Source organism: Streptomyces sp. CS113 (assembly GCF_002188365.1).
Taxonomy (GTDB): Bacteria; Actinomycetota; Actinomycetes; order Streptomycetales; family Streptomycetaceae; genus Streptomyces; species Streptomyces tendae.
In genome coordinates this window covers 3,593,573-3,820,472 of record NZ_KZ195574.1, presented here as the reverse complement: position 1 = coordinate 3,820,472, position 226,900 = coordinate 3,593,573, and the positions used below count along the sequence as shown (strand labels likewise).

The following is a 226,900-nucleotide window of genomic DNA, read 5'->3' as shown; positions in this document are numbered from 1 at the left end:
GCCGCTCACCGGCGCGGTCTTGACGCTCTTCGCACCCTGCGCGCCCTGCGCGTCCGTCAGCTGCTTCTGGTAGTAGTCAGCCGCCAGCTTGTCGCCCTCGCCGCGCGTCACGTCCGACTCGAAGCGCAGCATCGACACGCTCAGCCAGCGGAACTGGGAACCCTTCACGCCGTTGTCGTCGAGACTGTCCCAGGAGCAACTGGCCCGCGTCGCCGTGTCGTTGGACGCGCCCTCCTTGCCGGAGCCGGCCTTCGGCACCAGGTCGTCCAGCGTCTTCTTCGTCACCGCCGAGCACGGCTCCGGAAGCTTCCCGAACGCCGCCGCCCGCACCGTCGGGGACGGGCTCGCGGACTTCGACGCGGCGGACTCCTCCGCGGCCTTGTCCTTGCCGTCGTCCGAGCCGGAGTCCGAGGAGCAGCCGGCTGCCACCAGCATCACGGGTACGGCGGCCGCGCCGACAAGGACGCGGGTGAGTCGCTTCGCTCGCTTCGCTTGCGGGTCTCGCTGGTCACGCTGGGCTCGTAGCTGCATGGTTCCTTCACTCATGGCACTCGTAATTCCTGCGTTCGGAACGGGTCCGAGGGGCCACGGTACGCGGTGAAGAAATCGTGCGGTCCCGCTTCGGGGGCACCGCGCGCGGGCGCGGGCGAGCCCCGGCGGGGCTCAGCCGCCCAGCGAATCCGCCAGCTGGGAAGCCAGTTTCCGCGCCATGTCCTGCATTTCCTCGCTGTCCGGCACGACGCCGAGCGTCGCCGACTGCTCCGCGTACTCGATGGTCACCATGACGTTCGACGTGCGGAACGCCACAGTCACCGTGCGCCGCTTCGCCGTCGAGCCGGAGCTGCTGAGCGCGTCGTCCACGAACGCCTCGTCGCCCAGATCGTCCAGGAGCCGGGGCTGGACGTCGGTGGGCGCGGCGTCGGGGGACTCGCTCGACGACGAGGACGACGAGGGGGCGGACGACGAGGAGGCGGACGACGAGGGCGTACCGCCCGCGCCGGTGGCCGGCGCGTCGGGATCCCCGGCGGACGCCGACGGGCTGCCGGACGGGGAGTCCGCGGCGGACCCGGACTCGGAGACCACCGGTTCGGGCAGATCGGCGGCCTCCACCTGCTGGGCGAAGAGCTGCTCGGCCTCGCTGTCGTCGCTCACGGAGCGGTCGTACGACACCACCCGCTCGAAGTCGACGAAGAGATGGTCGGTGGCGTCGGCCGACTCCACCTTCCAGCGGCAGCCGACCTTGCGGTCGGTGTCGTACGCGAGGGTCGGCTCGCCCGCGTACGCCTTCTCGCGCTGCTCCTCGTCGGTGATCTCCTCGATGCCGGGCAGCAGGGAGTCGAGCGTCTTGTGGCCGACCGCGCCGCACGGCTCCGGAAGGGTGCGGTACTTGCCGGGCTCGGCCGCCTCGGTCGCGACCCCGGGCTGTCCCGGGTTCGAGTCGTCCGCGGTGGCGCCGCCGTCCGAGCCGCCGGTGCAGCCGGCCAGCAACGCCGCCAGGAGGGCGGCGACGCCGGGTACGTAGGCCTTCCGCTGCACGGTGCGGCTCCTCTCGCCGGTGTGGCTGTGGTCGGGACTCCAGTGTCCCCGCTGGTTATTCGCTTGCCGCGCGGGGGCGTCCCCTGGAGACAATGTGTATCGCACGCGCCGCCGTGAACGCCGGTCAGCCGTCCCTTTGGCTGCCCTTGGCGCCGGTTTTGCGCTTTGAGACTTCTGTTGTTTTTCCGGGGGAATGAGGACGATATGTCGTACGTGGAGATGCCGGGCGCGAAGGTGCCGATCCGGATGTGGACCGACCCGGCGACGGTCGAGGAGGGCGCGCTCCAGCAGCTGCGCAACGTCGCGACCCTGCCGTGGATCAAGGGCCTCGCGGTCATGCCGGACGTGCACTACGGCAAGGGTGCGACGGTCGGCTCCGTGATCGCGATGCGGGGCGCGGTGTGCCCGGCGGCGGTGGGCGTCGACATCGGCTGCGGGATGTCGGCGGTGAAGACCTCCCTGACGGCGAACGACCTCCCGGGCGACCTGTCCCGGCTGCGCTCGAAGATCGAGCAGGCGATTCCGGTGGGGCGGGGGATGCACGACAGCCCCCTCGAGCCGGGACGCTTCCACGGACTGGCGACCGGCGGGTGGGACGACTTCTGGGGGCGGTTCGACGGAGTCGCCGAAGCGGTCAAGTTCCGTCACGAACGCGCCGGAAAGCAGATGGGGACGCTCGGCGGAGGCAACCACTTCGTCGAAGTGTGCACGGATACGACCGGTTCCGTCTGGCTGATGCTGCACTCCGGTTCCCGCAACATCGGCAAGGAGCTGGCCGAGCACCACATCGGCGTCGCCCAGAAGCTCCCGCACAACCAGGGCCTGGTCGACCGCGACCTCGCGGTGTTCGTCGCGGACACCCCGCAGATGGCGGCGTACCGCAACGACCTGTTCTGGGCGCAGGAGTACGCGAAGTACAACCGCACGCTCATGATGGCGCTCCTGAAGGACGTGGTCCGCAAGGAGTTCAAGAAGGCCAAGCCGGTCTTCGAGCAGGAGATCAGCGCCCACCACAACTACGTGGCCGAGGAGCGGTACGACGGGATGGACCTGCTGGTCACCCGCAAGGGCGCGATCCGCGCGGGTTCCGGGGACTTCGGGATCATCCCCGGTTCCATGGGCACGGGTTCGTACATCGTGAAGGGCCTCGGCAACGCCAAGTCCTTCAACTCCGCCTCCCACGGCGCCGGCCGGCGGATGAGCCGGAACGCCGCCAAGCGCCGCTTCTCCACCAAGGACCTGGAGGAGCAGACGCGGGGTGTGGAGTGCCGCAAGGACTCCGGCGTGGTGGACGAGATCCCGGGCGCCTACAAGCCGATCGAGCAGGTCATCGACCAGCAGCGCGACCTCGTGGAGGTCGTGGCGAAGCTGAAGCAGGTCGTCTGCGTGAAGGGCTGACGCGCGGCCGAAGGGCCGACGCGCGGCCGCGCCAGGTGCACCGGGGTGGGTCTACGCCTCCCGGTGCACCTTCGTGTTCGACGCCTGGGCGCGGGGGCGGACGACCAGGAGGTCGATGTTGACGTGGGCGGGGCGGGTGACCGCCCACGTGATGGTGTCGGCGACGTCGTCGGCGGTCAGGGGGGCGGCGACGCCCTGGTAGACCTTGGCCGCCTTGTCCTGGTCGCCGCCGAAGCGGGTCAGGGCGAACTCGTCGGTCTTGACCATGCCGGGCGCGATCTCGATGACGCGGACCGGGCGGCCGACGATCTCCAGGCGCAGGGTCTCGGCGAGGACGTGCTCGCCGTGCTTGGCGGCGACGTAGCCCGCGCCGCCCTCGTAGGTGGACAGGCCCGCGGTCGAGGAGACGACCACGACCGTGCCGTCGCCGCTCGCCTCCAGCTTGGGGAGCAGGGCCTGGGTGAGGTTGAGGGTGCCGATGACGTTCGTCTCGTACATGCGGCGCCAGTCGTCCGGGTCGCCGGTGGCCACCGGGTCGGCGCCGAGTGCGCCGCCCGCGTTGTTGACGAGGACGCCGACCGTCCGGAAGGCGGACGCGAACTCGTCGACCGCCTCGCGGTCCGTGACGTCCAGGGGGTAGGCCGTCGCCTGGTGCCCGGCCGCCTGGATCTCCTCGGCCAGCGCCTCGATGCGGTCCTTGCGGCGGGCGGTGAGGACCACCCGGTACCCGGCCGCGGCCAGCTGCCGGGCCGTCGCGGCGCCGATGCCGCTGCTCGCGCCGGTGACGACGGCGATACGGGAGGCGGCGGACGGGGCGGCGGCTGCGGTGGCCATGGGCTGCTCCAGGTGGGTACGGAGGGCGGTGCGGACGTCGCCGCCCAGGTTAGTCAGCGCCGTGGTCAGCCGCCGTTGCGCGGGGCCCACATGATCACGGCCATCCCGGCGAGGCAGACCAGCGCCCCCGCGATGTCCCAGCGGTCCGGGCGGTAGCCGTCGGCGACCACGCCCCACAGGATCGAGCCGGCCACGAAGATCCCGCCGTACGCGGCGAGGATGCGGCCGAAGTGCGCGTCGGGCTGGAAGGTGGCGACGAAGCCGTAGGCGCCGAGGGCCAGGACCCCGCCCGCCGCCCACAGCCAGCCGCGCTGCTCGCGCACGCCCTGCCACACCAGCCAGGCGCCGCCGATCTCGAACAGGGCGGCGACGACGAAGAGGGCGGCGGAGCGGAGGACCAGCATGCGGGCAGCTTCGCACGGACCTGCGGAATAACGGGTCGGGGGCCACCGTTGGAGGCGTATAGTTGAACCGTCAACAAAACGGAGGTTGAGCGATCATGCAGTTCGGCATCTTCACCGTCGGCGACGTCACTCCCGACCCGACCACGGGACGTACGCCGACCGAGCGTGAGCGCATCAAGGCGATGGTCGCCATCGCGCTCAAGGCCGAGGAGGTCGGGCTCGACGTCTTCGCCACCGGTGAGCACCACAACCCGCCCTTCGTGCCCTCGTCGCCGACGACCATGCTCGGCTACGTCGCGGCCCGCACCGAGCGGCTGGTGCTGTCCACCTCCACCACCCTGATCACCACGAACGACCCGGTGAAGATCGCCGAGGACTTCGCGATGCTCCAGCACCTGGCCGATGGCCGGGTGGACCTGATGATGGGGCGCGGCAACACCGGCCCGGTCTACCCCTGGTTCGGCAAGGACATCCGCGAGGGCATCAACCTCGCCGTCGAGAACTACAACCTGCTGCACCGGCTGTGGCGCGAGGACGTGGTGAACTGGGAGGGCACGTTCCGCACCCCCCTCCAGGGCTTCACCTCCACCCCGCGACCGCTGGACGGCGTCGCGCCCTTCGTCTGGCACGGCTCCATCCGCTCCCCGGAGATCGCCGAGCAGGCCGCGTACTACGGTGACGGCTTCTTCCACAACAACATCTTCTGGCCCGCCGACCACACCAAGCGGATGATCGAGCTGTACCGGGCCCGCTACGCCCACTACGGGCACGGCACGCCCGAGCAGGCGATCGTCGGCCTCGGCGGCCAGGTCTTCATGCGGAAGAACAGCCAGGACGCGGTCCGCGAGTTCCGGCCGTACTTCGACGAGGCGCCGGTCTACGGGCACGGGCCGTCGCTGGAGGACTTCACCGCGCAGACCCCGCTCACCGTCGGCTCGCCGCAGCAGGTGATCGAGAAGACGCTGGCCTTCCGCGACTACGCCGGCGACTACCAGCGCCAGCTCTTCCTGATGGACCACGCCGGGCTGCCCCTGAAGACCGTCCTGGAGCAGCTCGACCTGCTCGGCGAGGAGGTCGTGCCGGTGCTGCGCGAGGAGTTCGCCAAGAACCGCCCGGCGAACGTGCCGGACGCGCCGACCCACGCGTCCCTGCTGGCCGCGAAGGCCGCCGACCAGGAGCAGCAGGGCAAGCCGGAGCAGCAGGGCAAGCAGGAGAAGGAAGGAGCACGGGCATGAAGCTCGTCGTCGTCTCGGCGGGGCTGAGCGCGCCGTCGTCCACCCGGCTGCTCGCCGACCGGCTGGCCGCGGTCGCCGCTCCGGCGGCCACCGCGCCCGAGCCCGCCCCGGCCGACGTCCGGGTGATCGAGCTGCGCGACCTCGCCGTGGCGATCGCGCACACCTTCACCAACGGCTTCCCGGCCCCGGCGCTCGCGGACGCGTTCGCCGAGGTCGCGGCGGCCGACGGGCTGATCGTCGTCACGCCGGTGTTCTCGGCGTCGTACAGCGGACTGTTCAAGTCCTTCTTCGACGCGCTGAGCGTCACCGACGAGGACGCCCTGACCGGGAAGCCGGTGCTGATCGGCGCGACCGGCGGCACCGGCCGGCACTCCCTGGTGCTGGAGCACGCGCTGCGGCCGCTGTTCGCCTACCTGAAGGCGGTCGTCGTCCCCACCGGCGTGTACGCCGCCTCCGAGGACTGGGGCGCGGAGGGCCTCGACGCCCGCATCGAGCGGGCCGCGACCGAGCTGGCGGCGCTGATGGCGGGGCTGACGGGGCCGTCCGGGGGGTCGAAGGGGCGTACGCCGTCGCCGAAGCGGGACTCCTTCGAGGAGGTCACGCCCTTCGCGGAGCGGCTCGCCTCGCTCGGCGTGCCGTCGCGCACCTGAGGGGCTGCTGCGCCGTCGTCGCCCGGTGAGCCGGGGGGGAGTGGCCGGCTCCCGCCGGGCGGGGCCGCCGTCCCGTCGCCCGGCCGTGCCGGTCAGCGCCGCGACCCGGACCGGAAGCGCTTCGGAAGCGGGGCGCGGCTGGTCCCGGAAGCGGAGTCGCTGATGCCGTAGGGGCATGTCGACGTCACCGGCGGCCGTACGCCCCACCGCTGTCGCCGGCGCCGGCACCGGTGTCCTGGCTCCCGGTGCCGGCGCCGACGTCGGCGCCGGTGGCGTCGCCGGGGCCCGTGCGGGAGCCGGGGAGCAGCGCCGTGCGCAGATACGCGCCGAGCACCGACAGGTCGGTCCGCTCCAGGTCGGCCGGGCGGATCACGACGCGCAGCTCCGGGGCGGTCGCCGGATCGCGGCGGCAGTGATCGGCGAAGCTCTGCACGATCATGAGCAGCAGCCGGGTGCGGTCCAGCTCCACGATCCGGGCGAGCCCGGAGCCGATCAGGGGGATCGCGACCGGCCGGTACATGCCGTAGCGGGCGACGGCCGGCCACAGGGTGTCCAGGCTCGCCCGCAGGTCGGCGGGGCCGGAGCGGGCCACGAGGTCGTTGCCGAGCCGAGAGTAGGCCACGGCGAAGACCCGGCGGCCGTCCACCGTCAGCGGGACGGTGGTGCCGAGGGGGTAGCGGACCCGCCGGCCGCGCGGCTTGTCCTGGACCCGCTCGGTGCGCAGCGGCCGCAACGCCCGCAGCCCGGCCTGGAGCCGGTCGTCCAGCAGCTTGCGCTCGCCGCCGAACAAGCGGTCCACCAGCTGCCCCTGGACGCTCTCCCGGCTGATCACCAGGTCCTGCTCGGTGGCGGTGTCGAAGGTGTCGGTGAAGCCGACCACCAGATTGGCGTCCTCCTGGTCGAACAGGTCGCCCCGCACCACCACGAGGTCACCGGCGCCGGGGAACGGCTGCCGCAGCAGCTCCCGTCCGTGCCGCTCGCGCATCCGGGCCCGCAGGGTGCCGAGCAGCTCGGCGACGTCCTGGTCGTCGGGCCGCTCCCGGGCCATCCGTTCGGCGACCGGCAGCGCGAGGTCGTGGCGGCCCAGGTCCATCCGGCTGCGGATCAGCTGGCGGCGGGCCGTCTCGTACAGCGCGGTGAGGCGGCGGACCATCGGCCGGGCGAAGTCCTCGTCGCCCGCCTCGGCCAGGGGGCGGCCGCGCACCAGCGCGAGCGCCGCCGCCAGCCGGTCGGCGGCCGACGCGGGCGCCGCGAGCAGCGCCGAGTCGACCAGGTCGGTGAACTCCGCGCAGTCCAGCTCGTCGGGCGCGAGCACCAGCCGGTACGCCGTCTCGGGCGCCGGGCCGGCCAGCAGCTGTTCGGTGCGCAGCACCCGGGCGCCGTCACCGTGTTGCGCGGGATCGAGGGCGCGGCGCAGTTCCAGGACGCGCTTTTGCACCTCGTTGCGGTGGCGCTGGGCCGCGTGCGGCTGCTCGCCGTCGAGGGCCCACACGTCCCGGTGCAGCCGGCGCACCGGAACGGGCTCGCCGTCGGCCGCCACCAGGCGGACCAGCAGCCGTGTCGTCAGCGGGGTCAACCGGGCGGGTACGCCGTCGACTTCGAGCCTCGCCGGGCCCAGGACGCTCACACGGATGCGCGCCATACAAGTGGTCTCCACTCGCTTCGCCCTCCCCCGACCGGTGGTCGCGGGGCAGGTTTCGGCAGCGTATCAATTGTCCGTTTGGGGGAGTTGTGGTTTCGGTCGGTTCGCGCGGGACCGGTCCGGTCGTCCGTCCGCCGCGGGGGAGCGGGCGGCTGAGCCGCCGGGGCCGGCGCGGCACGTTCAGCGGCGCGCGGACCCGGCGGCTGTTCGTCGGCAGCCTGATGGCGGCCTTCGGCGGGGTGTCGGCGGTCCTTCAGTTCGTGGGGCAGCTGTGGCCCGCGGCCATTCCCGGCCCGGCGCCGGTGACCGCGGCGTCGGTGCTGCTCTGCCTGGCCTGGGCCGTGGTGCGCAGCAGGCCCACGGCGGTCGTGCACCAGGAGTTCGGGCGGCCCCGGATGTCCGTGACGGTCGGGCCGGGCGACCTCTTCGACGAGTCCGCCCACCTCGTCGTCGGGTTCTCGGACACCTTCGACACGGACGTCCGCGACGGTGTGGTGATCAGCGGGACGAGCGTGCAGGGGCAACTGCTGGAGCGCCGGTACGACGGTGACGTGCGGCGGCTGGACGACGAGCTGGACGCCGCGCTCGGCGCGGCCGTGCCGGTGGCCCGGGAGACCCGCGCCGACAAGCCGTACGGCAAGCTCGACCGCTATCCCGTCGGCACGGTGGCGGTGCTCGGCAGCCGGCCGCGGCTGGTCTTCGGGGTCGCCCACAGCCGGCTGGGCAACGACTGCGTGGCCCGGTCCAGCACCGAGGAGCTGTGGCTCAGCCTCGGCCGGGTGTGGGACGCCGTCTACCGGCACGGTCAACTGGACCGCGTCGCCGTGCCGTTGATCGGCTCGGGTCTGTCCCGGTTGCACGGGCTCGACGAGGAGAGCCTGCTGCGCCTGATCCTGCTGTCCTTCATCACCCACTCCCGGGAGCGGGTGATCTGCCGCGAACTGCACGTCGTGCTGCGCCCCGCCGAGCTGGAGCGGGTCGACCTGACGGAGGTGGCGGCGTTCCTCGGGGTGCTGGCGGCGGCCGACGCGGGCACCGCGGGCTGAGACCCGGCCCGCCCCGGGACGGCGCCGGCCCCCGGGACACGTACCGCGGTGACGGGACGTGCCCCGGGGGCCGGTTGCGCCGGTCCCCCGAACGGCGCCGGATCCGCCGGACGCGTACGGCCGGCGGTGGCAGGGCCCCTACGGCCGGCGGTGGTAGGCCGACAGGTGGCGGAAGGGGTAGGTCTGGCGCCAGTCGGAGCCGGTGTCGTTGACCGTGCAGCCCGCCAGCTTCAGCCGCTCCACGACCTTGCCGAGCGCCGTGTCGGAGCCGTCGAAGCGGATGACGTTGCGGCCGGCGATGTCGGCGATCGGCCGCAGACCGCCGACCTCGACGATCAGCGTGCGCTCCGGGTAGGCCATCAGCACCATGCCCAGCTCGATCAGGACGTTGGGGCGCGGCTGGCACACCGGCCGGGTCTCGTAGTCGGGTTCGTGGTGGCCGCGCAGCTCGGGGTGGAGGGTGACGACGTCGTCCGGGGTGAGCAGGACCAGCGCCGCCTGGGCCTGCGCGGGGGCGGCGGCGACCACGTCACCGAGGAAGGGCGAGGCCTGGCCGGTCGCCCGGACCAGGTCCTCCCACTCCTTGGGCCGCAGGTCGAGCCGGCGCAGCAGCTCGTACATCTCGCGCCGCACCTGGTCGTCGCGGCCGTGCACGACGAAGACGCTCCGGGCCCGCTCGGCGTCCCCGGGCCCCGCGGCGGCCGGGCGCCGCCACCCGTCGGCGTACGGCTGCGCGGGCGGGGTGGACGGCGCGGGCGGCGCGGCGTGGATCGGGGAGTTGTCGCCGAAGGTCTGGGTGGTGTCGGTGTTGCCGGAGCTCTGGTTGCCCCCGAAGTTGTTGGTGCTGCCCTGCCCGAAGCTGTTGCCGTGGAACTGCTGGCCGCTCATCCTTGCCGTGCCTCCCTGGTGACGCCGGAGTTGCTGCCGAAGGTCTGGGTGGTGTTGGTGTTGCCGACGCTCTGGTTGCCGCCGAAGTTGTTGGTGCTGTTGGCGCCGAAGTTCTGCTGGAGGATGTTGGTCTGGTTCGCGTCGTGCTCACGGGTGTCGACGTCGTGGTCGCGCAGGAAGTCGCCGACGATTTGCAGCAGGTGCCGCTCGATGATCTGGATGTACTTGATCGTGTCCGACTCCTGGAAGAAGTGGTGGAAGTCGTGGTTGGGCGCCAGCTCGCGGACGCTGGTGAGGGCGCCGCAGTCCACCGCGGTCAGGGCGTAGCGGCCGAGCCGGAACTCGCTGGTGTCGGCGGGCTGGCCCACCAGCTTGCGCACGGTGTCGGTGCCGAAGCGGCTGGGCAGCCGTTCGCGCAGCGGGTTGGCGATCAGCCGCAGGAGTTCGCCGGGCGCGCTGCGGGTCACGTCCCAGGCGATGCGCAGCATGAGCGTGCCGTCGATGGTGGCGGGCAGCCGGTCGGCGAGGTGGAAGCTCTCCGGCAGCGGACCGAGCACATAGGTGTAGAACTCGGTGTGCAGGGTGCTGCCCTTGATGTCGAAGCCGATGAACACCGAGGTGACCAGCTCCTGCTTCCAGGCGCCGATGCGGACGCACAGGTACTCGCGGCGGGCGTCGTAGTCCTCCCGCCAGTGCCCGGCGGTGTGGTCGGGGCTGTCGGGGTCGGGCGTGTCCAGGAGCACCGCGACGGGGTCGCTGCCCTCGGCGGTCCGCACCGCCTTGGTGAACCGGCGCCGGTCGACGGAGAGCAGCTCGACGCGGTCGCTCGGCGCGGGCTTGTCGCGCAGTTCCGCGAGCATCTCCTCGCAGACCCGGGTGGTGATGTCCTCGACCGTGAAGGGGATGATCGGCTTGCGTTCCGTCCGCCCGGCCTCGCCCGTGCCGTCCGCGTCGTCCGCCGGCCCGTGCTGGGCGGGGACGTGCCCGTTGAGCAGGCCCTGGCCGAACGCGCCGACGCGGGACTTGGGCACGCCGAGCAGCAGTTCCGCGTTGGCCCACCGCTTGATCGAGTGGCCGGCACCGACGAACGGCTTGTAGCCGCCGTAGTACACGGTGTCCGAGGCCTGCTCCCGGTTGATCTTGGCGACCAGTTCCGGGGTGAGGCGCGAGGTGATCGGGTGGGAGCCGTCGAATCCGGCGCGGTCCTCCGCCGGGTCCTCCGCCGGGGGCGCGAGGTGCTCGGCGAGGGTCTGGAGGATGGCGAGCCGGCGCAGGAACATCGTGGCCCAGGCGAGCCAGAAGACGAACAGGGCGGCCGTCCAGCCGCCCAGCACGTCCGCCGCCATGAGCAGCGCGGCGACGACCGCGCCCGTCCCCAGCGCGATCAGCTGGTTGCGGCGCAGGTTGTGGGCGGCCAGGGCGTGCGCCAGGACGGGCGCGGCGTCGTAGCCGTAGGAGGGGGCCACCACCCGGTAGCGGTGGGTCAGCAGCTCCCGGATGACCCCCTTGCGGTAGACGGGGTCGAGATAGGTGCCCGCGCACATCAGGCGGGTGGCGTTGCTCGTTCCGTCCGGGGGCGGCGGGGCGGCGTGGGTGGTCATGGCTGCTCAGTTCCCTTCCCGCATGTCGGCCGAGGTGATGACGCCGCCGCTGACCGTGTAGGTGCCCTCGTACGTCGTCCGCGTGCCGTCGGTCTCCCAGGCCACGACCGTGACCGAGACGTCGTCGCCGTACGTGCCGGTCACGGTGACGTCGTCCCGCTGGGTCGTGGCGAAGCCGGCGACGAAGGTGTCGTAGTCCTGGTCGAGGTTCCTGCCGCCCAGCTCCCACGCGGCCGCGAAGTCGCGGTTGTTGATGGCGTCGAAGTACGCCGTCACGGTCGCCTCCGGGCCGGTCTCGTCGGTGGTGGCCCCGTCGGTGGCCGTGTCGTCGGTCGCGGTGTCGTCGGTCGTGGTGTCGTCCGTGGCGGTGTCGTCCGCGGTGCCCTCGCCGTAGGGGTCTTCGCCGTACGTGCCGCCGTCGTAGGTGTCGTCCTCGTACGGGTCGTCGCCGTACGTGCCGTCGGGGTCGGTGCCGTCGTCCGACGTGCCGTCGTCGCTCGTGCCGTCGTCGGTCGTGCCCGATCCCCAGTCCGGCAGCGCTCCGCTGCCGTAGAGCCCGTCGGTGGACGGCGCTCCGTCGTCCGGGCCGGTCGTGGCGAGCACGACGGCCAGCACGACTATGAGGACGAACGGGATCGCGATCACGGTCAGGGCCTGGTTGCGCAGGGGGCCGGGCGTGAGTGCGAGCCCCGGTGCGGGGTAGGAACCCCGGGCGCCGGGCGGGACGCGTGTACTGCTCATCTGTCACCTCATTGCCGCCGGTATCCGGCCGGGCGGATACGGCACGCGTCCCGAGTGGGCCGATGTGCCATGTGCATCGACCGATCCGACCAGTGGCGGCGCTTCCGGAACCAGATTTCGGGAGTTCCGATGCGCTTCCGATCGGCTTCCGGTATGGCTTCCCGGCGATCGGCCCGGGGGCGGCTCACCGGCATCCAAGCCGCGCCGAACACTGCCGGAAACCGGCAATGCGGATAGGTGGCACCGTCACGCATCATGGCCGCACGGGGAGCACTGCGGAGGGGGGCGGACGATGACGACGGTGACGACGGTGACGGAGCACAGTCCGTTCGTCCGCCCCCTTCACCGGCTCCGCCCCCGCCCCGACGAACCCGGCCGCGCCCCGCGCGCCGCCGGTGCCGCGGCCTGAGCCGCCGCGCCGTCCGGAAGCCGTAGCCCCGCCTCTCTGCCGGGGCCCGGCAGGGGCGTGGTCCGTCCGAAGATCCGCCCCCCGGTATCGCGCCCGTCCGTACGGGCGTCTCCGCACCCGCTCCCGCACCGGCTCACGCACCCGCTCACACACCCGCATCCGCACCCGTGGCGGCCGGCCGTGCTCGACCGGCCGCCCGACAGCCGCCTCATGCCGTAAGGACGTATGCCATGGAAGTCATCGGTGTCCTCGCCGTCGTCTGCTTGCTCCTCGTCGCCGTCGTGCTGTTCGGCGTCTCGCGGCTCTTCCGCAAGGTGGAGCAGGGCAAGGCGCTGATCGTCTCGAAGATGCGCAAGGTGGACGTGACCTTCACGGGTCAGGTGGTGCTGCCGGTGCTGCACAAGGCCGAGGTGATGGACATCTCGGTGAAGACGATCGAGATCACGCGGGCCGGCAAGGAGGGGCTGATCTGCCGGGACAACATCCGCGCGGACATCCGCATCTCGTTCTTCGTCAAGGTCAACAAGACCGCCGAGGACGTCGTCAAGGTCGCCCAGGCGGTGGGCACGGCCCGCGCCAGCGACCGGGACACGCTGCAAGAGCTGTTCCACGCGAAGTTCTCCGAGGCGCTGAAGACCGTCGGCAAGCAGCTGGACTTCACCGACCTCTACACCAAGCGCGAGGAGCTGCGGTACCGGATCATCGAGGTCATCGGCGTCGACCTCAGCGGGTACCACCTCGAGGACGCGGCCATCGACTACCTGGAGCAGACGCCGCTGACCCAGCTGGACCCGGCCAACGTCCTGGACGCCCAGGGCATCCGGAAGATCACCGAGCTGACGGCCGTCGAGCACGTGCGCACCAACGAGGCCCGCCGCACCGAGGAGAAGGAGATCACCCGGCAGAACGTCGACGCGCGCGAGGCCGTGCTGGAGCTGGAGCGCCGGCAGGCGGACGCCGAGATCAAGCAGAAGCGCGAGATCGACACCACCCGGGCCCGCGAGGAGGCCGAGACGGCGCGGGTGGTGGAGGAGGAGCGGCTGCGCGCGCAGACGGCGTTCCTGCGCACCGAGGAGCAGCTCGGCGTGCAGCGCGAGAACCAGGCCCGTGAGGTCGCGGTCGCCGCGAAGAACCGCGAGCGGGTCATCGCCGTAGAGAACGAGCGCATCGAGAAGGACCGCATGCTGGAGGCCATCGGCCGCGAGCGGGAGACGGAGCTGACCCGGATCTCCGCCGAGAAGGAGGTCGAGGCGGAGCGGCGGGACATCGCCGAGGTCATCCGCGAGCGCGTCGCCGTGGACCGTACGGTCGCCGAGCAGGAGGAGTCCATCAAGAAGCTGCGTGCCGTGGAGGAGGCGGAGCGGGACCGGCAGACCGTGATCATCGCCGCCGAGGCCCAGGCGCAGGAGCGGCTGGTCAAGGACATCAAGGCCGCCGAGGCCGCGGAGGCGGCGGCCACCCACCGCGCCGCCGAGGAACTCACCATGGCCGAGGCCCGGTTGAAGAGCGCCGACCTGGAGGCGCGGGCCAAGCTGCGGATGGCCGAGGGGCTCCAGGCCGAGGCGGCCGCGGAAGGGCTGGCGGCGGTCCAGGTCCGGGACAAGGAAGCAGAGGTCGTCGAGAAGGCCGGCCGCGCCGAGGCGGGGGCGACCGAGGCCCGGATGCGCGCCGAGGCCGAGGGCGCGCGGGCCAGGGCGCTCGCCGAGGCGGAGGCCATCGGCGGCAGGCTGAAGGCGGAGGCCGCCGGACTCACCGAGAAGGCGGCCGCGATGGCGGCCCTGGACGACGCCTCGCGCGGCCACGAGGAGTACCGGCTGCGCCTGGAGGCGGAGAAGGACATCCGGCTGGCCGGGCTCGACGTGCAGCGGCAGGTCGCCGAGGCGCAGGCCACGGTGCTCGCCACCGGTCTGGAGAACGCCGACATCGACATCGTCGGCGGCGACTCGGTCTTCTTCGACCGGCTGATGTCCTCGGTGGCGCTCGGCAAGGGCGTCGACGGGTTCGTCAAGCACTCCGAGACCGCGCAGGCCCTCGCCGGGCCCTGGCTGGACGGCTCGTCGAGCTTCACCGACGACCTGAGCCGCGTGCTGGGCTCGTTCTCCACGGCCGACGTGCAGAACCTGACGGTCTCCGCGCTGCTGATGAAGCTGATGAAGTCGGGCGGCACGGACGCCGGGCAGGTGCAGCGACTCCTGGACCGCGCGGGCGAACTGGGCCTCGCCGACACCCCGCTGACCACGCTGAACGGCACGGCCAGGGTCTGACCGGCCGCCACCGACCGGGTGCCGGGACCGCCGTACGGGGGTCGGCGGTTCCGGCACCCCGCATCCTGGAAGGGAACCACCGCTCATGGCCACCGCTCCGGAGACGGCCACGACGTCCGCCACGGCTTCGATGTCCGCCACGGTCGCAACGTCGGGCACGGGCTCGACGTCCGCCAAGGGCTCGACGTCCGCGTCGGTCGCAACGCCCGGCACGGTCGCGCCGCCCGGCACGGCTTCGACGTCCGCCGCGGTCACGTACGACACCGCCGACGCCGGGGCGTACGAGGTGCTGCGCGACCGGCTCGCCGCGCAGAGCGCCGACCTCGCCCGCCGCGCCGACCTCCTCAACAGCCGCCGGGTGGAGGAGTTCGGCTCGGCCCGGCTCGCGCTGGCCTCCACCGAGCGGCTGCGCACCGAGCACCCGGGCGTGCCCTGCGACCTCGCCGCCGTCGGCGGCGTCCTGCTCCTGGGCTCCACCGGCCGCCGGGGCGACCGGCGCTCCCGGACCGCGGCCGTGGCCGACGTCTTCACCCTGTACGACCGCGACCTGAACCCGCTGCCCGAGGCGGCCGTACCGGGCCTGCTCGACGACCCCGCCTTCGTACGGGAGTTCGCGGACCTGCACCGCTACTACCGGCAGGCCCGGCTGCTGCGGCTGCGCGCCGTCGGCGGCAGGCTGCTGGCCGTCTTCCGCACCGGCGAGAAGGCCGACGACATCCGCGTCCTGCGCTGGGAACTCACCGAGGACGGGCGGGCGGTCTTCCTCGACGCGCGCGGCGAGCGCGACGACGAGTTCCCCCCGTCCCACGACTTCGAGTGGACCGCGGCGACCCGCGAGGACCACGTCCTGGGCCGCCACCCGCACGTGTCGGTGCGCGGCGAGTTCCACGTCAGCGCGGTCGGCGGCGCCCTCACCGTCAAGCTGGAGGACGACACCGAGACCGCCGAGGGCGTCTACTCCGAGCCCGTCGCCGACCCCCTCCAGTCCCTGGCCGACGCCGACATCGCACACGCCCGGGTCGGCGCCCTGGTCCTGCTGCGGGTCCGGCCCTACAAGGAGGACACCGACCGGTACCTGGTGTTCAACACCCTCACCAAGTCGGTGGTCCGCCTGGACGGCATCGGCCTGGCCTGCCGCCGCCTGCCCGACGACCAGGGCATCGTCTTCCCCGGCGGCTACTGCCTGGCCACCGGCGCCCACAAGACGTACGAACTCGACGCCACCGGGCTCGAGTTCGAACGCGAGATGCGCTCGCCGAACGGCGAGGACGTGCTGTACGCCTTCCACGCGCGCGGCGAGAGCCGGGGCCTGCTGCTGTCGTACAACACCATCCGCAAGGAGGTCGCGAACCCGCTGCTCTGCCGGGGCTGGGCCCTGGCGGAGGACGGCACGTTCGCCGTGCTGCGCGCGGACGGCGAGGAACCCGCGCAGGTGCACCCCGTGCAGCTGTGGCACTCGCCCTACGTCTCCGACACCCACGCCGCCGCCGCGCCCGCCGGGAGCGGACCGCTGGCCCGCGTGGGCAACGCCGACCTGGTGCGCGGCATCTCCGCCTGTCTGTCCGTCGCCGGGGCCGTCGGCGAGGGCATCACCACCGCCGAGGGCTACCGGGCGCTCGCCGCCTCCTGCGTGCGCGCCGCCGACGCCCACCACTGGCTGGGCGAGGCGGACCTGGGCGACCTGGCGGGCGCGCTGGCCGCCGTACGCGAGACCGCCGAGCAGGTGCTGGCCGAGTTCGAGACGGTACGGGACCTGACCCGGCGGGCGGCCGAGGCCCGTGACGAGGCCGCCGGACGGATCGCGTCGGTGGTCCGGCGGCTGCGCGGCGAGGCGCCCAAGGAGGCCGCCGCCTGGGTGCGGGGCCTGACCGAACTGCGGCACGCGCACGGGCACCTGCTGACCGTGAAGGAGCTGCGGTACGCCGACGCCCCCGGCATCGACGCCCTCGCCGAGGACACCGAGGCGTCCCTGGCCGAGCTGGGTCGGCGGGCGGTGGCCTTCCTCGCCCGCGACGACGCCTTCGACGCCCAGCGCGCGGACGTCGAGGCGCTCGTCGCCGACGCGGAGGCCATCGCCACCGTCGCCGAGGCCGGACCCGTCGCGGCCCGGCTCGACGAACTCGCCGACGGACTGCGCACGGTCACCGACGTCGTCGCCGAACTCGACATGGGCGACGCCACGCTCCGCACCGCCCTGCTGGAGCGCGTCGCGGCCGTCCTGGGCGGCGTCAACCGCGCCCGAGCCACCCTCGACGCCCGCCGCCGCGCCCTCCTCGACCGCGAGGGCCGCGCCGAGTTCACCGCCGAGACGGCCCTGCTCGGCCAGGCCGTCACCGCCGCGCTCGCCGCCGCCGACACCCCCGAGCACTGCGACGACCAGCTGGCGCGGCTGCTCGCCCGCCTGGAGGACCTGGAGTCCCGCTTCGCGGAGTTCGACGGCTTCCTCGCCGAACTCGCCGACAAGCGCACCGAGATCTACGACGCGCTCGCCGCCCGCAAGCAGTCCCTCTCCGACACCCGCGCCCGCCGCGCGGAGCAACTCGCCGCCTCCGCCGCCCGGATCATGGAGACGGTCGCCCGGCGGTGCGCCACGCTCGCCGACGCCGACGCGGTCAGCACGTACTTCGCCTCCGACCCCATGCCGGCCAAGGTCCGCCGCACCGCCGAGGAACTGCGCGCCCTCGGCGACAGCGTCCGCGCCGAGGAACTGGACGGGCGCCTCAAGTCGGCCCGCCAGGAGGCCTCCCGCGCCCTGCGCGACCGCACCGACCTGTACGCCGACGACGGCCGCACCCTGCGCCTGGGCGCCCACCGCTTCGCCGTCAGCACCCAGCCCCTCGACCTCACCCTCGTCCCCGACGGCGACGGGCTCGCCTTCGCCCTCACCGGCACCGACTACCGCTCGCCGGTCACCGACCCGGACTTCGCGGCCACCCGCGCCCACTGGGACCGCACCCTGCCCTCGGAGTCCCCCGGCGTGTACCGCGCCGAACACCTCGCCGCCCGGCTGCTCCGGGAGCACGGCGCACGCGCCCTCGCCGACGCCGACGACCTGCCCGCCCTCGTCCGCGAGGCCGCGCAGGAGGCGTACGACGAGGGCTACGAGCGGGGCGTGCACGACCATGACGCGACGGCCGTCCTGACCGCGCTGCTGCCCCTGTACGACAGGGCCGGGACCCTCGTGCACGAACCGGCCGCCCGCGCCGCCGCCCAGCTCTTCTGGACCCACGGCACCACACCGCGGGCGCGCGGGTCCTGGACCCGCCGCGCGCTGTCCCTGGCCCGCGCCCGGGCCGCCTTCGGCCTCTCCGCGGCGATCGGAGACCTGGAGGAGGAGCTGGCGGCGGCCATCGACGCGTGGTCGGGGCCGAGTTCGGGGCGGCGACCGGGGCCGGGGGAGACGGTGGCGGGGTCGGCCGGCCGCGCGGGTGCCGGTCCCGGCCTCGCGGGAACGGCGGGCGGCGGCTCGGCGGACCCGGCGGCTGCGGCGGCTGCGGGCGGTGGGGTCGCCGCTTCGCCGCCGGGTGCGTCCGGCGCGGTGGCCGGAACGGCCGGGGTTCCTGCTTCGGCGGCCGGGGCCGGTTCGCTGGTGGGGGCGGCCGATTCGGCCGTGGGGGCGGCTGGTCCGGCCGCCGCGGGGGGCACCCGTCGGGCGGCGGGCGCGCTCCCGGCCGCAGGAGGCAGGGCCCGCACGGCCGAGGGCTTTGCGGGGGCGGCCGGGACCGTCGGCCCTCCGACCGGCGCGCTCGGCCGGCCCGCAGGCCCGTCGGGCTCCGGTGCGCAGGGGGCCCGCGCCGCCGCCGCGTACCTTTTCCACGAGCTGACCGCCGGCCCCGAAGGCTTCGTTCTCGGCGCCGGTACGCGCACGCTCCTGGAGAAGTTCCGCCGCACCGTGGGCAGCCCGGCCTACGACGAGGATCTGGCCGCGGTGGACGGCCTGGCCGCCCGGGGACAGCTCGCCGAGGCGTGGATCTCGTCGTACGCCGCCGCCACCGGCGCCGGCCTCACCCCCGGTGACCTGGCCGAGGCGGTCGCCGCCGAGCTCTGCCCCGACCTGCCCCGCTACGACGGGGACGCCCCGCCGACGGCCACGGCCGAGGGCCTGCTGGGCAGTCACCCGCGGGTCACGGGGGGCCGGCTGCCGCTTCGCCTCGACGAGTTCCTCGCCCGTACCGCCCGCTTCGCCGCGCACGACGTCCCCGCGTTCCGCGCCTACCAGCGGCGCCGTACCGCCCTGACAGGCGCCGAACGGGATCGTCTGCGCCTGGACGACCACCGTCCGCGGGTCCTGTCCGCCTTCGTCCGCAACCGCCTCGTGGACGAGGTCTACCTGCCGCTCGTCGGCGACAGCCTGGCCAAGCAGCTCGGTGCCACCGGCGACGGCAAGCGCACCGACACCGGCGGCCTCCTGCTGCTGCTCTCCCCGCCCGGCTACGGCAAGACCACCCTGGTCGAGTACGTCGCCGAGCGGCTCGGCCTGATGCTGGTGAAGATCAGCGGTCCCGCGCTCGGCCGCGCCGTCACCTCGCTCGACCCGGCCGACGCCCCGAACGCCACCGCGCGCCAGGAGGTCGAGAAGATCAACTTCGCGCTGGCGGCCGGGAACAACACGCTGCTCCACCTGGACGACATCCAGCACACCTCCCCGGAGCTGCTCCAGAAGTTCATCCCGCTGTGCGACGCCACCCGCCGGGTGGACGGCGTGCGGGACGGCCGCCCCCGCACCTACGACCTGCGCGGCAAGCGCTTCGCCGTCTGCATGGCCGGCAACCCCTACACGGAGTCGGGCGCCCGCTTCCAGGTCCCCGACATGCTCGCCAACCGCGCCGACGTCTGGAACCTGGGCGACGTCCTGACCGGCAAGGAGGACGCCTTCGCGCTGAGCTTCCTGGAGAACGCGCTCACCGCCAACCCGGTCCTGGCCCCGCTGGCCGGCCGCGACCGGACCGACCTGGAGCTGCTCGTCCGCCTCGCCACCGGCGACCCCACCGCACGCGCCGACCGCCTCGGCCACGCCTACCCGCCCGCCGAACTGGAGCGGATCCTGTCCGTCCTGCGGCATCTCGTGGCCGCCCGGGAGACGGTGCTGGCCGTCAACGCCGCCTACATCGCCTCCGCGGCCCGGTCGGACGACACCCGTACGGAGCCCGCCTTCCGGCTCCAGGGCTCGTACCGCAACATGAACAAGATCGCCCAGCGCATCCGCCCCGTCATGAACGACGCCGAACGCGACGCCGTCCTCGACGACCACTACACCGCCGAGGCGCAGACCCTGACCCACGGGGCCGAGGCCAACCTCCTCAAGCTCGCCGAGCTGCGCGGCACGCTCACCCCGGAGCAGGCCGCCCGCTGGGCCGAGGTGCGCACCGCCCACGTCCGCGCCCGCACGCTGGGCGGTCCGGAGGACGACCCGCTCACCCGTGCCGTCGCCGCCCTGGGCCACCTCGCGGACCGGGTCGCCGCCGTCGAGTCCGCCATCACCCGCGCCGCCGACCCCCGCCGTCTCCTGGCCGGCCCGCACGCGCGGCACGCCGCCGGCGGGCCGGAGCGGTGACCGGCGGGGTCGCTCCCAGCCCCGTTCACCGCCGCGCTCCCAGCCCCGCTCACCGCCCCGCCGGGTCCGGCACGTCGAAGGCCTCCAGCAGGTCCGACGTGTCCGCCGGCCCGCCGTCCAGCCGCTGCTCGGACCAGATGGTCTTGTCGTGGCGGCTGTGCCGGACGCCCCAGTGCGTGCTGAGCCGCATCACGATGAACAGGCCGCGGCCGCCCTCGTCGTTCTCCCGGGCGCGGCGCAGATGGGGACTGGCGCTGTTGGCGTCCGTGACCTCGGTCAGCAGCCGGCCCCGGTCCCGGATGAGCCGCAGCCGCACCGGGCCCCTGCCGTAGCGGATGGCGTTGGTGACGAGTTCGCTGACGACGAGTTCTGTGGTATAGACCGCCTCGTCGAGGTTCCAGGCGGCGAGCTGCCGGTCGACGAGCCGCCGCGCGGTGCCCACCACGGAGGCGTCGGCGGGCAGCGTCCAGTCCGCGACGTGCTCCGGCGGCAGGGCACGGGTGCGCGCGAGCAGCAGGACGGCGTCGTCGTGGCGGGAGGGCGCCATGTGGTACACGGCGGTGTCGCACAGCTCCTGCAACGGCCGCGTGGTGGAGGCCAGGATGTGTTCGAGGCGGCGCCGGGCGGCGTCCCCGTGGTCGCCGTTGCCCCTGGTGAGGCCGTTGGTGTGGAGGGCCAGCAGGGTGCCGGGCGCGAGTTCGAGCACGGCCGGGGTGAAGACGTGTCCGCCGCCGGTCCCGAGCGGCGGCCCCTGCGGGACCTCCACGGCGCGGGGGACTCCGTCGGGGTCGATGACGACGGGCGCGGGGTGTCCCGCGCGGACCATGGTGCAGTGCCGGGAGACGGGGTTGTAGACGGTGACCGCGCAGGTCGCCACCGGCGGGTTCGGACCCGGCCCGGAGCCGTTCGCCAGCTGGGAGGCGACCTCGTCCAGGTGGGTCAGCAACTCGTCCGTCTCCAGGTCCCGCAGGGTCAGGGTGCGCAGCGCCAGCCGGAGCTGGCCCATCGTGGCCGCCGCCTCGATGCCGTGGCCGGTGACGTCCCCGACGACCAGGGCGACGCGCGTACCGGAGAGGGGCACGACGTCGAACCAGTCGCCGCCGGCGCTCTCGGGCAGGTACACGTGGGCGGTCTCCACCGCCGAGAGCCGGGGGATCGCGCCGGGCTGCAACCGGCGCTGGAGGGCGGCCGCCACGGTGTGCTCGCGGCGGTAGTGGTGCGCGTTGTCCAGGTGCACGGACGCGGTGAACGCCGCCTGCCGGGCCACGTCCAGGTCGGCCTCCTCGAAGGGGTCGGTCCGGTGCCGGTACAGGGTCAGCAGCCCGAGCACGGTGTCCCGGGCCAGCAGCGGGGCGACGATCATGGAGTGCACACCCGTCCGGACCAGCGGTTCGAAGGCCTCGGGGTCGGTGGCCAGCCAGGGGTCGTCGGACGCGACGCGGACCAGCCGGGCCCGCATGTCGTTGAGGACCTGCGTGTACGGGGTGGGGAAGGGCAGCGGGCGGCTGTCGCCCTCCTTGCGGCTCACCTCCGCGGACGGCGGGGCGAAGGCCACCCGGCGCAGCGGAACCCCCGTCGGCGGGGGACCGGCCGGGCGCTCGGCCGCGACGGCACCGTCGTCGAGCAGGTCGACGGTGGCCGCGTCGGCGAAGGCGGGCACCAGGGCCCGCACCAGCTCGTCGCCCGTGGTCCGTACGTCCAGCGTGGAGCCGACCGTCGCGTGCACCTGGCTGAGCACGGCGAGCCGGTCCGCGGCGGCCTGCCGCTCGGTCACGTCCTCGACCACGCCCACCAGGCCGGGCCTGCCGTCACCCAGGTCGTGCAGCGGGAAGAGGGACACCTCGACGGCCAGCGCCCGGTACGGGTCGGACGGCGACGTGCCGCGGACCAGGCGGCCCCGCAGCGCCTCGCCGGTCGCCCAGACCTCGTCGATCAGGCCCTGGAGTTCCGCCGCCTCGAACCCGGGGGCGAAGTCGGCGATGCCCTGTCCGAGGACGTCCTCCTCGGACAGGCCCCGCACTCCCCGGCCGGCCGGGTTGTAGCGGGCGACCTTCTGCTCGGAGTCGAAGACGAACAGCCCCTGGGGCGAGTTGGCGAACAGCGCGTTGAGCACCGCGGCGTCGCCGATGGGGTCGCCTGTCACCGCACGCTCCCTTCGCGGCCTTCCCTCTCACCTTCTCGCATCGGCACCGCCCGGCAACTCGGTCCGGCGGCGGTTTGCGGTACGGCGCACGGTGCACCCGGCAGGCACCGAGACGTACGCGCCAGCAGACGCGAGCAGCCGCAGACACGAGCAGACGTAGACGCAGACGCGAGCAGCCGCAGACGCGAGCCGTCACGAGCAGACACGAGCAGAAGGGAGCGGCCGCCATGACCACCACCGTGAACGACCTACTCCGTACCTACCCGGCCGACCTGGGCGACGTGGACCGGGACGCCATGGCCAGGTGCATCGAGGAGTGCCTCAGGTGCGCCCAGGCGTGCACCGCGTGCGCCGACGCCTGTCTGTCGGAGAGCACGGTCGCCGATCTGACCAAGTGCATCCGCACCGACATGGACTGCGCCGACGTCTGCAACGCGACCGCCGCCGTGCTGTCCCGGCACACGGGCTACGACGCCAACGTGACCCGGGCCGTGCTCCAGGCCTGCGTGACCGTCTGCCGGGCGTGCGGCGACGAGTGCGCCCGGCACGCCGACATGCACGAGCACTGCCGGGTCTGCGCCGAGGCGTGCCGCAGCTGCGAGCAGGCGTGCGACGACCTGCTCGCCGGCCTCGGCTGAGACCGGCGAGCGGCATGCCGGGGGCGGTCAGTGGTAGGCGTGGACGACGGCGTGGCCCTTGCCGCGGCCGATCATCCACTTGTTGACCGGCGTGGTGATCACGAACGCGACGGCGAAGCCGCCGAGCAGGGCGTACCAGAACAGCCCGTCGGAGAGGTGCGCGTCCATCGCGCCGGGGACGAGGGCGATGATGCCGTTGTCGACCAGTTCCATCACGGCGATGGAGACGGTGTCGGCGGCCAGCGCCACCTTGACCGCGGCCTTCATGGACACCCCGGCGCGCACGACGGCGAACAGGGTGAAGGAGTAGCCGAAGACGAAGGCCAGGGCGATGGCCAGCACCATGGTCGGCACGTTGCCCCACATCAGCGCGGTGCCGACGACCATGCCGAGGATCTCGCCGATGGCGCACCCGGTGAGGCAGTGCAGGGTCGCCCGCATGGCCGTCGCCCAGGTGGTGCCGTGGTGGTGCGTGCTGTGGTCCATGCCCGCCACGTTATACCCCCTGGGGGTATCCAGGCCAGTCGTTCTCCGAGCCCTTCTCCCCGTCCGCCGTCCGCCGTCCGTCATCCGTCATCCGTCGTCACCAGGCCTCCGAGTCCCTCGCCCCGTCCGCCGTGGGCAGCGCCCCGGCTGCCCCGGCCGTCCGGCCCGTCGCCCGCACCCGCGCGGCGACCAGCGGGAACACGAGTACGGAGATCATCGCGGCGCCCACCAGCGAGGCCGCCAGGTCCGTGTCGATCAGCTTCTGGTCGACGCCGATGGTCGTGATGGCGACGACCAGCGGCAGGCACGTCGAGGCGAACAGCGCCAGCGCCACCCGGTCCGCGCGATCGAGATCCCTGGGTGCGAGGAGGTACACCGGGACGCCGTGCACCAGCAGGAAGAGCAGCAGGAACCCCGGCACCAGCAGCAGGGCGCCCGGGTCGTGCAGCAGCGCGTCCAGGTCGAACTCGATGCCGGTGACGACGTAGAAGAGCGGCACGAGGAAGCCGAACCCCATGGCCTCCACCTTGCCGAGGACCTCCCCGCTGCTCGCGGGCGCCGCCCGGTGCAGGACGAGCCGGGTCAGGACCCCGGCGGCGAACGCGCCCAGCAGGACGTCGAGGCCGAAGACCTCGGCGAGGCCCAGCATGCAGGCGAGCAGCAGCATCACGAACCGGACCGCGAACTGGCCGCTGCTGTGCAGGGTCAGCTCGGTCAGCCGGGCGAACCAGGGCGGCCTCGGGCGCAGCGCCCAGAACACGGCGGCGGCCGTGATCGCCCCGAACGCGGCCAGCAGCGCCGCCGACTCGGCCGGCCGGCGACCGCTGAGCAGCAGCGCCACGGCGATCACGGGCCCGAACTCGCCGACCGCGCCGAACGCCGAGATCACCGTCCCGAACCGGCCGCGCAGTTCGCCGCTGTCCCGCAGCATCGGCAGTACGGTGCCGAGCGTGGTGCTGGTGAGGGCGGTGCCGACGACGAACGCCTCGAAGACGTCCCCGCGGCTGATGAGCAGCGCCAGCGCGATCCCGGCGACCAGGGCGAGGGGCCAGGACCACAGGGAGCGGCGCAGGGTGTCGCCGCGGACGGCGGCGAAGTCGATCTCGTAGCCGGCCAGGAAGATCAGCATGGACAGGCCGAGGTCGGCGAGCGTGTCGACCACTTCGCCGGGGCGGGCCCAGCCGAGCACGTCGGGCCCCATCAGGATGCCGAGGACGATCTCGAAGATGACCAGCGGGATCCTGACCCGCCGCCCCGTGGCGTGGACGAGGAGCGGCGCCAGCACCGCGGCGGCCATGATCAGGACAAGGGTGCCCGGATGGCTCATGAGGCGCCGCCGCGCCGCCGGACCACGGACTGCCGCGTACGTCGGAGACCCGCGTTCCGTGCCATCGACGCTCCCTCGCGAACGGCGTGCCGGGACGGGACACCGGCGGCGCCCGCCCCTGCCACTGTCGCCCGCCGGCCGGGCCGCAACTACCGGACCTACGCCGGAAGGGGGAGCGGGGCGCCGCCGCCGGGAAGGCGGGAGCGCGCCCGGGACGGATGCCGGTACGGAACGGGGGCAGGCGTGATGATGTCGCTACCCGCCGCACACACCGGTGAGTGCCATGACCTCCTCCGCGCGTCGCAGTACCGAGTCCCCGCAGACGACGACCGATGAACTGGTGGCGGAACTGCGGCGGGTGCGGGCGGAGAACAGACAGCTCAAGCAGGCCCTCGCCTCCCACGCCGCGGTCGACCAGGCCATCGGCGTCCTGACCGTCCTGGGCCGGATCAGCCCCGCCGACGGCTTCACCGTCCTGCGGGAGACCTCCCAGCACACCAACGTCAGACTCTCCGTCGTCGCCGAGTACCTCCTGGACCACGCGCGGGGCGCGCCGCTGCCCGCCGTCCTGCACGGCGAACTCCACGCGGCCCTCTCCCGCCGCGCGAGCCCGCACACCGGTCCCTGACCCGGACCCCGAGCTTTGCCGACACCGGCGGCTGCTGCGGCAGGGAAGAATGACGGCATGGCGACTTGCGAGAAGTGCGGCGCGGACAAGCGTCGTTGGCCCCGCTCCTGCTCCCGGTGCGGGTCCGGCTCGGGCCGGATGGACGCCGCCGCGGACGTCGCCGACGTGGCCGTGCAGAGCGGACTGTTCGGCTGGCTCTGGCGCGGGGTCGTGAGCGTGGTCCGGCTGGTGCTGCGCGCGCTCGGCTGACGGGGCCGCGCCCGGCCCCGAGGGGACCCGCCACCCCGGACTTCAGGGGGCGAAAGCCTTGAGTGTCGCGTCGACGAGTGCGTCCGCGTACGCGGGCGTCAGCGGACCGCTGCGGTGCAGCCACCTCACGAAGAGCGGTGCGTAGAGCATGTCGAGCACCAGGTCGAGGTCGGCGTCGGGGGCGAGCTGGCCCGCCTCCCGGGCGCTGCGCAGGCGTGCCTTCTTCGCCTCGTCCAACGGCCCGGCCAGCTTCGCGCGGTACTCGGCCGCCAGCGCGGGGTCGTTGGCGATCTCGGTGTTCAGGGCACGGATCAGCTTGTCGAAGGAGGGGTCGGCGAACTCCTCGACCGTGGCGCGCAGGACGAGCACCAGGTCGGCCCGGAGGTCGCCGGTGTCCGGCAGCGTGACCGACTGCCCGTCCGCGTCCTCGCTCAGAGCCAGAAGGGCGGCGACGACGACCGCGCTCTTCGACGGCCACCGCCGGTAGATCGTCTGCTTGCCGACGCCGGCGCGGGCGGCGATGGCTTCGAGCGTGACCTTCTCGTACGGCTCCTCGGCGACCAGAGCGCGGGCGGCGGCGAGGATCGCCTGCCGGGACCGTTCCTTGCGCCGGGAGTGGTCCGGCCCTCTCTCCGTGGACATGCGGCCACTCTACCGGGAAAGGAAACGAGACGGACCGTATTGATAAGGCCGTCCCGATGCCCTACGCTCAAAACGAACCGAGACGGATCGTTTCATTTACGTGAGGTGACGCAGCATGACGGGCGCAAGGGTCTGGTTCATCACCGGCGCATCCCGCGGCCTGGGACGCGCTTTCACCGTGGCCGCCCTGGCGGGCGGCGACCGCGTGGTGGCTGCCGCCCGCGACGTCGGGCCGCTGGAGGAGCTGGCCGAGGAGTACCCCGGCCACCTGGTCCCGCTCTCCCTGGACGTCGCCGACCGCGAAAGGGTGTTCGACGCGGTGGAGCACGCGGCGGCCGCCTTCGGCAGGCTGGACGTCGTCGTCAACAACGCGGGCGCGATGCTCTACGGCATGGTGGAGGAGGCCACGGAGGAGCAGATCCGGGCCCATATGGATGTGAACTTCTTCGGCGCCGTGTGGGTGGCCCAGGCGGTCCTGCCCCACCTGCGTGCCCAGGGCGGCGGGCGGCTTCTCCAGGTCACCTCGATGGGCAGCGGCGGAGGCATGGCCACGGTCGGCTACTACGGCGCGGGCAAGGCGGCGCTGGACTCGGTGAGCGAGGCGCTGGCGATGGAGGTCGAAGGGTTCGGCGTCAAGGTCACCATCGTGCAGATGGGCGGCTACAACACCGGCCTGTTCACCGCCGGCACCACGAACACCGAACCCATGGCGCCGTATCGGCCCCTGCGCACCGAGATGGAGGCGATGTGGGGCGACGCCGTCGCCCCGGAGCCGGACACCGCCGCCCGGGTCGTCATGGAGCTGGCCGCACTGCCAAACCCGCCCCGACGGCTGATCGTCGGCAGCCAGTCCTTCGACCATGTCCTGGAGATGGACCGGGCCCAGGCGGACCTGTACCGGGCCTGGGAGCCCCTCAGCCGCATGGCTCCGGGCTGACCCCGGCAGGCACGCAGACGGGCGAGTACGGCGGAGGGGAGCCGGGGTCAGGGGGTGACGATGGGGAAGTCGGGGTCGGGTTCGTCCAGGACCGACAGCAGCGTCCGGAGTGCGGTCGGGTCTCCGCTGTGCTCGATGCCGTCGAGGCCGGTTCCGCCTGCCAGCAGTTCCATGAGCCGCGGTGTGGTCAGGGAGAGCGCCAGGTCGGCGCTCGCGTCGGCGCGGGCGGTGCGGTAGTGGACGAGGACTCCGTTGCGGAGGATCACCTGGTGGCGTTCACCGAGGTCGGTGAAGTGCCAGTGCGTGGACACCTCGTGTTCCCACGCATTGGGGCCGTCGACCCGGATGGCGAGGGAGTCGAAGACCTGGTCGACGCTGAGCGCGGACGCCATGCTGCCGGCGACGATCGGGACCCGCTTCACGCCCTCGCGCAACTCCTGCGCGGCCGTGAGGTAGTTGTTGCGCCACGTCCCGCACTCGGCGCCGTGCCCGAGCCGCTCGAAGACCCGCGCGAGCAGCTCCTTGGCCTCGGTGCTGTCCGGCGCGGCGAAGGTGGCGTGCTTCAGGAGCTGGGCGGCGAAACGCAGGTCGCCGTCGTCGGCGTAGGAGCGCGCCTTGTCCAGTACGGCGTCCAGGCCGCCCATGCAGTCGACGTACCGCTTCGCGCTCGCGGTCGGCGGGTGCTCCCACAGCGAGGAGGGATGACCGTCGTACCAGCCCATGTACCGCTGGTAGATCGCCTTGACGTTGTGGCTGACCGAGCCGTAGTAGCCGCGTGCGTGCCATGCCTGCGCGAGCGCGGGCGGCAGTTCGATGATCTCGGCGATCTCGGTGCCGGTGTGGCCCTGGTTGGTCAGCCGCAGGGTCTGGTCGTGCAGGTAGGCGTAGAGGTCGCGCTGCTCGGACAGGAACGTCTTGAGGCGGTCGGTGCCCCAGGTCGGCCAGTGGTGGGAGGCGAACAGGACGTCGGAGTCGTCGCCGAAGAGCTGGATCGCCTCGGTGAGGTAGCGGGACCACACTCGCGCGTCGCGGACCACGGCGCCGCGCAGGGTCAGGATGTTGTGCAGGTTGTGGGTGGCGTTCTCCGCCATGCACAGGGCCCGCCGCTCGGGGAGGTGGAAGTTCATCTCCGACGGCGCCTCGGTGTCCGGCGTCATCTGGAAGCGGAACAGGACCCCGTCCAGCCGCTCCTCCTGGCCGGTCCGGGTGACGTCCAGCGTCGGCGGCAGCAGGCTCGGCAGCCCGTGCGACGCGGTGAAGCCCAGCCCCACCCCGATCAGGCCGTCCGGCCCGGCGGGCAGGTTGCCACCGGTGTGGTAGACACCGCGCCGCAGCATGGCGGTCCCCGCGTACACGTTCTCCGCGACCGCGTGCTCCATCAGCCCCCGGGGCGCGACGATCGGCACGTCGGCGCCCTCCTCGACGACGCCGAGGGTGCCGCCGAAGTGGTCGATGTGCGAGTGGGTGAAGAGCACCGCGGTGACCGGGCGGTCGCCGCGGTGCGCGCGGTACAGGGCCAGCGCCTCGCGGGCGCACTCGGCCGAGACCAGCGGGTCGACCACGACGACCCCGCGCTCGCCCTCGATCAGCGTCATGTTGGACAGGTCGAAGCCGCGCACCTGGTAGACCCCGTCGGTCACCTCGTACAGCCCCGCGCGGGCGCACAACTGCGACTGCCGCCACAGGCTCGGGTGCGCGGTGCCGGGGCAGTCGCCGGCCAGGAACGCGGTGGCCCCGAAGTCCCACACCACCCGTCCGTCGTCGGCGGTGACGACCGGCCCGGCGGGTGGCGCGACCAGACCCCGGTCGGCGTCCTCGAAGTCGGTGCGGTCCGCGAAGTCGGGCAGCCCGGTGGCGGGGGACCGGTCGGACAGGCTCACGCTGACCTCCTGGACGCGTGTTCGCCACGGCGGGCGGTCGCCGTCGCTTCGTCCGCACCATCCTCGGTACGGCGGCGGCGAACGACCCGCTGGGCTTGGCCGGACGAGTGACCTGCGGCCCGGCGTCGCCCGCGTCCGGGAGGCGGCCGCGGCAGAGGCGGGCACCGTCACCGTGCCGATCCCCGAGACCGAGCTTTCAGGACCGGCCGTCGGTGCCGAGGGCGTGTTCTGCGAGGAACGCGCCCGCGTGGGCCGCCGCTTCTTCCGCGGTCGCATGGCGCGCCCCTTCCGCGGCCCTGCCGGACGCCCCGTCAGCCCCCTTGCCCGTCCAGCTCCATACCCCGGCCGGGGCCTGCGCCAGCTCGGCGGTCCCTCCGAAGAGCGCGAGTCTGCGGGTGTCCGCCACCGCGGATGCCGCGCGGCCGACGGCGTCGGGCCACTTCTTGCGAGCGCCCTGGCGGGTGATGCCCCAGACGGCTCCCAACTGCTCGTAACTCGCGCCGTAGGAGCCGGCGGTCGCCGCCGCCCGCCCGGCCAGCCGCCTGACCTCGCCGTCCACGACCTTCCAGGCGGCCAGGACGGACAGCGCCACCTCGACGGGATCGGCGTCCCACGCGCGGTCCGCGGGCAGCCCTGTCTGACGGGACCGGATTGCGGAGGCCAGGGGATTCAAGGCGTCGTACAGGGCCTTGTCCAGCACTGCCTGCTCTTCTGGGGTGATCTCGGGGACCATCATGTGACAACTATAGTTCCCAGATCCCGCAACTGGGAACTAAAGTTTCCCGCCACTCGTGCGGCGATGGGGACTGGGAGAGTGCTGACCCGGGGTCCCGCACGGGAATGTGCGGGGGCCGACGGGGATGTCCGGCGCGGTGATGTCCGGCGCGGGGACGTCGGGGTTCATCGGTGGTAGGCGGTGGCGGCGACGGCGGGCAGGAGGGCGAGGGAGAGGATGCCGCCGGTCAGCGCGAGGGCGGGGTAGCTGGTGGCGGCGACCATGATGCCGGAGGTGATGCCGCCGGTGGCGCCGGCGATGGCGATGGAGACGTCGACCAGGCCCTGGGTCTTGGCCCGGGTGGCAAGCGGCACGGTGTCGGTGATGATCGAGGTGCCGGAGACGAGCCCGAAGTTCCAGCCGAGCCCGAGCAGGGCCAGGGCGAGCGCGAGGAGCGCGACGGAGCCGCTGGGCGCGGCGGCGGCCAGGATGCCGGCGGCCAGCAGGGTGACACCCGACGCGGCGGCGAGCTTCATGCGGCCGTAGCGGTCGACGAGCCAGCCGGTGAGCGGTGAGGGCAGGTACATGGCGCCGATGTGGATGCCGATGACGAGGCCGGACGCGGCGGTGGAGTGGCCGTGGTCGTGCATGTGGACCGGTGTCATCGTCATGATCGCGACCATGACGAGCTGGGTGAGGATCATGACGAGCGCGCCGAGGACGACGCCGCCGCGGCTCTCGCCGGTGTCGGCGGTGTCGGCGGCGGCCGGGTTGGCCGCAGCGTCGGATTCCTTGGCCTGGGCGACGGTTCGGGCCAGGAGCAGCGGGTCGGGGCGCAGCCAGAGGGCGAGGACGAGGGCGGCCAGTGCGTAGGCGGCGCCGGAGATGACGAAGAGTCCGGCGAGGTGGGGGATGCCGAGGTGTTCGGCGAGGGTGCCGGCGGGGGCGGCGAGATTGGGTCCGGCGACGCCGCCGAGGGTGGTGGCGACCAGGACGGTGGACACCGCGCGGGCGCGGTGCCCGGGTGGGGCGAGGTCGGCTCCGGCGTAGCGGGCCTGGAGGTTGGTGGCGGTGCCGGCACCGTAGACGAACAGGGCGAGGAACAGCAGGACGGGGTTGTCGAGGACGGCGGCGGTGATGACGCCGGCGGAGCCGATGGCGCCGGCGAGGTACCCGGTGGCGAGGCCGGGGCGGCGGCCGCGGGCCTGGGAGATGCGGCCGACGGTGACGGCGGTGAGGGCGGAGCCGGCGGTGAACAGGGCGCTGGGCAGCCCGGCGAGGCTGGTGGTGCCGAGCATGTCCTGGGCGAGGAGGGCGCCGACCGTGACGCCCGCGGCGAGACCCGCGCCGCTGAGGATCTGGGAGGCGACCAGGACGCGCAGGATCCGCCGCTGGGCGTGGACGGGATCGGATATGAGTCCCGGCGTTGCGGCGGGTGCGGCGTTGGTCATCTCTCTCCTCATGTGTGAGCCGGCCGGTCCCGGACGGGAGCCGGCGGCCGGGCGCGGTTTCGTACGGGGTCAGGCCGGCGTCCGGGCGCGGTTTCGTACGGCGTCGGGCCGGTGGCCCGTCTATTCGTACGGTGTCAGGCCGGTGGCCCCGTCTATTCGTACGGTGTCAGGCCGGGGCCTGTCTCCCGGGGGCGGTGACGTGCTGGGCGGTCCCCTTCACGTCGGCGGACGCGGCGAGGATGGCACGCGCCGCGCGTTCACCGGAGGCGAGGGCGCCTTCGACGTGCCCGGCATGGCCGGTGGCCGTCTCGGTCGTCGCCCAGTGCAGCCGGCCGTCGAGGGCCGGGCGCTGGTAGAGACGGTGGCCGAAGAGTGAGTGGTCGGCGAGGCGCCGCACGGTCGACGGGGCGGTCCACCGCTCGGTGCTCCAGTCCCGCACGTGCAGGGCCGCCGGGGCGCCGGCGGGCGGGCCGAAGAGCCGGGCGAGCTGAGCGACGGCGGCCTGCTCGAAGCCGGGGCGTACGGTGCGGGCGTGGGCGAAGCCGAACAGCGCGGCGGGCTCGCCGTCGGGCCCGGACATGTCGTGGATCTCCTGGAGCGGGCCGGTCCTGCTGAACGTCGCACCCGCCAGCCCGTCCTGGCGCCAGAACGCGTCCGGGTAGTGGGCGACGACCTTGACGGCGGAGCCCATCCACACGGGGGTGGCCCGGGCCAGGCGCACGAGGTCGGTGGGGAGGGCATCGTGGAAGTCGATGCGCTCCAGGGCCAGGGCCGGAGGGACGGCCAGGACGACGTGCCCGGCACGGAGGGTGCCGGCCGGGGTGAGCACGTCTAGGCCGCCCTGGCCGGCCGGGCGGATGGCGGTGACGGGCGTGTCCAGCCGAAGAGCTCCGGCGGGCAGCGCGGCGGCGAGGGCGGCGGCGATGCTCTGTGCCCCGGTGGCGAAGCGGCGGGAGGGGGCGTCGATCAGGTTGCCGGTGAGGCGGCGGACGCCGGTCGTCTCCTGGAGCATCGTGTCGCCGGCGAGGTGCTGCTCGAAGACGGCGATGCCGCTGCGGGCGGCCAGGTTCCGTACGCGATCCTCGCCGTCCCAGAACCAGGTGGCTCCCAAGTCGAGCGCCCGCCCCGGGTACTCGACAGGGGTGGAGAGCAGGCGTCCGCCGACGCGGTCGCGGGCCTCCAGGACGACGACGTCGCGGCCGGCGGTGTGCAGGGCGTCGGCCGAGGCGAGTCCGGAGGCGCCGGCGCCGACCACGATGACGTCGTGGGCTTCCTGGTGGGACATGGTGGCTCCATTCTGAGCAGGCTGAACCCCCGCAGTCGTCGGTGGTCGCGGCATCGGGCGGAAGACGGGGCGGTACTCCACCCGCCGGCCGCGTGGCGGGTGGAGTACCGCCCGCCGCGTGGCGGGGCGCGCGGCGTGGCGAGGGGCCCGCTACTCGCCGCCGGAGGTGTCCAGGACGATGCGGAAGCGGGGAGCGCCGGAGCGCAGCCGGGTGACGGCGTCGTCGGCCTTCTCCAGCGGCATCCGCTCGATCATCGGCCGGACACCCGTGGTGACGGCGAAGGCCATGGCCTCCTCCGTCTCGCGCGGGCTCCCGGTCAGGTGCCCGGTGAGGGTATGACCGTTCATGACCAGCCGGGCCGCCGGGACGGTGACGGATCCCGCGTCGACGCCGACGAGGGTGAGCTGCCCATGCGTGCGCAGCCCGGTGAGCAGTTCGTCCACGGGTGCGGTGGCGGAGGCGGTGCAGACGATGAGGTCGGCGCCGCCGAACTCCTTCAGGACGGCTCCGGGCGCGTGGGCGTCGCTGTCGACGTAGTGGTGAGCGCCGAGCTCGCGGACGAGGTGTTCGCGGTCGCCGCCGCGGGCGATGGCCACGGTCTCGTACCCGAGCTTCGCGGCGAACTGCACGGCGAGGTGGCCCAGGCCGCCGATGCCGAAGACGGCGACCCGTCCTCCGGCGCGGATGCCGGCCTTGCGGATCGTGTTGAAGGCCGTCACTCCGGCGCAGCCGAAGGGGGCGGCGTCGAAGAGGTCGAGGCCGTCGGGGATGCGGGCGAGAGCGTCGGCGGGCACGGTGATGTTCTGCGCCCAGCCGCCCGGGTACGACAGGCCGGGGATCCTGCGTTCGGCACAGTGGACGACGTCGCCCGACCGGCAGTGCGCGCAGTGGCCGCAGCTGCCGCCGAACCAGCCGACGGCCACCCGGTCGCCGGCCACCCAGCCCTCGACCCCGTCGCCGGTCCCGGTGACGACACCGGCGACCTCGTGGCCGGGGGTGACGGGGAAGGCGGTGTCCTCGCCGGTGGCGGCGGCCGTTCCGATGTCGGCGTTGCACACGCCGATCGCCACCACCGACACACGGACCCACCCGGCGGGCGGCGGAACCGTCCCGGCCGCCACAGCGTGCAGGGATCCGCGGGGCTCGGTCACGACCATGGTCACGGCGCTGTCCGACATGCTGCCTTCCGTTCCGACGACGCTACTCATAGCTTCTGCTTATGCTGAAGGAGTAGGCCTCTTACCGTAGGCAGAGGAAATCCCGCCTGGTAGAGGACTTCAGTGAATGGAGTGATAAGCCGTGGCTATGGCATCGGATCGTCTGAACCTTGAGGGGCTCCGCTATGCGCAGGCGGTGGCGGAGACCAAGTCGTTCAGCGCCGCCGCACGCGCGTACGGGGTGACCCAGCCCGCGTTGTCGAACGGGATCGCCAAGCTGGAGGACCGCTTGGGCGGCAAGCTGTTCGAGCGGTCGCCGCGCGGTGTGACGCAGACCGCGTTCGGCATCCGGATCCTGCCGCTGATCGAGCGTGCCCTGGCCGCGCTCGACGCCGTCGGGGCGGAGGCCCGGCGCCTGACCGAATCCGGTGAGCGGAAGATCCGCATGGGACTCTCACCGCTGATCGGCTCGCACCTGGTCGCCCGGGCGTTCAGCATGGTCCAGGGCCTTCCCGCGCCCCGGGACCTGGTGCTGCGCGAGGCGAACATGCAGGAGCTGCGGGAATGCCTGCTGGCCGGGCAACTCGACATCATCCTGATCCCGGCCGTGGCCGCGATGCCCCGCTTCGAGCACCGGGTCATCGACGTCGAGCCGATCGTCGTCGTCACTCCCGACGCGGCGGAGGCAACCCCCGTCGAACTCACGGAGGCCGGCAAGGAGCAGTTCATCCTCGTCCCCGACACCTGCGGCCTGACCACCTTCACCACGCAGCTGTTCCAGGCGCACGAGATGGCCCTGAACACCTATCCGGGCGAGGCCGCCAGTTATCGGGTGCTGGAGGACTGGACGAAGCTCGGTCTGGGCTCGGCCCTGGTCCCCCGCTCCAAACTCAGCTCGCCCGACGTCTGCCACCGTCCCTTGCACGACCAGGGCCGCGAAGTGCAGATCTCCTTCGAAGCGGTCTGGAGCGCCGACTCCCCGCTCGCCCCGGACCTGCTCCGCCTCGCCGACAGCCTCGCGGCCACCCGCCACTAGGGCCATACGCGCCGCTTATAACCCGATTCAGCGTGGTCCCCTACCGGACCTTGCCGGGAATGCCTAACGTGGCAGGCACATTGCGGGACTTACCGTTCCGTTCCCTCCCTGCCCATCGAGAGAGGCATAACCATGGCGTATCTCCAGATCACCTTGCAGGTGGACCCGGCCCACCGTGCCGCAGCCGCGGGCGTGTACGAGAAGTACAGGCAGCCGTTCCTCGACACCGCCCCCGGCGCCCTCAGCAAGGAGCTCCTCGTCCGGGACGAGGACGTCCAGGTCCTCCACGGCTTCCGGAGCGTGGCCGACGCCAGGACGTACCTGGCCAGCGAGCTGTTCACCCGTGACGTCGTCGGCGGCCTGGCCCCGCTGCTGGAGGCCGACCCCGACGTGCGCGTCTACGACACCGTCTGAGGCCCGGTCGTGCACGAGCTCACGGCGCTGCTGCGCGAATACGACCGCGCCCGCGTCTACACCGACCAGCTGTGGAAAGACCTCAGTCCGGACGAGGTGACCTGGCGCCCGCACGAGGACTCCAGCGCGATCGGCTGGCACCTGGGTCACCAGGCTCATGTCGCCCACTTCATGATCCGCAACCTCACCGCGGCCGAGCCCAGCCCGGACCCGGAACTCGACGGGCTCATGGACTCGGCGAACCCGGAGAAGTTCCGCGGCGCGCTGCCCACCGTCGAACGCCTCACCACGTTCCGCGACACCGTCGCCGAACGTGTCCACGCCCGCATCGGCGACATCGCCGCCGGCCGGGTCGGCGCCCCGACCCAGCTGACCGTCGTCGCAGGCCACCTGCTGCTCGCGCTCATCAATCACGAGTACCAGCACGACCAGTGGATCAGCGAGGTCCGTACCGACGACCTCGGCCACCCGCTGCCGCCCGACCCGGCCTCGGACTGGCTCAGCCGCATCGACGGCTACCTGGTCTGCGACCCCCACGCCTGACCGCCTGCACCTCTGTCCAGGCGAAGCCGGCAGCAATTCACCACCGGCAACGGCCCGATCCCACCGCGGGCCGGTGCCCAGTCAAGGAGCACAACGTGAGTGATGTGCGTGTCACCCCCTGGCAGGACGACAGCCTCCCCGCGCCCCCGCCCGAACTGCTCGCGGGAATGCGGGCGCGCAGGCCGGGCGGTGAGTTGATCGGCATCGACCGTGTCCTGCTGAAGAGCTTCCCGCTCGCCACCGGATGGAACGGGCTGCTGGGCCGGGTCCGCGCCGAGTTCGACCTGGCACTGGAATACCGCGAACTGATCATGCTGCGCGTGGCCGTGCTCAACCGCGCCGACTTCGAGTGGGGCGTCCACCACCCGGCCTATCTGCGGGCAGGCGGCACGGAAGACAAGTGCGAAGCCCTCAAGGGAGATGCCGCGGACAGCGGCCTCTTCAACGAAGAAGAGCTCGCCCTGCTCGCGCTGACCGATCAGTCCACCCGGCAGGTCGAGGTCGATGCCGACGTCATCGACGAGGTCAAGCGTCTCTTCGGTGAATCCCGGACGGTCGAAGCGGTCGCCACTGTCGCGGCCTACAACATGGTCTCGCGCTTCCTGGTGGCGCTGGCCATCTGACACCCCCGTGCGCGGGAGACCGGGAGCCGACCGAACACGGCGGCTACCCGAGTCCACCCCTGCCCCCTGACGGCCTCACCCCTGACGGCCCTGCCCCCTGACGGCCTCACCCCTGAGGGCTCTGCCCTCTGCGGCCCTGCCCCCTGACGGCCCTCACCCCCTTCACGACACCACCTGAAACCGGAGCACCACATGTCCAGCACCACTCCCGACTTCACCGGCCGGAAGGTCATCGTCATCGGCGGCACCAGCGGCATGGGCCAGGCCGTCGCGGCCCACGTCCTCGACGCCGGCGGCACCGCCGTCGTCACCGGCCGGACCCAGTCCAGCGCCGATGAAGCCGTGACTGCCCTGTCCGCCCACGGGCAGGTCGTCGGCCTGGCCGCCGACCTCTGCGACCCGGCGGCCGTCGACCGCCTGCGCACCGTTCTCACCAAGGAGCACGCCGACGCCACCCTGCTGGTCAACGCCGCCGGCGTCTTCGCCCCCAAGCCGTTCCTGGAGCACACGGCCGCGGACTACGACCGCTACCAGGACCTCAACCGCGCCTTCTACTTCCTCACCCAGACCGTCACCGCCAACATGATCGAGCGCGGCACGAAGGGCGCCATCGTGAACATCGGCTCCATGTGGGCCCACCAGGCCATCGCCGCCACCCCCTCCTCGGCGTACTCGATGGCCAAGGCCGCACTGCACTCCCTGACCCAGCACCTCGCGATGGAGCTCGCCCCGCACGGCATCCGCGCCAACGCCGTCGCCCCCGCCGTCGTGCGCACTCCGATCTACGATGAGTTCGTCCCCGCGTCGGAGATGGACTCCACGATGGACGGCTTCGACTCCTTCCACCCGATCGGCCGCACCGGTACCGCCGACGACGTCGCCGCCACCGTCGCCTTCCTCCTGTCCGACCGGACCGACTGGGTCACCGGCGCGATCTGGGATGTCGACGGCGGTGTCATGGCCGGACGCAACTGACCCGCACCGTCCGGTGCGCGGACGTCCTCGGGGCCCGGAAGGCCGGCCGCGTGCGGGGACGACTGCCCCCGGTCCGTGGCGCTTCAGTCCTTCCGGCGGGGGGCGACGGCGTCCTCACCGAAGGACGCGGTGAGTGCCCGTGCGATCAGGTCGGGCAGTTGGGTGTGTCCGTCGTCTTCGACCCAGCGCGTCAGCGCCGTGTGCATCGCGGCGAGGCAGGCGCTGGTCGCCGCCCGGGCGCGGAACGCGGCGTCGGGACCGGTCGCGTCATCCCCGAGGGCATCGACGATGGCCTGTTGCAGCGCGTACTGGCTGTCCAGGTGCCGGGCCCGTAGCGCAGGCGTCGAGACCATGAGCCGGAGGCAGTCCAGCAGGAACCGTTCGTTCGCCGCCCGTTCGTCGCCGTTGCCGCCGGTCCAGTCCGTGGCCGCGTCGATGAGCGCGCTGCCGACGCGGCGCACCAGGGGTTGCGCTGCGGACGACGCCGCGACGTGCTCGGCGATGAGCTGGGCGGGCTGATCGATGAGGACGAGGTCCTCCTTGGTGGGGAAGTGCCGATACACGGTCATCGCGGAGACGCCGGCGGCCTCGGCGACGTCGGCCACCGTCACCGCGTCGTAGCCGCGGTCGGTGAACAGCCGCACCGCGTGCGCCTGGACCAGGCGCCGCGTCTCGGAACGCCGCCGTTCCCGCAGGGTTGGTTGCCGCTCACTCATGTGCTAGACACTACCATCATGTTAGCGACTAACACTCTGATGGGTGGAGACGTGGGCGGTCTGACGGGCAGAACGGCTCTGGTGACGGGCGCGTCGCGCGGCATCGGGCAGGCGATCGCGACTCGGCTGGCGGCCGAAGGAGCCACGGTCGTCGTGCACTTCGGCACGGACGAGGGCGGGGCCGCGGCAACGCTCGCCGCGATGGAACGCGCCGGCGGGACGGGCTTTGCCGTCCGGGCCGAACTGGGCGTGGACGGCGACGTCGAGACACTCTTCGCCGGCGTGGAGGCCGGCTTGGCCGGTCGGCCGCTCGACATCGTCGTCAACAACGCGGCGGCCGCACCGGCCGGCGCGCTCGGCGCCACGACGCGGGCGGAGTTCGACCACTTGTTCGCGGTGAATGTGCGGGCGCCGTACTTCATCATCGAGCGCGCACTGCCTCTGCTGCGCGAGGGCGCCCGGATCGTCTCGATCTCGTCGGTGGCAACCCGGATGGCCAACGCGTCCCAGACATCCTTCGCCATGACGAAGGGCGCGATCGAGACGATGACCAGGACCCTCGCCGCTCAGCTCGGTCCTCGCGGGATTACGGTGAACGCGGTCGCTCCCGGGGCCACCAGGACGGCGAGCAACGGAGCCGTCTTCGACGTGCCGGGCCTCACCGAACAGATCTCCGGCATGACGTCACTCGGCAGGCTGGGCGCACCCGACGACGTGGCCGACGTGGTCGCCTTCCTCGCCTCCGATGCCGCCCGCTGGGTCACCGGGCAGATCCTCGACGCGAGCGGTGGCCTGTTCCTCGGTCCACGCACCTGACCGACGCAGGCTTGGCCAGGGCCCAGGCTCAGGGCCACACCAGGCAGTACGGCTGATGCCCCGCCTCGTGCAGCCGGTGCGAGAAGTCCTGCCACTCGTGCAGCAGCTGGTACACGTTGAACGCGTCCCGTGGGCCGCCGCGGTCCGGGACCGTGGACCAGATGAAGGCGGCCGCGCCGACCGCCTCCTCGCCGATGCCGCGCAGGGGGTCGACGACGGTCATCGGGAGTTTCACGACCGCGTAGTCGGGGTGCAGGACGACCAGTTCCAGCGGGGGGACCTTGTGCAGGGGGACGCCCTCGATGCCGGTGAGGACCATCGCGGCCATGGTCTCCGGCTTGATCTTGGTGAACATGCCGTTCATCCCGAGCTCGTCGCCGCCCAGTTCCTCGGGGCGCATCGAGATCGGGACGCGGGCCGCGGTCGCGCCGTCGGGCGCGCCGAAGTACTTGTAGGTCACCCCCACCCGACCACCATTCCTGCTCCCCGCCCCCAGCCGGTCGGCCCGCCCGGAGAGCCGGTCGGGCTCACCCGGTGTGCCGTGTGTCTGACGTGCTTCGGACGCTTCCTCCGCCTCGCGTCGGTGCCTTCCCCGCCGGGCACGTCGAGGACCCAGGTCATCGGTCCCCTCGCCCAGTCCGCCACCGCGATGCATATCTCCACCCGACTGCTTTTCTAGGACGCGTGGCCCCCGCCGCGCAACCCGATCATCGTGTCAGTGACCTCCCCCACGGCCGCTCGCCGAAACGTGCGGTGAAACATATGTACGTCATATGTCCGTCGTCCGTTCGCGGGACGGCCGGGAGTCCCGCTCGCGCTCTCCCGGTGAGCTGCGTGGATGGGTTCCAGTCTGGCAGACGGTACGGCGTTCGGGGCGGTTGTCTACCCTTGTCGAAGTCACCCTGGGCAACCAGCGGCCGAGCGGGACCCGCGCAGGGTCCGATACGTCGGAGAAGGTCGAGAAGGTCGGAGAAGTCGCAGGTCATGAGCGAACTGGCATATCCATACGAAGCACCGGCCTCGCAGGCTCTGTTCGACCGCGCCGCGGCCGTCACGCCCGGCGGCGTGAACTCCCCGGTGCGCGCCTTCCGCGCCGTCGGCGGCACGCCCCGGTTCATGGTGTCCGGCACCGGGCCGTACCTGACGGACGCGGACGGGCGCGAGTACGTCGACCTGGTGTGCTCCTGGGGGCCGATGATCCTGGGGCACGCGCACCCCGAGGTGATCGCCGCCGTGCAGGAGGCCGTGGCGCGCGGCACGTCCTTCGGCACGCCCGCCGAGGGCGAGGTCGCGCTCGCCGAGGCGATGGTCGAGCGGGTCGCGCCGCTGGAGGAGGTCCGGCTCGTGTCCAGCGGGACCGAGGCCACCATGTCCGCCATCCGGCTCGCCCGCGGGTTCACCCGGCGCACCAAGGTGATCAAGTTCGCCGGGTGCTACCACGGCCACGTCGACTCGCTGCTGGCCGCCGCGGGCTCCGGCGTCGCCACCTTCGCGCTGCCCGACACCCCCGGTGTCACCGGCGCCCAGGCGAGCGACACGATCGTGCTGCCGTACAACGACCTGGAGGCCGTGCACGCCGCCTTCGCCGCCCACCCCGGCGAGATCGCCTGTGTGATCACGGAGGCGTCGCCCGGCAACATGGGCGTCGTGCCGCCGCTGCCCGGGTTCAACCAGGGGCTCAAGGACGCCTGCGCCGCCAACGGCGCGCTGTTCGTGTCCGACGAGGTCATGACCGGGTTCCGCACCAGCCGCGCCGGGTGGTACGGGGTGGAGGGGGTCGTGCCCGACCTGATGACCTTCGGGAAGGTGATGGGGGGTGGGTTCCCCGCCGCCGCCTTCGGCGGGCGCGCCGACGTCATGGCGCACCTCGCGCCGGCCGGGCCCGTCTACCAGGCCGGCACCCTCTCCGGGAACCCGGTCGCCACCGCCGCCGGGCTCGCCCAGCTGCGGCTCCTCGACGACGCCGCGTACGAGACGGTCAACGCCGTGTCCGCGCGGATCCAGGCGCTGGTGACCGAGGCGCTGGCCAAGGAGGGCGTCGCGCACACGGTGCAGACCGCCTCCAACATGTTCTCCGTGTTCTTCACCGACGGGCCGGTCGTCAACTACGAGGACGCGAAGGCGCAGGAGTCCTTCCGGTTCACCGCCTTCTTCCACTCGCTCCTCTCGAACGGCGTCTACCTGCCGCCGTCCTCCTTCGAGTCCTGGTTCGTGTCCACCGCCCACGACGAGCGGGCCGTCCAGCGCATCGCCGACGCCCTCCCGGCGGCGGCCCGCGCGGCCGCGGAGGCGACGGCATGAGCGACCACGGCAACCACGACCGCGACGAAGAACTGACCGTCGTCCACGTCATGCGGCACGGCGAGGTCGAGAACCCCACCGGCGTCCTCTACGGGCGCCTCCCCGGCTACCACCTCTCCGAGCTGGGCCGGCGCATGGCCGAGCGGGTCGCCGAGCACCTCGCGCCCCGCGACGTGACCTATGTCGTCGCCTCCCCGCTGGAGCGGGCGCAGGAGACGGCGACCCCGATCGCCAAGACCCACGGACTCGACCTCGACACCGACGCGCGCCTCATCGAGGCCGCCAACGTCTTCCAGGGCAAGACCTTCGGCATCGGCGACGGCGCGCTGCGCCGGCCCGCCAACTGGAAGCACGTCGTCAACCCGTTCAAGCCGTCCTGGGGCGAGCCGTACGTCGACCAGGTCGTGCGCATGAAGGGCGCGATCGACGCCGCCCGGGACCGGGCCCGCGGGCACGAGGCCGTGGTCGTCAGCCACCAGCTGCCGATCTGGATCCTGCGGTCCTATGTCGAGCGGCGGCGGCTGTGGCACGACCCGCGCAAGCGGCAGTGCACGCTGGCGTCCCTGACGACGTTCACCTACCGGGGCGACCGGATCGTGTCCGTCGGCTACACCGAGCCCGCCCGCGACCTCGTCCCGGCCCACCTCCTCGCCGGCGCCAAGCCCGTGAAGGGGCAGGGGAAGGCGTACGGGGCCTGAGGCGCGCCTCGCGCCTCCGGGCCCCGGCCCTGTGGGTCCGCTGTTACCCAACCCGCACAAATTTCCGGAACCCGCTCGTTCGTCGCGTCCTCTCACCTAGTGACCACCAAGGACGCGACGAACGAGGTTGCGATGCGCACTTCCAACCGCACTCTCACCCGCAGGGGGATGCTCGGACTCGGGGCGGGGGCCGCGGCGGCGGTCGGGCTCGCGGGCTGCGGCACCGGTTCCCACCCCTCGTCGGACGGCTCGCACCAGGCCGGCGGCGCCGGGAAACCGTCGCCCTCCGGCAGCGGCAAGGCCCCGGCGAAGCCCATCGGTGACGGCTCCACGTCGTACACCGGCAAGCAGCCGCACCAGCCGGACGCCCCCGTGCCGCTGGAGCCCGGTCAGACGCCCCCGCAGTTCGTCGTCTTCTCCTGGGACGGGGCGGGCGAGGTCGGCAACGGCCTCTTCCCGCGCTTCCTGGACCTGGCGCAGGAGCACGGCGCGCACATGACGTTCTTCCTCTCGGGCCTGTACCTGCTGCCCGAATCGAAGAAGCGCCGCTACGACCCGCCGAACAACCCGCGCGGCGCCTCCGACATCGGCTACCTCACCGACGAGCACATCAAGGCGACGCTGACCAACGTCCGCCGGGCCTGGCTCGACGGGCACGAGATCGGCACCCACTTCAACGGCCACTTCTGCGGCGGCGGCGGCAGCGTCGGCAACTGGACGCCCGCGCAGTGGCGCAGCGAGATCGACCAGGCGAAGTCCTTCGTCAAGGAGTGGAAGACCAACAGCGGCTGGACCGACCTGCCGTCCCTGCCCTTCGACTACGACAAGGAACTCGTCGGCGGCCGCACGCCCTGTCTGCTCGGCCAGGACAACCTGCTGCCCACCGCCCGCGAGCTGGGCTGGCGCTACGACGCCTCCTCGCCCGGCGGCCGCCAGGTGTGGCCGGCGAAGAAGGACGGGATCTGGGACTTCCCGTTGCAGCAGATACCGTTCCCCGGGCACTCCTTCGAGGTCCTGTCGATGGACTACAACATCCTCGCCAACCAGTCGGTCAACTCGACCAAGGCGCCCGCCCACAACTACCCGGGCTGGCGCGAACAGGCCACGAACGCGTACATATCCGGCTTCAAGCGGGCGTACGAGACGAACCGGGCACCGTTCTTCGTGGGCAACCACTTCGAGGAGTGGAACGGCGGCATCTACATGGACGCCGTCGAGAACGTCCTCAAGCACGTCGCGCGGGAGAAGGAGAAGGGCGAGGACATCCGGCTGGTCTCCTTCCGCCAGTTCACCGACTGGATGGACGTGCAGAAGCCCGAGGTGCTCGCCAAGCTGCGGACCGTCGAGGTGGGGCAGCGGCCGGCCGGCGGCTGGAACGCCTTCCTCAAGGAGACCCCGGCCTCCTCGGGCGCCCCCGCGAACGCCGCCTGAAGCGCCCGCGAAACGGCGCCTGAAATGCGGGTTTCCGGCCGCGAGGGGGGTGCGCAAGATCCTCGGAACGGACATGCGAAACTTTTCACATGAGTGCCGCCAGCCGCGCCCCCCTGCGCTCGAACCGCACGAACCGCACCGCCGACCGCACGGCCGGCGCCCGCGCCCGCGTCCGTAGCCGGGCCGCCCGGGCCGCCGTCGGCGCGGCCGTCGCGGCGCTCCTCGTGTCCGCGTGCAGTTCCGGCGGCACCTCGGGCGGCGGCGGCCAGACCGGCTTCATCACCGGCTCCGACGGCATCGCCACCGCGAAGAAGGGCGAGCGTGCCGACGCCCCCGAGCTGTCCGGCAAGACCGTCGACGGCGGACAGGTCGACGTCGCCGACTACAAGGGCAAGGTCGTCGTCCTCAACGTCTGGGGCTCGTGGTGCCCGCCCTGCCGCGCCGAGGCCAAGAACTTCGAGAAGGTGTACCAGGACGTCAAGGACCAGGGCGTCCAGTTCGTCGGCATCAACACCCGCGACACCTCCACCGGCCCGGCCCGCGCCTTCGAGAAGGACTACGGCGTCACCTACCCGAGCCTGTACGACCCGGCGGGCAGACTGATGCTCCGCTTCGAGAAGGGCACCCTCAACCCGCAGGCCGTCCCCTCCACGCTCGTCATCGACCGGGAGGGCAAGGTCGCCGCACGCACCCTCCAGGCGCTCAGCGAGGAGAAGCTGCGCAAGATGCTCGCGCCGTACCTCGCCGACGACGGCAAGCCGGAGAAGTGACGTGTCCGCAGTGACCACCCTCGCCGCCGAGGGCTACAACGGCACGGTGCTGAACGGCGCCCTGCTCGTGGCCCTCCCCATCGCGCTGCTCGGCGGCCTCGTCTCCTTCTTCTCGCCCTGCGTCCTGCCGCTCGTCCCCGGCTACCTCTCCTACGTGACCGGCGTCACCGGCACGGATCTCGGCGAGGCCCGGCGCGGCCGGATGGTCGCCGGAGCCTCCCTCTTCGTCCTCGGCTTCACCGCCGTCTTCGTCTCCAGCGGGGCGCTCTTCGGCTACTTCGGCTCCACGCTCCAGGAGGAACGCGGCACCCTGACCAAGGTGCTCGGCGTGCTCATGATCCTTATGGGCATCTTCTTCGTCGGCCTCATGCCCTGGTTCACCCAGCGCGAGTTCCGCTTCCACAAGCGCCCGGTGACCGGACTGGTCGGCGCGCCGCTGCTGGGCGCGCTGTTCGGCATCGGCTGGACGCCCTGCATCGGTCCGACCCTCGCGTCCGTCCTCGCGCTCTCCGCCGACCAGGGCACCGCAGGCCGCGGCGCCATACTGACCGTCGCGTACTGCGTCGGCCTCGGCGTGCCCTTCGTCCTCGCCGCCGTCGCCTTCCGCAAGGCGCTCGGCGCCTTCGGCTGGATCAAGCGCCACTATGTCTGGGTGATGCGGATCGGCGGCGTCATGATGATCGCGACCGGCCTGCTGCTGCTGACCGGCGCGTGGGACAGCATCGTGCAGGACATGCAGACCTGGTCCAACGGCTTCACTGTAGGGATCTGACCGATGAGCAACACCACCGCGGGCAAGACCCCGACGACCGACGAGGAGCAGGACCTCGGCGCCGCCGGCTCCCAGTTGTCCACCGCCCCCAAGGAGGAGGCGCCCAGCCTCCCCTCGCTCGGCGTGATCGGCTGGGCCCGCTGGTTCTGGCGCCAGCTCACCTCGATGCGCGTCGCGCTGCTCCTGCTCCTGCTGCTGTCCCTGGGCGCGATCCCCGGTTCGCTGATCCCGCAGGACGGCGTCGACGCCCTGAAGGTCGAGGAGTTCCGGGACAACCACGACATCCTGGGCCCGGTCTACGACAAGCTCGGCCTCTTCCACGTCTACAGCTCGGTGTGGTTCTCCGCGATCTACATCCTGCTGTTCGTCTCCCTCATCGGCTGCATCATTCCGCGCACCTGGCAGTTCGTCGGCCAGCTCCGCGGCCGCCCGCCGCGCGCCCCCCGGCGCCTGGACCGGCTGCCCGCCTACACCACCTGGCGCACCGGCGCGGAGCCCGAGGAGGTCCGCGAGGCCGCCCTGAAGCTGCTGAAGAAGCGCCGCTTCCGGGCGGACGCGGACGCCGCCGGCGACGCCGTCGCGGCCGAGAAGGGCTATCTGCGCGAGGTCGGCAACCTCGCCTTCCACATCGCGCTGATCGTGATGCTGATCGCCTTCGCCTGGGGCCAGCTGTTCAAGTACGAGGGCAACAAGCTGATCCTGGAGGGCGACGGCTTCTCCAACACGCTCACCCAGTACGACGACTTCAAGTCCGGGAACCTCTTCGACGCGGCCCACGACCTGGCCCCCTTCAGCTTCACCCTGAAGGACTTCCACGGCACCTACGAGGCGACCGGCCCCAACCGCGGCACCCCGCGCATCTACGAGGCCAAGGTCACCTACAGCGAGGGTGCCGACGGCGCCGAGAAGACGAAGACCATCGAGGTCAACAAGCCGCTGGACATCGACGGCTCCAAGGTCTACCTCGTCAGCCACGGCTACGCCCCCATCCTCACCGTCAAGGACGCCAAGGGCGACGTCGTGATGGACAAGCAGGCCGTCGCCCTGCTGCCGCTGGACGCCAACGTCACCTCCTCCGGCGCCGTCAAGGTCATGGACGGCTACCGCAACGCCAAGGGGGAGAAGGAGCAGCTCGGCTTCAACGCGTTCTTCCTGCCGACGTACGGCGGCAAGGGCAGCACGATGCTCTCCAGCTTCCCCGCGCTGATCAACCCGATGCTCGCGCTCTCCGCCTACCACGGCGACCTCGGCGTGGACGCGGGCATCCCGCAGAGCATCTACCAGCTCGACAAGACCAACCTGGAGGAGTTCAAGGGCTCCGACGGCAAGCTGTTCAAGCAGCAGCTGAAGGTCGGCGACACCATGACCCTCCCGAACGGCGCCGGCTCGGTCACCTTCAACGGCGTCCAGGAGTGGGCCGGCTTCCAGGTCACGCAGCAGCCCGGCAGCGGCTGGGCGCTCGGCGGTGCCGTCATCGCCATCCTCGGCCTGGCCGGCTCGCTGTTCATCCAGCGCCGTCGGGTCTGGGTGCGGGCCGTGCGCGGCGCCGACGGCGTCACGGTCGTGGAGATGGCCGGCCTCGGCCGCAGCGAGTCCGCGAAGGTCCCCGAGGAACTCGGCGACCTCGCCGGAGCCCTGTACGACCAGGCACCCGACGCACCCGACGCACCCGACGGGTCCGAGAACGACGACACCCCCGATTCCCCCGACACCCACGTCGTACCTGCCGAAGGGGCTGAGAAGTGACTCTCGCCGCCGCAACCGAGTTGGCCGCCGCGACCAACGAGAACCTCGCGAACGTCAGCAACACGCTGATCTACTCCTCGATGGCCGTCTACACGCTGGCCTTCTTCGCGTACATCGCCGAGTGGCTCTTCGGCAGCCGCAGCAAGGTCGGCCGCACCGCCGCCGCGCTCACCACCGACACGGCCGGGGCCAAGGCCGGCGCCAGGTCCGGTCCGGCCGTCACCGTGAAGAAGGCCGGCGGCACCGCCGTACTGGAGCGCCCCGCGGTCGTCGTACGGTCCGCGACCGGCACCCGCGACGTGCCCGACGGGCCCGGCGCGCACGGCGGCACCGAGAAGGGCGACCTGTACGGGCGGGTCGCCATCTCGCTCACGGTGCTCGCCTTCGCCATCGAGGCGGGTGGTGTCCTCACCCGCGCCCTGTCGGTGGAGCGGGCGCCGTGGGGCAACATGTACGAGTTCAACATCACGTTCACGACGGTCGCCGTCGGCGTGTACCTCGCGCTGCTCGCCCTGAAGAAGAACGTCCGCTGGCTGGGCCTGCCGCTGACCACCACGGTCCTGCTCGACCTCGGCCTCGCCGTCACGGTCCTCTACACCGCCAGCGACCAGCTCGTCCCGGCCCTGCACTCGTACTGGCTGTACATCCACGTCTCCACGGCGATCTTCTGCGGCGCGGTCTTCTACGTCGGCGCGGTCTCCACGATCCTGTACCTCTTCAAGGACAGCTTCGAGAACAAGCTCGCCTCCGGCGGCACGCCCGGCCGCTTCGCCAGTTCCGTCCTGGACCGGCTGCCCGCCGCCGCCTCCCTCGACAAGTTCGCCTACCGCGTCAACGCCGCCGTCTTCCCGCTGTGGACGTTCACGATCATCGCGGGCGCGATCTGGGCGGGCGACGCCTGGGGCCGCTACTGGGGCTGGGACCCCAAGGAGACCTGGTCCTTCATCACCTGGGTCGCCTACGCCGGTTACCTGCACGCCCGCGCCACGGCCGGCTGGAAGGGCCGCAAGGCCGCCTACCTGGCCCTGGTCGCCTTCGGCTGCTGGCTGTTCAACTACTACGGCGTCAACATCTTCGTCTCCGGCAAGCACTCCTACGCGGACGTGGGCCTGGGCGCCCTCCAGTCCGTCGGCTTCTGAACGAGGCCCCGCGAAAGGCCGGTTCCCGTGACCCAGGTCACCGGGGCCGGCCTTTCGCGTGCGCCGTCCGGGAACCGCGGGGGTTGCCCCTCGACGGCGGCGACGGGCGCCCGCACGCGGGCGGCGTCCCCCTCACCGAGCCGTGAGCGGCGGCCCGAAGTCCCCGCGGGCGACGCCCGTGACGACGTCCCGCAGCCGCTCGACGTACAGCCGCAGGTTCTTGTGGGCGACGTCGGTGTCCGGATAGCGGCTCGCGAACCACAGGCCCTCGGGGAGCCGCGTCACCCAGGCGCACACCTGGTCGCCGTACGAGACCCGGAGCAGTGCGTACGCCGTCCGGTCCGGCCAGCTGTCGGCGCCGGGGACGTCACGGGCGTCGACGTACGACACGATCGAGTACAGGTCGGGCGAGGTCGGCCGGAAGTCGGTGCCGAGCAGGCGCAGCACGCGGTCGATCGGCATGCGGGACAGCCGCCGGTTGGCCTGGAGTTCGGCGCGGACGGTGGCGAGGGCGCTGGGGAAGTCGTGGGCCCGGTCCACCGGGACCTCGATCGGCGCGCCGCCCACGTACCAGCCGACGGACTCCGCCCACTGCGACCGCGACCGGGTGTGGAAGGGCACGACGGTGCGGTAGACGGGCTCGCCGCCGATCTCGTGGACGATCAGCGCGGTCGCGGCCAGCACCCCGACCAGGCTGCCGCCGTAGGGGCGGCAGTACGCCTCGAACGCGGCGGCGTCGGCCGCGTCCACCAACGGCTCGCGCAGCAGCCGCTGTTCGGGCAGCACGCCGTCGGGCCGGACCCCGAGGTCGACGGGGAAGGAGGGCAGCCGCCCGTCGCAGCGCCGGATGAACTCCCGCCAGCGGGCGACGATGTCGTGGTCGCCGTCGATGCGGTCCGCGTCCGCCCGTTCGGCCTCGCAGAAGTCGACGTACGAGCCGACCCGGGGGCGCGGCACGGTCCGCCCCGCCGCACCGGCGGCGTACAGCTCACCGACCTCGGCGGGGATGCGGTAGATGGAGTAGGCGTCGACGTTGCTGTGGTCGAAGGCCATGTAGACGCTGACGCCGTCGTCGCGGACGACCGCCGTGTAGATGAGGTTGGGCCAGCGCAGCGCGTCCGCGACGCGGTCGAAGCGGTCCTGGAGGTGCCTGGCGAGGTCCGCCGCGTCCGGGAAGTCGCCGACGTCCTCGCGGTGCAGGGCCACGGCGTCCGCGTCGAGCGTGAACCGCCGCATCGTGTCGCCGCTGTCGCCGCTCCACCGGAAACCGCTGCGCAGCGTCTCGTGCCGCAGCGTCCAGGCCCGCAACGCCTCCTGGAGCACGTCGAGATCGACCGGCCCCGGGATGTCGAAGGCGGCCCCGAGCCAGGTCGGCACGAACAGGCCGTCCTCGCGCACCGACCGGGCCGTCCGGATGTGCGACTCCTGGATGTACGCGGGCGGGCGCGCGTCCTCGGGCAGCGCCGCCGCGATGTCGAGCGTCGCGGGACTGAGCGTCCACTCGACGAGGCGCCCGGGCCGGATCTCGCAGCGCTGGATGTCGGTCATTCGCACGAGGAGGTCTCCGTTCGCAGATGTACAGACCCGACCAAGGGAATGCCGTCCGCGCGGCCGCGCACCCGCCGTGTCGGCACTGTTCAACGGAACGGATGGCCTCTCGAACGCCGATACGCCCCCGCGGCCCGTGCACCCTTCACCCTTCCCCCCTGCACCCTTCACGCCTCGCCCGTCACTCCAGGTACGCGTGCAGGGCGGCCGCCCCCGCCAGCATCGACCGCGTTCGTGCGGTGAGGGCCCGTCCGCGGGCCTCGACCGCCGTCCGCAGCGCCTCGCTGCTCCCCGCCCGCCGCAGGTCGTCGAGGACGGGCCGGATGTGGTCGAAGAGGTGGTGACTGCGGCGCAGCGCGCGCACCACCCGCGCGTCCCGCACGTCCGCCGGCCCGTAGACGCGGTACCCGGTGCCGCGCTCCCGCCCGGGCACCAGCAGCCCCGCCTCCTCCCACACCCGCAGTGCGGACGTCCGCACGCCGACCAGCGCGGCCACCTCGCCGATACGCAGGCCGCGCGGTCCGTGGCCTCCGTGCGGCTCGCGCGGTCCGTGGCGTCCGTCCGGCCCGTGCGGTCCGTGGCGTCCGTCCGGCTCGCCCGGTCCGTCGCCGGAACGGTCCGGTGGCGCGGCGGCATCCCGGCCGGCCAGCGCCTCCAGCGCCTCACCGGCCGCCCGCAGCGACACCCGCTCCTCGTGCAGCGCGGCGTGCGCGGCGTCCACCAGCGCCAGGGCACCGGCCACGTCCCCGTCGTGCACCGCCCGCATCACCCGCGTCGCCGTCACCGCCCCGTACCCCGGCTGCAACGCCCGGTACGTCAGCAGCGCGTCCCGGTGCCGCTCGCCGAACACCCGGTACCCGGCGTCGGTGCGTCCGGCCGGGGGCAGGACACCGGCGTCCTCGTAATTGCGGACCTGCTGCGTCGACAGCCCGGCCACCCGGGCCAGATCGACGGTACGCAGACGACCCTCGCGGTTGCTCACCGGGCGCAGCCTATGCGCGACGGGATTCCTCCCCGCAGACTCGCGACCACGGGCGAGGCCCTGGGCCGTGGCGGGGGAAGCCACGGCCCAGGGCCGTTCTGGGGAGGGAGCGGCCACTACCGGGCGTCGGCGACGCGGGCGGTGACGCTCTGGACCGCCTTGAGGGCGAGGTCGGGGCGGTCGGTGTGGATGTAGTGGCCGCTGCCCTTGGCGGTGGTCAGCTCGGCCCCGGTGGAGAGCTGCTGCCACTCCTGCTGGCCCTTGGCCCACATCTTCTCCAGGGCGGGACCGTACTCCGGGACCGCGGCGTACTGGGACTCGTGCTTGAGGATCTCGACGGGGATGTCCCCGGCGGAGTGGACCGGGCCGTCGGCGATGAGGAACTGCTCGGGGTTCTTGCCCTCGTTGGCCGCGATCGCGCCGTCCCGGACCTGGGTCGCACCGCCGGTCGCGTCGGCGGGGATGGCGCGGTTCATGTCGCGGGTGAGGTGGGGGACGGTGGCGTCGAGGAGGACCAGGCCCCTGACACGGTCCGTGTGGTCGGGGGTGTAGCGGGCGGCGATGTAGCCCCCCAGGGAGTGGCCGGCCAGGACGACGGGGCGGTCGCCCGCGAGGTGGTCGAGGAGCTTGGTGAGCAGGACGCTGGTGTCGTTGACGGTCTGGAGGGTGCCGGGGGCGGGCTTGTCGCTCCTGCCCTCGCCGAGGCGGTCGTAGGAGCAGACCCGGTCCGTCCCGCTCAGGGACTTCTGCAAGGCGCCCATGTTGCCCAGGCCCTCGCCGCCGCCCGCCATCAGCATCACCAGCGGCCGGTCCGCGTCCGAGTGGCCGGAGCAGGAGACGTTGACCGTGTGGCCGTCGACGTCGATCTTCTTCGTGCCGGTGAAGGAGGCTCCCGCGGAAGCGGTGGTGTCCTTCGCGTCGGAGTCGTCCTTGCCGTACTCCTCGTTCAGGACGAGTCCCGCGCCGGCCACGGCGCAGACGACGGCGATGGCGGCGATCGCCTTGGCGAAGGTGCGGAACATGGGGGGCCTCCAGCAGGCAAGGGTGGGGCAGGGACGCGGTGTTGGGGGAGTTCTCTCGGCCGTCCTGTGGTGCTCGGCGACTGATGAGGACTCTATGGATCCACCGGCCCCGGATCGTCACCCCGCGGTGGACACCTGCCCGTAGCTCCCTCGGGGGACAGCCGCGCCGCCGCGCGGCCCCTGCGCCCCGTCCGCGCCGATCGGACGCCGACACCCCCTAGGACTCGGTGCCGTACACCGTGATCGCGAGCCGGACGAACGAGCGGATCAGCGGGTTCGGGTCGGTCCGGGGCCAGGCCACCACCACCCGGCTCGGCGGCAGACCGGTCAGCGGGACCACGGTGAGCCCCTCCGCGGGCACGTGGTCGGCGAGGGTCATGCCGACCGTGCCGTTCCACAGCACGACCTGCTGACACTCCCGTACCGTGCGCACCACCGGCCCCGGCCGCGGCTCCCCGCCGTTCCAGTACGCCTGCCACAGCGGGTCCGTGCCCTCCGGGAAGCGGAACCAGCGGCGGTCGGCCAGCTCGGCCGGGCTCAGGCTCGCCCGGCCGGCCAGCGGATCGTCGGCGCGCAGCAGGGCGCCCACCGGGTCGGCGCGCAAGGTGTGCGTGCTCAGGCCGGTCGGGTCGAAGGGGCCGCGGGTGAGGGCCACGTCGACCAGCCCGGCGTGCAGCCCGCAGGTCGGGTCGGTCAGGTCGGTCTCGCGGACGGTGACCTCGACGTGCGGATGGCGCCGGCGGCAGGCGTCGGCCAGCCGGACCACGTCCGGATCGGTACTGTCGCCGAGGATGCCGACGGTCAGGCTCGCGGCACCGGCCGCGGCCGCCACGCGCGCGGGTACGCGGTCGGCCCGGTCGAGCAGGGCGCGCGCCTCGTCGAGCAGCACCGCGCCGGCCCCGGTCAGGGTGACGCCCGCGGAGGTGCGGTGGAACAGCGTGGCGCCGAGATCCGTCTCCAGCGCCCTGATCGCCCGGCTCAGCGGCGGCTGGCTCATGTGCAGCCGGACGGCCGCCCGGCCGAAGTGGAGTTCCTCGGCGACCGCCACGAAGTAGCGCAGCGTACGTAGCTCCATCCTGCGACGATACCCGTGCGGTATCGAGTGTGCGGAACAGGTCTTGGACGCTCCCGGTGCCCCGGCGGTGGAATCGGAACATGACCGACGCACCGCACATCCATGAGCGAGAGCCCGCCCCGCCGCGGCCGGGCACGGACCCCGCCGTCTCCGTCGTCGGACCGGACGACGGCGAGACGATCCTGCTGGGCACCACCCGCATGCGCGTCCTGGAGGACGGCAGCCACACCGGCCACCGCCTCGGCATGGCCGAGTCCGTGCTCGCCCCGCACACCCCCGGACCGCCCCAGCACCGCCACGCCCGGCACGACGAGGGCTTCTACGTCATCTCCGGCACGGTGCGGTCCACGGTGGGGGACGAGGACATCGACGCCACGGCCGGCACCCTCGTGATGGTCCCGCCCGGCGCGCCGCACACCTTCGCCAACACCACCGGCGAACCGGCCCGCATGCTCAGCACCTTCACCCCGGACCTGTACGTCCAGTACTTCCGCGACCTGGAGGAGCTGTACGCCGACGGCCGCACCCCCACCCCGCGCGACAGCCTCCGGACGATGAGCCGCTACGCGACCGAGCCCGCCACCGACTTCGCCCGGCCCCGGGGAGCCGGGTCGTGAACATCGCGTACTGGATCGTCGCCGGACTCCTCGCCGCCTTCTACCTCTACGGGGGCGCGCTGAAGGCGGTGCGCAGCCGGGACGCGCTCCGGCCGATGATGGCCTGGGTGGACAGCACACCGATGCCCGCCGTCCGCGCCATCGGCGTGCTCGAGGTGCTCGGCGCGGCCGGGCTGGTCCTCCCGCCGCTGACCGGCGTCGCGCCCTGGCTGGCCCCGGCCGCGGCCGTCGGGTTCGTGGTCCTCCAGATCGGCGCGACCGGGGTCCACCTGCGTCTCGGGGACCGGCAGATCGCCCTCAACCTCGCCCTCCTGGTCACCGCCGCCGTCACCGTCTGGCTCGCCGCGGCCCGGCTGTGACCCGGCGCCCGCCGTCAGTCGCGCGGCGGCGGAGCGCCCCGGGCCGCGTCCATGAGCCGGCCCGCTAGGTCCGCGACCAGGCCGCGCAGTTCGTCCGGCCGCTCGACGACGAACGGGCGGTCCAGCGACGCGAGGAGGCCCGGCAGCCAGTCGAGCCGTTCGGCCCGGATCTCGACCCGGCACCATTCCTCGCTTTCGCCCCCGCCCTCGCCTTCGTCCTCGCCGCCCGCCGCGGCGACGACGGCCACGCTGCGCGGCAGTCGGGCGCGGACCTCCTCGGCCGTCCCCCGGACCCGCACCGTGACCTCGTGCCGGTAGGGCGCGGTGGCCAGGGCCGTCAGCACGCGCTCCGCCGGACCGGGGCCCGGCGGCGGTTCGAAGGTGCCGGGCAGGACCCGCGCGCCGTCGATGCGGTCGAGGCGGAACGTCCGCTCCGCCCCGGCCGAGAGGTCCCTGCCCGTCACGTACCACCGCCCCGCGTGCGCGACGAGCCCGTACGGATACACGGTGCGTTCGCCGCTCCCGCCGCTCCCGCCGCTCCCGCCGCTGTCTCCACTCTCACCACTCCCGCCTCTTCCGCCGGTGTAGCGGATCGCCAGCGGACGGTGATGGCGCACCGCGTCGGCGACCGGGAGCAGGACGTCGGCCTCCGGGGCGGCGGACCCGGCCGGCGCGGTCGTGAAGGTGAGCGAGTCGAGCACCGCGTCCAGGCGGTGGCGCAGCCGCTCCGGTAGCACCCGCCGGACCTTCGCCGCCGCCGTCTCGCCCGCCGTGCCCGCCGCCGCCGTGATCCCCGTCCGCCGGCCGGCCACCAGGCCGAGGAGTACGGCCAGTGCCTCGTCGTCGGTCAGCATCAGCGGGGGCAAGCGGTGGCCGGGGGCCAGCCGGTACCCGCCGTAGCGGCCGCGCACCGACTCCACCGGGACGTCGAGGTCCAGGAGATGGTCGACGTACCGGCGCACCGTGCGCTCGCCGACGCCGAGCCGGTCGGCCAGTTCGGCCACGGTGCGCACCCCGCCGGACTGGAGCAGTTCGAGCAGGGTGAGGACGCGGGACACGGGACGTGACATGCCCGCAAGTCTGCCGCCGATACCGGCCGGATTGTGACCGGTATTGCTCCTAGCGTGGGTGCCGTAAGCACTGATCGGCCCCGGGAGGCACCCCATGAACCTCGTCTCGATCCGCGTCATCACAAGCGACATCGCCCGCCTCGTCGCCTTCTACGAGCGCGCCACCGGACTGCGCGCGACCTGGGCCACCGAGGACTTCGCGGAACTGCGCACGACCTCCGGCACCCTCGCGATCGGCAGCACCCGCACCGTGCCGCTCTTCGCGCCCGGCTCCGCCCACCCGGCCGACAACCGCAGCGCGATCCTCGAGTTCCTCGTCGAGGACGTGGACGCCGTGCACCGGAACCTGACCGGCTTCGTGGACGAGTTCGTCAAGGAACCCACCACCATGCCCTGGGGCAACCGCGCGCTCCTCCTCCGCGACCCCGACGGCAACCTGGTCAACTTCTTCACCCCGGTCACCCCGGCCGCCGTCGAGAAGTTCGCCGGCGTCGCCCGCTGACGGCCCCCGCAGTTCGTCCGCGTGATCACTTCGGTTGGGTGCGGCACGGGCATCGGTGGACCCGATCGCTGATACTTCGTAAAGAAATGCAAGTGAACGTGCAGGTTGTGGACGACATGGCGACTGGTTCTGACCTTGGAGTGAGAAACGCAGTGGGGAGACACGGGCCAACGCTATGGTCGCGCTTGTGAATCAAGCCGCCCCAGTGAAAAACCAGTTCGGGCACCGTGCCCGGCTTTCACTGTCTCCTGCAGGGGTCCGCGCGGTGGATGAACAGGCACATGCCGCCCGTACTCTGTGGAATCTCCTCCACGTTTGGTGGCGGATGATGCCGAGGGAGAAGCGGACTCTGGCGAAAGCCGACGCTGCGATCCGGCAGGCCCGCAAGGACATCGACTTCTTGGCCGACCTTCCCGCGCAGGCCGCTCAGGCGGTACTCAAGACGTACTTCCGGGCCTGGAAGAACTGCTGGGAGGGGCGCGCCGACGCGCCGGACTTCAAGGGGCGTTTCCGCTCGGTGATGTCCGTGGACGTCCCGCAGGGCCGGGACCTGCACATCACCCGCGTGCACCGCCGGTGGGGCATGGTCAATCTCCCCAAGGTGGGCCGGGTCCGCTTCCGGTGGACCCGAGACCTCCCGGTCGGCAACCGAGCCGATGCGCAGAACCGAATCACCGGGGCCCGACTGGTCAAGGATGCACTGGGCTGGCACATCGCCTTCCGTGTCCAGACTTTGGAGAACAAGCCCGAGCCGCATCAGGGGCCGGATGTCGGTATCGACATGGGCATCGCTGTGCCTCTCGCCCTCTCCAACGGCGAAACCTTCGAACACGGCGAGTGGCTCACAGAGAAAGAGAAGGCCAGGCTCCTGTACTGGGAGCAGCGCGCCGCGCAGCGCAAGAAACACCGGGGGCCCGGCGAACGCGCCAGCCGCCGACTGCAGCACACCTACGACCGGATCGCAGGACTCCGCGCGAAAGCCAAGCGCCGGGCCCTGGACTGGCAGCATCGCACGACCACCGCCATCGCCCGTAGCTACGGCACCGTGGTGGTCGAAGCACTCACCGTCACGAACATGGTCAAGTCCGGTAGAGGGACGATCGAGGCGCCGGGGAAGAACGTCGCGCAGAAGTCCGGGCTGAACCGTGCCATCAGCGGTGAGGCGTGGGGCCGCACGGTCACCTTGCTGACGTACAAGACCGCTCAGCGCGGGGGGATTTTGGTCAAGGTCCCCGCCCCCGGCACCTCCCAGCGCTGTTCGGTCTGCGGTCTCACCACACCGGGCAGCCGGGAATCCCAGACCATGTTCGTGTGCAAGAACTCGGCCTGCGGCTGGACGGGCAACGCCGACCACAACGCTGCCCGAAATGTTCTGCATCTGTACCGGGCGGGCCTTGCGCTCGTCCCGGCTGCCGGGAGGGCAGTCGTCAGGCGCGCCAAGCGCGTCAAGCCCGCTACCGCGAGGTAAGCAGGAATCTTTCGGCTTCGACCGGGAGAGCACTTCAACTCCAGTACTCCAGCGAGAACCGGACCAGGGCCGTTGGCCTTCTCCCGCCCCGGCCTGCGCGCCGTCGGCCGCACCGCGCCCGCCGCGCAGGTGTGGACCCACCTGACCGGCGTCTGCGACGGCCCCGCCCGCAAGCTGCGCCTGTACGTCAACGGCGTCGAGGAGGCGGTCGTCGAGGACACCGGCCCGGCCCCGGCCACGGGCCCCTTCGTCATCGGCCGCGCCTCCTTCGCCGGGCAGCCCCGCGACTTCTTCCCCGGCGCCATCCGCGACGTGCGGGCCTTCGACCGGGCGCTCGGCCCGGCGCGGGTCGCGAAGCTCGCGTGACCCCGCTGACGCGTGCTGACGGCGACTCATCAGCGTTCCGCAGGACAGCAGTTGGGGCGCTCGTGCTAAAGATGTAGCTTCCAGGAGTGGCCGCGGCACCCGCACGGAGCACGCGGCGCCGGCGAACGGGGAGAGAGTTGAGCGGGGAAGCCGGATCCGGCCTCACGGGCAGTGGTGCCGAACCGTTGGAGGACGACGACCCGCGCCGGATCGGACCGATCCCGCTGCTGGGCCGGCTCGGGGCCGGCGGCATGGGCCGCGTCTATCTCGGCGTCCACGAGGGCCGGTACGCGGCCGTCAAACAGGTGCTGCCGTCGGTCGCCCGGGAGGACAAGGACTTCCTGCGCCGCTTCGGGCACGAGCTGGACAACCTGGCCCGGCTGCCCGAGGAGGCGACCGCGCCGCTGCTCGCCGGGGACCGGCAGGCCCGGCCGCCGTGGTTCGCCACCGCCTACGTGCCCGGCCTCACCCTGCGCGAGGCCGTCGACCTGCACGGGCCCCTGCCCGCCGAGGCGTTGTGGCTCATCCTGCGGGAGGCCGCCACCGGGCTGGCGGCCGTGCACGCCCTGGACATGGTCCACCGGGACCTGAAGCCGTCCAACGTCATGCTGACCCTCGACGGCCTCACCCTCATCGACTTCGGCGTCGCCCGGGCCGCCGACCAGAGCCAGCTGACCAGGACCGGCATGGTGGTGGGGACCCCCGCCTACATGTCGCCCGAGCAGGCCTCCGGGAAGCGGGCGTCCAGCGGCGTCGTCGACGTCTTCGCGCTGGGCTCGGTGATCGCGTACGCGGCGTCCGGCCGCCCGCCCTTCGGCGACGAGTCCGGGCACGCCGTGCTGTACCGCATCGTGCACGAGGAGCCCGACCTCCAGCCGCTGCGGGACCTGGACCCGGAACTCGCCGACGTCGTCGCGTCCTGCCTGGACAAGGACCACGAGGGCCGGCCCACCGCCGCCGAACTCGTCGAGCGCGCCGCGGCACACGGCCCGTCGGCCGCCACGCCGTGGCCGCCGGACGTCACCGAGCAGCTGGCCGAGCGTGCCGCCTTCGCCGCCCGGGACCCGGAGCCCGTACCCCTGCCCGAGCCGGCCGAGCAGATCAATGAGGCCGAGGAGGCCAAGGAGGCCAAGGAGGCCGAGGAGGCCAAGGAGGGCGAGCCGGCCAAGGCGGCGCCCGCCGCGCCGTCCGTCCCCGTGGTCACGGGCGGCCGGCCGGAGAAGCGGGAACGGCGGACCCGTACGAAGGTGCTGGCGTTCGTGATCCCGCTCACCGTGACCGGGGCGACGCTCGGATTCACGCTGCTGCCGTACGTGATGGACGACGCGGACCGGGACGGGAACGCGGCCGCGCCGCCCGCGGCCACCGGGGCGGCCACCCCCGGTCCGGCCGGCTCCACCACCGGCTCGACCGGCCCGAGCGCCTCCGGATCCCCGAGTCCGGACGGCGGCAAGAAGAAGGATCAGGACAAGGGCGAGGACGCGGACAAGGACGCGGGCAAAGGCAAGGGCGAGGAGAGCGGGAAGGGCGGCGGGAGTGGGAGCGGGGACGCGGCCGCCGCCGTTGGGGCGTCCGGCGGCGGTTCGGACTCCGGCGGCGCCTCCGGCTCGGGCGGATCCTCCGGCGCGGGAGGGTCGTCCGGCGCGGGTGGCTCGTCCGGCTCGGACGCGTCCGCCGGGGCCGGAAGCGGGTCCGGGGAGAGCGGGGCCGGCGGTGACGGCTCGGACGACGGCGGGTCCGCGTCGGGCAGCTTCATGCTGAAGAACGGATCGAGCGGGAAGTGCATGTACGTCGGCACCCCCATCGACGACGGCGCCTGCTCGGGCGACATCGCCGTCTTCCGCTTCCAGAGCACCTCGGGCGGGGCCTTCAGGATCCTCAACGTGGGCACGGCCCAGTGCATCCACTCCAGGAGCGCGAACGCCTGGCTCGTCAAGGACAGCTGCGGCTCGTTCGGAGGAGAGTGGCGGGAGGGGGCGGACGGCTCGCTCAGGAACCTCAACACCGGTGGCTGCCTCGACCTCAACCGCCGGGCGTCCATGATCGGCCTCACGACCACGACGTGCACCGGCTCCGCCTCGCAGCGCTGGACCAGGACCTAGCTCCTGGCCTGCGGCCCCGGTCCTACTCCTTGCCCCGGTCCTGGTCCTTGCCCCGGTCCTCGTCCTTGTCCCGCTCGTCGTCCTTCTCCAGGGACTTCAGGAACTCGGGGTTGTCGTCGGGCGCCACCCACTGCCGCCGACCGCCGCCGCCCTGCCAGGGCGAGGAACCGGCCGGCTGCCGCTTCTTCCCGGCGATGATCCAGGAGATCGAGCCGACCAGCGGGAAGAGCAGCACGAGGATCGCCCACAGCGGCTTGGGCATGTGGCGGATGTCGGCATCCTTGGTGCTGATGCAGTCGATGAACGCGTAGACGCTCAAGGCCAGTGGGACGAGGAACATCAGCACCCGGAGCATGGGCCTCTCCAGCTCAAGCGAGGGGTGGGGACGCGTCACGGCCCCCAGGTACAGGGCCAGGGTAGCCGCTCGGGGATACTGGACCGCATGGCTTACGACGATCTTCGCTCCCTGCTCAGGGCGCTGGAGCGCGAGGGCGACCTCAAGCGCATCAAGGCCGAGGTGGATCCGTACCTGGAGGTCGGGGAGATCGTCGACCGGGTGAACAAGGCGGGTGGCCCGGCGTTGCTCTTCGAGAACGTGAAGGGCTCCGACCTGCCCCTCGCGATGAACGTCTTCGGCACCGACCGCCGCCTGCTCAAGGCCCTCGGCCTCAAGGCGTACTCCGACATCTCGGACAAGATCGGCGGGCTGCTCCGCCCCGAGCTGCCGCAGGGCTTCATCGGCGTGCGCGAGGCCTTCGGCAAGCTCGGCGCGATGACGCACGTACCGCCGAAGAAGGTGAAGCCGGGCAGTGCGCCCGTCCAGGAGGTCGTCCTCACCGGCGACGACGTGGACCTGGAGCGCCTGCCCGCCCTCTTCACCTGGCCGGACGACGGCGGCTCCTTCTTCAACCTGGGCCTCACCCACACCAAGGACCCGGAGACCGGCATCCGGAACCTGGGCCTGTACCGCCTCCAGCGCCACGACAAGCGCACCATCGGCATGCACTGGCAGATCCACAAGGACAGCCGCAACCACTACCAGGTCGCCGCCCGGCGCGGTGAGCGGCTGCCGGTCGCGATCGCCTTCGGCTGCCCGCCCGCCGTGACCTACGCCTCCACGGCCCCCCTCCCCGGCGACATCGACGAGTACCTCTTCGCCGGGTTCCTCCAGGGCAAGCGGATCGAGATGGTCGACTGCAAGACCGTCCCGCTCCAGGTCCCGGCGCAGGCGGAGGTCGTCATCGAGGGCTGGCTGGAGCCCGGCGAGATGCTCCCCGAGGGCCCCTTCGGCGACCACACCGGCTTCTACACCCCGCAGGAGCCCTTCCCCGCCCTGAAGATCGACTGCGTGACGATGCGGAAGCGCCCGCTGCTCCAGTCGATCGTGGTCGGCCGCCCCCCGACGGAGGACGGGCCCCTCGGCCGGGCCACGGAGCGCTTCTTCCTCCCGCTCCTCAAGATCATCGTCCCGGACATCGTGGACTACCACCTCCCCGAGGCCGGCGGCTTCCACAACTGCGCGATCGTCTCGATCGACAAGAAGTACCCGAAGCACGCCCAGAAGGTGATGCATGCCATCTGGGGCGCCCACATGATGTCCCTGACCAAGCTGATCGTGGTCGTCGACTCCGACTGCGACGTCCACGACCTGCACGAGGTCGCCTGGCGGGCGCTGGGCAACACGGACTACGGCCGTGACCTCACCGTCGTCGAAGGCCCGGTCGACCACCTCGACCACGCCTCTTACCAGCAGTTCTGGGGCGGCAAGGCGGGCATCGACGCGACGAAGAAGCTGCCCGAGGAGGGGTACACCCGCGACGGGGGCTGGCCGGACATGGTGCTGTCCGACCCGGAGACGGCGGCGAAGGTCGACCGCCGCTGGAAGGAGTACGGACTGTGACGTCGGCTTCCGCCGCCCTGCCGCAGCAGCCGGGGCGCACCAAGGCGTTCCTGCGCCTGGTGATGATCGAGCACTCGGTGTTCGCGCTGCCCTTCGCCTACATCGCCGCGCTGACCGCGATGTACGAGTGGGACGAGAACATCCACTGGGGCCGGCTGCTCCTGGTCACCGTCGCCATGGTGGGCCTGCGCACCTTCGCGATGGCGGTCAACCGGATCATCGACCGCGAGATCGACGCCCGCAATCCGCGCACCGCCCACCGCGAGCTGGTCACCGGCGCCATGTCGGTCAAGCACGCCTGGACCGGCGCGCTGATCGCCCTGATCGTCTTCCTCGGCGCGGCGGCCCTGCTCAACCCGCTCTGCCTGGCCCTGGCCCCCGTCGCGGTGATCCCGATGGTGGTCTACCCGTACGGCAAGCGGTTCACGAACTTCCCGCAGGCCATCCTCGGTCTCGCCCAGGCCATGGGGCCGATCGGCGGCTGGCTGGCGATCAGCGGCGAGTGGTCCTGGGAGGCCGTGATCCTCGGCCTCGCGGTCGGCATCTGGATCGGCGGCTTCGACCTGATCTACGCCTGCCAGGACGTCGAGACCGACCGGCAGGTCGGCGTGAAGTCGGTCCCGGCCCGCTTCGGCATCCCCGCCGCCATCTGGGGCGCCCGCGCCTGCCACACGGTCACCACGGCCCTGTTCGTCTGGTACGCCGTCGCCACCGACGCCGGTGTCTTCTTCTGGCTCGGCCTGCTGATCGTCGCGGGCGCGTTCCTCTACGAGCACACCATCGTCCGCCCCACCGACCTGACCCGCCTCAACAGGGCGTTCTTCAGCGTCAACGGCTTCATCGGCATCGCCCTGTTCGGGTGCGCGCTGCTGGATCTGCTCGTACGGGGCCTCACGGTCTGAAAACCCTGAGCCTGCGACTAGGCTCGGCATCATGAAGCCAGGACAGACGCAGCGCGTGCCTTGGATCGTGGGGGTGTCCGGGGCCTCCGGCACCCCGTACGCCGCCGCGGTGCTGCGGGCGCTGCTCGCCGCCGGTGAGAGCGTCGACCTGGTGGTCAGCCGGGCCTCGCGGCTCACCCTGCTCGACGAGACCGGCATCTCCTTCCGCGACGCCCACTGGCGGCACGACCTGCGCGAATGGCTGGCCCGCGGAGCCGACGGCAAGCCCGGCACCTTCGACGTCGACCTCGACGGCGACCGGGTACGGCACTGGAGCGCGGGCGACCTCGCGGCCGGGCCGTCCTCGGGGTCGTACCCGACGAAGGGCATGCTGATCGTGCCCGCGTCGACGGCCTGCGTGGCCGGTGTCGCGCTCGGGCTGTCCAAGGACCTGCTCCAGCGCACCGCGAGCGTCACCCTCAAGGAGCGCCGCAGGCTGGTCGTGGCCGTACGGGAGACCCCGCTGGACGGCCGGACGCTGCGGCACCTGGTGACCCTGGACGACGCCGGCGCGAGCGTGGTGCCCGCCTCCCCGGCCTTCTACGCGGGGGCGACGCACATCCAGGACCTGGTGGACTTCGTCGCCGGACGCGTCCTCGACGCGGCGGGCGTCGGGCACGGCCTCTACCGCCGCTGGCGCGGCGACCTCGGCGGGGCCCGCCCCACCGACTGAGCACCAACTCCCCCCACACGGTTGTTACCCACATCTTCAGAACTCTTCAGTGGAAGGCTTCGATCGCATGGACGCGGTGGACAGGCAGCTCATCCAGGCCCTGAGGGAGAACGGCCGGGCCTCCTACGCGGAGCTGGGGCGCCTGGTCGGACTCTCCGGACCCAGCGTCACCGACCGCATCAACCGGCTGGAGGCGGCCGGGGTCATCACCGGCTACCGGGCCACCGTCGACGCGGCCTCGCTCGGCCTCGGCGTCACCGCCCTGATCGGCGTCTCGCTCTCCGACGCCGCCGACCACGAGGACGTGGCCCAGCGTCTCAAGGAGCTGCGGGAGATCGAGGACTGCTGGTTCATCGCCGGCGACGACTCCTACATGCTCAAGGTGCGCGCCGCCGACGTGGACGGCCTGGAGAGCATCATCCGGCGCCTGTCGGGCACCAAGGGCGTGTCCCGCACCCGTACCACCATCGTTCTCTCCACCAAGTGGGAGAACCGGGTGGGCGAGCTGCCGGAAGAGGTCCAGTAGCCGGGGCGTACCGTTGACCCGTCTGTCTCAGAAAGAGGTATCGCATGGACGCCGGGCTCAAGCGCGAGCTGGAGCAGAAGGTCCGCTCCGGTGAGCGGCTGACCCGCGAGGACGGCATCGCGCTGTACGAGTCGGACGATCTCGCCTGGCTCGGCGGACTCGCGCACGAGGTGCGGACGCGGAAGAACGGCGACGTCGTCCACTTCAACGTCAACCGCCACCTCAACATGACCAACGTGTGCACCGCCTCGTGCGCGTACTGCTCCTTCCAGCGCAAGCCGGGGGAGAAGGACGCGTACACGATGCGCATCGAGGAGGCGGTGAAGCTCGCCAAGGCGATGGAGGGCGAGAACCTCACCGAGCTGCACATCGTCAACGGCCTGCACCCCAACCTGCCGTGGCGCTACTACCCGCGCTCGCTGCGCGAACTGAAGGCCGCGCTGCCGGACGTCTCGCTGAAGGCGTTCACGGCCACCGAGATCCACCACTTCGAGACCATCTCCGGGATGTCCGCCTCCGACATCCTGGACGAGCTGATCGACGCCGGTCTGGAGTCCCTCACCGGCGGCGGCGCGGAGATCTTCGACTGGGAGGTGCGGCAGCACATCGTCGACCACCGCACCCACTGGGAGGACTGGTCGCGCATCCACCGCCTGGCGCACGAGAAGGGTCTGAAGACCCCGTGCACCATGCTCTACGGCCACATCGAGGAGCCCCGCCACCGCGTGGACCACGTGCTGCGCCTGCGTGAGCTGCAAGACGAGACGGGCGGCTTCCAGGTCTTCATCCCGCTGCGCTACCAGCACGACTTCGTGGACATGAAGGACGGCAAGGTCCGCAACCGCCTCCAGGCGCGCACGCAGATGGCGACCGGCGCGGAGGCCCTGAAGACCTTCGCCGTCTCGCGGCTGCTCTTCGACAACGTCCCGCACGTCAAGGTCTTCTGGGTCATGCACGGCGTCCAGACCGCCCAGCTGGCCCTCCAGCACGGCGCGGACGACATGGACGGCTCGGTGGTCGAGTACAAGATCACGCACGACGCGGACGACTTCGGCACGCCGAACAAGCTGACGCGGGAGGACCTGCTGGACCTCATCCGCGACGCCGGCTTCCGGCCGGTGGAGCGGAACACGCGGTACGAGATCCTCCGGGAGTACGAGGGTCCCGACCCGGCGCGCCGGGAGGCGCCGCAGCCGATGCGGGTCTGACACGGGGCGGTTCGGTTCTCCGCCGGGTGCGGGCCGATGGGGGCCATTCGCGCCCGGTGGGGGCCGTTCGCGCAGTTCCCCGCGCCCCTCAGCGGCGGCTCCGCCGCCCCGCCCCGCTCTCCGCGAGGCCGCAGCCGCATGCCGGGGCTGCCCCCTGCACAGGGACGCCACCAGACCGTCTGGGCTGCCCCTTGCACACGGACGCCACCCAGACCGTCTCCGGCGCCGGCCTCGACCCGGCGGACGCATACGTCGCACTCGCGTAATGGTTACCATGGCCAGGTGTCCCTTACCTTCACTTTCGATCCGGCCGTCACCCCCGACCTCCGCGACGGCATCCTCGACCTGTGGACCGACGTCTCCAACGCCGGCGGCTCCGTGGGCTTCGTGCCGCCGGTGACCCGCGAGGACATCCGCCCCGAGCTGGTGAAGCACATGGTGGCCATGGCCGAAGGACGTACCCGTCTGCTCGTCGGCCACGACGAGGAGGGCCGGGTGGCCGCCACCGCGTTCCTCGCCCTGAACACGCACCGGCTGATGCGGCACTGGCTGTGGCTCTACACCGTCATGGTCCACCCGCGCCACCAGGGCCGGGGCTACGGCCGCGACCTGATGGCCGCCGCCGCCGACGCCGCCCGCACCTGCGACGGCATCGAGGCCATACGTCTCACCTGCCGCGGCGGGCTCGGCCTGGAGCGGTTCTACGAGTCCTGCGGCTACAAGGAGGTCGGCCGGGTCCCGGGCGCGATCCGGGTCGCCCCCGGCGACGACCGGGACGACGTCTTCCTGCTGCTGCCGCTCGGCTGACCCGTGGCCGATGCCCGGCCGACCCCCCTGCAAGATCGGCGATCCGGCATGTTTCACTGGGCAGTGCCTCTTTGTGCCAGAAACGGAAGAGTGGATTGAGATGCTCCGCTACACGCTGATGCGCCTCGGGATCTTCGCAGGCTGCCTCGTGGTCGTCTGGGGGCTCGTCTATGCCGGGGTGTTCCCGCGCGGTCTGGGCGACTCCAACGGCATGTGGATCCTGCTGCTCTCCCTGCTGATCTCCGCCCCGATCAGCTACGTCGCGCTGCGCAAGGAGCGGGACCGGGCCTCGGTCCAGGTCGTGGGCCGGGTGGACCGCATGAAGGCCAACCTGGAGGCCAACCGCGGCCAGGAGGACGGCGCCGACGACACGGCGCGCGCCCAGGGCCAGACCTCGTAACGTCCGTCACGTACGTACGCCGCCCCGGATTCCGATTTGACCGGAAACCGGGGCACTTTGCGTTTTGCGGGCAGTGGCGTACTCCTGCCTCTCAAAGTATGGCTTTGAGTGTCTCAAAGCATGGGTGTTAAAGTCGTGTGCATGAAGCAAGCAGCCGCGCCCACCACACCACAGCGCCTCGCGCTCGTGGCGCGCCTGCACGTGGACCTCTGCCGGTGCGCGTCCGCGAACTGTCGCCCCTGACGTTCCCCCCTCACCAGTCGTCCCCACGTCAGCTCAGCGCGTCCCATCCCGCGTCCCGTCCCCCTACGGAGCATGTCCGTGTCTTCACCCGTGTCCTTCACGAAGTACCTCAAGGTGCCCTTCTGGGCCCAGATACTCGGCGGCCTCGTCCTCGGTGTCCTGCTGGGCTGGCTGGCCCGCAGCCAGGACATATCGTGGCTGGTCACCACCCTGGAGAAGGTCGGTGACACCTTCATCGGCCTGCTGAAGCTGGCCGTCGCCCCGCTGGTCTTCTTCGCGATCCTCGTCTCGATCACCAACCTGCGGAAGGTCAACAACGCGGCCCGCCTGGCCTCCCGCACCCTCCTCTGGTTCATGATCACGTCGCTGATCGCGGTGGCCATCGGCCTCGTCATCGGCCTGGTCACCAACCCCGGCTCCGGCACCGGCCTCACCCCGGCCGACGGCGCCAAGCCCGAGCACACCGGTTCCTGGATCGACTTCCTGACCGGCATCGTGCCGACCGACGTGATCACGCCGTTCACCGAGCTGAACGTCCTACAGATCGTCTTCATGGCCGCCGTCGCCGGCATCGCCGCCCTCCAGCTCGGCGAGAAGGCCCAGCCGATCCTGAACCTGAGCGAGTCGATCCTCGAGCTCCTCCAGAAGGCCCTGTGGTGGGTCATCCGCCTCGCCCCGCTCGGCACCGTCGGCCTCATCGGCAAGGCCATCGCCACCTACGGCTGGGACCTCATCGGCAAGTACGCCACCTTCACCGCCGACATCTACGTCGGCTGCGCCCTCGTGATGTTCGTGGTCTACCCGACGCTGCTCGCCACCGTCGCCAAGGCCAGCCCGCTCCAGTTCTTCAAGGGCGCCTGGCCCGCCATCCAGCTGGCCTTCGTCTCCCGCTCCTCGGTCGGCACCATGCCGCTGACCCAGAAGGTCACCGAGCGCCTCGGCGTCCCGAAGGAGTACGCCTCCTTCGCCGTGCCGTTCGGCGCGACGACCAAGATGGACGGCTGCGCCGCGATCTACCCGGCGATCGCCGCGATCTTCGTCGCGCAGATCTTCGACATCCAGCTCGGCGTCGGCGACTACCTGCTGATCGCCTTCGTCTCGGTGGTCGGCTCCGCCGCCACGGCCGGCCTCACCGGTGCCACGGTCATGCTCACCCTGACCCTGTCCACCCTGGGCCTGCCCATGGAGGGCGTCGGCCTCCTCCTCGCCATCGACCCGATCCTGGACATGATGCGGACCGCGACCAACGTTGCTGGCCAAGTTGTCGCACCGTTGATCGTGTCGGCGCGTGAGGGCATCCTCGACCGGGACAAGTTCAACAGCGTGGCCTCGGGGCCCGTTGACGTCGAGGAACCGCAGGCTGTGCCGGTCGCTGCCTGACTGCTGGCTGGCAGCACAGTTGACGCCCCGCGCCAGTACCTGGTGCGGGGCGTGTTTGTGATCTTGCTCAGAGCTCAGCTCGTATGGTTGGGAGAGGAGTGGTCCCTGGGGGAGAGGCCTCAGGTGTTCGCCAACCGTGACGTCGGTCGAGCCACCACGCCCATGCTTTGATCTCGCCGTGGCCGGCCCCTTCACCGATGCGGAGCCGCTGGCGTCGCTACGGACCTGGCGGAGAATCAGGAGGAAGCACGTGGCCAGCGGGGCGTCCATGACCGGTGAGCCGATACAGCCGCTTCCTGAATGGATCTCCGAGATCCTCTGCCGATGGGTGCCGCCCAAGGACTTCGACACTCGCATGACGGCTGTCATCGACAGCTACCTTGCCGACCGAGTCAAGCGGGAGACTCCGGCGAGTCCTCATGCTCTGCGCCGACCGACGTGATCTTGATGGACGTGATCTCCGGCGGCTTGCGCCTGCCACGGCCGATGCTGAAAACCTCGACGTGGTCGATCACGGACGCCACGATGGCGCGACGGCGTTCGAGGTTCTCGGGCGCGTCATCCTTCCAGACCGCAAGAGCATCGGTTTCGACACGGGACCGACGGAAGGTCGCTGTCGCCTCGCGTGTGCGCAAGGTCTGAAACTCTGCGCGTAGGTGGGTCAAGGAGTCGAAGTAGTCTTCGTCCTCCATCTGCCCCTCCTTCCAGCGGCCTCGGAGCGCTCGGATACGGCTCTCCAGCACACTGATCTGGCCCGTGAGGTCCTCCGTCTGTGCCTCTTCCTTCTGCGGCATGCGGGACAAGAGCGCAGCCTCAATCACCTCATGGAGCCGCTCCTCGATCCACTCGTACTTGCGGCTCACCTTGCCGCATCCCAAGCTTCCGTGCTGACCTCGCTGGCCCGAGTGACAGAACGTCCGTCGAAAGGTTCGCCCCTGGATGGTCGCCCACTGGACGCGCATGGCGGACCCGCAATAGCCGCACCGCAGGAATCCGGAGTACAGGTGCTTCCGCTTGCCCGACCCCTGCCCCGCCGGTGTGGCTCGCCCATCGAGCAGAGTCTGAACGTTCTCCCACTGCTCGCGAGTCAGCGGGGCGCCGTAGACGCTGTCCCCGATGTCCTGCCCTTTGTAGGTGACGATCCCCCCGGTCCGCTCCGAGCGATACACACGCTTCACCGACTGGATGGTCCACGCGCCACCGTGTGGCGTCTTTGAGCCCTTGGAACTCCAGTACCGGGCCACATCACCAGGTGTCTTCGGCTTGCGGTCCATCAGCATGCGATAGCCGTCGCGGATGAGCTCGGTCTCGCCTTCGTCCAGCTTCTGGAAGTGCGACCCCTCCTTGAAGCCAAATTGCCGCAGCCCGCCGGCATGCGGTTTGCCCTGCTCCCTACGCTGCAAGAGGGAGTTGTTGACGCGCTCCGACATGCGCTCGGTCTCCTGTTGAGCCACCGCGCCCTTGATCGTCAGGATCATGCGGCCGTTGGCTGTCGCGGTGTCCTCGCCCTCCGTCGTGGCGAACGCGAACCCATGTTCCTTCTGCTCTTCGAGGAAGCTGGTCAGCTCGCTGATCCGGCGCGTCAGGCGGTCGATGGAGTAGACGACGATGCCATCGATGAAGCCGTCTCGTGCGTCTCTCAACATCTCCGTGTACTGAGGGCGGCGACGCTTGCTTGTGGTCGACGCCGACACGTCGTTCTCTGGGTAGACCTTGAGGACTCCCCACCCCATGCGTTCGCACAGCTCCCGGCACGCCTTCTCCTGGCGTTGGATGCCGAGTTCCTGACCTTTGCGGTCCTTGCTGATTCGTACGTAGATGCCTACACGCTTCGGCTTGGCCATGCCCCACCCCTGGTCACGTGTGAGATGGCTGTGCTTTCTACAACGTGCATACATAGAGCACGGTTACGACCATGGCAGGACAGGCTCTCGTGCCGGTCATCGTCTCGGCCCGCGAGGGGCTGCTCGACCGCGAGGCGTACGACGAGGCGCACGCCTCGCCGATCGACGAGCCCGAGCGGGCGAAGCAGGACGCGGAGCCGGTTCCGGTGGCCGCCTGACACTCGGTGTCTCCGCGGTGTTCCGGGTGTCGGCGTCGCGCTGACGTCCGGAACACCGCCGTGCGGACCGTACGCTGATGCGCATGGGTGCTGGGAAGACCAAGCGGATGCCGCGTGCGGTCCGCGAGCAGCAGATGCTGGACGCCGCCGTGAGCGTCTTCGGCCGGCGCGGGTACATGGCGGCGTCGATGGACGAGATCGCCGAACTGGCGGGCGTGTCCAAGCCGCTGGTGTATCTGTACCTGAACTCGAAGGACGACCTCTTCAGCGCCTGCATCGGCCGCGAGGCCCGCGCCCTCACCGAGGCGGTGCGGGCCGGCGTGCGTCCGGGGCTGGCCGCCGACGGGCAACTCTGGTCGGGCCTGCGGGCGTTCTTCGACCACACCGCGCGGCACCCGGACGCCTGGCGGATGCTGCACCTGCACGCCCGTACGCACGGCGAGCGGTTCGCCGCCGAGGTCGCGGCGATGCGCGAGGAGATCGTCGCGTTCGTGACGCAGCTGATCGCCGCCGCGGCGCGCGACGCGCACCGGGACCCGCACCTGCCCGAGGGCGAGGTCGCCGGCCTGGCCGAGGCGCTGGTCGGCGCCGCCGAGTCGCTGGCCGACTGGGCGGGCGCCACCGAGGGCGTCACCGCGAGGCAGGCGGCGGCGACGTTGATGAACTTCGCCTGGGCGGGCCTGGGCGACCTGATGACGGGGCGGCCGTGGTCCCCGCCGGAGGGCGCCGAGCCGACGCCGGATGCCGGGCCGGTGCCGGATGCCGAGCCGGTGGCTCAGGCCGCCGGGTAGGGTCCCACCTCGCCGGACAGGTGCAGCCGCCGTCCTCCGTCGCCGCCGCGCAGCTCGAACCGGCCGTCCTCGGCCCCGTACGTCACCGTCCCCGGCAGCAGCACCGGCGCCCGGAAGTGCGCCCGCACGACGGCCGCGTCCGGGGTCCCGTGCTCGGCGAGGCACCGGGCCACCGTCCACATGCCGTGCGCGATGGCCCGCGGGAAGCCGAACAGGCGGGCGGTGAGCGGGTGCAGGTGGATCGGGTTGCGGTCCCCGGAGGCGGCACCGTAGCGGCGTCCGACGTCACCGGCCAGTCGCCATTCGGCGCGCGCGGGGAGGGGGTCCCGCTCTCCCGCGGGGGTGTCCCCGGCGGCGGGGTGCCGGGCGGTGGTGCGGTGCCGGGCCAGGTAGGTGCTGCGGGACTCCCACACGAGGTCGGCCCCGGTCCGGACCTCCGTGACCACCGTCGCCTCGGTGCCGCGCCGGTGCGGTGCCAGCCCCTCGACGTACACGGTGAGTTCGTACGCGGCGTTCGCGGGCAGGGCGGCGTGCCGGGTGATGCCGATCGACGTGTGGACGAGCCCGAGCAGGGGCAGCGGGAAGTCGCGGGCGCTCATCAGGCGCATGGCCAGCGGGAAGCCCAGCACGTGCGGATACGTCGGCGGCAGCGCGTCCGCTCCGGTCGGGAACCCGCACGCCCGCTCGTAGGCGGCCAGCCGTGCGAGGTCCACGCGCAGGCCGGGCAGCACCAGCCGGGTGCGGGGGAAGTCCGCGTCCGGGCGGGGGCGCCTGAGGGGCGACAGCAGGGCGCCGCGGGCGAGGAGCGGAGCGAGGGCGGGGACGCCGGTCAGGGTGCTGGTGGTCGGGGCGGCGGTGGTCATCACGCCCCCAGCAGGCTCTGGCCGCAGACCCGTACGACCTGGCCGTTGACCGCGCCGGAGGCCGGGTGCGCGAGCCAGGCGGTGGTCTCGGCGACGTCCACCGGCAGGCCGCCCTGGGCGAGGGAGTTCATGCGGCGGCCGGCCTCGCGGATGAAGAGGGGGACCGCTGCCGTCATCTTCGTCTCGATGAATCCCGGCGCGACCGCGTTCACCGTCACCCCGTGTCCGGCGAGCGCGCGCGGCGCGAGGGAGCGGACCAGGCCGACGATCCCGGCCTTGCTCGCGCCGTAGTTGGTCTGGCCCGCGTTGCCCGCGAGCCCGGCGATGGAGGCGGTCGCCACGATCCGGCCGCCCCGGTTGACGGCGCCCGCGGCGAGCAGTGCGTCCGTGGTGCGCAGGACGCTCGCGAGATTGACGTCGAGAACGGAACTCCAGCGTTCGGCGGGCATGTTGACCAGGCGCCGGTCGCGGGTGACGCCCGCGTTGTGGATCAGGACGTCGAGCCCGCCGGGCAGCGCCGCGGCGATGCGCTCGCCCGCGTCGGCGGCCGTGATGTCCAGGGCGAGTGCGGTGCCGCCGAGGCGTTCGGCGGCCCGGCGGGCGGCGTCCTCGGCCTGCGGCACGTCGAGCACGACGACCTGGGCGCCCTGCCCCGCCAGCGTCTCGGCGACGGCCGCGCCGATGCCGCGAGCGGCGCCGGTGACCAGGGCGGTGCGCCCGGCGAGGGGGAGGGTCCAGTCGTCGGGGCCGGTGCCCTCGCCCGCCGCCCCCACCTCGATCACCTGGCCGCTGACGTAGGCGGAGGCGGGGGAGAGGAGGAAGCGGAGGGTGGACTCGGCGGGAGCCGCGTCGGTGAGCCGCACGAGGTTGACCGTCCTGCCCCGCCCGATCTCCTTGCCGAGTGAGCGCGTGAAGCCCTCCAACGCCTGCTGGGCGGCGGCCTGGTGGTGGTCGGCCGGGTCGAGCGGGGCGCCGAGCACCACTACGCGGCCGCTCGCGGCGACGGACCGTATGACGGGGTGCAGTGCGGCGTGCACCTCGGCGAGCGCGTCGACGTCCCGTACGCCGGTGGCGTCCAGGACGACGGCGGCGGGCCGGCCGTCCTCGTCCCGGGGCAGGCCCGTGCGGGCCAGGACGGGCGCGAGGTCGAGCTCGGGCTTGCCGGCGGTGAGGTGCAGCAGACCGCCGTCGAGCGCGTCCCGCCGCAGGGCCGCGGGCTGCGGCAGCCCGAGCCGGCGGGTGAGGAAACGGCCGGGTGCGGTGCCGGTGAAGCTGAGATAGCGGTCGGCCATGTCTGTCTCCCAGGCGGCGGATGGGGGTCCCCCCGCGCGAGCGTGTTCGAGCGTGGGGGAGTGTCCAGGGGCGGTCCTGCACACAACTGCTTACTCTGGAGTAAGGTTACCGGAGGTAAGCCTATGTCACGGGTGAGGAGCAGGTCGAGATGAGCCCTCTGGCACACCAGTCCGCGCGCCGCGTCGCGGTCCTCGGCGGCGCCCGCGTCCCCTTCGCCCGCTCCGACGGGCCGTACGCCACCGCCTCCAACCAGGAGATGCTCACCGCGGCCCTGGACGCCCTGGTCGAGCGGCACGGCCTCCAGGGGCCGGGCGCGGTCGGCGAGTTCGTGGCCGGCGCGGTCCTCAAGCACAGCCGGGACTTCAACCTCGCCCGCGAGACGGTCCTCGGCTCGGCCCTCGACCCGCGCACCCCCGCCTACGACGTCCAGCAGGCCTGCGGCACCGGACTCCAGGCCGTGATCGCCGCCGCCAACAAGATCGCCCTCGGCCAGACCGAGTCGGCGATCGCGGGCGGCGCCGACACCGCGAGCGACGCCCCGCTCGGCGTCAACGACCGGCTGCGCCGCATCCTCCTGGAGGCCCGCCGGGCGAAGACCACCGGCGGCAGGCTCAAGGCGCTGGCCAAGGTCCGCCCGGGACACCTGGTCCCCGACATCCCGCGCAACGCCGAGCCGCGCACCGGCCTGTCGATGGGCGAGCACGCCGCGGTCACCGCCCGCGCCTGGGGCGTCTCCCGCGAGGACCAGGACGCGCTGGCCGCCGCGAGCCACCAGCGGCTGGCGGCGGCGTACGAACGCGGTCTCTTCCAGGACCTGGTGGTCCCCTTCCGCGGCCTGGCCCGCGACCAGAACCTGCGCCCCGGCTCGACGGTGGAGAAACTGGCCGCGCTCAAGCCCGTGTTCGGCCTCGACGCCCCCGGTCCCACCATGACGGCGGGCAACTCCACGCCCCTGACGGACGGCGCCGCGACGGTGCTGCTGGCGAGCGAGGAGTGGGCCGAGGCCCGGGGCGTCGAGCCCCTCGCCTACCTCACGGCGTACGAGACGGCGGCCGTGGACTTCGTCGGCGGGGACGTGGCCGGTGGCGAGGACGGCCTGCTGATGGCGCCCGCCTACGCGGTCCCGCGGATGCTGGAGCGGGCCGGGCTCGGCATCGGGGACTTCGACCTCGTCGAGATCCACGAGGCGTTCGCCTCCCAGGTGCTGGCCACGCTGGCCGCCTGGGAGAAGCGCGGCCTGGCCCCGGTGGACCGGGCCCGCCTGAACGTGGCGGGCTCCTCCCTCGCCACCGGCCACCCCTTCGCCGCCACCGGCGCCCGGATCGTGGCGACGCTGGCCACCCTGCTCGCCGAGCGGGAGGGACCGGGACGCGGCCTGATCTCCGTCTGCGCGGCGGGCGGCCAGGGCGTGACGGCGATACTGGAACGAACGTGACTTACCCTCAGGTAACCCCCAACACTGCACACCTCCGGCGCGGGAAGATCGTGGAACGCGCACCAAGTCCTCACGCGGGCGCCGTACGATCCCGGGACTGACCGTCGGTAACCCATGTCCGCGGAACCGGCGATGAACGCCTCGGCGCGCGAGGCACGTACGTGATGCAGCAGAGCAGCGACAGCAGGAGCAGTGTCTTTGCTGCACGTCCCAGGAGCCGCCCGTGTCCACCCCGCTTCCGTCCTTCGCCGCATCCGCCGCCTACGCCGACTCGCCCGGCCCCACCCTGGTGGCGCCCGAGACGCGGATGCTGGACGGGACCGTCAGGGAGGCGTACGTGCCGCCGTTCGCACCGCCGGTGCGCCGCGGGTCCCTGGCCGACCTGCCCTTCGACAACGCGGCGGCGGTACCCGGGCAGGTCGTCCTCAGTCGCAGGTCGGCGCAGGGCGACTGGTCCGACGTGACGGCCGCCGAGTTCGCCGGGCAGGTGCTGGCGGTGGCCAAGGGCATGATCGCCGAGGGGTTGATGCCGGGCGACCGCATCGCGATCATGGCGCGGACGACGTACGAGTGGACGCTGCTGGACTTCGCCGCGTGGGCGGCGGGACTGGTCACCGTCCCGATCTACCCCACCTCCTCGCTCTTCCAGACCCGCTGGATCCTCCAGGACTCCGGCGCCGTCACCCTGGTCACCGAGACCACCGCGCAGGCCGCGGCGCTCGGCCCCGAGCTGGACCGCATCCCCGACCTGGGGCACCTGTGGGTCATCGAGAAGGGGCACGTGGAGCGGCTGGCCGAGCTGGGCGAGCGGCTGCCGGACGCGGAGGTGGAGGTGCGCCGCGGCATGCTCGGCCCGGCCACCCTCGCCACCCTGATCTACACCTCCGGCACCACCGGTCGCCCCAAGGGCTGCGTGCTCACCCACGGCAACTTCTTCGCCGAGGTGGACAACGCGATCGAGCTGCTCTACCCCGTCTTCAAGGCGGAGACCGGCGAGGAGCCCTCGATCCTGCTCTTCCTGCCGATGTCCCACGTCTTCGGCCGCATGGTCGCGGTCGCCTGCGTCCGCGCCCGGGTCCGCCTCGGCCACGCACCGAGCCTGAAACCCGAGGACCTGCTGCCCGACCTGGCGGCCTTCCGGCCGACCTGCCTGCTGACCATCCCGTACATGCTGGAGAAGGTCTTCAACAGCGCCCGCGCCAAGGCCGAGTCCGGCGGCCGCGCCTCGGCCTTCGACCGCGCCGTCTCGGTGGCGGTGCGCTACGGCGAGGCCAAGGAGGCCCGCCAGACGGGCACCGGCGGTGGTCCCGGCCGCGGCCTGAAGACCGCCCGCTCCTTCTACGACCCGCTCGTCTACCGCAAGATCCGCAACGCCATGGGCGGCCGGGTCAAGTACGCCATCTGCGGCGGCTCCCCGCTCGGCCGCCGCCTGGCCGCGTTCTACGCCGGCGCCGGCATCGAGATCTTCGAGGGCTACGGCCTCACCGAGACCACCGCCGCGGCCACCGTCACGCCCCCGCTCCAACCGCGCCTGGGCACCGTCGGCTGGCCGCTGCCCGGCACCCGCATCCGCATCGCCGCCGACGGCGAGATCCTGGTCGCCGGCGAGCAGGTCCTGCACGGCTACTGGGACCCGCAGGCCGGGGGCGTCGTCCAGGCCGCACCCGACGGCTGGTTCGCCACCGGCGACCTCGGCAGCCTGGACGACGGGGGCTATCTGACGATCACCGGCCGCAAGAAGGAGCTGCTGATCACCGCGGGCGGCAAGAGCGTCGCCCCGGCCCCGCTGGAGAACTGGCTGCGCTCCCACCCCCTGATCTCCCAGTGCATCGTCCTCGGCGACCGCCGGCCCTACGTCTCCGCCCTGTTCACCCTCGACCCCGACGGCGTCACCCACTGGCGCCGCATGAACGGCAAGCACCCGGTGCCGCCGGAGCTGCTGGTGGACGACGAGGAGGTCCACGCGGTGCTCCAGCGCGCCGTCGACGAGGCCAACAAACTGGTCTCCCGCCCGGAGTCCATCCGCCGCTTCGCCGTCCTGCCCCGGGACTTCACCGAGTGGGAGGGCCACCTGACCCCCTCCATGAAGCTCCGGCGCGAGGTGATCATGCGGGACTTCGCGGGGGCGGTGGAGGGGCTGTACGAGGGGTAGGACGGCGTCGGCGGTCAGCGGCGGGGTGGTGTCAGCGGCGGAATGGTGTCAGTGGCGGGGCGGTGTCAGCGGCGGGCGATGAGGACCGCCTGCGGGACCTGGGCGACGGTGGTCTCCTCGGTGGTCCGCACCGTCCGGGACAGCACGGTGAACCCGGCCCGCTCCAGCAGCTCCGCCATCGGCTCCGGCCGCCGCCGTTCGAAGTCCAGGGCGACCGGGTGGCCCCACGGGCGGTCGTGGTGGCGGGGCTCGTCGCCGACCTGGAAGCCGAGCAGCAGATACCCGCCCGGGGCCAGTACGCGCCGCACCTCGCCGAAGAGGTCCGGCAGCCGCTCCCACGGCGTGTGGATCGACGAGTACCAGGAGACCGCCCCCGCCAGCGCGCCGTCCGGCAGGTCCAGGTCCAGCATGGACCCCTGCTCGAACCGCAGTCCCGGGTTCTCCCGGCGCGCGATCGCGAGCATCGAGGAGGACAGGTCCAGGCCGAAGACCCGCAGGCCCAGCGAGGCCAGGTGCGCGGTGACCAGGCCGGGACCGCAGCCGAGGTCGGCCACCTGCCCCTCGGGCCCCACCAGCTCGGCGAAGGCGCCCATCAGCGCCCGGTCGAGGGGGGCGTCGTCGAGCACGGTGCGGAAGCGGGCGTGGTAGTCCTCGGCGACGGCGTCGTAGAAGGTCCGGGTGGTGGCCACGAAGGCGGGGTCGACGGTCATGGGCGGACCCTAGTGGCAGCCACTGACAGCCGGGCCCCGGTGAGGAATTCACGAAGGCTTCATGAAAGGGCAGGAGCCCCGTCGCCGAAACCGGCGCGGGGCTCCTTGGGTACTGCTGTCAATCAGACAGGAGTGACATTCTCCGCCTGCGGACCCTTGGGGCCCTGCGTGACGTCGAAGGACACCTGCTGGTTCTCCTCGAGGGAACGGAATCCCTGAGCGTTGATCGCGGAGTAGTGGACGAAGACGTCCGGGCCGCCGCCTTCCTGGGCGATGAAACCAAAGCCCTTTTCGGCGTTGAACCACTTCACGGTTCCGGTAGCCATAAGCCCTCCTTGGGCCCAAAGGGTTGCCCTGCTCCAGAACCAGCAAGTGTGAAGACTTTGAATGTCGCACAACTGCATACGTCTGAGAACGACGAGAGCCCGCGGTCACATGCTCCGCAGGCTCTGTACTGCAAGGGAAACCAAACTGCAACTTGCTGTGAGCCTAGCACGCAGGCCCCCGAGCGCAACAGAGGTCAAGATCACTTCACCCGGACGTTTGAACACCTGCGCCGTTCGGCTGACGCCGGGGGTCGGCGAGGGGCGGTTCCCGGGGGAGGGCTAGCCTCGCGATGTGGACAATTCTCGCACCCGGCCGCGCGTCGGCCACATCCAGTTCCTGAACTGCCTGCCCCTGTACTGGGGCCTCGCGAGAACAGGGACGCTCCTCGACTTCGAGCTGACGAAGGACACCCCGGAGAAGCTCAGCGAGCAGCTGGTGCGCGGTGATCTCGACATCGGTCCCGTCACCCTGGTCGAATTCCTCAAGAACGCCGACGACCTCGTCGCCTTCCCCGACATCGCCGTCGGCTGCGACGGCCCCGTGATGTCGTGCGTGATCGTCTCCCAGGTCCCGCTGGACCGCCTGGACGGGGCCCGGGTCGCCCTCGGGTCGACCTCGCGCACCTCCGTACGCCTCGCCCAGCTCCTCCTGTCGGAGCGCTTCGGGGTCCAGCCGGACTACTACACCTGCCCGCCGGACCTGAGCCTGATGATGCAGGAGGCCGACGCGGCCGTCCTGATCGGGGACGCCGCCCTGCGCGCCAACATGATCGACGGCCCGCGCTACGGCCTCGACGTGCACGACCTGGGCGCCCTGTGGAAGGAGTGGACGGGCCTGCCGTTCGTCTTCGCGGTCTGGGCGGCCCGGCGCGACTACGCGGAGCGCGAGCCGGTCATCACCCGCAAGGTGCACGAGGCCTTCCTCGCCTCCCGCAACCTCTCCCTGGAGGAGGTGGAGAAGGTCGCGGAGCAGGCCGCCCGCTGGGAGGCCTTCGACGAGGAGACCCTGGCGAAGTACTTCACCACCCTCGACTTCCGCTTCGGCGCCCCGCAGCTGGAGGCGGTCACCGAGTTCGCCCGCCGCGTCGGCCCCACCACGGGCTTCCCGGCGGACGTGACGGTGGAGCTGCTGCGGCCCTGAGCCGTCGCGGGCGCCCTTCTCCCTGGGGCCGTCCGCCGTCGGCCACTACCCTGCTGGCAGGTACCGGCGTACGGGGGAGGGGTGGACGCCATGCGGCCGCTCGAAGTCGACGAACCCACCGTCGTGGGGCCCTACCGGCTGCTCGGCCGGCTGGGCTCCGGCGGCATGGGCCGGGTCTACCTGGGCCGCAGCGCCGGCGGCCGCACGGTCGCGGTGAAGATCGTGCACCCGCACTTCGCGCTGGACGAGGAGTTCCGGGCCCGGTTCCGGCGCGAGGTGGCCGCCGCCCGCCGGGTCGGCGGCGCCTGGACCGCACCCGTGCTGGACGCGGACCCCGAGGCGCGCGTGCCGTGGGTCGCCACGGCGTACGCGGCCGGTCCGTCCCTGACGGCGGCCGTCGCGGACGGCGGCCCGCTGCCCGCCCACTCGGTACGGGCGCTGGGCGCGGGCCTCGGCGAGGCGCTGGCCGCGGTGCACGAGCTGGGCCTGGTCCACCGCGACGTGAAGCCGTCCAACATCCTCCTGACCCTCGACGGCCCCGTCCTGATCGACTTCGGCATCGCCCGCGCCACGGAGGGCACCGCCTCCCTGACCTCGACCGGGGTGTCCATCGGCTCCCCCGGCTACATGTCCCCCGAGCAGATCCTCGGCAAGGGCGTGACCGGGGCGGCGGACGTCTTCTCGCTGGGCGCCGTGCTGGCGTACGCGACGACGGGGCGGCCGCCCTTCCCGGGTGACTCCTCGGCCGCGCTGCTCTACAAGGTCGTCCACGAGGAGCCGAGCCTCGACGGCCTGGACGACCAGGAGCTGCGCGAGCTGGTCGCGTCCTGCCTGGCGAAGGACCCGTCCGCCCGCCCGGCCCCCGCCGAGGTGGCCCGCCGGCTGGCCCCCGAGGGCGCGGCCCGCCTGGTGACCGGCGGCTGGCTGCCGGGGGCGCTGGTGGAGCGGGTCAGCCGGAGCGCCGTACAGCTGCTGAACCTGGAGGCGGCTTCGGGGGTGTCCGCGGGGGAGGCGTCGGGACCCGTGGGGTTCAGCCGGCCGTCGGTCACGGCGGGGGCCGCGCCGGGAACCGGGGGCGGGGCGGGTGCTTCGCCGGGGCCCGGGGGTGGGGCGGGTGCTTCGCCGGGGCCCGGGGGCGGGGCGGGTGCTTCGCCGGGGCCGGAGGGCGGGGCGGCGCCCGCGGCCTCCGGTGTCTTCGGCCCGCCGCCGGTGATGCCGACGCCCACCGCGCCCTCGTCCTCGCTCCCGCCCTCGCTCCCCTCGTGGTCGCCGTCGCCGTCGTCCTCGTCGCCGTCCGCCTCCTCGTCCGTCCCCGGCCCGCGGGGTCCCGAGCAGGCGGGCGGCGACGCGGGCGGCGGGCCGGGTACGGGCCACTCGCCCGGCAGGCTCGCCCTCTCCGTCGCGGCGACCTCGACGCAGGACGCCCAGGGACGCGGCCGGCGGATCAGCTGCACCGTGGCACTGGCGGTGGCGGGCGCGCTGGCGGCGGTGACGGTCGGGTCGGTGTTCGTCCTGGACCTGCTGCCGGGCTCGGGCAACGACGCGAGCAACGCCGGGGGCAGCGACGGCACGCACGAGCCTCCCGCCGCCACCGCCGGTGCGCTGCCCGCGCGCTACCTCGGCACCTGGGAGGGGCAGGCCGCCGCCCTGGACGGCAAGCTGCCGCTGGGCACCTTCCGGATCACCATCAAGCAGGCGAAGGCCGGCCAGGAGCTGGGCAGGCTCCACCAGACCGACGCGCTGGGCGGCGTCTGCGTCGACGTGATCACCCTGAAGAAGGTCACGGAGAAGCAGCTCGTCGCCGGCTCCGTCGGCGCCGAGGGCAACCACGACGGCTGCAACCCCGCCCCCACGACCGTCACCTTCACCCCCGTCGGCGACGACCTCGACTACGCCTCGAAGAGCGAGGAGTCGGGCCGGCCGAAGGCGCGGCTGTCGAAGATCGAGTAGTGGGGCCGGGCCGCCACCCGCCCCCGCCTCAGCCGCGCCCCGCCCCGATCATGGCCCTGCCTCCCTTGTCACTACTGTGGCTGCGAGACGAACACCGGCGACGAGGCGACCGCTCGGCAAGGAGTTCGTCAAGATTCCGCTACGGGGAGGGCCCGCCATGGAGACATTGCAGCCGGACGATCCGCGGGAGCTGGGCGGCTACCGCCTCCTGCGAAGGCTCGGTGCCGGTGGAATGGGCCGCGTCTACCTCGCCCGATCGCCCGGCGGCCGTACCGTCGCGGTCAAGGTGGTCCGCCCCGACCTCGCCGCCGACCACGACTTCCGCGAGCGCTTCCGGCACGAGGTCGAGATCGCGAAGGCCGTCTCCGGCCGGTTCACCGCCCCCGTCGCGGACGCCGACCCGGACGCGCCGCTGCCCTGGCTCGCCACGTCGTACGTCCTGGGCCCCGATCTGACCGACGTGGTCGCGGCACACGGGGCGCTGCCCGAACGCACGGTTCGCGCACTGGCCGCCGGTCTCGCCGCGGCTCTGCGGGACATCCACGCGGCGGGCCTGATGCACCGGGACCTGAAGCCCTCCAACGTTCTGCTCGCTGCCGACGGTCCCCGGCTCATCGACTTCGGCATCGCACGGGCGGTGGACGGCAGCCGCATGACCCAGACCGGCGTGGTGGTCGGCTCGCCCGGCTACATGTCGCCGGAGCAGGCGATGGGCAAGGACGTCGGCGTCGCGGGCGACGTCTTCTCCCTCGGTTCCGTGCTCGTGTTCGCGGCCACCGGGCGGGGCGCCTTCGGCGACGGCACGACCTCGCACGCGGGGATGCTCTACCAGGTCGTGCACGGAGAGCCCGACCTGACGGACGTGCCCCCGTCGTTGCTGGGACTCGTCCGCGCCTGCCTGATGAAGGACCCGGCGCAGCGTCCCGCGCCGGGTGAGATCGTCGCCGCGCTGGCCGGGCAGGGCATCGACGCCGCCCTCCACGACTGGCTGCCGTCGGCCGTCGCATCGACCATCGCGACCCACGCCGCGGGCATCCTGGACCTGGAGGCACCCGGAACGCCGCGGACCGCTCCGCGGCCGGAGAACCACGCGGCGACGGGCTTCGGTCCGGCACCGACCATGCTCGACGGCGCGTCGCCGACCGGAACGGCCGGTCACGGCACGACGACCGGCGGAACCCCGGTACCCGCGTACGGGACTCCGCTGCCCGGCACCGTCCGGATCGGAGAGACCGCGGAACCCGCTCCGGCCCGCTCCCGCCGTCGCGTCCTCGGCCTGGCCCTGGGCGGCGCGACGGCCGTCGCGGTGGCCGGGGGCGGCATCGCGTGGGCGCTCGCGTCCGACGACGCGTCCGGCGACGCGAAGGGGACACCGGACGCCGGGACTTCGGGCGATCCGGCGGACGGCGACTTCACGACCCCGCCCGCCGGGGTGGCTCCCCAGCCGCTGTGGCACAAGTCGGCCGGTAAGGACAGCACCAGCCCGCGCGTACCGCTCCTCACCCACGACGGACTGCTCCTGGTCAGCGGCGACCCGCTCGTGGCCTACGACGTCCGGACCGGCAAGGCCCGCTGGATCAAGGCGGGCATCTGCCGGCCCGGGGCCCGACTCCTCTTCCACGACGGCAAGGTGTTCCTCGCCGACGGCGACTACGAGGGCGCCCTGGTCGCCTACGACGTCAGGACCGGCGAAGAGGCCTGGCGCAGCCGCCTCGGCAAGCAGCTGACCGTCGAGGACACGATCGCGATCGACGACAGGAACGTCTACGTCACGGCGACCGACTACGGCCAGTCGCAGAGCGCCACCGAATACCGCACGGCCGTCGCCGCCGTCAGCCACACCACGGGCCGGAAGACGTGGATCCAGCACCGGGACTGGGGCACGAAGGACTACGACGTCCAGGGCACCGCCTCGGGCAAGTACCTGGTCTACGCCGACTCGAACCTCAACCTCACCGTCCGGGACACCGCCACCGGCGGCCAGGTGTGGACCAGGAAGATCGGTGACGAGTGGTCCTGGCAGCCCACGGTCGCGAACGGCCTCGTCTTCCTCCCGGGCGACCGGCTCAAGGCCCTCGACGTGGAGAAGGGCGGTACGGCCTGGACGCTCGACCCGGCCGGCCGGCGCGGCTTCGACACCCCGACGGTCGTCGACGGCGTGCTCTACGTCAGCGACCACGACGACGGCGTATGGGCGGTGAACGCCAAGACCGGCAAGCGGAACTGGCTCTGCGACGAACTGGACGTCGACGGCCCGGAGTCGTTCCGCCGGGTGGGCTCGACCCTGTACGGCGCCACCGGCGCCGTCGACGGCGGCGTCGTCGCCCTGGAGACGCGGACGGGCAAACTCCGCTGGACGTACACCGACAGCAAGGCCGTCGGCGAGCCGTGGCAGGTCGCCCTCGCGGGCAACCGGCTGCTGGCGACGCACGGCCACGAGATCTACGCGCTGCCGGCGGTGTAGCGAGGACGCCGGGCCGCGGAGACCTCTCGGTCCCGCGGCCCGGCGTTCTTTCCGGGCGGCCGACGCCCTTTCCGCGCGGTCGTCGTCCTTCCGGCCACCCGCGCCGGTCGTAGTCCTTCCGGCTACCCGCGCGGTCGTCGTCCCTTCCGGCTTCCCGGGCGGCTGTCGTCCTCTCCGGGCGGCCGGCGCCCGTCACATCGGCGTCGTGACCGTCAGGTGCTCCCCGCTGCCGAGGTGCAGCATGCCCTTGCCGGGAGTGATCTGGCCGCCGACCATGCTCCGGTTCGTGCGGATGCCGATCAGCTCTCCCGCGGAGCTGTCCTGCGGAGACAGCAGGATGCCGCGGCGGGCCTTCTTCATGTCGACCTGCCACCCGGAGAACCCGTCGCAGATCTCCTCCTCGTCACCGGCGATGACGACGGCCAGACCTTCCTCCACCCCGCGTTCGACGATGCGCTTGAAGACGTCCTCCGCGTCGCAGTCGTCGTGCACCTCGGCGTCGTCGACCAGGACGACGATCGGCTGCTCGGGACTGGCCGTCCCGACGAGCTCCTCCATCTCGTCCTCGTCGATGTCCCGGCCGGTGAAGACCTTCAGGACGCCCTCCGTCCCCTCCAGTTCACGCAGCGGGGACGGCCGGGGCGCCGCCAGGATCAGCCGTACGCCCTGGGCGAGGCAGGAGCGCGCGAGGTTCAGCAGCACCGTGCTGCGCCCGGACTTCGCGGGCCCGCCGATCACGAACGCCGGGACGCCCTGGGCGAGGTCGGGACCGAAGGCGGTGAGCTCGTCGCCGCCGACACCGACCAGCGCCCACAGCGGGGAGGCGCTCGCCACCGGGTCCCGCATGGCCCAGGCGTCCGCGAAGGAGATCCGGCTGGGCAGGACGTCGACGCGGAACGGGCGGCGGGAGCGCGGCAGCCCGGCGTCCCGGGCGGTCGCCGCCTCGCCGATCGCGGCGAGCGCGGAAGCCTGCCCCTGACCGGTGGTGTCCTCGGCGAGCAGGGCGAACTGGGTCTCGGTCGCCGACCCGCTCGCGAAGCCGCGGCCGGGCGGAATCTCCTCGGGGATCTTGCGCGCGTTGATGTCCAGCAACGAGAAGTCGCCACGGTCCGCGAGGCGCAGACCGTACTTGTCCTCGGTGAGGGAGGAGATCCGCCCCGTCAGCAGCTGACGGTCGCCGGTGATCACCAGGTGCAGGCCGACGCTCGCGCCCTCGCGCATCAGCGCCATCACCTGGTCGGTCAGGTCACCGTGGTTGTACTCGCCGAGCGTGGGCAGCCAGCCCTCCCAGCGGTCGAGGAGGACCACGATGTGGGGCAGCCGCTCGTCCTCGGCCGCGGCGGACCGCTGCTCCCCGATGTCGGCGTAGCCCTTCTCCGCCAGCAGGTCCTGGCGCCGGGTGAGTTCACCGGTGAGCCGGTTGAAGAACCGGATCACCCGTTCCTGCTGGTTGCGGCTGACGACCGCGCCGCAGTGCGGCAGCCGGGTCAGCGCGTTCAGGGCGCCGTTGCCGCAGTCGATGCCGTACAGATGGACGTCGGCGCTCGACAGGGTGCGGGCCAGGGAGCCCGCGATGGTACGCAGTACCTGCGAGCGGCCGCTGCGCGGGCCACCGGCGACGAGCAGGTGCCCGAAGGTGGCGAAGTCGACGACCACCGGGCGGCGGGCCTGGTCGGACGGCAGGTCCGCGATGCCGTACGGGGCCGCAGGCAGCGCACCCTGGCCGCGCACCTCCGGAATGTCGTCCAACAGCAGGGACTCGTCCAGGGCGGGCAGCCACGGAGAGTGCTGGGCCGGGATGCCGAGGCTCTCGTTGGCCTCCCGGATGGCGTCGACCAGGACCTTGAGGTCGGTGATCTCGTCGTCCTCCCGCGCCTCGGTCTTGGGCTTCGTCAGCGCGGCCCGGCCCAGTTCCTGCCAGGAGAGCTGCCCCGCCCACGGGGCGAGCGCCGCGGGATCGGCGGCACCCGGGCGGCGGCCGCCGACGCGGCCGGACTGGAAGGGGATGAGGGAGGCGTGGCCGAGACGGACGTACGCGCGGCCCGGGGTGCTCTTGGCGATGTGACCGGCCTCGGGAGCGTCGATGACGTCGGTCGACTCACCGGCGTCGGTCACGCGCAGGGCGATCCGCAGGTTGGTGTTGGCGCGGATCTCGGGCGACACGACACCACTCGGCCGCTGGGTGGCCAGCAGGAGGTGGATGCCGAGGGAGCGGCCCCGCTGCGCGATGTTGACGAGACCCGTCACGAAGTCCGGCAGGTCCCGCACCATGGACGCGAACTCGTCGATGACGATGAGCAGTCGGGGCACGGGCGGGTGGGACGGGTCGCGGCGCGACAGGTCCTGGTAGTCCTCGATGTCCTTGGCGTCGGCGGCGGCGAGAATGTGCTCGCGCCGCTTCAGCTCCGCCCCCAGCGATTCCAGGGCGCGTTCGACGAGGTGCGCGTCGAGGTCGGTGACCATGCCGACGGTGTGCGGGAGTTTGACGCAGTCCTTGAAGGCGGACCCGCCCTTGTAGTCGACGAGGACGAACGTCATGTTCTCGGGCGTGTTGGCGACGGCGAGCGCGGCCACGATGGTCTGGAGCAGCTCCGACTTGCCCGAACCGGTCGTACCGGCGATGAGTCCGTGCGGGCCGTCGCGCCGTATGTCGATGCCGAACGGACCGTCGTACGACTCCCCGATGACCGCCATGGTGGACTGGCCGCCCATGCGCCAGCGCGCGGCGACGTCGTCGCGGGTCGGGGGTTCCAGCTGGAGCACGTCGAGGAGCCGGCTCGAGGACGGCAGCGCGGAGTCCTCGGTCTCGCCACTGATGTCGCGCAGGGGCGCCAGCGCCCGGGACAGCCGCGCGCACCAGGCGGAGGAGACGAAGTCGGGCCGCACCCCGGTCCTGCGCCGGGCACCGGTCTGCTCGACGCGCAGGCGCAGTTCGGGGGCCCGCTCGGCGGCCTGCTCGTTCTGCTGGGCGCCCTGGTGCCAGGCGTGGAAGGAGGGGAAGCCGCCTGCGGTGGCCTGCGGGGGGTTGCCGGGCCGTGCGGCGGTGGCGGTGTCGCGGGCCAGCGGCTCGGCGACGACGAAGGCCTGGCACTCGCCGGGCAGGAAGCGCTCCTCCTCGTCCAGGCAGATCGCGTACATGGCGACCGCCGGCCCTTCCCGCAGCAGCCGTACCACGCCCGGCAGCGACCTCAGCCGACGCGATCCGTCCCATACGACGACGATGTCCGGGTCAGCGAAGGCGGGGCCGGCACCACCGCTGCTGTTCTCCTTCAGGGCCTTCTGCCGGGCGTCGAGCAGCTGCGTCAGCTCGCCGACCCGGGCGCTCACGGTCTCGGAGTCCGTCCCGATCACCACGTTGACGTCCTGGCCGCTCGCGGGGCGGGCGTGCGGGAGCCAGCGGACCCAGTCCCAGCGCGGCTGCGCGTGGTTCTCGGTGAGCACGTAGAACTGGACGTCCATCGGGCTGTGCAGCACCGCGGTCTGCGCAACGGCCCATCGCGCGAGTGCCTGCGCCGAGTCGCCGGGCCCCGCGACACCGATGACGCCCAGGTCCCTCAGCGGCAGGGCGACGGGGGAGTCCTCGATCTCCCAGGTGACCTGACGCTTGTGCTCGTCCTGCTCCGGGTCGTCGAGCACGACGTCGGACTGCACCTGGCCGGTGCCGACCCGGAGGAGCAGATGGTCGGCGTCCGTGCGCCGCCTCTCCCACAACCGGGTACGGGGACCGGTGCCGAATGCCAGCACGGAGGCGGGGTCGGGACAGGCGCCGCGTCGGTCGAGCCGCTCCAGCCGCAGCGCGTCCTGGGCGTCCTTCTCGATCCGCTCCTTGGTCTCCTTGTACTCCTTGACCTGCTTCGCATGGGACTTGCGCCCGTGCTTCTTGTCCATGAAGTAGTTGCCGAAGAGCATGACCGGACTCAGCAGAGCCATGATCAGGTAGTACCAGCGCCCGAAGATCATGACCGACACGACCGCGCCGACCAGCGGGAACAGCGCCATCAGCCAGGGCAGCGGCCGGACTTCGTACTCCCTGGGCGGAGAAGGCAGCCGGAACTGCGTCTTGCGCTCCGCCGGGCGCAGTCGCGGAGGCCGGTTGTAGTCGAGCCCGGCTCCGTCCTCCGACCACTTCAGGGCGGCGTCGGGAGGGGAGTAGCCGGCTATCTCCAGCAGCGTGTTGCCGAGGGCGAGTTGAGCCCCGAGGGGCCAGCCGCCGCCGTCGAAGACCTCGCCGTCGAGCCGGGGATGCGTGCCGTCGCCCCCCTTCTCCTTCTCCTTCTCCTTGTCCTTTTCCTTCTTCTTCTCCTCGTCCGCGGCGCTCTTCGGCTCGATGCCGTGCAGGGCGACCTCGCAGGTGCCGTCCATGGCGATGGACAGAGTGGCGGCACGCGAGGCGAGTTCGGGGTCGTCGATGCGCAGGTGCGCGGCGGGGCCGCTGCCGATGTCGTACCGACCGACACCCAGCCGGTGCACGGCCCCGGCCGCGGGACCGCCGGCCACGCGGACCTCCACGACACCCGTCGGCTCGCCGGACACGCAGCCCGCTGGATCGTGCAGGCTGACGACAGCGCCCTCGCGCAGGGGTGAGCCGACGATGGTGGCGTCGGGGTCGAGGGCATAGCCGTCGACGAAGGCCTGCGGGGTACCGCCGGGGCCGGGCCGCCCGCCGATGGGGATGACCTCCGCCCCACCGGTGACACCGACATGGCGCGCCAGTTCCCGAGTGATGTCGCCGACCGACGACTCCGGATCGGCGTCGAGCACCACGTCGGTGCTGGCTCCGCCGACCGGGTCGACGACGGTCAGACTCAGGCGCACGTTCGTCCTCCTCGCTGGGCTGAGGCCGCCCCCGGAACGCTGAACACAACGAAGCGACCCTAGCCGCCGCACCTCGTCCCCGCGCAACGGGATGCACAGGGTCGTACGGGGCGGCAATGTGCACCGGTTCACGTTTCCGCCACCGGGCGTCCCTGTCGCCCCAAGTGCCTCGCCCGTAGGATCTTTGCTCATGCGGACGGCCTGTGGACGAACGGCCGGTGCACCGCGTCAGTCACGCCACGGGGGAAGGCCCTGAGGCGATGGGAGGGAGAGCTGTCATGGCGAAGGACACGGACCTTACTTATGCCGAGATGGAGAAGAAGGCCACCGACCTGATCAAGGCGATGGGCGACATGGAAGACATGTTGAAGGCCATCGAGAAGGGTGTGGAGGAGCTGGTCGCCAACGGCTTCACCACGCAGAAGGCCTCGGGCGCGTACGACGAGTCCATCAAGGACTTCACCAAGGGCGCGGCCAAGACCGTCAAGGGCCTGGAGGGCCTGTCCAAGTTCCTCACCAACGCCAAGAAGGCATACGAGGACCTGGACGAGCAGCTGGCCAAGGGCGCCAAGGGCTGATCAACCGTACCCGCCGGCTGAGCGGAGGGGGTGCGATGGGAAGCATGACCTTCCATCGCACCTCTTTCGTGTTCCGGGAACCATCTTCTGAATTTGGCTTCATCTAATCTCATGTTGACGATACTTGATTGGTGGGCGGCGAAGAACTCATGAGTGATCTGAGCCTTGACGACACCATTTTTCAGCACTTGAAGACGACCTTCTCCACCATCAGTGACCGCATGGATGCCACCCGTCGAAGCCTGCGAGGCGCGGACGCCTCTGCTGTCGGGGAGAGCCGGCTCGTCGAGGACGTACAGGACTTCGCCGACGATTGGGCGTACGGCATCAAGCAGCTCGGTAAGCACACCCAGGGTGCCGTGAAGATGATCAATAAGATCGGCGACACATTCGGCGAACTCGACCTGGATCTGGCCGAGTCGCTGAAGACCAAGAAGAAGGGAAAGTGAGTGGCCGGAAAGCGCCCTGCCTTCCCTCACATCGGATGGGATCCGACTCCGGGTGACGTCGACGACACTCGTGAGTTTGCCAAGAAGCTCGGGAGCCTCGCAGGTGAACTGGGTACTGCGGTCAGGGAACTGGAGCGCATCGAGTGCGGCGCCTGGAAAGGGAAGACCGCGGTCGCCTTCACCGAGTACATAGGTGAAGACGTCACTCCCCTCATACGCAAGAGCTACGATTCCTTCGACAAAGCCTCACGCGCCCTGCACCGCTGGTCCAATGAGCTGAAGGAATTCCAGGACGAGGCGAACCGACTGGAGAAGTCCGCCGGCGAGAAGCTCGACGACAGGGCCAAGGCCGAGGCGAAGGCCGACGGCAAGGGCAGCAAGGAACTCGGCGAGGCCTCCAGTGCTGTCGACGGAGTGATCCAGAAGGTTCGAGATCTGGAGGAGCGCTACAAGGACGTCGCTCGACAGATCAGCAAGGAACTGGACAAGGCTGCCGACATCGCGCCGGACGAGCCGGGTTTCTGGGACAAGCTCGGCAAGGGCATCGCCGACGCCTGGGACGCCACCGGTGACTGGCTGAAGGAGCACGCAGACCTGATCAAGGCGATCGGCGATGTGCTCAGCGACATCACGGCGGTGCTTGGCATGCTGGCCATCATCACCCTGCCGTTCCCGCCTCTCGCCGCGATCTTCGGAACGGCAGCCCTCATCGGCAGCGGTCTCGCGCTGGCCACTCACGGAGTGGCCATGGCGGCCGGGGCGGACGTGAGTTGGGTGACGATGGGCACGGACGCACTGGGGTTGCTGCCGGGTATCGGCATGTTCGGCAAGGGGGTGAAAGTCGTCGGGGAGTCGGCCAAGGCGGTCAAGGGCTTGTCGGCAGCCAAAGCCGGCGCACTGGGCAAGGGGTTCCAGGCCACGAACCTTGGCACCTCACGTGTTCTGGTGGCTTTCGGCAAGACGTCCAAGGTCGTCGACGGCGGGCTCGGCAAGGCCGGTCTGGTGAAGATCGGTGGCAAGGGCGACTTCGTGCACGAAGTCGCGCATGTCAGCAGCGGGCTCAAGTCGCGCATGGGCGGTCTCGTGAGTGCGGGTTATCACGAGGGGCAGTGGCTGGGTACGAAGGGAATCAATACCTTCTTCAAGGGCAATATGGACCCGTTCAGTGGGCTCGGCAGAACCGTCGACGCAGGACTGAAGATCGCCCCCAAGGTGGCGACGCACATCACCAGCGCGGTCTCGGGAGATTAGCCTTGAAAGGCGGAAAGCTGTGCTGACCGCTGTCGTCGAAAGGGGAAGATGCGAGTGAATGTCTGGCAGCCGGAAGCCGGAGAAACGCTGCTCGCGCGGGCGCCCGTGACCTTTGCGACGGGTGCGGCTCCGCCTGTGAGAGGGATGCGCTGGTTCCGCGACACGGAACGCAACGACATCCAGCACGAGCTCCAGGGGTGGCCGGAAGGCCCGTCCTTCATCCCTCGGTCGACCGGCAACACCATGGCCCGCCGGTTGTTCAAAGGCACCGCAAAGGTCACCGGAGTGAGTGTCATGGCGGCGCTGAGCGCCGCGGGAGGCAACATCGCCACCCCCTCGTCCGCCGATTCCGGATCGGACACACCCGATGACCCGGCCAACGAGGTCGATGACTTTCCCGTCATGTGGGCCGCGCAAGGAACCATCGGCAGGACGCTTCCCTGGCAGCTGGATCCGGGGCGAGTGAATCGGGCGTACTGGCGGACACATCTCATCGTCACCGACCGCAGGATCGTCGTCGTCGAACTTCCCTACGACGGGAAGAACTTGGAAGCGATCGACGACGAGGTCATCTGGCAAGCCCCACGTACTGACATCCGTGCGGTCGAGCTGAAGAACTTCAAAGACGGCAATGATTTTACGATCGTTTTTTCGGACGGTTCTTGGTGTAGATTGAGCTGTCGTTCTCGAAGGCAACTGATGCGATATCTGATGCGGGCGCCGGTGTTGCTCACCGCCGCTGATCTGAATCAGCCGCAGCGGAAGGCTGTTCTGGATTACGCAGAAGAAATCGAAATGCCGGATTCCGTGTCTCCCGTCATCACGCAAAACTCATGCGGCCACTACAATGTCGACATTCTTCTTCCCCGTCGACTCACCTCTGCCTTCGGGGCCTCCGAGGAAAGCCTCGTCCTGGACGGAGAAGGGCGCGACATCGATCCTTCGGACTATCACCCCGAAGATTACTGAGAGTTGCTGCAACTCCCTTTCCTACTCGATGCAACGGTTCATATGACTCCCACTGCTGGTTCCTCTGCCCCCGACATTCCGGCTGCATCGGCGGCTGAGCCTCCACCCGTCTGGTTTCTGACACCCGAGGGATTCTTTGCGCTGCCCTTGGCCGACGGCCCCGCGGAGCGGGTCGAACGCGCGGAATCCTTCGTGCGGCAGCTCTACTCTCGTGGCAGCGAGGAGATCTGGGCCCCCGCCGCCCCCACCTACGCGACCTTGGCCGAGAGGATCGGGGCCACTGGTGTGTCCTACGCGGCCCTGGGGCTGTTCTCCACCTCCGAGCGGGAACGCACCCCCACCGGCGACGTCGCCAGGCACGACCTCGCCGAGGGGGCCGCCCAGTGTGCGTTCACTCTGGCGGCCGTCCCCACTGAGCAGGAGGCCGGCGCCGTCGACGTCGTCGCGCAGGGCATCGTGGCCGCCCTGTCCAGGGACACGTTGAACGACGTGCAGTGGCTGGACCTCCCCTGTGGACCGGCGGTCTCCTGTGTCACATGGCGGGAGTACCAACTCGGCCCCGAGGTCACGGCTACAGCTGAGCCGGCCGCTTTCGTCACCGCCGAGATGCAGGTCCATGTGCCCTTCCCGACCGGCCCGTTCACCGCGGTGTTCACGCTGGTCACGGCATCTATCGATCACTGGTCCCAGTTCGTCGACATGATGGGGGGCATCCTTCAGACGGTGTCCTTCACGGATCCGGCCGAGGCCCTCACCGAGTAGCCCGTTGTCGGCCCTGCCCGCGCTGTGCGGTGATTGTGCGGATCAGCTCGGGCAAGGTCGACCTGGCGTTTCGTGACCATCGCGGGGCTGTGGATCGCGTCAACGACTGACGGCTCGGATCCCCCGCAAGCCGCCGCCCACGGCGCCGGTACACGCGTCACCGGCGTCCTCGGAGTCGGCTGAGCCCCGTCCGTACCCGAATGAAAGGACGGAGCATGACCGCACCGGTCGATCCCGCTCCGCTGGATGAGACCTTCGCGTGCACCTTCGAGTTCCAGCCAGGCTGGATCGATCTCACGTTGCGCGAAGGAACCCGGGCCGAGGCCAAGGCGCTGGCCACGGAGGTCGTGAACCGGCTCAATCCGCTGGGCCTCGGGATCGAGAAGAGCGCGGTCTTCGACGACATGGTCGAGCGGGCCGTGGACCTCAACGATGACGTGCCCACCCTCGCGGCGGCGTACTACTCCGAGGCGGGGGAGGCCCTGGCCAACCTCACGGTCGATTCGTACGGCGACGAGGGCGTACCCCGCCCCGACGCGGACGAGGCCGTCCAGTTGCTTATGCAGTGGGGAAACGCGGAGGTCACGGGTACCCCAGGGGTCACTCACCTCGAGCTGGCGGCGGGACCTGCCGTGCGCATCCAGGCGATGGTCAAGGTCAAGCGGATGCTCGGCTTCGGCCGCAGGCTGACCGAGTTCGTCAAGTACGCCGTCTTCCCGCCCGGCATGGAGAGTCTCGTCGTCGTCACGGTGACCTGGGAGAAGATCGCCCTCACGGAGCGGATCACCGAGCTGGCCGACGACGCGGTGCGGACCATGCGGATCACGCCGCTCCCGACGGGAGGCGCCTCGATGTCCGCGGACGGGGGCACGGCATGAGGACAGCCGACAGCCGTACGACGCCGCCGGCGCGAAGCACCTGACCCGGCACAGCAGTTGGTCAGCACGCCGCGTACCACGGCCATGGGATGGGGCGCGCTTTTCGACACCGTGGCGGGACCACGGCAGTGGGGCTGACTTGCGGTGAGTGAGCCGGGGGAGACCACCGATCGGGCCACCGGGACTCCTCGCCGGGCCGAGACCGCCTTCACTGGCCGGGATGTGCACCGGTTCACGCTTCCGCCACCGGGCATCCCTGTCGCCCCAAGTGCCTCGCCCGTAGGATCTTTGCTCATGCGGACGGCCTGTGGACGAACGGCCGGTGCACCGCGTCAGTCACGCCACGGGGGAAGGCCCTGAGGCGATGGGAGGGAGAGCTGTCATGGCGAAGGACACGGACCTTACTTATGCCGAGATGGAGAAGAAAGCCACCGACCTGATCAAGGCGATGGGCGACATGGAAGACATGTTGAAGGCCATCGAGAAGGGTGTGGAGGAGCTGGTCGCCAACGGCTTCACCACGCAGAAGGCCTCGGGCGCGTACGACGAGTCCATCAAGGACTTCACCAAGGGCGCGGCCAAGACCGTGAAGGGCCTGGAGGGCCTGTCCAAGTTCCTCACCAACGCCAAGAAGGCGTACGAGGACCTGGACGAGCAGCTGGCCAAGAGCGCCAAGGGCTGAGGCTCGTCGAGGCGGCCACTACGCCGTGCCGGCGCGGTGGAATGCATTGAGCGTCCGCCGCGCCCGCTCATGTCGCCCGTGAGGATGGAAGTCTGGAAGCCGGGCTGACAGAGCTTGGTACGGCTTGGTACGACCTTGACCTGATCAAGAGATCCCCGAGGAGGGGCTCATGGGGGAGCAGGACCGCCTGCTGGTCGACTTCACGCTTCTGGAGTCTTCGAAGAAGAACCTCAAGGACATCAAGAAAGCCCTCAAAGATATCGAGGAGCATCGTGATGACATCCGTGACATCTGGGGCCATGACAGTATCGCCGGTAAGATGCAGGAGTTCGTTAACAACTGGGACAACTACCGGCGTGAACTTCTGGAGAATGTCGAAGACTTGGGCAAGCAGGTAGACACTTCACTCAAGAGTTTCGAGAAGCTGGACCTCGATCTCAAGAACGCGACCGAGAAGAAAAACGGGAAAAACGGGGGGAGCTGACCGATGGGCACGGGTAAGGGCAGGCGCCGGCCGGTCGACTGGCATCCGCTGGCGGAGAAGGACCCGATCCCCGGCGACCCGGAGGACATCCGCGACGAGGTCACCAGGATGAAGAACCTGGCCTCGACTCTACGCGAGCAGGCTGACACCCTGCGCAAGGCCGCCGACGGCGAGGCCCTCAAGGGCAAGTACGCCGACAAGATCCGGGAGAAGTCCGGCGACCTCGAGAAACGCTTCCGCGAAACGGCAAGCCGCTACGAACGTGTCGTTGGCGACCTCGGCAACTGGGCCAATGATCTCGAGGGCTTCCAAGAACGCGCCGATGGCGTCCTCCGCGCTGCGAAGCAGGCCGACGAAGAGCATGCGGCCGAGGTGAAGAAGAAGGAAGCCGAAGCCAAGAAGGACGGTGACAAGAAGGCGCCGGAGGAGTCCGACCCCAACAGTCACCTGGCGCCTTTTCACAAGCAGCTCAATCAGGTCATCTCCGATCGTAATTCCCGCGCCCGGTATTACGCTGAGAACATTGACGGTGATATTCACGACATCATCAAGGACAGCGGGTGGGAGAACTTCAAGGACTGGGTGCACGAGCATGCGGATACGATTAAGTCCGTCGTGGAAGTCCTGAGTTGGGCTGCGACTTTGATTGGTGTTATCGCTCTTTTCTTCACGCCCGTCGGATGGCTGGCGACCCTCATCGCGGTGACCGCCATCAGTCTTACGGCGCTCGTCGGCGTTGGGCACACATTGCTGGCCTTGTCCGGCGACGGGAGCTGGGCGGATGTCGCCATGGACGTCTTCGCTCTGGCGACGCTGGGGTTCGGCAGCGTGGCGATGAAGGGCGTGAAATCCGCGACGAGAGCGCTCAAGAGCGCGAGTAGGACGGGACGGTTTCAGCGGTACACGAATCTACGCAAGCTGCTCGACAGGAACGTCATGCGATACGGCACCAACTCGGCCCGTGGCGCGAAAGCTGTGCGGGCGAAGAACGCCCTGCGCCAGATCGGGTCGAGGGAGACAAGCCCTGGTTCCACTCGGCTTGAACGCCTCCTGGGCGGTGACGGAGAAGTGGTCAGCGCAACCAAGTTCGCCAGGGCCATGCGCACCGAGTTCAGCGGGAATGCCGATGTGGTGAAGGCGGCCGATGACGTGGGCAAGGCTGCCAGAAAGTTCCGCGTCAACTACCTTGCGGCAACTTCTGTAGATCTTGGGGACAAGGCCGGAGAAAAATTCGGTGGGGACGCGTACGGAGATGCCAAGGACGTTCTTACTCGTGAAGTCGGGAGTCGCTGGTGAGTCCCGCCCCGGCTCGATCGCCAGTCATCAGGTACGGAGAAAACCGAACTAAGTGCTCTGGAGTGACAGATATGGCAACAGTCCCGGCAAAAAGCCCTGAAGAATCCCGCGCCATGAAATATCTTGCCGCATTTGGTGTGGCGCCCATCCTGTGTTTCGCCTTCCAAGATCTTGGTAGCGAATATGGAGGGCTGGAGTGGCTCACGTACGGTTACGCAGCGTGGCCGATGATGATCGGACCTGTTCTGATGCTACTCCTTTTTTTTCGGAACCGAGAGCTCATTAGTGTCCCTGCGAAGGGTGCCAACTTTTCTCAGACGATCAGGATTGCTTCTTGTCTGTACCTGATCCCGAATCTATTCGTAGCATTCGGATATAGTTGGCTCGCCGTGATTTCACTGCTCTCCATCCTGACGATCCTGGTGGGTGACTGGCAGATCAAGAAGCGGGCTGGAGTATGAGCGCGTCGGATGGGGAGCAGGAGTCGCCCCCCGGCGCGGTGACCGCACCACGCGGTTATGAGCTCGTCCTGCCTCCCGGTTGGGCCCGCATCCCTCTGCGTGAGGGTACGAAGGAAGCGCTCGAGAGGATCCTCTTCTCACACATGGAGCAAGTCCCGGAGGGAATTCCCCGGGACGACGCGATGCGCTTCCGGCTGGACATGCGTCGCCAGTTGGAGAGGCAGGCGCGTGCGGCCCGAAGAAACGGTGGCCTTGATCTCTACCTTCCGGTGCTGCCGCGCGGAGGGATCTTTCTCATGGCGTCTTTCATCGTCGCTGAGCTGCCGATCGGTCAAGCCCATGTGATTCCTCAGCAGGCAGTGATCGCTGAACTGGCCAACGAGGGCGTCCCGGACGGTACGGCGAAGCAGGTCGACGTGGCAGGGGCACCTGCGCTCCGTCGAGCCTATGGCTCCCCTCTCACGGAGGAAAAGCTGAGCTCTGCCTCCGAAGCCGTACAGCAGGACGCCCTGCCGACACGACGGGTCGACTATGTGATTCCCGTGCCGGACGATCCTGGCCGCTGGATCAGCATCAACTTCTCCACGCCCGGTGATGGTGACATCGACAGCGAATTCACCGGCGTGCTGGTCGAGTTGTTCGACGCGGTGGTCGGCACGTTCAAATGGAGTTATGAGTGAGCTGGCTCAACGTCAAGCACGCCATGGATCTATCCGCTTGGATCCGCATTCCGCTCATGTGGCCGGAACCGGGGCTTGAGGACGTCGAGGAGGCTCAAACGCCTGAGACGTGGGCCCGCTACTTCGCTGAGGGGCTTTGGGAGGATCTCGCGTCGGAGAAGCCAGAACCGGGGGAAGTCGAGCTGCTGACCAACATCCTGTTGATGTACGCCATCAGGGCCCCCGCAGCCTATCCGGACTTCGAGGTATTCCTTCATCTCCCGCACCCTCGGGAGATTCCGCTCCCGGTGTACGTCGACCTGGTGGAGATCGAGGAGGGTGAGGGCCGGACAACCGCACTGCGTGAGCTGACCCACGCCGACGCGAGCTATACCGTCGAGCCCCCCATTGTCGAGGACTTCGATTCCCCCCATTTGGGGACCGGCTTGCGGGTGCTGCGCTACTACCAGGACGAAGACAGCAATGAGGTACATGTCGGTCTCCGCTACGCCTGGCGTTACGAGAAGGGCACGGAAGCCGCGGACGTCCTGATCATTCTGGCCGATCCTGACGCCGGAAGGATCTTGCGAGCTCTCGATGACATCGACGAATTCGCCCGCACTGTCCGCATCAGCCCGGACGAGGAAGCGGATGCCTGGAATAACGGCCGAACCTGACTATGTGTATTAGAGGGAAAATGTTGACATGCGCAGTTCTGTCGCCAGGCGCCGATTCTGCGCTGATGCTACGGGTGAGGCTATGGCCGGGTCGCTGACGTGGATGGACGGCGACGGCATCGGTGAGTGACATTCGCGCGTGCGGGATCGTGGTTTCAGCCGACTGGGTGCCACTCCCGATCGAGCCGTCGGACGATGTCCGAAGCTGGTCCAAGAGCACTGCGGCGGAGCTTCGGGACCGAAGCAAGGCGGCGGGTTACGAATGGACAGGGGCTCGCCGAGTGGTCACGGTGATCGCGGGGGCCAGGACAGTCTCTGTGCTGGGTTTCGGGGCGCTGACCGTGAAAGTCATCGCACCTGCCCCACACCCTCTGTCTCCGACCCATCCTCGCGGTCCCCACCGGATCTCGGTCGTGTGCGCTTCTCGCCGGAGGTATCCGGCTGGTGTTCTTCCGCCTCTATCTCGAAGGACTCGGGGGGCAAGCCGACCCCGGAGTCTCGCAGTACGCGACTGTATTTCGCGTATCTGCGCCGTGCGACGGCGAGGCCCGTCAGCCACAGGGCGGCGAAGAGCAGCCAGACGGCGCCGCACACGAGCAGCGGCTGGGCGCTGAAACCGGTCTGGGACAGGGGAATGAGCATGGCCGCCAGGAGGACCAGGAGGGCGGTCAGTCCCCGCCGTCGGTGGGTGCGGCTGTAGTCGACCATGATGCGGGCGTGCAGGAGATCGACCTCGTGCCGCACCTCGGGCAGGGGCCGCAGGCGGCTGCCCCCGGGGCGCATGCCGGGCAGTGGCCCGCCGTTCGGCGCAGCGGGGTAGTGCTGTGCGCTCCACGCCGCCCGTTCCGGCGCGTCCGGCAGTCGGCGGAAGGCGAAGTACGGGTTCGGGCTTCCGTTGGGGGAGAGCGGGGACAGCCCGTCGTACCGGTATCCGTACTGCTCGGCGACGTAGGCGAAGGCCGCGAATCTGCGCCACGACCGTTGGAGATTGCGGGTTTCATACCGCTCCCGGCTCTGCGCACCGTCCCGGAGCAGCGCTCTGAGCTGAGCTGTCAGCATCCAGGCCGTCCCGGCACCGGGTCGTCGTCCCCGGATGGCTCGCCGAACCTGAGTGTGCGGCCGATGTGGGCGAGGCGCGCGCTGTAGGAGTCGAGCAGGAAGACGGACGGAGTGGAGATGGTGACGTAGACGCAGTAGCTGTGGGGGGCGGGGACGATCAACTGAAGGGCCGCCATCGGAAGGGGCGGCACGGCGATCCCGGCCTCGATGGGGGGAAGCCGCAGCGTGCGCAGGGACGTCGACATCACGCCGGGCCCGCACGGAAGCTTCGTGGCGAGCACCATGTCCTGCGGACCTTGCAGCCCCTCTCCCAGAGGGAAGGTGATTTCTTCCAGGCGGTCCTCGACGACGTTTGCGAAGAACTTCCTGGTGGTCGCCTGGTAGATGCCCTCGGCGGTGAAAAGACGTCGGGCGGGGCTGTGCCCACTCGGGCGGACGGTGACCGCGAGCAGGCCCATGGACAGGCGCTCCCCGCCGTCCACCTCCTCCGTGCCGACGCACATGGCGGTGAGGAGCACGTTCTCCCGGGCGCTCAGCAGCGGCAGCTGGCGGCGCAGGCCCTCGCTGGCGGCGTCCCGTGCCTCCGCGTCCGCTCCCGGCAGCAGTTCCGCCATGGCCTCGCGCCAGCCGTCGGACTCCGTGGGTTCCGGGAGCCGGACGAACTCGTCCGGGACGTCGTGGTGGAAGGCGTAGTGGAAGGGGGCGGTCGGGCCGCGCTCGATGTCACCGGTCGGGCCGGTCGGGCCGTGGGACACCGCGCTCATGCGGCCGTACCCAGCTGCGAGGGGTCGAGGTGCTTGGTGAAGGTGCCGCCCGACGAGCTGAGGGCGGTCTGCGTGTCGAAGGTGGGGGACGTCGGTCCGGGTGCCATGACCTCGCCGTCGTCGGTGGATCCGACGTAGTCCATGAACGGTCCGACGACGGGAATGTCACCGATCTTGAACGCGCCGTCCGTCCACCGGCCCTGGTCCCAGGTGCCGTTGTGCATGTTGGAGCCGATCGCCAGCGCGGCGCCGGTCCACGTCGCCGCCTTGTCGACGGCGGTACCGGCGGCGACGAACGACCAGCCCTTGCCGGCCATGCCCAGACCGCGTGCGGAGTTGGCGACCCCGCTGGGGAGCCCGCGCAGGCCGTTGAGGCTGTTGCCGAACCGGACGCTGCCGAGTGCCTTCATGAAGCCGGACGACAGCCGCAGCTCCCGGCCGGCGCTGACCAGGGCGCGGCCGGACTGGGCGAGCCGGGCGCCGGCCAGGCTGAGACCGCCGGCGAACACACCGACGGCGTCCCATGCGATGATCTCCCAGGTGACGTCGGCCCCGCCTGCCTTGGCGGCCAGGTGGAAGGCGAGCGCCAGGCCCGCGATGACGAACGCGGCCACGCCGAGGCCGGAGAAGAAGATCGCGAGAACGCCGACGACCATGGCGATGTCCGCGAGAATGTCGCCGATCAGCTTCCAGAAATTGGGGTCCGTGATGGTGTCCCAGGCGTCCGAGAGCAGGTCTCCCACCGCGTCCAGCGCCTCCTCGAACCAGCCCGGCTCGGGAGGCGCGTCGTCCGCGGCACCCTTGACCAGACGCGTGACGTCCGCCGCCGCCTGACCGTGCTCACTCTGGAGCGAGTGCGCCCGGCTGCGGATGGCGGACAGTTCGCCGGTGGCGGTCTCCAGGGACTTCTTCCTTTCCTTGGAGTCCTTCTCGTGCTTCTTCTCGTCCGCGTCCGACAGGCCTTCGGTGGACGTCGGCAGTGAATTCACCGCGCTCTGTGCGGAGTTGACCTTTCGCGCCGCTTCCGCCGCCTCCTCCTCCAGCTTCCGTGCCCGGGACTGGAATCCGTCCAGTTGGGTTTCCCAGCTGCTGAGGGCCCGGTGCGCGGTGTCCAGCCACCCCAGCGCCTTCTTCAGGTATGGAGGAACAGGTGAGTAGGTGTCCTGGAACGCCGTGGCCGCCTTGCCCGCCCAAATGCCGTCCGCGGTTCCCATCTTGCTCAGCTCCGTCTGGGCCGTGTCGCTGCCGCTGCTGACACGGCCCACCGCCTTGACCGGGTATTTTTCGGAACTCATCGGACTTCTCCCCGTGCTTTTGTGCTGGCTGAGCCGGTAAGTTACCAGCGGCGTCCGTATGTCACGATGGGGCCGCCCCCGTACGAGCCGAGGAGGAGACGCTCATGGACGAACGGCATCTCCTGAACGAGCTGATGAAAGCTGTCGCGGAGGAGGCGCGTGAGTTCACGGTCAGACCGCATTTCCCTGGCCTGAAGAAATTCGCGGCATTCGCGTACGTCGCCGAGAGCTTCGGATATCGCTATGTCGGGCACGCCCCCGGTAATGCCGCCCTGAACAACCCCTTTTTCCTGTTCGTCCGGATGCCTGATGCGCGTGAGCGGGCCGCCGTTCTCCAGGCCGCTCGTCAGCAGGGGCCCGGCCGGACCCCGCTGCCGGGCATGCGCCCGGGGCACGGTCTGACTCCGGTCCCGGAAGTGCGGCCCCAGGTGGAGCTTTTCTACTCCCAGATGGTCGTCGACGCGAGCGGACGGTACAACCCGCGCGTCCTGAGCAACATCCTCATTCTGCCGGTCGTTTTGGCGATCTTCCTCATCTTTCCCGGTTACACGGTGAAGAACGTCCTCGTCGCGGCGGTGATCTGGCTCGCCTTCTTCGCCTTCTACCTCGTCGGTCTCGGCGTGACGCGACGGCGAAGGCGCACACATCTCGGCCGTCTGTCCGCCGCGGGCGTGGAGTGGCCGCCGCGAGTCGAGGTGTGAGCCGTCACTTCTCGGACTTCGCCGCGGTCTTCTTCAGCTCGTCGTAGAGCGACTGATCCATTGTGAGGAACTCCTCGGACGCCTTGTTCGCGAACTTGGAGACGCCCTTCGTCAGCTTCGACAACTGACCGAATCCGTAGTCCCAGGAATCGGCGAAGTCGTCGCAGGCCGACTGGAGATCGGCGTACCCGACCTGGCTGGAGTCGGCCCGCTTCATTTCCTGCGACGCCTCCTTCATGCGGCGGCCGCTGTTCTCCAGCGTTTTCGCCATCTCCTTGACGTCGGCGGAGAAGAATTTCAGGAACGACATGTGTGCTTGCCCCGTGGGGTGGTCATCGGTTGATTGACTGGATTTCCTGGACGGTGATCGCCTGGGCGTTCTCGAAGGTGCCGTCGGGCAGGTCGCCGCCCGCATCGCCGGTGCCGGTCCAGGCGATCTCCCAGGTGATGGTGGCCTGGAGGTCGAAGGTGCCGTCTCCGGAGGAGCGGAGGTACTTGATGCCGCAGGGCGGGGTCCGGTCGGCCTTGCCCTTGGCGTAGGGCTCGCCGATCGAGCCGTCGTCGTTGATCGTGCACTCGCCTGAGGCGGGGTACGTCTCGGCATCCGGGGTCCCCGGCTCCAGCTTGAGCGACACCGGCTTCGCGGTGGTTGTGGCCGAGAGGGCGAAGCCGGGGGCGTTGATGGCCGCCGTGGCCTGGACCTCGTGGAAGTCGGCCTTGTCGAGCCAGGCCCAGGTCGGCAGGTTCACCTTCGTCGTTTCGGCGGGGGCGAGGGTGACCTCGGTACCGGGCAGTTCCATGTGCTGGTACGCGAGGGCGGCGAGTATCTCCGGCGTGATGGCTTCCTCGTACTGGGGTGGCGGTGCCTCGCCGTTGTCGACCCAGAAGGGGAGGTCGGTGCAGGAGTTGCGCTTCAAGTAGTCGGGCTCGTTGGGATTCTCGACGCCGGCCCAGAACATTCCCTCGCCGTCCTTGGCGACGTTGTAGTCCTTGTAACCGGGGGTGTCCGTCCAGCCGTACTCGTCCTCGTAGTGCGCCTTCGTCTGGCCGATCGCCGCGGCGGGGGTCCCGGTCATGCCGGGTGCGCTCGCGGCCTCCTCTATCTCGGCGGACATCTTCTTCTTGAAGTCCTTGGCGCCGAGGTAGGGGGCGTACCAGCAGGGTGGGGGAGTCCAATTGACGTCGGCGGACGTCACGTTCCCCTTGCCACCGTTCGGGGCGACGGAACCGGAGTACGTGATGCGTGCGGCTGCGTAGATGCCGGTTTTGTCGCCGCCGCCGGACTGTTCGGTGTCGGCGCCCTGGCCGTTGCTCGGCTGCTCTCCCGCGTACGCAGGATCCGCGAGGGAGGTGCCCAGCGCCAACGTCAGGGCAGCCGCGCCGGTGATGAGGGCCGTGCGTCGTGACGTCGTCACTGACACTTCGCCGCCTTCGTTTCGACGAACACCTTGGACGCCTGCCACATCCCCTCTCCTGCCGGGTACTTGGTCATAATGATCTTGAAGTAATCGAAGTCGGCGATGCTGGGCGCACCCTTCAGGATTTTCCCGGTCTTGACCTCTTTGGAATAGAACTTGCTCGAGTCCACGCAGAACGCGACTTCCACCGAGTTGCCGTTGGGGGCGGATCGAGTGGTGGCCTGGTAGTGGCGGCGGGTGCCGGTCGACGTCCAGTCGCCTTCGAGTCGGGCGTCGATCTGCGTGCGCGCGTACTTCAGCCCGTCTCCGGTGGCGTAGGCGGCCAAGGAAGCGTCCTGGGTCGTGCGCTTGTCGACGCCTCGATAGATGGCACGGAAGAAGTTGGCCGCGTCGTCCATCGCGGCCGCTTCGTTCTTGTCCTTCGGCTTGTCCCAGTCGAAGACGAGGTGCATGTCCTTCGGGAGGGACAGGTCCACGCCATCCGGCTTGTCCTCCGCCGGTGCCGCCGAAGACTCGGCTGTCCCGCCCGGGGTCGCAGACCCCTGGTCCGCTCCCGCGATCTTGTCGTTGTCGCTGGACTTGTCGTCTCCGCCGCCGCAGGCCGTCAGCAGCAAGGCGGCTGAGGCGGCGAGCGCGGCAGCAACGGGCAAAGAGCGGCGCTTCACAGTGGACTCCCCGTGAGACAGAAGTGCGGTCAAGGCTACTGACGGTATCCGCGTGCTTCCCGGTTTCGCCAGAGTGAACTGCCTCAGGAGTCGCTACGGTGCTCTGGACACGCGAGGGGCTGGCGAGGGACGAGGAGTCACATGGCGGATGTCATATCCCGGGACAGGGCCGCCAGGTCCGACCTGGTGCGGTGGCTGGCGTTCAGCCTGCTGTGTGCCGGGGGTTCGCTCGGACTCGCCTGGGTGGGGCCCGTCGTGCCGCTTCCGACCGTGGTGCGTGGGGTGGGCGGCCTGTTCGCCATTCTGGTCCTTCCGCTGGCGTCGCTCCTGGTTCCGGTGCTCCTGCTGCGCCGCGTGCCGCGCAAGAAGCGGAAAGTGGCGTGGCAGTTGATCGTGCCGCTGATCGCCGGAGTGGGCCTGGGTATTTTCGGCACGGGCGCCGGGGACACCGCCGCCCTGGCGGACCGGGGAGTGTCGGCCGACGCCGTGGTCGTCGGCGCGGACTACAGCAGTACCAACCACTGCGAACTGCGCACCGTCGACGGACAGGACATCTCGCCCTCGCTCTCGGAGAGCGACGGGTGCCGGGACTCGACGTCGAAGGGCGACGAGCTGCGGGTGCGGTACGACCCCGAAGGCGTCGCGGGTCCCGACGACGGACGCACCAGCTCCAACGGCATGCTCCTGGCGACGCTCTTCGGGGCGGCCGTCGTGATGGGCACGTGGGGCGGCGTGCGGCAGAGCAGGTGGGATCGGGCGTACGACGGAGGGTGAGCGGCACCCACCGCCCCAGTCGCTCTCGCCGCACCGCGCGCACGAAGAGCAAGAACGGCGCCGGCACCCCGACCACCGCGACCGCCCACCCGGGTAGCACTCAGCCCGGCTGGGAAACGCACAGGCAGCGGGCGAGGAGAGCGGCGCCCGTGCGGGCGAGGGCGGCAGCGCGATCAGGGGCCTGGCGAAGACGAGAGCCTCGCCGGTCCGGTCCGGTCCCGTTCCTCGGCCTTCGTCAGGGCCCACTCGAACAACCCGAGGTCTCTCACGATCCCGACCCGGCCACCAGCTTCCCGTTCTGCGCCTTCACCACCGTCGGCGAGAGCTTCGCGTCGCTGGGCCTGCCGTTGGCGATCGCCATGCCGTCGACCGAGAAGTAGACGGCGAGGACGTCGCCGCTGCGGACGACCTCGCCGTGCAGGACGTGCGGGACACCGCGGAAGGCCATCGTGGACGTGAAGCCGAGTGACTCGTCACCGGCCGGGGCGACCTTCTCCGCCGTGACGGAGTCGTACGGGCTCTCGTTGCCGTTCGCCTTGGCCGTGAAGCCGTCCCCGCACGCGTCCACGGCCTTGCGTGCGTCGGCGAAGGACGACTGGGCCTTCCCCGGGGCGTAGGACGCCAGCGTGACGTACGTGTAGGTGATGCCCTTCGTCAGCTGTGTCGGCGCGTCCGTCGGGCCCGAGGTCAGCCGGGTGAGGTCGGCCTCGGGGGCGCCCAGGGGCAGTTGGTTCATGGCGTACGCGAGGGGTGCGCAGACGGGCTTGTCGACCGTCACCTCGTCCGCCGACTTGGCGAAGGCGTACTGCTCGTCCGGCTCCGCCACCTCGAAGCCGTCGGTGTCGACCTTGGTGACGATCGTCGCGGCCAGGTGCTCCGCGGGGGAGGGGGTCTTGGCCGCGGAGGCGGACGCCGACGCGCCGGTCTTCGGCTCGTCGGTCGCCCGGTCCGGGTCCGAGCTCCCGCCGCACGCGGTGAGCGCGGTGACGGACAGCAGGGACAGGGCGGCGAGGGCTGCGGACGTGGGGCGGTTCACGGGTACTCCGTTGCTCCGTAGGCGGGGGTTGGGGAGGAGGAGGGGTCAGTGGCCGCCGTCGAGCAGGGCGCGCAGCTGCGGGGAGAGTTCCGGAACCCGCGCACCCGCCGCCTGCGCGGCCTCCAGCTCCTTGACGTACTTCAGGGCCTCCTCGCGCAGCTCGCTCTTCTCGCGGCCCTGGCGGCGGCCCGCCAACCAGATCCAGATGGCCACGGGCACGAGGAGGAGGGCCGCGTATCCGATCCCGGTGCCCACGGTGACGGCCCAGGTCACGCCGCCCGCGCCGGCGAGGACCAGGAGGCAGCCCACCTCGTCGTGCCAGCCGCCCGCGTCCGCCGTTTGCTCGTAGTGCGACACGGCCCAGGGCTTCGGCGGTACGGCTACGGAAGCGGCGGTCGGGGCCGATGATGCCGTTGCCGAGCCCGAGGGGGTCGCCGGTGCCGGCTCCACCGGCGGATACGTCGGGATCGGGGCCGCTCCCCTTCCGCCTCCGCCGTTCGTCCGGCCCTCCAGCCAGGGCGGTATGTGGGCAAGCGGGATGCCGTGGGCACGGGCGACGCCGAGGACCTCGCGGTAGCCGGCCAAGGGGCCGTTGCGCAGGGCGTGCTTCCACTGGGCTCGCGCGTGTACGAGCAGGGCCACGCCGACGACGGTCAGGCCGCCCGCGGCACCCAGTACGGCGAACAGGTGGGCGTCCAGCACCGGGGACAGCGGGATTCCGAACGGCAGGAACATGCCTGCCATCAACGTCAGCAGCCCCAGACAGGCCGCCGGTCGGCGTTGTTCCCTCTCCAGGGACCTGCGGCGCTCGGTCAGCAGCGCCGTCACGGCCTCGTCGTCGGTGTAGTCGACGCCGTACCGGGCGCCGATGCCCCGCGCTGCCTCCCGTACCCGGGCGTCGGCTCTCAACGCCGCCCCGCTCACCGGAAGTAGCCCCATCTCTGCCCCCTCGCTCCCGCTCTCTCTGTGTACGCACCCCGTCACCGATCCGAGCGAAGATCATGGCACGGGCCGTCGGCTCCCTCGTGAGTGAAACGTGCAGGACCGATGGGTGCTGCGTGACGAACAGCACGCGGACGGTGTCCGGGGCTGGCCGTTCTGGATTCGCGCGAGCACAGTGAGAGTGACTGCTTGGCGGGCCGTGCTCAAAGGGGCTCCACCAGTGCGAAGTTGCAGATGAGTAACGGCGTGCGGGGGTGCCGGGCAGTGGGCGGGCATGCCTTGAGGGGCTTATGTGCGGCTGATACGGTGCGATGGCTTGACACTCGCCTTACTGCTGGTTATTCGCCCAGGTCGGGCGGGTGCGTCAGGGGATGCCCCGGGACGGCAACGGTCGGGCGGGCACGGGTGGCGTGTCCGGAATTGCAGATGATTCTGCGGACTTGGGTGATCGGCGCCCGAGTGAGTACGTGGCAGACAATTTTCTTGGTTGTACGGGGAGCGGTTGCGTGAAGATCCAGGAGCGTACGGGGGCGGGCGCGGGACGTTCCGCGGCTCCGGCTCAGCCGTCGGTCGGTGACCGGCTTCCCAGCCCTCCTCGCGAGCGCAAACCGGCGCTGGCCGCGCTGGCGGTGCTGCTGATCCTGGTGGGCGCGCTGGGCGCGACGATGCTGGTGCTGCGGGCCGGGGACCGGGTGGAGGCCATCCAGCTGACGGCCGACGTCAAGGCCGGTGAGTCCATCACCGACGGCAACATCAAGTCCGTCATGGTGAACGACGACTCCGGCGCCAACTTCGTCGCCTGGTCCCAGCGCGAAAGCCTGAAGAAGCTCCAGGCCAAGTCCACCCTCTACAAGGGCACGGTGGTCGTCGGCGAGATGTTCGCCGACAAGTCCGGCATGGAGGAGGGCAAGGCCACCGTCGGCGTCTCCCTCAAGGAGGGCCAGTACCCGAAGGGCCTGGGCTCGGGCGACAACGTCGCCGTCTACCGCGTCGGCAACAAGACCTCCGGCGGCGGCCAGGACGGCGCCTCCGGCTCGGCCGGTGCCGACAACTCGCTGCTGGTCGAGCGCGCCGTGGTCGAGTCCGCCGGCGCGAGCTCGAGCGACAGCATCACCAGCACCAACCTGCCCGTCACGCTGACCGTCGACGCCGCCGACGTCCCGGCGCTGACCCAGGCCGCGTCCGCCGGCGAGGTCGCCGTCGTCCTCATCCCCGGCAACTAGAAGGCGACGAAGAAGCCATGGCCCTCATCGCCCTCGCCGCCGACAAGGGTTCCCCCGGCGTCACCACCGCGGCCGTCGCCCTCGCGGCGGTCTGGCCGCGCCGTGTCCTGCTCGCCGAGACCGACCCGGCGGGCGGCGACCTGGTGTACCGGTCGGCCGCCGCGCACGGCGGTCCGCTGAACCCGAACACCGGGATGCTGTCGATCGCCGCCACCGCCCGCCGCGGTCTCGTGCCCGACCAGCTCTGGGACCACGTGCAGCCGCTCAGCGGCGGCCTCGAGGTACTCGTCGGACTCGGCATCTCCGAGCAGGCCGCCGGGCTCGCCGGGCTGTGGCCCACCCTGGGCCGGGCCTTCGCCTCCCTCGCCGACTCCCCGAACGCGCCCGCCGACGTCATCGCCGACTGCGGCCGCGTCAGCGGGGACTCGCCGGCCACCGAACTCTTCCCGCACGCCGCCCTGGTGCTGCTGATCTCCCGTACCGAACCGGAGGCCATCGCCCGGGTACGGGACCGCGCCGCGGCCCTGTCCAACAAGCTGCACGGCGGAGCGCGCGGCGCCGCCGGCCTCGGCCTGCCGCTGGTCGGCGTCGTCCTCGTCGCCGACACGAACAACGCGGCCAAGCTCTCCGGCCAGGTCAACGACATGCTGGTGCACGCCCAGACCGGCGCCCGCGTGGTCGGCACCATCGCCGACGACCCGGCCGGGGCCGAGCAGTTGGCCGGGCGCAGGCGCGGCCGGCTGGAGAAGTCGCTGCTCATCCGCTCGGCCCGCAAGGTCACCTCGGACCTGTACCAGCAGTTCGGCGCCGCCTGGTCGATGCCCACCACCGGCCCGGGCGGTCACCCCGGTCCCGGCCCCGGTGCCGCTGGCCCCGCCGGTCACTCCGGTCCGGCCGGCACCGGCATGTCCGGCCACGCGGGGGCCGGCCGATGACCGCTGTCGACCACTCGTTGGTCAAGCGGTTCCGGCAGGAGGCCGGCGACCGCATCTCCGAGCAGCGCCGCCAGGACCAGGTCGCCGGTGTCACGCCGATGTCCACCGAGGACGAACGGCACTACGCCCGCGCCGTCATCGCGCAGATACTCGAGGAGTACGCCCGCGCCGAGATCAACGCCGGGCGTACGCCGCTGGACGCGGAGACGGAGGAGGCGTACGCGGCGGCCGTGCACGCCGCGCTCTTCGGCGTCGGGCGGCTCCAGCCGCTGCTCGACGACCCCGAGGTCGAGAACATCGACATCAACGGCTGCGACCACGTCTTCGTCGGCTACTCCGACGGGCGCGAGACGCGCGGCGAGCCGGTCGCCGAGACCGACGAGGAACTCATCGAGCTGATCCAGATCCTCGGCGCCTACTCGGGCCTGTCCTCCCGCCCCTTCGACTCCGCCAACCCGCAGCTGGACCTCCGGCTGCCGGACGGTTCGCGACTGTCGGCGGTCATGGACGTCGCCCGGCGCCCCGCGCTCTCCATCCGCCGCGCCCGCCTGGGCAAGGTCTTCATCTCCGACCTGGTCGGCAACGGCACCCTCACCCCCGAGCTGGGTCACTTCCTGGCCTGCGCGGTCCGGGCCCGCAAGAACATCATGATCGCCGGAGCCACCAACGCCGGAAAGACGACGCTGCTGCGCGCCCTCGCCAACGAGATCCCGCCGCACGAGCGGCTCATCACCGTGGAACGCGCGCTGGAGCTGGGCCTCGACACCTTCCCCGAACTCCACCCCAACGTCGTGGCGTTCGAGGAGCGGCTGCCCAACTCCGAGGGACAGGGCGCCATCAGCATGGCGGAACTGGTCCGCCGTTCGCTGCGTATGAACCCCTCCCGCGTCATCGTCGGCGAGGTGCTCGGCGACGAGATCGTCACCATGCTGAACGCGATGTCGCAGGGCAACGACGGCTCGCTCTCCACGATCCACGCCAACAGCTCGCACGAGGTGTTCAACCGCATCTCCACGTACGCCCTCCAGGCGACCGAGCGGCTGCCGATCGAGGCCAGCCAGATGCTGGTGGCCGGCGCCGTCAACTTCGTCGTCTTCGTCCAGCGGCGCAACGACTTCCAGAGCGGCGGCCGCCTCCAGCGCACGGTCACCTCGGTCCGCGAGGTCAACGGCGTCGACGGCCGCGTGCTGTCCAGCGAGGTGTTCACCGAGGCGCCCGACGGCCAGGTCGTACCGCACGCCCCCATCGCCTGCCTGGAGGATCTCATCGCCTACGGCTACCGGCCCAACGGAACGTGGGGGTGACGGGGACGATGCGGACGACCACACTCGCGGCACTGGACTCGCTCGGTTCCATGGGCGGACTGTTCTCGACCACGATCCTGTACGCGCTCGGCTGCGGTGTCGCCGTCGGCGGCGGCCTCGCCCTCTTCCTGGTCGCGGTACGCGGATTGCCCGCCAAGCCCGAGCACGAGAAGCGGCAGGCCAGCGAGCGCGTCAACGAGCTGATCCGCTGGGCCGGCCGCCGCGGTTCCGCCGCGGCCCTCGTCGGCCTCGTCGTCCTGCTCCTGACCCGGTGGGCGGTGCTCGGCATCGCGGCCGGTGTCCTCGTCTTCTTCTGGGACCGCCTCTTCGGCGGTGCCGCCGAGGAACGCGCCGCCATGAAGCGGGTCGAGGCCCTCGCCTCCTGGACCGAGTCGCTGCGCGACACCATCGCGGGCGCGGTCGGCCTTGAGCAGGCCATTCCCGCCTCCGCCCGCGCCGCCGCGCCCGTCCTCCGCCCCCACCTGGACGCCCTGGTCGACCGGCTGCGCTCGCGCACCCCGCTGCCCGACGCGCTCCAGCACCTCGCCGACGAGATCGACGACGCGTCCGCCGACATCATTGTCGCGGCGCTGATCCTCAACGCGCGGCTGCGCGGCCCGGGTCTGCGGCAGGTCCTCGGCGCGCTCGCCAAGTCGGCGCGCGAGGAGGTCGACATGCGCCAGCGCGTGATGGCGCAGCGCGCCTCGACCCGCCGCTCCGTGCAGATCGTGGTCGCGGTGTCGGTGCTCTTCGTCCTCGGCCTGTCCATCTTCAACCGGGACTTCGTCGAGCCGTACGGCTCACCCGTCGGCCAGCTCGTCCTGGCCTGCGTGTGCGGGCTGTTCGCGCTGGGCTTCTGGTGGCTGCGCAAGCTGTCGACCATCGAGACGCCGGAACGCTTCCTGGTCCGCGACGGCTCCGACGTCCGGTTCGTGCGCCCCCGCACGCCGGGTCAGCCGGGCCACTCCGGCCAGCCGGGGCAGCCCGTACAGCGCCTGCCGCAACCGGCGCAGCCGTCGCAACCGGCGCAGCCGTCGTCGGCGTCTGGGGACGAGGGGGTACGACGATGAATCTGACCATGCCGGTACTGGTCGGCGCCGTCCTGGGCCTGGGCGTATACGCCCTGGTCCGGGCCCTGATGCCGACCAGGCGCAGCCCCATCCAGCAGGTCGCCCGGATCGACGCCATGCGGGCGCGCGGAGCGGCCTACGAGTCGTCCCGCGCGGCGCAGGACACCAGCCGTCTCGGTTCGCTGCGGGCCCAGGTCGGCGCCCGGGTCGCCGAGCTGTACCTCCAGCAGGGCTGGGAGCAGCGCTCGCTGCGCGCCGACCTGGCGGTGCTCGACCGGAGCTGGGAGAAGTTCCTGGCGACCAAGGCGCTGCTGGCCGCAGGCGGGCTGTTCTTCGGCCCGTTCCTGTTCGCCATCGTCTGGCAGCTGGGCTTCGGCAGCAGCCCGATCATCCCGGTCTGGCTGGCCCTGCTCTGCGCCGGGCTCTTCTTCTTCCTGCCCGACCTGGAGGTCCGCAGGGACGCCGCCGAGAAGCGCCGTGACCTGCGGCGCGTGATCGGCGCCTATCTGGACCTGGTCTCCATGAGCCTGGCCGGCGGCCGCGGTCTGCCGGAGGCGCTGATGGCGGCGGCCGAGGTGTCGGACGGCTGGGCCACCCACCGCATCCGCAACGCGCTGGCCGACGCGCGCATCACGGGCATCAGCCAATGGCAGGCGCTGGGCCAGCTCGGTGAGGACCTGGGCGTCGAGGAACTGAAGGACCTCTCCGCCTCCCTCGCCCTGGTGGCGGACGACGGAGCCAAGGTCCGCGAGTCCCTCGCCTCCCGCGCCGAGACCATGCGGCACCGCGAACTCGCCGAGATCGAGGGCAGCGCGGGCGAGAAGTCCCAGTCGATGCTCGTGGCCCAGCTGCTGCTGTGCGCCGGGTTCCTGGTGTTCCTGATCTATCCGGCGGCGATGAGGGTGTTCCAGGTGTGACGCAGCTTTCCCCACACTCGCCCCGGCCCCGAAACAGCAGCTCCGAGCCGCTTCGCTCCCAGAACTGACACGAGAGGACAGAACCCGCCATGAACGGACGGAACTTCCGCACCGGCACCACGGGCATCGTGCCCGTCGACTTCCTGATCACCTTCCTGCGGGCCCGCGTGGACCGCGCCCGCTCCGGTGAACTGGACCGCGGCGCCTCCGCGGTCGAGTGGGTCATCATCTCCGCGGTCGTCGTCGCGATCGTCGGCGTCGTGGCCGCCATCATCAACGCCGCGCTCAGCGACGGCGCCAACAAGGTCGGCGACTGCATCAAGGGCGCGGACGCGGGCAAGACCTGCTGACCGGCCGACGCCAGGCTCTGACGGGGACGACGTGACGGGACAGACGGGGACGAGGACGCCGGGCGCCGCGCGCGGCGTGCTCATGGGCGCGCTCAAGGGCGCACTCGGGGGCGTGCACAGACGGGTGCGCCGCAGGGTGGAGGTGGCGCGGGAGGCCGCGACCACCCGCGGCGACGACTCCGGCATGACCGCCATCGAGTTCGTGCTGCTCACTCCGGTCCTGTTCTTCATGATCTTCGCGACGGTGCAGTTCGGTCTGTACTTCTTCGCCGACCACGTGGCGCAGGCCGCGGCCCAGGCGGGCGCGCGCAAGGCCCGCGCGACGGCCGACGCCCAGCCCGGCGCGTGGCGGGGCGAGGCCCGGGACGTGGTCGACAGCTACATCCGCCAACTCGGCCCGCAACTGGTCCTGTCCCCCGACGTGAAGATGCTCCAGCCGGAGCAGAACACGGTCGGAGTGGAGATCACGGCCCGCATCCCCACGGTCTTCCCGGGCCTGGACCTGACGGTGCACGCACAGTCGGCGGGCCCGGTCGAGCGCTTCGTGCAGGAGGGCGGCAACTAGATGAACCCCTCCTGCCTCTCCCGCCTCGACGGCAGTCGGCCGCGCGCGAATGAGGGTGGCGACGACCGGGGCCTGTCCACCATCGAGGTGGTCATCCTGGCCCCCGTGATGATCCTCTTCATCCTCGTCCTGGTGGCCTTCGGCCAGCTGGTCGACGGCCGCGGCGCACTCGACGGCGCCGCCAGGGACGCGGCCCGCGCGGGCTCGATCCAGAAGGACCACGGTACGGCGATCGCGGAGGCGAAGAGGGCCGCCGAGGCCAACCTCGCGGACGTCTGCTCCGGCCCGGTCTCGGTCGTCCAGAAGAGCGCCGGCTTCGAACCGGACACCCTCTTCACGGTCGAGGTGAGCTGCGAGGTGCGCGGCCTGGCCTCAATCGGGCTGAACATCCCCACCACCCTGTCGGCGACCTTCAGCTCCCCGCTGGACCCCTACCGGAGGACAGCGTGAGAGCCCAGGTACGCGACTGGCTCGCGGACCGGCGCACCCGGCTGGACGACCGCGGTTCGGGCGCCGGCGCGGTCATCATCTTCGCGCTGGTCTTCCTCTCCCTGTCGGCCTTCGTCATCGACGGCGGCATGTCCATCTCCAAGCGGGAGCGCGCCGCGGACATCGCCGAACAGGCGGCCCGCTACGCCGCCCAGGACATCGACCGCGAGGCCCTCTACGACGACGTGGGCGGCCCCGCCCCCATCAACTACGAGAACTGCAACGCCCGGGTCAAGGCCTTCGCCGCCGAGATGGACATGACCGGCGCGGACATCGCCGCGACCCACTGCGTCACGGCCGACGCGGCCCAGGTCCAGGTCGAGGTCCAGCTCACCTACTCCCCGGTCTTCACCGGCATGTTCTACGGCGGCGACGTGGTGGTCCACGGCCAGGCGGTGGCGGAGAACGAGGTGGGCTGAGCGGGCCTAGCGGCGCCGCTCAGCCCATGGGGATACCGAGATCCCGCGTCAGAATCTCGACGAGCCTGCTCTCCGGGACCTCCGGGGGCGAGTAGCCCGCCTCTCCGACGTGCGCGACGAAGTCTCCCGGCAGGGCCAGGTGATACCTGACCACGTAGTACGCGAGATCGTCCCGCCAGATCCAGGCGCCGTCCGTGAGGAGCGAGCCGCCACTCACCAGCGTCGGCGCTTCCGCATCCAGCACGTCTGCCTGCGCGCCCATCTCCGACCAGATGCCGGCGCCTTGCCGGAGGTACTCGACGAGTCGGTGCTCGTCAGCGTTCGCCGACGACCTCACCGCGTCCTTGATCGCGCCGTCGGTGGGGAACCCCCAGCCGGGCGAGAGCTCGTCGAAGAACCCGACGGCCCGGACCGTACGTGCCATCCGGGCGCCCTCAGTCGGGCAATGGGATGCCCTCGGCCCGTGCGATGTCCAGTGCTTGTTCAACGCTGACCTCCGGGGCCGAGAAACGGAGCGAGACGGCGTGTTGGACGAACGCCGGTGGCGGCGCCACGTGGTGCTGCCGGACGTGGTCCGACCAGGCGAGGGTCCAGACCCAGTGTCCGTCGGTCATGATCCCCACGCGTACGCGCGTGCCCGCCGAGTCGGAGAACGGGTCCGGCAGAGTGCCCGGCGAGAACAGCACGGGTTCGGCTTCTTCAAGGAACCTGGCCAGCGGCTCGGCCAGCCTGCGGGGGAGCGTGCCGGGAGAGAAGCCGGCCTCCATCTGAGGCTCGCCGACGAGATGCGGCACGGGGACCCTGGCCATTGGCTACTTGTCGCCGCCCTTGCCGCCCCGCTTGTCCTCCGTCTTCACGGCGTCGTTGACCTTCTTGGTGAGATCGTCGTCGAGTTTCTTGAACTCGCGGACCACGGCGTCCGACATGCTCGCGAGGGCGTCGAGCTGCTGGGTGATGTCCTCGCGGCCGTCCTCCCAGTTGGACTCGAAGTCGTCGAGGGCGTCGTTGACGCCGCCGTCGCCGATGTCGTCCTTGTAGGACTCGAAGAGCTTCTTCGTGTGGTTCAGCCGCGTCTTGAGCGACCGCAGCTGGCGACCGTAGTCCTCCAAGTCGCTCAACGGGATCGCGAGGTCGCTCTTGCCCATGGCCCGAAGTCCCTTCTGCGGGTCAGACGAAACGGAACGTGCCGGTCACAGCGTCGAAGATGTCGTGGAACGCCTCGGCTAGATCCAGCACCGGGCTGGCTCCGGAGACGAGGACGACCTGGTCGGTGGTTCCCGGGACGGGGATGTACGTCTGCGTCAGCACCATACGAAGGGTACGACTGTCGCCCGGCTCGACGGGCACGTCTTCCACCCCGTACGTCCGCGCCGCCGGGCCCACTTCGGGAAGGTCGACGGTCGTCACCTTGCGCCAGGCGTCGCCTTCACGCCGCGCGGTGATCGTGTGCAGGCTGTCGGCGATGGCCCGGGGATCGGTGGACAGGGCGACCCCCTGCTTGTTCTTGGCACCGAGCACGGACACGGTGACGGTCGCGGCGAGCGGCACACCGTCGAAGTTCTCGGCCATGCAGCCCAGGTAGAGGGCACCGGAGTCGTGGGCGTCCTTTGCCATCTTCCGGAGCATGGCGGTCAGATCGGGACGATAAGGGGCCAGGTCGGGTATCTCGCTGACACGCTCGTCCACCAGTGCGCGAATCGTCGACTCCCGGCCCTCGGGACGGATGTCGAACTCCCACCACGACTCCGGGACCGAAAGGGAGACACCAATGGGCATGGAACGTGTGGACATCAGGCCTCGTCGTCGTAACTGACCGGGGAGTAGTTCTGGATGTATTCAGTGAGGAAATCGACTGCCTCACGAGGCAGGCGCAGCGGAACGCGCGCCACATACTCGAGCAGCAGTTTCGGCGGGTAGTAGTCGACCGCCTCGTATTTCACGACGTCCGGCTCGTAGCGATCCGCCACGCCCAGGATGGACAGCAGGGACGGGAAGCTCAACTCCTCGACGTCACTGCCAAGGTCCACCGGTAGACGGTACGGGACGACGTCCGAGGAGGACTGGGGTGTGATGCCGCCCGCCAGTTCCGTGATGTCTTCCAAGCGCAGACGGAACCACGGTCCGTTGCGTTTCACCACCATCCATCGATCGGCGACGCCGCTCTGGAATACGCAGCATTCTGCGCCGGAAAAGATCTCCGTCATGCCCAGACCCATCCTGGTGAGGGGAGGAGGAGAGCCGTCCAGGCTGTCGATCTCTTCATGGCCGGCGCGCAGCATGCGGGTGAACTCGTCGAAGAAAATCCCGTTCCGGTCGGACTTCGACAGGCAGGAGAAGTGGAGGTTTCCGTCGAGGAAGGAGGGCTTGGAGGCCCACGGGTCTCGCAGGAGACGGTACCCGGCGACACCGTCGCATTGTCCCGTGATGAGCGGGGCCGGAGCACCACAGATCTGGCACTCATTCACGTCTGGCATTTTGATCGCCTGTCGGTCCGGGTCTGGGTCACTTGAATCGCAGAGGATATAGGGTAGTGCGTCGCCGCTTCTCTCATCATAGGTCGGTCACTGGGACGATCCCCCCGCGCTCGCTGATGGGGCCGCCTGGAGGGTAAGTTCCCGGAGGCAATTCCAGAACGCCGGAGTTGTCGAAGAACCGGACTTGCCCGTCGCGACTGATGACCGCTTCCATATGAGGGGTCCGCTTGTTGTCCGGGTCTCGGCTCATGCTGTTTTTCGTACCGCGATCGCGAGTGAGTGGGAGGCCGAGAGGGATGTTCCCCTTGCCGTTCTGTCGGCCATGACACACGGGCGGGGCGCACAGGCCGCCGTCATACTGGAACCTTTGGCTTTCGCTCTGCGGACCGTCGACGGCGACAGCGCCGCGGTGTTCGGACAGCTCATCGAGTCATGCCTGGCCGATTCCCGGGCCAAGGAGATCTGGAGGGACCTGATGTCGGAGATCCGCTATTTCTTCAACAACCCGGTGGCCGAGAAGGTCCGTGAAGAAGGCCGCGTGGAGGGCCGCGAAGAGGGGCGGCTTGAGGACCGGGCCGGGATGACCCTCCGGATTCTGGAGTGGCGGGCCATCCCGGTGTCCGGGGCCGTGCGGGAGCGGGTGCTTGCCTGTTCCGACCTGGATCAGCTCGAGACCTGGGCCCGCCGTGCGGTGACCGCCGAGCGGGCGGAGGATCTGTTCAGCGGTTGATGGACTGGATCTCCTGGACTTCCATGTCCTGGGTCGTCTCGAAGGTGCCGTCCGGCAGGTCGCCCTGGGCGCCGCCGGTGCCTTCCCAGGAGATCTCCCAGGTGATCGAGGCGCTCAGCTGGTACGGCTCGCCGTTCGACGCGCGGAGGTAGCGGATGCCGCAGGGCGGGGTCTGGTCGGCCTTGCCCTTCGTGTACGGCGTACCGATGGAGCCGTCGGCGTTGATCTCGCAGTCGCCGGAGGCGGGGAACGTCTCGGCGTCGGCTGTGCCGGGGTCCAGATGGAGGGCGACGGGCTTCGCGGTCGTCTCCGCCCACAGCCCCGTGTTGGGCAGTTCGGCCCGGACCTTGACCTCCTTGAAGGTGCCCTTGTCCAGCCAGACCCAGGTTGGCAGAGTCACCGTGGACTTCGTCTGCGGCTTCAGCTCGACCTCGGTCTTCGGTACGTCGATCTGGTCGTACGCGTAGGCCGCGAGCGTCTCCGGGGTGGGGGCGTGGGGATCGTCCGGGATCGTGCCGGCGTCCTGCCAGAACATGACGCGGCCGCAGTCCCAGGCCTTGGTGTCGTGCTCGTGCCCCTTGCGGACCACGCTGCGCCAGAACATCCCGTCCTTGCCCTGGTTGTAGTCCTTGTAGCCCTTGGCCATGGTGTTCTTCGACGTGTTGATGTCGAAGTTGTCCTGCTCCTCGCCCTCCTCGTAGTGATCCACGAAGATGCCCGAGGTCCAGAACTCGTGGGCGTTCACGGCACCCAGACCGCCGTTCTTCTTCAGGTCGGCCACCGCGGACTTCAGCTGCTCCGGCGTGAACACCGGCTCGTACCAGCAGACGGGCGGTTCCCAGTTGGGGTCGACGGAGGTCAGATCCTCCATGGAGCCGCTGCCGGTCCGGCCGTCGGGGTAGGTGAGCTGGATCCTGGACTGGGAGACCGACGACAGCAGGGTGCGGCCGTTCGCGTCGCCCTCCGGTTTGGCGCTGTCTCCCGGCGCCGGGGTGGTGCCACCCACGGGCTTGTCGGCATGTGCCGTCCCTGCGGCCCACAACACGGAGCTGACAGCGAGCGCCACGGCCCACTTCGTGCGGCCGGCAGCGATCAGTGTCGGCATCCCGCCGCCTTCCCCTCGACGGTGATCTGCTGAGCCCGCCACACCGGCGAGTCCTGCTGGGGTGCCATGAGGAGGCTGAACTTCTGGTAACTGGCCAGGCTTTCCTCGGTGCGGTGAACCTTTCCGGTCTTCACTTCCTTGCCGTAGGCCTTGGACTGGTCCTCGCAAAACGTGACGAGGATCGACTTGGCCTTCTCGCCCTCACCCACAGGACTGGTTTCCGCCTGGTAATACCTGTCCTCACCGGTCAGGGTCCAGCCGCCGTCCACGTACTCCTGGATCTGTGACTCGGCGTACCGGGCAGCACCGGCCGCCGAGTAGAAGCCGTACGCCGGATCCTTGACGTCCTGTTCGGTGATGCCGTGGTTCAGCGCTCTGATGTAGTTCGCGGCGTCATCCAGCGCGGCAGCGGCATCCGCATCCGACGGCTTCTCGAAGTCGAAGACCAGCTTCAGATCCTCGGGCAGGCTCACGTCCGGCCGCTTCACGCCGGCCGCTCCCGACGCCGAGGCCGACGGAGAAGAGGTGCTCGCGCCCGTCTCCGCCCCCTTGATGTCGTCCGGCGAGGAATCCTCTCCGCCGCAGGCGGTCAGGAGCAGGGCCGCCGTCGCGGCGAAGGTGGCGGCGGTCATGGTGAGGGCGCTGCGGGCCACTGGTGTTCCCCCCGGGATACGGCGTGTGCGACAGGAAACGAAGCTACCAGGGGCGCGTGCGCGGCCTCTGACCGGTTTTCGGGGATTGTGTGCGGAGTGTGAAGGGGGCCTCCGTAGAGGCGGGCAAAAGGCATGAAGCGGGCGGACGTCGTGAGGTGGGCCTTCCTCGCCCCTTCGCCGCCGCCGGTGGGAGTCCATAAGATCTCGGTAGGCTCAGCACACCCCCTCCATCCGGACGCCCCGCGGCCTTCGCCGCCCACGACCACGACCCAGGACTTGGCCCATGCCGCGACGCCGCACCACCAGCTCGTCAAGCTCGACGGCTCCCTCGGCACCGAGAAACCGCACGCCGCAGCCCGTGCGGGTGCGGCGGCGGTCGTTCGGGGACGTCGTCAAGGCGTTCCTCGCCTTCGTGGTGCTGCTGGTGCTGGTCGTCGGGGTGCCCCTCGCGCTGGCCACCCAGATCGGCTGGCCGCTGCCCGACGGCGCGCCGAGCCTCGACTGGTTGCAGCGTGAGATCACCGTGCAGACCTTCCTGCACATCCTCACCGTCATCGTCTGGTTCGCCTGGGCGCAGTTCACCGCCTGCGTGCTCGTCGAGGTCAAGGCCGCGCTGTCCGGTGTCGGGGTGCCGGGGCGGGTGCCCGGGTCCGGGCCCAGTCAGCTGCTGGCCCGGCAGCTCGTCGCCGCCCTGCTCCTCGTCGGTGCCACCGCGGCGAGCCTCACGCCGGGCCTGTCGCAGCTGGGGCAGAGCCTGGAGGGGAACCAGAAGCCCTCCGTCGCCGCCGCCCAGCAGACGCCGGGCATCTTCGCCCAGCAGCAGGAACAGGCGGCCGCCACTGCCAACGCCCTTGCCGAGCAGGCGGGACAGGCGGGCCAGGACGCCGCCCGCGCCGACGGCGGCTCCTCCGCCGCGCACGGCGACACGAAGTACTACCGCATCCAACCGCCCGAGGGGCGACACCACGACTCCCTCTGGGAGGTGGCCGAACGGCACCTCGGTGACGGCCGGCGGTACAAGGAGATCTTCGAGCTCAACAAGGACCGGGTGCAGCCGGACGGGTCCCGGCTGTCCGAGGCGAGCCTCATCCGGCCCGGCTGGATCATGGAGATGCCCGGCGACGCCCGCGGCGGCGAGCTGGTCGAGATGCCCGACGAGGCGCCGAACGTCTCCGAGCAGGTGCAGCAGCAAATCAGCGACTACGCCCGGAGCGGCGACCACGCCCAGGGCGGAGGGGGAGCGCAGGGCGGTGGCGACGCCCAGGTCTCGCTGCCCGAGCAGCGGCCCGCGCCCACGCCCGCGAACCCCGTCACGCCCGTCACCCCCGCCCCTCACACGGACCGGGAACACGCCGCCCCCGCCGCCGCACAGGACGGCCACTCCTTCGGCCTGCCCGAGGCGCTCCTCGCCGCGCCGCTCCTCGCCGCCGGTCTCCTCGGCGCCCTCGGGCGCCGGCGCCGGCAGGCGATGTGGCAGTCGGCGCTCGGTGCGGTCGGCGGCCGGCGCGGCATGGAGCCGCCCACGCCGACCGGCGACGCCCAGGACGTGCAGGACGCGCTGCTCGTCGGCGCCGACCCCGAGGGCGTACGCCTGCTCGACCGGTCGCTGCGCGGGCTGGCCGCCTCCCTCGCCGCCGAGTCCCGCCCGCTGCCCGTCGTCTACGCGGCCTGGATGAGCGGCAACGGCGACCTGCACCTCCAGCTCGCCCAGCCCGCCGGGAAGCCGCCCGCGCCCTGGCGGCAGGGGCAGGACCAGACCTTCTGGATGCTCGCCCGCGCCGACGCCGAGGGGTACGAGGAGGCCGAGACGGCCGCGCCGTACCCCGGGCTCGTCAGTCTCGGCACCATGGACGACTCCCGGCTGCTGCTCAACCTGGAGGCCGTGCCCGGCATCGTCTCGCTCGGCGGCACCGAGGCCGACCGGGCCGCCGTGTTCGCGTCGGTCGCCGCCGAGCTGGCCACCAACGGCTGGTCGGACCGCATGACCATCACCCTCGTCGGGTTCGGGGACGACCTCACGCCCCTCGCGCCCAACCGGATCCGGCACCTCGACGGGTTCGAGGACCTCTTCGAGACCATGTCGGCCGAGACCCGGCAGCGGCGCGGCGCGCTCGGCGCCGCCGGGCACGACTCCGTGCTCACCGGCCGCACCGGGCCCGCCCAGCACACGCGCTGGGCCCCGCACCTCGTCCTGCTCGCCGCCCAGCCCTCCGACGACGACGCGCTCAGGCTCGCCGAACTCGCCGCCGACGCCGGGCGGCTCGGCATCGGCTACCTCGTCGGCACTCGGGGCGCCGAACTGCCCGGTGCCGCCTGGGAGATGGAGATCACCGGCGAGGGCCGGCTGCTCGCGCCGCTGCTCGGGCTCGAACTGGACGCCCAGATGCTGCCGGCCGCCCAGCGGCGTGCCGTCGTCGAGCTGTTCACCGACGCCGATCCCGGCTCCGACCCCGAGGGCGGCCCCGGCCGGCCGGCCAACGCCCCGCCGTTCCTCGTCGACATCAGCGAGCAGGGCCGCCCCGCGGTGTACGCCCGCCTCGTCGGGTCGTACGAGATCATCGGCCTGGACACGCCCGACGGCGAGCGCAGCGCCCTGCTGCACGAGGCGCTGGCGCTGCTCCTGCTGCACCGCGAGGGCGTCCACCCGCGCGTGCTGTCCTCCGCGCTGTGGCCGCGCGGCGTGACGGCCGACGTGCGCGACGCGCTGCTGGAGCGGCTGCGGACCTGGCTCGGCTCCGACCCCGACGGGACGCCGCGGCTCGCCACCGACGCCACCGGACGGCTCACCCTCGCCAAGTCCGTCGTCTCCGACCTCGACGTGCTGCGCTCCCTCTACTACGAGGCCACGCAGGGCCGGGGCGTCGACAGCCGCCAGGTGCGCGGGCGGCTGCTCACCGACGCCCTGGTGCTGGTGCGCGGGCCGCTGCTCGCCGACCGGCCCGAGGGCCGCTACCGCTGGCTCACCCACGAGATCATCGACGCCCAGCTCCCGCTCCTCGTCGCCGACACCGGGCTGGCGCTGTCCGAGTTCCACCTGGAGCGGGACCGCGCGGAGAAGGCCATCGAGGCGCTGAACGCGGCCCTGCGCACGGCCCCCGCCGACGAGCGCCTGTGGCACGAGCTGCTGCGCGCCACCCACACCACCGGCGACCCCGACCGGCTGCGCGCCCTGGCCGCCGACCTCGTCAACCGCAGCGGGGCACGCGGGCTGCCGCCGCGCACCGAGGCGCTGCTCGACGAGTTGCTGCCGACCTGGCGCGAGGGCGTCTCCGCCGCCGGATGAGCATCGGAGCCGCCATCGACAGCGCCGTCGACACCGTCATCGACCCCGGCCTCCTGGTCGTCCTCGTCGCCGCGGTGTGGGGCGCGGCGACGGGCGCGCTGCTGCCCCGCGCGGCCTACCGGTTCTCCGCCCCGTCCGGGGAGGCGTGGCGCGAGCGGTGCCCGGACGGGCACCCCGTACGCGGCTGGCTCGGCCGGGCCCGCTGCGGGCAGTGCCCGGCCGATCAGGCGTCCTACGGCCCGCGCACCGCGTCCCTCGCCGTGGCCACCGCCCTCGTCTGCGCCGCCCTCGCCGCCGCCACCGGCACCCGGCCCGAGCTGGCCGTCTGGCTGCTGCTCGCCCCGGTCGGCGTGCTGCTGGCCGTCGTCGACCTGAAGGTACGGCGGCTGCCCGACCCGCTCACCCTGCCGCTCGCCGGGGTCGCACTCGTCCTGCTCGGCCTCACCGCGCTCCTGCCCGAGCACGCGGGGGAGTGGACCACCGCCCTGCTGGGCGCCCTCGCCCTGGGCGCCGGCTACCTCGTGCTGTTCCTCATCAACCCGGCCGGCATGGGCTTCGGCGACGTCAAGCTCGCCCTCACGGCCGGTGCCGTCCTCGGCTGGTACGGCTGGCCCACGCTGATGCTGGGCACCTTCGCCGGATTCCTGCTCGGCGCGCTCTACGGCGGCGCCCTCCTCGTCGCCCGGCGCGCGCACCGCAAGACGGCCATCCCCTTCGGCCCCTTCCTCATCGCGGGCGCCTTCCTCGGCGTCCTGGCCGGGGCCTACGCGGCCTGACCACGAGCGGGCAGAACGCCTGGCGTACGCTGGGCAGGTCCGTCCACAACCCTTACGAACCTTGCGAAAGGGACGCCGGTGACCGAGAAGGCCGACCTTCAGCCCATCCTCGACCGCGCCGCCGCCGGTGGGCGGATCACCCCCGAAGAGGCGCTCGTCCTCTATCGCGACGCCCCGCTGCACGCGCTGGGCGCCGCCGCCGACGCCGTACGCCGGCGCCGGTACGCGGGTACGGAGCACATCGCGACGTACATCATCGAGCGCAACATCAACTACACGAACGTGTGCGTCACGGCGTGCAAGTTCTGCGCCTTCTACGCGGCCCCCAAGGACACCAAGAAGGGCTGGTCTCGCGACCTCGACGACATCCTGCGCCGCTGCGCGGAGACGGTCGAGCTGGGCGGCACGCAGATCATGTTCCAGGGCGGCCACCACCCGGACTACGGCGTCGAGTACTACGAGAAGCACTTCGCCGCCATCAAGCAGGAGTTCCCCGAGCTGGTCATCCACAGCCTGGGGGCGAGCGAGGTCGAGCACATGGCGCGGATCTCGAAGGTGTCGGTCGAGGAGGCGATCCAGCGCATCCACGCCGCCGGGCTCGACTCCTTCGCCGGTGCCGGCGCGGAGCTGCTGCCCGAGCGGCCGCGCAAGGCCATCGCGCCGCTGAAGGAGTCCGGCGAGCGCTGGCTGGAGATCATGGAGATCGCGCACGGGCTGGGCGTCGAGTCGACGTCCACCATGCTGATGGGCACCGGCGAGACCAACGCCGAGCGCATCGAGCACCTGCGCATGATCCGGGACGTGCAGGACCGCACCGGCGGCTTCCGCGCCTTCATCCCGTACACCTACCAGCCCGAGAACAACCACCTGAAGGGCCGCACGCAGGCCACGCTCTTCGAGTACCTGCGGATGATCGCCATCGCCCGGCTGTTCATGGACAACGTCGCCCACATCCAGGGCTCCTGGCTGACCACCGGCAAGGAGGTCGGCCAGCTCTCCCTGCACTACGGGGCGGACGACCTCGGCTCGATCATGCTGGAGGAGAACGTCGTCTCCTCCGCCGGCGCCAAGCACCGGTCCAACCGGCTGGAGATCATCGACCTGATCCGCAAGGCGGGGCGCGTCCCGGCGCAGCGGGCCACGACGTACGAGCACCTCGTCGTGCACGACGACCCGGCGAACGACCCCGTCGACGAGCGCGTCGTCTCCCACATCTCCTCCACGGCGATCGAGGGCGGCACGGCCCATCCCGAGCTGAAGCTGCTCGCCTCCAACTGACGGCCGCCGCCCAGATGCTGACTCTCCACGTCTGCGAAGCCTCGCCCGAGACGGCCGTCGTGGTCGACGGCGCGCAGCTCGCCGCCGTCGGCCCGTACGAGGCACTGGCCGCCGACCACCCGCGGGCGCGGGTGCGCCGGTGGCCCGGCATCCTCACACCCGGACTCCTCAACCCGTACGGGCCGGAGCTGCTGGAGCAGGCCTACCACCCCGACCCGCGTGAAGCGGACCGGCTCGGCACCGAGCCGGTCTTCGGGAAGCGCGCGCTCGCCCTCCTCGGCGCGGACGCGTCCGCGCGGGGCGCCAGCGCGCGCCGGGGGGTCCAACGCATGCTGGCGCACGGCACCGTCGCCGTCGCCGGGGAGCTGCGGAGCCGCGCGGCCCTGGACGCGGTGCGCGGCGCGGGGCTCGCCGTGGCGGCGCGTCCGGCCACCCTGCCCGGACCCGCGTCCTTCTCGCCGGTGCCGCTGGTACTGCTCCCCGCACTCGCTCCCGGCGGGCCCGCCCGGTTCGCGGTGTTCGACGTGCCCGACCGGGCCGCGCTCGTGCGGGAGGGCGCGGCCACCTGCGTGGCCACCGTCGTGGGCGGCCGTCTCGTGTACCGGGGTCGCTGAAGCGCCCCTGGTGTACCGGGGTCGCTGAAGCGCCCGCTATCCCGCGAACGCCTCCGCGAACGCGCCGCTCTCCTGCTCCACCCCGCTGCAATCGGTCAGCGCCTCCGCCGCGGACGCGTCGTCCGCGCACGGCTCGTCCCTGAAGGCCGCCCACATCGAGACCCAGGCGATGCCCTTCTCCTCGGCGAAGGCCCGCACCTCGGCCGCGTCCGCGAGGGTGAACGTCTCCCCGGCGACGTCGTTGACGCCGAGCATCGAGGTGAGTGCCATGCCCCGCCAGGCGTCCGCGTCGGAGGTGCCGAAGACCTTCCTCAGCTGGGTGTGCGCGGCCTGCGCCGAGGCGAGGGCGTAGTCCCCCATGTCGTCGGTGTACGACTCGCCGTAGTTCATGGTCATGAGGTTGACCGTGGAGACCCGTACGCCGTGGTCGTTGGCCGACGCCAGCAGCGACAGACCGTCGGTGTCCAGACCGGAGGGCATCACGGGGAGGGTGAAGGACACCTCCAGGCCGCTCCGTTCCTTCTGGAGCAGCGCGATCGCCGCCGAGCGCAGGGCGACGGAGCCGGCGTCGGTCAGCGCGTCGCCCTCGATGTCGAAGTCCGCCCGCGTGGACCCGGCGGCGTCCAGGGCCGCGCCGTATGCCGCCGCCAGTGCCGAGGCGCTGTCGCAGGCCGCCGCCAGCTCCGTGCCGGACGCGCCGCCGAAGGAGACGCGGACGGTGGCGCCGGACCCCGACAGCTTCTCGACGCGGGAGGCGACGGAGGCGTCGTCGATGTCCTGGACGCCGTTCCAGCGCGGCACGCAGTCGTCGCCGGAGGAGATGACGAACGCCAGGTTGTACGCCGTGGGGGAGCCCGCCGTGTCGGTGTCGGAGGCGGTGGTGGCACTGACGTAGGGGGCGTAGGCGGTGGTAGTCGTGGTGGGAGCGGACGGTGCGGACGGTGCGGTGGGGGCCGCGTCGGTGGTGCCCGTGGGGCCGTCCTGTCCGGTGCAGCCCGCGGTGGTCAGGGCGAACAACAGGGCGCACCCGGCTGCCGCGTTCCGGTGAGCCCTCATGAGCGCACTCTCCCGTTCTCGTCGTCGGACAAGTGAAGGTGGCACGCGTTCCTGGGGCTTCGCTGAGGAAAGGGCGGGGTTCGACGCCATCTCTCAGGAAACGGACAGGACGGGTCGCTTTTCACCGGGATCTCTCAAGAAGTTGCCAGTTGGCGGCAGGAAAGGCTCCCTAACGTCCGCGGCATGCACTCCGAGCCTGCCTCCGCCTCGCGCGCCGTCCCGCGCCGTCGCCGTCGTAAACGCGGCAAAGGGTCCGCCGAGGGGCCCGTGTTCGTCGACAGCACCGGACGCCGGGCCCGGCTGCTGCGCCGGCTCGGGCTCCTGATCGGGGCCGTGTGCGTCGGTTACACGGCCGTCCTCGGCCTGGCCTTCATGGGCGTCGGCATCTCGGTCAACCCGTCCTCGCTGCTGCCCTTCGGCGGTGGCGGTGGTGGCGGTGGGCCGGAGGGCGGCCCGGGCCCCGGTGGCGGCACGCGTCCTCAGGGCGGCGTCGCTCCCACCGGTGTTCCGCCGAGCCCCGCGCCCTCCGTCTCCCCCGGCGCGGTGCTCAGTACCGCTCCCAGTACCCCTCCCGGTACCGCTCCCAGCACCGCATCCACCTCCGCCCCCACCGACTGACCGGACGCCCCCACCTCATGACCACGCCCACCACGCCTCCTCCCGCCCCGCCCGCCCGGGGCCGCCGCCGTGCCCCCTCCCGGATGGAACGGGCGGCGGGCCGGGCCGCCGCGCTGCAACGGCCCCGCGTCCTCCTCGCCCTGCTCCTCCTGCTCGCGCTGACCTGCGTGATGCTCCTCGACGGCTATCTGCGCGCCGAGGTCGGCGGCGACCAGCGCGTGCGCACCGGGGCCTCCGCGAGCGACGTGCCCGAGGACGTGCTCGACGGCGGGCCGATCCTGTCCTTCCCGGGCGGGCAGGCCACCACCGTCTCCGTCCCGGACAAGACGATCGTGCTGACCTTCGACGACGGACCCGACCCCACCTGGACTCCGCAGGTGCTGGAGATCCTGGAGGAGTACGACGTCCCCGGCACGTTCTTCCTGGTCGGCTCGATGGTCTCGCGCCACCCGGGGATCGTGCGGGACATGGTCGAGCAGGGCAACGAGGTGGGCGTCCACACCTTCACCCACATCGACCTCTCCTACCAGAGCCAGGCCCGCGTCACCCGAGAGATCGAGCAGACCCAGCTCGCGCTCGCGGGCGCCGCCGGCATCACCACCACGCTGTTCCGGGCGCCGTACTCCTCCCAGACGGACGCCATCGACAACTACAGCTGGCCCGTCTACGAGAGCCTCGGTGAGGACGGCTACACCAGCGTCTTCATCGACACCGACAGCGACGACTGGAAGCGGCCCGGCGTCTCGAAGATCGTCGAGTGGGCGACGCCGGAGGACGGCGAGGGCGCGTCCGTGCTCTTCCACGACGCCGGGGGCGAGCGGTCGCAGACGATCGAGGCGCTGCCGAAGTACATCGAGAAGATGAAGGCGAAGGGGTACACCTTCACCACCGTCAGCGGTGCCATGGCCGAGCAGCAGCCCACCGGCGCCGGACCCGCCGGCGAGCAGGGCCTTCAGGCCGCCCATCACGAGGCCACCGGCGCCACCCTCTACGAGGGCAAGGCGCTGATCGCGGCCGTCGCCGTCGCCGAGTGGACGGTCCCGGCGCTGTCGGCCGGGCTCGTCGTCGTGGGCGTGGCCGTCATGGGCCGGTTCGCGATGATGCTGGTCCTCGCCCGCCGCCACCACCGACAGCGCAACCGGCGCCGGTTCGGCTGGGGCCCGCCCGTCACCGGGCCGGTGAGCGTGATCGTCCCGGCGTACAACGAGAAGGAGTGCATCGAGGCGACCCTGAGGTCCCTGGCGCGCAGTACGCACCCGGTCGAGATCATCGTCGTGGACGACGGCTCGACGGACGGCACGGCGGAGATCGCCGAGTCCCTGGGGCTGCCCGGCGTCCGCGTGGTGCGGCAGGCCAACGCGGGCAAGCCCGCCGCCCTCAACAACGGAGTCCGGCACGCCCGGTACGACATCGTCGTGATGATGGACGGCGACACCGTCTTCGAGCCCGACACCGTACGGCACCTGGTGCAGCCCTTCGCCGACCCCGCCGTCGGCGCGGTCGCGGGCAACGCGAAGGTCGGCAACCGGCGCACCCTCATCGGCGCCTGGCAGCACATCGAGTACGTGATGGGCTTCAACCTCGACCGGCGCATGTACGACCTGCTGCGCTGCATGCCGACCATCCCCGGCGCGATCGGCGCCTTCCGGCGCGAGGCGGTCCTCCAGGTCGGCGGCATGAGCCACGACACCCTCGCCGAGGACACCGACATCACCATCGCCCTGCACCGCGCGGGCTGGCGGGTGGTCTACGAGGAGCACGCCCGCGCCTGGACCGAGGCGCCGGGCTCGCTCGGCCAGCTCTGGTCGCAGCGCTACCGCTGGTCGTACGGCACGATGCAGGCGCTGTGGAAGCACCGCCGCTCCCTGACCGACAAGGGGCCCTCGGGCCGCTTCGGGCGGGTCGGGATGCCACTGGTGGTGCTCTTCCAGGTGGTCACGCCGGTCTTCGCGCCGCTCATCGACGTGTTCACCGTCTACTCGATGGTCTTCGTCGACTTCCGCGCGGCGCTCCTCGCCTGGCTCGCGGTGCTGGCCGTGCAGCTGGTGTGCGCGGCGTACGCCTTCCGGCTCGACGGGGAGAAGTACCGGTACCTGCTGATGATGCCGCTCCAGCAGCTGGCGTACCGGCAGATGATGTACCTCGTCCTCATCCACTCCTGCGTCACCGCGCTGACCGGCGGGCGGCTGCGCTGGCAGAAGCTGAAACGGACCGGCGAGGTCGGCACGCCCGCGGGGACCGGCGGCTGATGGGCGCGCACCGCAAGGGCGCCGTGCGCGTCGTTCCTGCGCCGGGGGATGCCCCGGTACGCGACCGGGGCCGCGACCGCTACTTCGACACCCTGCGCGCCCTCGCCCTGGTCCGGGTCGTCGCCTACCACGCCTTCGGCTGGCCCTGGGCCGGGCTGGTCTTCCCCTCCATGGGGGTGATGTTCGGCCTGGCCGGCACCCTGATGGCCCGCTCGCTCCAGCGGCCCGCCGCGGCGGTGGTCCGGAGCCGGCTGCGCCGCCTGCTGCCGCCGTTCTGGTGCTGGGGCCTCTTCGTGGTGGGCGCGATGCTGGTGCGCGGCTGGATGCCGGGGTGGCAGATCGTCTACTGGGTCGTGCCGCTCGGCGATCCGCCGGGCAGCGCGTGGGGCGAGCAGGCCTGGGAGATCCTCTGGTACCTCAGGACGTATCTGTGGTTCGTGCTGCTCTCCCCGCTGCTGCTGCGGGTCTTCCGGCTCGCGCCCGTGCCGGTGCTGCTGCTGTCCCTGGCGCCGGTCGTGGCGTTCCAGTTCCTCTGGCAGCCGCCGGAGAACCGCTTCGGCACCGGACTGCTCGACCTGGCGACCTACCTCTTCTGCTGGGTCCTCGGCTTCGCGCACCGCGACGGAGTGCTGGCCCGGCTGAAGCCCGTCGCTGTCGTCGCCCTGTCGCTCGCCGCCCTCGCCTGCGGCGCCTGGTACGCCTTCGCGCACCGGGCCGAGTACGGCACCTACGACCTCGACGACATCCCGCTCGCGCAGGCCTTCTGGTCGGCCGGGTTCGTGACGCTGCTGATGTACGCCAAGGCGCGGCTCCGGATCGACTTCTCGGGACTGGTCCGGCTGCGGCGGCTGGACCGGCTGGTGAGCGTGTTCAACGCCCGCGCGGTGACGGTCTACCTCTGGCACGAGCTGGCCCTGGTCCTGGCCGTGCCGCTGATCGACCGGTGCTGGGACGTGCCCGCCTTCGAGACGTATCTGCCGCTGGAGAGCCAGTGGTTCCTGCTGGTGGTGGGCTGGGTCCTGATCGCGGGGTTCGTGGTGCTGTTCGGGTGGGTGGAGGATGTCGCCGCGCGGCGCAGACCGCGCCTGCTGCCGTGAGCCGGGGCTGCGACTCGGGCGCGCGGCTCGGGCGCGCGGGGCGGGGCCGCGGCTCGGGGCCGCGGGGCGGGGCTGCAACAATGGGCCCGTGACCCGCGCTTCCCTGAACAAGCAGCCGCACGAAGTCGCCTCGATGTTCGACCACGTCGCGGAACGGTACGACCTGACGAACGCCGTGCTCTCGCTCGGCCAGGACCGGGCGTGGCGCAAGGCGGTCGCCCAGGCCGTCGACGCCCGCCCGGCGCAGAAGGTCCTGGACCTGGCGGCCGGCACCGCGACCTCCTCCCTGCCCTTCGCCCGCACCGGCGCCTACGTCGTCCCCTGCGACTTCTCCCAGGGCATGCTCCAGGTCGGCAAGGAACGGCACTCCTGGCTGCCGTTCACCGCGGGCGACGCGACGCGGCTGCCGTTCAGGGACGACGTCTTCGACGCCGTCACCATCTCCTTCGGACTGCGCAACGTCCAGGACACGGACGCCGCGCTGCGCGAGATGTACCGGGTGACGCGGCCCGGCGGCCGGGTCGTCATCTGCGAGTTCTCGCACCCGACCTGGGCGCCGTTCCGCACCGTCTACACCGAGTACCTGATGCGCGCCCTGCCGCCGGTGGCCCGCGCGGTGTCGTCCAACCCCGACGCGTACGTCTACCTCGCGGAGTCCATCCGGGCCTGGCCCGACCAGCCCGCGCTCGCCGCGCGGCTGGGCGGGGCCGGCTGGTCGAAGGTCGCGTGGCGCAATCTGACGGGCGGCGTGGTGACGCTGCACCGCGGCTTCAAGGCGAGCTGAGCGCGGCGCAGTAGGACGGCGGTCTCCCCGGTTCACCCGCTTTCCCCGGTTCACCCGGCGTCCCCGGCTCCGCCCGCCCGCGGCGGAGCCCGCCCAGCGGAGGCCGCGGTACGCGCGGTTCGCGAATGCCCCCGCCGCCCTCGCCCTCCCCGAAGTCGAACCACACGTACACCGCCGACTCCCGCGGCACCTGCGCACCGGGAGGCGGATACTGGCGTACGACGTGGTCGACGGCGGCGGTCCGGAGATCGGGTCGGTCGGGTGCGGCCAGGAACAGGCCCCGCGTGCGTGCGGACTCGTGCGCGTCCACGGCCATCAGACCGACCAGGCGCGGCACGCGGACGTCACGGGTCTCGGGATTCTCGGGTACCAGGCGCACGGACGTCACCCCCAGCGGTACCCGGCAGAGTAGCCCCGCCGCGCACCGCCCGGAAGCGTCAAGTGGCTTACTGTGACAGTCGATTACTCTGCGTCACGTCTCGTTGAGGTCAGGGGGAGGGCTGGGGCAGAGGGAGGGCCTGGTCAGAGGGAGGGCTGGGTCAAAGGGAGGGCGGGGTCAGAGGGAGGGCTGGGTGAGGGGAAGGCGGTAGCAGTGCCCCCGCTGTTCGGACGACGGGATCGCGAAGACCTCGGCGAGCCGCATGCCCAGCCGTTCCGTGACCGCGATGGACCGGGCGTTGCGCGCGTTGACCATCGCGACCACCTCCGCCACACCCGCGCCGCGCACCCGCTCCAGCGTCTCCCGGGCGGCCGCCGTGACGTAGCCCTTGCCCCAGTGCGCCCGCCCGAGCCGCCAGCCGATCTCGATCTCGCCCTTGGGACCCCAGTCGCCCGGCCACGGCTGGGCGCCGGTGAACCCTATGACCTGCCCGGACTCGTCCACCATGGTCCACAGGCAGAAGCCGTGCTCGGCGTCGTGCCGGCGCTGGCGGGCGGTCAGCTCCTCGTAGACGGACAGCTCCGCCGCCCTCCCGCCGTGGAACTCCATGACATCCGGGTCGTCGAAGATCCGGTGCCAGGCGACGGCGTCCTCGTCGGTGGGGACGCGCAACCGTACAACGGGGAGAGGTCGCTTCACTGGGCAGCCCTTCAGCCGGGTGGTCGGTGACGCTGAATAGACTGCCCATGACCAGTGCCGGTCGGCACGCAGATTCCGAACTTGGGGAGATCCCGCCGTGACCGTCGAGACTGAGCCGCTCTCCGAGAACACCGCCGACGTCATCGTCGTGGGCGCGGGGCCGGCCGGCTCCACGACCGCGTACCACCTGGCCAAGTCGGGACTCGACGTCCTGCTGCTGGAGAAGACCGCCTTCCCCAGGGAGAAGGTCTGCGGCGACGGCCTGACCCCGCGCGCGGTCAAGCAGCTCGTCGCCATGGGCATCGACATCTCCGAGGAGGCCGGCTGGCTGCGCAACAAGGGCCTGCGCATCATCGGCGGCGGCTCGCGCCTCCAGCTGGACTGGCCGGATCTGGCCTCCTTCCCCGACTACGGACTCGTCCGCAAGCGCGACGACTTCGACGAGCAGCTCGCCCGGCAGGCCCAGAAGGCCGGCGCGCGCCTCTACGAGCGCTGCAACGTCGGTGCGCCGATCGTCGACGACCGCACCGGCCGCATCACCGGCGTGCACGCCAAGCTGGGCGAGGACAAGCGCGAGGTCACCTTCCACGCGCCGCTGGTCGTGGCCGCCGACGGCAACTCCACCCGGCTGTCCCTGGCCATGGGCCTGCACCGCCGCGAGGACCGCCCGATGGGCGTGGCCGTGCGCACGTACTTCACCTCGCCCCGCCACGACGACGACTACCTGGAGTCCTGGCTGGAGCTGTGGGACCGGCGCGGCCCGCAGGACCGCCTGCTGCCCGGCTACGGCTGGGTCTTCGGCATGGGCGACGGCACCTCCAACGTCGGCCTGGGCGTCCTGAACACCTCCGCCGCCTTCAAGGAGCTGGACTGGCGCGAGATCCTCAAGGCCTGGTGCGCGTCCATGCCGGAGGACTGGGGCTACACCCCGGACAACATGACCGGCCCGATCCGCGGCGCCGCCCTGCCCATGGCCTTCAACCGCCAGCCCCACTACACCAAGGGCCTCCTCCTCGTCGGCGACGCCGGCGGCCTGGTGAACCCCTTCAACGGCGAGGGCATCGCCTACGCCATGGAGTCCGGCCAGATCGCCGCCGACGTCGTCGTCCAGGCCCACGCGCGGGCGACGCCGGCCCAGCGCGAGATCGCCCTGCAACGCTACCCGCGCGTCCTGAAGGACACCTACGGCGGCTACTACAACCTGGGCCGCGCCTTCGTGAAGCTCATCGGCAACCCGAAGGTCATGCAGATCGCGACCCAGCGCGGCCTCACCCACCCGATCCTGATGAAGTTCACCCTGAAGATGCTCGCCAACCTGACGGACCCGACGGGCGGCGACGCGATGGACCGCATCATCAACGGACTGAGCAAGGTCGCGCCGAAGGCCTGATCAGAGACGCCTGATCGGAGACGCCTGATCAGAGGCGCCTGATCGGAGGTACCTGATCAGGCGGTGAAGGCGGCGGCGTTGGCGGCCCGGCGCGCGAAGACCTCCTCGCGCCGCTCCGCCGACTGCCGCAGCGCCGCCTTCCGTTCCCGGCCGGAGAGCCGGTCCAGGTAGACCTGCCCGTTCACGTGGTCGGTCTCGTGGGCCAGGCAGCGCGCGAAGTAGCCCGTGCCCTCGACGAGGAGCGGTGCGCCGTCCTTGTCCAGGCCGCGCACGACGGCCCGGTCGGGCCGCGGTACGGCCATGGTGGCGCCCGGCACCGACAGGCACCCCTCGCCCTCGTCGAGCAGCCGGCGCGCGGCCGGGTCGAGGGCCTCCAGCACCGGATTCACGATGTGCCCGACATGTCGGACACCGTCGTCGTCCGGGCAGTCGTAGACGAACAGGCGCAGGTCGACCCCGACCTGATTGGCCGCCAGGCCGGCCCCTTCCGCGACGTACATCGTGCGGAACATGTCGTCGATGAGCGCGGCGAGGTCGGGTCCGAACTCCGTGACGTCCCGGCACGGCCTGTGCAGCACCTCCTCGCCGACCTCGGTGACGCGCCGCACCGATCCGCGCCGGGCCTCGGGTGCGAACGGGGGGTAGGAGGCGGTGGGCCGCCCCTGGACGAAGACGCTCGGCATGACGTTCTCTCCTTCGGCTCGTGGGCGGGCCGGAGAGGACCGGCCCGCGCCCGAGCATGCCAGGAGCCCGCGAAGGGCCGCAGCCCCCGAGCGGCTGCGGCCCTCGCGCGGGTACGGGTGGGTGCGGGTTACAGCACGCGCACCGCGCCGCTCGGCGGGTCGTAGGAGAGCGGCTTCTCGACGACACCGGTGGAGGAGTTCTGCGCGCCGACGAACATGCCGCCGCCGACGTAGACGCCCACGTGGTACGCGCTGCCCGCGCCGCCCCAGTAGAGGATGTCGCCCGGCTGGAGGTTGTCCAGGCCGACCTGGGTGCCGGCCGTCGACTGCGCCTGGGAGACGCGGGGCAGGCTGATGCCGACCTGCTTGAAGGCGGCCTGCACGAGACCGGAGCAGTCGTAGGCGGACGGGCCGGTGGCGCCGGAGACGTACGCCTTGCCGACCTGGGCCTGCACGAAGGCGACGACGGCGGCGGCCGAACCGGTGGCCGTGGACGTGCCGGTGCTGCTGTTGCTGCTCGTGCCGGTGGAGGAGCCGGTGTCCGAGGAAGCGCTCAGGGTGGTGCGCTCGGCGGCGCGCGAGGCACGCTCGGCGGCCTTCTTGCGCGCGGCCTCCTCGGCCTTCTTCTTGGCTTCCTCGGCCTTCTTCTTGGCCTCGGCGAGGTCGGTCTTGGCCTGCTTGGCGGCCTTGGCGGCCGCAGCGTCACGCTCGGCCTGAAGCTGGTAGCTCGCGGCCGCCTGCTGCGTGACGTCCGCGGACTGGGCGACCTGAGCGGCCAGGTCGGCCGTCAGGGTGGGCAGTTCGAGGGTCTGCGTCACCGGTTCGGCCGCGTTGGCCGACCCCGACGCACCGGCCACTGCCAGGGTGCTGAGGACGCCACCGGCAACTCCGGCCCGCATCGCGATCGTCGACGCGCTGCGGCGGGGCTTCCGGTGGCTGCGTATGTGAGCGGTGTGGGACATAGGGACAACCGGTATCAGTAGCTCCTCCATACCTTCAAGAAACGTGTGCTGCGCCACAGTTGTTCAATCGAGCCGCTGAATCCCGGGCGTGTCGCTCTTTATTGACGCCGTAACGGACATTGCGGACGGGCCGTAACCAGCCTGTGATCACGGTCTTTGATCGTTACGCCCGAATTGCCCCGCGCTTACCACTTGTTGGGACACTTGGCCAAGCCCGGTTCTCAGACGCCTCTCATGAATGTGGCACAGGTCACGGAACGGTTACCCCGGCGCACGCGTCCGTCGCGTGCGAGGCAGGCAGGCAGGCCGGCCGGCCGGCCCGGCGGCCGACGGCGCGATGATCCGGCTCCTGCCGCGACCGGCGGCGGGCAGGGCCGAGCGCGGGCCGCGCTCGTCGGGGCCCGCCGCCGTGTCGGCTTCGATGAGTGCCCGCGGGAGCTCGTGAACGCGTGCACGTGTCCACACCGGCCCCCGGCCCTCCCCCTCATGTGTGAACGACTCCTCTATCAAGGGTGTGCGTCCAGCGCCAATTTGCATGCAAGGGAAGCATCTTGATATGGAGACGCCCCTTGCGCAGGGCCTCTGGCCAGCGACGACGAGTGAAATTGTCACCTCTGGTGATCAGGTGAACGCTTCTTGTGTGAAGATCACTGCTCATCCGACTTCATGATCGTTCGTCAGGTGGTGGAGATCACAAAGCTTGTGCAATACCCCGTGTCGCAGATCACAGAGCGTCGGGCATAGGATGCGAGGCAGTTGGGCTTGTGACCTGCTTCACATGTTCGCGATCTTCGTCGGGACGGGCGGGGCTCGTGGGGCAGTTGGGGCGGCTGTGAGCCCAGTGCAACCGCCAGCAGTCAGTGCCGACTGAGAGGAGCGAGGAGCGGTGAACGCGTATGCGCCCATCCTCGTACTGGGAGCCCTCGGGGCAGGCTTTGCGATCTTCTCCGTGGTGATGGCCACGCTGATCGGTCCGAAGCGGTACAACCGGGCGAAGCTCGAGGCCTACGAGTGCGGCATCGAGCCGACCCCCACGCCGGCCGGCGGCGGGCGCTTCCCCATCAAGTACTACCTGACGGCGATGCTCTTCATCATCTTCGATATCGAGATCGTCTTCCTCTACCCCTGGGCCGTCACCTTCGACGCCCTGGGGATTTTCGGGCTCGTGGAGATGCTGCTCTTCGTGCTCACCGTCTTCGTCGCGTACGCGTACGTATGGCGGCGCGGCGGCCTGGAATGGGACTGAGGGGCCTTTGACATGGGACTCGAAGAAAAACTGCCGAGCGGCTTCCTGCTGACCACCGTCGAGCAGGCCGCGGGCTGGGTGCGCAAGTCATCCGTCTTCCCGGCCACGTTCGGCCTCGCCTGCTGTGCCATCGAGATGATGACCACCGGCGCCGGCCGCTACGACCTGGCGCGCTTCGGCATGGAGGTCTTCCGCGGCTCACCGCGGCAGGCGGACCTGATGATCGTCGCGGGCCGGGTCAGCCAGAAGATGGCGCCGGTGCTGCGACAGGTCTACGACCAGATGCCGAACCCGAAGTGGGTCATCTCCATGGGGGTCTGCGCCTCCTCGGGCGGCATGTTCAACAACTACGCCATCGTCCAGGGCGTCGACCACGTCGTCCCGGTCGACATCTACCTGCCCGGCTGTCCGCCGCGGCCCGAGATGCTGATGGACGCCATTCTCAAGCTCCACCAGAAGATCCAGGGCTCCAAGCTCGGTGTGAACGCGGAGGAAGCGGCCCGCGAGGCGGAGGAGGCGGCGCTCAAGGCCCTGCCCACGATCGAGATGAAGGGGCTGCTGCGGTGAGCGACGCGAACAACACCGCGGGTGACGCGGGCGACGTCAATCCCGAGAAGGAGCTGTCCGCCGAGAACCTCCCGGGCCAGCGGGGCCAGGGCGGCGAGGAGATCCGCGTCCAGCGCGGCATGTTCGGCGCCAACAACGGCGGCGACACCTCCGGCTACGGCGGCCTGGTCCGCTCCGTCCGGCTCCCCGGACCGGCGAGCAGGCCCTACGGGGGCTGGTTCGACGAGGTCGCCGACGAACTCGAGGGCGCGCTGGAGGAGCAGGGGCTCCTGCCCGACAACGCCATCGACAAGACGGTCGTCGACCGCGACGAGCTGACCTTCCACATCGAGCGCGAGCACCTCCTGCGCGTCGCCCGCACCCTGCGCGACGACCCTGCCCTGCGCTTCGAACTGTGCACCGGCGTCAGCGGCGTCCACTACCCGCACGACAAGGGCCGCGAGCTGCACGCCGTCTACCACCTGCGCTCGATCACCCACAACCGGCTGATCCGCCTCGAAGTCAGCGCGCCCGACAGCGACCCGCACATCCCGTCGCTGGTCGCCGTCTACCCGACCAACGACTGGCACGAGCGCGAGACGTACGACTTCTTCGGCATCGTCTTCGACGGTCACCCGGCCCTGACGCGGATCATGATGCCGGACGACTGGCAGGGCTTTCCGCAGCGCAAGGACTACCCCCTCGGCGGCATCCCCGTCGAGTACAAGGGCGCCCAGATCCCGGCTCCGGACCAGCGGAGGTCGTACTCGTGAGCACTTCCCACGCCTCCCCCAGGGAGACGACCGAAGGCACCGTCTACACGGTCACCGGCGGTGACTGGGACGAGGTCGTCCAGTCCGCGGCCCGCGCCGACGACGAGCGCATCGTCGTCAACATGGGCCCGCAGCACCCGTCCACGCACGGCGTGCTCCGCCTCATCCTGGAGATCGACGGCGAGACGGTCACCGAGGCCCGCTGCGGCATCGGCTACCTGCACACCGGCATCGAGAAGAACCTCGAGTACCGGACCTGGACGCAGGGCACCACGTTCGTGACGCGCATGGACTACCTGACGCCGTTCTTCAACGAGGCGGCGTACTGCCTGGGCGTCGAGAAGCTCCTCGGCATCGAGGACCAGATCCCGGACCGGGCCACGATCATCCGGGTCATGCTCATGGAGCTGAACCGGCTCTCCTCGCACCTGGTGGCCATCGCCACCGGCGGCATGGAGCTGGGCGCCACCACGATCATGATCTACGGCTTCCGCGATCGTGAACTGATTCTCGACATCTACGAGCTGATCACCGGCCTCAGGATGAACCACGCGTACATCCGCCCGGGCGGGCTCGCCCAGGACCTGCCCCCGGGCGCGGTGGACCAGATCCGCGAGTTCGTGAAGAAGATGAACAAGAACCTCCCGGAGTACGACAAGCTCGCCACCGGGAACCCCATCTTCAAGGCCCGCATGCAGGACGTCGGCTACCTCGACCTGGCCGGCTGCATGGCGCTCGGCGCCACCGGCCCCGTCCTCAGGTCCACCGGCCTCCCGCACGACCTGCGCAAAACCCAGCCGTACTGCGGCTACGAGACGTACGACTTCGACGTCCCGACCGCCGACACCTGCGACTCCTACGGCCGCTTCCTGATCCGGCTGGAGGAGATGCGCCAGTCCCTCAGGATCGTCGAGCAGTGCCTGGACCGGCTCCAGCCCGGCCCGGTCATGGTCGCCGACAAGAAGATCGCCTGGCCCGCCCAGCTCGCCCTGGGTCCGGACGGCCTCGGCAACTCCCTCGACCACATCAAGAAGATCATGGGCACCTCCATGGAGGCCCTGATCCACCACTTCAAGCTGGTCACCGAGGGCTTCCGGGTGCCGCCGGGACAGGCGTACGCGGCGGTCGAGTCGCCCAAGGGCGAACTGGGGGTGCACGTCGTCTCCGACGGCGGCACCCGCCCCTTCCGGGTCCACTTCCGCGACCCGTCCTTCACCAACCTGCAAGCCATGGCGGCGATGTGCGAGGGCGGCCAGGTCGCCGACGTCATCGTCGCCGTGGCGTCCATCGACCCCGTGATGGGAGGCGTCGACCGGTGACCACCTCTTCTTCGGAGCGGGGCATCAGCCTGGGCATGCCGGAACTGCCCGCGCCCGCCTACCCGGACGACGTCCGGGCCCGGCTGGAGACCGACGCGCGCGAGGTCATCGCCCGCTACCCGGACTCCCGGTCCGCCCTCCTGCCGCTGCTGCACCTCGTGCAGGCGCAGGAGGGGCACGTCACGCGCACCGGGATGCAGTTCTGCGCGGACATGCTGGGCCTCACCACCGCCGAGGTCACCGCGGTCGCCACCTTCTACACCATGTACCGGCGCGGACCGAGCGGCGACTACCAGGTTGGTGTGTGCACCAACACGCTGTGCGCGGTGATGGGCGGCGACGCGATCTTCGAGTCCCTCCAGGAACACCTCGGCGTCGGCAACGGCGAGACCACCGAGGACGGCAAGGTCACCCTGGAGCACATCGAGTGCAACGCGGCCTGCGACTTCGCACCCGTCGTGATGGTCAACTGGGAGTTCTTCGACAACCAGACCCCGGCGAGCGTCAAGGCCCTCGTCGACGACCTGCGCGCGGGACGGCCGGTGACGCCCACCCGCGGTGCGCCGCTGTGCACCTTCAAGGAGACCGCCCGGATCCTGGCGGGCTTCCCCGACGAGCGGGACGGCGCCGTCGCGGCCGGCGGCAGCGCGGGTCCCGCCTCCCTGGCCGGACTGAAGCTGGCGAAGGGCGAGGCGTCCGCCGCGCGCGTGGTGCACCCGCGGGACGGCGGACCGCACGACGCGCCGCAGGACCGGGCCGTGCACGACCCGTCCCCGACGGAACACCTCAGCTCGCACGACGCGCCGCAGGACACATCGGCATCCGACCCTTCCAACCCGGCAGGGCCTACCGCCGAGGAGGGGGAGTGATGACCGTGGCAGCCGAGATCAGGGGCAGCAGCCCGGAGAAGCTGCTCGCACCCGTGCTGTCGGCCTTCTGGGACGAGGACGAGTCGTGGACTCTCGACGTCTACCGGAGGCACGAGGGGTACGAGGGGCTCCGCAAGGCGCTGGCCATGGCGCCGGACGACCTGATCGCGTACGTCAAGGAGTCCGGTCTGCGCGGACGCGGCGGTGCCGGGTTCCCGACGGGGATGAAGTGGCAGTTCATTCCCCAGGGGGACGGCAAGCCTCACTATCTAGTTGTCAACGCCGACGAGTCGGAGCCGGGGACCTGCAAGGACATCCCGCTCCTCTTCGCGAACCCGCACAGCCTCATCGAGGGCATCGTCATCGCGTGTTACGCCATCAGGTCTTCGCATGCCTTCATCTACCTGCGTGGTGAAGTGGTCCCAGTGCTGCGGCGGTTGCACGAGGCCGTGCGCGAGGCCTACGCGGCCGGGTTCCTCGGCGAGAACATCCTGGGCAGCGGACTCGACCTCACTCTCACCGTGCACGCGGGCGCGGGCGCGTACATCTGCGGTGAGGAGACCGCACTGCTCGACTCGCTCGAAGGCCGCCGGGGTCAACCGCGGCTCCGTCCCCCCTTTCCTGCCGTCGCGGGCCTCTATGCGTGCCCGACTGTGGTGAATAACGTCGAATCGATCGCTTCAGTTCCCGCGATCCTGAACAAGGGCAAGGACTGGTTCAGGTCGATGGGCAGCGAGAAGTCCCCGGGCTTCACGCTCTACTCGCTCAGCGGCCACGTCGCGGGCCCCGGCCAGTACGAGGCCCCGCTCGGCATCACGCTGCGCCAGCTCCTCGACATGAGCGGCGGCATGCGCCCCGGCCACCGGCTCAAGTTCTGGACGCCCGGCGGTTCCTCGACGCCGATGTTCACCGACGAGCACCTCGACGTCCCCCTCGACTACGAAGGAGTGGGCGCCGCCGGTTCCATGCTCGGCACCAAGGCGCTCCAGTGCTTCGACGAGACGACCTGCGTCGTGCGCGCCGTCACCCGCTGGACCGAGTTCTACGCCCACGAGTCCTGCGGCAAGTGCACACCCTGCCGCGAAGGCACGTACTGGCTCGTCCAGTTGCTGCGCGACATCGAGGCCGGCAAGGGACAGATGTCCGACCTCGACAAGCTGAACGACATCGCCGACAACATCAACGGCAAGTCCTTCTGCGCCCTCGGCGACGGCGCCGCCTCGCCGATCTTCTCCTCGCTCAAGTACTTCCGCGAGGAGTACGAGGAGCACATCACGGGCCGCGGCTGCCCCTTCGACCCGGCCAAGTCGACGGCCTGGGCCGACCGCACGGAGGTGAAGGCATGACTGTGACCACCAATGCTCCCTCGGGAGGGGGAGAGGCGGCGGTCCCGCCGGAGGACCTCGTGTCGCTGACGATCGACGGCGCCGAGATCAGCGTGCCCAAGGGCACCCTGGTCATCCGGGCCGCCGAGCAGCTCGGCATCGAGATCCCCCGGTTCTGCGACCACCCCCTCCTCGACCCGGCCGGCGCCTGCCGCCAGTGCATCGTCGAGGTCGAGGGCCAGCGCAAGCCCATGGCGTCCTGCACCATCACCTGCACCGACGGCATGGTGGTGAAGACGCAGCTCACCTCGCCCGTCGCCGAGAAGGCCCAGCACGGGGTGATGGAGCTGCTGCTCATCAACCACCCGCTGGACTGCCCGGTCTGCGACAAGGGCGGCGAGTGCCCCCTTCAGAACCAGGCGATGTCGCACGGCCAGGCCGACTCCCGCTTCGAGGGCAAGAAGCGGACCTACGAGAAGCCTGTGCCGATCTCCACGCAGGTCCTGCTCGACCGCGAGCGCTGCGTGCTGTGCGCCCGCTGCACCCGGTTCTCCAATCAGGTCGCGGGCGACCCGATGATCGAGCTGATCGAGCGGGGCGCGCTCCAGCAGGTCGGCACCGGCGAGGGCGACCCCTTCGAGTCGTACTTCTCCGGCAACACCATCCAGATCTGCCCGGTCGGCGCGCTCACCTCGGCGGCCTACCGCTTCCGTTCCCGGCCCTTCGACCTGATCTCCTCGCCGTCGGTGTGCGAGCACTGCTCCGGCGGCTGCGCCACCCGCACCGACCACCGGCGCGGCAAGGTCATGCGGCGCCTCGCGGCCAACGAGCCCGAGGTCAACGAGGAGTGGATCTGCGACAAGGGGCGCTTCGGATTCCGGTACGCCCAGCAGCGCGACCGGCTCACCACGCCCCTGGTGCGCAACGCCGAGGGCGAGCTGGAGCCGGCCTCCTGGCCGGAGGCGCTCCAGATCGCCGCGCAGGGACTGCTCGCCTCCAGGGGCCGCACCGGCGTCCTGACCGGCGGGCGGCTCACCGTCGAGGACGCCTACGCGTACAGCAAGTTCGCGCGCGTGGCGCTCGACACCAACGACATCGACTTCCGCGCGCGCGTGCACAGCGCCGAGGAGGCCGACTTCCTGGCCGCCCGGATCGCCGGACACGGCCGTGACCTCGACGGCACCGGCGTCACGTACACGTCGCTGGAGAAGGCGCCCGCCGTGCTGCTGGTGGGCTTCGAGGCAGAGGAGGAGGCGCCCGGCGTCTTCCTGAGGCTGCGCAAGGCCTGGCGCAAGCACGGGCAGAAGGTCTTCTCGCTCGCCACACACGCCACGCGGGGCCTGGAGAAGGCGGGCGGCACCCTGCTCCCCGCCGCTCCCGGCACCGAGACCGAATGGCTGGACGCCCTCGCCGGCGGCGTCGGCCTGGAGGAGGGCGGCACCCAGGCCGCCGAGGCCCTGCGCGCCGAGGGCGCCGTGATCGTCGTCGGCGAACGGCTGGCGTCCGTGGCCGGCGGCCTCACCTCCGCCGTACGGACCTCGGCGGCGACCGGCGCCCGGCTGGTGTGGATCCCGCGCCGGGCCGGGGAGCGCGGCGCGATCGAGGCGGGCGCGCTGCCGTCGCTGCTGCCCGGCGGACGCCCGGCGACCGACCCCCGCGCGCGTGAGGAGGTCGCCGGCCTCTGGGGCCTGGCCGACCTTCCGCACCGCTACGGCCGCGACACCGGGGAGATCGTCGAGGCCGCGGCCCGGGGCGAACTCCAGGCGCTGCTGGTGGCCGGCGTGGAGGTCGCCGACCTGCCCGACCCCACGCGCGCGCGTGCCGCACTGGACGAGGCCGGGTTCGTGGTCTCGCTGGAGCTGCGGCCCAGCGAGGTCACCGAACGCGCCGACGTGGTCCTGCCCGTCGCCGCGGTCGCCGAGAAGCCCGGCACCTTCCTCAACTGGGAGGGCAGGGTGCGCTTCTTCGAGGCCGCGCTCAAGCCCGACCAGATGACCCGCCGTGTCGCTCCCACCGACGCCCGCGTCCTGCAAATGCTGGCCGACGCCATGGACGTACACCTGGGCCTGCCCGATCTGCGCACCACGCGCGCGGAGATCGACCGGCTCGGCGCCTGGGACGGGCCGCGGGGCGGCGAGCCCCTTCAGACCGCGAGCGCGCTGCCGCGGCCGGCCGCCGGAGAGGCCGTACTGGCCGGGCACCGGCTGCTGCTCGACCAGGGCCTGCTCCAGCAGGGCGACGAGGCGCTGGCCGGCACCCGGCACGCCGCACGCGCGCGCGTGTCGGCCGCCACGGCCGCCGAGGCGGGCGTCAAGGACGGCGACCTCCTCGCCGTCACCGGACCGGCCGGAGCCGTCGCATTCCCGCTCCAGGTCACCGAGATGCCCGACCGGGTGGTCTGGCTCCCGCTGAACTCGGCCGGCACCGGCGTCGCCTCCGACGCCGGGGTACTGCCCGGAACCCTCGTCCGCATCGGTCCGGCGACGCCCGCGGGCGCCGCCCCCAAGGAGGTGGAGGCATGAGCCCGTACCTCGCCGCTGAAGACCTGTCGATGTTCGGCACCGACCCCTGGTGGCTGGTGGTCATCAAGGCGGTGTTCTGCTTCGCCTTCCTGATGGTGACCGTGCTGTTCTCCATCGTGTGGGAGCGCAAGGTCGTCGCCTGGATGCAGCTGCGCATCGGCCCGAACCGGCACGGACCCTGGGGCATGCTCCAGTCGCTCGCCGACGGCATCAAGCTGATGCTCAAGGAAGACGTCATCGTCAAGCGCGCCGACAAGGCGGTCTACGTCCTCGCGCCGATCGTGGCGGCCATCCCGGCCTTCATGGCGATCGCGGTGATCCCCTTCGGGCCGGCCGGCAACGAGGTCTCGATCTTCGGCCACCGCACCGCCATGCAGCTCACCGACCTGCCGATCGCGATGCTGTTCATCCTGGCGGTCGCCTCGGTCGGCATCTACGGCATCGTGCTCGCCGGCTGGAGCTCCGGATCGACGTACCCGCTGCTCGGCGGACTGCGCTCCTGCGCCCAGATGATCTCCTACGAGATCGCGATGGGCGCCGCGTTCGCCTCGGTGTTCCTCTACTCCGGTTCGATGTCGACCTCGGAGATCGTCGCCCAGCAGGACGACCGCTGGTACATCGTGCTGCTGCCGGTCTCCTTCATCCTCTACATCGTCACGATGGTCGGCGAGACCAACCGCGCCCCCTTCGACATGCCCGAGTCCGAGGGCGACCTGGTGGGCGGCTTCAACACCGAGTACTCGTCGATCAAGTTCGCGATGTTCATGCTCGCCGAGTACGTGAACATGGTGACCGTCTCGGCGGTCGCCACCACGCTGTTCCTCGGCGGCTGGCGGGCCCCGTGGCCGATCAGCACCTTCTGGGAGGGCGCCAACCACGGCTGGTGGCCGCTGCTGTGGTTCGTGGTGAAGGTCCAGTTGCTGCTGTTCTTCTTCATCTGGCTGCGCGGCACCCTGCCCCGGGTCCGCTACGACCAGTTGATGAAGCTCGGCTGGAAGGTCCTCATCCCGGTCTCCCTGGTCTGGCTGATGCTGGTCGCGACCGTGCGGGCGCTCAGGAACGAGAACTACGGCTTCAGCGACATCGCCCTCTACATCGGCGGCGGCGTCCTGGTCCTGCTGCTGTTGTCCTTCCTCGTGGACATGTACCGCGACAAGGGCGGCAAGAGCGCCGAACAGCCCGACGGGCAACCCGCCGGGGCGGAGGCCGCCTTCGACCCGATGGCCGGCGGATTCCCCGTCCCGCCGATGCCCGGACAGCAGGTGCCGCCGGTGCCCAGGCGCCGTCCCCGCCGGGAGCGGGAGCTGATTGTCAGTGGTGGGCCCGATACTCACAGTGACGGACCTGCGGGCGGACCTACGGATGGAAAGGAGGCGTCCGATGGCTGAGGAACGCGAGGAACACAGGGACACCACGGAACACGGGGACCACAAGGGGACCGACCCCGGTTTCATGAACCCCGTGGCCGGCTTCGGCGTGACCTTCAAGGCCATGTTCAAGAAGCGGCTGACCGAGCAGTACCCGGAGCAGAAGAAGACCACCGCTCCGCGCTTCCACGGACGGCACCAGCTCAACCGCCATCCGGACGGCCTGGAGAAGTGCGTCGGCTGCGAGTTGTGCGCCTGGGCCTGTCCCGCCGACGCCATCTACGTCGAGGGCGCGGACAACACCGACGAGGAGCGCTACTCGCCCGGCGAGCGGTACGGCCGCGTCTACCAGATCAACTACGCCCGCTGCATCCTGTGCGGCCTGTGCATCGAGGCGTGCCCCACGCGCGCGCTGACGATGACCAACGAGTTCGAGCTGGCCGACTCCAGCCGCGCCAACCTCATCTTCACCAAGGACCAGCTGCTCGCCGGTCTGGAGGAGGGCATGGTCGACTCGCCGCACGCCATCTACCCGGGCACCGACGAGCAGGACTACTACCGGGGCCTGGTCACCGAGGCCGCGCCCGGCACGGTCCAGCAGGTCGCCCACTCCAAGGGCGAGGTCGTCCAGGAGGGCGACTCGACCTTCGGCGCGACCGAGCCGGCGTCGGAGGAGGTGATCCGCCGATGAGCGCGCAGCTCGCCGCCGCGGCGACCCTCTCCGCCGGCACCTCCACCGGAGAGGCCGTCCAGTTCTGGATCCTCGGCACCGTCGCGGTGATCGGCGCCCTGTGCACCGTCTTCATGAAGAAGGCCGTGCACAGCGCGCTGTGCCTCGCCGGGACCATGATCATTCTGGCGGTGTTCTACCTCGCCAACGGTGCCTACTTCCTCGGCATCGTGCAGATCGTGGTCTACACCGGCGCCATCATGATGCTGTTCCTGTTCGTGGTGATGCTCGTCGGCGTCACCGCGGCGGACTCCCTGAAGGAGACCATCAAGGGCCAGCGCTGGCTGGCCCTGGTGTCCGGGCTCGGCTTCGGCATCCTGCTGATCGCCGGCATCGGCAACGCCTCCGTCTCGGAGTTCACCGGCCTCGCCCAGGCCAACGCGAACGGCAACGTGGAGGGCATCGCGTCCCTCATCTTCACCAAGTACGTCTTCGCCTTCGAGATCACCGGTGCTCTGCTCATCACGGCCGCCGTCGGTGCGATGGTGCTCACCCACCGCGAGCGCACCGAGCGCGCCAGGACCCAGCGCGAGCTGTCCGAGCAGCGCATCCGCGACGGCAAGCACCTGCCGCCGCTGCCGGCCCCCGGCGTGTACGCCCGGCACAACGCGGTCGACATCGCGGGGCTGCTGCCCGACGGCACCCCCTCCGAGCTGACCGTCAGCAAGACGCTGCGCGAGCGGGGCCAGATCCGCGACGTGTCGATGGAGGCGCTGGGCGACCTCAAGGCGCTGGAGCAGCGGGCCGAGGAGCGCCTCGAACGCAAGGCGGTCGGCCCGGCGGGCTCCGCGCGGTCCGGAGCCGGGCGGTCCGACTCCACACGGTCCGAGGAGGCGTCGAAGTGAATCCCGTGAACTACCTCTACCTCGCGGCCCTGTTGTTCACGATCGGCGCCACCGGTGTGCTGATCCGGCGCAACGCGATCGTGGTCTTCATGTGCATCGAGCTGATGCTCAACGCCTGCAACCTCGCGTTCGTCGCCTTCTCCCGCATGCACGGCAACCTGGACGGGCAGATCATCGCCTTCTTCACGATGGTCGTCGCCGCCGCGGAGGTCGTGGTCGGGCTCGCGATCATCGTGTCCCTGTTCCGTTCCCGCCACTCGGCCTCGGTCGACGACGCCAGCCTGATGAAGCTGTGAGGGGCTGCTGAAACGTGGAGAACCTGATTGCGCTGCTGGTGGCGGCGCCCCTGCTCGGAGCGGTCGTCCTGCTGTGCGGCGGACGCCGGCTGGACCGCGTCGGCCACTGGATCGGCACCCTGCTGGCCGCCGTGTCCTTCGTGATCGGCGTCGTCCTCTTCGCCGACCTGCTCGGCAGCGGCGCCGAGGACCGCACCCTGACGCAGCACCTGTTCAGCTGGATCCCGGTGGAGGGCTTCCAGGCCGACGTCGCCTTCCGGCTCGACCAGCTGTCGATGACGTTCGTCCTGCTGATCACCGGTGTCGGCTCGCTCATCCACCTGTACTCGGTCGCGTACATGGAGCACGACGAGCGCCGCCGCCGCTTCTTCGGCTACCTGAACCTGTTCCTCGCGGCGATGCTGATCCTCGTCCTCGCCGACAACTACCTGCTGCTGTACGTCGGCTGGGAGGGCGTCGGTCTCGCCTCCTACCTGCTGATCGGCTTCTGGCAGCACAAGCCCAGCGCCGCCACCGCCGCGAAGAAGGCCTTCCTGGTCAACCGCGTCGGCGACATGGGCCTGTCCATCGCGATCATGCTGATGTTCCTGTGGTTCGGCACCTTCGCCTTCGGGCCGGTGCTCGGCGGCCACGGGGAGGCCGGGCTCGCGAGCGGGGCGGACGAGGGCAAGCTCACCGCGATCGCCCTGATGCTGCTGCTCGCCGCCTGCGGCAAATCCGCCCAGGTGCCGTTGCAGTCCTGGCTCGGCGACGCGATGGAGGGCCCGACCCCGGTCTCGGCCCTCATCCACGCCGCGACCATGGTGACGGCGGGCGTCTACCTGATCGTCCGCTCCGGCGCCATCTTCAACGGCGCGCCGGACGCGCAACTGGTGGTCACCATCGTCGGCGCGGTCACGCTGCTGTTCGGTGCCATCGTCGGTTGCGCCAAGGACGACATCAAGAAGGCACTGGCCGGCTCGACCATGTCGCAGATCGGCTACATGGTGCTCGCCGCGGGCCTCGGCCCCATCGGCTACGTCTTCGCGATCATGCACCTGGTGACGCACGGCTTCTTCAAGGCCGGGCTGTTCCTCGGCGCCGGCTCCGTCATGCACGGCATGAACGACGAGGTCGACATGCGCCGCTACGGCGGACTGCGCACGTACATGCCAGTCACCTTCGTCACCTTCGGCCTCGGCTACCTCGCCATCATCGGCTTCCCGGGCCTGTCCGGCTTCTTCTCCAAGGACAAGATCATCGAGGCGGCGTTCGCCAAGGGCGGCACCGAGGGCTGGATCCTCGGCGCCTGCGCCCTGCTGGGCGCGGCCATCACCGCGTACTACATGACGCGCGTGATGCTGATGACGTTCTTCGGCGAGGAGCGCTGGCGCAACGCCCCGACGCCGTCGCCGGCCAAGCCCGACGTGGAGCCCGCCGCCGAGACGCGCGGCGCCTACGAGCCGCCGCACCCGCACGAGTCGCCGGGTCTCATGACGATCCCGATGATCGTGCTGGCCGTCGGATCGGTCGCGGGCGGTGCCTTCTTCAGCATCGGTGACCGCTTCCTGCACTGGCTGGAGCCCATCACCGGGCACAGCCACGGCGACGCGCCGATCAGCGCCGGTACGGTCACCGGGGCGACGGTGGCCTGCATGGTCATCGGCGTCGCCCTCGCCTGGGCGCAGTACGGGCGCCGTCCGGTCCCGGCCGTCGCCCCGCGCGGGTCGCTGCTCACCCGGGCCGCCCGCCGCGACCTGCTCCAGGACGACTTCAACCACGTCGTCCTGGTCCGCGGCGGCGAGCACCTCACGCGCTCCCTGGTCTACGTCGACCACACCCTGGTCGACGGAGTCGTCAACGGCACGGCGGCCTCGGTCGGCGGCCTGTCCGGGCGGATGCGCAAGTTGCAGAACGGCTTCGCGCGCTCGTACGCGGTCTCGATGTTCGGCGGTGCGGCGCTCCTCGTCGCCGCGACCCTGCTGATGAGGGCGGTCTGATACCGATGTCCTTTCCCCTGCTGACAGTCACGGCGGCCCTCCCGGCCGTCGGGGCGATCGCCACGGCAGCCGTGCCGGCCGCGAAACGCACCGCGGCCAAGTGGCTGGCGCTGCTGGTCTCGCTGGCCACGCTCGCGCTGGCCGTCGCGGTCCTGGTCCGCTTCGACCCCGACGGCGACCGCTACCAGCTGACCGAGTCCCACTCCTGGATCGCGGACTTCGGCGTCCGGTACGAACTGGGCGTGGACGGCATCGCGGTGGCGCTGATCGCGCTGACCGCCCTGCTGATCCCGTTCATCATCCTCGCGGGCTGGCACGACGCCGACCCGCTGGAGACCGGCAGCAGCCGGTGGCGGCCGACGCAGGGCTTCTTCGCCCTGATCCTGGCCGTCGAGGCGATGGTGATCATCTCTTTCGAGGCCACCGACGTCTTCCTCTTCTACATCTTCTTCGAAGCCATGCTGATCCCGCTGTACTTCCTGATCGGCGGCTTCGGGGACCGGGCGCACGAGCACGGTGAGAAGACGGCGGCGACCCAGCGGTCGTACGCCGCGGTCAAGTTCCTCCTCTACAACCTGGCCGGCGGTCTGATCATGCTGGCCGCGGTGATCGGCCTGTACGTGGTCGCCGGGAACTTCTCGCTCACCGAGATCGCCGAGGCGCGGGCCAACGGCTCGCTCGACATGGCGACCAGCACCGAGCGCTGGCTCTTCCTCGGCTTCTTCTTCGCCTTCGCGGTGAAGGCGCCGCTGTTCCCGCTGCACACCTGGCTGCCCAATGCCATGGGGGAGGCGACCGCGCCGGTCGCCGTGCTCATCACGGCGGTCGTCGACAAGGTCGGCACCTTCGCGATGCTCCGCTTCTGCCTCCAGCTCTTCCCGGAGGCCAGCAAGTGGGCGACGCCGGTCATCCTGGTCCTGGCGGTCATCAGCATCATCTACGGCGCGCTGCTCGCGGTCGGTCAGCGCGACATCAAGCGGCTGATCGCCTACGCGTCGATCTCGCACTTCGGCTTCATCATCATGGGCATCTTCGCGATGACCAGCCAGGGCCAGTCCGGCGCCACGCTGTACATGGTCAACCACGGCATCTCGACCGCCGTGCTGATGCTGATCGCCGGATTCCTGATCTCGCGGCGCGGCTCGCGGCTCATCGCCGACTTCGGCGGTGTCCAGAAGGTGGCCCCGATCCTGGCCGGCACCTTCCTGATCGGCGGCCTCGCGACCCTCTCACTGCCGGGCCTGGCGCCCTTCGTCAGCGAGTTCCTGGTCCTGGTCGGCACGTTCACGCGCTACCCGGTCATCGGCATCATCGCCACCCTCGGCATCGTCCTCGCCGCGCTCTACACCCTCGTCCTCTACCAGCGGACGATGACGGGCCCGGTGAAGGCCGAGGTGAGCGGGATGCCCGACCTGCGGGTGCGCGAGCTGGTGGTGGTGGCACCGCTGGTGGCGCTGCTGATCTTCCTGGGCGTCTTCCCGAAGCCCGTGACGGACATCGTCAACCCGGCGGTGGAGCAGACCATGTCCGACGTACACAAGAAGGACCCCCAGCCTGAGGTGGAGGCGGCCAAGTGAGCGCAACAGCCGTCCACAGCCTGTGGACAACGGCGGCGACGGCGGCCGACCCGATCGCCAAGATCGACGCGCCGAAGATCGAGTACGGGCAGCTGTCGCCCGTCCTCATCGTCCTCGGCGCGGCGATCATCGGCATCCTGGTCGAGGCCTTCGTGCCGCGCAGGTCCCGCTACTACGCGCAGATGTTCGTGTCCGCCGTGGCCCTGATCGCGGCGTTCGCGGCGATCGTCGCCCTCGCGGCGGGCGGATACGGCACGACCAAGGCCGGGATCGCGGCCATGGGCGCCGTCGCCGTCGACGGACCGGCCCTGTTCCTCCAGGGCACCATCCTGCTGACCAGCCTGGTCGGCCTGTTCACCTTCGCCGAGCGGCGCCTCGACCCGGAGGTGCACGGCAACCGCGTCGACTCCTTCGCCGCGCAGGCGGCCGCCGTCCCGGGCAGCGAGAGCGAGCAGAAGGCGGTCAAGGCCGGCTTCACCACGACGGAGGTCTTCCCGCTCCTCCTCTTCGCCGTCGCCGGCATGCTGGTCTTCCCGGCGGCCAACGACCTGCTGACGCTCTTCGTGGCACTGGAGGTCTTCTCCCTCCCGCTGTACCTGCTGTGCGCGCTGGCCCGCCGCAAGCGGCTCATGTCGCAGGAGGCGGCGGTCAAGTACTTCCTGCTCGGCGCCTTCGCCTCCGCGTTCACCCTGTTCGGCATCGCCCTGCTCTACGGCTACGCGGGCTCCATGTCGTACGGCACGATCGCCCAGGTCGTCGACGGCACCGTCCAGAACGTCACCCCGGCGCTCGCGGACACCATGGGCAACGACGCGCTGCTGCTCGTCGGCTCCGCGCTGATCGTCATGGGCCTGCTGTTCAAGGTGGGCGCGGTGCCGTTCCACATGTGGACGCCGGACGTGTACCAGGGCGCGCCGACCCCGGTGACCGGCTTCATGGCGGCGGCGACCAAGGTGGCCGCCTTCGGCGCCCTGCTCCGCATCCTGTACGTCGTTCTGCCCGGCCTGCGCTGGGACTGGCGGCCGGTGATGTGGGGCGTGGCGATCGTCACGATGCTGGCCGGCGCGATCGTCGCGATCACGCAGACCGACATCAAGCGGCTGCTGGCGTACTCGTCGATCGCGCACGCGGGCTTCATCCTCGCCGGTGTCATCGCGACCACGCCGGAGGGCATCTCGTCCGTCCTCTTCTACCTGGCCGCGTACTCCTTCGTCACGATCGGCGCCTTCGCGGTCGTCACTCTGGTGCGCGACGCGGGCGGCGAGGCGACGCACCTGTCGAAGTGGGCGGGGCTCGGCCGCAGGTCCCCGCTGGTGGCGGCGGTCTTCGCGGTATTCCTGCTGGCCTTCGCCGGTATCCCGCTGACCTCCGGGTTCTCGGGGAAGTTCGCCGTGTTCAAGGCGGCGGCGGAGGGCGGCGCGGCCCCGCTGGTCGTGATCGGTGTGATCTCGTCCGCGATCGCCGCGTTCTTCTACATCCGGGTGATCGTGCTGATGTTCTTCAGCGAGCCGCGCGCGGAGGGCCCGACCGTCGCGGTGCCGTCACCACTGACGATGACGGCGATCGCCGTGGGCGTGGCCGTCACGGTGGTGCTCGGTGTGGCGCCGCAGTACTTCCTGGACCTGGCGGGTCAGGCGGGGGTGTTCGTGCGCTGACGCTGCGCTTGCGGCGTTGCGGCTGTGGTCCGGCACCCTTCTCAGGGGTGCCGGACCACAGCCGTCTGTGCCGGGGCTACTCGCCGCCGCGGCGCGCTTTGACGGCGGTCAGATCCAGGTCCATCGGGAAGGGCGCGCTCACCTTCATGCGCTCGCGGAAGATGCCGACGCTGGTGTAGGCGCCGGTGGTGGGCTCCAGCTCGAAGGCGTGGACGACGGCGAGGCCCTTCTCGTTCTCCACCCGCCAGTAGTGGGCGATGCCGGCCCGGGCGTACTTCAGGGGCTTGGTCTCGCGGTCGCGGGAGACCGATTCGGGGGAGACGACCTCGACGGCCAGGGTGACGGCCTCGGCGGGGTAGCGGGTCTGCTCCGGGTCGTCCACCACGTCGCCTCGCACGACGATCACATCGGGCTCGGGCCGGTTCTGCCGGTCGATGTCGATGGTGAACTCGCGGATGACCTCGAACTCCTCTGGCGCGAGGGACTGGAGCTGCCAGTTGAAGAAGTCGACAGCGCGTGAGTGGAAAAGAGTCTGCGGACTCACGAAGACCAGGCTCCCGTCGATCAGCTCCGTGTGCGGAGGCAGGTTCGGAAGCCGGTCCAGGTCGTCCGCGGTCCAGCCGCCCTCCGGCGGAGTCGGCCAGTCGGGGGTGGACGCCTTCGGTGAGACGCTCATCAGTGCTCCCATGGGACGGAGTCTCGCGGGTGCAATCAGACTATCCGCCGGAATCAGGCGGGTCCCCCGCGAACGTGTGAACGATCGTCGTGTCCTTGACGCGGGCGGTGCCGGGCGGCCTGTGGATAACTCCCGGGCTGTCGGCGCGGACCCCTATCGTTGAGGCAGTGGTCGGGGCAGGACGGACCAGACAGGCCGGACGGGCGAGGTAGTACGTACGGGGGACCAGACGATGGGCGGGACGGGCGTGATCGGCGAGATGGCAGAGACGGCGCAGGTGAGGGACGGGGACAGCGAGGCGCTGGCCACCCTGCACCGGGTCTTCGGGTACGACGCCTTCCGCGGCGAGCAGGAGGCGATCGTCGAGCACGTGATCGCCGGCGGCGACGCCGTGGTGCTCATGCCGACCGGCGGCGGAAAATCCCTGTGCTACCAGATCCCGTCCCTGGTCAGGCCGGGTACCGGCATAGTGGTCTCGCCGCTGATCGCGCTCATGCAGGACCAGGTCGACGCGCTGCGGGCGCTCGGCGTGCGGGCCGGGTTCATGAACTCCACGCAGGACTTCGACGAGCGGCGCGTGACCGAGGCCGAGTTTCTGGCCGGCGAGCTGGACCTGCTGTACCTGGCACCCGAGCGGCTGCGCCTGGACAGCACCCTCGACCTGCTCTCCCGCGGCAAGATCTCCCTGTTCGCCATCGACGAGGCGCACTGCGTCTCCCAGTGGGGCCACGACTTCCGGCCCGACTACCTCTCCCTGTCGCTGCTGGGCGAGCGCTGGCCGGACGTACCCCGGCTCGCACTCACGGCGACGGCCACCGACGCCACCCACCGCGAGATCACCGAGCGCCTGCACATGCCGGCGGCGCGGCACTTCGTGGCCAGCTTCGACCGGCCCAACATCCAGTACCGGGTCGTGCCGAAGTCCGACCCCAAGAAGCAGCTCCTGAGCTTCCTGCGGGAGGAGCACGTCGGCGACGCGGGCATCGTGTACTGCCTCTCGCGCAACTCGGTCGAGAAGACCGCCGAGTTCCTCTCGCGCAACGGCGTCGAGGCGGTGCCCTACCACGCGGGTCTGGACTCGGGCACCCGCGCGGCGCACCAGTCGAGGTTCCTGCGCGAGGAGGGCCTGGTGGTCGTGGCGACCATCGCGTTCGGCATGGGCATCGACAAGCCCGACGTGCGGTTCGTCGCCCACCTGGACCTGCCGAAGTCGGTGGAGGGCTACTACCAGGAAACCGGCCGAGCGGGGCGGGACGGCCTGCCCTCCACGGCGTGGATGGCGTACGGCCTCAACGACGTCATACAGCAGCGCAAGCTGATCCAGTCCGGCGAGGGCGACGAGGCGTTCCGCCGCCGGGCCCAGTCCCACCTGGACGCCATGCTCGCCCTGTGCGAGACCGCCCGGTGCCGTCGGGGGCAGCTCCTTGCCTACTTCGGACAGGACCCGGACGCGTCCGCCTGCGGCAACTGCGACACCTGCCTGACCCCGCCCGAGACCTGGGACGGCACGGTCGCCGCGCAGAAGGTGCTCTCGACGGTGGTGCGGCTGAAGCGGGAGCGCGGGCAGAAGTTCGGCGCCGGGCAGATCATCGACATCCTGCTGGGCAAGCGCACCGCCAAGGTCATCCAGTTCGACCACGACCAGCTCTCCGTATTCGGCATCGGCGAGGAGCTGACCGAGGGCGAGTGGCGGGGCGTCGCCCGGCAGCTGCTGGCCCAGGGCCTGCTCGCGGTCGAGGGGGAGTACGGCACGCTGGTGCTGACCGACACCAGCGGCGAGGTCCTGCGGCGCGAGCGTGAGGTGCCGCTGCGCAAGGAGCCCAAGAAGCCCGCGGCGGCCAGGTCGGCGAGCGGTGGACGCAGCGACCGCAAGGCGAAGGCGGCCGCGGCCGAGCTGCCGGCGGAGCTGGTCCCCGCCTTCGAGGCGCTGCGCGCCTGGCGCGCGGAACAGGCCCGTGAGCAGGGCGTCCCGGCGTACGTCATCTTCCACGACGCCACCCTCCGGGAGATCGCCACCGTCTGGCCCACCTCGGTGGCACAGCTCGGCGGCATCAGCGGGGTCGGTGAGAAGAAGCTGACGACGTACGGGGAGGGCGTGGTCGGGGTGCTGGCCGGACTGGAGGGACCGGGCTCCGCCTCGGCGCCCGCGTCCGCCCAGGCGCCCGCTCCGTCGGACGGGCCGGGCACCGGGACCGGTGCGCACGGCGGTGCGGACGACTGGCCCGAGCACGAGCCGGAGCCCGAGCCGGAGGACTGGATATAGGGACTCGCCGCAGGGGAGCCTCCGTGTCCGTCCCTGGAGCCACCACGCCCGCGTCGCGTACGCCCTGACGTCGGCGTCCGTGTCGCCGGTGACGGTCGCCAGTGCCGTCCGGCGGTCCTCGGCGGTGGCCGGGCCCGCCCGCACCTGCCGGGCGGGGCCGGGCAGCGCGGTGAACGCACGGGCTGTGAGGGAGACCGGGCAGCCCGTGTCTGCCAGGGCGGCCAGGGAGGGCCAGGCAGCCCGTGTCTGCCAGGGCCGCGCCGGGAGGGTCGGGCAGCCCAGGGCCGGAGGGCGACGCCGCGGACCAGGGGGCGGCGTCCTCGGTCAGCCGCTTAGGCCGCTCAAGCATTGGGGGGAGGAGGCGCGACTGCCCGCTGCTACGGGCGGGGGCGACTGCCCAGCCGGGAGGCGGATGCCGTTAGGCCAGGGCTGTCAGGCCCGGGGCGAAGGTGATGAGGAGGGGGAGGAGGGGGACCAGGGCGGCCGTTGCCGTCGTCAGCGCGCGGTGACGGCGGGGCAGGCGGGGCCGGGGCTCCAGGAGACGGTCGACCCGTTCGCCGAGGAGCCGGTGGCTGGAGGCGCAGGAGAGGACGCCGCGGTGCTGGTTCAGCTCGATCAGTGCCAGCGCGGTGGTCAGGTGACCGCAGCGCCGGGAGGCGGTGTCGTCGGCCGAGAGCTCGACCAGCCGGTGGGTCTGGTCGCAGAAGTGGGCGAAGAGCGGGACGCTCGGGAATCCGGTGGCCAGGGCGGTCGACAGGTGCAGCAGCCAGTCGTGGCGGGCCCGGGCGTGGCCGCGCTCGTGGGTGAGGACGGCGTCCAGCTGATGGTCGGTGAGGCGGTGCAGGGCGCCGGTGGTGACGATCAGCTGCGGCGGATTCCCGGGCATCCACCAGGCGTCCGGATACTCGTCCTCCAGGACCAGCAGGGGCCCGCGGGCGGCGGGGAGTCCGGCGGGCAGGTCGGGGGCGCGCTCGCGCAGATGGGCGCGGGACCGGGCGCGCCGACGGCGGGCCTCGACGAGTTCACGCGCGAGCATCGCGGTCGTCCAGGCGGCACCCGCCGCCAGCAGCAGGGTGAGGACGGCCGCCCAGACCGGGCCGGCGGAGAGGTTGTACGCCGCGGTCACCGCGGGCGGCGCCGGTGCGAAGACCTGGGCGCGGACGGTCCCGAAGACGGCGGCGGCACCCAGGACGAGAGCCGTCAGACAGCACAGCAGCACGGTGGCGACCAGGCACTGCCACACCCACAGTCCGACCACGGGGTCCCGTTCGGGCCATGCGGAACGGGTCAGCGCGCGCGGCACCGGCACCGCGGCGGTCACGGCGACGACGAACAGCAGGAGCAGGCAGACGGTCATGCCACTGGCTCCGGATCCTGGTCGAAGGATGGGCGGCTCTGGCGGTACAGGGGCTGTGCTGTGCTGCGTCGGGCCGTGCGCACACCGCCCGACGCCAGTATGACGGGGCCGGGCGGTGTGAGTCAGGGGTCGGCGGGCATCGGATTCCGCGTGCGTGCCCCCACCAGCCGGTCGCACGGACTCCCCGGCGGCACGCGGCCGGGCCGCGCGGAACTTCACGGCTACACGGAAGCCTCCGGCCGCGCGGAACTTCCCGGCCGCGCCGAACCTCCCGTCGGAAGGAACCGCCCGGCCGCACGTGTCCCCGTACACGCCTCCCGGGGCCTCCCGGGCCAGGTCAGACGCTCCGTCCGACCACCCGCCCGGTCACCTCTCCCAGGCCCACCCGGACACCGTCCGGCCCCGGGGCCCAGGCCGAGAGCGTCACCACGTCCCCGTCCTCCAGGAACGTCCGCTTGCCGTCGGGGAGTTCCAGGGGGTCGCGGCCGTTCCAGGTCAGTTCGAGCAGCGAACCCCGCTCCCGCTCGGCCGACCCGCTCACCGTGCCAGAGCCGTAGAGGTCGCCGGTGCGCAGCGACGCGCCGTTGACCGTCATGTGGGCCAACTGCTGGGCGGCCGTCCAGTACATGGTGGAGAACGGCGGCTCGGAGACGACGTGGCCGTTGAGGGCGACGGAGATGCGCAGGTCGTAGCCGCCGGGGCCGTCCTGGTCGGCGTCCGTGTCGTCCAGGTAGGGCAGCAGTTCGTGCGTGCGCTCCGGCGGGGCGACCCGCGCTTCCTCCAGCGCGTCCAGCGGCGTGATCCAGGCCGACACCGACGTGGCGAAGGACTTGCCAAGGAACGGGCCGAGGGGGACGTACTCCCAGGCCTGGACGTCCCGCGCGGACCAGTCGTTGAGCAGGCAGAGCCCGAAGACGTGCTCGCGGAAGTCGCCGAGCGCCACCGGACTGCCCATCTCGGACGGCACACCCACCACGAAGCCGACCTCGGCCTCGATGTCGAGGCGGACGGACGGGCCGAAGACGGGAGCGGCGTCGGCCGGTGCCTTGCGCTGCCCAGACGGGCGGACGACGTCCGTGCCGGACACGACGACCGTGCCGGAGCGTCCGTGGTAGCCGATCGGGAGGTGCTTCCAGTTCGGGGTGAGGGAGTCCGCGGCATCGGGGCGGAAGATCTGGCCGACGTTGCGGGCGTGGTTCTCGGAGGCGTAGAAGTCGACGTAGTCGGCGACCTCGAAGGGCAGGTGCAGGGTCACCGACGACAGCGGATGGAAGAACGGCTCCAGGACCTCGCGGTGGGAGGGGACCGTCACCCACGCCGTCAGCGCGCGCCGCACGTCCGACCACGCCGTGCGTCCGGCCGCCAGCAGCAGGTTGAGGGTGGGTTGGGCGAGCAGGGACGCGTACGGCGAGCCGAGCGCGTGGGCCGCCGCGCCCGCGTCGAGGACGTGGTCGCCGAGCCGGACGCCCACCGTACGGTCCGTCCGGTCCGTCCGGTTCGGCCCGTCGGACGAGCCGGGGATCGAGAACACGCCGTACGGAAGGTTGTGCGGGCCGAAGGGGTCACCCTCGGGGACATCGAAGGGGGGCATCGGGTGCTGCCTCGCTTTCGTGCTCGCCATGTGCGCCGTGCGCGCCGGTGTGCCACGCGATCGGTGTGCCACGCGATCGGTGTGCGTGGTGTGACACGTGGTCGGGCCACACGTTACGGGTGACCTACCGGTCTTGGGCAGTGCGGCAGGAGGCAGTGTCCGGCAGGTCGTGGTGTCGCCGAACGGCGCTGAGGCCCTGAACCCGCTCCAGCCGATGATGTGTCAGGTTGTGGGACCTGACCGGGCGTTCGCGTGCATCGGCGGCCGGGTTCGAACGCACTCACCACGCCCTCGTTCGGAAGCGGTCACGGGTGAGTCGGAGGGGTGCGGTGTCCGTATTCTCTGATCATGGACCGCACCGCATATTCACTCGTCGCCACCGACCTGGACGGCACGCTGCTCCGCGGCGACGACACCGTCTCCGACCGGTCGCTGGCCGCGCTGGCGAGGGTCGCCGGGGCGGGTGCGCGCCACCTGGTGGTGACGGGGCGGCCGGCCCCCCGGGTGCGCCCGCTGCTCGACCGGCTCGGCTGCACGGGACTCGCGGTGTGCGGGCAGGGCGCGCAGGTGTACGACGCCGGTGCGCACCGGATGCTGTGGTCGGTCACCCTCGACCGGGAGCTGGCCGAGACCGCGCTCGGCAAGATCGAGGCCGAGGTGGGACAGGTGCACGCCGCCGTCGACCAGGACGGCGTCGACGGGCTGACGCTCATCGAGCCGGGCTACCTGATGCCCCACCCGACACTGCCCGCGGTGCGCGTCGAGCGTCGCGAGCAGCTGTGGTCCACGCCGATCAGCAAGGTGCTGCTCCGCCACCCCGAGCTGACCGACGACGAACTGGCGGGGACGGCGCGCGCGGTGGTCGGCTCCCTCGCGACGGTCACCATGTCGGGGCCCGGCACCGTGGAGCTCCAGCCCTGCGGCATCACCAAGGCGACCGGCCTGGCGCTGGCCGCCGAGCGCCTGGGTGTGGGGCGGCGGCGGACGATCGCCTTCGGGGACATGCCCAACGACATCCCCATGTTCCACTGGGCGGCCCACGGCGTCGCCATGGCCGGTGCCCACCCCGAACTCAAGGCGGTGGCGGACGAGGTCACCACGACGAACGAGGACGACGGCGTGGCCGTCGTCCTCGAGCGGATCTTCGGTACCGCGTGAGGCGGTACCCCATGGTGCGCCACCACATGGTGCGCCACCACATGGTGCTTCACCGCATGGTGCGCCACCGCGGCGGTACGGCTCAGTACGCGCTGAAGACGTTGTCCATCGAGCCGTAGCGGTCGGCCGCGTAGTTGCAGGCGGCGGTGATGTTGGCGACCGGGTCGTACGGGTCCCAGGAGGTGCCCTCGACGTGGTACGCCTGGAAGGTCGGGTCGATCACCTGGAGCAGGCCCTTGGACGGGGTGCCGTTGATGGCGTTGATGTCCCAGTTGTTGATGGCGAGCGGGTTGCCGGAGGACTCCCGCATGATGTTGCGGTGAATGCCCTCGTAGGTCCCGGGGATGCCGTGCTGGGCCATGATGTCGAGCGACTCACGGATCCAGCCGTCGAGGTTGTCCGGGTAGGCCGTGGCCGCCGTGGTGGCGGTCGTGGCGGCGGCCGGGGTGGCCGCGGAGGCGGTGCTGGCGCCGATGAGCGGCAGCGCGAGCACCGCGGCACCGGCGCCGGCCACGGCGAGCTTCCGGGCGAGGCGGCTGGTGCGGGCGTGACGGTTCTGACCGTTGGCAGACATGCGGTGTCCCTCTCCTTACGCCTACGAGGTGAGCTGTCGGGTTCGGGCGGGGAGGTGCCCGGCCGCGCCCTGACGGGTACGGCTTCACCCCGAGCCGCTCCGGTGGTGACCGGCGCGGCGACTTACCTGGGTCCCCCGCTCCTGCCGGCGAGTGTGTTGGTGGATGACTGTGCGACGGGCGGTGGCAGGATTCGGCGTCCGCCCGACAGGCCGGGAACGTATGCGAGAGCACATGTCCGGAACAAGTGCAGGAATCACCCAACGCGCCTGTTGACCATGGTCTGAGGTGTTTGAGGCTCTTGATCCTTTGCTGTTGCCACGTCCCAACTGGCTTGCGGGGCAAAGGCGGGGCACAGGTTCGGGCGGGGTTGCTCGCAGGTGGCTCGAAGTGAGCCAACTCACTGGCTTAAACAAGCACCGCAAAACGGGCATTAGCCTCAACTGTGCGTCAACCGGCCGCGGGTGGCGACGGCTTCGAGTGTCGAGCGGCGAGGGGAGGGAAGCGAGTGGGGAGCGGGTGGCCGGGAAGGGGGTGGCCGTACCCGCCGGGGCGCGCGCGTGAACCGGCGTGGCAGGGGGTGGGTGCGCGTGTCGATCGGGTGACGTTCTCGAAGTGCGGGCCGTTGGGAGGAGTGATGGGATCTTCGGTGGCGGTTTCTGCTCCGTCCGCCCTCCGGGTCCGGCTCCCCTTGTTCTCTGGCCCTCCGGCGATGTCAACCGAAATCTGCTCATATCACCTGATCAAAAACATACCGTTCATGATCCGATACCGACCAGCCTGTAACGGTGGGCGCTAGCGGTGATCGAAACGTGACCGGATACGCTGACTTGAGTGGTGGCAGCGACCTATCGACAAACCAGGTAATCGCCGGGTAATCGCCAGTAGACACCAGCAGACAGGAGACCCCTCGTGACCGTCGTCGGGCCGTTCGGGCTGAGCGTGCGGGACCAGGCTCTGGAAGCCGATGTCCAGGCCGGATTGGTTGCTGTCGAGGAAGGGTTGCTCGAGGCAACCAAAAGCGAGGTGCCGTTCATCACGGAGGCCGCCCAGCACCTGGTGCGGGCCGGCGGGAAACGGTTCCGGCCGCTGCTGGTGATGCTCTCGGCCCAGTTCGGCGACCCCTACGCCCCCGGGATCGTGCCCTCGGCCGTGGTCGTGGAGCTGACCCACCTCGCCACGCTGTATCACGACGACGTGATGGACGAGGCCGCCGTGCGGCGCGGCGTGCCCAGTGCGAACACCCGCTGGGGCAACTCGGTCGCGGTCCTCACCGGCGACTTCCTGTTCGCCCGCGCATCGCAGATCCTCGCCGACCTCGGTCCCGAGGCCGTCCGGGTCCAGGCCCTCGCGTTCGAGCGGCTGGTCACCGGCCAGATCCTGGAGACGGCCGGCCCGCAGGACGGCCGCGACCCGGTCGACCACTACCTGGACGTGCTGGGCGGCAAGACGGGCTCGCTGGTGGCGGTCTCCTGCCGGTTCGGCGCGATGATGTCCGGCGCCGACGAGACGGTGGTGGACGTGCTGACCCAGTACGGCGAGCGGCTCGGTGTCGCCTTCCAGCTCGCGGACGACGTCCTGGACATCGCCTCCGACTCCGACGAGTCCGGCAAGACGCCCGGCACGGACCTGCGCGAGGGCATCCCCACCCTGCCCGTACTGCGGCTGCGTGAGCGGGCGGCCCGGCTGGGGCTCGCCGAGGACCTCGCGCTGTGCGAGCTGCTCGACTCCGACCTGAGCGACGACGCGCGGCACGCCGAGGCGCTGCGCCTGCTGCGCGCGCACCCCGCGCTGGAGCAGGCCCGCCGGGACACCGTCCGGTACGCCAAGGACGCCCGGGCCGCGCTGGCCCCGCTGCGGGAGTGCGACGCGAAGGCCTCGCTGATCGAGCTGTGCGACGCGGTGGTCCACCGGGCCGGCTGACCGCTCGGCGGCCCGTCACGAGCCGTCGGCTGTCTGCCGTTGCTGTCAGCTGTCTGCCGGTGCCGTCGGCTGTCTGCCAGTGCCGGCAGGTGTCTGCCGGTGTCGTCCGTCGCACCATTCGCTGCGCGCCGCCCATGACGCGCCGCCCGTGACGCGCCGTCCGTGACGTGCGTCACGCGTCGGGCCCGTCCGCTGCCGGGTGGCGTACAGCGGCCCCTACGGGCCGGGGGAGTCTGGGCCCTTGCGTGTCATCCCGCAGGAGTAGGCGGAGTTGAGCCCGGGGTCTGACGCCTGCGCTCCGGTGATTTGGTCAGATGGACACCACGGAAAAACACCAATCCTCACCGATTCGGGTGAGAATGGCGGCTCACGGGTGAACGCGTGCGAGGTCGCGAGACAGCCGCCGCCGACGACGGAGGTAGGGCAGACATGGCACCGATCGATTCCGACGACAGCACGACCGCCGGGGAGGGCGAGGAGCTGCGGGCCGGACGGCGCAAGGCCGCGCGGTACGTCGTCCCGGTCGCGGTGATGGGAGTGGCGGCCGTGACGATCGGGCTCGTCCCCGCGCTCGCCGACTCGGGCGACCCCGACCTGCCGAAGGTCACGGCGGAGCAGCTCATAGAGAAGATCGCCAAGTCGGACGTCGAGCAGCTGTCCGGCACCGTGCGCATCAACACCGACCTGGGCCTGCCGGACCTCGGCGGGCTGGAGAGCGGCCTGATGTCCGGAATGTCCGGAGGTCCGGGCTCCGGCGGGGACGGCGAGGGCTCCGCCGCCGACCCGTCGGCCAAGCTCACCGAGCTGGTGTCGGGCAGCCACACGCTGCGCGTCGCGGCCGACGGCCCCGACCGGCAGAAGCTCTCCCTCATGGAGAACGCCGCCGAGTACAGCCTGATCCACAACGGCAAGGACGTCTGGGGCTACGACAGCCAGTCCAACGAGGTCTACCACTCCACCGCCCCCGACGGCGCCGAGCGGCCGGAGAAGGACGTGCCGGCCACGCCGAAGGACTTCGCCGAGCAGGCGCTCAAGTCGGTCGACGACACCACGTCCGTGACCGTCGGCGGCACCGCGCAGGTGGCCGGCCGGGACGCCTACCGCCTGGTCGTCGAGCCCAAGCAGGAGGGGTCCACGGTCGGTGCGATCACCGTGGCCGTGGACGCCGAGACCGGTACCCCGCTGAAGTTCACCCTGACCCCGGCGAGCGGCGGCGCCGCCGTCGTGGACGTGGGCTTCACCAAGGTCAGCTTCGCGAAGCCGGACGCGTCGACGTTCGACTTCACGCCGCCCGCGGGAGCGAAGGTCACCGAGGCCGACGAGGCCGGCTCGCCCGACCAGGCCGGCGCGCCCGCCGATGCCCCGGAGCTCGGACGCAAGGCCGAGGGCGACCTTGCCAAGGGGATGGACGGCCTCAAGGTGATCGGCGAGGGCTGGAGCTCGATCGCCACCTTCGACACCGGCGCCCAGGGCGGTCTGCCCACGGGTTCCGAGGGCGACGACCTCGGCGCCCTCGGTGGTTTCCTCGGCTCCTTCGGGGACCAGGTCAAGGGCGACTTCGGCTCGGGCACGGTCTTCAAGACCCGCCTGGTCAACGCCCTGATCACGGACGACGGCAAGGTCTACGCCGGTGCGGTCACCAAGGACGCGCTGGTGAAGGCGGCCGACGCCGCGCAGTAGCAGTAGTAAGTACGTACGCGGCACCCCCACCCGTACGGCGAAGAGGACGAGAAGAGGGAGCCGATGGCCGAAGCGTCCGCCATGGAGCCGGAGCGCCCGGACCAGGAGCACGCGGATGACGCCGTCATCGCCACCCGCGGGCTCACCAAGCGCTACCGCGGCGGACAACTCGCCGTCGACGGTCTGGATCTGACCGTCCCGGCGGGCAGCGTCTTCGGCTTCCTCGGGCCCAACGGCTCCGGCAAGACCACCACCATCCGCATGCTGATGGGGCTGATCGAACCCACCTCGGGCAGCGCCCGGGTCCTCGGCCGGCCCATGCCGCGCGCGGCCCGCACCGTACTGCCCCGGGTCGGCGCCCTCATCGAGGGCCCGGCCCTGTACGGCTTCCTCTCCGGTCGGGACAACCTGCTGCGCTACGACGCCGCCGACCCGACCGCCGACCCGCGCACCCGGCGTGAGCGCGTAACCGCGGCGCTGGACCGGGTGGGCCTCGCGGCCGCAGGCGGCAAGAAGGCGAAGGCGTACTCGCTCGGCATGAAGCAGCGGCTGGGTCTCGCCGCGGCGCTGCTCCAGCCGCGCCGGCTGCTGGTGCTGGACGAGCCGACCAACGGACTCGACCCGCAGGGCATGCGCGAGATCCGCACCCTCGTACGCGAACTGGCCTCCGACGGCACCACCGTCTTCCTCTCCTCCCACCTGCTGGACGAGATCGAGCAGGTGTGCACCCACGCGGCCGTGATGGCACAGGGACGGCTGATCACCCAGGGCGCGGTCGCCGACCTGGCGGCCGGGGCGCGCGGTCGCCTGGTGGTGACCACGCCGGACCCGGGCGACGCCGCCCGGGTGCTGAAGGAGCAGGGGGCCGCGGACGTGGTCGTCGACGGGGAGAGGGTGACGTCGGAGCCACCGGAGCGCGACCTCGCCGAGGTGAACGCGGCGCTGGTCGCGGCCCGGGTCCGGGTCCGCGGCTTCGTGCTGGAGCGGGCCTCGCTGGAGGACGCGTTCGTGGCGCTGACCGGGGAGGGCTTCGATGTCGCGGGCTGAAGCGCAGGACGACCGGGCGGGGGAGCCCGCGATCACGGCGCCGGGTGCGCCGCCGGATCCGATCACGGCGCCGGGTGCGCCGCCGGATCCGAGTACGGAGCGGGGTGCGGTGGCGGGCCCGGGCGCCGTGCGGTCCCCGAGTCCGCTGTGGTCCTTCGGGCTGTTCCGCAGCGAGCTGCTGACCACCTTCCGGCGCTGGCGGACCCTCGCCCTGCTGGCCGTGCTCGCCGCCGTGCCGATCCTGGTGGGCATCGCCGTGAAGATCGAGACGAGCGACGGTTCCTCGCTCGGCGGCGGAGGCGGTGGCGGGGGCGGCGCGGGACCGGCCTTCATCGCGCAGATCAGCAACAACGGGCTGTTCCTGGTCTTCACCGCCCTCGCCGCGACCCTCCCCTTCTTCCTGCCGATGGCCATCGGCGTCGTCGCCGGTGACGCGATCGCGGGCGAGTCGAGCGCGGGCACGCTCCGCTACCTGCTGGTCGCCCCGGCCGGCCGCTCCCGGCTGCTGCTCACCAAGTACGCGACGGTGATCACCTTCTGTCTCGCCGCCACCCTGGTGGTCGCGGTCTCGGCGCTCGCCGTCGGCGCACTGCTGTTCCCGGTCGGTGACCTGATCACCATCTCCGGCACCCGGATCAGCTACGCCGAGGGTCTGGGCCGGGCGCTGCTGATCGCCCTGGTCGTGGCCGCCTCACTGGTCGGCATCGCGGCCCTCGGCCTGTTCGTCTCCACCCTGACGGGCAGCGGCATCGCGGCGATGGCCACCACGGTCGGACTGCTGATCACCGTGCAGATCCTCGACCAGATCCCCCAGCTCGACGCCCTCCAGCCGTACTTCTTCTCGCACTACTGGCTCTCCTTCGCCGACGTGATGCGCGAACCGGTCTACTGGGACGACCTGGTGAAGAACCTCGGCCTCCAGGCCCTCTACGCGGCGGTCTTCGGCTCGGCGGCCTGGGCCCGGTTCACGACGAAGGACATCACCGCGTAGTCACGACGTGGTCAAGGCGGCGGCCTGCTCGTACGGGAACCGTGCGAACGGCGCCTCCCGCGCGAAGAAGGTTTTCGCGCGGGCCAGCGCGTCCGTGTCCCGCAGGACGTCACCGGGCTTGCTGCCGTTGCCCAGCAGCACCCCGCCGAAGCGCATGCCCATGTACGCCGCCGAGTTGTTCAGGGCGCCGATCAGCGGGTCGGCGACCTCCTGCTCCTCGTGGGCGAGCGCGGTGACGCCCCACAGGGTGCGGCCGGCCAGGGTCGCCTTGAAGTCGAGGCCGGGGGTGCGCAGCCAGCCGGACCAGTGGTCGAGGTAGCGCTTGACCGGCGTGGACAGCGTGTACCAGTACAGCGGCGACGCGATCACGATGTCCGTGGCGGCGAGGGTGGCGTCGAGCAGCAGGCGCGCGTTGCCCTCCGTGGGGCGCTTGTGGTCGCTGTCGTGGCGCAGGTCCTCGAACTCCGGCAAGGGGTGTCGGGCCAGATCGATCCAGCGCTGCTCGACGTCCGCGGGCAACTGGTCTGCGGCGCGGCGGGCGAGCGACTCGGTGTTGCCGTCGGGTCGGGTGCTGCCCGGCAGGAAGAGGAAGCGGCGCGTCATCAGGACCCCAAGTTGATAGGCGACAGACGATAACCTGCGCCTGCATTATATGCACACGCATCGAGATGGCGCCCTGCGTACGTGGTCACCCGCGGCGTGACCTCCTGGAACGAGCCTGTGACACCCCGGTGACGTGAGAACCGGGAGCGAGCAGAGAGACTCGTCAGTAGGTGCACAACAGGCATGACAGGCTCTGGACGGCAGGAACGTGAACCGCCGACGGAAGCCGCCGATGAGTGGGGGAACGATGTCTCGACTCGGCCGCGACAGGCAGCGGGAACACGAGCGCGCCGAGGGCTCGCCCGATCCCGGCGCGACGCCGATCGACGTCCGCGTGCCGGGCGGCGACCACGGCGCACGCGGTGCCACGGTCGACGGTTCGCCGGTCGTCGCGGCCCCGGGCGAGGAGATCCAGAACGCCGTCCTGAACCGGCTCCACCGCCTCGCCGTCGCCGCCGGTCACCCCGTCCTCGCCACGATCCACGATCGGCGCCTCGGCTACTCCGTCCCCCTCCGGGTCGATCCGGACGGCTCCAGCCACCTCGCCGCGGAACCGATGCCGACGGCGCCGGAGGACGTGCCTGCGGACGGGCCGGCGGAGGCGTCAGCGGAGGCGCTCGTGACGGCTCCCTCGGCAGCACCCGTACGGCAGGACCGGCACACCCGCGTCCTGCGCCCGGTGGCACCGGTCCGGGACAGTGCGCGGACGGTCCCGCTGCCGGCGGTGCCCGGCGCGGGGCGGGAGCGGTCCGGGGGCGAGTCGGCACCGACGTTCACGCTGCGTGCCCTGCCGGAACCGGCCGGGGAGACGCCGCCCGGCACGGTGGCGCCGCCGACGGGTGCGTTCGGACCGCCGCCGCGCATGGACGCCGCTGCCACGCCCGGCGCCTCGCAGGCCGCGGGGCCGCGACCGACGCCCGGCCCGTTCACCGCCGCGCCCGCGCCGACTCCCGCACCGGACCCGATCCCCGAACCGGCACCGGCACCGGACCCGATCCCCGAGCCGGCACCGATCCCCGCATTCGCACCGGCTCCCGCTCGCCCCGCCCCCGCCCCCGCCCCCGCCCTCAAGTCGAAAGCCGCGCCGGCTTCGGACCTCGGCCCCCGCCCCGACGCGTACTCCGACCCCGATCCGAAGCCCACCCCCGCCCGCGGGTTCGACGCCGTGGCCGAGGCCGTGCTCGGGGACGCACCGCTCACCGCGCCCGGCGACGCCACCGCACCCGCGCTGCTCGCGGAGCCGACGGTCCGCATCAACGAGGCCGTCAAGGAGGGGCGTACGGAGGTCGCGGCGCGGCTGGCGCAGGAGACGGTGGCGGAGGCCTCGCGCACCCTGGGGCCGGAGCACCCGGAGGTACTCCGGCTGCGGGAACTCACGGCGTACATCGCCTACTTGTCGGGCGACCCGGACCGCGCCTTCCAGCTCTCCCTCGACCTGGCCCGGATACACCGGCGCTCGGGCGACGCCGAGGCCGCGTACGGCAACGTCCAGAGCGCGGCGACCGCCTGGCGTGCCGTTCGCGACCCCGCACGGGGCCTGGAGCTGGGGAACGACCTGGTCGGGCTGTGGGACGAACTCGCCGCCGAGGAGGGCCCGGCCGCCGAGGACGCCGAGGAACTGGAGTCCGCCCGCACCCGCATCGGCCGCCTCACCGCACGCGTCCGCGCCCGGACGGACTGACGGCGCCCGGACGGACTGGCGACGCCCGCGCGGGCCAACGACGCCGACGCGCACCGACGCGCCCACGCGGGCCGACGACGCCCACGTGGGCCGGTCCTCTCTGGGCGGATGCCCTACTGCGACAGTCCCCAGACCGCGTACGCGATGGCGTCGCTGTTGCGGTCCAGGGCCGTGTCGTTGATGTTGGCGGTCGTGTCGCAGGACGAGTGGTAGCAGCGGTCGAAGGGCTGGCCCACGGTGCCGCCCCACTTGGCCGCCTGCGCGGACGTCTTGCGGTAGTCCGCGCCGCTGAAGAGCCCGCCCACGGGGACGCCCGCGTTCTTGAAGGGCGCGTGGTCGGAGCGTCCGTCGCCCTCGGTCTCGATCTCCGTGGGGATGCCAAGCCCGGCGTAGTAGTCCTTGAACGTCTTCTCGATCGTGGGATCGTCGTCGTAGACGAAGTAGCCGGGGTTGGGCGAACCGATCATGTCGAAGTTCAGATAGCCGCTGATCTTCGCGCGCTCGGCGGAGCCGAGGCTGTTGACGTAGTAGCGGGAGCCGACGAGGCCCAGCTCCTCTGCGCCCCACCAGGCGAAGCGCAGGTGCTTGGTGGGCCGGTAGTCGGACCGGGCCACGGCGAGCGCGGTCTCCAGGACGGCCGAGGAGCCGGAGCCGTTGTCGTTGATGCCGGGCCCGGAGGTGACGCTGTCCAGGTGTGACCCGGCCATGACAACCTGATTCGCGTCGCCGCCGGGCCAGTCCGCTATCAGGTTGTACCCGGTGCGGCCCGAGGCGGTGAACTGCTGGACGCGGGTGGTGAACCCGGCCGCGTCCAGCTTGGCCTTCACGTAGTTGAGGGACGCCTGGTAGCCGGCGCGGCCGTGGGCGCGGTTGCCGCCGTTCGCCGTGGCGATCGACTGGAGCTGCGAGAGATGGGCCTTGACGTTGGCTATCGGTATGTCGGGCGCGGCGGCGACAGTGGCGCCGGCGCCGGCGCCGGCGGCGGGGTGCGCGGTCGCGGTCGCGGGCGCGGTCGCGGGCGCCGCACCGGCCGCGGAACCGCCGGTCACCAGAGTGGCGACGGCGACGGCTCCGGCCGTGAGCGCGCGCCCGGAAAGGAGGAGCTTCATGTGGGGGGCTCCGAATTCCTAGGGGGCCCCTGGGGAGGGGACCCCGCAGTGAATGGGGTGCCTGGATGGTGCGGGCGGGGCTGACCGCCCGTCAAGACCGTTATCCGGCCACGGCGTCACACATACCGGAAGCCCCCAGCTCGCACCCCGGGTGCGCCCGGCCCCGGCGCACCCGGCCCCGGTGCGCCCGGCCCCGATGCCGCCCTAGTGGACGCAGAACTCGTTCCCCTCGGGATCCGTCATCAGCACCCACTCCCCGCCCGCCTCCTTCACGTGCCGCTGCACACTCGCCCCCAGCGCCTCGAGCCGGGCGACCTCCTCCTCCCGCCGGCCGTCCGCGGCGTGCACGTCGAGGTGGACCCGGTTCTTGACGGTCTTGGCCTCCGGTACGCGCTGGAACAGCAGCCGTCGTCCCAGCCCGGTGCCGCTCTCCTCCTGGAAGGGGTCGTCGGGGTGGCGTACGGCGGCCAGGTCCCGCCAGGCGCGGCGGCCGTGGGACTCGACGGTCAACTCCGCCGGTACCGCCCCGAAGCCCAGCAGTTTCTCGATGAGCGCGCTGTTGTCCTCCACCTCGTAGTGGAGGGCCGCGGCCCAGAAGTCCGCCTGCGCGTGCGGGGCGGCCGCGTCGACGACGATCTTGAAGTGCAGGGGTGCCGGTCTTGAGGTCGCTGTCATGTAACCACTTATACTGGTTGCATGACCGAGCGGACAACGGAATCGCCGGAATCGCGGAAATCGCGGGAAGCGCCGAAGTCGGTCCCGGGCCGGCCTCCCGGCCTGACGCTGGTGTCGTCCCAGGGGAAGTCGTACCGCTTCGACCCCGGTGCGCTCTGCCTCGAACTGCTGACGACGGGAGGGCCGGGCGACTTCGCGCGCTGGGAGGTGCTGCACGAGCCCGCCGATCTGCTGGCCTGGGCCGACCGCAGCCGGCTGCCGGACGGGCTGGACCTGTCGGTGGACGGGACGGACGTGCGACGGGCCAGGGATCTGCGCGACGCCCTCTTCCTCCTCGCCGCCGACCGCGCCCACGGACGGCCGCTCAGCCCCGGCCACCTGGACGTCGTCAACGCCGCCGCGGCCGAGCCCCCGCTCACCACCCGCCTCGAACCGGACGGCAGGCGCGGCTGGGCCCCGGGCGCCACCGGGCCCCGGCTGCTGTCGACGGTGGCGCGCGACGCGATCGAGCTGTTCACCGGCCCGTACGCGGACCGCATCCGCGAGTGCGGCGCGCACAACTGCTATCTGCTGTTCGTCGACACCTCACGCCCCGGGCGCCGCCGCTGGTGCGCGATGGAACACTGCGGCAACCGGGAGAAGGTCCGTGCCCACCGTGCCCGGCAGGCGCCGGACGAACACTGACCCGGCGCCCACGAGTGACGCTACGGCTGCCCCGCCCTGGCGCCGTGCTGCCGCTGGGTCGCGTCGGTGGAACCGGGCGCCGGAGTCCCGGCGGCCACGACCCCCGGCTCCCGCGGAGCGGCTCCCCCCTTCACCGGCGGCACGCCCGCGCCCGCCCGGTCCAGCTGCTCCCGCAGCGCTCGCGCACTCCGGTGGGCCGTGCGCAACGCGTCCCAGGTGAGCAGGGTCAGCGCCAGCCAGACCAGCCCGAAGCCCGCCCAGCGCTCGGGCGGCATGGCCTCGCCGAAGTAGAGGATGCCGAGCAGGAACTGGAAGACCGGTGCCAGGTACTGGAGCAGTCCCAGCGTGGACAGCGGCACGCGGATCGCCGCCGCGCCGAAGCAGACCAGCGGGATCGCCGTGACGATGCCGGTCGCGGCGAGCAGGGCCGAGTGCCCGAGGCCCTCGGTGGTGAAGGTCGACTCGCCCCGGGCGCCCAGCCACAGCAGAAAACCGAGCGCCGGCAGGAACTGGATCGCCGTCTCGGCCGCCAGCGACTCGACGCCGCCGAGGTTGACCTTCTTCTTCACCAGCCCGTAGGTGGCGAAGGAGAAGGCGAGGCAGAGCGAGATCCACGGCGGCTGGCCGTAGCCGACGGCGAGGACCAGTACGGCCGCGAAGCCGGTGCCGACCGCCGCCCACTGCGCGGGCCGCAGCCGCTCCTTGAGCAGGAGCACGCCCATCGCGATGGTGACCAGCGGGTTGATGAAGTACCCGAGCGAGGCCTCGACGACATGGCCGCTGTTCACGGCCCAGATGTAGACGCCCCAGTTGATGGTGATGACCGCCGCGGCGACCGTGACCAGGGCGAGCCTGCGCGGCTGCCGCAGCAGCTCGCCGGCCCAGGCCCAGCGCCGTACGAAGAGCAGGGCGACGGCGACGAAGGCCAGGGACCACACCATCCGGTGGGCGAGGATCTCCCCGGCCCCGGCGGGCTTGAGCAACGGCCAGAACAGCGGGACGAGGCCCCACATCCCGTATGCCGCGAAGCCGTTCAGCAGGCCTATGCGCTGATCACTCCTGGACGACCCGGCCACGGGCACCTCCTTCTCGCACACGGCATGCCGGGGACGGGGAGGCATGCCAGGACGAAGGTAGCGCCGCAGCCGCCCGCCTGTCATGCCCGTATCGCCATACGGTCATGACAGGTGAGGTGTGCGAGGAGAGCGGAGGTCAGCCCTTGAGGGCGGCGGCGACGGCCTCCGCGAGCGGCGTCGTCGGGCGGCCGGCCAGCCGGGACAGGTCCCCGGTGGAGACGACCAGCTCGCCCTTGGCGATGGCGGCGTCCACGCCCGCGAAGACGTCCGCGAGCGGCCCGGGCACCCCGGCGCCGGTCAGGATGCCGGTGTACGCCTCGATGGAGACGGGGTTGTAGACGATCTCCTTGCCCGTCTGCCGGCTCAGCTCGGCGGCGTACTCGGCGAAGCCCCAGGCCTCGTCGCCGCCCAGCTCGTACGCCGTGTTCTCGTGGCCCTCACCGGTCAGTACGGCGACGGCGGCGGCCGCGTAGTCGGCGCGGGAGGCGGACGAGACCCGGCCCTCGCCGGCCGCCTGCACGACGGCGCCGTGCTCCAGGACCGGGGCGAGCTGCTCGGTGTAGTTCTCGTGGTACCAGCCGTTGCGCAGCAGCACGTACGGCACGCCCGAGCCGACCAGCACCTCCTCGGTGGCCCGGTGGTCGTCGGCGAGCGCGGCCTTCAGGCTGCTGGGGGCGCTGGTGTAGGCGAGCAGCGCGACGCCGGCCTTCTTCGCCGCGTCGATCACGATCGTGTGCTGCCGCACGCGGCCCTTGTCGAACTCGTTGCCGGAGATCAGCAGGACGCGGTCCCCGGCCGCGAACAGGTCGTCGAAGGTCTCGGGAAAGTTGTAGTCGGCGACCGCGAGCCGTACGCCGCGGGCGGCCAGGTCGGCGGCCCTGTCACGGTCCCGGACGACGGCGGTGACCTGGTCGGCCGGCACCTTCTCCAGCAGTTGCCGCACGACGTGGCGGCCGAGGTGTCCGGTGGCTCCGGTGACGACGATGCTCATGGCTTCAGTGCTCCTAGTGGGGGTGCGTTGCCACTAACCCTAGAAGGCGCGCTGTCTAAAGGAAAGTGCCCACTTTAAAGTAAGGTACGTACTTCTGGGTAAGGGGAAGGGCCCGGACGATACTCGTCCGGGCCCTCGTGTGCCGTGTACCGCGGCCTGTCAGCCGACGACCGTCCAGGTGTCGTTGCCGGCGAGCAGCGCGGCGAGGTCGCCCTTGCCCTGCTGCTCGACGGCGGTGTCGAGCTGGTCCGACATCAGCGTGTCGTAGACCGGCCGCTCGACGGAGCGCAGGACGCCGATCGGCGTGTGGTGCAGGGTGTCGGGGTCGGCGAGGCGCGAGAGCGCGAACGCCGTGGTCGGGGACGTCGCGTGGGCGTCGTGGACCAGGACGTCCGCCTCGTTGTCCGCGGTGACGGTGACGACCTCCAGGTCGCCGGTGCGCGGGTCGCGTACGACGCCCTTGGCACCGTCGGCGCCGAAACGGATCGGCTCCCCGTGCTCCAGGCAGATCACCGCCTCCTCGGCCTGCTCCCTGTCCTTGAGGGCCTCGAAGGCGCCGTCGTTGAAGATGTTGCAGTTCTGGTAGATCTCGATCAGGGCGGTGCCGGGGTGCTCGGCGGCCTGCCGCAGAACCTCGGTCAGGTGCTTGCGATCGGAGTCGACGGTCCGGGCGACGAAGGACGCCTCCGCGCCGAGGGCGAGGGAGACCGGGTTGAAGGGGGCGTCCAGCGATCCCATCGGGGTCGACTTGGTGATCTTCCCGACCTCGGAGGTGGGGGAGTACTGCCCCTTGGTAAGGCCGTAGATCCGGTTGTTGAACAGGAGGATCTTGAGGTTGACGTTGCGGCGCAGGGCGTGGATGAGGTGGTTGCCGCCGATCGAGAGGGCGTCGCCGTCGCCGGTGACGACCCAGACGGACAGGTCGCGGCGGGAGGCGGCGAGGCCGGTGGCGATGGCGGGGGCCCGGCCGTGGATGGAGTGCATCCCGTAGGTGTTCATGTAGTACGGGAAGCGGGAGGAGCAGCCGATGCCGGAGACGAAGACGATGTTCTCCTTGGCCAGACCGAGCTGGGGCATGAAGCCCTGCACGGCGGCGAGGATGGCGTAGTCGCCGCAGCCGGGGCACCAGCGCACTTCCTGGTCCGACTTGAAGTCCTTCATGGACTGCTTGCCCTCGGCCTTCGGCACGAGCTGGAGCAGTGCGTTGCCGTCAGCCATCGATGGCCTCCTTCAGGACCGTGGCGAGCTGTTCCGCCTTGAACGGCATGCCGTTGACCTGGTTGTACGACTGGGCGTCGACCAGGTACTTCGCCCGGATCAGGGTGGCGAGCTGGCCAAGGTTCATCTCCGGGACCACCACCTTGTCGTAGCGGCCCAGGAGGTCGCCGAGGTTGGCCGGGAAGGGGTTGAGGTGGCGCAGGTGGGCCTGGGCGATCCGGCCGCCCTCCTTGCGGATCCGCCGCACGGCGGCGGTGATCGGCCCGTACGTCGAGCCCCAGCCGAGCACCAGCGTCCGCGCGCCGTCCGGGTCGTCGACGTCCAGGTCGGGGACCTCGATGCCGTCGATCTTGGCCTGCCGGATGCGGACCATGAAGTCGTGGTTGGCCGGGTCGTAGGAGATGTTCCCGGTGCCGTCCTGCTTCTCGATGCCGCCGATCCGGTGTTCCAGACCCGGCGTGCCCGGCACCGCCCACGGGCGGGCCAGGGTCTGCGGGTCGCGCTGGTAGGGCCAGAACACCTCGGTGCCGTCGTCCAGCGTGTGGTTCGGGCCCTGCGCGAACCGCACCGCCAGGTCGGGCAGTTCGTCCGGTTCGGGGATCCGCCAGGGTTCGGAGCCGTTGGCCAGGTAGCCGTCGGACAGGAGGAAGACCGGAGTGCGGTACGTCACCGCGATCCGCGCCGCCTCCAGAGCGGCCTCGAAGCAGTCGGCCGGGGTGCGCGGGGCGACGACCGGGACCGGCGCCTCGCCGTTGCGCCCGTACATCGCCTGCAACAGGTCGGCCTGCTCCGTCTTGGTCGGCAGGCCCGTCGACGGGCCGCCGCGCTGGATGTCCACCACCAGCAGCGGCAGCTCCAGACTCACCGCGAGCCCGATCGTCTCCGACTTCAGCGCCACCCCCGGACCGGAGGTGGTGGTGACGGCGAGCGAGCCGCCGAAGGCCGCACCCAGCGCCGCCCCGATTCCGGCGATCTCGTCCTCCGCCTGGAAGGTGCGCACGCCGAAGTTCTTGTGCCGGGACAGCTCGTGCAGGATGTCGGAGGCCGGGGTGATCGGGTACGAGCCCAGGAACAGCGGCAGGTCCGCCTGCCGGGAGGCGGCGATCAGGCCGTAGGCCAGCGCCAGGTTCCCGGAGATGTTGCGGTAGGTGCCGGGCGGGAAGGCCGTCGCCGCCGGCGCCACCTCGTAGGAGACGGCGAAGTCCTCCGTGGTCTCACCGAAGTTCCAGCCCGCGCGGTAGGCCGCGATGTTGGCGGCGGCGATGTCCGGCTTCTTCGCGAACTTCGACTTCAGGAACTTCTCCGTGCCCTCGGTGGGCCGGTGGTACATCCACGACAGCAGCCCGAGCGCGAACATGTTCTTGCTGCGCTCGGCCTCCTTGCGGCTGAGGTCGAACTCCTTGAGCGCCTCGACGGTCAGCGTCGTCAACGGCACCGGATGCAGGTGGTACCCGTCGAGGGAGCCGTCCTCCAGCGGAGAAGTGTCGTAGCCGACCTTCTGCATCGCCCGCCGGGTGAACTCGTCCGTGTTCACGATGATCTCCGCGCCGCGCGGCAGATCACCGACGTTCGCCTTCAGGGCGGCCGGGTTCATCGCCACCAGCACGTTGGGGGCGTCGCCCGGCGTGAGGATGTCGTGGTCGGCGAAGTGCAGCTGGAAGGAGGAGACTCCCGGCAGGGTGCCGGCGGGTGCCCGGATCTCGGCCGGGAAGTTCGGCAGCGTCGACAGATCGTTGCCGAAGGACGCCGTCTCCGAGGTGAAACGGTCGCCGGTGAGCTGCATCCCGTCGCCCGAGTCCCCCGCGAACCTGATGATCACTCGGTCCAGCCGGCGGACGTCCTTCGCCCCGACCGGTTTGCGCTGCGCTCCCACGACGGTCTCGTCGGTACCGTCGGCCTGCTCCGCTGGGCTGCTGACCTGGCTGGTCACTTACTGGACCTCCCTAGGGACGGCTGTCCGGGGACTGGTCTCCCACCGACCGTCCCAGGATCAACCCTACGTCCGCGTGCCATGAGTTCCGGTGGACATTCGCATGATGGACACGACTTCGAGATGGCCCACAGCCCTGGAATACCAGGGCTTTCCCGCCCTCCGGCACCGATGGGGACGCACCCCGCCCGTCCTCCGGTTTCTCATTCGTCCGGATGAGCGGCCGCGTTGCCGGACCCGGCCGGTGCTTCCGAGACGTGAGCTCCTGGTGTCAGGAATTGAGATAGGTGAGCACGGCGAGCACCCTGCGATGATCACCGTCGCTCGGGGACAGGCCCAGCTTCATGAAGATGTTGCTGACGTGCTTCTCGACGGCCCCGTCGCTCACGACGAGCTGCCGGGCGATCGCCGAGTTCGTCCGGCCCTCGGCCATGAGCCCCAGCACCTCCCGCTCACGCGGGGTGAGCCCCGCCAGCACGTCCTGCTTGCGGCTGCGCCCGAGCAACTGCGCCACCACCTCCGGGTCCAGCGCCGTACCGCCCTGCGCCACGCGCACCACGGCGTCCACGAACTCCCGGACCTCGGCCACCCGGTCCTTGAGCAGATAGCCGACGCCCCGACTGGAACCGGCCAGCAGCTCCGTCGCGTACCGCTCCTCCACGTACTGGGACAGCACCAGCACGCCGAGACCCGGATGCGCCTTGCGCAGCCGCACCGAGGCCCGCACCCCCTCGTCGGTGTGCGTCGGCGGCATCCGCACGTCCGCCACCACGACGTCCGGCAGCTCGCCCTGGGCGTCCAGCTCGGTAATCGTCTTGATCAGTGCCTCACCGTCGCCGACACCGGCCACGACGTCGTGCCCGCGGTCGGTCAGCAACCGGGTCAGCCCCTCTCGGAGCAGCACTGAATCCTCGGCGATGACCACCCGCACCCTGTCCTCCACGATCCTCGGCCCCCCACAGCCCCTGCACCCTCACGGCCCGCGCGGCCCACGCCGCGTCCACGAACCGTCCGTGCGACGGGTCCAGCATCCCAGCATCCGAGGCCGGATGCGCTCGGGCATCGGGAAGAGGACGGGAATGAGGACGGGAATGAGAACGGGAAGTGCGGGGTGCCAGTCCGGGTTCGGCCACTCGATGGCCGGTTCTCGATCATCCACGGGGCCCGTGCCGCTGGGGCCTTTGCCATTGGGGTCTGTGCCACTGGGGTCTGTGCCACTGGGGTCCGTGCCACTGGGGTCTGTGCTGCTCGCGCCCGTGCCACGGGGGTCTGTGGGTGATCGCGCCCGTGCCGAGGCCGCGGCGCGTGTGCCGAGGCCGCAGGGCCCGTGTCGATGTCGCGGCGCGTGTGCCGAGGCTGCAGGGCCCGTGTCGATGTCGCGGCGCCGGGGCCCGGGCCCCGGCGCCGCGCGGAATCAGCCGGTGAACGGCTCGTTCCGCCACGGCAGCTCCGCCGTGATCCGCGTCGGACCTCCGGCGGGGGAGTCCACCACGAGGATCCCGTCCACCGCGTCCAGCCGCTCCGCCAGACCGGCCAGCCCGGACCCGGCCGACGCCCGCGCGCCGCCCACGCCGTTGTCCACGACCTGGAGCATCAGCCGGTTCTCCACCCGCCACACCTCCACGGCGGCCGATGTGGCCCGCGCGTGCTTGCTGATGTTCTGGAGCAGCTCCGAGACGGTGAAGTAGGCGATGCCCTCGATCGCCGACGCCGGCCGCTCCGCCAGGTCGACCTCCACCCGCACCGGCACGGTGCAGCGGGAGGCGACCGACGACAGTGCCGCGTCCAGACCGCGGTCGGTCAGTACCGCGGGGTGGATGCCCCGAGCCAGGTCCCGCAGCTCCTGGAGCGCCGTCTTCACCTCGCCGTGCGCCTCGTCCACCATGACGGCCGCGGCGCGCGGGTCCTCCTTCAGCTTCTCCTTGGCCAGACCCAGGTCCATGGCGAGGCTGACCAGGCGGGCCTGTGCCCCGTCGTGCAGGTCGCGCTCGATGCGCCGCAGGTCGGCGGCGGCCGTGTCGACCACGACCCCCCGGTCCGACTCCAGCTCCACGACCCGCGTCGCCAGCCGCGACGGTCCGAGCAGCCCGTGCACCATGACCCGGTCCACCATGGTTAGCGCCCGCACCAGCCACGGCGTGGCCAGCGTGAACAGCAGCCCGACCAGCGCGGTCACGGCGATCTCGAAGGGGTTGTCCAGGTAGACCCGGTGCGTCTGGTCGCCGTACAGCTGGAGCCCGTCCTGGCCGGCGTACATCGGGAACACCCAGAACCACAGCGGGTACGTCAGCATCGCCCACCCGACCGCCCAGACGTTCAGGGCGACGACGAACGAGAACACGGCCCACGGGAACTGCAGCATCGCGTACAGCAGGCTCCGCCAGGAGGTGCCGCTCTTGAGCACGGCTCCCATCCAGCCCATCGCGCCCTGCTTCTTCAGCCGCAGCGGCTCCGGGTCGGACACCCGCAGACCCAGCAGGGCCCGCGCCCGCGCCCGCTCCATCGCCCCGAAGCCCCTGCACCCGGCGAGCGCCGCCGCCAGCACCGGCACCCCCAGGAACGTCACCAGCAGGCCCGCCCCCAGCGACACCATCGTCACGGCGTACGTGAAGAGCAGGATGCCGATCGGCAGACCCGCCAGGACGTAGCCGAACTCCCGCCAGCTGCGTGCCTCGAACGGTGCCCGCAGTCCCGCCGGCAGCCGGTGGCGCCGTGCTCCGGTGTCCCCGGGAAAGCCGGACCCGCTCCCGAGCCCGTAACCCTGTCCGTATTCCGTGGCCATCGGTGCCGTCCTTCTCCTCGTCGTCTGCGGCTGTGCTGTCGTACCTCCAGCCTCCTCGGCCGGGCCGCCACGGCCAATGGAGCCCGTCGGCGTCTGGGGAGGGGGGTTTTCCCTACCTCCTCGCTACCTCCTGGCGACAGAGCCGGCCGCGTCGGCCTGCGTCCGGTCGCGCCACGGCAGCTCGGCCGTGATCGTCGTCGGGCCGCCCTCGGGGGAGTCGACGACGAAGAGACCGTCGACGGCCGACAGCCGGTCGGCGAGGCCCTTCATCCCCGTACCGCCGTCGAGACTCGCGCCGCCACGGCCGTTGTCCCCCACCTGTATGAGCAGTCGGTCGGACGACCGCCACACCTCCACGGAGGCCGAGCCGGCCCCGCTGTGCTTGCTGACGTTCTGGAGCAGCTCCGAGACCGTGAAGTAGGCGATGCCCTCGATGGCGGCCGCGGGGCGCTCCGCCAGGTCGACGGTCACCCTGACCGGCACGGTGCAGCGGGAGGCGACCGAGGAGAGCGCCGCGTCCAGGCCGCGGTCGGTCAGGACGGCCGGATGGATACCGCGCGCCAGGTCCCGCAACTCCTGAAGGGCCAGCTTCACCTCGCCGTGCGCCTCGTCGACCATGGCCGCCGCCGCGTCGGGGTCCTCCAGGAGCTTCTCCTTGGCCAGGCCCAGCCCCATGGCGAGGTTGACCAGGCGGGCCTGTGCCCCGTCGTGCAGGTCGCGCTCGATGCGCCGCAGGTCGGCGGCGGCCGTGTCGACCACGACCCCCCGGTCCGACTCCAGCTCGGCGATCCGCCGCTCCAGCTCGTCGGAGGGGGACAGCAGCCCGCGCACCATGGCGCGGTCGACGTTGGTGAGGCCCCGCGCGATGAACGGCAGCACCGGCCACAGCACGAACAACGACGTCAGCGTGACGGAGAAGGTGAGAACGCCCCAGGGGAACCGGATGAACTCGTACAGCACCGTGCGCCAGCCCACCGGGTCCTTCAAGGACATCCACAGCTGTGCGAAGAAGCCGCGCCCGCTCCGCAACGGCAGCGCGCTCGGCTCGTCCACCCGCACGCCGAGCAGCATCCGCGCCCGCGCCCGCTCCAGCTTGCCCAACTGACGCGCGCCCAGCAGGCCGGCCGCCAGCAGCGGGAGCCCGATCACCGTGACCGTCAACCCGGCGCCGACGGACAGCATCGTCACGACGTAGGTGAATCCGAGCAGCGCCGCCGGGAGATTCGCCAGCAGGTGGGCGATCTCCTTCCAGGTGTGCCGGTCGAAGGCGAAACGGGCCGGCGGCAGGCGGTCGTCGGCCGCTGCGCCGGTGGTCCCGGCGAGGCTGGAGGTCGAGAGGCGTTCGGTCATACACGTCAGCGTGCCGTGCGGCGCGGCGCCGCGCCATGAGGTGGACCGCCGGGACGCACTGAGGAAAACCCCACCCCCCGCGTCCCGAGGTGCGACGGGCTGCTTACTGTCTCTTTATCAGGCTCTAGACTCCCGTGCGTACAGATCGTCGAACAGCGGCGTTCACGACGTCCACGACAGGGAGCGAGGGGCGCACGTGCCGGAACCGACCGTCGGCGACGCGACCGCCGGCGCCGTGACCAGCGCCGATGCGACCGTGGCGCTCGCCGCCGACTACTTCCAGTCCTACTCGGTCGTCGGCCTGCTCGCCGTCGTGGGGGTGCTCTTCGTCGCCGTGGCCTTCGGCGCCGGGCGCCTGCTGCGACCGGTGGTCCCGACGCCCGAGAAGCTGCTCACCTACGAATGCGGCGTCGACCCCGTGGGGGAGGGCTGGGCCCACACCCAGGTCCGCTACTACGTCTACGCGTTCCTCTACGTCATCTTCGCGGTCGACTCGATCTTCCTCTTCCCCTGGGCCACGGTCTTCGCGGACCCTGGTTACGGGGCCACGACCCTGGTGGAGATGTTCATCTTCCTCGGCTTCCTGGCCGTGGGTCTGTTGTACGCATACAAGAAGGGCGTCCTGTCGTGGACGTGAACCCCGGCGAAGCCGCCGACCCCGCACCCGTGCCGCTCCCCGAGCCCAAGAGGCTGGGTACGCTCGCCCGCCTCGCCCCGGAGCCGATGAAGGTCGTCCTGAACTGGGGCCGCCGCTACTCGCTCTGGGTCTTCAACTTCGGCCTCGCCTGCTGCGCGATCGAGTTCATCGCCGCGTCCATGGCCCGCCACGACTTCATCCGGCTCGGTGTGATCCCGTTCGCGCCCGGCCCCCGCCAGGCCGACCTGATGGTCGTCTCGGGCACGGTCACCGACAAGATGGCGCCGGCCGTCAAGCGCCTGTACGAGCAGATGCCCGAGCCGAAGTACGTCATCTCCTTCGGCGCCTGCTCCAACTGCGGCGGGCCCTACTGGGACTCCTACTCCGTGACGAAGGGCGTCGACCAGATCATCCCCGTCGACGTCTACGTTCCCGGCTGCCCGCCGCGTCCCGAGGCGCTGCTCCAGGGCATCCTCAAGCTCCAGGAGAAGATCGCGCGGGAGTCGCTGGGGGAGCGGTACGGCACCTCGCCCCGGCCGTCGACAGCCGCGCTGCGAAGCGGCCTGGTACGCCCGCCGACCTCGGCGCCGACCTCGGCTCCGGCCTCCGACGCCGGAGAGGGCCGATGACCGCGGTCGGCTGGCTGCCCACCGACGTCACGGAACTCTTCGGTCCGGACGCCGCGGCGGCGGAGTCGTACGACCTCCTGACCGTCGACGTGCCGCCCGCGTCCTGGATCACCGCCCTGGAGACGGCGCGCGACCGGCTCGGCTGCACGTACTTCGACTGGCTGAGCGCGGTCGACGAGCCGGGCACCGGCTTCCGCGTGGCGACCCACGTCGTGGCGCTGGGACCGGTCCGCAGGCTGCTGCTGCGCACCACCGTCCCGCACGACGCCCCGGTCCTGCCCACCGCCGTCGCGGTGTACGCGGGCGCGGCCTGGCACGAGCGCGAGACCCACGAGATGTTCGGTGTCGCCTTCGAGGACCATCCGGCGCTGGACCACCTGCTCCTGCCGGAGGGCTTCGAGGGCCACCCGCTGCGCAAGGACTTCGTCCTCGCCGCCCGCGTCGCCAAGGCCTGGCCCGGGGCCAAGGAGCCCGGCGAGTCCGACCACGGCGGCCCCCGGCGCCGCCAGATGCTGCCGCCGGGCGTCCCCGATCCCAACGAGTGGGGCCCGCTGAAGGGCCAGCTCCCTCCCGCCCCGGCGCGCCCGGCACGAGGCGCGGCGCGCGCGGCCGGGGAGCGCCCGGCCCGCGGTGCGGGCGAACGCCCCGCCCGCCGGACCCGTACGGCCGCCGAGGGCTCCGTCGGCCAGGCTGCTCCCGACGCCGGGGCCCCGGCCGAGCCGCGCCGCTCCCGTACGGCGGCCGAGGGCTCGGTCGGCCAGACCTCCCCGGCCCCGGCCGGCGAACCGGCGGCTACATCGGCGGCCGCACCGGCGGCCGCGCCAGCACCGCGGCGGTCGCGCAGCGCGAGCCAGGGCTCCGCCTCGCAGCGAGCCGCCGCCCCGGCGGACGGGCCCACCTCCGATACGCCCACCGGACAGCAGGGCGACGCGGGCGCGGCGAGCCCCCGGCGTACCCGGAGCGCGTCCCAGGGCTCGGCAAGCCGGCGGGAGGCCTCCGACGCCGGGCAGCCGGACGACGCGACTTCCGGCAGCGGCCACCCGCGGGGCGGCACCGGCACCGGTAACGACAACGCGCCCTCGCCCACCGAGGAACCGGCGCCGAAGCCGACGCCCTCGGCACCGCGCAGCCCGGACGCCCCGTGGCATCACGCCCGCCCGGCGTTCGACGAGCCCGCCGCCACCGCCGCCACCGCCGCCGAGGAACCGGGGGCCTCCGACGAGCAGCCGGGGGCCTCCGTCGAGTCACCGGATGCTCGTGGAGAGTCCGAGGCTGCCGACGGGTCGCCGGATGCTCCCGGAGAGCCCGAGGCTTCCCACGGGTCACCGGATGCTCCCGGAGAGCCCGAGGCTCCCCACAGGTCACCGGACGCCCCCCAGGAGCCCGACACCCCCGGCGACACCGACACTCCGCCCGATCCGCCGCACCCCCCAGGAGGCCAGCAGTGAACGACGCGCTCGACGTCACCCTGCGCCTCCTGGTCGTCTTCGTCGTCTTCCTCGCGTTCCCCCTGGTCGTCGGCCAGACCGAGCACAAGGTGATGGCCCACATGCAGGGCCGGCTGGGCCCGATGTACGCGGGTGGCTTCCACGGCTGGGCCCAGCTCGTCGCGGACGGCGTGAAGTTCGCGCAGAAGGAGGACGTGGTCCCGGCCGCCGCGGACCGCCGCGTCTTCCAGCTCGCCCCGGCCGTGGCCCTGCTGCCGTACCTCCTGGTCCTGCTGGCCATCCCCGTCGGGCCCGGAGAGGGCGCGGTCGGTCAGGTCGTCGACGCGGGCGTCTTCTTCGTCCTCGCCGTCATGGGCGTGGGCGTCCTCGGCTCGCTCATGGCGGGCTGGTCCTCGGCCAACAAGTTCTCGCTCCTCGGCGGTCTGCGTACCGCCGCGCAACTCCTCGCGTACGAACTCCCGATGCTGCTGACCGCGGCCTCCGTGGCCATGGCGGCCGGCACGGTCTCCCTCGTCGGCATCCTCGACGCCTTCGAGTGGTGGTGGCTGCCCTGGCAGATCGTCGGCGCGAACGTCTTCTTCGTCGCCGGGCTGGCAGAACTGCAACGGCCTCCGTTCGACATGCCGGTCGCCGACTCGGAGATCATCTTCGGTGCCTACACGGAGTACACCGGCCTGCGCTTCGCCCTGTTCCTCCTCGCCGAGTACGCCGGGATCGTCGTCCTGTGCGGTCTGACCACCGTCCTCTTCCTGGGCGGCTGGCACGGCCCCTGGGGCGCGGACGGCCTCGGCTGGGTGTGGACCCTGCTCAAGGCGGCCGTCCTCGCCTTCGTCGTGATCTGGCTGCGCGTCACCTATCCGCGGCTGCGCGAGGACCAGCTCCAGAAACTGTCCTGGACGCTCCTCGTCCCCCTCTCCCTCGCCCAGATCGCCCTCACCGGCATCGTCAAGGTGGTGATCGCGTAATGGCCCCCGTCCCCGGCAGCGGCCTGGCCAAGGGTCTGGCCGTCACCCTGCGCACGATGACGCGGAAGACCGTCACCGAGCAGTACCCGGACGCCCAGCCCGAACTGCCGCCGCGTACCCGCGGTGTGATCGGCCTGTTCGAGGAGAACTGCACGGTCTGCATGCTGTGCGCCCGCGAGTGCCCCGACTGGTGCATCTACATCGACTCCCACAAGGAGACGGTCCCGGCGGCCACCCCCGGCGGACGCGACCGCAGCCGCAACGTCCTCGACCGCTTCGCCATCGACTTCGCCCTGTGCATGTACTGCGGCATCTGCATCGAGGTCTGTCCTTTCGACGCCCTGTTCTGGTCCCCGGAGTTCGAGTACGCCGAGACCGACATCCGCGAACTCACCCATGAGCGGGACAAGCTCCGCGAGTGGATGTGGACCGTGCCGGCCCCGCCCGCCCTCGACCCCGGCGCGGAGGAGCCCAAGGAACTCGCCGCCGCCCGCAAGGCCGCCGACAAACTGGCCGCACAGCAGCCGGCGGACCAGCCCGGGCAGGAGGACCGGACATGACCCTCGCAGCGACCGTCGGCCACCTCACCGCGTCCCAGAACCCCACGGCGACCGCCGCCGGATCCCACGGCTTCCTGTCCCCGACCGGCGTGGAGATCGCCTTCCTCCTCGTCGGCCTGGTCACCCTCGGAGCCGCCGTCCTCACCGTCACCACCCGCCAGCTCATCCACGCCGCCCTGTGGCTCGTGGTGGCCCTGGGCGGCCTCGCCGTCGAATACCTGCTGCTCACCGCCGAGTTCATCGCCTGGGTCCAGGTCCTCATCTACGTCGGTGCCGTCGTCGTCCTCATCCTGTTCGGACTGATGCTCACCAGGGCGCCCATCGGCCGCTCTCCGGACGCGGACTCGGGCAACCGCTGGGCCGCGCTCACCGTGGCCGCGGCTTCCGCCGCGGCCCTGGTGTGGGTCGTCGTCGACGCCTTCCGCACCACCTGGATCGACCTGGAGGGCCCGGCCGCCGGCTCCACCGCCGTCACCGGAGCGAGCCTGTTCCAGAACTGGGTCCTCCCCTTCGAAGCGCTCTCGGTCCTCCTCCTCGCCGCCCTGGTCGGCGCCATCGTCCTGTCCCGCAAGGCCAGGGCGACCCGCGCGGGCGAAGCCATGGGGGCAGAGACCTCCCAGCCGGACCCAACCCCGGCAGGCCCGACTCAGTCGGCCCCAACTCAGTCGGCCCCAACCCAGGCGGGCCCAACCCAGGCGGGCCCCTCCGGGACGGGCGGTGCCCGCTGATGCACCTCGCCTATCCCGCCGTCCTCGCCGCCCTCCTCTTCTGCACGGGTCTCTACGGCGTCCTCGCCCGCCGCAACGCGATCCTGGTCCTGATGTCGGTCGAGCTGATGCTCAACGCCGTCAACCTCAACCTGGTCGCCTTCGACGTCTGGCTCAGCCGGGCCGCGGAGGAAACCCTGCACTCCGGCCAGGCCCTGACCCTGTTCACCATCGCCATCGCGGCCGCCGAGATCGGCATCGGCCTGGCGATCGTCCTCGCCGTCCACCGCAACCGCGGCACCTCGGACATTGACAAGCTCCGCGACACCGCCGAGGGCCACGAGCCGGACGGCTCCGGCACCGACACCCCCGCGACCGGGACGGCCGCCGAGAAGGCTGAGGCCACCGCGTGACCACGACCACCCTCGCCGTCCTCGTCCCCCTCCTTCCCTTCCTCGGGGCAGCCGCCGGTCTCCTGCTGGGCCGGTCGGCTCCCGGGTTCGTCCGCCCCCTCGCCGTCCTGCCGACGCTGGCGTCCCTCGTCCTCGCGGTACTCGTGGCGGCCCGGCAGGGCGGCGGCCGGGCCGTCGACGCCGTCACGGAGCTGACGCCCACCGGTTCCGTCCCCGTCGAACTCGCCCTGCACATCGACGGCTTCGCCGCGCTCGTCGCCATCCTGGTCGGCACCGTAGCCACCTGCGTGCAGATCTACTCGACGGGCTACCTGCGCGACGACCCGCGCTATGCCTCCTACGCCGCTCTCGTCTCCTTGTTCACCTCCGCCATGTTCCTCGTCGTCTACTCCGGCGACCTGATGGTGCTGCTGGTCGGCTGGGAGATCATGGGCATCTGCTCGTACTTCCTGGTCGGCCACTACTGGGAGACACCGGAGGCGCGCGCCGCCTCCCTCAAGGCCTTCCTGGTCACCAAGCTCGGCGACGTCCCCTTCCTGATCGGTCTGCTGGCGCTGGCGACCGAGGCCGGCTCCTTCCGCATCACCCGGATCCTCGGCGCGGTGGCCGACGGATCGCTCGACCACCCGACGCTGATCGCCCTGCTGCTCCTGGCCGGTGTCGCGGGCAAGTCGGCCCAGTTCCCGCTGCACACCTGGCTTCCCGACGCGATGGCCGGCCCGACGCCCGTCTCCGCGCTGATCCACGCCGCGACGATGGTCGCCGCCGGTGTGTACTTCGTGGCCCGGCTCCTTCCGCTGTTCGAGGCGTCACAGGCCGCGATGGTCGTCCTCGCCGTCATGGCCGCCGTCACGATGGTCGGTTCGGCGCTCGCCGCCCTCGCCCAGGACGACATCAAACGCGTTCTGGCCTACTCGACGATCGGACAGCTCGGCTACCTGACCGGCGCCCTCGCCACCGGCGACCGGGGCGCCGCCGTCTTCCACCTCCTGTCCCACGGCGCCTTCAAGGCGCTCCTGTTCCTCGCCGCCGGCGTGGTCATCCACGCCGCCGGCACCAACTCGCTGGCCGCCATGTCCCGCATGCGGGGCCTGCGCGAACGCGTCCCGGACGCCTACTGGACGATGACCGTGGCCCTGCTCGCCCTCGCCGCGATCCCGCCCTTCAGCGGTTTCTTCTCCAAGGAGTCCGTCCTCGGCGCCGCGGAGCACGTCGCCACCGGCCACACCGAGCACGCGCCCGGCGCCGCGGGCTGGACCGTGCTGGTCGCCGCCCTGATCACGGCCCTGCTCACCGCCGCCTACGCCACCCGCCTGTGGCTGCTGGCCTTCCGCGGCCGAGGTGCCGAGGCCCCCGACCACGGCAGGCAGCCGGTGGTCATGAACGCCGTGCTCTGGGTGCTCGCCCTCCCCTCACTCGCCCTGGGCGGACTGGCCTTCCGACTGCTGCCCGACTGGTTCGACGGCCACGACCTCACGCCGACCCTCACCACGTCCGTGCTGGGCACGGGGGTGGCGCTGGTGGGCGGCATCGTCACCTACGCCGCCTGGCGGCACACCTCGGCGCTCGCCGACCGGACCCCGCTGGGCGCCGTCGCGGCCCACCCCGACGGCGATGCCGCCCAGGTGGAGGCCGAGGCCATCGCCGCCCACCGGCCCGCCTACGGCGACCTCGCCTCCGCGCCCGACCCGTCGGACCCGGGACGCCTCCTGCTGGGTCCGTTGCACCGGCACGCGGCCGTCGGCTTCCACCTGGACGCGGTGTACACCACCCTCTTCGTCCGCCCGGTCCGGGCGGGCGCGAGCCTCGTCCGGTTCCTCGACCGCGAGGTCGTCGACACCTACGTACGTGCGGCGGGCGCGCTGCCCCGCCTGCTCGGGGCCGCCGTACGGCGCGCCCAGACCGGCAATGTGCAGACCTATGTGAGCGCGCTGCTCGCCGGCACCGTCGTCCTCGCGGTCGCCGCCGTCCTCGTCGCCACGGGAGCGTGAGCAGGCGTGATCGATATCAACGAGTCCGTGATGCAGGTCCTTCTCGCGTTCATCGTCGTCGGCCCGCTCCTCGGTGCCGCCGCCGCCCTTCTGCCGGCCCCGCCCGGGCTGAAGGGGAAGTCACCCGAGCAGGCCGTGCTCCGGCACGGCGTCACCGTCACCGGTGCCGTCCTCATCGCCGCGATCGTCCTCGTGCTCGGCTTCGACCACGACCATCCGTCGAAGATGCAGGCCAGCACGGACATCAGCTGGATCCCCGCACTCGACGTGCGCATCCACCTCGGCATCGACGGCATCTCCCTCCCCCTGCTGGTCCTGACCGCGCTGCTGACCTTCCTCTGCGCGCTCTACTCGTACTTCAAGCAGCGACACGAGCGGCTGACGCCGCGGGCTCCGGGTGCGAACCCGAAGGCATTCGTCGCGCTGCTGCTCGTCCTCGAGTCCGGCACCCTCGCGACCTTCGCCGTCCTCGACCTGATCCTGTTCTTCCTCGCCTTCGAGACGGTCCTCATCCCGATGTACTTCCTCATCGCCCGCTGGGGCGGCGAGGGACGGGCCGGGGCCGCCTGGAAATTCATCCTCTTCACGCTCCTCGGCTCCGTCGTCATGCTGCTCGGCCTGCTCCTGATCGGGCTCACGGCGGGCACATTCGACATGGTGGCACTCGCCACTGACAACGGCCGCTCGCTGACCACGTCCGTGCAGGTCATCGCCGTTCTGGCGATCGGCATCGGGCTCGCGGTCAAGACCCCGATGTGGCCGCTGCACAGCTGGCTGCCCGACGCCCACACCGCCGCGCCGACCGTCGGCTCGGTCCTGCTGGCCGGTGTCCTGCTGAAGATGGGCACGTACGGGTTCGTCCGGATCCTGCTCCCGGTCGCGCCGGACGGCTTCCGCACGTTCGCGCCCTACCTCGCCGCCTTCGCCGTGGTCGGCATCATCTACGGCTCCCTGGCCTGCCTGGCCCTCGCCAGGAGAGGCGCCAAGGGCGACCTCAAGCGCCTCATCGCCTACTCCTCCGTCGGCCACATGGGCTTCGTCCTGCTCGGCGTCGCGTCCATGACCCCGACCGGCGTGAACGGCGCCCTCTTCGCCAACATCGCCCACGGCCTCATCACCGGCCTGCTCTTCTTCGTGGTCGGCGCGCTCAAGGACCGCACCGGTACCACCGACCTCGACGCCCTCGCCGAGGAGTCCGGTCACGCCCTGTACGGCAAGGCGCCGCGCCTCGGCGGCCTGCTCGCCTTCGCCGCGGTCGCCTCGCTGGGGCTGCCGGGCCTGGCCGGGTTCTGGGGCGAGATGCTCGCCCTGTTCGGCGCCTTCGACCCGCACGACGGCCTCAGCCGCCCCGCCTTCCTCACCTTCATGGCCATCGCCGCCTTCGGCACCCTGCTGACCGCCGCGTACATGCTGATCGTGGTCCGCCGCGTCTGCATGGGCGCCGTACCGCGGGACGTCCCGCAGCCGAAGCTCGCCGACGTGCGCACGTACGAGTTCGCCGCCTGGACGCCGCTCGTCGTCCTCACCGTCGTCGCCGGACTGTGGCCCAGGACCCTCCTCGGGCTGACCGACCCGGCCGTGCAGCAGCTCCTCTCAGGAGGCACCCGATGAGCTCCCCGGCCCAGCTCCTCGCGGAGCCCCTGGCGCAGCCGCCGGCCCAGAACCTCGTCCAGTCCGTCGACTGGCTCGCCATCGCGCCGCCCACCATCACGGCCGTCGTCGGACTCGTCGTCCTGGTCACCGACCTGTTCGTCAAGGACGCCCGCAAGCCGCTGCTCGGCTGGATCTCGGTCGCCGGACTCGCCGCCTCCGCCCTCATGCTGCTGCCCCTGGTGAACGACGACCGCTCGACGTTCTGCCAGGCCGGCGAGCCCGGCGTGTGCAGCTACACCGCGGACACCTTCACCCTCGCCATCCAGTTCCTCGTCCTCGGCGGCGCCCTGCTGACCGCCCTGTTGTCCGTCACCGCGGTCAAGGACGCAGACCGGGGACTGCCCGAGGGCGAGTACTGGTTCCTGCTCCTCTCCTCCGCGGCCGGCGCCGCCCTGCTGCCCGCCTCCCGCGACCTCGCCACCGTGATCGTCGCCCTGGAGGTCGCCTCCCTGCCCGCCTTCGCCCTCGTCGGCCTCCGGCAGGGCGACCGCAGGTCCTCCGAAGCGGCCCTGAAGTTCTTCCTGTCCTCGGTCACCGCGACCGCGGTCAGCCTCATGGGCATCAGCTTCGTCTATGCCACCACCGGCACCCTCTACCTCACCCAGGTGGCCGACCGCATCCAGCAGGTCGACGGGCAGTTCACCACCCTCGCCCAGACCGGCGTCGTCCTCACCCTCGTCGGCTTCGCCTTCAAGACGGCCGCCGTCCCCTTCCACTTCTGGGTGCCCGACACCTACGTGGGCGCCCCGTTGCCGATCGCCGCCTACCTGTCCGTGATCGGCAAGGCGGTCGGCTTCTCCGGCCTCATCCTGATCACGGTCGTCGCCCTGCCGTCCTACGCGGACGTCTGGGGCCCCGCCCTCGCGGCACTGGCCGCGCTCACCATGACCGTCGGCAACGTCGGCGCCCTCCGACAGCAGGCCACGCGCGCGTACAGCGCGGTACGCCTGCTCGCCTGGTCGTCCGTCGGACAGGCCGGCTATCTCCTGGTGCCGATCGCGGCCGCCGCGTACTCCGACGACCCCGAGCACTCGATCGGCTCGACCGTCGCCTACGCCCTCATGTACGCCGCGGTGAACCTGGGTGCTTTCGCGGTGGCCGCGCTGGTGGGCCGCACGAGGGCCCTGAACCGCGTCGCGGACTACCGCGGCCTGTACGCGTCCAACCCCCTCACCGCCCTGCTCCTGGCGTTCTTCCTCCTCTGCCTCGCCGGACTGCCGCCCGGGGTCATCGGCCTCTTCGCCAAGGTCACGGTGTTCACCGCGGCCGTCGACGCCGGACTCGGCTGGCTGGCCGTCGTCATGGCCGTCAACGTCGTGATCGCGCTCTTCTACTACCTCCAATGGACGGCTCTGCTGTTCCGGGCGCCCGAGGACGCGCCCGCCGGCCACCGTGCCCCCGCCCCCCTCACGGCCGCGATCACCGTGACCGCCGTCCTCGCCGTCGCCCTCTCCGGAGCACCCCAGCTGATCCTGCGCTTCGCCGACACCGGGCTCTTCTGAACCCACCCGCCCGGCCACGCGCGCGTGCGGCACCCCGCCGGCACGCGCGCGTGCCGCCCGCCGCGGGCGTCACCCGTACGGACCACACGTGCCGCGCGGGGTGCCGGGGAACTGGCGGCCCTCGCCTGGCGTTGACCAGTACGGAAGGGTCCACTGGACGTGTCACCCACGGCACCGGTGGCACCGGAGACCAGGAAGCAACCACAGCGAGCGAGACCAGCAAGCAAAGGGTTCCCCTGCTGCACGACTTGGAGGGCGTACCGTGCACCGCCGGCACAACGGGCTCAGGACCGCAGTACTCCTCGGGGGACTGTCCGCGCTCATCATCGTCATCGGCAGCTTCTTCGGCCGAGCGGGGCTCGTCGTCGCCGTCCTCGTCGCCCTGGGCACCAACGCGTACGCGTACTGGAACAGCGACAAGCTCGCACTCCGCGCCATGCGCGCCCGCCCGGTCAGCGAGTTCGAGGCCCCGGCGCTGTACCGCATGGTCCGCGACCTCTCCACCCAGGCCCGCCAGCCGATGCCCCGCCTGTACATCTCTCCGACGGAGGCACCGAACGCGTTCGCGACCGGCCGCAATCCGCGCAACGCGGCCGTGTGCTGCACCGAGGGCATCATGCGCCTGCTCGACGAGCGCGAACTGCGCGGCGTCATCGGGCACGAGCTCAGCCACGTCTACAACCGCGACATCCTCATCTCCTCCGTCGCCGGCGCCCTCGCCTCGGTGATCATGTTCCTGGTCAACTTCGCCTGGCTGATCCCCGTGGGACGGTCCAACGACGATGACGGACCCGGCCTGTTGGGCATGCTCCTCATCATGCTGCTCGGACCGCTGGCCGCCACCGTCATTCAACTGGCGATCAGCCGTTCCCGTGAGTACGAGGCCGACGCCTCCGGAGCCCAGCTGACCGGCGATCCACTCGCTCTCGCCGACGCCCTGCGCAAACTGGAACTCGGCACCAAGCAGCTTCCGCTCCCCCCGGAGCCCCGGCTCGAGACCGCCAGCCACATGATGATCGCCAACCCCTTCCGGCCCGGGCAGGGATTGTCGAAGATGTTCTCCACCCACCCGCCGATGGCGGAGCGAATCGCCCGACTCGAAAAGATGGCAGGTCGTCAGCAGTGAAGACCATCCTCAACGTCATTTGGCTCGTGCTCAGCGGCTTCTGGCTGTTCCTCGGCTACCTGCTCGCGGGCGCGCTGCTCTGCATCACGATCATCGGAATTCCCTTCGGCGTCGCGGCCTTCCGCATCGGCGTCTACGCCCTGTGGCCCTTCGGGTACACGACGGTCGAGCGGCGCGGCGCCGGAGCGCCCTCCTGCATCGGGAACGTGCTGTGGCTCGTCCTCGCCGGCTGGTGGCTGGCCCTGGGCCACATCGTCACCGGCATCGTGCTGTGCGTCACGATCATCGGCATCCCGCTCGGCATCGCCAACTTCAAGCTGATCCCCGTCTCACTGCTTCCGCTGGGGCGCGAGATCGTCCGCACGGACCAGCCGTTCACCGCTGCGGGAACGACGCAGCGGACCGGCTGGTGAAGGTCTTGCGCGGGCTCTCGTGACCCGAGTTGTCCACAGCCCCCGGGTTGTCCACAGGCCCGCCCGGATGTCCGTGGCGGCCTGCATGATGAACCCATGAGCGAGAACGAGCAGTTGCTGGAACGGGTGGCCGCCAAGGCGCGGACCACCCGGCCGTGGGGGTGGGCCTCCCTGCCCGAGCCCGTGGACGGGGCGACGGCCGCCCGCGCCGAGGCGGTCCTGGGCTTCCCCCTCCCCGCGCTCCTCGCCGAGCTGTACCTGCGCATAGGAGACGGCGGGTTCGGTCCGGAGTACGGTCTGTTGCCCCTGCTCGACAGCCCGCCCTCCAGCGAGCCCGCCGCCGTCGCCCAGTACCTGGCCAACCGCGACAGCGCTGCGAAGGACCCCGACTGGCCCTGGCCCGAGGGCGTCCTGCCCATATCCCACTGGGGCTGCGCGATGTACGCGTGCGTCGACTGCCGCTCCCCGCAGGCCACCGTCCTCCTCTTCGAGCCCAACGCCGGTGACGCCGACCATGCCTGGTACGTCGACGCCCCGAGCCTCGCCGACTGGCTGCGCGCCTGGACGGAGGGGACGGGCTGGTACGAGGAGGACCACGAGGGCCCGGAGCCGCCCCCCTGGGACGACTTCCCCATACGTACCGGTGGACGGCCCACGACGACGGGTGCGTCGCCCGCACAGGCGTCCTGAGGGACACCGGCCGAGCCGCTGCCGCCGGTACACACCGCGGGGCGGACGCGGGGACCACCACGCGGGACCCCCTAGTCGCCCCCACCCAGCCGCCGTCTACCGGGGGACTTGCTGCCCCCGCACCCCGTACGCCACCACACCCACCGCCAGCACACCCACACCCACGACCACCGACACCGCCGGAAGCGAGAACGCGAGCAGCACACAGCCGACCAGTCCCAGCGCCGGTACGACCCGAGACACCCGCGACGCGTCGAGCGTCCAGGCCGAGGCGTTGGCCACGGCGTAGTACGCCAGCACACCGAAGGAGGAGAAGCCGATCGCCCCCCGCACGTCCACCGTCGCCGCCAGGACCGCGACCACCGCGCCCACGGCCAGCTCCGCCCGGTGCGGTACCCGGAAGCGCGGATGTACCGCGGCCAGCGCCCGGGGCAGATGACCGTCCCGGGCCATGGCCAGCGTCGTCCGTGAGACACCCAGGATCAGCGCCAGCAGCGACCCCAGGGCGGCTACGGCGGCACCCACCCGCACGACCGGCGCCAGCCCGGGCAGGCCGGCCGCCTCCACCGCGTCGGCCAGCGGCGCCGTCGCCTTCCCCAGACCGGCCGGGCCCAGCACGGAAAGGACAGCCACCGCGACACACCCGTACACCGCCAGGGTGAGCGCCAGCGCCAGTGGGATCGCGCGCGGGATGGTGCGCCGTGGGTCCCGCACCTCCTCACCGAGGGTCGCGACGCGCGCGTACCCGGCGAACGCGAAGAACAGCAGGCCGGCCGCTTGCAGGAGCCCGCTGGTGCCACCCGACAGGCCGATGTCCAGCCGCGCGGCGTCGGCTCGCCCCGACCCGAGACACACCACCACCACCACGGAAGCGAGGACAGCGAGGACCACCGCCACGATCACCCGTGTCAGCCAGGCGGACTTGTGGATCCCGCCGTAGTTCACCGCGGTCAGCGCCACCACGGCGGCGACCGCCACCGCGTGCGCCTGCTCCGGCCAGAGGTACGCGCCCACGGTGAGCGCCATGGCTGCACAGGAGGCCGTCTTCCCGACGACGAACGACCAGCCCGCGAGATAGCCCCAGAACTCCCCGAGCCGCTCACGCCCGTAGACGTAGGTGCCACCCGAGGCCGGATACCGGGCGGCCAGCCTGGCCGACGACATGGCGTTGCAGTAGGCGACGACGGCCGCCACGGCAAGGGCGAGGAGCAGTCCCGAACCGGCTGCGCGCGCCGCCGGCGCGAAGGCGGCGAAGACCCCGGCACCGATCATGGAACCGAGCCCCACGACGACGGCGTCGCCCAGGCCGAGGGTGCGACGCAGCTCTGAACCCCCAGGTGTCATGGGTCGCACCCTACTGATCGGCGCAACCACCCGGCGCGGTCGGAACGTCTCCTCCACCAAGACGACATGAACACCGCGCGGAGGAACGGCCCGCAGCACTGGCACCGTGTGGGCACAGAGAGAAAGGGCAGGGTCAGGGCATGACCGTCATCAGCTGGATCATCCTCGGACTGTTGGCCGGAGCCATCGCCAAGTTCCTGCTGCCGGGCCGCGACCCCGGAGGGCTCGTCGGCACCACCCTCATCGGCATCGCGGGCGCCTTCCTCGGCGGCTGGATATCGGCCCGCTGGCTCGACCACCCGGTCAGCAAGGACTTCTACGACGGCGCCACCTGGGCGGCGGCGATCGGCGGTTCGCTGGTGCTCCTGGTCGCCTACCGGCTCCTGTTCGGCAACTCGCGCGACTGAACACGCGCAGACCGGACGAGAAAGGGTGGGCACCGCCGGGGTGCCCACCCTTTTCCGTCCCGGTTCAGCGGATCACCGGTAGTTGACGAACTGCAGCGCGAAGTCGAAGTCCTGGCCCTTGAGCAGGGCGATCACGGTCTGAAGATCGTCCCGGCTCTTCGAGGAGACCCGCAGTTCCTCGCCCTGCACCTGGGCCTTCACGCCCTTGGGGCCCTCGTCGCGAATGAGCTTGGCCACCTTCTTCGCGTTGTCCTGGGAGATGCCCTCCTCGATCGACGCGAAGATCTTGTACTCCTTGCCGGAGAGCTGCGGCTCGCCCGCGTCCAGAGCCTTGAGCGAGATGCCGCGCTTGATCAGCTTGGACTGGAAGACGTCGAGGACCGCGGTCACCCGGTCCTCGGAGTTGGCCTCCATGAGGATCTTCTCCCCGGACCACGAGATCGAGGCCCCCACGCCCTTGAAGTCGTAACGCTGCGAAATCTCCTTGGCGGCCTGGTTGAGGGCGTTGTCGACCTCCTGCCGCTCGACCTTCGAGACGATGTCGAAACTGGAGTCGGCCATGTCCTGTGGCTCCTTGTATCTGGGTGCGTGTCGGGCCGCGTATCGGGTCCGTACCGGCATACGTCGGCGGCCGCCGGGCCCGGCAGGGTCCTCGACCGCATCCGGACAAGCCTAGCCACCCGCCGCGGTCCGGGCGGCGATCAATCGGGTGGCGAAGCACCCCTCCACATCAGGTATTGTTTACGTCGTTGCCACGGAGCACCGCCCACCAGCGGTTCGACGGGCAGCGAACCCCGGCGGTGTGCCCGAGCGGCCAAAGGGAGCAGACTGTAAATCTGCCGGCTCAGCCTTCCCAGGTTCGAATCCTGGCGCCGCCACACGGGAACGAAAAGGCCCCGTGACCTGTCCGAATAGCAGGTCACGGGGCCTTTCGTCATGAGTCGGGCCGTCCGAGGGGGCGTGGGCTCGGCGCACCTTGGCGGTGTGCGGGCAGACTGGTGGCATGGCCTCGTCCTCCCGTCGCAGAACCTGCCCCGAGTGCCGTCGCGAGATCGCCGTCGTCGCGGGGCGGTACGCGCGCCACGATCCGCCCGGCGCGCGGGGAAGCGGAGAGCTGGTGTCCTGCCCGGGATCGCGCCGTTCGGCGCAACTCGGTGCGGCGCAGCCGTCCTTGGACGGGTACGTCGTCCCCGACTTCCCCGGGCAGCTGCCCCTCTTCTAGCCGCGCCGGCCCTTCCAGCCCCTGTCGGCCTTCGTGAGCGCCCCGAGCCCCGGCCGCTCCGCCGCTCTCAGTTCCCGGCCACCGACTTCACCGCCACCGACACCGGCGCCGAACCGCTGATCAGCTCCAGGGTCAGGCCGTTGGTGGCCGGGGTGTCGACCAGTTCCGCCAGGACGGCGGCGACGTCGTCGCGCGGAACGGGGCCGCGGCCGGTGTGTGCCTCCAGCCGCACCAGGCCCGTGCCCGCGTCGTCCGTCAGGGCACCGGGGCGCAGGATCGTCCAGTCCAGGGCGTCGAGCGAGCTGACGTACGCGTCCGCCTCGCCCTTGGCGCGCAGGTAGACGTCGAAGATCTCGTCCCCCTGGTGCCGGGGGTCGGCGCCCATGGACGACACGACCAGGAAGCGCCGTACGCCCGCCCGGACGGCCGCGTCCGCGAAGAGAACTGCGGCCGCCTTGTCCACCGTGTCCTTGCGGGCCGCCCCGCTGCCGGGACCCGCGCCCGCGGCGAAGACCGCCGCGTCCGCGCCGCGCAGCCGCTCCGCGACCTCCTCGACGGAGGCCGACTCCAGGTCCAGCACGACCGGTTCGGCGCCCGCCGCGCGCAGATCGTCGGCCTGCTCCGCCTTGCGGACGATGCCCGCCACCTCGTCACCGCGCGCGGCGAGCAACCGCTCCAGCCGCAGCGCGATCTGACCATGACCACCAGCGATGACAATGCGCATGTCTTCGACCGTACGCCCCGACGCCCGCACGCGCCGCACGACTTCGACCACCCCGGGGCCGCGCGACTTCGGCGGCGTGCGCCGCGCCGCGCCGACCGGGTCCCGCGTGCCGCGCCCGCTGCGGCCCTCCCTCAGGTCATGTCCCCACGCCCACCACCACCGCCACGCCCACCACCACCGCCGCCGCCACGTCCACCACCACCGCCAGGACCACCAGGACGGCCGGTATCACCGGGACCGCCGGCACCACCGGGACCGCCGCGCCCGGCACGGCGTCCCCGGCCGCCACCGCCCTGTCGGGGCAGCCCCAGGTCCGGCGCGGTGGTCGAGTCGCCGTACTCCCGTACCGCGCTGGTCCGCGCCACCACCCGCCCCCGGTGCACGACGATCCGGCTGTACGCCAGCGACAGCGCGCCCGACAGCCGGTCCCCGCGCACGGCGACGAGTTCGGCCGGGAATCCCGCCTCCACCCGTACCTTGGGCAGGCCGAGGGCCGACCGGGCCGCCGTGCTCACGGTCTCGTAGGCCTCCTCGGGGCGCAGCCCGTGGCGCGAGGCCAGCAGGTAGGCGGCCTCCAGGGGGTCGCCGCGCCCGACCGGGTTGGACACGTCCCGCAGCGCACCGCTGCCGGCGGCGACCCGTACCCCGGCCGCCCGCAGCAGCCGTACCGGAGCCGTGCCGTCGGGCCGGTCCACCGTCCCGCAGGCGCCCTGCGGCAGGCAGACCACCGTCACTCCCGCCGCCGCGAGCTGGTCCGCGGCCCGGGAGACCGCGTCGGCGGGCAGTCGGCCCAGGCCGTCGCAGGGGCCGATGGCGACTCCGGGGCGCAGCCCGCCCGCCATGGCCGCCAGCCGGGCCAGCCGCGCCGGGTCGGCGGCGTCCGTGTGCAGGTCGACCGGGCAGCCGTGCTCGGCGGCGACCTCCAGGACCGCCTCCACGTAACCCGCCGGATCGGGGTCCAGGTCGGGACACCCGCCCACCACGTCGGCGCCCATCTTGACCGCGTCCCGCAGCAGCGCCAGCCCGTCGGCGCCGGCCACTCCGGTCAGCACCCTCGGCATCGCCACCGCGGCCAGCTCGGTGAGCCCGCGCAGGGAGCGGCGGGTCCGCAGGACGGCGGTCATGGCGCCGAGCCCCGCGACGTCGCCCACCCGTACGTGCGCCCGGAGCGCGGTGGCGCCGTGTCCCAGCTGGAGCAGGGCGGCCTCGGTGGCCCGGCGCTGGACGTCCTCGGGCTGGTAGGAGACGGGGCCGGGGGCGTCCGCCGTGAGTGCCGTGTCGGCGTGCACGTGGGGATCGGCCGGGGCCGGGAGCAGCAGGTAGCCGCTCAGGTCGAGGTGGCCGCCGGGGTGCGGGTGACCGTCGGAGGCGGAGCCAGGGCGGCCGGGGCCGGTGCCGGGGCCGGTGCCGGGGCCGGGCGCGCGTCCCGGGGGCAGGCTGCCGAGGGTGCGGCGCGGGGTGAGGCTGCCGGCCGTACCGACGGCCTCGATGCGCCCGCCGTGGAGCCGCACGTCCACGGTCCGGCCGTCGGTGAGCCGCGCCCCGGAGAGCAGGAGCGAGCCGCGGTCGGCGGGGTCCGAGGGGGAGGGCGAGTGGGGCGGCTGCGGCTGGCTGTCGGGCATCTCGCTCCTCTGGGCTCGGGGCTGCGCAGTGGGGGACGCAAGATCACGCAGAGTGAGTCGAGCCTAGGACGGTGATCAGCCCGTGGCGCGGAGGAGCGCAATAGTCGTACCGGTGCGGTCCCGTCCCGTCCCGTGCGGTTCGGACGTCCCGCGGGCGGTCGGGACGGGACGGGGCAGGGGCGGCGAAACGGATTTGGGCGAACGGCGGGCGACCGTGTAATGTCTTCATCGCTCGCCCCAATAGCTCAGTCGGTAGAGCGTCTCCATGGTAAGGAGAAGGTCTACGGTTCGATTCCGTATTGGGGCTCTGGTGTGAGAGGTTCCCGCCGTGAGGCGGGGCCCGATCACATCACAGCGGTGTAGCTCAGTCGGTAGAGCAAGCGGCTCATAATCGCTGTGTCACCGGTTCAAGTCCGGTCACCGCTACTCTCAGTAGCCGATTGCGGGGTCGGTCCTTCAATCGGCTACTCTTTTGCGTTAATACCATCAATCCGTTCGTCAAGGAGTGCACTCACGTGGCTGCCACCGACGTCCGCCCGAAGATCACGCTGGCCTGCGTGGAGTGCAAGGAGCGGAACTACATCACCAAGAAGAACCGGCGTAACAACCCGGACCGACTGGAGATGAAGAAGCACTGCCCGCGTTGCAATGCGCACACCGCGCACCGCGAGACGCGATAGTCAGATCAGGCTCGTACACGAGGCCGTCCCCGAGGCTTGGGGGCGGCCTCGTGTCGTTGTCACCGTCGCTCGTCGACACCCAATGCGACACGGATACGAAGAGCAGCAGGAGGTTGCGAGTCCATGGCGCTCGACCAGTCGTTCGTGGGGCGGACTTATCCGCCCACCGCGCCCTACGAGGTGGGCCGGGAGAAGATCCGCGAGTTCGCGGAGGCGGTGGGGGACGCCAATCCGGCGTACACCGACCCGGAGGCCGCGAAGGCGCTCGGCCATCCCGACGTGATCGCTCCGCCGACCTTCGTGTTCTCCATCACGTTCAAGGCGGCCGGCCAGGTCATCGAGGATCCGCAGCTCGGGCTGGACTACAGCCGGGTGGTGCACGGCGACCAGAAGTTCGCCTACGTCCGCCCGGTGCGGGCCGGTGACCGGCTCACCGTCACCTCGACCATCGAGGCGGTCAAGTCGATGGCCGGCAACGACATCCTGGACATCCGCGGCGAGGTCCACGACGAGGCCGGCGAGCACGTCGTGACCGCCTGGACCAAGCTCGTGGCCCGCGCGGCCGAGGAGGCGTGAGCGTCCGATGACGAACCCCCTGACGGCGAAGGTCGCGTACGGCGACGTCGAGGTCGGCACCGAACTGCCCGCGCAGAGCTTCCCCGTGGACCGCGCCACACTCGTGCGGTACGCGGGCGCCTCCGGCGACTTCAACCCGATCCACTGGAACGAGAAGTTCGCCAAGGAGGTGGGCCTGCCGGACGTCATCGCGCACGGCATGTTCACCATGGCCGAGGCGATCCGTGTGGTCACCGACTGGACCGGCGACCCGGGCGCGGTCGTGGAGTACGGCGTCCGCTTCACCAGGCCCGTCGTCGTCCCGAACGACGACCAGGGTGCCGTGATCGAGGTCAGCGGCAAGGTGGCGGCCAAGCTCGACGACAACACCGTCCGCGTCGACCTCACGGCCACCAGCGGCGGCCAGAAGGTCCTCGGCATGTCCCGGGCGGTCGTACGACTGGGCTGACCGGTTCCTCCACGGTCCCTGTCGGGCCGGCTGCCCGGCTGTCCGGCCGGCTGTCGGCCCCGCCCCACCCCGCCCCACCCCGCGCCAGCCCCGGCCCGGTCCTTCCTCCGTTCCTCCCCCCCACTCCCGCTCGGTCGGGGTGAGCGGGTCAGCGGTGGGCGGCGGCGCGTACCGCCGTGGTCACCAGCGTCGTGTAGTGCATGGTGAAGCGGCCGCCCAGCGCGTCGATGGCGTGGCCGACCGCGCCCAGTATCTCGGCCAGTTGGCCGGAGTCGAGCCGGGTGAGGCCGCCGGTGGTGGGGAGCAGTTCCAGCCACTGGTCGCGCGTGTAGGGCCGCTGCCAGTCGAAGCGCCACTGCTCCGGCTCGTCGAACCGCCCGGTCTCCCGGATCCCCTCGGCGATCTTCGCGTACCCCGCCTGGTACGTCTCCAGGGGGCGCCGCGCCGGCTGATTGCCGAACGGCGAATCGGGCGCGACCCGGCGGAGGGCGGCCGCGAGCGGCTCGGCCACCTCGGACGGGGGCTCGAACACGTGCCCGAAGATGGCCAGGCGTCCGTGCGGACGCAGTACCCGGGCCGTCTTGAGGGTGCCGGCGGCCGGGTCCACCCAGTGCCACGACTGGGCGGCGATCACGGCGTCGAACGTCCGGCCTGCCGGTTCCCAGGTCTCGAAGGTCGCGACCTCCACCGGCAGGCCGCGGGCCCGCGCGAAGTCGGCCATCCGCGCGTCCGGCTCGACGCCGAGCACGGTGCAGCCGGCGGCCTGGAACTGCCGGGCCGCGATGCCGGTGCCGCAGCCGATGTCGAGTACGTCCGGCTGCGGCCGCCCCCCGACGACGCGCGTCACCAGGGCGTCGGGGTAGCTCGGCCGGGCCCGGTCGTAGCGGTGCGCGTCCGCGCCGAAGGACTCGGCGGTCCGTCGGGCCTGGTGCAGCGGTGCCGGCCCCCTTTCCTCGGGCGGAAGCGGGGGCGGAGGCGGAGGTAGAGTGGGCATGCGTTCACCTTAGTGGGCAGTTGCCCACGCGCCAAGAGTGGGCAGCCGCCCACGACATCGGGCAGGCGGGCGGCCAGGGGCGAGGTGCCCGCGAGTCGACGGACGCCAGGACCGCCTGGCGCACGGAAGGGGTTCGTACGTTGCCGACCGGAGTGCACCTTCGCGACGCGCGTCAGCAGCTGTTCGACGCTGCGGAACGCGTACTGCTGCGAGCGGGCCCGAACGGGCTGACCAGCCGGGCCGTCACCGACGAGGCGGGCTGCGCCAAGGGCGTCCTGCACCGGCATTTCGCCGACTTCGACGCCTTCCTCGCCGAGCTTGTGCTCGACCGGGCCGCGCAGCTGGAGACGCCGGCGCTGGCGCTGCGCGAGGCCGCCGGCACCGGTGCCGTGGCCGACAACCTCACCGACGCGCTGACCACCCTCTTCGGGCCGGTCCCCGTGGCGATCATCCCGCTCATCACCTTCCGGGACGAGCTGCGGGCCCGGCTGCGGCAGGCCATGCCCGGGGGCGGCATCGCGATCCTCGCCCAGGTCACTTCGGCGGTCTCCGCCTACCTGGCCGACGAGCGCGCGAGGGGCCGTATCTCGGCCGACGCCGACATCGACTCGCTCACCCTCTCGCTGGTCGGCGGGGGGCATCTCCTGTTCGCGGACCGTGACCCGGGCCCGCCGGACACGGCGGCCGTGGGCAAGCTCGTGCACACGGTGCTCGCCGATGTCCTGCAACGGCGGCCGCGCTGACCCGGCCCCGTAGCCTGTGGCCCGCCTCCCGTCCCCTGTGTTTCCCGCTGCCCGGGGCTGTCCGTGCCGTCTCGTAGTCTTGAGCGCGTGCAGGAACTCCACGACGCCCCTCTCGCCCCGCTGACCACCTTCCGCCTGGGCGGGCCCGCGACCCGGCTGGTCACGGCCACCACCGACGCCGAGGTGATCGCCGCCGTCCGCGAGGCCGACGACACCGGGACCCCGCTGCTGCTCATCGGCGGCGGATCCAACCTGGTCATCGGCGACAAGGGCTTCGACGGCACCGCCCTGCACATCGCCACCCGCGGCTTCTCCCTCGACGGCACGACGCTGGAGCTGGCGGCCGGCGAGATCTGGACCGACGCCGTCGCCCGCACCGTCGAGGCGGGCCTGGCGGGCGTCGAGTGCCTGGCCGGCATCCCCGGCTCGGCGGGCGCGACCCCGATCCAGAACGTCGGGGCGTACGGCCAGGAGGTGTCCGCCACGATCACCGAGGTCACCGCGTACGACCGCCGGAGCCGCGAGACGGTCGCCCTCTCCAACGCCGACTGCGCCTTCTCCTACCGCCACAGCCGCTTCAAGGCCGAGCCCGAGCGGTACGTCGTCCTGCGTGTCCGCTTCGAGCTGGAGGACGCCGGCGGTCTCTCCGCGCCGCTGCGCTACGCCGAGACGGCCCGCGCCCTCGGCGTCGAGGCAGGTGAGCGGGTGCTGCTGACGGCCGCCCGGGAGACGGTGCTGAGGCTGCGCGCGGGGAAGGGCATGGTGCTGGACCCCGAGGACCACGACACCTGGTCGGCCGGGTCGTTCTTCACCAACCCGATCCTCACGGACGAGGAGTTCGCCGCCTTCCGCTCCCGCGTCGCCGAGCGCCTCGGGGACGCCGCGGAGCCGCCCGCCTTCCCGGCCGGGGAGGGGCGCGTCAAGACCTCCGCGGCCTGGCTGATCGACAAGGCGGGCTTCACCAAGGGGTACGGCACCGGCCCCGCCCGCATCTCCACCAAGCACACCCTCGCGCTCACCAACCGCGGTGAGGCGACGACCGAGGACCTGCTCGCGCTGGCCCGCGAGGTCGTCGCCGGGGTCCACGAGGCCTTCGGGGTGACGCTGGTCAACGAACCGGTGACGGTGGGCGTCGCCCTGTAGCCCGGCGTCTCCGGCGCCGGCGTTGCCCCGACACCTGGCGTGGGTGCGGGCGTGAGGGGAGCGCGACCCGGCGTAGCGGGGTGCCGCTGCGCCCACCCGTGCCGCCCCAGCGGCACGACTGCCCGCAGTTGGGGGCCCGCAGGACAGGCAGCCCACCACCTACGCCGCAAGCCAGTCGTCCACCCCCGCCAGCAGCTTCCCCTTTACCTCCTCCGGCGCCGCCGAACCCCGCACCGACTGCCGCGCCAGTTCCGCCAGCTCCGCGTCCGTGAACCCGTGGTGCTCGCGCGCGATCTCGTACTGGGCGGCCAGCCGCGCCCCGAACAGCAGCGGGTCGTCCGCGCCCAGCGCCATCGGCACCCCCGCCTCGAACAGCCTCCGCAGCGGCACGTCCTCGGGCTTCTCGTACACGCCCAGGGCGACGTTCGACGCCGGGCACACCTCGCACGTCACCTGCCGGTCCGCCAGCCGCTTCAGCAGCCGGGGGTCCTCCGCCGCCCGCACGCCGTGCCCGATCCGGTCCGCCTCCAGGTCGTCCAGGCAGTCCCGGACCGACGCGGGGCCGGTCAGCTCACCCCCGTGCGGCGCGCTCAGCAGCCCCCCGTCCCGAGCGATGGCGAACGCCCGGTCGAAGTCCCGGGCCATCCCGCGCCGTTCGTCGTTCGACAGGCCGAAGCCGACCACGCCCCGCTCCGCGTACCGCACCGCCAGCCGTGCCAGCGTCCGCGCGTCCAGCGGGTGCTTCATCCGGTTCGCGGCGACCAGCACCCGCATCCCGATCCCGGTGTCCCGCACGGTCGTCTCCACCGCGTCCAGGATGATCTCCAACGCCGGGATCAGCCCGCCCAGCCGCGGCGCGTACGAGGTCGGATCGACCTGGATCTCCAGCCACCCCGACCCGTCCCGCAGGTCCTCCTCCGCGGCCTCGCGGACCAGCCGCTGGATGTCCTCGGGCGTCTGGAGGCACGACCGCGCCGCGTCGTACAGCCGCTGGAAGCGGAACCAGCCCCGCTCGTCCGTCGCCCGCAGCTTCGGCGACTCCCCGCGGCCCAGCGCCTCGGTCAGCGTCTCGGGCAGCCGCACGCCGTGCTTGTCGGCCAGTTCCAGCAGGGTGGTGGGCCGCATCGACCCGGTGAAGTGCAGGTGGAGATGGGCCTTGGGCAGTTCAGAGACATCACGTACACGCTCCATTCCGTGATCCTGCCGTACGACACGCCCGGCCCGACAGCACTTTCCCCGTACGTGGTCTTGCTCGCACAAACGTCAGGGGCCCCGACCCGGGAACGTTCCCGGGTCGGGGCCCCTGACGAGGGAGTCAGTCCCGCGCCTCCGCCAGCAGCTTCTGGATCCGGCTCACGCCCTCGACGAGGTCCTCGTCCCCGAGCGCGTACGACAGCCGCAGGTAGCCCGGTGTGCCGAACGCCTCACCCGGCACCACCGCGACCTCGGCCTCCTCCAGGATCAGCGCGGCCAGCTCGACCGAGTCCTGCGGACGCTTGCCGCGGATCTCCTTGCCGAGCAGCGCCTTCACCGACGGGTAGGCGTAGAACGCGCCCTCGGGCTCCGGGCACAGCACGCCGTCGATCTCGTTGAGCATCCGCACGATGGTCTGGCGGCGCCGGTCGAAGGCCTCCCGCATCTTCGCCACGGCGTCCAGGTCGCCGGAGACCGCGGCCAGCGCCGCCGCCTGGGACACGTTGGACACGTTGGACGTGGCGTGCGACTGGAGGTTGGTCGCGGCCTTGACGACGTCCTTCGGGCCGATGACCCAGCCGACCCGCCAGCCGGTCATCGCGTACGTCTTCGCCACGCCGTTGACCACGATGCACTTGTCGCGCAGCTCGGGCAGCACGGCCGGCAGGGACACGGAGACGGCGTCGCCGTAGACGAGGTGCTCGTAGATCTCGTCGGTCAGCACCCACAGACCGTGTTCCACGGCCCACTTGCCGATCGCCTCGGTCTCGGCCTCGCTGTACACCGCGCCCGTCGGGTTCGACGGCGACACGAAGAGGACGACCTTGGTCTTCTCGGTGCGCGCCGCCTCCAGCTGCTCCACCGTCACCCGGTAGCCGGTCGTCTCGTCGGCGACGACGTCGACGGGCACACCGCCGGCCAGCCGGATCGACTCGGGGTACGTCGTCCAGTACGGCGCCGGGACGATGACCTCGTCGCCCGGGTCGAGGATCGCGGCGAACGCCTCGTAGATGGCCTGCTTGCCGCCGTTGGTGACCAGGATCTGCGACGGGTCGACCTCGTAGCCGGAGTCGCGCAGCGTCTTCGCGGCGATGGCGGCCTTCAGCTCGGGCAGCCCGCCGGCCGGCGTGTAGCGGTGGAACTTCGGGTTCTTGCACGCCTCGACGGCGGCCTCGACGATGTAGTCCGGCGTCGGGAAGTCGGGCTCACCCGCGCCGAAGCCGATCACGGGACGTCCAGCGGCCTTGAGGGCCTTGGCCTTGGCGTCCACGGCGAGGGTCGCGGACTCGGAGATCGCGCCGACTCGGGCGGAGACCCGGCGCTCGGTGGGAGGGGTTGCAGCGCTCATGACCCCATCGTTCCAGACCGGAAACCTCCCGGGCACAGGGGTTTCACGGACTGAACCGGACGGGTCCACGCCCTGAACGCCAGTCCGGGCCACGGCCTGAACAACAGTCCGGACGTGCTTTCTGTTCGACGCCCGGCCCGTGAGCACGTACACTCTCACCTCGTTGGCCTTCAGCGGTCCGCGATCACCCGGTGCACACCGAGCATCCGGGCGGATGCGGTACGTTGGGGGACGAACAAAGGGTCGTAGCTCAATTGGTAGAGCACTGGTCTCCAAAACCAGCGGTTGGGGGTTCAAGTCCCTCCGGCCCTGCTACACACACCATCGCCAGGATGTGTGCGCAGGTACGTACAGCAATGCACCGCCGTGCGGCTCCAACCGGGCGCGGCACGGCCACGACCCGGAATCAGGTGAGGACGAGTGACGGACGCCGTGGGCTCCATCGACATGCCTGATGCCCAGGACGAGGCGCCGGACTCCAAGAAGTCCCGCAAGGGCGGCAAGCGAGGCAAGAAGGGCCCGCTGAAGCGGCTCGCGCTCTTCTACCGCCAGATCGTCGCGGAACTGCGCAAGGTCGTCTGGCCCAGTCGCAACCAGCTGACGACGTACACCACCGTGGTGATCATCTTCGTGGTCATCATGATCGGCCTGGTGACTCTGATTGACTATGGCTTCTCTCACGCCGCCAAGTACGTCTTCGGCTGAGTCGAGAGCGAAGGGCGCCGAGGTACCCGGCGCCCCTTTCGCGTGTTCCACCCCTATGTATCCAGGAAGAAGCAGCCACAGTGTCTGACCCGAACGTGAACGACGCCATCGAGCCGGTCGAGTCCGTCGAGGACGAGCTCGGCACCGTCGAGGGCGCCGACAACGAGGACACCGAGGCCTCCGCCGAGGCCGAGGCTGCCGACGACGCGGTCGTCGCGGAGACGGACGAGGACGCGGCGGACGCGGAGACGGACGAGGACGCCGAGGCGACCGACGCGGAGGCCACCGAGGCCGAAGCCGACGCCGAGGAGCCCGAGGCCGAGGAGCCCGACCTCGACCCGATCGAGAAGCTCCGCCAGGAGCTGCGCGTCCTGCCCGGCGAGTGGTACGTCATCCACACCTACGCCGGTTACGAGAACCGCGTGAAGACCAACCTCGAGCAGCGCGCCGTCTCGCTCAACGTCGAGGACTACATCTTCCAGGCCGAGGTGCCGCAGGAAGAGGTCGTCCAGATCAAGAACGGCGACCGCAAGACGATCCGCCAGAACAAGCTCCCCGGCTACGTGCTGGTCCGCATGGACCTCACCAACGAGTCCTGGGGCGTCGTCCGCAACACCCCCGGCGTCACCGGATTCGTCGGCAACGCCTACGACCCGTACCCGCTGACCCTGGACGAGATCGTCAAGATGCTCGCCCCGGAGGCCGAGGAGAAGGCCGCCCGCGAGGCCGCCGAGGCCGAGGGCAAGCCGGCTCCGCAGCGCAAGGTCGAGGTCCAGGTCCTGGACTTCGAGGTCGGCGACTCGGTCACCGTCACCGACGGCCCCTTCGCCACCCTCCAGGCCACCATCAACGAGATCAACGCCGACTCGAAGAAGGTCAAGGGCCTCGTCGAGATCTTCGGCCGCGAGACCCCGGTCGAGCTGAGCTTCGACCAGATCCAGAAGAACTAGCACCCCCACCGGCTCTGCCGGTACTCCTCTGGACGTACTGCTTCCGACCAGGTCAGGCGACTGCTCACGCGTCGTCTGACCTGCTCGGTTTTTGGCCGCGCATCTATACCCGTTATCGTTGTGCGGTATGCCTGTGTCCGGGTAGCTCCCGGACGTGGGCAGGACCCGAATCGAAAGGACCCGGAGAGCTATGCCTCCCAAGAAGAAGAAGGTCACGGGGCTCATCAAGCTCCAGATCCAGGCCGGTGCCGCGAACCCGGCTCCGCCGGTCGGCCCCGCGCTGGGTCAGCACGGCGTCAACATCATGGAGTTCTGCAAGGCCTACAACGCCGCGACCGAGTCGCAGCGTGGCTGGGTCATCCCGGTGGAGATCACGGTCTACGAGGACCGCTCCTTCACCTTCATCACCAAGACGCCGCCGGCCGCCAAGATGATCCTCAAGGCCGCGGGCGTGGAGAAGGGCTCCGGCGAGCCGCACAAGACCAAGGTCGCGAAGATCACGCGCGAGCAGGTCCGTGAGATCGCCACCACCAAGATGCCCGACCTCAACGCCAACGACCTGGACCAGGCGGAGAAGATCATCGCCGGTACCGCGCGTTCCATGGGCGTCACGGTCGAGGGCTGACCTCCACCCCCGTAAACCAGCAGAAGTGGCGGGGCCTGCTCGGCCCGGACCACGACTCCTAAGAAGCCACAGGAGCAGTAGTGAGCAAGCGCAGCAAGTCTCTCCGCGCTGCGGACGCCAAGATCGACCGGGACAAGCTCTACGCCCCGCTCGAGGCCGTCCGTCTCGCCAAGGAGACCTCCACGAGCAAGTTCGACGGCACCGTCGAGGTCGCCTTCCGCCTGGGTGTCGACCCGCGCAAGGCCGACCAGATGGTCCGTGGCACCGTGAACCTCCCGCACGGCACCGGCAAGACCGCCCGGGTCCTGGTCTTCGCGACCGGTGACCGTGCCGAGGCCGCGCGTGCCGCGGGCGCCGACATCGTCGGCGCCGACGAACTGATCGACGAGGTGTCGAAGGGGCGTCTGGACTTCGACGCCGTCGTCGCCACCCCGGACCTCATGGGCAAGGTCGGCCGCCTCGGCCGCGTGCTCGGTCCCCGTGGTCTCATGCCGAACCCCAAGACCGGCACCGTGACCCCGGACGTCACCAAGGCTGTCAACGACATCAAGGGTGGCAAGATCGAGTTCCGCGTCGACAAGCACTCGAACCTGCACTTCATCATCGGCAAGACGTCGTTCGACGACACCAAGCTGGTGGAGAACTACGGCGCGGCGCTGGAGGAGATCCTCCGTCTGAAGCCGTCCGCCGCCAAGGGCCGCTACATCAAGAAGGCCGCCATCAGCACCACGATGGGCCCCGGCATTCCGCTCGACTCCAACCGCACCCGCAACCTCCTCGTCGAGGAGGACCCGGCCGCGGTCTGAGCGAGCAGCTCGCCCCACCGGTTCACGGGCCCCGCACCTTCCGAGGTGCGGGGCCCGTCCCCTTTTGGCCCGTCCCTTTTGGCCCGTCCCCTTTTCCCACGCCCTGGGCTAGCGTGCGGACAGCGGACCCACGCATGGGGCGCGGGAGCCGTACGGGGCGCAAGGGGTGGGCGGATGACGGGCACGACGGCACACCGTACGGTCGTCTCGATCGCGGTGTCGGCCGCGCTGGCGTGCTCCGCCGCGTGCAGCGGCCCCGGGGGATCCGACGACTCCGGCGGCACCACCGGTCCCACCGGCTCGACCGCGCCCTCCGCCTCCGCCGCGCCGTCCTCCCGTCCTCCGGCTCTGACCGGACCTGCGGCGGACGCCCTGCGGGCCGTCGAGCGGGCCACCGGACGGGCGGGCTCGGCGCGGGTGGAGTCCACGACCGTGATGGGCCGCGAGCTGTCCCTGGAGGCCGCGGGCGCCCTCGGCTGGGACGACGGCCTCACCGGCACCCTGACGATCACCTACACGGGCGGTACGACCGCCGAGACCATGCGCCGCCTCGGCACCACCGCGATGGAGGCCCGGTACCTGCCCGACGCCTACTACGCCAGGATGGGCGACGAGTTCGCCGAGCGGCTCGACGGCCGGCACTGGATCAAGTACGTGTACGAGGACCTGGAGGACCTCGGCGGCGGCGCGGGCGCCGGATTCGCCGACCAGATGCGCAACACCACCCCCAACCAGGCCGTGAAGCTGCTGCTGTCGGCCGGGGACGTGCGCAGGGTGGGCGCGGAGACGACGCGCGGCCGGCGCACCACGCACTGGACCGGCACGGTGGGCGGGGCCACCGAGCAGACCGTCGACATCTGGGTCGACGACCGGAACCTGCTGGTCAAGAAGGTCGAGCGGGGACGCACCAAGACCGGGGAGCTGACCCAGACCGCGTACTACAGCGACTACGGCGTCCAGGTCTCCGCCGAACGCCCGCCGGCCGCGGACACGGCGGACTTCAAGGAACTGCTGGCGTCCCAGGCGAACTAGGGCCGGTCAGGGCCGGAGCGGCGGAGAAATCACAAGATCGTACGAACCGTTTCGGTTAAGCTCGCGTCCTTGTCTCAAAGAACCGTAAAGAACTGCTGTGGAGCGGCGGTGCGTCTCCTGTGCCCCTTCACGCTCCAGCGCTCCTTGAATCCCGTGGGGGGATACCGATGAAGACGTCCGTACGTGTGCCCGTCGGCGCCGGACTGGCCGCACTGCTGCTCGCCGCCGGGGCGGTCGGCTGCTCCAAGGAGGACAACGCCTCCGAGTCCCCGAAGATGACGCCCGCGGTCGCCGTCGCCAAGGCGGCGAAGAACACGGAGGAGATCGACTCCCTCCACTACCGCCTGAAGGGCAAGGTCCCCGAGGACGGCCGGGTCGAGGCCGAGGCCCAGATGCAGATCAAGCCGACGCTCGCGATGAGCATGAAGATGACGGCCCTCGACCAGGGCCCCGAGGGGACCGCGGAGATCCGGCTCGTCGACAAGGCCATGTACATCGGCGGCACCCCCGAGGCGGCCAAGGAGATGGACGGCAAGCGCTGGATGAAGTTCGACCTGGCCGCGCTCGGCGCCGACGACGAGCTGAACCAGCTGGGCGGCGCCTCCCAGGCCGACAAGAACCCGGCGGCCGAGTCCACCTTCCTCACCGGGGCCAAGGACGTCGAGAAGGTCGGCACGGAGACCGTCGAGGGCGTGAAGACCACCCACTACAAGGGCACGGTCTCCCTCGCCGAGCTGGAGAAGTCCCTCGGGGACGAGGACGAGGCCACCCGGGAGAAGCGCAAGAAGAGCCTCGAGCAGTACGAGAAGATGGGCGTCGACAAGCTCACGATGGACATGTGGGTCGACGGCGACGACCAGACCAAGCAGTTCCGGATGCGGGCCGACGCGGACAAGGGCCCGATGGACCTCACCTTCACCTTCCTCGGCGTCAACGAACCCGTGAAGGTCACCGCGCCGCCGGCCGCGGAGGTCGCCGACCTGGCCGAGATGATGAAGGAGGCCCAGCAGGGCTGAGACGCAGCGCGCCCGGACCGCCCGGGTCGCCGCGGGGGCGGATTTGCTTGACACTGCCCCGTTCACGTACGCTTCCACAGAAGCCAAAGACCGCTGGTCGTTGCCGTGTGTTCGAAAGAGGACACGGTGGCCGAAGGATCCGCTGAACTGCGGACGACCCGCGCAGGTGACTGTGGATGAGCTCCCGGAAGTCCCCGCCCCGTGCGGATGACGATCGGTCGAGCCACGCCCCGTGCGCCTGCGCCGGGGCGTTTCGTTTTCCCCAGTCCTCCTTCGGGTCCGCGCGGTCCGAATCACCCGGAAGGAGGCCGAGGCTCTATGGCGACGCCCGAAAAGGCTGCCGCGGTTGCCGAGCTGACGGACAAGTTCCGCAGCTCCAACGCCGCCGTGCTGACCGAGTACCGCGGTCTCACCGTGGCGCAGCTCAAGACGCTGCGCCGGTCGCTCGGTGAGAACGCCCAGTACGCCGTGGTGAAGAACACGCTGACCAAGATTGCGGCCAACGAGGCCGGGATCACGCTCGACGACCAGCTCTTCGCTGGTCCGACGGCCGTCGCCTTCGTCACCGGTGACCCGGTGGAGTCGGCGAAGGGTCTGCGCGACTTCGCCAAGGACAACCCGAATCTCGTCATCAAGGGCGGTGTCCTTGACGGCAAGGCGATGTCCGCCGACGAGATCAAGAAGCTTGCGGACCTCGAGTCCCGCGAGGTTCTGCTCTCCAAGCTGGCGGGTGCCTTCAAGGGCAAGCAGTCCCAGACTGCTCAGCTCTTCCAGGCGCTTCCCTCGAAGCTCGTCCGCACCGTGGACGCGCTCCGTGCCAAGCAGGACGAGCAGGGCGGTGCCGAGTAACTCGGCTCGCTTTCTGGTCCGGGCCGCCTGAGCGCGGCGCGGATCGCAGCGGGCCGACGTACGCCCGCCACACCCCGTACATCCGGCACCTGCCGAATTAGTGGAAGGACCGCCATCATGGCGAAGCTCAGCCAGGACGACCTGCTCGCCCAGTTCGAGGAGATGACCCTCATCGAGCTCTCCGAGTTCGTGAAGGCCTTCGAGGAGAAGTTCGACGTCACCGCCGCCGCCGCGGTCGCCGCCGCCCCGGCCGCCGCCGCCGCTCCGGCCGAGGCCGCTGCCGAGCAGGACGAGTTCGACGTCATCCTCACGGGTGCCGGCGACAAGAAGATCCAGGTCATCAAGGTCGTGCGCGAGCTGACCTCCCTGGGTCTGAAGGAGGCCAAGGACCTCGTGGACGGCGCCCCGAAGCCCGTCCTCGAGAAGGTCGCCAAGGACGCCGCCGAGAAGGCCGCCGAGTCCCTCAAGGGCGCCGGCGCCTCCGTCGAGGTCAAGTAAGACCGCACCGGCACGACGGATCCGTCAGGGTCTGTAACGCCGTAGCACCGAAGAGCGATCATCCATCCGGGTGGTCGCTCTTCGGCGTATCCGGGGTCCGGCGGCGGTCGCCTTGCACGTGTGACGGTGAAGAGTAGGGTGATCTTCGTCGTGCCGTCGCCGGGGCCCTGAGAGCCCCCTGGCGGCAACCGGTTTGGGCAAGGGGGGCCTTGACGAACCGCACGCGGCGCGCAATTCTCAGGGCGTCGTCACAAGGATCCGAATCCGAGGCATGGATCGACGGCGAAGAGGGCAGTATCTGGGTGCGTTGAGGGCGAGGCCTTGCCGCACAGGTGGTGAGAACAACGAGGAGCGAACACGGTCCCCGAGAACCGCACTGGACATCAGTGTGCCAAGTGGCTACACTGACCCTTTGCGCTGCCTGTTAGCTGCCCCCTGCCCGTCACCAGGGGTCTACCCTCGCCCGAGCACTGACGACCAGAGCATGTCTGACCTGGCTCTTTAGCCACATCAGGCACCCCCTGTCTCCGTGCACGGAAGAGGGGCCGGTACGCGCGTAGTGAGTCCGAGCCCTCGGAAGGACCCCCTCTTGGCCGCCTCGCGCAATGCCTCGACCGCGAATACGAACAACGCTGCCAGCACCGCCCCGCTGCGCATCTCCTTTGCAAAGATCAAGGAGCCCCTCGAGGTTCCGAACCTCCTGGCGCTGCAAACCGAGAGCTTCGACTGGCTCCTCGGCAACGACGCCTGGAAGGCTCGCGTCGAGTCGGCTCTGGAGTCCGGTCAGGACGTCCCCACCAAGTCCGGTCTGGAAGAGATCTTCGAGGAGATCTCGCCGATCGAGGACTTCTCCGGGTCGATGTCGCTGACGTTCCGCGACCACCGCTTCGAGCCCCCCAAGAACAGCATCGACGAGTGCAAGGACCGCGACTTCACGTACGCGGCCCCGCTCTTCGTCACCGCCGAGTTCACCAACAACGAGACCGGCGAGATCAAGTCCCAGACGGTCTTCATGGGCGACTTCCCGCTCATGACCAACAAGGGCACCTTCGTCATCAACGGCACCGAGCGTGTCGTCGTGTCGCAGCTGGTCCGTTCGCCGGGTGTCTACTTCGACTCCTCCATCGACAAGACGTCCGACAAGGACATCTTCTCCGCCAAGATCATCCCGTCCCGGGGTGCCTGGCTGGAGATGGAGATCGACAAGCGCGACATGGTCGGTGTGCGCATCGACCGCAAGCGCAAGCAGTCCGTGACCGTCCTCCTCAAGGCCCTCGGTTGGACCACCGAGCAGATCCTCGAGGAGTTCGGCGAGTACGAGTCCATGCGCGCCACCCTGGAGAAGGACCACACCCAGGGCCAGGACGACGCGCTGCTCGACATTTACCGCAAGCTGCGTCCGGGCGAGCCGCCCACGCGTGAGGCCGCGCAGACGCTGCTCGAGAACCTCTACTTCAACCCGAAGCGCTACGACCTCGCCAAGGTCGGCCGCTACAAGGTGAACAAGAAGCTCGGCGCGGACGAGCCGCTGGACGCCGGCGTGCTCACCACCGACGACATCATCGCCACCATCAAGTACCTGGTGAAGCTGCACGCCGGTGAGACCGAGACGGTCGGCGAGTCGGGCCGGGAGATCGTCGTCGAGACCGACGACATCGACCACTTCGGCAACCGCCGCATCCGCAACGTCGGCGAGCTGATCCAGAACCAGGTCCGTACGGGTCTCGCCCGTATGGAGCGCGTCGTGCGCGAGCGCATGACCACCCAGGACGTCGAGGCGATCACGCCGCAGACCCTGATCAACATCCGGCCGGTCGTCGCCTCCATCAAGGAGTTCTTCGGCACCAGCCAGCTGTCCCAGTTCATGGACCAGAACAACCCGCTGTCGGGGCTGACGCACAAGCGTCGTCTGAACGCCCTCGGCCCGGGTGGTCTCTCCCGTGAGCGGGCCGGCTTCGAGGTCCGCGACGTGCACCCGTCGCACTACGGCCGCATGTGCCCGATCGAGACGCCCGAAGGCCCGAACATCGGTCTGATCGGCTCGCTCGCCTCGTACGGTCGCATCAACCCCTTCGGTTTCATCGAGACGCCGTACCGCAAGGTCGTCGAGGGCCAGGTCACCGACGAGGTCGACTACCTGACCGCCGACGAGGAGGACCGCTTCGTCATCGCGCAGGCCAACGCCACGCTCAACGACGACATGCGGTTCGCCGAGGCCCGCGTCCTGGTCCGCCGTCGTGGCGGCGAGGTCGACTACGTCCCCGGTGACGACGTCGACTACATGGACGTCTCGCCGCGCCAGATGGTGTCGGTCGCGACCGCGATGATCCCGTTCCTGGAGCACGACGACGCCAACCGTGCCCTCATGGGCGCGAACATGATGCGTCAGGCGGTGCCGCTCATCAAGAGCGAGTCCCCGCTGGTCGGCACCGGCATGGAGTACCGCTCCGCCGCCGACGCCGGTGACGTGGTCAAGGCCGAGAAGGCGGGTGTGGTCCAGGAGGTCTCCGCGGACTACATCACCACGACCAACGACGACGGCACGTACATCACGTACCGCCTGGCCAAGTTCTCCCGGTCCAACCAGGGCACCTCGGTCAACCAGAAGGTCATCGTCGCCGAGGGCGACCGGGTCATCGAGGGCCAGGTCCTGGCCGACGGTCCGGCCACCGAGAACGGCGAGATGGCGCTCGGCAAGAACCTGCTGGTCGCGTTCATGCCGTGGGAGGGTCACAACTACGAGGACGCGATCATCCTGTCGCAGCGCCTCGTGCAGGACGACGTCCTCTCCTCGATCCACATCGAGGAGCACGAGGTCGACGCCCGTGACACCAAGCTCGGCCCCGAGGAGATCACCCGGGACATCCCGAACGTCTCCGAGGAGGTCCTCGCCGACCTCGACGAGCGCGGCATCATCCGTATCGGTGCCGAGGTCGTCGCCGGCGACATCCTGGTCGGCAAGGTCACGCCCAAGGGCGAGACCGAGCTGACCCCGGAGGAGCGCCTGCTCCGCGCGATCTTCGGTGAGAAGGCGCGCGAGGTGCGCGACACCTCCCTGAAGGTGCCGCACGGCGAGATCGGCAAGGTCATCGGCGTCCGCGTCTTCGACCGTGAAGAGGGCGACGAGCTGCCGCCGGGCGTGAACCAGCTGGTTCGTGTCTACGTGGCGCAGAAGCGCAAGATCACGGACGGCGACAAGCTGGCCGGCCGCCACGGCAACAAGGGCGTCATCTCCAAGATCAACCCGATCGAGGACATGCCGTTCCTGGAGGACGGCACGCCCGTCGACATCATCCTCAACCCGCTGGGTGTCCCGTCCCGAATGAACCCGGGGCAGGTCCTGGAGATCCACCTCGGCTGGCTCGCCAGCCGCGGCTGGGACGTCTCCGGCCTCGCGGAGGAGTGGGCGCAGCGGCTCCAGGCCATCGGCGCCGACAAGGTCGAGCCCGGCACCAACGTCGCCACCCCGGTCTTCGACGGTGCGCGCGAGGACGAGCTGGCCGGCCTGCTCCAGCACACCATCCCGAACCGGGACGGCGAGCGCATGGTGCTCCCGACCGGCAAGGCGCGGCTGTTCGACGGCCGCAGCGGTGAGCCGTTCCCGGACCCGATCTCGGTCGGGTACATGTACATCCTCAAGCTCCACCACCTGGTCGACGACAAGCTGCACGCCCGGTCGACCGGCCCGTACTCGATGATCACCCAGCAGCCGCTGGGTGGTAAGGCCCAGTTCGGTGGCCAGCGCTTCGGTGAGATGGAGGTGTGGGCGCTGGAGGCTTACGGCGCCGCGTACGCCCTCCAGGAGCTGTTGACCATCAAGTCCGACGACGTGACCGGCCGCGTGAAGGTCTACGAGGCCATCGTCAAGGGCGAGAACATCCCTGAGCCCGGCATCCCCGAGTCCTTCAAGGTGCTCATCAAGGAGATGCAGTCCCTGTGCCTCAACGTGGAGGTGCTGTCCTCGGACGGCATGTCCATCGAGATGCGTGACACCGACGAGGACGTCTTCCGCGCAGCGGAGGAGCTCGGCATCGACCTGTCGCGGCGCGAGCCGAGCAGCGTCGAAGAGGTCTGACGGGAGTCAGGCGGGGCCTGTCACTCACAGGCCCCGCCGATCCCGCGACCCCCGTTTCAGACCACAGACTTACAACCCTGAGAGGGATTGACGCATAGTGCTCGACGTCAACTTCTTCGACGAGCTCCGGATCGGTCTGGCCACCGCTGACGACATCCGTCAGTGGAGCCACGGCGAGGTCAAGAAGCCCGAGACCATCAACTACCGCACCCTCAAGCCCGAGAAGGACGGACTCTTCTGCGAGAAGATCTTCGGTCCGACCCGGGACTGGGAGTGCTACTGCGGCAAGTACAAGCGCGTCCGCTTCAAGGGCATCATCTGTGAGCGCTGCGGCGTCGAGGTCACTCGCGCCAAGGTGCGCCGTGAGCGGATGGGCCACATCGAGCTGGCCGCTCCCGTCACCCACATCTGGTACTTCAAGGGCGTCCCGTCGCGCCTGGGCTACCTGCTCGACCTGGCGCCGAAGGACCTCGAGAAGGTCATCTACTTCGCCGCGTACATGATCACCTTCGTGGACGAGGAGCGCCGCACGCGCGACCTGCCCTCGCTGGAGGCCCACGTCTCCGTCGAGCGCCAGCAGATCGAGCAGCGCCGCGACTCCGACCTGGAGGCCCGCGCCAAGAAGCTCGAGACCGACCTGGCCGAGCTGGAGGCCGAGGGCGCCAAGGCCGACGTGCGCCGCAAGGTGCGCGAGGGTGCCGAGCGTGAGATGAAGCAGCTGCGCGACCGTGCGCAGCGCGAGATCGACCGCCTCGACGAGGTGTGGAACCGGTTCAAGAACCTCAAGGTCCAGGACCTGGAGGGCGACGAGCTGCTCTACCGCGAGCTGCGCGACCGCTTCGGCACCTACTTCGACGGCTCGATGGGCGCCGCCGCGCTCCAGAAGCGCCTGGAGTCCTTCGACCTCGACGAGGAGGCCGAGCGCCTCCGCGAGATCATCCGCACCGGCAAGGGCCAGAAGAAGACCCGTGCGCTCAAGCGCCTCAAGGTCGTCTCGGCGTTCCTCCAGACCAGCAACAGCCCCAAGGGCATGGTGCTGGACTGCGTGCCGGTCATCCCGCCGGACCTGCGTCCGATGGTGCAGCTGGACGGTGGCCGCTTCGCGACCTCCGACCTGAACGACCTGTACCGCCGTGTCATCAACCGCAACAACCGCCTGAAGCGGCTTCTCGACCTCGGCGCGCCCGAGATCATCGTGAACAACGAGAAGCGCATGCTCCAGGAGGCCGTCGACGCGCTCTTCGACAACGGCCGCCGCGGCCGCCCGGTGACGGGCCCCGGCAACCGTCCGCTGAAGTCGCTGTCCGACATGCTCAAGGGCAAGCAGGGCCGCTTCCGTCAGAACCTGCTCGGCAAGCGAGTCGACTACTCGGCGCGTTCCGTCATCGTCGTCGGCCCGCAGCTGAAGCTGCACCAGTGCGGTCTGCCCAAGGCCATGGCGCTGGAGCTCTTCAAGCCGTTCGTGATGAAGCGCCTGGTCGACCTGAACCACGCGCAGAACATCAAGAGCGCCAAGCGCATGGTCGAGCGGGGCCGCACGGTCGTGTACGACGTGCTCGAAGAGGTCATCGCGGAGCACCCGGTTCTGCTGAACCGTGCGCCCACCCTGCACCGCCTCGGCATCCAGGCCTTCGAGCCGCAGCTGGTCGAGGGCAAGGCCATCCAGATCCACCCGCTCGTCTGCACCGCGTTCAACGCGGACTTCGACGGTGACCAGATGGCCGTGCACCTGCCGCTGTCCGCGGAGGCGCAGGCCGAGGCCCGCATCCTGATGCTGTCCTCGAACAACATCCTCAAGCCGGCCGACGGCCGTCCGGTGACGATGCCGACCCAGGACATGGTCCTCGGTCTGTTCTTCCTCACCACCGACTCCGAGGGGCGTGGCCCCAAGGGTGAGGGCCGTGCCTTCGGGTCCGCCGCCGAGGCGATCATGGCGTTCGACGCGGGAGACCTGACGCTTCAGGCGAAGATCGACATCCGCTTCCCGGTGGGCACCATCCCGCCGCGCGGTTTCGAACCCCCGGTCCGCGAGGAGGGTGAGCCGGAGTGGCAGCAGGGTGACACCTTCACCCTGAAGACCACGCTGGGCCGCGCGCTCTTCAACGAGCTGCTGCCCGAGGACTACCCGTTCGTCGACTACGAGGTCGGCAAGAAGCAGCTCTCCGAGATCGTCAACGACCTCGCCGAGCGCTACCCGAAGGTCATCGTGGCGGCGACGCTCGACAACCTGAAGGCGGCCGGCTTCTTCTGGGCCACCCGTTCCGGTGTCACCGTCGCCATCTCCGACATCGTCGTCCCCGACGCGAAGAAGGAGATCGTCAAGGGCTACGAGGCGCAGGACGAGAAGGTTCAGAAGCAGTACGAGCGCGGTCTGATCACCAAGGAAGAGCGCACGCAGGAGCTCATCGCGATCTGGACCAAGGCGACCAACGAGGTCGCCGAGGCGATGAACGACAACTTCCCGAAGACCAACCCGGTCTCGATGATGGTGAACTCGGGTGCTCGCGGAAACATGATGCAGATGCGTCAGATCGCCGGTATGCGCGGTCTGGTGTCGAACGCCAAGAACGAGACGATCCCGCGTCCCATCAAGGCGTCCTTCCGTGAGGGCCTGTCCGTGCTGGAGTACTTCATCTCCACGCACGGTGCCCGTAAGGGTCTGGCGGACACCGCGCTGCGGACCGCCGACTCGGGTTACCTCACGCGTCGTCTGGTCGACGTCTCCCAGGACGTCATCATTCGCGAGGAGGACTGCGGCACCGAGCGCGGTCTCAAGCTGCCGATCGCCACGCGCGACGCGGACGGCACGCTGCGCAAGGCCGAGGACGTCGAGACCAGCGTGTACGCCCGCATGCTCGCCGAGGACGTCGTCATCGACGGCAAGGTGATCGCGCCGGCCAACGTCGACCTCGGTGACGTCCTGATCGACGCCCTGGTCGCCCACGGCGTCGAGGAGGTCAAGACCCGCTCGATCCTGACCTGTGAGTCGCAGGTCGGCACGTGCGCCATGTGCTACGGCCGCTCGCTGGCCACCGGCAAGCTGGTCGACATCGGTGAGGCGGTCGGCATCATCGCCGCCCAGTCCATCGGTGAGCCCGGTACTCAGCTGACGATGCGTACCTTCCACACCGGTGGTGTGGCCGGTGACGACATCACGCAGGGTCTGCCGCGTGTCGTCGAGCTCTTCGAGGCCCGTACCCCGAAGGGTGTCGCCCCGATCTCCGAGGCCTCCGGCCGCGTGCGGATCGAGGAGACCGAGAAGACGAAGAAGATCGTCGTCACCCCCGACGACGGCAGCGACGAGACGGCGTTCCCGATCTCGAAGCGTGCCCGTCTGCTGGTGGGCGAGGGCGACCACGTCGAGGTGGGCCAGAAGCTCACCGTGGGTGCCACCAACCCGCACGACGTGCTGCGCATCCTGGGTCAGCGCGCCGTCCAGGTCCACCTGGTCGGCGAGGTCCAGAAGGTCTACAACTCGCAGGGCGTGTCGATCCACGACAAGCACATCGAGATCATCATCCGGCAGATGCTGCGCCGCGTGACGATCATCGAGTCCGGCGACGCCGAGCTGCTGCCCGGCGAGCTGGTCGAGCGGACCAAGTTCGAGACCGAGAACCGTCGTGTGGTCCAGGAGGGCGGTCACCCGGCCTCCGGTCGTCCGCAGCTGATGGGTATCACCAAGGCCTCGCTGGCGACGGAATCCTGGCTGTCGGCCGCCTCCTTCCAGGAGACGACCCGAGTCCTGACGGACGCGGCGATCAACGCCAAGTCCGACAGCCTCATCGGCCTCAAGGAGAACGTCATCATCGGTAAGCTCATCCCGGCCGGTACGGGCCTGTCCCGCTACCGCAACATCCGGGTGGAGCCGACCGAGGAGGCCAAGGCCGCGATGTACTCGGCCGTCGGCTACGACGACATCGACTACTCGCCGTTCGGCACGGGCTCCGGCCAGGCCGTTCCGCTGGAGGACTACGACTACGGTCCGTACAACCAGTAAGCGGGCAGCTTGATACGACCGAAGGGCGGTCACCCCGAGCGGGTGGCCGCCCTTCGGCGTGCGCGGGCGTGGGGCAGAATCACGTGCGTCGTCCGATCTCCGCACCATCCGCCTTCCGGCCCTGGAGTTGTCGTGCTCGCGATAGGAATCTTCCTCGCCGTCATGGTGGGCGGCTCGTCATTGGTGCTGGGCACCAACCTGTACGCCCTGCGCAAGGCGAGGCGACTGGAGTCCGCGGGCACCCGCGTCGAGGGCGAATGCGTCGGCCACTACTGGCCGAGCGGCGGCTACGTGGGCGCCGTCTGCACGTACTCCGCCGGAGCCGGGCAGGAGCTCACGGTCCGCTCGTCGCGGTACTCCGTCCCGCCGGTGGAGGTGGGTGACGTGGTGGAGGTCGTTCACGAGCCGGGGCGGCCGGAGCGCGCGATGCTGCTGTTCGAGGCGACCCGGCGGGTGGGATACGACACGGCCCTGACGGCCGTCATGGGCGGGGTGTGGGCGGCGGCGGTGACGGGGCTGTTCTTCACGCTGTGACGGCGCCGCCGCGCCGCACGGCGCCTACGGCACGCCCAGTTCGAAGATGACGTAGTGGGCGTACCAGCCGGAGGCGATCGATGCCGTGGTGAAGAAGACGACCAGGCTCGGCAGCTTCAGGCGGCTCAGGGCCGCGGCCGGGGCCAGGAGGAGGGGGAAGGCGGGGAGCAGGTAGCGCATGGTGTTGCCGAACATCTGCTGGGTGCCCAGGACCGTGACGATCGTCGCCAGGGTGTAGGCGACCAGGACCAGCGGGGGCCTCTTGCGCAGCATCAGGGCGATGAGGAAGGGCAGCGCCAGGACCAGCTGGAGGGAGAGCAGGTCCGGGGTGGAGAAGGCGAAGGGGTAGTCGCTCCGGCCCACCGCGAGGTTGCGCAGCACGTCCCAGGTGTAGGCGCCGTAGTCGAAGAAGTGCGCCCAGCCCTCGCGCTGGAGGGTGAAGTAGGCCGTGGCCTCGCCGGTGCTGTACCCGACCCAGGCGATGTAGGAGAGCAGGCCGAGCGGCGCGACGAGCATCGCGTACACCGGGCCGCGTACGCCGTGCTCGCGTCGGGACGCGGGGCGGGCCAGCGTGACCAGGGCGGCGAGACCCACCGCGCCTATGAGGACGGCGGACGTGGGGCGGTTCAGGCCGGCGGTGAAGGCCAGCAGGCCCGCCGCCACCCAGCGGCCCTTCATCACGGCGTAGCAGGTCCAGGCGGCGATGGCGACGAACAGCGACTCGGAGTACACCGCCCACTCGACGCCCGCGCCCGGCGCCACCGCCCACAGCCCGGCCGCGACGGTGCCCGCCCGCGCTCCCGCGAGCAGCGAGATCACGGCGTAGATGCCGGCCGCGGCGATGAACGACGTGACGACGGAGACCAGGATGCCGGAGCCGTACAGGCCGAGGCCGGTGGACTCCGAGACCATGCGGATGAGGGCCGGGTAGAGCGGGAAGAACGCGACCGAGTTCTGCTGGACCGTGAACAGGCCGTCGCCGCCGAGCCGGACCAGGGAAGGGCTGTAGCCGTGCTCGGCGACCTGGAGGTACCACCAGCCGTCCCAGGTGGCCAGCACGTCCCACCAGTGGGCGCCGCCGCCGAAGCGGGGGTTCTTGCCCCGGAAGTCCCCGGCGTGGGTGAGGAGGGTGGCGAAGACCCCGAGGCCGACGAGTTTCGTGACGCCGTAGAGCGCCAGCGGGGCGAGGTAGGGGCGGGCGCCGGGCGGGAGGGCGGGGAGCCGGCTCCGCCAGGAGCGTGCCGCCTCCTCGCCCTCGGCCGGCCGTTCGCCGGTGCCGTCCGGCCCGTCCGTCACCGTGTCGTCGGCAGCCGTGTCCATGGCTGTCATCCCCCTCGGGCCACCCTCAACCGTCCATTGCTGCCATAAGATCGCACAAGAGTCGCACATCTGTACTCAAGGTCATGCGGAGGGAGGCGCGGTGCCCGAGGGACGGGACGCGGAGCGGCACGCACCGGTCGTGCTGTCGGTCGTCATTCCGATGTTCAACGAGGAAGACGTCCTGCCCGCGCTGGTCACCAGGCTCCGTCCGGTCCTCACGGAGCTGGGCGTCCCGCACGAGGTCGTGGCCGTCGACGACGGCAGCGGCGACCGCACGGCGGAGCTGCTCGACGCCTTCCGGCTGGGCTGGCCGGAGCTGCGCGTGGTCGCCCTGCGGCGCAACTCCGGCCACCAGGCGGCCCTCACGGCGGGACTCGACCGGGCCCGCGGCGCCTACGTGGTCAGCCTGGACGCCGACCTCCAGGACCCGCCGGAGAAGATCCCCGACATGCTGGCGCTGGCCCGCGCGGAGGGCCTCGACATCGTGTACGGGGTCCGTGCGGACCGCAGCAGCGACTCCGGGTTCAAGCGGCTGACGGCGGGCGTCTACTACCGGCTCATGCGGCGTCTGGCGGGCCCGTCGGTCCCCGCCCAGGCGGGCGACTTCCGGCTGCTCAGCCGGGCCGCCGTGGAGGCCCTCAAGGCCCTGCCCGACCAGCAGCGGGTGTACCGCCTGCTGGTGCCCTGGCTGGGCTTCCCGAGCGGGCAGGTGACGTACGAGCGCGCACCGCGTACGGCGGGCCGCACGAAGTATCCGCTGGGACGGATGATCCGCCTGGCGGTGGACAGCGTCACCGGCTTCTCCGCGGCCCCGCTGCGCATCGCCACCTGGCTGGGCGCCGGCGCCTTCGTGGTCTGCCTGGGGCTGCTGGTCTACACGCTGACCGCGTTCGCCCTGGGCCGCACGGTGCCCGGCTGGACCTCGCTGTTCACCGGCATCGTCTTCATCGGCGCCGTGCAGCTGGTCTGCGTCGGCCTGCTCGGCGAGTATGTCGGGCGCATATACACGGCCGTGCAGAACCGGCCGACCTATTTCGTCCGCCACGACACGGCGGCGGCCGTACCCGCGCCCGGCTCCCCACCCGGCCCCGCGTCCGGCCCCGGACCCGTACCTGCGCCCGGCTCCCCGCCCAGCCCCGCACCCGGCCCCGCACCCGGCCCCCCGCCCAGCCCCGCCGACTCGCTCGCCGAACAGGACAAAGTGGGATGAGCCGGGCGGCGATGCCGGTGTCGCCCATTTGTTTTGACCGCAGCGAATGCGCTAGGTACGCTCATACCTTGTGCCTGGGGTGTGCCCTGGCCCTCGTGCGTGTCTACAGCCGCACCGGGGCCGTGTGTGGCCACCGCATTTCGCGTCTCCTTCCGCCTCGCGGCCGGAGTTCGCGGCTTCGACACACCCGACCGCGTGGGTCGGCGACGTTCCAGGTTAGCTTCACCATTCGGCACACAGAAACCGGAGAAGTAGTGCCTACGATCCAGCAGCTGGTCCGGAAGGGCCGGCAGGACAAGGTCGAGAAGAACAAGACGCCCGCACTCGAGGGTTCGCCCCAGCGCCGTGGCGTCTGCACGCGTGTGTTCACGACCACCCCGAAGAAGCCGAACTCGGCCCTGCGTAAGGTCGCGCGTGTGCGTCTGACCAGCGGGATCGAGGTCACCGCTTACATTCCGGGTGAGGGGCACAACCTGCAGGAGCACTCCATCGTGCTCGTGCGCGGCGGCCGTGTGAAGGACCTGCCGGGTGTTCGCTACAAGATCATCCGCGGTTCGCTTGACACCCAGGGTGTGAAGAACCGCAAGCAGGCCCGCAGCCGCTACGGCGCCAAGAAGGAGAAGTAAGAATGCCTCGTAAGGGCCCCGCCCCGAAGCGCCCGGTCATCATCGACCCGGTCTACGGTTCTCCTCTGGTGACCTCCCTGATCAACAAGGTGCTGCTGAACGGCAAGCGCTCCACCGCCGAGCGCATCGTCTACGGCGCCATGGAGGGCCTGCGCGAGAAGACCGGCAACGACCCGGTCATCACGCTGAAGCGCGCTCTCGAGAACATCAAGCCGACCCTCGAGGTCAAGTCCCGCCGTGTCGGTGGCGCGACCTACCAGGTCCCGATCGAGGTCAAGCCGGGCCGTGCGAACACGCTCGCCCTGCGCTGGCTCGTCGGTTACTCCCGCGCCCGTCGCGAGAAGACCATGACCGAGCGTCTGCTCAACGAGCTCCTCGACGCCTCCAACGGCCTGGGTGCCGCTGTGAAGAAGCGCGAGGACACGCACAAGATGGCCGAGTCCAACAAGGCCTTCGCGCACTACCGCTGGTAGTCGCTACCCACATCGAGACCGAGAGAAGACTGAAGCCTTATGGCTACCACTTCACTTGACCTGGCCAAGGTCCGCAACATCGGGATCATGGCCCACATCGACGCGGGCAAGACGACCACCACCGAGCGGATCCTGTTCTACACCGGTGTGTCGTACAAGATCGGTGAGGTCCACGACGGCGCCGCCACGATGGACTGGATGGAGCAGGAGCAGGAGCGTGGCATCACGATCACGTCTGCTGCGACCACCTGTCACTGGCCGCTCGAGGACAACGACTACACGATCAACATCATCGACACCCCGGGGCACGTCGACTTCACCGTCGAGGTGGAGCGTTCCCTGCGTGTGCTCGACGGTGCCGTGACCGTGTTCGACGGTGTCGCCGGTGTCGAGCCGCAGTCCGAGACGGTGTGGCGTCAGGCCGACCGTTACGGCGTGCCGCGTATCTGCTTCGTGAACAAGCTGGACCGCACCGGCGCCGAGTTCCACCGCTGCGTGGACATGATCTCGGACCGCCTGGGCGCCCAGCCGCTGGTCATGCAGCTCCCGATCGGTGCCGAGGCCGACTTCCAGGGCGTCGTGGACCTGGTCCGCATGAAGGCGCTCGTGTGGTCCGCCGACGCGGCCAAGGGCGAGATGTACGACGTCGTCGACATCCCGGCCACGCACACCGAGGCCGCCGAGGAGTGGCGCGGCAAGCTGGTCGAGGCCGTCGCGGAGAACGACGAAGAGGTCATGGAGCTGTTCCTGGAGGGCCAGGAGCCCACCGAGGAGCAGCTGTACGCCGCGATCCGTCGCATCACCATCGCGTCCGGCAAGTCCAGCGACACCACGGTCACCCCGGTGTTCTGCGGCACCGCGTTCAAGAACAAGGGCGTCCAGCCCCTGCTCGACGCGGTCGTGCGCTACCTGCCGACCCCGCTCGACGTCGAGGCCATCGAGGGCCACGACGTCAAGGACCCCGAGGTCGTCGTCAAGCGCAAGCCGTCGGAGGACGAGCCGCTCGCCGCGCTCGCCTTCAAGATCATGAGCGACCCGCACCTCGGCAAGCTCACCTTCGTCCGGGTGTACTCCGGCCGCCTGGTGTCCGGCACCGCGGTGCTGAACTCCGTCAAGGGCCGCAAGGAGCGCATCGGCAAGATCTACCGCATGCACGCCAACAAGCGTGAGGAGATCGAGTCGGTGGGCGCCGGTGACATCGTCGCCGTCATGGGCCTGAAGCAGACCACCACCGGTGAGACGCTGTCCGACGACAAGAACCCGGTCATCCTGGAGTCCATGGACTTCCCGGCGCCGGTCATCCAGGTCGCCATCGAGCCCAAGTCGAAGGGCGACCAGGAGAAGCTCGGCGTCGCGATCCAGCGCCTGGCCGAGGAGGACCCGTCCTTCCAGGTCCACACCAACGAGGAGACCGGCCAGACCATCATCGGTGGTATGGGCGAGCTGCACCTCGAGGTGCTGGTCGACCGCATGCGCCGTGAGTTCAAGGTCGAGGCCAACGTCGGCAAGCCCCAGGTCGCCTACCGTGAGACGATCCGCAAGGCCGTCGAGCGCGTGGACTACACCCACAAGAAGCAGACCGGTGGTACCGGTCAGTTCGCCAAGGTGCAGATCGCGATCGAGCCGATCGAGGGCGGCGACGCCTCGTACGAGTTCGTGAACAAGGTGACCGGTGGCCGCATCCCGAAGGAGTACATCCCTTCGGTGGACGCCGGTGCCCAGGAGGCCATGCAGTTCGGCATCCTGGCCGGCTACGAGATGACGGGCGTCCGCGTCACGCTCATCGACGGTGGCTACCACGAGGTCGACTCCTCCGAGCTCGCCTTCAAGATCGCCGGTTCGCAGGCCTTCAAGGAGGCCGCGCGCAAGGCTTCGCCCGTGCTGCTCGAGCCGATGATGGCCGTCGAGGTCACCACGCCCGAGGACTACATGGGCGACGTCATCGGTGACATCAACTCCCGCCGTGGCCAGATCCAGGCCATGGAGGAGCGGATGGGTGCCCGTGTCGTGAAGGGCCTCGTGCCGCTGTCGGAGATGTTCGGCTACGTCGGAGACCTCCGCAGCAAGACGTCGGGTCGCGCAAGCTACTCGATGCAGTTCGACTCCTACGCCGAGGTTCCCCGGAACGTCGCCGAGGAGATCATCGCGAAGGCCAAGGGCGAGTAACGGGCTACTCCGTTTAACGGACCCCGTTCTCACGCTTTAGGCTTGACCCCGGAGCCTGCATGGGGCATTCCGCCGTGAACCCGGCGGAATGCCCCCGGCACCCGGGCTTTCCAGCAAAGATCACCTGGCGCCGATGAGTAAGGCGTACAGAACCACTCCACAGGAGGACCCCAGTGGCGAAGGCGAAGTTCGAGCGGACTAAGCCGCACGTCAACATCGGCACCATCGGTCACATCGACCACGGTAAGACGACCCTCACGGCCGCCATTACCAAGGTGCTGCACGACGCGTACCCGGACATCAACGAGGCGTCGGCGTTCGACCAGATCGACAAGGCTCCCGAAGAGCGCCAGCGCGGTATCACCATCTCGATCGCGCACGTCGAGTACCAGACCGAGGCGCGTCACTACGCCCACGTCGACTGCCCCGGTCACGCCGACTACATCAAGAACATGATCACGGGTGCCGCGCAGATGGACGGCGCCATCCTCGTGGTCGCCGCCACCGACGGCCCGATGCCGCAGACCAAGGAGCACGTGCTCCTGGCCCGCCAGGTCGGCGTTCCGTACATCGTGGTCGCCCTGAACAAGGCCGACATGGTGGACGACGAGGAGATCCTGGAGCTCGTCGAGCTCGAGGTGCGTGAGCTCCTCTCCGAGTACGAGTTCCCGGGCGACGACGTTCCGGTCGTCAAGGTCTCCGCTCTGAAGGCCCTCGAGGGCGACAAGGAGTGGGGCAACTCGGTCCTCGAGCTCATGAAGGCCGTGGACGAGGCCATCCCGGAGCCCGAGCGCGACGTCGACAAGCCGTTCCTGATGCCGATCGAGGACGTCTTCACCATCACCGGTCGCGGTACGGTCGTCACCGGCCGCATCGAGCGTGGTGTCCTCAAGGTCAACGAGACCGTCGACATCATCGGCATCAAGACCGAGAAGACCACCACCACGGTCACCGGCATCGAGATGTTCCGCAAGCTCCTCGACGAGGGCCAGGCCGGTGAGAACGTCGGTCTGCTCCTCCGTGGCATCAAGCGCGAGGACGTGGAGCGCGGCCAGGTCATCATCAAGCCCGGTTCGGTCACGCCGCACACCGAGTTCGAGGCCCAGGCCTACATCCTGTCGAAGGACGAGGGTGGCCGTCACACCCCCTTCTTCAACAACTACCGTCCGCAGTTCTACTTCCGTACGACGGACGTGACCGGCGTCGTGACCCTCCCCGAGGGCACCGAGATGGTCATGCCGGGTGACAACACCGAGATGAAGGTGGAGCTCATCCAGCCCGTCGCCATGGAAGAGGGCCTGAAGTTCGCCATCCGCGAGGGTGGCCGGACCGTGGGCGCCGGCCAGGTCACCAAGATCAACAAGTAAGCTCCGCTTGCTTGTCGGTCGACCCGACCTGACATGGGCTGATGCCTGAAAGGGCCCGTACGACTTCGGTCGTACGGGCCCTTTCGCCGTGTCACCGGCCTTTCACTCCCGGATGCCCGCGGCCGCCGCCGCCCGGCGGCGCAGCGCCAGACCGGCCGGGACCACGGAGGCGACGACCGCGAGCACGGCGCAGGCGCCGGCCACCGTGCCGACGGCCGCCCACGGCACCACCGGCGCGGCGGGGACCGAGAGCAGGCCCAGTGCCGCCCCCATCCCGGCCAGGCCGAGTCCGGCGACGCCCAGCCCCAGGAGGGCACCGGCCCCGGCGACCGTCAGCGACTCGACGGCGACCAGCCGCAGCACCTGCCCGCCGGTGGCCCCGGCGAGCCTCAGGACCGCCAGGTCGCGGACCCGGTCGGACGTCGCCGTCAGCATCGTGCTCACCACGGAGATCCCGGTGTAGAGCAGGGCGATGCCGAGGACCAGGAACAGGCCCGTCCGCGTCGTGCCCGGGGACCCGGGGGAGGCCGCCGCGGCCCACTCGGCACCGCTCGACACCCGGCCGCCGGTGGCCGCCACCGCCGCGCGCAGCCCGGCGGCCACCGCGTCGGCGTCGGCGCCGTCGGCGAGGGCGACGTCCACCCGGTCGACGGGGGCGCCGGCGGCGTTGGCCGCGGTGACGTAGACGCCGTTGTCGCCGGTGCCGGTGTGCATCACGGCGGCGATGCGCAGCGTCTTGGCCGTGCCGTCGCCGAGCCGGACCCGGACGCTCTGGCCGACCGTGTGCCGCTCCCACTCCTCGTTCACGATGATCGAGTGGTCGTCCAGGCCGGTGACCCGCCCCCGTGAGACCGGAAGCCGGGTGGTGGCGGCGAGGGCGCCGGGATCGGCGACGGCACGCGCGTCGGACCTGATCAGGGCCGTGCCGTCCTCCAGGACGTACACCGCGCTCGACGCGCTCGGGGAGATCCGTGCCCCGGGCACCGCGCGCAGGCGCTCCACGGTCGCCGCGTCGAAGCCGGTTCCGGCCGGGGCCGTGGCCACGAAGGCGGCGGTGGTCCGCTCCCGGGCCTCCGCGGCCTTCGCCCCGTCCAGCGTCGCGACGGCGCCGAGCAGCGAGCCGGTGAGCGCGACCGTGACCAGCACGGGCGCCGCGACGGCCGCGGTACGGCGGGCACCGGCCGCCGCGTTCTCCCGGACCAGCAGGCCGGTGGCGCCCGGAAGGCGGGCCGGCAGACAGGTCAGCAGGCGGGTCAGCGGCCGCATCGCGACCGGCGCGAGCAGCGCGGCCGCGCTGATCAGCAGCATCGGGCGGGTCACGTAGGTCTTGCGGTGCAGCAGGTCGCCGGGGTCGTCGGCGAGAGCGAGGGCGAGGGTCACCAGGGCGGTCAGCAGCAGTCCCAGCCCGGCCAGCCACCGCCCCCGGGTCATCGCCCCGGCGTCCACCGCCGCCTCCCGCAACGCCGCGACCGGGGCCGTGCGTCCCGCCCGCCAGGACGCCGCGACCACGCCGCACAGGGCGACCAGGAGCCCGGTCCAGAAGGCTAGGTGAAAGGGCCAGGCGTGGTCACCGAGGGTGAACCAGGCCGGGGCCAGGCCCGCGTCGACCACCAGGCGCACCAGCGGCGGCGCACCGTACGCGCCGAGCACGCAGCCCGTGCCGGAGGCGAGGACGCCGACCAGCGCGGCCTCGGCGATCACCGTCCGGCGCAGCTGCCCCGGTGTCGCCCCCGCCGTGCGCAGCAGCCCGAACTCCCGGCGGCGCTGGGCGACCGAGAAGGCGAAGGTGGACGCCACGACGAACACCGACACGAAGGCCGCGACGCCACCGGCCGTGCCGAACAGGGCGTTCAGGGCGGTCAGCGCCTCGTCGTCCCGGCCGGGATCGGCGTCCGCGTACCGCCGCGCGTCCCCGGTGAGCACCCGGACCCCCGCACTGGCCGGCACCGCGTCCCGTACGGCCTCCCGTACGGCGGACGCCTCCGCGTCGACCGCCAGCTGGACGCTGCCGGGCGCGAGTTCGGCGGCGCGGGCGTCGGTGAAGAAGACGGCGTCCTCGAATCCGAGACCGGGCGCGCTCCCCACCACCCGCAGGGTGCCCCGGTCCGTGCGCACCCGCTCGCCCGGCGCGGCCCAGCCGCCGGTGACGACGACCTCGTCGGCGGCGCGGGGCGCGCGCCCGGCGTCGATCCGGTACGGGGCGAACGCGGCGGTGGACCAGGGATGGCCCACCAGCTCGCCCGGACCGCGGC

The 226,900-nt window shown here is 71.0% G+C and carries 208 protein-coding genes, 4 tRNA genes, 2 pseudogenes and 1 riboswitch (2 of these 215 cut by a window edge); of the genes and pseudogenes, 140 read left to right on the top strand and 74 right to left on the bottom strand.

Annotated elements, in window-relative coordinates; translation table 11 throughout:
* Positions 1–546 carry the 5' portion of a DUF3558 domain-containing protein gene (locus B9W62_RS16770; protein WP_256976450.1) on the bottom strand. 333 nt of this gene lie to the left of the window's left edge, so the window shows 546 of its 879 coding nt (coding positions 1–546); it begins with the start codon at positions 544–546; its stop codon lies beyond the left edge, outside the window.
* 117 nt (positions 547–663) lie between these two features.
* Entirely contained in the window at positions 664–1,536 is an 873-nt protein-coding gene (locus B9W62_RS16765) for a DUF3558 domain-containing protein (protein WP_179235519.1), read from the bottom strand.
* 204 nt (positions 1,537–1,740) lie between these two features.
* On the opposite strand from B9W62_RS16765, the gene B9W62_RS16760 reads away from it, so the two are divergent.
* Positions 1,741–2,934 (top strand): RtcB family protein, encoded by a 1,194-nt coding sequence (locus tag B9W62_RS16760; RefSeq protein ID WP_087807915.1) that lies wholly within the window; start codon positions 1,741–1,743, stop codon positions 2,932–2,934.
* 51 nt (positions 2,935–2,985) lie between these two features.
* Here the strand turns inward: B9W62_RS16760 and B9W62_RS16755 are convergent, their stop codons facing one another.
* Together B9W62_RS16755 and B9W62_RS16750 are read right to left on the bottom strand one after the other, a co-directional pair.
* Positions 2,986–3,768 carry an SDR family NAD(P)-dependent oxidoreductase gene (locus tag B9W62_RS16755; protein WP_087811946.1) on the bottom strand — a complete coding sequence of 261 codons (783 nt, stop codon included), beginning with the start codon at positions 3,766–3,768 and terminating at the stop codon, positions 2,986–2,988.
* Between the two features lie 65 nt (positions 3,769–3,833).
* A complete protein-coding gene (locus tag B9W62_RS16750; protein ID WP_007387504.1) occupies positions 3,834–4,172 on the bottom strand; it encodes a YnfA family protein in 339 nt (112 codons plus the stop codon).
* A gap of 95 nt (positions 4,173–4,267) precedes the next feature.
* Here B9W62_RS16750 and B9W62_RS16745 point away from each other — a divergent pair, with 95 nt between their 5' ends.
* Together B9W62_RS16745 and B9W62_RS16740 are read left to right on the top strand one after the other, a co-directional pair.
* Positions 4,268–5,407, top strand: a complete 1,140-nt coding sequence (locus tag B9W62_RS16745) for an LLM class flavin-dependent oxidoreductase (RefSeq protein ID WP_087807914.1) — start codon at positions 4,268–4,270, stop codon at positions 5,405–5,407.
* Positions 5,404–6,057, top strand: a complete 654-nt coding sequence (locus tag B9W62_RS16740; protein ID WP_087807913.1) for a CE1759 family FMN reductase — start codon at positions 5,404–5,406, stop codon at positions 6,055–6,057. Before B9W62_RS16745 ends, B9W62_RS16740 begins: the two co-directional genes overlap by 4 nt.
* Before the next feature lie 184 nt (positions 6,058–6,241).
* On the opposite strand, the gene B9W62_RS16735 is transcribed toward B9W62_RS16740, so the two are convergent.
* On the bottom strand, positions 6,242–7,699 hold the full coding sequence (locus tag B9W62_RS16735) for an AfsR/SARP family transcriptional regulator (protein WP_087807912.1): 1,458 nt from the start codon (positions 7,697–7,699) through the stop codon (positions 6,242–6,244).
* A gap of 89 nt (positions 7,700–7,788) precedes the next feature.
* Here B9W62_RS16735 and B9W62_RS16730 point away from each other — a divergent pair, with 89 nt between their 5' ends.
* The gene (locus B9W62_RS16730; protein WP_256976449.1) at positions 7,789–8,745 is read left to right on the top strand and encodes a macro domain-containing protein; all 957 of its coding nucleotides are present in this window, start codon (positions 7,789–7,791) and stop codon (positions 8,743–8,745) included.
* A 138-nt stretch (positions 8,746–8,883) separates the two neighbouring features.
* Here B9W62_RS16730 and B9W62_RS16725 read toward each other — a convergent pair whose 3' ends face one another.
* The 3 genes from B9W62_RS16725 to B9W62_RS16715 are packed head-to-tail and all read right to left on the bottom strand — an operon-like array spanning position 8,884 to position 11,975.
* Positions 8,884–9,633 (bottom strand): TIR domain-containing protein, encoded by a 750-nt coding sequence (locus B9W62_RS16725; protein ID WP_087807911.1) that lies wholly within the window; start codon positions 9,631–9,633, stop codon positions 8,884–8,886.
* Positions 9,630–11,234: a hypothetical protein gene (locus B9W62_RS16720; protein WP_087807910.1), complete on the bottom strand. Its 1,605-nt coding sequence runs from the start codon at positions 11,232–11,234 to the stop codon at positions 9,630–9,632. The genes B9W62_RS16725 and B9W62_RS16720 overlap by 4 nt, the downstream gene beginning before the upstream one ends.
* Positions 11,235–11,240: 6 nt before the next feature.
* The gene (locus B9W62_RS16715) at positions 11,241–11,975 is read right to left on the bottom strand and encodes a hypothetical protein (RefSeq protein WP_087807909.1); all 735 of its coding nucleotides are present in this window, start codon (positions 11,973–11,975) and stop codon (positions 11,241–11,243) included.
* 639 nt (positions 11,976–12,614) lie between these two features.
* On the opposite strand from B9W62_RS16715, the gene B9W62_RS16705 reads away from it, so the two are divergent.
* The gene (locus B9W62_RS16705; RefSeq protein WP_087807908.1) at positions 12,615–14,648 is read left to right on the top strand and encodes a flotillin family protein; all 2,034 of its coding nucleotides are present in this window, start codon (positions 12,615–12,617) and stop codon (positions 14,646–14,648) included.
* A gap of 85 nt (positions 14,649–14,733) precedes the next feature.
* Complete coding sequence (locus tag B9W62_RS16700; RefSeq protein WP_256976447.1) at positions 14,734–20,202, top strand: DNA repair ATPase; 5,469 nt, start codon at positions 14,734–14,736, stop codon at positions 20,200–20,202.
* Positions 20,203–20,251: 49 nt separating this feature from the next.
* Here B9W62_RS16700 and B9W62_RS16695 read toward each other — a convergent pair whose 3' ends face one another.
* Positions 20,252–22,345 (bottom strand): ATP-binding SpoIIE family protein phosphatase, encoded by a 2,094-nt coding sequence (locus B9W62_RS16695; RefSeq protein WP_087807907.1) that lies wholly within the window; start codon positions 22,343–22,345, stop codon positions 20,252–20,254.
* A 227-nt stretch (positions 22,346–22,572) separates the two neighbouring features.
* Between B9W62_RS16695 and B9W62_RS16690 the strand changes: the two genes are divergently transcribed.
* Positions 22,573–22,983 carry a four-helix bundle copper-binding protein gene (locus B9W62_RS16690; protein WP_087807906.1) on the top strand — a complete coding sequence of 137 codons (411 nt, stop codon included), beginning with the start codon at positions 22,573–22,575 and terminating at the stop codon, positions 22,981–22,983.
* A gap of 27 nt (positions 22,984–23,010) precedes the next feature.
* Here B9W62_RS16690 and B9W62_RS16685 read toward each other — a convergent pair whose 3' ends face one another.
* Positions 23,011–23,469 (bottom strand): DUF4396 domain-containing protein, encoded by a 459-nt coding sequence (locus B9W62_RS16685; RefSeq protein WP_142200060.1) that lies wholly within the window; start codon positions 23,467–23,469, stop codon positions 23,011–23,013.
* 97 nt (positions 23,470–23,566) lie between these two features.
* A complete protein-coding gene (locus B9W62_RS16680; RefSeq protein WP_087807905.1) occupies positions 23,567–24,796 on the bottom strand; it encodes a cation:proton antiporter in 1,230 nt (409 codons plus the stop codon).
* A 283-nt stretch (positions 24,797–25,079) separates the two neighbouring features.
* Here B9W62_RS16680 and B9W62_RS16675 point away from each other — a divergent pair, with 283 nt between their 5' ends.
* Complete coding sequence (locus B9W62_RS16675) at positions 25,080–25,424, top strand: ANTAR domain-containing protein (RefSeq protein WP_087807904.1); 345 nt, start codon at positions 25,080–25,082, stop codon at positions 25,422–25,424.
* A 57-nt stretch (positions 25,425–25,481) separates the two neighbouring features.
* Complete coding sequence (locus B9W62_RS16670) at positions 25,482–25,673, top strand: hypothetical protein (protein WP_087807903.1); 192 nt, start codon at positions 25,482–25,484, stop codon at positions 25,671–25,673.
* A 42-nt stretch (positions 25,674–25,715) separates the two neighbouring features.
* Here B9W62_RS16670 and B9W62_RS16665 read toward each other — a convergent pair whose 3' ends face one another.
* On the bottom strand, positions 25,716–26,315 hold the full coding sequence (locus B9W62_RS16665) for a TetR/AcrR family transcriptional regulator (protein WP_087807902.1): 600 nt from the start codon (positions 26,313–26,315) through the stop codon (positions 25,716–25,718).
* A 115-nt stretch (positions 26,316–26,430) separates the two neighbouring features.
* Between B9W62_RS16665 and B9W62_RS16660 the strand changes: the two genes are divergently transcribed.
* Positions 26,431–27,252 carry an SDR family NAD(P)-dependent oxidoreductase gene (locus tag B9W62_RS16660; RefSeq protein WP_087807901.1) on the top strand — a complete coding sequence of 274 codons (822 nt, stop codon included), beginning with the start codon at positions 26,431–26,433 and terminating at the stop codon, positions 27,250–27,252.
* A 47-nt stretch (positions 27,253–27,299) separates the two neighbouring features.
* Here B9W62_RS16660 and B9W62_RS16655 read toward each other — a convergent pair whose 3' ends face one another.
* The 5 genes from B9W62_RS16655 to B9W62_RS16635 form a co-directional block, all read right to left on the bottom strand.
* Positions 27,300–29,132, bottom strand: a complete 1,833-nt coding sequence (locus tag B9W62_RS16655) for an alkyl/aryl-sulfatase (RefSeq protein ID WP_087807900.1) — start codon at positions 29,130–29,132, stop codon at positions 27,300–27,302.
* Positions 29,133–29,328: 196 nt separating this feature from the next.
* Complete coding sequence (locus tag B9W62_RS16650; RefSeq protein WP_256976444.1) at positions 29,329–29,868, bottom strand: hypothetical protein; 540 nt, start codon at positions 29,866–29,868, stop codon at positions 29,329–29,331.
* Positions 29,869–30,032: 164 nt separating this feature from the next.
* A complete protein-coding gene (locus B9W62_RS16645) occupies positions 30,033–31,298 on the bottom strand; it encodes an MFS transporter (RefSeq protein ID WP_087807899.1) in 1,266 nt (421 codons plus the stop codon).
* Positions 31,299–31,464: 166 nt separating this feature from the next.
* Positions 31,465–32,583: a flavin monoamine oxidase family protein gene (locus B9W62_RS16640; protein ID WP_087807898.1), complete on the bottom strand. Its 1,119-nt coding sequence runs from the start codon at positions 32,581–32,583 to the stop codon at positions 31,465–31,467.
* 150 nt (positions 32,584–32,733) lie between these two features.
* The gene (locus B9W62_RS16635) at positions 32,734–33,762 is read right to left on the bottom strand and encodes an alcohol dehydrogenase catalytic domain-containing protein (RefSeq protein WP_256976441.1); all 1,029 of its coding nucleotides are present in this window, start codon (positions 33,760–33,762) and stop codon (positions 32,734–32,736) included.
* A 127-nt stretch (positions 33,763–33,889) separates the two neighbouring features.
* On the opposite strand from B9W62_RS16635, the gene B9W62_RS16630 reads away from it, so the two are divergent.
* From B9W62_RS16630 to B9W62_RS16610, 5 genes are all read left to right on the top strand, one after another.
* Positions 33,890–34,777, top strand: a complete 888-nt coding sequence (locus tag B9W62_RS16630; RefSeq protein WP_087807897.1) for a LysR family transcriptional regulator — start codon at positions 33,890–33,892, stop codon at positions 34,775–34,777.
* 132 nt (positions 34,778–34,909) lie between these two features.
* Positions 34,910–35,191, top strand: coding sequence for a hypothetical protein (locus B9W62_RS16625; RefSeq protein ID WP_087807896.1), 282 nt, complete (start codon positions 34,910–34,912; stop codon positions 35,189–35,191).
* A 9-nt stretch (positions 35,192–35,200) separates the two neighbouring features.
* Positions 35,201–35,734: a DinB family protein gene (locus tag B9W62_RS16620; RefSeq protein ID WP_087807895.1), complete on the top strand. Its 534-nt coding sequence runs from the start codon at positions 35,201–35,203 to the stop codon at positions 35,732–35,734.
* A gap of 95 nt (positions 35,735–35,829) precedes the next feature.
* Positions 35,830–36,357: a carboxymuconolactone decarboxylase family protein gene (locus tag B9W62_RS16615; protein WP_087807894.1), complete on the top strand. Its 528-nt coding sequence runs from the start codon at positions 35,830–35,832 to the stop codon at positions 36,355–36,357.
* Between the two features lie 192 nt (positions 36,358–36,549).
* Positions 36,550–37,332: an SDR family NAD(P)-dependent oxidoreductase gene (locus B9W62_RS16610; RefSeq protein WP_087807893.1), complete on the top strand. Its 783-nt coding sequence runs from the start codon at positions 36,550–36,552 to the stop codon at positions 37,330–37,332.
* 83 nt (positions 37,333–37,415) lie between these two features.
* Here the strand turns inward: B9W62_RS16610 and B9W62_RS16605 are convergent, their stop codons facing one another.
* Positions 37,416–38,048 carry a TetR/AcrR family transcriptional regulator gene (locus B9W62_RS16605; RefSeq protein WP_087807892.1) on the bottom strand — a complete coding sequence of 211 codons (633 nt, stop codon included), beginning with the start codon at positions 38,046–38,048 and terminating at the stop codon, positions 37,416–37,418.
* 39 nt (positions 38,049–38,087) lie between these two features.
* Between B9W62_RS16605 and B9W62_RS16600 the strand changes: the two genes are divergently transcribed.
* Positions 38,088–38,864, top strand: a complete 777-nt coding sequence (locus B9W62_RS16600) for an SDR family NAD(P)-dependent oxidoreductase (RefSeq protein WP_179235517.1) — start codon at positions 38,088–38,090, stop codon at positions 38,862–38,864.
* A 28-nt stretch (positions 38,865–38,892) separates the two neighbouring features.
* Here B9W62_RS16600 and B9W62_RS16595 read toward each other — a convergent pair whose 3' ends face one another.
* Positions 38,893–39,330 carry a hypothetical protein gene (locus B9W62_RS16595; protein ID WP_003974483.1) on the bottom strand — a complete coding sequence of 146 codons (438 nt, stop codon included), beginning with the start codon at positions 39,328–39,330 and terminating at the stop codon, positions 38,893–38,895.
* Between the two features lie 518 nt (positions 39,331–39,848).
* Between B9W62_RS16595 and hemL the strand changes: the two genes are divergently transcribed.
* The 7 genes from hemL (at position 39,849) to ccsB (ending at position 47,721) form a co-directional block, all read left to right on the top strand.
* Positions 39,849–41,165, top strand: a complete 1,317-nt coding sequence (gene hemL, locus B9W62_RS16585) for a glutamate-1-semialdehyde 2,1-aminomutase (protein ID WP_087807889.1) — start codon at positions 39,849–39,851, stop codon at positions 41,163–41,165.
* Positions 41,162–41,863 (top strand): histidine phosphatase family protein, encoded by a 702-nt coding sequence (locus B9W62_RS16580; RefSeq protein WP_087807888.1) that lies wholly within the window; start codon positions 41,162–41,164, stop codon positions 41,861–41,863. Before hemL ends, B9W62_RS16580 begins: the two co-directional genes overlap by 4 nt.
* A 132-nt stretch (positions 41,864–41,995) precedes the next feature.
* The gene (locus tag B9W62_RS16575) at positions 41,996–43,294 is read left to right on the top strand and encodes a polysaccharide deacetylase family protein (RefSeq protein WP_087811941.1); all 1,299 of its coding nucleotides are present in this window, start codon (positions 41,996–41,998) and stop codon (positions 43,292–43,294) included.
* 89 nt (positions 43,295–43,383) lie between these two features.
* On the top strand, positions 43,384–44,064 hold the full coding sequence (locus B9W62_RS16570; protein WP_087807887.1) for a TlpA family protein disulfide reductase: 681 nt from the start codon (positions 43,384–43,386) through the stop codon (positions 44,062–44,064).
* A 1-nt stretch (position 44,065) separates the two neighbouring features.
* Complete coding sequence (locus B9W62_RS16565; RefSeq protein ID WP_179235516.1) at positions 44,066–44,836, top strand: cytochrome c biogenesis CcdA family protein; 771 nt, start codon at positions 44,066–44,068, stop codon at positions 44,834–44,836.
* 3 nt (positions 44,837–44,839) lie between these two features.
* A complete protein-coding gene (locus B9W62_RS16560) occupies positions 44,840–46,582 on the top strand; it encodes a cytochrome c biogenesis protein ResB (protein ID WP_087807886.1) in 1,743 nt (580 codons plus the stop codon).
* The gene (ccsB, locus tag B9W62_RS16555; protein ID WP_087807885.1) at positions 46,579–47,721 is read left to right on the top strand and encodes a c-type cytochrome biogenesis protein CcsB; all 1,143 of its coding nucleotides are present in this window, start codon (positions 46,579–46,581) and stop codon (positions 47,719–47,721) included. Before B9W62_RS16560 ends, ccsB begins: the two co-directional genes overlap by 4 nt.
* A gap of 132 nt (positions 47,722–47,853) precedes the next feature.
* Here the strand turns inward: ccsB and B9W62_RS16550 are convergent, their stop codons facing one another.
* From B9W62_RS16550 to B9W62_RS16535, 4 genes are all read right to left on the bottom strand, one after another.
* The gene (locus B9W62_RS16550) at positions 47,854–49,275 is read right to left on the bottom strand and encodes a condensation domain-containing protein (protein WP_087807884.1); all 1,422 of its coding nucleotides are present in this window, start codon (positions 49,273–49,275) and stop codon (positions 47,854–47,856) included.
* Between the two features lie 175 nt (positions 49,276–49,450).
* A complete protein-coding gene (locus tag B9W62_RS16545) occupies positions 49,451–50,251 on the bottom strand; it encodes a MerR family transcriptional regulator (protein ID WP_087807883.1) in 801 nt (266 codons plus the stop codon).
* Positions 50,252–50,367: 116 nt separating this feature from the next.
* On the bottom strand, positions 50,368–51,273 hold the full coding sequence (locus B9W62_RS16540) for an alpha/beta fold hydrolase (protein WP_087807882.1): 906 nt from the start codon (positions 51,271–51,273) through the stop codon (positions 50,368–50,370).
* Between the two features lie 217 nt (positions 51,274–51,490).
* On the bottom strand, positions 51,491–52,348 hold the full coding sequence (locus B9W62_RS16535; protein WP_087807881.1) for a LysR family transcriptional regulator: 858 nt from the start codon (positions 52,346–52,348) through the stop codon (positions 51,491–51,493).
* A gap of 80 nt (positions 52,349–52,428) precedes the next feature.
* On the opposite strand from B9W62_RS16535, the gene B9W62_RS16530 reads away from it, so the two are divergent.
* Both B9W62_RS16530 and B9W62_RS16525 read left to right on the top strand, forming a co-directional pair.
* Entirely contained in the window at positions 52,429–52,965 is a 537-nt protein-coding gene (locus tag B9W62_RS16530) for a cupin domain-containing protein (protein ID WP_179235515.1), read from the top strand.
* Positions 52,962–53,324, top strand: coding sequence for a DoxX family protein (locus tag B9W62_RS16525; protein ID WP_087807879.1), 363 nt, complete (start codon positions 52,962–52,964; stop codon positions 53,322–53,324). Before B9W62_RS16530 ends, B9W62_RS16525 begins: the two co-directional genes overlap by 4 nt.
* Before the next feature lie 14 nt (positions 53,325–53,338).
* Here the strand turns inward: B9W62_RS16525 and B9W62_RS16520 are convergent, their stop codons facing one another.
* Positions 53,339–54,394, bottom strand: coding sequence for a helix-turn-helix transcriptional regulator (locus B9W62_RS16520; protein WP_087807878.1), 1,056 nt, complete (start codon positions 54,392–54,394; stop codon positions 53,339–53,341).
* Positions 54,395–54,488: 94 nt separating this feature from the next.
* Here B9W62_RS16520 and B9W62_RS16515 point away from each other — a divergent pair, with 94 nt between their 5' ends.
* The 4 genes from B9W62_RS16515 (at position 54,489) to B9W62_RS16500 (ending at position 58,832) form a co-directional block, all read left to right on the top strand.
* The gene (locus B9W62_RS16515) at positions 54,489–54,896 is read left to right on the top strand and encodes a VOC family protein (protein ID WP_087807877.1); all 408 of its coding nucleotides are present in this window, start codon (positions 54,489–54,491) and stop codon (positions 54,894–54,896) included.
* A gap of 241 nt (positions 54,897–55,137) precedes the next feature.
* Positions 55,138–56,364 carry an RNA-guided endonuclease InsQ/TnpB family protein gene (locus B9W62_RS16510; protein ID WP_373433738.1) on the top strand — a complete coding sequence of 409 codons (1,227 nt, stop codon included), beginning with the start codon at positions 55,138–55,140 and terminating at the stop codon, positions 56,362–56,364.
* A gap of 72 nt (positions 56,365–56,436) precedes the next feature.
* The gene (locus B9W62_RS16505; RefSeq protein WP_256976436.1) at positions 56,437–56,730 is read left to right on the top strand and encodes a LamG-like jellyroll fold domain-containing protein; all 294 of its coding nucleotides are present in this window, start codon (positions 56,437–56,439) and stop codon (positions 56,728–56,730) included.
* 137 nt (positions 56,731–56,867) lie between these two features.
* Positions 56,868–58,832, top strand: a complete 1,965-nt coding sequence (locus B9W62_RS16500; RefSeq protein WP_087807875.1) for a serine/threonine protein kinase — start codon at positions 56,868–56,870, stop codon at positions 58,830–58,832.
* 22 nt (positions 58,833–58,854) lie between these two features.
* Here B9W62_RS16500 and B9W62_RS16495 read toward each other — a convergent pair whose 3' ends face one another.
* Entirely contained in the window at positions 58,855–59,187 is a 333-nt protein-coding gene (locus tag B9W62_RS16495) for a PLD nuclease N-terminal domain-containing protein (RefSeq protein WP_087807874.1), read from the bottom strand.
* Positions 59,188–59,274: 87 nt separating this feature from the next.
* Here B9W62_RS16495 and B9W62_RS16490 point away from each other — a divergent pair, with 87 nt between their 5' ends.
* The 9 genes from B9W62_RS16490 to B9W62_RS16455 all read left to right on the top strand — a co-directional run bounded on the left by B9W62_RS16490 (position 59,275) and on the right by B9W62_RS16455 (position 66,910).
* Positions 59,275–60,732: a menaquinone biosynthesis decarboxylase gene (locus B9W62_RS16490; RefSeq protein ID WP_087807873.1), complete on the top strand. Its 1,458-nt coding sequence runs from the start codon at positions 59,275–59,277 to the stop codon at positions 60,730–60,732.
* The gene (mqnP, locus tag B9W62_RS16485) at positions 60,729–61,634 is read left to right on the top strand and encodes a menaquinone biosynthesis prenyltransferase MqnP (protein WP_087807872.1); all 906 of its coding nucleotides are present in this window, start codon (positions 60,729–60,731) and stop codon (positions 61,632–61,634) included. The genes B9W62_RS16490 and mqnP overlap by 4 nt, the downstream gene beginning before the upstream one ends.
* 55 nt (positions 61,635–61,689) lie before the next feature.
* Positions 61,690–62,346, top strand: a complete 657-nt coding sequence (locus B9W62_RS16480) for a UbiX family flavin prenyltransferase (protein ID WP_087807871.1) — start codon at positions 61,690–61,692, stop codon at positions 62,344–62,346.
* Between the two features lie 67 nt (positions 62,347–62,413).
* On the top strand, positions 62,414–62,872 hold the full coding sequence (locus tag B9W62_RS16475; RefSeq protein WP_007443788.1) for an Lrp/AsnC family transcriptional regulator: 459 nt from the start codon (positions 62,414–62,416) through the stop codon (positions 62,870–62,872).
* Positions 62,873–62,916: 44 nt separating this feature from the next.
* Positions 62,917–64,080, top strand: a complete 1,164-nt coding sequence (gene mqnE, locus B9W62_RS16470; protein WP_007443789.1) for an aminofutalosine synthase MqnE — start codon at positions 62,917–62,919, stop codon at positions 64,078–64,080.
* Positions 64,081–64,362: 282 nt separating this feature from the next.
* On the top strand, positions 64,363–64,887 hold the full coding sequence (locus B9W62_RS16465) for a GNAT family N-acetyltransferase (protein ID WP_087807870.1): 525 nt from the start codon (positions 64,363–64,365) through the stop codon (positions 64,885–64,887).
* A gap of 100 nt (positions 64,888–64,987) precedes the next feature.
* Complete coding sequence (locus B9W62_RS16460) at positions 64,988–65,287, top strand: DUF4229 domain-containing protein (protein WP_003974452.1); 300 nt, start codon at positions 64,988–64,990, stop codon at positions 65,285–65,287.
* A gap of 141 nt (positions 65,288–65,428) precedes the next feature.
* Positions 65,429–65,530, top strand: coding sequence for a putative leader peptide (locus tag B9W62_RS41215; RefSeq protein ID WP_309546884.1), 102 nt, complete (start codon positions 65,429–65,431; stop codon positions 65,528–65,530).
* 72 nt (positions 65,531–65,602) lie between these two features.
* Positions 65,603–66,910: a dicarboxylate/amino acid:cation symporter gene (locus tag B9W62_RS16455; RefSeq protein ID WP_087807869.1), complete on the top strand. Its 1,308-nt coding sequence runs from the start codon at positions 65,603–65,605 to the stop codon at positions 66,908–66,910.
* Positions 66,911–67,302: 392 nt separating this feature from the next.
* Here B9W62_RS16455 and B9W62_RS16450 read toward each other — a convergent pair whose 3' ends face one another.
* Complete coding sequence (locus B9W62_RS16450; protein WP_087807868.1) at positions 67,303–68,754, bottom strand: recombinase family protein; 1,452 nt, start codon at positions 68,752–68,754, stop codon at positions 67,303–67,305.
* A 59-nt stretch (positions 68,755–68,813) separates the two neighbouring features.
* Between B9W62_RS16450 and B9W62_RS39600 the strand changes: the two are divergent.
* Together B9W62_RS39600 and B9W62_RS16445 are read left to right on the top strand one after the other, a co-directional pair.
* Positions 68,814–68,972, top strand: a pseudogene (locus B9W62_RS39600) (dicarboxylate/amino acid:cation symporter); the annotation flags it as partial.
* 83 nt (positions 68,973–69,055) lie between these two features.
* Positions 69,056–69,763: a TetR/AcrR family transcriptional regulator gene (locus B9W62_RS16445; protein ID WP_087811938.1), complete on the top strand. Its 708-nt coding sequence runs from the start codon at positions 69,056–69,058 to the stop codon at positions 69,761–69,763.
* Here B9W62_RS16445 and B9W62_RS16440 read toward each other — a convergent pair.
* Entirely contained in the window at positions 69,748–70,626 is an 879-nt protein-coding gene (locus tag B9W62_RS16440) for a MaoC/PaaZ C-terminal domain-containing protein (protein WP_087811939.1), read from the bottom strand. The genes B9W62_RS16445 and B9W62_RS16440 overlap by 16 nt on opposite strands.
* The gene (locus tag B9W62_RS16435; RefSeq protein ID WP_087807867.1) at positions 70,626–71,918 is read right to left on the bottom strand and encodes a 3-oxoacyl-ACP reductase; all 1,293 of its coding nucleotides are present in this window, start codon (positions 71,916–71,918) and stop codon (positions 70,626–70,628) included. Before B9W62_RS16435 ends, B9W62_RS16440 begins: the two co-directional genes overlap by 1 nt.
* Positions 71,919–72,067: 149 nt before the next feature.
* Between B9W62_RS16435 and B9W62_RS16430 the strand changes: the two genes are divergently transcribed.
* Positions 72,068–73,354 (top strand): acetyl-CoA C-acetyltransferase, encoded by a 1,287-nt coding sequence (locus B9W62_RS16430; protein WP_087807866.1) that lies wholly within the window; start codon positions 72,068–72,070, stop codon positions 73,352–73,354.
* A gap of 223 nt (positions 73,355–73,577) precedes the next feature.
* Complete coding sequence (locus B9W62_RS16425) at positions 73,578–75,506, top strand: AMP-dependent synthetase/ligase (protein ID WP_087807865.1); 1,929 nt, start codon at positions 73,578–73,580, stop codon at positions 75,504–75,506.
* Between the two features lie 65 nt (positions 75,507–75,571).
* On the opposite strand, the gene B9W62_RS16420 is transcribed toward B9W62_RS16425, so the two are convergent.
* Positions 75,572–76,216, bottom strand: a complete 645-nt coding sequence (locus B9W62_RS16420; protein ID WP_087807864.1) for a class I SAM-dependent DNA methyltransferase — start codon at positions 76,214–76,216, stop codon at positions 75,572–75,574.
* Positions 76,217–76,338: 122 nt separating this feature from the next.
* Positions 76,339–76,542 (bottom strand): cold-shock protein, encoded by a 204-nt coding sequence (locus B9W62_RS16415; RefSeq protein ID WP_003974443.1) that lies wholly within the window; start codon positions 76,540–76,542, stop codon positions 76,339–76,341.
* A gap of 292 nt (positions 76,543–76,834) precedes the next feature.
* On the opposite strand from B9W62_RS16415, the gene B9W62_RS16410 reads away from it, so the two are divergent.
* The 3 genes from B9W62_RS16410 (at position 76,835) to B9W62_RS16400 (ending at position 82,097) form a co-directional block, all read left to right on the top strand.
* The gene (locus tag B9W62_RS16410; protein ID WP_087807863.1) at positions 76,835–77,683 is read left to right on the top strand and encodes a menaquinone biosynthetic enzyme MqnA/MqnD family protein; all 849 of its coding nucleotides are present in this window, start codon (positions 76,835–76,837) and stop codon (positions 77,681–77,683) included.
* Between the two features lie 90 nt (positions 77,684–77,773).
* Entirely contained in the window at positions 77,774–79,633 is a 1,860-nt protein-coding gene (locus B9W62_RS16405; RefSeq protein WP_087811937.1) for a serine/threonine-protein kinase, read from the top strand.
* A gap of 157 nt (positions 79,634–79,790) precedes the next feature.
* Positions 79,791–82,097 carry a protein kinase domain-containing protein gene (locus tag B9W62_RS16400; RefSeq protein WP_087807862.1) on the top strand — a complete coding sequence of 769 codons (2,307 nt, stop codon included), beginning with the start codon at positions 79,791–79,793 and terminating at the stop codon, positions 82,095–82,097.
* Between the two features lie 192 nt (positions 82,098–82,289).
* Here the strand turns inward: B9W62_RS16400 and B9W62_RS16395 are convergent, their stop codons facing one another.
* The gene (locus B9W62_RS16395; protein ID WP_087807861.1) at positions 82,290–86,912 is read right to left on the bottom strand and encodes an FtsK/SpoIIIE domain-containing protein; all 4,623 of its coding nucleotides are present in this window, start codon (positions 86,910–86,912) and stop codon (positions 82,290–82,292) included.
* Between the two features lie 260 nt (positions 86,913–87,172).
* Between B9W62_RS16395 and B9W62_RS16390 the strand changes: the two genes are divergently transcribed.
* The 12 genes from B9W62_RS16390 to B9W62_RS16340 all read left to right on the top strand — a co-directional run bounded on the left by B9W62_RS16390 (position 87,173) and on the right by B9W62_RS16340 (position 96,058).
* Complete coding sequence (locus B9W62_RS16390) at positions 87,173–87,490, top strand: WXG100 family type VII secretion target (RefSeq protein WP_167307753.1); 318 nt, start codon at positions 87,173–87,175, stop codon at positions 87,488–87,490.
* Positions 87,491–87,639: 149 nt separating this feature from the next.
* A complete protein-coding gene (locus tag B9W62_RS16385; RefSeq protein ID WP_087811936.1) occupies positions 87,640–87,939 on the top strand; it encodes a hypothetical protein in 300 nt (99 codons plus the stop codon).
* Positions 87,940–89,190, top strand: coding sequence for a hypothetical protein (locus tag B9W62_RS16380; RefSeq protein ID WP_087807859.1), 1,251 nt, complete (start codon positions 87,940–87,942; stop codon positions 89,188–89,190).
* Positions 89,191–89,238: 48 nt separating this feature from the next.
* Positions 89,239–90,159, top strand: a complete 921-nt coding sequence (locus B9W62_RS16375; protein ID WP_256976429.1) for a hypothetical protein — start codon at positions 89,239–89,241, stop codon at positions 90,157–90,159.
* 147 nt (positions 90,160–90,306) lie between these two features.
* Positions 90,307–90,921 carry a hypothetical protein gene (locus tag B9W62_RS16370; protein ID WP_256976428.1) on the top strand — a complete coding sequence of 205 codons (615 nt, stop codon included), beginning with the start codon at positions 90,307–90,309 and terminating at the stop codon, positions 90,919–90,921.
* Between the two features lie 215 nt (positions 90,922–91,136).
* The gene (locus B9W62_RS16365) at positions 91,137–91,799 is read left to right on the top strand and encodes a hypothetical protein (protein WP_087807856.1); all 663 of its coding nucleotides are present in this window, start codon (positions 91,137–91,139) and stop codon (positions 91,797–91,799) included.
* 364 nt (positions 91,800–92,163) lie between these two features.
* Positions 92,164–92,481, top strand: coding sequence for a WXG100 family type VII secretion target (locus tag B9W62_RS16360; RefSeq protein WP_087807855.1), 318 nt, complete (start codon positions 92,164–92,166; stop codon positions 92,479–92,481).
* Positions 92,482–92,650: 169 nt separating this feature from the next.
* Positions 92,651–92,965, top strand: a complete 315-nt coding sequence (locus B9W62_RS16355; protein ID WP_087807854.1) for a hypothetical protein — start codon at positions 92,651–92,653, stop codon at positions 92,963–92,965.
* 3 nt (positions 92,966–92,968) lie between these two features.
* A complete protein-coding gene (locus B9W62_RS16350; protein WP_087807853.1) occupies positions 92,969–94,261 on the top strand; it encodes a putative T7SS-secreted protein in 1,293 nt (430 codons plus the stop codon).
* 71 nt (positions 94,262–94,332) lie between these two features.
* Positions 94,333–94,722 carry a hypothetical protein gene (locus B9W62_RS39955; protein ID WP_143665464.1) on the top strand — a complete coding sequence of 130 codons (390 nt, stop codon included), beginning with the start codon at positions 94,333–94,335 and terminating at the stop codon, positions 94,720–94,722.
* Positions 94,719–95,402 (top strand): hypothetical protein, encoded by a 684-nt coding sequence (locus B9W62_RS16345; protein WP_087807852.1) that lies wholly within the window; start codon positions 94,719–94,721, stop codon positions 95,400–95,402. The genes B9W62_RS39955 and B9W62_RS16345 overlap by 4 nt, the downstream gene beginning before the upstream one ends.
* Positions 95,399–96,058 carry a hypothetical protein gene (locus B9W62_RS16340; RefSeq protein WP_087807851.1) on the top strand — a complete coding sequence of 220 codons (660 nt, stop codon included), beginning with the start codon at positions 95,399–95,401 and terminating at the stop codon, positions 96,056–96,058. Before B9W62_RS16345 ends, B9W62_RS16340 begins: the two co-directional genes overlap by 4 nt.
* A 348-nt stretch (positions 96,059–96,406) precedes the next feature.
* On the opposite strand, the gene B9W62_RS16335 is transcribed toward B9W62_RS16340, so the two are convergent.
* From B9W62_RS16335 to B9W62_RS16325, 3 genes are read right to left on the bottom strand one after another with little or no spacing between them, the layout of a single operon-like run.
* Complete coding sequence (locus tag B9W62_RS16335) at positions 96,407–97,117, bottom strand: hypothetical protein (RefSeq protein ID WP_256976427.1); 711 nt, start codon at positions 97,115–97,117, stop codon at positions 96,407–96,409.
* Positions 97,111–97,881 carry a hypothetical protein gene (locus tag B9W62_RS16330; RefSeq protein WP_087807850.1) on the bottom strand — a complete coding sequence of 257 codons (771 nt, stop codon included), beginning with the start codon at positions 97,879–97,881 and terminating at the stop codon, positions 97,111–97,113. The genes B9W62_RS16335 and B9W62_RS16330 overlap by 7 nt, the downstream gene beginning before the upstream one ends.
* Positions 97,878–99,176 carry a hypothetical protein gene (locus B9W62_RS16325; protein ID WP_087807849.1) on the bottom strand — a complete coding sequence of 433 codons (1,299 nt, stop codon included), beginning with the start codon at positions 99,174–99,176 and terminating at the stop codon, positions 97,878–97,880. The genes B9W62_RS16330 and B9W62_RS16325 overlap by 4 nt, the downstream gene beginning before the upstream one ends.
* 104 nt (positions 99,177–99,280) lie before the next feature.
* Between B9W62_RS16325 and B9W62_RS16320 the strand changes: the two genes are divergently transcribed.
* On the top strand, positions 99,281–99,877 hold the full coding sequence (locus B9W62_RS16320; RefSeq protein WP_087807848.1) for a hypothetical protein: 597 nt from the start codon (positions 99,281–99,283) through the stop codon (positions 99,875–99,877).
* 4 nt (positions 99,878–99,881) lie between these two features.
* Here the strand turns inward: B9W62_RS16320 and B9W62_RS16315 are convergent, their stop codons facing one another.
* From B9W62_RS16315 to B9W62_RS16305, 3 genes are read right to left on the bottom strand one after another with little or no spacing between them, the layout of a single operon-like run.
* On the bottom strand, positions 99,882–100,187 hold the full coding sequence (locus B9W62_RS16315; protein WP_087807847.1) for a hypothetical protein: 306 nt from the start codon (positions 100,185–100,187) through the stop codon (positions 99,882–99,884).
* A 22-nt stretch (positions 100,188–100,209) separates the two neighbouring features.
* The gene (locus tag B9W62_RS16310; RefSeq protein WP_373433689.1) at positions 100,210–101,298 is read right to left on the bottom strand and encodes a hypothetical protein; all 1,089 of its coding nucleotides are present in this window, start codon (positions 101,296–101,298) and stop codon (positions 100,210–100,212) included.
* The gene (locus tag B9W62_RS16305; protein WP_179236025.1) at positions 101,289–101,960 is read right to left on the bottom strand and encodes a hypothetical protein; all 672 of its coding nucleotides are present in this window, start codon (positions 101,958–101,960) and stop codon (positions 101,289–101,291) included. The genes B9W62_RS16310 and B9W62_RS16305 overlap by 10 nt, the downstream gene beginning before the upstream one ends.
* Positions 101,961–102,101: 141 nt before the next feature.
* Between B9W62_RS16305 and B9W62_RS16300 the strand changes: the two genes are divergently transcribed.
* Positions 102,102–102,734, top strand: coding sequence for a hypothetical protein (locus tag B9W62_RS16300; RefSeq protein WP_087807845.1), 633 nt, complete (start codon positions 102,102–102,104; stop codon positions 102,732–102,734).
* A 265-nt stretch (positions 102,735–102,999) separates the two neighbouring features.
* On the opposite strand, the gene B9W62_RS16295 is transcribed toward B9W62_RS16300, so the two are convergent.
* Together B9W62_RS16295 and B9W62_RS16290 are read right to left on the bottom strand one after the other, a co-directional pair.
* Positions 103,000–103,770 (bottom strand): hypothetical protein, encoded by a 771-nt coding sequence (locus B9W62_RS16295; RefSeq protein ID WP_087807844.1) that lies wholly within the window; start codon positions 103,768–103,770, stop codon positions 103,000–103,002.
* 45 nt (positions 103,771–103,815) lie between these two features.
* On the bottom strand, positions 103,816–104,709 hold the full coding sequence (locus B9W62_RS16290) for a hypothetical protein (protein ID WP_087807843.1): 894 nt from the start codon (positions 104,707–104,709) through the stop codon (positions 103,816–103,818).
* 509 nt (positions 104,710–105,218) lie between these two features.
* Here B9W62_RS16290 and B9W62_RS16285 point away from each other — a divergent pair.
* The 9 genes from B9W62_RS16285 (at position 105,219) to B9W62_RS16245 (ending at position 111,984) form a co-directional block, all read left to right on the top strand.
* Entirely contained in the window at positions 105,219–105,935 is a 717-nt protein-coding gene (locus tag B9W62_RS16285; RefSeq protein WP_087807842.1) for a hypothetical protein, read from the top strand.
* A gap of 17 nt (positions 105,936–105,952) precedes the next feature.
* The gene (locus tag B9W62_RS16280; RefSeq protein WP_087807841.1) at positions 105,953–106,870 is read left to right on the top strand and encodes a hypothetical protein; all 918 of its coding nucleotides are present in this window, start codon (positions 105,953–105,955) and stop codon (positions 106,868–106,870) included.
* Complete coding sequence (locus B9W62_RS16275) at positions 106,867–108,174, top strand: TadA family conjugal transfer-associated ATPase (RefSeq protein WP_087807840.1); 1,308 nt, start codon at positions 106,867–106,869, stop codon at positions 108,172–108,174. The genes B9W62_RS16280 and B9W62_RS16275 overlap by 4 nt, the downstream gene beginning before the upstream one ends.
* A 50-nt stretch (positions 108,175–108,224) precedes the next feature.
* Entirely contained in the window at positions 108,225–109,244 is a 1,020-nt protein-coding gene (locus tag B9W62_RS16270) for a type II secretion system F family protein (protein ID WP_179236023.1), read from the top strand.
* Positions 109,241–110,161, top strand: coding sequence for a type II secretion system F family protein (locus tag B9W62_RS16265; protein ID WP_179235513.1), 921 nt, complete (start codon positions 109,241–109,243; stop codon positions 110,159–110,161). Before B9W62_RS16270 ends, B9W62_RS16265 begins: the two co-directional genes overlap by 4 nt.
* Positions 110,162–110,250: 89 nt before the next feature.
* Positions 110,251–110,511 carry a hypothetical protein gene (locus B9W62_RS16260; protein ID WP_031035077.1) on the top strand — a complete coding sequence of 87 codons (261 nt, stop codon included), beginning with the start codon at positions 110,251–110,253 and terminating at the stop codon, positions 110,509–110,511.
* A 184-nt stretch (positions 110,512–110,695) separates the two neighbouring features.
* The gene (locus B9W62_RS16255) at positions 110,696–111,076 is read left to right on the top strand and encodes a TadE family protein (RefSeq protein WP_256976768.1); all 381 of its coding nucleotides are present in this window, start codon (positions 110,696–110,698) and stop codon (positions 111,074–111,076) included.
* Positions 111,077–111,526, top strand: a complete 450-nt coding sequence (locus tag B9W62_RS16250) for a TadE/TadG family type IV pilus assembly protein (protein WP_087807837.1) — start codon at positions 111,077–111,079, stop codon at positions 111,524–111,526.
* Positions 111,523–111,984 (top strand): TadE/TadG family type IV pilus assembly protein, encoded by a 462-nt coding sequence (locus tag B9W62_RS16245; protein ID WP_087807836.1) that lies wholly within the window; start codon positions 111,523–111,525, stop codon positions 111,982–111,984. Before B9W62_RS16250 ends, B9W62_RS16245 begins: the two co-directional genes overlap by 4 nt.
* A gap of 19 nt (positions 111,985–112,003) precedes the next feature.
* Here B9W62_RS16245 and B9W62_RS16240 read toward each other — a convergent pair whose 3' ends face one another.
* From B9W62_RS16240 to B9W62_RS16220, 5 genes are read right to left on the bottom strand one after another with little or no spacing between them, the layout of a single operon-like run.
* On the bottom strand, positions 112,004–112,408 hold the full coding sequence (locus B9W62_RS16240; protein WP_256976425.1) for a hypothetical protein: 405 nt from the start codon (positions 112,406–112,408) through the stop codon (positions 112,004–112,006).
* Positions 112,409–112,418: 10 nt separating this feature from the next.
* Positions 112,419–112,793 carry a hypothetical protein gene (locus B9W62_RS16235; protein WP_087807834.1) on the bottom strand — a complete coding sequence of 125 codons (375 nt, stop codon included), beginning with the start codon at positions 112,791–112,793 and terminating at the stop codon, positions 112,419–112,421.
* A 3-nt stretch (positions 112,794–112,796) separates the two neighbouring features.
* Complete coding sequence (locus B9W62_RS16230) at positions 112,797–113,129, bottom strand: hypothetical protein (protein ID WP_087807833.1); 333 nt, start codon at positions 113,127–113,129, stop codon at positions 112,797–112,799.
* Between the two features lie 22 nt (positions 113,130–113,151).
* Positions 113,152–113,775: a hypothetical protein gene (locus tag B9W62_RS16225; RefSeq protein ID WP_179235512.1), complete on the bottom strand. Its 624-nt coding sequence runs from the start codon at positions 113,773–113,775 to the stop codon at positions 113,152–113,154.
* On the bottom strand, positions 113,775–114,458 hold the full coding sequence (locus B9W62_RS16220; protein WP_087807832.1) for a hypothetical protein: 684 nt from the start codon (positions 114,456–114,458) through the stop codon (positions 113,775–113,777). Before B9W62_RS16220 ends, B9W62_RS16225 begins: the two co-directional genes overlap by 1 nt.
* Before the next feature lie 268 nt (positions 114,459–114,726).
* On the opposite strand from B9W62_RS16220, the pseudogene B9W62_RS16210 reads away from it, so the two are divergent.
* A pseudogene (locus tag B9W62_RS16210) lies at positions 114,727–115,188 on the top strand (hypothetical protein); the annotation flags it as partial.
* Here the strand turns inward: B9W62_RS16210 and B9W62_RS16205 are convergent.
* Positions 115,178–116,293 carry a hypothetical protein gene (locus B9W62_RS16205; protein WP_087807831.1) on the bottom strand — a complete coding sequence of 372 codons (1,116 nt, stop codon included), beginning with the start codon at positions 116,291–116,293 and terminating at the stop codon, positions 115,178–115,180. The pseudogene B9W62_RS16210 and the gene B9W62_RS16205 overlap by 11 nt on opposite strands.
* Positions 116,281–116,946, bottom strand: a complete 666-nt coding sequence (locus B9W62_RS16200) for a hypothetical protein (RefSeq protein WP_087807830.1) — start codon at positions 116,944–116,946, stop codon at positions 116,281–116,283. Before B9W62_RS16200 ends, B9W62_RS16205 begins: the two co-directional genes overlap by 13 nt.
* Before the next feature lie 283 nt (positions 116,947–117,229).
* On the opposite strand from B9W62_RS16200, the gene B9W62_RS16195 reads away from it, so the two are divergent.
* The 4 genes from B9W62_RS16195 to B9W62_RS16180 all read left to right on the top strand — a co-directional run bounded on the left by B9W62_RS16195 (position 117,230) and on the right by B9W62_RS16180 (position 122,897).
* Positions 117,230–120,229 carry a bacterial transcriptional activator domain-containing protein gene (locus B9W62_RS16195; RefSeq protein ID WP_087807829.1) on the top strand — a complete coding sequence of 1,000 codons (3,000 nt, stop codon included), beginning with the start codon at positions 117,230–117,232 and terminating at the stop codon, positions 120,227–120,229.
* Entirely contained in the window at positions 120,226–121,005 is a 780-nt protein-coding gene (locus tag B9W62_RS16190; RefSeq protein ID WP_087807828.1) for a prepilin peptidase, read from the top strand. The genes B9W62_RS16195 and B9W62_RS16190 overlap by 4 nt, the downstream gene beginning before the upstream one ends.
* 78 nt (positions 121,006–121,083) lie before the next feature.
* Positions 121,084–122,283 (top strand): cyclic dehypoxanthinyl futalosine synthase, encoded by a 1,200-nt coding sequence (gene mqnC, locus B9W62_RS16185; protein ID WP_087807827.1) that lies wholly within the window; start codon positions 121,084–121,086, stop codon positions 122,281–122,283.
* Positions 122,284–122,297: 14 nt separating this feature from the next.
* Positions 122,298–122,897: a hypothetical protein gene (locus B9W62_RS16180; RefSeq protein ID WP_087807826.1), complete on the top strand. Its 600-nt coding sequence runs from the start codon at positions 122,298–122,300 to the stop codon at positions 122,895–122,897.
* A 36-nt stretch (positions 122,898–122,933) separates the two neighbouring features.
* Here the strand turns inward: B9W62_RS16180 and B9W62_RS16175 are convergent, their stop codons facing one another.
* Positions 122,934–123,953 carry a chitinase gene (locus B9W62_RS16175; RefSeq protein ID WP_087807825.1) on the bottom strand — a complete coding sequence of 340 codons (1,020 nt, stop codon included), beginning with the start codon at positions 123,951–123,953 and terminating at the stop codon, positions 122,934–122,936.
* A gap of 183 nt (positions 123,954–124,136) precedes the next feature.
* On the opposite strand from B9W62_RS16175, the gene B9W62_RS16170 reads away from it, so the two are divergent.
* The 4 genes from B9W62_RS16170 (at position 124,137) to B9W62_RS16155 (ending at position 128,701) form a co-directional block, all read left to right on the top strand.
* On the top strand, positions 124,137–124,571 hold the full coding sequence (locus tag B9W62_RS16170) for a hypothetical protein (protein ID WP_087807824.1): 435 nt from the start codon (positions 124,137–124,139) through the stop codon (positions 124,569–124,571).
* A gap of 17 nt (positions 124,572–124,588) precedes the next feature.
* Entirely contained in the window at positions 124,589–126,820 is a 2,232-nt protein-coding gene (locus B9W62_RS16165) for a bifunctional polysaccharide deacetylase/glycosyltransferase family 2 protein (protein WP_087807823.1), read from the top strand.
* Positions 126,820–127,917 (top strand): acyltransferase family protein, encoded by a 1,098-nt coding sequence (locus tag B9W62_RS16160; RefSeq protein ID WP_087807822.1) that lies wholly within the window; start codon positions 126,820–126,822, stop codon positions 127,915–127,917. The genes B9W62_RS16165 and B9W62_RS16160 overlap by 1 nt, the downstream gene beginning before the upstream one ends.
* Before the next feature lie 88 nt (positions 127,918–128,005).
* Positions 128,006–128,701, top strand: a complete 696-nt coding sequence (locus B9W62_RS16155; RefSeq protein WP_087807821.1) for a demethylmenaquinone methyltransferase — start codon at positions 128,006–128,008, stop codon at positions 128,699–128,701.
* Here the strand turns inward: B9W62_RS16155 and B9W62_RS16150 are convergent.
* Positions 128,688–129,080: a PASTA domain-containing protein gene (locus B9W62_RS16150; RefSeq protein ID WP_256976423.1), complete on the bottom strand. Its 393-nt coding sequence runs from the start codon at positions 129,078–129,080 to the stop codon at positions 128,688–128,690. The genes B9W62_RS16155 and B9W62_RS16150 overlap by 14 nt on opposite strands.
* Positions 129,081–129,257: 177 nt before the next feature.
* Complete coding sequence (locus B9W62_RS16145; protein ID WP_087807820.1) at positions 129,258–129,779, bottom strand: GNAT family N-acetyltransferase; 522 nt, start codon at positions 129,777–129,779, stop codon at positions 129,258–129,260.
* A gap of 97 nt (positions 129,780–129,876) precedes the next feature.
* On the opposite strand from B9W62_RS16145, the gene B9W62_RS16140 reads away from it, so the two are divergent.
* Positions 129,877–131,169, top strand: a complete 1,293-nt coding sequence (locus tag B9W62_RS16140) for a geranylgeranyl reductase family protein (protein WP_087807819.1) — start codon at positions 129,877–129,879, stop codon at positions 131,167–131,169.
* Positions 131,170–131,225: 56 nt separating this feature from the next.
* On the opposite strand, the gene def is transcribed toward B9W62_RS16140, so the two are convergent.
* Entirely contained in the window at positions 131,226–131,852 is a 627-nt protein-coding gene (gene def, locus B9W62_RS16135) for a peptide deformylase (protein ID WP_087807818.1), read from the bottom strand.
* Positions 131,853–131,980: 128 nt separating this feature from the next.
* Entirely contained in the window at positions 131,981–132,814 is an 834-nt protein-coding gene (locus tag B9W62_RS16130; protein WP_087807817.1) for a C40 family peptidase, read from the bottom strand.
* An 886-nt stretch (positions 132,815–133,700) separates the two neighbouring features.
* Here B9W62_RS16130 and B9W62_RS16125 point away from each other — a divergent pair.
* From B9W62_RS16125 to nuoN, 14 genes are read left to right on the top strand one after another with little or no spacing between them, the layout of a single operon-like run.
* Positions 133,701–134,060 (top strand): NADH-quinone oxidoreductase subunit A, encoded by a 360-nt coding sequence (locus B9W62_RS16125; RefSeq protein ID WP_003974383.1) that lies wholly within the window; start codon positions 133,701–133,703, stop codon positions 134,058–134,060.
* Between the two features lie 12 nt (positions 134,061–134,072).
* Positions 134,073–134,627 carry a NuoB/complex I 20 kDa subunit family protein gene (locus B9W62_RS16120; protein WP_031035164.1) on the top strand — a complete coding sequence of 185 codons (555 nt, stop codon included), beginning with the start codon at positions 134,073–134,075 and terminating at the stop codon, positions 134,625–134,627.
* Positions 134,624–135,379 carry an NADH-quinone oxidoreductase subunit C gene (locus B9W62_RS16115; RefSeq protein ID WP_087807816.1) on the top strand — a complete coding sequence of 252 codons (756 nt, stop codon included), beginning with the start codon at positions 134,624–134,626 and terminating at the stop codon, positions 135,377–135,379. Before B9W62_RS16120 ends, B9W62_RS16115 begins: the two co-directional genes overlap by 4 nt.
* Positions 135,376–136,698, top strand: a complete 1,323-nt coding sequence (locus tag B9W62_RS16110; protein WP_087807815.1) for an NADH-quinone oxidoreductase subunit D — start codon at positions 135,376–135,378, stop codon at positions 136,696–136,698. The genes B9W62_RS16115 and B9W62_RS16110 overlap by 4 nt, the downstream gene beginning before the upstream one ends.
* A complete protein-coding gene (gene nuoE, locus B9W62_RS16105) occupies positions 136,695–137,567 on the top strand; it encodes an NADH-quinone oxidoreductase subunit NuoE (protein ID WP_087807814.1) in 873 nt (290 codons plus the stop codon). Before B9W62_RS16110 ends, nuoE begins: the two co-directional genes overlap by 4 nt.
* Positions 137,564–138,913, top strand: coding sequence for an NADH-quinone oxidoreductase subunit NuoF (gene nuoF, locus B9W62_RS16100; protein ID WP_171987339.1), 1,350 nt, complete (start codon positions 137,564–137,566; stop codon positions 138,911–138,913). Before nuoE ends, nuoF begins: the two co-directional genes overlap by 4 nt.
* Complete coding sequence (locus tag B9W62_RS16095; RefSeq protein WP_087807813.1) at positions 138,910–141,414, top strand: NADH-quinone oxidoreductase subunit G; 2,505 nt, start codon at positions 138,910–138,912, stop codon at positions 141,412–141,414. Before nuoF ends, B9W62_RS16095 begins: the two co-directional genes overlap by 4 nt.
* Entirely contained in the window at positions 141,411–142,802 is a 1,392-nt protein-coding gene (nuoH, locus tag B9W62_RS16090) for an NADH-quinone oxidoreductase subunit NuoH (RefSeq protein WP_087807812.1), read from the top strand. The genes B9W62_RS16095 and nuoH overlap by 4 nt, the downstream gene beginning before the upstream one ends.
* A complete protein-coding gene (nuoI, locus tag B9W62_RS16085; RefSeq protein ID WP_087807811.1) occupies positions 142,795–143,472 on the top strand; it encodes an NADH-quinone oxidoreductase subunit NuoI in 678 nt (225 codons plus the stop codon). Before nuoH ends, nuoI begins: the two co-directional genes overlap by 8 nt.
* The gene (locus B9W62_RS16080; RefSeq protein ID WP_087807810.1) at positions 143,469–144,356 is read left to right on the top strand and encodes an NADH-quinone oxidoreductase subunit J; all 888 of its coding nucleotides are present in this window, start codon (positions 143,469–143,471) and stop codon (positions 144,354–144,356) included. The genes nuoI and B9W62_RS16080 overlap by 4 nt, the downstream gene beginning before the upstream one ends.
* A complete protein-coding gene (gene nuoK / locus B9W62_RS16075) occupies positions 144,353–144,652 on the top strand; it encodes an NADH-quinone oxidoreductase subunit NuoK (protein ID WP_003974374.1) in 300 nt (99 codons plus the stop codon). The genes B9W62_RS16080 and nuoK (B9W62_RS16075) overlap by 4 nt, the downstream gene beginning before the upstream one ends.
* Before the next feature lie 14 nt (positions 144,653–144,666).
* Positions 144,667–146,631 carry an NADH-quinone oxidoreductase subunit L gene (gene nuoL, locus B9W62_RS16070; RefSeq protein ID WP_087807809.1) on the top strand — a complete coding sequence of 655 codons (1,965 nt, stop codon included), beginning with the start codon at positions 144,667–144,669 and terminating at the stop codon, positions 146,629–146,631.
* 5 nt (positions 146,632–146,636) lie between these two features.
* Positions 146,637–148,208 (top strand): NADH-quinone oxidoreductase subunit M, encoded by a 1,572-nt coding sequence (locus B9W62_RS16065; protein ID WP_087807808.1) that lies wholly within the window; start codon positions 146,637–146,639, stop codon positions 148,206–148,208.
* Positions 148,205–149,863 (top strand): NADH-quinone oxidoreductase subunit NuoN, encoded by a 1,659-nt coding sequence (gene nuoN / locus B9W62_RS16060; RefSeq protein ID WP_087807807.1) that lies wholly within the window; start codon positions 148,205–148,207, stop codon positions 149,861–149,863. Before B9W62_RS16065 ends, nuoN begins: the two co-directional genes overlap by 4 nt.
* A gap of 76 nt (positions 149,864–149,939) precedes the next feature.
* Here the strand turns inward: nuoN and B9W62_RS16055 are convergent, their stop codons facing one another.
* A complete protein-coding gene (locus B9W62_RS16055; RefSeq protein WP_087807806.1) occupies positions 149,940–150,539 on the bottom strand; it encodes a Uma2 family endonuclease in 600 nt (199 codons plus the stop codon).
* A 232-nt stretch (positions 150,540–150,771) separates the two neighbouring features.
* Between B9W62_RS16055 and recQ the strand changes: the two genes are divergently transcribed.
* A complete protein-coding gene (gene recQ / locus B9W62_RS16050) occupies positions 150,772–152,802 on the top strand; it encodes a DNA helicase RecQ (RefSeq protein ID WP_087807805.1) in 2,031 nt (676 codons plus the stop codon).
* A gap of 418 nt (positions 152,803–153,220) precedes the next feature.
* Here the strand turns inward: recQ and B9W62_RS16045 are convergent, their stop codons facing one another.
* Together B9W62_RS16045 and fahA are read right to left on the bottom strand one after the other, a co-directional pair.
* Entirely contained in the window at positions 153,221–154,159 is a 939-nt protein-coding gene (locus tag B9W62_RS16045; protein ID WP_087807804.1) for a M56 family metallopeptidase, read from the bottom strand.
* 337 nt (positions 154,160–154,496) lie between these two features.
* Entirely contained in the window at positions 154,497–155,750 is a 1,254-nt protein-coding gene (fahA, locus tag B9W62_RS16040; protein ID WP_087807803.1) for a fumarylacetoacetase, read from the bottom strand.
* A gap of 348 nt (positions 155,751–156,098) precedes the next feature.
* Here fahA and B9W62_RS16035 point away from each other — a divergent pair, with 348 nt between their 5' ends.
* The gene (locus B9W62_RS16035) at positions 156,099–156,908 is read left to right on the top strand and encodes an HAD family hydrolase (RefSeq protein ID WP_087807802.1); all 810 of its coding nucleotides are present in this window, start codon (positions 156,099–156,101) and stop codon (positions 156,906–156,908) included.
* Positions 156,909–156,990: 82 nt separating this feature from the next.
* Here the strand turns inward: B9W62_RS16035 and B9W62_RS16030 are convergent, their stop codons facing one another.
* Positions 156,991–157,482: a transglycosylase SLT domain-containing protein gene (locus B9W62_RS16030; RefSeq protein WP_087807801.1), complete on the bottom strand. Its 492-nt coding sequence runs from the start codon at positions 157,480–157,482 to the stop codon at positions 156,991–156,993.
* 4 nt (positions 157,483–157,486) lie between these two features.
* Positions 157,487–157,654, bottom strand: a riboswitch (cyclic di-AMP (ydaO/yuaA leader).
* A gap of 738 nt (positions 157,655–158,392) precedes the next feature.
* Here B9W62_RS16030 and B9W62_RS16025 point away from each other — a divergent pair.
* The 4 genes from B9W62_RS16025 to B9W62_RS16010 all read left to right on the top strand — a co-directional run bounded on the left by B9W62_RS16025 (position 158,393) and on the right by B9W62_RS16010 (position 163,121).
* Entirely contained in the window at positions 158,393–159,403 is a 1,011-nt protein-coding gene (locus B9W62_RS16025) for a polyprenyl synthetase family protein (RefSeq protein WP_087807800.1), read from the top strand.
* A gap of 429 nt (positions 159,404–159,832) precedes the next feature.
* Positions 159,833–161,083, top strand: a complete 1,251-nt coding sequence (locus tag B9W62_RS16020) for a LolA family protein (RefSeq protein WP_087807799.1) — start codon at positions 159,833–159,835, stop codon at positions 161,081–161,083.
* Positions 161,084–161,146: 63 nt separating this feature from the next.
* Entirely contained in the window at positions 161,147–162,130 is a 984-nt protein-coding gene (locus B9W62_RS16015; RefSeq protein ID WP_087807798.1) for an ABC transporter ATP-binding protein, read from the top strand.
* Positions 162,117–163,121, top strand: a complete 1,005-nt coding sequence (locus tag B9W62_RS16010; protein ID WP_256976413.1) for an ABC transporter permease — start codon at positions 162,117–162,119, stop codon at positions 163,119–163,121. Before B9W62_RS16015 ends, B9W62_RS16010 begins: the two co-directional genes overlap by 14 nt.
* Here the strand turns inward: B9W62_RS16010 and B9W62_RS16005 are convergent, their stop codons facing one another.
* Entirely contained in the window at positions 163,122–163,724 is a 603-nt protein-coding gene (locus B9W62_RS16005; RefSeq protein WP_087807797.1) for a flavodoxin family protein, read from the bottom strand.
* A gap of 247 nt (positions 163,725–163,971) precedes the next feature.
* Here B9W62_RS16005 and B9W62_RS16000 point away from each other — a divergent pair, with 247 nt between their 5' ends.
* Complete coding sequence (locus B9W62_RS16000) at positions 163,972–165,405, top strand: tetratricopeptide repeat protein (protein ID WP_179235511.1); 1,434 nt, start codon at positions 163,972–163,974, stop codon at positions 165,403–165,405.
* 113 nt (positions 165,406–165,518) lie between these two features.
* Here the strand turns inward: B9W62_RS16000 and B9W62_RS15995 are convergent, their stop codons facing one another.
* Positions 165,519–166,514: a M28 family metallopeptidase gene (locus B9W62_RS15995; protein WP_087807796.1), complete on the bottom strand. Its 996-nt coding sequence runs from the start codon at positions 166,512–166,514 to the stop codon at positions 165,519–165,521.
* Positions 166,515–166,718: 204 nt separating this feature from the next.
* Complete coding sequence (locus tag B9W62_RS15990) at positions 166,719–167,189, bottom strand: VOC family protein (RefSeq protein ID WP_087807795.1); 471 nt, start codon at positions 167,187–167,189, stop codon at positions 166,719–166,721.
* A gap of 21 nt (positions 167,190–167,210) precedes the next feature.
* Between B9W62_RS15990 and B9W62_RS15985 the strand changes: the two genes are divergently transcribed.
* A complete protein-coding gene (locus B9W62_RS15985) occupies positions 167,211–167,873 on the top strand; it encodes a CGNR zinc finger domain-containing protein (RefSeq protein ID WP_179235510.1) in 663 nt (220 codons plus the stop codon).
* 20 nt (positions 167,874–167,893) lie between these two features.
* Here the strand turns inward: B9W62_RS15985 and rarD are convergent, their stop codons facing one another.
* The 7 genes from rarD to B9W62_RS15950 form a co-directional block, all read right to left on the bottom strand.
* The gene (gene rarD / locus B9W62_RS15980; RefSeq protein ID WP_087807793.1) at positions 167,894–168,949 is read right to left on the bottom strand and encodes an EamA family transporter RarD; all 1,056 of its coding nucleotides are present in this window, start codon (positions 168,947–168,949) and stop codon (positions 167,894–167,896) included.
* Between the two features lie 136 nt (positions 168,950–169,085).
* Complete coding sequence (locus B9W62_RS15975) at positions 169,086–169,940, bottom strand: SDR family oxidoreductase (protein WP_087807792.1); 855 nt, start codon at positions 169,938–169,940, stop codon at positions 169,086–169,088.
* A 159-nt stretch (positions 169,941–170,099) separates the two neighbouring features.
* Positions 170,100–171,158, bottom strand: a complete 1,059-nt coding sequence (locus B9W62_RS15970) for a 2-oxoacid:ferredoxin oxidoreductase subunit beta (protein ID WP_087807791.1) — start codon at positions 171,156–171,158, stop codon at positions 170,100–170,102.
* Entirely contained in the window at positions 171,151–173,088 is a 1,938-nt protein-coding gene (locus B9W62_RS15965; protein ID WP_087807790.1) for a 2-oxoacid:acceptor oxidoreductase subunit alpha, read from the bottom strand. Before B9W62_RS15965 ends, B9W62_RS15970 begins: the two co-directional genes overlap by 8 nt.
* Positions 173,089–173,359: 271 nt before the next feature.
* Positions 173,360–174,019: a response regulator transcription factor gene (locus B9W62_RS15960; protein WP_276209026.1), complete on the bottom strand. Its 660-nt coding sequence runs from the start codon at positions 174,017–174,019 to the stop codon at positions 173,360–173,362.
* Positions 174,020–174,502: 483 nt separating this feature from the next.
* Entirely contained in the window at positions 174,503–175,870 is a 1,368-nt protein-coding gene (locus tag B9W62_RS15955) for a sensor histidine kinase (RefSeq protein WP_087807788.1), read from the bottom strand.
* A 123-nt stretch (positions 175,871–175,993) separates the two neighbouring features.
* A complete protein-coding gene (locus B9W62_RS15950) occupies positions 175,994–177,220 on the bottom strand; it encodes a sensor histidine kinase (RefSeq protein ID WP_087807787.1) in 1,227 nt (408 codons plus the stop codon).
* Between the two features lie 196 nt (positions 177,221–177,416).
* On the opposite strand from B9W62_RS15950, the gene B9W62_RS15945 reads away from it, so the two are divergent.
* The 13 genes from B9W62_RS15945 (at position 177,417) to B9W62_RS15885 (ending at position 189,954) form a co-directional block, all read left to right on the top strand.
* Complete coding sequence (locus B9W62_RS15945) at positions 177,417–177,857, top strand: NADH-quinone oxidoreductase subunit A (protein WP_087807786.1); 441 nt, start codon at positions 177,417–177,419, stop codon at positions 177,855–177,857.
* Positions 177,848–178,486: an NADH-quinone oxidoreductase subunit B gene (locus tag B9W62_RS15940; protein ID WP_179235509.1), complete on the top strand. Its 639-nt coding sequence runs from the start codon at positions 177,848–177,850 to the stop codon at positions 178,484–178,486. The genes B9W62_RS15945 and B9W62_RS15940 overlap by 10 nt, the downstream gene beginning before the upstream one ends.
* The gene (locus tag B9W62_RS15935; RefSeq protein WP_087807785.1) at positions 178,483–179,934 is read left to right on the top strand and encodes an NADH-quinone oxidoreductase subunit C; all 1,452 of its coding nucleotides are present in this window, start codon (positions 178,483–178,485) and stop codon (positions 179,932–179,934) included. Before B9W62_RS15940 ends, B9W62_RS15935 begins: the two co-directional genes overlap by 4 nt.
* Positions 179,931–180,899, top strand: a complete 969-nt coding sequence (locus B9W62_RS15930) for a complex I subunit 1/NuoH family protein (RefSeq protein ID WP_087807784.1) — start codon at positions 179,931–179,933, stop codon at positions 180,897–180,899. The genes B9W62_RS15935 and B9W62_RS15930 overlap by 4 nt, the downstream gene beginning before the upstream one ends.
* Positions 180,899–181,459: a NuoI/complex I 23 kDa subunit family protein gene (locus B9W62_RS15925; RefSeq protein ID WP_087807783.1), complete on the top strand. Its 561-nt coding sequence runs from the start codon at positions 180,899–180,901 to the stop codon at positions 181,457–181,459. The genes B9W62_RS15930 and B9W62_RS15925 overlap by 1 nt, the downstream gene beginning before the upstream one ends.
* Positions 181,456–182,187, top strand: coding sequence for an NADH-quinone oxidoreductase subunit J family protein (locus B9W62_RS15920; RefSeq protein ID WP_087807782.1), 732 nt, complete (start codon positions 181,456–181,458; stop codon positions 182,185–182,187). The genes B9W62_RS15925 and B9W62_RS15920 overlap by 4 nt, the downstream gene beginning before the upstream one ends.
* A complete protein-coding gene (gene nuoK, locus B9W62_RS15915) occupies positions 182,187–182,579 on the top strand; it encodes an NADH-quinone oxidoreductase subunit NuoK (RefSeq protein ID WP_087807781.1) in 393 nt (130 codons plus the stop codon). Before B9W62_RS15920 ends, nuoK (B9W62_RS15915) begins: the two co-directional genes overlap by 1 nt.
* A complete protein-coding gene (locus B9W62_RS15910; protein ID WP_087807780.1) occupies positions 182,576–184,570 on the top strand; it encodes an NADH-quinone oxidoreductase subunit 5 family protein in 1,995 nt (664 codons plus the stop codon). The genes nuoK (B9W62_RS15915) and B9W62_RS15910 overlap by 4 nt, the downstream gene beginning before the upstream one ends.
* A 6-nt stretch (positions 184,571–184,576) precedes the next feature.
* Positions 184,577–186,181 carry an NADH-quinone oxidoreductase subunit M gene (locus tag B9W62_RS15905; RefSeq protein ID WP_087807779.1) on the top strand — a complete coding sequence of 535 codons (1,605 nt, stop codon included), beginning with the start codon at positions 184,577–184,579 and terminating at the stop codon, positions 186,179–186,181.
* A complete protein-coding gene (locus B9W62_RS15900; RefSeq protein ID WP_087807778.1) occupies positions 186,178–187,725 on the top strand; it encodes an NADH-quinone oxidoreductase subunit N in 1,548 nt (515 codons plus the stop codon). Before B9W62_RS15905 ends, B9W62_RS15900 begins: the two co-directional genes overlap by 4 nt.
* Positions 187,726–187,987: 262 nt before the next feature.
* A complete protein-coding gene (gene htpX / locus B9W62_RS15895) occupies positions 187,988–188,851 on the top strand; it encodes a zinc metalloprotease HtpX (protein ID WP_087807777.1) in 864 nt (287 codons plus the stop codon).
* Positions 188,848–189,264, top strand: a complete 417-nt coding sequence (locus tag B9W62_RS15890; protein ID WP_087807776.1) for a YccF domain-containing protein — start codon at positions 188,848–188,850, stop codon at positions 189,262–189,264. The genes htpX and B9W62_RS15890 overlap by 4 nt, the downstream gene beginning before the upstream one ends.
* Positions 189,265–189,360: 96 nt before the next feature.
* Positions 189,361–189,954, top strand: coding sequence for an SMI1/KNR4 family protein (locus B9W62_RS15885; protein WP_087807775.1), 594 nt, complete (start codon positions 189,361–189,363; stop codon positions 189,952–189,954).
* Positions 189,955–190,050: 96 nt separating this feature from the next.
* Here the strand turns inward: B9W62_RS15885 and B9W62_RS15880 are convergent, their stop codons facing one another.
* Positions 190,051–191,298, bottom strand: a complete 1,248-nt coding sequence (locus B9W62_RS15880; protein ID WP_087807774.1) for an APC family permease — start codon at positions 191,296–191,298, stop codon at positions 190,051–190,053.
* 140 nt (positions 191,299–191,438) lie between these two features.
* On the opposite strand from B9W62_RS15880, the gene B9W62_RS15875 reads away from it, so the two are divergent.
* Entirely contained in the window at positions 191,439–191,705 is a 267-nt protein-coding gene (locus B9W62_RS15875; RefSeq protein ID WP_087807773.1) for a GlsB/YeaQ/YmgE family stress response membrane protein, read from the top strand.
* A gap of 72 nt (positions 191,706–191,777) precedes the next feature.
* Here the strand turns inward: B9W62_RS15875 and B9W62_RS15870 are convergent, their stop codons facing one another.
* Positions 191,778–192,266 (bottom strand): YajQ family cyclic di-GMP-binding protein, encoded by a 489-nt coding sequence (locus B9W62_RS15870; RefSeq protein ID WP_087807772.1) that lies wholly within the window; start codon positions 192,264–192,266, stop codon positions 191,778–191,780.
* A gap of 235 nt (positions 192,267–192,501) precedes the next feature.
* On the opposite strand from B9W62_RS15870, the gene B9W62_RS15865 reads away from it, so the two are divergent.
* Positions 192,502–192,583 (top strand) — tRNA-Tyr (locus B9W62_RS15865).
* Between the two features lie 125 nt (positions 192,584–192,708).
* Positions 192,709–192,927, top strand: coding sequence for a hypothetical protein (locus B9W62_RS15860; protein WP_087807771.1), 219 nt, complete (start codon positions 192,709–192,711; stop codon positions 192,925–192,927).
* A gap of 67 nt (positions 192,928–192,994) precedes the next feature.
* On the opposite strand, the gene B9W62_RS15855 is transcribed toward B9W62_RS15860, so the two are convergent.
* Both B9W62_RS15855 and B9W62_RS15850 read right to left on the bottom strand, forming a co-directional pair.
* Complete coding sequence (locus B9W62_RS15855) at positions 192,995–193,651, bottom strand: SDR family oxidoreductase (protein ID WP_087807770.1); 657 nt, start codon at positions 193,649–193,651, stop codon at positions 192,995–192,997.
* A 131-nt stretch (positions 193,652–193,782) separates the two neighbouring features.
* The gene (locus tag B9W62_RS15850; RefSeq protein ID WP_256976410.1) at positions 193,783–195,273 is read right to left on the bottom strand and encodes an amidohydrolase family protein; all 1,491 of its coding nucleotides are present in this window, start codon (positions 195,271–195,273) and stop codon (positions 193,783–193,785) included.
* A 234-nt stretch (positions 195,274–195,507) separates the two neighbouring features.
* On the opposite strand from B9W62_RS15850, the gene B9W62_RS15845 reads away from it, so the two are divergent.
* From B9W62_RS15845 to B9W62_RS15825, 5 genes are all read left to right on the top strand, one after another.
* Positions 195,508–195,580 (top strand) — tRNA-Thr (locus B9W62_RS15845).
* A gap of 46 nt (positions 195,581–195,626) precedes the next feature.
* Positions 195,627–195,699: transfer RNA gene (locus B9W62_RS15840), tRNA-Met, on the top strand.
* A gap of 89 nt (positions 195,700–195,788) precedes the next feature.
* The gene (gene rpmG, locus B9W62_RS15835) at positions 195,789–195,953 is read left to right on the top strand and encodes a 50S ribosomal protein L33 (protein ID WP_003948671.1); all 165 of its coding nucleotides are present in this window, start codon (positions 195,789–195,791) and stop codon (positions 195,951–195,953) included.
* 123 nt (positions 195,954–196,076) lie between these two features.
* Positions 196,077–196,529 (top strand): MaoC family dehydratase N-terminal domain-containing protein, encoded by a 453-nt coding sequence (locus B9W62_RS15830; RefSeq protein ID WP_087807769.1) that lies wholly within the window; start codon positions 196,077–196,079, stop codon positions 196,527–196,529.
* 19 nt (positions 196,530–196,548) lie between these two features.
* Positions 196,549–196,977, top strand: a complete 429-nt coding sequence (locus tag B9W62_RS15825; protein WP_087811929.1) for a MaoC family dehydratase — start codon at positions 196,549–196,551, stop codon at positions 196,975–196,977.
* 148 nt (positions 196,978–197,125) lie between these two features.
* Here B9W62_RS15825 and B9W62_RS15820 read toward each other — a convergent pair whose 3' ends face one another.
* A complete protein-coding gene (locus B9W62_RS15820) occupies positions 197,126–197,971 on the bottom strand; it encodes a class I SAM-dependent methyltransferase (protein ID WP_087807768.1) in 846 nt (281 codons plus the stop codon).
* A gap of 140 nt (positions 197,972–198,111) precedes the next feature.
* Between B9W62_RS15820 and B9W62_RS15815 the strand changes: the two genes are divergently transcribed.
* Both B9W62_RS15815 and B9W62_RS15810 read left to right on the top strand, forming a co-directional pair.
* Positions 198,112–198,714, top strand: a complete 603-nt coding sequence (locus tag B9W62_RS15815) for a TetR/AcrR family transcriptional regulator (RefSeq protein WP_087807767.1) — start codon at positions 198,112–198,114, stop codon at positions 198,712–198,714.
* An 87-nt stretch (positions 198,715–198,801) separates the two neighbouring features.
* Positions 198,802–199,857 carry a UDP-N-acetylmuramate dehydrogenase gene (locus tag B9W62_RS15810; RefSeq protein ID WP_087807766.1) on the top strand — a complete coding sequence of 352 codons (1,056 nt, stop codon included), beginning with the start codon at positions 198,802–198,804 and terminating at the stop codon, positions 199,855–199,857.
* 159 nt (positions 199,858–200,016) lie between these two features.
* Here B9W62_RS15810 and B9W62_RS15800 read toward each other — a convergent pair whose 3' ends face one another.
* Positions 200,017–201,048, bottom strand: a complete 1,032-nt coding sequence (locus B9W62_RS15800) for an adenosine deaminase (RefSeq protein ID WP_087807765.1) — start codon at positions 201,046–201,048, stop codon at positions 200,017–200,019.
* 124 nt (positions 201,049–201,172) lie between these two features.
* A complete protein-coding gene (locus B9W62_RS15795) occupies positions 201,173–202,399 on the bottom strand; it encodes a pyridoxal phosphate-dependent aminotransferase (RefSeq protein ID WP_087807764.1) in 1,227 nt (408 codons plus the stop codon).
* A gap of 239 nt (positions 202,400–202,638) precedes the next feature.
* Here B9W62_RS15795 and B9W62_RS15790 point away from each other — a divergent pair.
* The 12 genes from B9W62_RS15790 to B9W62_RS15730 all read left to right on the top strand — a co-directional run bounded on the left by B9W62_RS15790 (position 202,639) and on the right by B9W62_RS15730 (position 217,486).
* Positions 202,639–202,711, top strand: a tRNA-Trp gene (locus B9W62_RS15790).
* 108 nt (positions 202,712–202,819) lie between these two features.
* Positions 202,820–203,104: a preprotein translocase subunit SecE gene (secE, locus tag B9W62_RS15785; RefSeq protein WP_003974317.1), complete on the top strand. Its 285-nt coding sequence runs from the start codon at positions 202,820–202,822 to the stop codon at positions 203,102–203,104.
* Positions 203,105–203,184: 80 nt separating this feature from the next.
* Positions 203,185–204,054, top strand: a complete 870-nt coding sequence (nusG, locus tag B9W62_RS15780; protein ID WP_087807763.1) for a transcription termination/antitermination protein NusG — start codon at positions 203,185–203,187, stop codon at positions 204,052–204,054.
* A gap of 190 nt (positions 204,055–204,244) precedes the next feature.
* Positions 204,245–204,679 carry a 50S ribosomal protein L11 gene (rplK, locus tag B9W62_RS15775; RefSeq protein WP_073725164.1) on the top strand — a complete coding sequence of 145 codons (435 nt, stop codon included), beginning with the start codon at positions 204,245–204,247 and terminating at the stop codon, positions 204,677–204,679.
* A gap of 80 nt (positions 204,680–204,759) precedes the next feature.
* A complete protein-coding gene (rplA, locus tag B9W62_RS15770; protein ID WP_087807762.1) occupies positions 204,760–205,485 on the top strand; it encodes a 50S ribosomal protein L1 in 726 nt (241 codons plus the stop codon).
* Between the two features lie 174 nt (positions 205,486–205,659).
* The gene (locus tag B9W62_RS15765) at positions 205,660–206,517 is read left to right on the top strand and encodes an SCO4651 family lipoprotein (protein WP_087807761.1); all 858 of its coding nucleotides are present in this window, start codon (positions 205,660–205,662) and stop codon (positions 206,515–206,517) included.
* Positions 206,518–206,684: 167 nt separating this feature from the next.
* Complete coding sequence (locus B9W62_RS15760) at positions 206,685–207,533, top strand: SCO4651 family lipoprotein (protein ID WP_087807760.1); 849 nt, start codon at positions 206,685–206,687, stop codon at positions 207,531–207,533.
* 318 nt (positions 207,534–207,851) lie between these two features.
* Positions 207,852–208,382 carry a 50S ribosomal protein L10 gene (gene rplJ, locus B9W62_RS15755; RefSeq protein WP_003974311.1) on the top strand — a complete coding sequence of 177 codons (531 nt, stop codon included), beginning with the start codon at positions 207,852–207,854 and terminating at the stop codon, positions 208,380–208,382.
* A 117-nt stretch (positions 208,383–208,499) separates the two neighbouring features.
* Positions 208,500–208,880 carry a 50S ribosomal protein L7/L12 gene (gene rplL, locus B9W62_RS15750; RefSeq protein ID WP_087807759.1) on the top strand — a complete coding sequence of 127 codons (381 nt, stop codon included), beginning with the start codon at positions 208,500–208,502 and terminating at the stop codon, positions 208,878–208,880.
* 589 nt (positions 208,881–209,469) lie between these two features.
* A complete protein-coding gene (gene rpoB / locus B9W62_RS15740; RefSeq protein WP_087807758.1) occupies positions 209,470–212,955 on the top strand; it encodes a DNA-directed RNA polymerase subunit beta in 3,486 nt (1,161 codons plus the stop codon).
* 97 nt (positions 212,956–213,052) lie between these two features.
* Positions 213,053–216,952 carry a DNA-directed RNA polymerase subunit beta' gene (locus B9W62_RS15735; RefSeq protein ID WP_087807757.1) on the top strand — a complete coding sequence of 1,300 codons (3,900 nt, stop codon included), beginning with the start codon at positions 213,053–213,055 and terminating at the stop codon, positions 216,950–216,952.
* 132 nt (positions 216,953–217,084) lie between these two features.
* Positions 217,085–217,486, top strand: coding sequence for a DUF3592 domain-containing protein (locus B9W62_RS15730; protein WP_087807756.1), 402 nt, complete (start codon positions 217,085–217,087; stop codon positions 217,484–217,486).
* A 24-nt stretch (positions 217,487–217,510) separates the two neighbouring features.
* Here the strand turns inward: B9W62_RS15730 and B9W62_RS15725 are convergent, their stop codons facing one another.
* Complete coding sequence (locus B9W62_RS15725) at positions 217,511–218,806, bottom strand: glycosyltransferase family protein (protein WP_179235508.1); 1,296 nt, start codon at positions 218,804–218,806, stop codon at positions 217,511–217,513.
* Between the two features lie 100 nt (positions 218,807–218,906).
* Here B9W62_RS15725 and B9W62_RS15720 point away from each other — a divergent pair, with 100 nt between their 5' ends.
* From B9W62_RS15720 to tuf, 5 genes are all read left to right on the top strand, one after another.
* A complete protein-coding gene (locus B9W62_RS15720; protein ID WP_087807754.1) occupies positions 218,907–220,016 on the top strand; it encodes a glycosyltransferase family 2 protein in 1,110 nt (369 codons plus the stop codon).
* Between the two features lie 254 nt (positions 220,017–220,270).
* Complete coding sequence (rpsL, locus tag B9W62_RS15715; RefSeq protein WP_003948652.1) at positions 220,271–220,642, top strand: 30S ribosomal protein S12; 372 nt, start codon at positions 220,271–220,273, stop codon at positions 220,640–220,642.
* 2 nt (positions 220,643–220,644) lie between these two features.
* On the top strand, positions 220,645–221,115 hold the full coding sequence (gene rpsG / locus B9W62_RS15710) for a 30S ribosomal protein S7 (protein ID WP_003974303.1): 471 nt from the start codon (positions 220,645–220,647) through the stop codon (positions 221,113–221,115).
* Between the two features lie 39 nt (positions 221,116–221,154).
* Complete coding sequence (fusA, locus tag B9W62_RS15705) at positions 221,155–223,281, top strand: elongation factor G (protein WP_087807753.1); 2,127 nt, start codon at positions 221,155–221,157, stop codon at positions 223,279–223,281.
* Positions 223,282–223,454: 173 nt separating this feature from the next.
* Positions 223,455–224,648, top strand: coding sequence for an elongation factor Tu (gene tuf, locus B9W62_RS15700; protein WP_011029795.1), 1,194 nt, complete (start codon positions 223,455–223,457; stop codon positions 224,646–224,648).
* A gap of 102 nt (positions 224,649–224,750) precedes the next feature.
* On the opposite strand, the gene B9W62_RS15690 is transcribed toward tuf, so the two are convergent.
* Positions 224,751–226,900, bottom strand: the 3' portion of a protein-coding gene (locus B9W62_RS15690) for an ABC transporter permease (RefSeq protein ID WP_179235507.1). It continues 328 nt past the right edge of the window; 2,150 of the gene's 2,478 nt are visible here — the last part of the coding sequence; its start codon lies off the right edge, out of view — the gene reads right to left on this strand; its stop codon occupies positions 224,751–224,753.

What these genes read in the sequence shown, in the direction of transcription:
- B9W62_RS16760 (WP_087807915.1), top strand. Translation starts at nt 1,741, where the DNA reads ATGTCGTACGTGGAGATGCCGGGCGCGAAGGTGCCGATCCGGATGTGG.
- B9W62_RS16755 (WP_087811946.1), bottom strand. Translation starts at nt 3,768, where the DNA reads ATGGCCACCGCAGCCGCCGCCCCGTCCGCCGCCTCCCGTATCGCCGTC.
- B9W62_RS16750 (WP_007387504.1), bottom strand. Translation starts at nt 4,172, where the DNA reads ATGCTGGTCCTCCGCTCCGCCGCCCTCTTCGTCGTCGCCGCCCTGTTC.
- B9W62_RS16745 (WP_087807914.1), top strand. Translation starts at nt 4,268, where the DNA reads ATGCAGTTCGGCATCTTCACCGTCGGCGACGTCACTCCCGACCCGACC.
- B9W62_RS16740 (WP_087807913.1), top strand. Translation starts at nt 5,404, where the DNA reads ATGAAGCTCGTCGTCGTCTCGGCGGGGCTGAGCGCGCCGTCGTCCACC.
- B9W62_RS16735 (WP_087807912.1), bottom strand. Translation starts at nt 7,699, where the DNA reads ATGGCGCGCATCCGTGTGAGCGTCCTGGGCCCGGCGAGGCTCGAAGTC.
- B9W62_RS16725 (WP_087807911.1), bottom strand. Translation starts at nt 9,633, where the DNA reads ATGAGCGGCCAGCAGTTCCACGGCAACAGCTTCGGGCAGGGCAGCACC.
- B9W62_RS16720 (WP_087807910.1), bottom strand. Translation starts at nt 11,234, where the DNA reads ATGACCACCCACGCCGCCCCGCCGCCCCCGGACGGAACGAGCAACGCC.
- B9W62_RS16715 (WP_087807909.1), bottom strand. Translation starts at nt 11,975, where the DNA reads ATGAGCAGTACACGCGTCCCGCCCGGCGCCCGGGGTTCCTACCCCGCA.
- B9W62_RS16705 (WP_087807908.1), top strand. Translation starts at nt 12,615, where the DNA reads ATGGAAGTCATCGGTGTCCTCGCCGTCGTCTGCTTGCTCCTCGTCGCC.
- B9W62_RS16700 (WP_256976447.1), top strand. Translation starts at nt 14,734, where the DNA reads ATGGCCACCGCTCCGGAGACGGCCACGACGTCCGCCACGGCTTCGATG.
- B9W62_RS16690 (WP_087807906.1), top strand. Translation starts at nt 22,573, where the DNA reads ATGACCACCACCGTGAACGACCTACTCCGTACCTACCCGGCCGACCTG.
- B9W62_RS16685 (WP_142200060.1), bottom strand. Translation starts at nt 23,469, where the DNA reads ATGGACCACAGCACGCACCACCACGGCACCACCTGGGCGACGGCCATG.
- B9W62_RS16680 (WP_087807905.1), bottom strand. Translation starts at nt 24,796, where the DNA reads ATGAGCCATCCGGGCACCCTTGTCCTGATCATGGCCGCCGCGGTGCTG.
- B9W62_RS16675 (WP_087807904.1), top strand. Translation starts at nt 25,080, where the DNA reads ATGACCTCCTCCGCGCGTCGCAGTACCGAGTCCCCGCAGACGACGACC.
- B9W62_RS16670 (WP_087807903.1), top strand. Translation starts at nt 25,482, where the DNA reads ATGGCGACTTGCGAGAAGTGCGGCGCGGACAAGCGTCGTTGGCCCCGC.
- B9W62_RS16665 (WP_087807902.1), bottom strand. Translation starts at nt 26,315, where the DNA reads ATGTCCACGGAGAGAGGGCCGGACCACTCCCGGCGCAAGGAACGGTCC.
- B9W62_RS16660 (WP_087807901.1), top strand. Translation starts at nt 26,431, where the DNA reads ATGACGGGCGCAAGGGTCTGGTTCATCACCGGCGCATCCCGCGGCCTG.
- B9W62_RS16650 (WP_256976444.1), bottom strand. Translation starts at nt 29,868, where the DNA reads ATGATGGTCCCCGAGATCACCCCAGAAGAGCAGGCAGTGCTGGACAAG.
- B9W62_RS16645 (WP_087807899.1), bottom strand. Translation starts at nt 31,298, where the DNA reads ATGACCAACGCCGCACCCGCCGCAACGCCGGGACTCATATCCGATCCC.
- B9W62_RS16640 (WP_087807898.1), bottom strand. Translation starts at nt 32,583, where the DNA reads ATGTCCCACCAGGAAGCCCACGACGTCATCGTGGTCGGCGCCGGCGCC.
- B9W62_RS16635 (WP_256976441.1), bottom strand. Translation starts at nt 33,762, where the DNA reads ATGTCGGACAGCGCCGTGACCATGGTCGTGACCGAGCCCCGCGGATCC.
- B9W62_RS16630 (WP_087807897.1), top strand. Translation starts at nt 33,890, where the DNA reads ATGGCATCGGATCGTCTGAACCTTGAGGGGCTCCGCTATGCGCAGGCG.
- B9W62_RS16625 (WP_087807896.1), top strand. Translation starts at nt 34,910, where the DNA reads ATGGCGTATCTCCAGATCACCTTGCAGGTGGACCCGGCCCACCGTGCC.
- B9W62_RS16610 (WP_087807893.1), top strand. Translation starts at nt 36,550, where the DNA reads ATGTCCAGCACCACTCCCGACTTCACCGGCCGGAAGGTCATCGTCATC.
- B9W62_RS16605 (WP_087807892.1), bottom strand. Translation starts at nt 38,048, where the DNA reads ATGAGTGAGCGGCAACCAACCCTGCGGGAACGGCGGCGTTCCGAGACG.
- B9W62_RS16600 (WP_179235517.1), top strand. Translation starts at nt 38,088, where the DNA reads ATGGGTGGAGACGTGGGCGGTCTGACGGGCAGAACGGCTCTGGTGACG.
- hemL (WP_087807889.1), top strand. Translation starts at nt 39,849, where the DNA reads ATGAGCGAACTGGCATATCCATACGAAGCACCGGCCTCGCAGGCTCTG.
- B9W62_RS16580 (WP_087807888.1), top strand. Translation starts at nt 41,162, where the DNA reads ATGAGCGACCACGGCAACCACGACCGCGACGAAGAACTGACCGTCGTC.
- B9W62_RS16575 (WP_087811941.1), top strand. Translation starts at nt 41,996, where the DNA reads ATGCGCACTTCCAACCGCACTCTCACCCGCAGGGGGATGCTCGGACTC.
- B9W62_RS16570 (WP_087807887.1), top strand. Translation starts at nt 43,384, where the DNA reads ATGAGTGCCGCCAGCCGCGCCCCCCTGCGCTCGAACCGCACGAACCGC.
- B9W62_RS16560 (WP_087807886.1), top strand. Translation starts at nt 44,840, where the DNA reads ATGAGCAACACCACCGCGGGCAAGACCCCGACGACCGACGAGGAGCAG.
- B9W62_RS16540 (WP_087807882.1), bottom strand. Translation starts at nt 51,273, where the DNA reads ATGTTCCGCACCTTCGCCAAGGCGATCGCCGCCATCGCCGTCGTCTGC.
- B9W62_RS16535 (WP_087807881.1), bottom strand. Translation starts at nt 52,348, where the DNA reads ATGGAGCTACGTACGCTGCGCTACTTCGTGGCGGTCGCCGAGGAACTC.
- B9W62_RS16530 (WP_179235515.1), top strand. Translation starts at nt 52,429, where the DNA reads ATGACCGACGCACCGCACATCCATGAGCGAGAGCCCGCCCCGCCGCGG.
- B9W62_RS16520 (WP_087807878.1), bottom strand. Translation starts at nt 54,394, where the DNA reads ATGTCACGTCCCGTGTCCCGCGTCCTCACCCTGCTCGAACTGCTCCAG.
- B9W62_RS16515 (WP_087807877.1), top strand. Translation starts at nt 54,489, where the DNA reads ATGAACCTCGTCTCGATCCGCGTCATCACAAGCGACATCGCCCGCCTC.
- B9W62_RS16495 (WP_087807874.1), bottom strand. Translation starts at nt 59,187, where the DNA reads ATGCTCCGGGTGCTGATGTTCCTCGTCCCACTGGCCTTGAGCGTCTAC.
- B9W62_RS16490 (WP_087807873.1), top strand. Translation starts at nt 59,275, where the DNA reads ATGGCTTACGACGATCTTCGCTCCCTGCTCAGGGCGCTGGAGCGCGAG.
- B9W62_RS16475 (WP_007443788.1), top strand. Translation starts at nt 62,414, where the DNA reads ATGGACGCGGTGGACAGGCAGCTCATCCAGGCCCTGAGGGAGAACGGC.
- mqnE (WP_007443789.1), top strand. Translation starts at nt 62,917, where the DNA reads ATGGACGCCGGGCTCAAGCGCGAGCTGGAGCAGAAGGTCCGCTCCGGT.
- B9W62_RS16460 (WP_003974452.1), top strand. Translation starts at nt 64,988, where the DNA reads ATGCTCCGCTACACGCTGATGCGCCTCGGGATCTTCGCAGGCTGCCTC.
- B9W62_RS41215 (WP_309546884.1), top strand. Translation starts at nt 65,429, where the DNA reads ATGAAGCAAGCAGCCGCGCCCACCACACCACAGCGCCTCGCGCTCGTG.
- B9W62_RS16455 (WP_087807869.1), top strand. Translation starts at nt 65,603, where the DNA reads ATGTCCGTGTCTTCACCCGTGTCCTTCACGAAGTACCTCAAGGTGCCC.
- B9W62_RS16450 (WP_087807868.1), bottom strand. Translation starts at nt 68,754, where the DNA reads ATGGCCAAGCCGAAGCGTGTAGGCATCTACGTACGAATCAGCAAGGAC.
- B9W62_RS16445 (WP_087811938.1), top strand. Translation starts at nt 69,056, where the DNA reads ATGGGTGCTGGGAAGACCAAGCGGATGCCGCGTGCGGTCCGCGAGCAG.
- B9W62_RS16440 (WP_087811939.1), bottom strand. Translation starts at nt 70,626, where the DNA reads ATGACCACCGCCGCCCCGACCACCAGCACCCTGACCGGCGTCCCCGCC.
- B9W62_RS16435 (WP_087807867.1), bottom strand. Translation starts at nt 71,918, where the DNA reads ATGGCCGACCGCTATCTCAGCTTCACCGGCACCGCACCCGGCCGTTTC.
- B9W62_RS16430 (WP_087807866.1), top strand. Translation starts at nt 72,068, where the DNA reads ATGAGCCCTCTGGCACACCAGTCCGCGCGCCGCGTCGCGGTCCTCGGC.
- B9W62_RS16420 (WP_087807864.1), bottom strand. Translation starts at nt 76,216, where the DNA reads ATGACCGTCGACCCCGCCTTCGTGGCCACCACCCGGACCTTCTACGAC.
- B9W62_RS16415 (WP_003974443.1), bottom strand. Translation starts at nt 76,542, where the DNA reads ATGGCTACCGGAACCGTGAAGTGGTTCAACGCCGAAAAGGGCTTTGGT.
- B9W62_RS16405 (WP_087811937.1), top strand. Translation starts at nt 77,774, where the DNA reads ATGCGGCCGCTCGAAGTCGACGAACCCACCGTCGTGGGGCCCTACCGG.
- B9W62_RS16400 (WP_087807862.1), top strand. Translation starts at nt 79,791, where the DNA reads ATGGAGACATTGCAGCCGGACGATCCGCGGGAGCTGGGCGGCTACCGC.
- B9W62_RS16390 (WP_167307753.1), top strand. Translation starts at nt 87,173, where the DNA reads ATGGGAGGGAGAGCTGTCATGGCGAAGGACACGGACCTTACTTATGCC.
- B9W62_RS16385 (WP_087811936.1), top strand. Translation starts at nt 87,640, where the DNA reads ATGAGTGATCTGAGCCTTGACGACACCATTTTTCAGCACTTGAAGACG.
- B9W62_RS16375 (WP_256976429.1), top strand. Translation starts at nt 89,239, where the DNA reads ATGCGAGTGAATGTCTGGCAGCCGGAAGCCGGAGAAACGCTGCTCGCG.
- B9W62_RS16365 (WP_087807856.1), top strand. Translation starts at nt 91,137, where the DNA reads ATGACCGCACCGGTCGATCCCGCTCCGCTGGATGAGACCTTCGCGTGC.
- B9W62_RS16360 (WP_087807855.1), top strand. Translation starts at nt 92,164, where the DNA reads ATGGGAGGGAGAGCTGTCATGGCGAAGGACACGGACCTTACTTATGCC.
- B9W62_RS16355 (WP_087807854.1), top strand. Translation starts at nt 92,651, where the DNA reads ATGGGGGAGCAGGACCGCCTGCTGGTCGACTTCACGCTTCTGGAGTCT.
- B9W62_RS16350 (WP_087807853.1), top strand. Translation starts at nt 92,969, where the DNA reads ATGGGCACGGGTAAGGGCAGGCGCCGGCCGGTCGACTGGCATCCGCTG.
- B9W62_RS39955 (WP_143665464.1), top strand. Translation starts at nt 94,333, where the DNA reads ATGGCAACAGTCCCGGCAAAAAGCCCTGAAGAATCCCGCGCCATGAAA.
- B9W62_RS16345 (WP_087807852.1), top strand. Translation starts at nt 94,719, where the DNA reads ATGAGCGCGTCGGATGGGGAGCAGGAGTCGCCCCCCGGCGCGGTGACC.
- B9W62_RS16335 (WP_256976427.1), bottom strand. Translation starts at nt 97,117, where the DNA reads ATGCTGACAGCTCAGCTCAGAGCGCTGCTCCGGGACGGTGCGCAGAGC.
- B9W62_RS16330 (WP_087807850.1), bottom strand. Translation starts at nt 97,881, where the DNA reads ATGAGCGCGGTGTCCCACGGCCCGACCGGCCCGACCGGTGACATCGAG.
- B9W62_RS16325 (WP_087807849.1), bottom strand. Translation starts at nt 99,176, where the DNA reads ATGAGTTCCGAAAAATACCCGGTCAAGGCGGTGGGCCGTGTCAGCAGC.
- B9W62_RS16320 (WP_087807848.1), top strand. Translation starts at nt 99,281, where the DNA reads ATGGACGAACGGCATCTCCTGAACGAGCTGATGAAAGCTGTCGCGGAG.
- B9W62_RS16315 (WP_087807847.1), bottom strand. Translation starts at nt 100,187, where the DNA reads ATGTCGTTCCTGAAATTCTTCTCCGCCGACGTCAAGGAGATGGCGAAA.
- B9W62_RS16300 (WP_087807845.1), top strand. Translation starts at nt 102,102, where the DNA reads ATGGCGGATGTCATATCCCGGGACAGGGCCGCCAGGTCCGACCTGGTG.
- B9W62_RS16290 (WP_087807843.1), bottom strand. Translation starts at nt 104,709, where the DNA reads ATGGGGCTACTTCCGGTGAGCGGGGCGGCGTTGAGAGCCGACGCCCGG.
- B9W62_RS16280 (WP_087807841.1), top strand. Translation starts at nt 105,953, where the DNA reads ATGGCCCTCATCGCCCTCGCCGCCGACAAGGGTTCCCCCGGCGTCACC.
- B9W62_RS16275 (WP_087807840.1), top strand. Translation starts at nt 106,867, where the DNA reads ATGACCGCTGTCGACCACTCGTTGGTCAAGCGGTTCCGGCAGGAGGCC.
- B9W62_RS16270 (WP_179236023.1), top strand. Translation starts at nt 108,225, where the DNA reads ATGGGCGGACTGTTCTCGACCACGATCCTGTACGCGCTCGGCTGCGGT.
- B9W62_RS16265 (WP_179235513.1), top strand. Translation starts at nt 109,241, where the DNA reads ATGAATCTGACCATGCCGGTACTGGTCGGCGCCGTCCTGGGCCTGGGC.
- B9W62_RS16260 (WP_031035077.1), top strand. Translation starts at nt 110,251, where the DNA reads ATGAACGGACGGAACTTCCGCACCGGCACCACGGGCATCGTGCCCGTC.
- B9W62_RS16255 (WP_256976768.1), top strand. Translation starts at nt 110,696, where the DNA reads ATGACCGCCATCGAGTTCGTGCTGCTCACTCCGGTCCTGTTCTTCATG.
- B9W62_RS16250 (WP_087807837.1), top strand. Translation starts at nt 111,077, where the DNA reads ATGAACCCCTCCTGCCTCTCCCGCCTCGACGGCAGTCGGCCGCGCGCG.
- B9W62_RS16240 (WP_256976425.1), bottom strand. Translation starts at nt 112,408, where the DNA reads ATGGCACGTACGGTCCGGGCCGTCGGGTTCTTCGACGAGCTCTCGCCC.
- B9W62_RS16235 (WP_087807834.1), bottom strand. Translation starts at nt 112,793, where the DNA reads ATGGCCAGGGTCCCCGTGCCGCATCTCGTCGGCGAGCCTCAGATGGAG.
- B9W62_RS16230 (WP_087807833.1), bottom strand. Translation starts at nt 113,129, where the DNA reads ATGGGCAAGAGCGACCTCGCGATCCCGTTGAGCGACTTGGAGGACTAC.
- B9W62_RS16225 (WP_179235512.1), bottom strand. Translation starts at nt 113,775, where the DNA reads ATGTCCACACGTTCCATGCCCATTGGTGTCTCCCTTTCGGTCCCGGAG.
- B9W62_RS16220 (WP_087807832.1), bottom strand. Translation starts at nt 114,458, where the DNA reads ATGCCAGACGTGAATGAGTGCCAGATCTGTGGTGCTCCGGCCCCGCTC.
- B9W62_RS16205 (WP_087807831.1), bottom strand. Translation starts at nt 116,293, where the DNA reads ATGCCGACACTGATCGCTGCCGGCCGCACGAAGTGGGCCGTGGCGCTC.
- B9W62_RS16195 (WP_087807829.1), top strand. Translation starts at nt 117,230, where the DNA reads ATGCCGCGACGCCGCACCACCAGCTCGTCAAGCTCGACGGCTCCCTCG.
- B9W62_RS16190 (WP_087807828.1), top strand. Translation starts at nt 120,226, where the DNA reads ATGAGCATCGGAGCCGCCATCGACAGCGCCGTCGACACCGTCATCGAC.
- B9W62_RS16180 (WP_087807826.1), top strand. Translation starts at nt 122,298, where the DNA reads ATGCTGACTCTCCACGTCTGCGAAGCCTCGCCCGAGACGGCCGTCGTG.
- B9W62_RS16175 (WP_087807825.1), bottom strand. Translation starts at nt 123,953, where the DNA reads ATGAGGGCTCACCGGAACGCGGCAGCCGGGTGCGCCCTGTTGTTCGCC.
- B9W62_RS16170 (WP_087807824.1), top strand. Translation starts at nt 124,137, where the DNA reads ATGCACTCCGAGCCTGCCTCCGCCTCGCGCGCCGTCCCGCGCCGTCGC.
- B9W62_RS16165 (WP_087807823.1), top strand. Translation starts at nt 124,589, where the DNA reads ATGACCACGCCCACCACGCCTCCTCCCGCCCCGCCCGCCCGGGGCCGC.
- B9W62_RS16160 (WP_087807822.1), top strand. Translation starts at nt 126,820, where the DNA reads ATGGGCGCGCACCGCAAGGGCGCCGTGCGCGTCGTTCCTGCGCCGGGG.
- def (WP_087807818.1), bottom strand. Translation starts at nt 131,852, where the DNA reads ATGCCGAGCGTCTTCGTCCAGGGGCGGCCCACCGCCTCCTACCCCCCG.
- B9W62_RS16130 (WP_087807817.1), bottom strand. Translation starts at nt 132,814, where the DNA reads ATGTCCCACACCGCTCACATACGCAGCCACCGGAAGCCCCGCCGCAGC.
- B9W62_RS16120 (WP_031035164.1), top strand. Translation starts at nt 134,073, where the DNA reads ATGGGACTCGAAGAAAAACTGCCGAGCGGCTTCCTGCTGACCACCGTC.
- B9W62_RS16095 (WP_087807813.1), top strand. Translation starts at nt 138,910, where the DNA reads ATGACTGTGACCACCAATGCTCCCTCGGGAGGGGGAGAGGCGGCGGTC.
- nuoH (WP_087807812.1), top strand. Translation starts at nt 141,411, where the DNA reads ATGAGCCCGTACCTCGCCGCTGAAGACCTGTCGATGTTCGGCACCGAC.
- nuoI (WP_087807811.1), top strand. Translation starts at nt 142,795, where the DNA reads ATGGCTGAGGAACGCGAGGAACACAGGGACACCACGGAACACGGGGAC.
- B9W62_RS16080 (WP_087807810.1), top strand. Translation starts at nt 143,469, where the DNA reads ATGAGCGCGCAGCTCGCCGCCGCGGCGACCCTCTCCGCCGGCACCTCC.
- B9W62_RS16065 (WP_087807808.1), top strand. Translation starts at nt 146,637, where the DNA reads ATGTCCTTTCCCCTGCTGACAGTCACGGCGGCCCTCCCGGCCGTCGGG.
- B9W62_RS16055 (WP_087807806.1), bottom strand. Translation starts at nt 150,539, where the DNA reads ATGAGCGTCTCACCGAAGGCGTCCACCCCCGACTGGCCGACTCCGCCG.
- recQ (WP_087807805.1), top strand. Translation starts at nt 150,772, where the DNA reads ATGGGCGGGACGGGCGTGATCGGCGAGATGGCAGAGACGGCGCAGGTG.
- B9W62_RS16045 (WP_087807804.1), bottom strand. Translation starts at nt 154,159, where the DNA reads ATGACCGTCTGCCTGCTCCTGCTGTTCGTCGTCGCCGTGACCGCCGCG.
- fahA (WP_087807803.1), bottom strand. Translation starts at nt 155,750, where the DNA reads ATGCCCCCCTTCGATGTCCCCGAGGGTGACCCCTTCGGCCCGCACAAC.
- B9W62_RS16035 (WP_087807802.1), top strand. Translation starts at nt 156,099, where the DNA reads ATGGACCGCACCGCATATTCACTCGTCGCCACCGACCTGGACGGCACG.
- B9W62_RS16030 (WP_087807801.1), bottom strand. Translation starts at nt 157,482, where the DNA reads ATGTCTGCCAACGGTCAGAACCGTCACGCCCGCACCAGCCGCCTCGCC.
- B9W62_RS16020 (WP_087807799.1), top strand. Translation starts at nt 159,833, where the DNA reads ATGGCACCGATCGATTCCGACGACAGCACGACCGCCGGGGAGGGCGAG.
- B9W62_RS16015 (WP_087807798.1), top strand. Translation starts at nt 161,147, where the DNA reads ATGGCCGAAGCGTCCGCCATGGAGCCGGAGCGCCCGGACCAGGAGCAC.
- B9W62_RS16010 (WP_256976413.1), top strand. Translation starts at nt 162,117, where the DNA reads ATGTCGCGGGCTGAAGCGCAGGACGACCGGGCGGGGGAGCCCGCGATC.
- B9W62_RS16005 (WP_087807797.1), bottom strand. Translation starts at nt 163,724, where the DNA reads ATGACGCGCCGCTTCCTCTTCCTGCCGGGCAGCACCCGACCCGACGGC.
- B9W62_RS16000 (WP_179235511.1), top strand. Translation starts at nt 163,972, where the DNA reads ATGTCTCGACTCGGCCGCGACAGGCAGCGGGAACACGAGCGCGCCGAG.
- B9W62_RS15995 (WP_087807796.1), bottom strand. Translation starts at nt 166,514, where the DNA reads ATGAAGCTCCTCCTTTCCGGGCGCGCGCTCACGGCCGGAGCCGTCGCC.
- B9W62_RS15990 (WP_087807795.1), bottom strand. Translation starts at nt 167,189, where the DNA reads ATGACAGCGACCTCAAGACCGGCACCCCTGCACTTCAAGATCGTCGTC.
- B9W62_RS15985 (WP_179235510.1), top strand. Translation starts at nt 167,211, where the DNA reads ATGACCGAGCGGACAACGGAATCGCCGGAATCGCGGAAATCGCGGGAA.
- B9W62_RS15975 (WP_087807792.1), bottom strand. Translation starts at nt 169,940, where the DNA reads ATGAGCATCGTCGTCACCGGAGCCACCGGACACCTCGGCCGCCACGTC.
- B9W62_RS15970 (WP_087807791.1), bottom strand. Translation starts at nt 171,158, where the DNA reads ATGGCTGACGGCAACGCACTGCTCCAGCTCGTGCCGAAGGCCGAGGGC.
- B9W62_RS15955 (WP_087807788.1), bottom strand. Translation starts at nt 175,870, where the DNA reads ATGGCCACGGAATACGGACAGGGTTACGGGCTCGGGAGCGGGTCCGGC.
- B9W62_RS15950 (WP_087807787.1), bottom strand. Translation starts at nt 177,220, where the DNA reads ATGACCGAACGCCTCTCGACCTCCAGCCTCGCCGGGACCACCGGCGCA.
- B9W62_RS15935 (WP_087807785.1), top strand. Translation starts at nt 178,483, where the DNA reads ATGACCGCGGTCGGCTGGCTGCCCACCGACGTCACGGAACTCTTCGGT.
- B9W62_RS15925 (WP_087807783.1), top strand. Translation starts at nt 180,899, where the DNA reads ATGGCCCCCGTCCCCGGCAGCGGCCTGGCCAAGGGTCTGGCCGTCACC.
- B9W62_RS15920 (WP_087807782.1), top strand. Translation starts at nt 181,456, where the DNA reads ATGACCCTCGCAGCGACCGTCGGCCACCTCACCGCGTCCCAGAACCCC.
- nuoK (WP_087807781.1), top strand. Translation starts at nt 182,187, where the DNA reads ATGCACCTCGCCTATCCCGCCGTCCTCGCCGCCCTCCTCTTCTGCACG.
- B9W62_RS15900 (WP_087807778.1), top strand. Translation starts at nt 186,178, where the DNA reads ATGAGCTCCCCGGCCCAGCTCCTCGCGGAGCCCCTGGCGCAGCCGCCG.
- B9W62_RS15885 (WP_087807775.1), top strand. Translation starts at nt 189,361, where the DNA reads ATGAGCGAGAACGAGCAGTTGCTGGAACGGGTGGCCGCCAAGGCGCGG.
- B9W62_RS15880 (WP_087807774.1), bottom strand. Translation starts at nt 191,298, where the DNA reads ATGACACCTGGGGGTTCAGAGCTGCGTCGCACCCTCGGCCTGGGCGAC.
- B9W62_RS15875 (WP_087807773.1), top strand. Translation starts at nt 191,439, where the DNA reads ATGACCGTCATCAGCTGGATCATCCTCGGACTGTTGGCCGGAGCCATC.
- B9W62_RS15870 (WP_087807772.1), bottom strand. Translation starts at nt 192,266, where the DNA reads ATGGCCGACTCCAGTTTCGACATCGTCTCGAAGGTCGAGCGGCAGGAG.
- B9W62_RS15860 (WP_087807771.1), top strand. Translation starts at nt 192,709, where the DNA reads ATGGCCTCGTCCTCCCGTCGCAGAACCTGCCCCGAGTGCCGTCGCGAG.
- B9W62_RS15855 (WP_087807770.1), bottom strand. Translation starts at nt 193,651, where the DNA reads ATGCGCATTGTCATCGCTGGTGGTCATGGTCAGATCGCGCTGCGGCTG.
- B9W62_RS15850 (WP_256976410.1), bottom strand. Translation starts at nt 195,273, where the DNA reads ATGCCCGACAGCCAGCCGCAGCCGCCCCACTCGCCCTCCCCCTCGGAC.
- B9W62_RS15830 (WP_087807769.1), top strand. Translation starts at nt 196,077, where the DNA reads ATGGCGCTCGACCAGTCGTTCGTGGGGCGGACTTATCCGCCCACCGCG.
- B9W62_RS15820 (WP_087807768.1), bottom strand. Translation starts at nt 197,971, where the DNA reads ATGCCCACTCTACCTCCGCCTCCGCCCCCGCTTCCGCCCGAGGAAAGG.
- B9W62_RS15800 (WP_087807765.1), bottom strand. Translation starts at nt 201,048, where the DNA reads ATGGAGCGTGTACGTGATGTCTCTGAACTGCCCAAGGCCCATCTCCAC.
- B9W62_RS15795 (WP_087807764.1), bottom strand. Translation starts at nt 202,399, where the DNA reads ATGAGCGCTGCAACCCCTCCCACCGAGCGCCGGGTCTCCGCCCGAGTC.
- rplK (WP_073725164.1), top strand. Translation starts at nt 204,245, where the DNA reads ATGCCTCCCAAGAAGAAGAAGGTCACGGGGCTCATCAAGCTCCAGATC.
- B9W62_RS15765 (WP_087807761.1), top strand. Translation starts at nt 205,660, where the DNA reads ATGACGGGCACGACGGCACACCGTACGGTCGTCTCGATCGCGGTGTCG.
- B9W62_RS15760 (WP_087807760.1), top strand. Translation starts at nt 206,685, where the DNA reads ATGAAGACGTCCGTACGTGTGCCCGTCGGCGCCGGACTGGCCGCACTG.
- rplJ (WP_003974311.1), top strand. Translation starts at nt 207,852, where the DNA reads ATGGCGACGCCCGAAAAGGCTGCCGCGGTTGCCGAGCTGACGGACAAG.
- rplL (WP_087807759.1), top strand. Translation starts at nt 208,500, where the DNA reads ATGGCGAAGCTCAGCCAGGACGACCTGCTCGCCCAGTTCGAGGAGATG.
- B9W62_RS15725 (WP_179235508.1), bottom strand. Translation starts at nt 218,806, where the DNA reads ATGGACACGGCTGCCGACGACACGGTGACGGACGGGCCGGACGGCACC.
- rpsG (WP_003974303.1), top strand. Translation starts at nt 220,645, where the DNA reads ATGCCTCGTAAGGGCCCCGCCCCGAAGCGCCCGGTCATCATCGACCCG.
- fusA (WP_087807753.1), top strand. Translation starts at nt 221,155, where the DNA reads ATGGCTACCACTTCACTTGACCTGGCCAAGGTCCGCAACATCGGGATC.